Genomic DNA, 220,516 nt, shown 5'->3' with positions numbered 1-220,516 from the left:
CGAGCGGGAACGCGAACGACGCCGCGTCGCCGCCGCGACCTGCCCGAACGGCTGCGAGCAGGGCTACGTCGGCACGTGGGTCTGCGACCACCGCCGGATCCTCGCGGTCCAGGACTGCGCCGGGTACCGCCAGGCCCTCCAGGTCGCCGCCGCGGCCGCCGCCAGCGCCGACCGCAAGGCCGCGCTCGACCGCACCCGCCACCCGGCCCGACAGCTCCGGCGTCGCCCCGGTCCCTGGCGGCCGCTGCCCGCCCCAGCGGCCGCGATCGCGTCCTGACCAGGAGGTTCGGAGATGTCTCGACGGCGCCCGACCCGGGCCGAGCTCGCTGCGCACTACGCCCGCGAGTGGCTCGCCGAGCGCGACGCCGCCCAGACCGTGCCGTGCCCGACCTGCGGGGTCGACGTCGACGAGACCTGCCAGCACCTCGACGGCAGCGGCCCCCTGGACCGCCAGCCCGCGCACTACCGGCGCATCCGCGCCGCCGCTGACCTCGCAGCCACCCGCCGCACCGCGACGGGACCCCGCCCGCCCGAACCGAGGAGCTCCCCGACATGAAGATCACTCGTTGCGACGCCACCCCAGCACCGCGCCAGCTCGACGAGCACGACGAGGTCCTCGCCGTCCTCGAACTACCCATCACCGTCCACGTCCTCGGCGCCCAGGCCAAGGCCTACGAGATCCTCGCCGAGAGCCGCGGCCTGCAACCCCCGGTCCTGCTCTTCGACGGCACCAACCGCGTCGTGGCCCGCCGCCTCGGCGCTCCCGAGCGGGGGACCATCTGATGGCCTGGCTGTACCTGGTGTTCGTCGGCGCGGCCGCGCTGGGCCTGCTGCTCGCCGGGATCGGCATCTGCGTCGAGGCCCACACCAACCGCCGACGCCAGCGGATCGACGCGGGTCGGCCCCACGGCCTGCGCGACGAGCTCGCCGCCGATCTCGCCCGCGTCCAGCTAGGCCGCCGTCGGTGACCCGGGGCCACACCTGCGAGGCCGAGGGCGGCTGCGACCAGACCACGCCCGCGCACCTGTGCGGCGCGCATTTCACCGAGCTGCTGCGCGCCCTACGCGGCGTCGGGCGCCTGACCCCCGAGCTGCGCGTCACCCTGACCCGCCAGGCCGTCTCCTCCGCAGTCGGGGACTCCACCAGCGACGCCGGACTGCCCTACGCCGAGGCCGCGGCCGACCTGTACTGGATCGCCGGGGAGACCCTGCGCGTCTGGGCCTTCGACGTCGCCCGCATCGTCGGCTACCAACCCGCCTACCCCGACCGCACCGCCCACCTCGCGGGCTGGCACATCGCCCACCGCCAGGTCCTGCGCCACCTGCCCGACATCGCCCAGATGCACGACGAGACCCGCTGGCTCGCCCGCACCATGCGCACCGCCATCTACGGGCCCGGGCCGCTGCAGTCCCTCGGCCCGTGCGACACCTGCGGCCGCGCGCTCGGCGCCGCGGCCGGACAGGCCGCGGTCACCTGCCCCGGGTGCGGTGCCGTCTACGACGTCCCGACCCGCCGCCGGGCCCTGCTGAGCGAGGCCAAGGAGCAACTGCTCACCGCCACCGAGCTCTCCCGCGTGATGCCCGAGCTGCTCGGCGACCAGCTCGCCGAGCTCAAGACCGAGCGGATCCGCAAGTGGGCCAGCCGCGGCCGCCTGGTCCAACGGCCCGGCCGGCGCTACCGCGTCGGCGACGTCCTCACACTGCTCAACGTCGAGCTGAGCACATGACCCGCTACGAGTACTTCGAGTTCCCACCCGACGACATCCACCGTTCCGTGCTGGCCTGGCTGCGGCTGCACGGGATCGACGCCATGCGAGTGCTGATCCCGGGCTGGATCGAGCCGCGGCCCGGTCCGCGCCAGGTCGCCTACCTGTCCTACGTCGAGGACGACGACGGTCAGCCCGCGCTCGCCGCGGCGGGCCACATCGCCGAGCGCGTCGAGGTCCTGCAGCTTGAGTCGCCGCCCATGCCTCTGCCCGAGGAGTTCATCCGATGGGCGTGGCAGGACGTCGGCGCACACCGCTGGGCGGTGACCCCGCCGTGAGCGGACCCACGCGCTACCAGCACCGGCGCATGCACGCGCTCTGGAAGGTCGCTCAAGTCCAGGACCGAGACGACCGCCTCCGCCTCACCTCCGCCATCATCGGCCGCCCGCTCGCGACGTCCAACGAGCTGACCGAGCGGGACGCCGACAGGGTGATCGACTACATGGCCGCCGTCGACGACGAAGGGCCCGGAGCCCTCGCCGTCAAGGCGTCGCGCTGGCTTGACCAGCAACGCAGGGATGGTCGATAACAGATGGCCAGACCCGTCCCAGTCTCGACCTGTCACGGTCCCGCCGACACGCCACTCGATCGTGGCGAGACTTGCGCTCGCCCGCGATCGTCTGTCACGGTGCCGCCGTCATCATCGGAGCAGTGGGTCAAGAACCCCCCCCGGTCGTCGACACCCCCCCCGGTGCAAGACCCCCGGCGGCACCTCCCCCCCCGAGGCCACCCGGGGGACCCGACCCCCGGCGGGTGGAACCCCAGCGCGATCCTCCGCTCCCGTGCGGAGGCGAGCACCTGATGCCCGAACGTCCGCCTCGCCCCTGCGTGGCGCCGAGCTGCTCGACGCTGGTCTACGGACCACGCGGTGCTCGGTGCCCGGAGCATCCGCGGGCCTCGGGTGGCTGGGCCGGACGCCCGACGTTCGAACAGCACTACGGGATGACCCGCAGCGAGTGGCGCTCACTCGCTCGCCGGGTCGTCGCCCGCGATCGGCATCGCTGCTACCTGTGTGGCCGTTGGGGTTCGGGCGCCGACCACGTCCAGCCGATCAGCGAGGGCGGAGCGGCGCGGGACCCGGAGAACATCCGGTGCATCTGCGACAACCGCGACCGGGCCGACAACTGCCACGACCGCAAGACCGAGCTCGAAGCGCGCGCGGGCCGAGCTCGCGCCGACGCCGCCCGCCGCGGCGCCGCCCCGACGGACTGACCCCCGGGGTAGGGGAGTTCGGATTTCCACGTACGCCCCAGGGCCAGCGGCGGCCGATGACTTTCCGCACGCACCCGGCATTTTCAGGTTTTGGGCAGGTCAGAGCATCGACCACCCACCGAGACATGATCAGGAGAGGAGGCCCGCCATGCACGGACCCGCCACCCCCGCCGCCGCGGCCGTCGACGACGGGCCTGCGACCGAGCGCGACCCCGTGCTCGACTGGCTCGCCCACCAGGCTGGCATCGCACCGGACCCGTGGCAGGCCGCGGTCGTCGCTGCGCGCGCCGAGGGCCGCCGCGTCGGGTTGATCGGCCGGGTGCGGCGGTCGTGGCCGTTGCTGCGCTCGGCGATCGAGGGCTGACCGGTGGGCGCCCGCGGCAAGCTCAAGCTGCCCAGCCACATGTCCGTCGTCGACGGCGGCCAGCCCGACGACGGCGTGCGCACGGTCGCCGAGCAGACCCCGCTCGCCGAGCCCGAGCACCCGGCCGGCTGGGACGACAGCGCGGAGGGCGCGGCCGAGCTCGCCGCGCTCTGGGAGCAGTACAGCGGCGAGCTCCACCAGGCCGGGCTGATCGCTCGCGTCGACGGCATGACGTTGGAGATGATGCTGCGCCACTTCCTCGCCGCCCGGCAGGCGTCTGAGGCGCTGGCCACCGGTGAGGTCCTCGTCGACGACCGCGACGGCGGTCGCAAGAAGAACCCGGCCGGCGCGGAGTTCCGCCAGCAGTCCGCCCTGATGCTGGAGTACGCCAAGCAGATGGGCATGACCTTCGCCGCTCGCCAGCGCATCGAGGTCCGCAACGACGACGGCGAACAGGGCGACCTGTTCGCCGCGACGGGCGGCGGCTGATGCCGCGGTCGATGGCCGGGCAGGCGCGCATGAGGCTGCAGCGCTACCCGATGGAGATCGTCGAGCTGCACCCGGGAGACCGCGTCGAGTTCCGCGACGAACCCCGCCGGGTGTGGTGGACCGTGCGCGCGGTCTCCACCGGCGGGCGGTGGGTCGTGCTCACCGTCCCGTTCAACGTCCGCCGGACCGTGCTCTACACCGTCATCGACTTCGTGTCGGGCGTCCGTGGGCCCGACGACTACGGCGGCCTGGGCTACGAGGACGACGAGCAGATCGCGGCGGCGCTGGCGCGATTCGAGGAGGGTGACGCCGAGGTGTCCGTGCGCTACGACGTGCGGCTCGACATCGCGGCCGTTCGGTGCCCGCACCGGAGCGTCTCGGAGCCCGAGTCGTGAGCCGCGCGATCTGGCGGTTCACCGCTCCGCTGGAGACCGAGACGCGCCTGCGGATGCCGGTCGGCGCGGAGATCCTCGACGTCGTCGCGGCCCGGGGTGGGACCACCGCGCTCGAAGTGTGGGCAATCGTCGACGTCGACGCGGTCGAGGAGCTCCGCACGCTGCTGGTGTACGGGACCGGCTCGCACCTCCCGGAGCAGGTGACCGCGGCCGAGCACCTCGCGACGCTGTCGATGGCCGGCGGCCGCTACATCTTCCACGTCTTCGAGGTCCCGGCGTGACCTCGCAGCACACGGTTCTGTCGTCCAGCGGCCAAAGACGCCGCGTCGGTGGGGTTCGAGTCCCCACGGACCGCGCGAGCCTGGTACCGGGCTCAGCGTGGTTCCCGCCCTGCAGAGCGGTGGCCCCCGACGCGGAGACCCAGGTTCGAATCCTGGCAGATCCTCTCGCGCTGACCGAGGCTCCGCGGCTGGGCTGAGGTGCCGCCGCGCGCTCGTACTGCGCGCTCTGTACCGGCGGCCACCCCGCAGCCGGTAGCGGAGCTGAGTCCGGAGGTCAAGTGGTACCTGCGGACACGCGGGTATCGGCTGCCGCGCTGGTGCAGACCGGCGGTGCGCACCCCGGAGCCGCGGGACTTCCCGGGCGCGTACTTCGACCCGGAGCGGGTCGACCGGGTGATCGCCTCGCTCAAGCTGCTCCGCCACACCCAGGGCCGGTGGGCGGGGCGGCCGCTGGCCCCGGACGCGTGGCAGGTCGCGTACTTCCTGGCGCCGGTGTTCGGGTGGGTGGCCCCGGATCCGGACCTCGACGGGCTCGTGGTGCGGATCATCCGCAACGCCTTCCTCGACGTCCCGCGCAAGAACGGCAAGACCACCCTCTCGGCCGGGCTCGGGCTCTATCTGGCGTTCGGCGATCGCGAACCCGGCGCCCAGGTGATCGCCGCGGCGGCGTCGAGGGACCAGGCCCGCAAGTGCTACGACCCGGCGAAGGCGATCGCGGAGAAGTCGAAGGCGCTGCGCCGCAGCGGCTGTCACCCGCTGCACTCGCGGATCGAGCGGCCGCGCGACCAGTGCAAGTTCGAGGTCGTCGCGTCCGTCGGTGACCTGCTGCACGGCGCGAACCCGCACGGCGCGATCGTCGACGAGCTCCACGTCCACAAGAACCCGGACGTCCTGGACGCGATCGAGTCCGGCACTGCCGCCCGCACACAGCCGCTGATCGTCATCATCACCACGCCTGACGATGGCAAGCCGAACTCGGTGTACGGGGCGAAGCGCCGCTACATCGAGCAGTGCGCGACCGGGGTGATCTCTGACCCGCGCCAGTACGGGGTGATCTTCGCGGCGCGGGAGTCCGACCCGCCGTTCGCCGAGACCACCCAGCGCCGGGCCAACCCGGGCTACGGGGTGTCGGTGTCGAAGAGCTTTCTGGACACCGAGGCGACCAAGGCGAAGGCCTCGCCCGCGAACATGGCCCGCTACCAGCGCCTACACCTGGGGATCCGCACCAAGCAGGCCAGCCGCTACATCACCCTGCCGGAGTGGGACCGCAACGCCGGTCAGGTCCGAGAGGGCCGCCTCGCCGGGCGGATCGCCTACGGCGGATTGGACCTGTCGTCCAAGCTCGACATGACCTCGCTGTGCTGGCTGTTCCCGCCGTCGAAGATCGGCGAGGGCTGGGATGCGGTCTGGCGGTTCTGGGCCCCCGAGGATCAGATCGCCGACCTGGACAAGCGCACCGCCGGTGCCGCGTCGGGGTGGGTCAAGGAGGGCCTGCTCGACGTCACCTCGGGGGCCACGGTCGACTACGAGGCGGTCAAGATCGTCGCCCGCGCCGATGTCGAGACGTTCCAGGTCAAGGAGATCGGGTTCGACCCGTGGAACGCCACCCAGCTCACAAACGACCTGCTCGGCGAGGGCATGCCGCTGGTGGAGATCCGGCAGGGCTACGCGACCCTGTCGCCCGCGCTCAAGGAGATCAAGCGGCTCCTGGCGACTGGGACGGCTGCGGACCCGCTGCTACGTCACGGCGGGAACCCGGTCGCCCGCTGGCACATGGACAACCTCGCCGTCGTGACGGATCCCTCGGGCAACGTCAAGCCGGACAAGAAGAGCGCCGCAGACAAGATCGACGGCGTGTCGGCGATGACCACCGCGATGGTCCGCGCGATGCATCACAAACCCCCACGCCGCAGCGCCTACAGCGGCGACGGCGGCGGCCTGGCCGTCGTCTGATCCGCTCGCGAGAGGAGCCCTCCGTTGATCAGGTACAGGCAGTGAGCGAGACCTTGGCGGAGGCCGCGACCCTCAAGCTCCGCATCCCGAATCGTCGCCCGGCCGACGTCGCCGCAGTCCTCGACCGAGGCGAAGGACCCCCAGTCGAGGAGTGCGAGAAGTGCCGAACCGCGGTCCTCCTCGGGGACCTGAGCGAGGCCTTCGGCAAGGACTTCGTGGCGCTCGCGCGCGCCATCGGAGGTGAACGACTCCTCGAACGGCACCTGGCCGCGGTCGAGCTCGACACCGTCGTCGCGTTCCGGGCCCACACCGGCGAGCGGTGCGAGCTCGCCGCCGCTGGCACGCCCGAGCCACTCGACCTCGACGACGACGAGGACGACTTCGACGACGAGGATGACGAATGAAGGACCTGCGCCGCTATCTGGGCACGCGGGTGATCCTCCAGCTCGACTTCGAGGGCGCCGGTGTAGCGGGGATCGTCGAGGGCGTGAGCGCCGAGACCGTGGAGCTGGTCGACGTCGAGGTGCACTCGGGTCGCCCGGGCGACCAGCCCAAGAAGGCCGACGGGCGGTTCCACGTGGTGCGCGAGCGGATCGTGTGGGTGCAGATCCCGTGATCTTCCAGACCCTCGGCGAGCTGAGCTCGCACCTGGAGTCCCGCCCGGGCCTGACCGTCGTCGACCCCGGGGTGCCGCTCTACGACGTGGCCAACCACCGGGCGGCCCAGGTGTGGCGCACCCAGCCCAGCGTGCGCAAGGTCGTCGACTTCGCCGCCCGCGGGGTGGCGTCGATCCCGCTGCACCTGCACGAGCGTGTCGACGACAACGACCGAGCGCAGGTCAACGACCACGTCTTGGCCAGGACGATGCGCCAGCCGCGGCGACGTCTGGCTCCGTTCCGGTTCTGGCACTCGGTGCTGGTGGACTGGATGACCTTCGACAAGATGGCGATCTTCAAGGTGCCGGGCGAGGACGGCGAGCTCAGCCTCGTGCGGGTCCCGGCGCGGCGGGTGCGGTTCGAGGGCGACGGCGTCGACGACGTGACCGCGATCCGGGTCGCGATGTCGGATGGCCGCTGGTACGAGTTTGACCCCGACGAGATGATCTACGACGCCGGGTATTCGGTGCGTGGGGTCAACGGCACCTCGCCGATGGAGACCCTGGCCGACATCCTCGGTGAGTCCACCGAGGCCGTCGCCTACCGGCGCACGGTCTGGAAGAACGGCGCGCGGGTGCCGGTGATCGTCGAGCGCCCGGCCGATGCGCCGGACTGGTCGGGGGAGGGCGGTGGCAAGGACCGGTTCATCGCCGGGCTGCGCAACTACACGCGTGGTGGCGGCGCGGAGGGCGGCTGGCCGATCTTCGAGGACGGCATGACCGCCAAGCCGATCGAGGCGTTCAAGCCGCGCGACACCGGGGACCTGGAGGGCCGCAAGCTCTCCGACGCCGAGGTCGCCTCGGCCTTCCACATCCCGCCGGAGCTCGTGGGTGCGCGGGAGGGCACGTTCTCCAACATCGACGCGTTCCGCCAGATGCTCTACGGCGACGCGCTGGGGCCGTGGATCACGCTGCGCGACCAGCTCCTCAACGTGCAGCTCGTCCCCGACTACGACCAGGGCCGCCCGCTCTACGTGGAGGGCAACGTCGAGGCGAAGATGCGCGGCAGCTTCCGCGAGGAGGCCCAGGTCCTGCAGTCCAGCGTGGGCGCCCCGTACATGACCCGCAACGAGGCCCGTGCCCGGCGCAACCTGCCCGCGGTCGACGGCGGCGACGCGCTGGTGACCCCGCTCAACGTGATCGTCGGCGGTCTGGCCTCGCCGAACGACACCGGCTCGCAGAACGCGGGCCCCAAGAACGCCCCGTCCGGTTCGGGCTCTCCACCCACGGGGACCGGACGGGGCACCCACGGCAAGGCCGACGACGAGGAGACCGCGGGGCCGCCGGAGGACCTCGCGGATCCGGACGCCGAGCTCGCGGTGTTCACCGACGACCTGGGCGCGTTCTTCGACCGCCAGTCCCGCTCGGTCACCTCCGCCCTGGGCGCCGAGAAGGCCCGTCGCAGCCGCGAGGAGCTCGCGCACGGCGCGGAGTTCAGGAAGGCCGGCGAGGTCGACGCGGTCTGGGACGCGGAGCGGTGGGACCGCGAGCTCGCCGCGGTGATCTCCCCGCGGATCATGCGGCTCGCGGAGGCGGGGGCGTGGGCGGTGCTCGCCCTCTACAACCCCGAGGCCGAGGGCTGGGACGCCGAGGTGATGACCGCGTGGCTGCTCGCCGCGGCCGCCAGCCACGCCGAGTCCATCAACTCCGCCACGAAGGCCCGTCTCGAGGAGGCGGTCGCCGACGAGGACGACTGGAAGACCCGCGTGGCCGACGCATTCGGGCACCTCGCCACCAACGCCGGGCTGTTCGCCCTGTCGATGCGCACCGAGGCGCTCGGGTTCGGCGGGCACGACGCCGCCGGCGCGTCCGGGCTGACCCACAAGACGTGGGAGACCACCTCGACCAACCCCCGCTCCGAGCACAAGCGCCTCGACGGGGAGACCGTGCCGATGGCCGACACCTTCTCCAACGGGGCCCGCTGGCCCGGGGACTCGGTGAACCTCGACGTCGACGACCGAGCCAATTGCAAGTGCATCGTCAAGTTCCACGTGGAAGGCGAGTAGATGACCGTCGTCCGGGAGTTCCGCACCCAGGTCAAGGCTGTCGGTGACGCCGATGGGCTCAAGGAGGGCCAGTACCGCGCCATCGTCAGCGTGTTCGACGTCGAGGACTCGTGGGGCGACGTCGTCATGCCCGGCGCGTTCACCGAGACCCTCGCCGAGTGGGCGGCCTCGGGGGACCCGCTGCCGATCATCTGGTCGCACGACTGGCGCAACCCGTTCGCCCACCTCGGCGTGGTGAAGGAGGCGGAGGAGACTGAGAAGGGCCTGCTCATCCTCGGGGAGATCCTCGACCGCGACACCAACCCGACCGCGGCCCACGTCTACGGGCTGCTCAAGGGTCGGCGGGTCACGCAGTCCTCGTTCGCCTACGACATCCTCGACTCCGGCTGGGCGACCCGCGACGGCGACGAGGTGTTCGAGCTTCGCCGCCTCAAGCTCCACGAGGTCGGGCCGTGTCTGCTGGGGGTCAACCAGGAGACCGAGCTGCTCGACGTGAAGGCCCGCACGATCGCCGCCCAGGTCAAGGCCGGGCGCGTGCTCTCGCAGACCAACTACGACCGGCTGTCCGCTGCGCGCGACAGCATCTCCGAGGTCCTCGACGCGGCCACCCCGCTCGACGACGACAGCAAGTCCAGAGGAGCTCACGGCCGCGCCACGGGCCGGGCCGCCACCGACGACGACCCCCGCGGGGGCAAGTCGGCCGCGAGCCTGTCCCGCGACCCCGCCCAGCTGATCGCCTCGATCGATCTGACCGAGCTCACCCTGATGGGAGAATCCGCATGAACCTGCGCCAGCAGCGCAAGGCGCTCCTCGACGAGGCCCGCGCCATCGGCAGCAAGGCCCGCGAGGGCAACCGGGACCTGACCGACGACGAGGTCGCCCGGATCGAGACGATCAAGGGTGAGGTCGACGAGCTCACCAAGAAGATCGACGCCGCGGGCCGTGCGTCCAAGGCCCTCGACGACCTGTCCGACGTGGACAACGACGCCGACGACGACAGCGACGACGACAGCGATGACGGCGGCTCGGGCGGCTCGGGAAAGGCCAGTTCGGGCTCCGGTGGAGACGGCCGTAAGGGCCGCTACCGCACCCGCGACCGCAAGGCCGGCGCCACCTTCGGTGACCGGTTCATCGGGTCCGAGGCCTACAAGGCCTTCCAGAAGAACCACCCGGGCGGCGCCGGGAACGGCACCCCGATCAGCATCGGGCGGGTCAAGGCGGGCTCGCTGGAGGAGTGGCACGACCACCGCAAGGCCACCCTGACCCTCGACGTCGGCCGCGTGCAGCCCATCCGGCTGCCCACGATCGACCAGGTCGACCGCGACCGGCTCACGCTGCTCGACCTGATCGCCCGTGGCAACACCGACGGGAACTTCGAGTACGTGCAGGTCACCGGCGTCACCCGCAACGCCGCGATCGTCGCCGAGGGCCAGCTCAAGCCGCTCTCGGACCTGCAGACCAACCTCGCCGACGCGAAGGTCTACACCTACGCCGACGGCTACGACGTCACCAACCAGCTCCTGAGCAACGCCCCGGCGTTCGCCAGCTACATGAACAGCGAGCTGGAGTACTCCCTCGACAACGTCGTCGAGGAGGTCCTGCTCAACGGATCCGGCACGAACGGGATCCCGAAGGGGCTGCTCAACACCACCGGTGTGCAGCACCAGGCGTTCGACACCGACATGGTCACCACCGTGCGCAAGGCCATCACCAAGGTCACCCGCATCGGCGGCTCGGTCACCGCGGTCCTGCTCTCGCCCGAGGACGACGAGAAGTGGGACCTGCTCCAGGACGCCAACCAGCGCTACTACGGACAGGGCCCGTTCGGGTCCGGCCCGGGCACCGCCTGGGGTCGCCCTCGCGCGGTGTCGGAGCGGCTCGCCGAGGGGCAGGTCATCCTCGGCGACTTCAAGCAGATCCAGCTCCTGGACTACGAGGGCCTGTCCGTGCTGGCGTTCAACCAGCACAAGGACTACGCCCAGCGCAACATGGTCTACGTCCGCGCGGAGCTCTCCGCGGCCCAGGTGATCTGGAAGCCCAACCGGCTGGTCACCGTCGACGTCGAGGCCTGATCCACCCAGACAGCGTCACCCGGCCGGCCCGTTGGAAGCGGTCAGGCTGCGGCTGTTGGTCACCGTGCCAGAGAAGCGCGGCAGGTCCCGGCCGGGTGGCGCCCCAATCCTTGCGACAGCACGGGAAGGAAGATCATGGCCGAGCACAAGATGCAGGTCATCAACGGCATCCGGTACCGCCCCGAGGACGTCCCGAAGGGCCACGCCGAGACCGAGCCCAAGGGCAAGCGCCGTCGCGGCACTGGCCCCCGCTCGACCTCCGCCGCCGGATCCGCCGCGGCGGGGGGCACCGCCACCGGCGGCAGCGCTGACCCCGGCGGTAGCACCGACCCCGGCCAGGGCACGCTGAGCCCCTCCGACGACGACCCGGCCGGCGGCGACGGTGGTACAGCCCAGAGCTGAGCGGCTCGCCGACCCCTCGGACCTCGCCGCCCTGCTCGGCGTGCGGAGCAACCACCCTCGGGTGGGGCCCGCGCTCGACCAGGCCTCGGCGCGGTTCCGCGGGGCGGTGCGCCACCCGGTGACCCGCACCCGCACCCGCGTGGTGATGGACGGCTCCGGCGTGCGGGACCTGCTGCTGCCCGGCGTGCAGGTCGTCTCTGCGATCGTGCATCTGCGACCCGCCGACGGCTCCGCCGCACTCACGCCTCTCGTGCGCGGTCGGGACTTCCAGGTGTCCTCGCGGTTCGGGATCCTGCGCCGCACCGCCGGGCCGTGGCCCGACCAGCTCGACGCTGTCGATGTCGACTTCGAGCACGGCTGGGAGGTCGTGCCCGACGACATCGCCGAGGCCGTCCTCGAACAGGCCGCGGCGGTGTTCCGCGGCCGCCCCGGCATCCAGTCCCTCGCCGTCGGCTCCGAGGCGACCACCTGGACACCGGGGGTGTCCGAGGCGTGGAAGACCGCGGTGGACCGCTACCACATCGGCCGCCGCTCGTGATCGGCCGCACATGATCTTCGAGCAGACGGTCGTGCGGCTGCGGGCCCCGCTCACCGCGGACCGGCACAACAACCGGACCCGGGACTGGGCCGCGGCCGCGCGGGTGGCCCTGGAGTTCGTGAACGTGCAGCGGGCCACGACCAGCGAGCAGACACCCGGCGGGAACCGGGACCAGACGGTGGCCACGTACTGGCTGCGCACCGACGACGGCGAGGACCTGGACCTGCTCGCCACCGACCGGGTCGTGCTCGACGACGGCACGGTCTGCGACGTCGTCGGCGACCCGGACCGCCGCCGGGACCCGCACACCGGCGGGGTCCACCACGTCGAGGTCACCTTGCAAGCGATCAGGGGGTAGACGGATGGCCGTTCGTGTGCAGCTCAACTTCGACGGGATCCGGCAGGTCATGCAGCTCCCGGTGGTGCGGGAGGCGCTGACCGCTCGGGCCCGCCCGATCGCGGCCCGGGCCGCGGCGATCGCCTCGGGGCAGGGCCTGCCCGAGGTGAGCTCGTCGATCGACGTCGAGAACGGCACCCGCCCGAGGGGGCGGACCTACTCGCGGGTCGTGTCGGCCCCGCCGAACTCGCTGACCCGCGGCCAGAGCGTGTCCTCGACCGACCGGCGCCGGATCCTCGCCCGCGCCGCCGACATCAACCTCGACTGAAGGGGGCCAGCCCGTGGCCACGCAGGACAGCACGCAGGAGACCGAACAGGCGTCGACGCCGCGCAAGGTGAAGATCGTCTACACCTTCCACCCGGAGGTGGCCAAGCAGGGCACCGAGGACGAGGTGTCCCCGGAGTGGGCGCGCAGCCTGGTCCGCCACGGCCGGGCCCGCTACGCCGACGCTGCGGCCCGCGACGCAGCCACCGGCGAGACGGGCGGCCCGGGGGAGGAGCAGGCCCCGTCGGGGGAGGGGGACACCCCGCCGCCGCTGGTCGAGGAGACCTCGGGCAAGACCCGCCGCCGCGCGACCGGCGGGCCGTCCGGCGCCTCGTCGGGCGGCTCGGGTGGTGAGCCCACCACCGACCGGTGACCGCCCCGCCGCATGCCCAGTTCCCGGAGCTGGCCCTCGAACCGGACGCCGAGGAGATGATCGTCCGCTACCTCGACGCGCGGTTCCGTCAGCTCGCCGGGGTCACGATGGAGGACCCGGCGCCGGTGCAGGTGGTCACCGAGCTCTGGCTCGGCCCGCCCGGGCCCAGCTTCGACGAGGAGCTGCCGGTCGTGCTGGTCACCCGCGCCGGGGGCGGGGACATCGCCAAGCCGGTGCTCAAGGGCGCCCGGATCGACGTCGACGCCTACCACGTGACCAAGGAGGCGGCCTCGCAGCTCGCCCGCCAGATCCAGGCGCTGCTGGCGCCGCGGATGGTGAAGAACGTCGTGATCGCCGGTGGCCAGATCTGCGAGGTCACCGAGGAGACGGGGCCGTCGTATCGGCCCTCTCTCGGCAAGGCCCGGGCCTACGGGCTCACCCACGTGTACACGATCAAGAAGAAAGGCGAGGCCTGATGACCGCACCAGTGCTTGACTTCGACCTGGACGCCGAGCTCGCGATGGTCGGGGTGACCGGAGGCGCCTCGTGGGCGCCGCTCGGGTCGACCCTGCCCTCGCTGATGGAGCCCTGGCCCGACGCGTTCACCTCGTTCGGCTACCTCAACGAGGACGGCCTGGAGGAGGAGCCCGACGCCGACTCCCAGTCGTTCACCGCCTGGCAGGCGCTCTCGCCGATCCGGGTCGAGGTGACCCGGGAGGTGTGGACGATGAAGTTCGTCTCGATCGAGTCGAACTTCTCCTCGGTCTCGGCCTACTACCGGGCCGCGCGGGAGGACTTCACCGAGCAGGGCGGGGTGGTGATCCTCAACCAGAAGGGCAAGCCGAAGCGGGACCTGCGCTGCTACGGCTTCGACGTCATCGACGGCACCAAGCACCGCCGGTTCGAGATGCCCGAGGCCGAGGTGACCGACCGCGGCTCGGTGGTCTACAAGTCCGACGCCCTGACCGCCTACGAGCTGACCGTCACCGCCTACCCGGGCCCCGACGGGATCAGCGTGCGCCGCAAGTTCAAGGAGGGGTGGGCGCTGCCGGCGCTGACCCCGTGAGCGGGGTGAGGGCGAAGGTCTCGCCCGCCGGGTTCGTCGCCCAGTGGCTCGCGCCCGGCGGTGACCTCACCGCCCGGTGGGTCGAGACCTACGTCGACGACGTCGGCCAGCTCGGGGTGCGCCTGCTCGACCCCGAGGACGTCGCCGACTGGCCCGACCTGCACCTGCACGACACCTGACCCTGCTCGACCCCGCTGGAGCTCGGCCCCACCGATCCGGTCCGCTCCCCAGTTCGAGGGCCGGCGCGCTGCCCTGGGCGGGCACATCGCGCCGGCCCTCACCCATGCCCGCCCAGCCCGCCCACCTCAAGGAGCACCTGTGCCCGACATCGACATGGACGCGATCCTCGCCCAGCGCGCGGAGGCGACCAACAGCGACGACCCGACGATCGCCACGTTCGTCTTCGCCCGCCAGGAGTGGGTGTTCCCGCACCCGATGTTCGCCGCCGACGACTGGAAGGACGGCCTGGCCGACGTCCAGAAGAAGGGCTCCAAGGGGGAGGCCAATGACGTCGACCTGGCCCGCTACTACCTCGGCGAGGAGCAGTACGAACGGTTCATCGAGGCCGGGGGCAACTCGGGCATCGTGCTGTTCGCCGTGCAGGACGTGATGCGCCAGATCCAGCACGAGGCACAGGAGCGCCCTACACGATCCTCGACGTTCTCTGCGAGGCGCCAGAAGCGATAGAGGCCGAGCTCAACGCGCTCTACTCCCCGCGCAAACCGATCTTCGAGTTCTGGCGCCGGGAGATCACCCTGCGCGAGCTCCGCGTCCTCGTCGAGAACCTACCCCCGGGCGGTGCCACCTACCGCGCGGTCAACGGCCACTACTGGACCGACGAGGAGAACCTGCTCGCCGACCTCATCGACGTCACCGCCGAGTACGGGGCCGCCCAGGTCAAGGTCGCCGGCGGGCGGATCCGCCGCCCCAAGCGAGTCCGACGGCCCGGGCAGAAGCCCGCCAACCGCATCGGCGACACCAGCGGCCACGACCCCGAGTTGGTCATCGACTACCTGCACTCCCTGCGTCCCCGGAAGGAGCGTGAACAGTGACCACAGCCGCCGCGGTGTGGGTCGACGTCCTCCCGTCGATGAAGAACTTCGGTGGGGACCTCGTCCGGCAGGTCTCCGAGTCCGCAGGCAAGGCGGGCGACCAGGCCGGCGACGAGATGGGCGAGCGCACCAAGAGCGGCTTCTCCGCCCACGTCGGCAAGATCGCCGCCGTCGGCGCCGTCGTGGGCACCGCCCTCATCGGTGCCCTCTCGGCGTCGATGGACGCGAGCTCGGCCAACGCCAAGCTCGCCGCCCAGCTCGGCCTCAACGCACCCGAGGCCCAGCGCTACGGCAAGCTCGCCGGGGACCTCTACTCCCAGGCCTACGGCGAGAGCCTCACCCAGGTCAACGACGCCCTGGGCGCCGTCCGTCAGAACATCGGCGGCATGGCCACCGCCAGCGACGCGGACATCCGGAACGTCACCAAGTCCGTGCTCGACCTGAGCGAGGGCCTGGGCCTGGACGTGACCGAGTCGACCCGGGCGGTCGGCACGATGATGCGGACCGGCATGGCCCCGGACGCCAAGTCCGCCATGGACATCATCGTCTCGGGCATGCAGAACGGCGTCAACGTCGCCGACGACCTGCTCGACACCTTCAACGAGTACTCCACCCAGTTCCGGTCGCTCGGCCTCGACGGCGCGACCGCGACGGGACTGCTCTCCCAGGGCCTCAAGGGCGGAGCTCGCGACGCCGACGTCGTCGCGGACGCGCTCAAGGAGTTCAACCTCATCGCGACCTCGGGGACCAAGGAATCCGCCGCCGGGTTCCAGAAGCTGGGCCTCGACGCGAACAAGGTCAGCAAGCAGATCGCCGGCGGCGGCCCGGGTGCGGCGGCCGGGCTCGACATGGTCCTCGACCGCCTGCGCGCGATGCCGCCGGGCATCGACCGCACCCAGACAGCCGTGGCGCTGTTCGGCACCAAGGCCGAGGACCTCGGCGACGCGCTCTACTCCCTCGACCCGTCGAGCGCGGTGAGCGCCCTCGGCGAGGTGGCCGGCGCCTCCGACCGCTTCGGCACCACCCTCAACGACACCGCGTCCAACAAGATCGAGACGTTCAAGCGGTCGCTGGAGACCGGGGTCACGAACTTCGTCGGGAACGTCCTGATCCCGGGGCTGTCGACGGCGGCCAACTTCGTGTCGTCGGTGTTCGGGCCGGTGTGGTCGACAGTGGGCCCGGTGATCGCCCCGATCGCCCCGCATCTGGTCGCGGCGGGCGCCGGGCTCGGTGCACTCGTGCTGGCCGGGAAGGGCCTGGGCGCTGTCAAGACCGGGTTGACCGATGCCCGCGACATGGTCGTGGGGGTCAAGGACGCGGTCACCGGAGTCCCGGACAAGGTCCGCCAGCTCGGGTCGGCGTGGGACACGGTGAAGTCCGGCGCCTCCACGGCCGGATCCGCGATCCAGACCGCCGGGTCGTGGGTCGCCGACACCGGACGCAAGAGCGTCGACGCGGCGAAGAACCTCGGCAGCCTGGCCCTGAACTACGGCCGCGCCGGGGTCGCCGCGATGGTCTCCGGGGCCCGGCAGGTCGGCGCCGCGGTGGCCACCGGTGTGGTCACGGCGGCGACGTGGGCGTGGTCGGCGGCGCAGGCGGCCCTGAACTTCGTGATGTCGCTGTCCCCGATGACCTGGCTGATCATCGGGATCGTCGCCCTGGTCGCCGCGGTGATCTACGCGTGGCACAACTTCGCGTGGTTCCGCGAGGGCGTCGCCGCGGCCTGGTCCGGGATCCAGACCGCCGCGTCGTGGGCCTGGGGGGTGCTCCAGTCGATCTTCGCGCTGCTCGGTGCCGGGACGCGCGCGGTCGGCGGGTTCTTCGTGTGGCTGTGGCAGTCCGCCGTCGTCCCGGCCTGGTCCGGGATCCAGGCAGCCGCGTCGTGGGCCTGGGGGCTGGTCTCGTCGATCTTCGCCTGGTACGTCTCCGGGCTGCAGAACGTCGGCTCGTTCTTCGTCTGGCTCTGGCAGTCCGCCGTGGTCCCGGCCTGGTCGGCGATCCAGTCCGCGTCCTCGACCGCCTGGTCGATCGTCGATGGCGTCTTCCGGTTCTTCCGCGACGGCGTCGACGCCGTGGGTCGGGCGTTCGAGTCCGTCGCCGGGTGGATCGGCCGTAGCTGGGACTCGGTCAAAGAGGCGGCGCGCACACCGGTGCAGTGGGTCGTCGACGTCGTCTACAACAACGGCATCCGTGCACTGTGGAACGGGGTGGCCCGCACCTTCGGGCTCGGCGAACTCCCCGAGGTCCACATGAAGGACGGCGGCGTGATGCCCGGCTACACCCCCGGCCGCGACGTGCACCGGTTCTTCTCCCCGACCGCGGGCTGGCTCAACCTCTCCGGTGGTGAAGGGTTCCTGGTCCCCGAGGCCGTGCGCGGCCTCGGCGCGGGTTTCGTCGGCTGGGCCAACCGGTTCTTCTCCGGGGGCCGGTCCTCCGGTGGTGTCGGCACCGGCGGTGCGGAGTCGAGCTTCGCCGACGGCGGGATCTGGGGCTCGATCGTCAACGCGGCCAAGGGGCTGCCCGGGATCGGGGCGCTGATCACCGCCACCGACGCCGCGTCGCTGGGGGCGAACATCGCCACCGGCGGGGACCTGCGCAAGGTCCTGCAACCTGCGGTGGACAGCCTCGCGGGCAACGTCGGCTCCGGAGCGTGGGCGCAGATGCTGCGCTCGATGATCGACAAGACCGTCGACGCCATGGCCAAGAAGGTCGACGAGTCCGTGCCGCAGTCCTACGGCGGCCCCGGCGGCGGGGGCGGCGCCGCCGCACCGGCGCAGGTCGTCGGGTGGATCATGCAGGCGCTCGGGTTCACCGGCACCCCGGTGTCGTGGCTGGGCCCGTTGCAGACGCTGATCATGCGCGAGTCCGGAGGCAACCCCCGCGCGATCAACCTGTGGGACTCCAACGCCGCGAAGGGCACCCCGTCGATGGGGCTCATGCAGACCATCGGCCCCACCTTCGCCAGCAACCGCGACCCGCGCCTGCCCAACGACCCGTACAACCCACTGGCGAACATCGTGGCCGGGATCAACTACATCAAGCGCCGCTACGGGTCGGTGTTCAACGTCCAGCAGGCCGTGGGCGCCACCCCGAAGGGCTACGACTCCGGCGGGCTGCTCCCGACCGGCTGGTCCTCGGTCTACAACGGCACCGGCCGCCCCGAGGCCGTGCTGACCGGCGCCCAGTGGAACGCCCTGACCGCGAACGTGCGCGGCTCGGACGACGGCGGGGAGTTCGTGCTCACCTCCGGCGCGCTGGAGATCCTCGACGACGGCCTGGTCCGCATCGTCGACGGCCGCATCGTGCGCGTGCTGACCGACTCGAACAACGGCCGCCGCCCCTAGCGGCGTGCGCTCGGCCTGACCCCGCTCCCTCTCGATCTCTCCGGAAAGGCGTTCTCCGTGGCCTACGAACAGCGCACGCCGCTGGACTACCGGTTCGGCCAGCTCACCGCGACCGTCACGAGCCTGGACACCACCTTGACCAGCGCCGCGTTCGCGTCGCTGCCCTCGGACCTGTCCGCGGCCAAGTACCTGCCGATCACCCTGGCCGACGACAGCCTCGGGGTGTACGAGGTCGTGTGGGTCACCGGGCACACCGCCGGATCCACCGCGGTCACCGTCGTACGCGGCCGCGAGGGCTCGACCCCGCGGGCGTGGTCGCAGGGCGCGGTGTGGCGGGCCGCGCCGCTGGCCCGCGACACCCTGACCGTGCTCAGCCGGGCGTCGCTGCCCGCCGACGCCCACACCGGCATGCGCGTGATGCTCGCCGACGAGAACCAGGTCGTGGAGAAGGGCCCCGACGGATGGATGTCGCCGTTCGGGTCCGGGGCGCCACGGCGGCGGATCCTGAACCAGACCATCGGGCTGGCCGGGAACACCGAGACCAAGCTGACCGCGCTCAACCAGGTCGCCGCCCCGCACAACGTCGGCCCGGCCACCTACTCCGGCGGCAACGTCTACCTCAACCGCGCCGGGTTCTGGCGGCTCACCCTGGAGGGCTCGTCCTCGTTCTCCTCCTACGGCTGGTTCTACCTGCTGATGCGCTGGGCCTCCGACACCGGGCCGTGGCCCGGGGACCAGAGCAACCGCCAGACCCTGCCCAACGGGTTCGCGATCGTGAAGTCCGACTGGCTGGGCTACGTCACCGCCACGCAGGCGGCGATGGCGCTGGGGCTGTTCGCGAACCGGGCCCGCGACGGGCAGACCGCGAACGAGAACGCCTACGTCCAGTTCACCGCCGAGTACCTGGGCGGCTGAGCTCGTGTCCTACGGAGGCGCCCCGCGCGGGGCCGGAACCTACGGCGGGGCCCGCGACGTCGCCGGAGCTCGCGGCGGCGGGGTCATCACCGACCCCGCCCGCCCCGAGGGCTCCGGGTGGCGCTGGTCGACCTCGAAGACCGCGCTCGGCCCCTACGGCGGCCTGTCCTACGGCGGCGGCGGCGGCCTGGGCTACCCGTCCGCGGGCGGGCTCTCGGCCACCCCCGACCCGCTGCTGGGCACCGTCCGTGTCGCGGCCTGGTGGTCCTCGGCGCCGTACCTGCGCCTGGCCCGCGTCGTCGACGGCGTCCGCACCCCGGTCCGCGGCGCCTACCCCCTCGCCGTGACCGCGCCGACCCGGTTCAACCGCTGCACCAACCCCTCCGCCGAGGTCGACCTCACCGGCTGGCTCGCCGGATCCAACACGACCCTGTCGCGGATCACCGAGGCAGCGATGCCCGACGGGACCTCGGCGTTCCGGCTGCGCGCCACCGCCGCCGGCACGGTGGCCGCGACCGTCCCGGTCGCGCTCCCGCTGGCCGAGGGCGCCCCGCAGGTCTCGCTGAACCTGCGCGCCGGCGCCGCCCCGTCCGGGGCGCTGACGGTGTCGGTGACCTGGCTCGACCAGACCGGCGCCTCGATGGGCACCACCTCGGCCACCGTCCCCGCCGCGACCCTGGCCGGGTTCGTCGGCCGCTGGGACCGCACCGCCGTGCTCTCGATCCCGCAGCCCTTCGACTCCACCGGCGCGAAGGTCGTCACCTCCGGCACCATGACCTTCTCCGTCGCCGGGCTCGCCGCCTCCGGCGTGATCGACATCGACGCCGTCCTGATCGAGGGCGGCAGCTCCGACGGCTCCTACTTCGACGGGGCCCGCCAGTACGGGGCGTGGATGGGCACCCCGCACGCATCCTCCTCGGCGCTCGCACCGGTCGTCGACGTCGTCGACCGCGAGGCCCCGCTCGACCGGCCGGTGCAGTACGAGCTCACCGCCCCCAACCAGCCCGCCTACGTGCTGACCTCCGAACCCATCGTGCTCGACAGCCGCGACCGCACGTTCCTGGGCCACCCGGTGCTGCCCTACCTCATCGTGGCCACGGTCACCCGCGAACCCAAGGTCACCCGCACCATCGAACGCGGCGTGCACAAGGTCATCGGCCGGCGGCGCCCGATCGCGATCTCCGCGTCGACGCGCGACAGCGAGTCCGGGACCCTGGAGGTCCTGGTGACCACCTTCGCCGAGCGCGACCGGTTGTGGGAGATGCTCGACGACGGCCAGCCGCTGCTACTGCGCGCCCCCGCCCGCCTCGGGCACGGCCCGGGGGAGTGGCTCTCCATCGCCGACGTCGACCTCGACCCACCCGGGCACGGCGCCTGGGAGGGCGCCCGGCTGTTCAGCCTGCCCTACCAGGTCGTCGACGGCCCCGTGGCCAACCCCGACGACCCGACCGCGGCCGCGGCGGCCTGACGTGTGGCCGATCAGCGCCGCGGCGCGCCAGACCCTGCGCTCCAGCCACGCCATCACCGCCCGCTGCCGGGCCTACACCACCGACGGCCGCGCGATCGACCACATCCCGATCGAGTCCGCCACGGTCACCTGCGACGCGAAGAGCCAGGTGCGGCGCACCGCGTCGCTGCTGGTGTCGGACCCGCGGATGTGGCCCTACACCGGCACCGGGGCACTGTCCCCGCTCGGCGCAGAGCTCGCGCTCGAATTCGGCATCGTCATCCCCGGACGCGGCACCGAGTGGGTCCCCATGATCCGCGGCCCCATCCAGAAGGTCGGCCTGTCCCGTCCGCTCACCTCGGGGCTGGCCGTCGAGCTCGCCGACCGCTCCAAGTCCGTGGCCGACGACCGGTTCGACCAGCCCACCCAGACCCGCGCCGGGCAGACCTGCGTGCAGGAGATCACCCGCCTGATCACCGAGACCCTGCCCGGTGCGGTGGTCGTCGACGAGACCGGCGACACCACCGCAGCCCCGGTGCTCGACATCGACAAGGAACGCTGGGCCGACGGCGTGGAGCGCCTCGCCGACGCCATCGGCGCGGAATGCTTCGCCGACCCCGTCGGGGTGTTCCGGATCCGCTACCAGCCCCGCGTCACCGACACCCCGGTATGGGTGATCGACTCCGGGGAGACCGGGGTGCTGGTCAAGGCCGACACCACCCTGACCCGCGAGCAGGTCTACAACGCCGTCATCTGCACCGGCGAACGCACCGACGGCACCCCACCGGTGTTCGCGAAGGTCGTCGACGACGACGCCACCAGCCCCACGTTCTACGGCGGCCCGTTCGGCCGCAAGCCGCGGTTCTTCTCCTCCCCGCTGCTACTGACCAACGCCCAGGCCGCGGTCGCCGGCGCCGGGCTCCTCGCCCGCGTGCGCGGCCTCGGCGCGCACGTCGACGTCGACACCATCACCAACCCCGGCCTCGAAGCCGGGGACGTCGTCGAGGTCCGCCTCGACGACGGCACCCGCCAACGCCACATCCTCGACAAGGTCCCCATCGACACCGCGCCCAGCGCCGCGCAGAAGCTCACCACCCGCTCGATCGACCTGCCCTCCGAGAGCTGAGGAGCCCCGCGGCCATGAGCGTCGACCCCGCCGACCTGCTCAACACCACCCTCGACGACCGCACCGACACCGGCACCGGGGCCTGGGCCGTCGGCGCGGTCACCGAGATCGTCTCCGCCACCCGGGTCAAGGTCACCGTGCGCGGCGGCACCAAGACCCTGCCGCGGCTGGCCGGCTACACCCCGACCGTCGGCGACACGGCCCTGATCGCGTGCGTGCCCGGCGCGTGGTGCCTGATCGGGAAGTTCGCCACCTGATGATGACCCTGCGCCAGATCGCCGCCCTCGCCCTCGGCCTGCTCGTCGCCGCGGCGATCGCCGCCGGGATCCTGCTCGCCCTGCACCCCCGGCCCGCCCCCGCCGGGGTCCTCGGGCCCGCACCGAGCCTGCCCACCGCCCCCGCGGAACCGGGCCCACCCGCCCCACCGTCGAGCTCGCCCACCGGCCCGGTGCCGACGCCCCCGCCCCTGCGACCGGTGCAGCCCTGAACGATCGAAAGGCGGTCACCTGGTGGACCCTGCCGCGCTGACCGCGTTCGTCACCGCCCTGGGCGCCCTGGTGGCCGCGTTCGGTGGTCTCCAGCTCCGCCGCAACAAGCTCGACAAGGCCGAGCGCGAACAGCAGGCCGCCGCCCTCGTGGCCACCCGCGAGGACCTCGGCCGCACCAACCGCCTACTCGGCCTGGCCGTGCGCCACATCGCCCGCCAGGACATCGCCCTGGGCTACGCGGGCGTCGACGAGATCCCGCTGCACCCCGAGCTGCTGGCCTTCATCCGAGGTGAGGACGATGAACGCGACCCTGCACAACCTTCCCCGCGTCGACCCCGACAGCCCCTCCGCGGACCCGAACGGCGGCCCCAGGAACGGCGGCCGTACCAAGGCTGAGCGGCGCCACCGCGGCCGCGGCCGCTCCACCTGGCTGCTCCCGGGCGCGATCATGGCCCTCGCCGCGGCGATCGTCGTCGGCGGTCTGCTCGCCGGTGGCCGCACCGCCCAGCTCACCGACGAACGCGACGGCGCCGTCGGCACCGCCAAGGCCCTGGCCCCGCCCGTGCTCGACCAATGCGTCAACGGCACCCCCACCGGGCCGCAGCCCACCCCGGCCGACTGCGCGCTCGCCGCCCAGGTCGCCGCCGCCCCGGCCGTGCAGATCGGCGAGGGCCTCGACACCGCCCGCGTCCTGGAGCTCATCCGCGCCGAGCTCGCGAACCTGCCCCAGCCGCAACCGCTGCTCCCCAGCCCCGAGGCGGTCCGGGCCGCGGCCGCCGAGGTGCTGCTCGCCAACGCCGACCTGTTCCGCGGCCCGCCCCCGGACGAGGCCACCCTCCAGCGCCTCGCGGCCGCGGCCGCCACCGCCTACTTCGCCGCCAACCCCGTGCGCAACGGCGTCGACGGCCGCGACGGCGACAACGGCAAGGACGGCCGCGACGGCGCCCAGGGCATCGGCATGGCCGCCCTCGACTTCGGTGTCCGCGACGGGCGCTGCGTCGCGATCGCCACCCTGGTCGACCCCGCCGACGGCTCGACCAGCGAGACCACCGCACCCGTCCCGGACGTCCTGTGCGCCAGCACCTCCACCGACCCCGAGCCCGCCCCGAGCAGCGGCCCCATGCCCCTGCTCGGCGGCTGAGACGGAGCGCCCCGTGATGACCGTGACCCCCGGCTTCCGAGCCGCACTGATCTCCGCGTACCGCCACCGGCGTACGCGGGCCGCCCAGGCCAACAGGGCCTGGCGGCGACTGCTGGCCGTCCCCGACCAGCTCGACCTGCTGCTGCCCGTCCCGGGCCAGCTCGACCGAATGGAGCGTCGCCAGATGGCTGCTGCCGCTGCTGACCGTGAACTGCTCTCCGCACTCGCCGCCTCGATCCCCGCCATCGGAGACGGCATCGACAAGGTCGTCGCCGACCGCGACACCTGGCGCGACCGAGCCCTGGCCGCCGAGGGCCGCGAGGCCACCGACGAGGCCGGCGACGTCGACGCCGCCCAGCCGCTCAAGGACGCCATCGGCGCCCTCGCGGCCAAGGTGTCCGGCCTCGTCCCCGCCACCCCGCCGGTCCTCGAAGAGGTCCCCGCGGTCGTCGACGCCGCCCCGGACGCCCCCACCGCGCCGACCGCCCCGGACACCGAGCCCGCCGAGGCGCCGACCGAGCCCGCGCCGGAGTCGCCCACCGCGGAGCCCGAGACCTCGGACACCCCGGCCGGCATCGACCCCGGCCCGGCGACCACCACCGAGGAGCCGCAGGCCTGACCACTCGCTCCCTCGCGAGCTCCCGCCGGGTGCCGTCCCCCGTCCCCCCGACCGACGGCACCCGGCGGGACCCGACTTCCCCGTCCCGAGGAGGAAACCTCGCCGTGGCCGACACGCAGCCGACGCAGGCCGAGCTCGACGCCGCGATGATCGCCACCGGGTACCGCTACACCGACCCGGTCGACGACACCGCGCACCCGCGCATCACCTCGCCCGACGTCGACGACCCGCCCGACGCCTTCCCCGCCTCGTGGGGCACAGAACCGACCGAGCGGGACCAGGCCGCGATCGACGCCGGGAACGCCTGATGACGATCAATCTGAGGGACTACTCCCGCACAGCCGCTCAGCGGGGCTGGGGCCCGGGGTGGCCGTCGTGCCAGGGCGTGATCACCGGCGGTGGCACGGCGATCGTCACCGCCGATCTCAGCGGCGTGCGGCTCTCGGTGCACAAGCGCATCTCACGGCTGGTGGACCTGCTGCTCGACGACACCGAGCGCCGGGGGTACCTGTTCCGATCCGGCCAGTGCGGCGGCTACAACTGCCGCCCGATCGCCGGGACCAGCTCGCCGTCCAACCACTCGTGGGGCCTCGCGGTCGACCTGAACTGGAAGGCCAACCCCTACGTCAGCCCGCGCGAGACCGACATGCCCGCGTGGATGCCACGGCTATGGAACCGCTACGGCTTCGCCTGGGGCGGCGACTACAGCGGCAAGCAGGACTCCATGCACTACGAGTTCATGGGGACTCCGGCCGACGCCGACGCCATGACCGCCCTCGCTCTGCACGAGCTCAGCGGCACCCCGGCTACCGCGACCGACACCCAGGAGGAACCCGCCATCATGCGTCAGGTCCACCTTGACAACCCGGGCTCGACCCCGAACCGCACCGGCCTGCTCACCATCGACGGCGTCGGCACCTCGCTGGTCATGCCCAAGGGCGCCCGCGCCTGGCTGCAGTACGAGACCTTCTACCCCGACGCCCAGAAGGCCGTGGCCCGGCTGACCTGGCTGGTGTTCCGCGTCCAGGGCGGCAAGGACGTCCCGCGCGACCCCCGGGACCTGCCGCACCGCGCGTTCGACGCGATCGAGCTCCCGGCGGGCTGCACCGCGGTCGAGCTCGCCGTCACCGGTCTGCCGATCGGCGGAGTGTTCTCCGCCCACCTCGACGGCATCGGGCACGGCTGATGGCCCGAGACGACCAGCACGAGCGGCCGCGGCCGCTGCGCGACGCCGCCCGCGACGGCGCCACCCCACCCACCACCGTGGGCACGGTCCTCGCCGCCCTGGCCATCGGGGTGATCCTCTACCGCACCGACGCCGGGATCGACCCCATCAACCTGGCCGCCGCGGTCGTGGCCGTCGTGGCCACCGGTGGCACCTCGCTCTACACCGTGCTGCGGGTCCTGCGCGCCGCCGAGCCCCGCGTCACCCCCGTCGACGACCCCCGCAACAACGCCGGCGAGCAGCTCATCCCGCGCGGCACCGCGCTGCTCGGCGAGATACTGGAGCAGCTCCTCGAACTCCGCGCCACCCCGGCCGAGGCCGCACCACCACTGGAGGTGCGCGAGGACCGGGCGGCGGACTCGGTCGAGGCCTACGACTGGGCCGAGGCCGACCCCTCCCCGCCGCGCCACGCCCGCACCCAGAAGATGCCCGCGGTCGACCTCGACCGCCGCCGCGGCCGCGTCGACCCCGCCGGGCGCCCCCGCCGCCTGAGCACCGTGCCCCCCGAGACGATGCCGCCGGCGGACCCCGACTGGTACGCCGACGAGCTCACCGCCGCCGACGAGCGCAACGCCCGCGGCCGCGTCCGGCCACCCCCTCAGGACCAGCGCGCGACGGTCCATCGCGCGAGCTCGCCGGACGCCACCACCGCCCCGACCGGGCTCGCGACCCGCACCCCGACCGGGCAGATCCCCGCCTCCGCCCTGCTCGCCGGGTCCCGGGGCCGCCGTCGCGCCGAGCGACTCGACGAACCCGTCGACGACCGATACGGCGCCGGAGCCGTGCCGTGGGGAGGGACCCACCGTGCCTGACACCGTCCCGCTGCGCGACGACCTGACGATCTACTGGGGCCGCACCTTCGGCCCCTACGGCTGGATCCTGCGCGACGACCTCGGCCGCCCGCTGCGCTCGGCCGACGGGATCCACGCCGTGGCCAAGATCCGCGCCCACCCCGACGGGGAGGTCCTGACCACCTTCGTCGCCGAGGTCACCGCCCGCGTCATCGAGGGCGACCCCGAGCCGGTCGTGCTCGCGCTGCTCACCCTGTCCACCGAGCAGACCCGCCTTCCGATCCGCACCGGCGTCTACGACGTCCTCGTCGACGCCGTCGGCCAGCACAACCCACCCGGCGTGGAGGGCCGCATCACCGTCGAGCTCCCGGTGTCGCGATGAGCGGCCACCTCGGGAACCCGATCGACCTGAGCACCGGGCCGCGGCTGGGCGCCGGAATATCATTCGGGCCCACTTCACCCTCCGGCGGTGTCGCGGTCCCGCCGCGGGCGAACGTGCTCGACGAGCTCGGCGACGTCGAGGCGCCGTCCTCGGACCCGGGCTTGCTGGAGCGGCAGAGCGACGGCGTCGTCCGCCCGGTCCCGCGCGACGAGATCACCAGCGAATGGTTCTCCGGTCGCGGTGAGCCGCCACCGGTCATACCCGGAGCCAAGAAGGGCGACATGTACGTCGACCTCGACTCCGGCGCGTTCTACCAACTTGGCTGACGAAGGGAACCAGACCATGGCGTGGGGACAGATCGGGTCGGTCAAGGGCCCGAAGGGCGACACCGGCTCCCAAGGGCCACAGGGTGACACCGGCACTCAGGGCCCCAAGGGCGACACCGGCGCCCAGGGCCCGAAGGGCGACACCGGCGAGCGCGGCCCCGAGGGCTTGCAGGGTGTCCAGGGCGTGCAGGGTGTGCCCGGTCAGGGCTTCGACCCGGCCCCGGCCGTGGCCACCGTTGGGGACCTCCCGCCCGGAGACCCGCCCGGCACCACCCGGGTGGTGATGGCCAACCGGCACATCTACGGCAAGGAGGCCGCAGCGCAGGGCGGCGGCTGGACCGACATGGGCGACATCCGCGGCCCCGAGGGACCACAAGGCGTCCAGGGCCCGGCCGGAGCGGCAGGCGCAACCGGAGACGCCGGCGCGCAGGGCCCCAAGGGAGACAAGGGCGACACCGGGAACACCGGCGCCCAGGGCAACACCGGCGCCCAGGGCGCGAAGGGCGACACCGGCAACCAGGGGCCGCAGGGTGCCCGCGGAGCGACGTGGTTCTCCGGGAACGGGGCACCCAGCTCGATCCCCGGCTCGCAGGTCGGGGACCGCTACCTGGACCTGACCGACGGCGCCGTCTACCTGCTGAGCTGACCCGTGCCGTGGACAGCGACCGGCTCCTCACTCAAGGGGCCCAAAGGCGACCAAGGCATCCAAGGACCCCAGGGCACCCAGGGACCCGCCGGCGCCGACGGCGGCACCACCGCGCACGCGGCCCGCCACCTCCCCGGCGGTGCCGACCCGATCACCAACGGCGTCCCCGCCGGCGGTGCCGCCGGTCAGGTCCTGCGCAAGTCCTCGGCGACCAACTACGACGACGAGTGGGCCCCGCCCGCCGGGCAGATCGTGGCCCGCGGCAACAAGACCAGCGGCAACATCGGCGTCACCTCGGGTACCGAGGTCCGGATCATGATGATCGCCATCCCGGTCGTCGCGGGACGCCTCTACAAGATCACGACCCGGATGGAGGTCGACAGCACCACCGCCGACGGGATCTCCTCCACGACGCTGCGCCACACTTTCGCCACCGGAACCCCCGCCGACCCGACGACCAGCTCGACCCAGCTCGACCGCGCCCTGATGCACCACCGCGTCGTGTCCGTGCCGGTCACCGTCGAGACCGTGGGGTTCTTCGAGGCCACCCAGACCGGCACCCTGAAAGTGCTCGCGTCCGTCGCCCGGGCGAGCAGCAGCGGCCAGATCACCGTCCGCACCGACGGCATGGCCCATCGCATGTGGGCCGAGGACCAAGGCCCCGCCGTCGCTGCGGCCCAGACCCTCTACTAGAACCCCGGACACCAGACCGGCCTGCGGGGGTCGCGTCCGCTCCCCAGCGACACGACACACACCCCGCAGGCCGGTACCCGCACGCCGCCCCCGCGGGCACGCGGACGCAGCGAAGCCATCGAAAGGACCCGCGACTTTACACCGAAACGTTGCAGACGTACTGCTCCGTGACCTTCCGGATCGCCGGACCGTCCGCCTCGTCGACCTCGAACCTCAACGCGGCCTGACGGGTGATCACCTCGTTCGTCTCGCCCGACTTGATCGAGTCGCACAGCCGCAGGCCGTCGCGGGCGACATACTCAGCGGCCTTGTCCAGGTCGCCATCGTGGCGGTCGAGGCGCTCCTGCGTCGACGGGACCTCGGCGATCAGCGCGCCGAGGTAGTCGCGCTTCTGCTGCACCGTCAGCGCCGCATCCTCGCGATCGCCGACCGACGCCGTCGGGGCGGCCGCCGTGGGGGCGGCGTCGACCGCCGGCTCCTCGGACGTCGACCCGGCACACCCGGCCGTGAACGCCAGTAGGAACGCCAGAGCCAGCCCGGCGCCGAGCTGCCACGGGCGACGGTGCTGCACAGCCTCGGTGATCATGGTCTCCTCATGCGGTCGAGGTATCGGCTTGCACGCTTTGGTCGCGTGCTGTGTACGGGTTGTTACTCCCCGCGGTCCGATATGTCGTGACCTGGCCCGCGGATTCACCCGGCCGAGTGGCGTCCGCCCGGCTCGCTCGGATCGGTCACCGTCACCTCAGCCCCGGATCCCAGCAGCCGCATTCGGCCGCGGAGCCCTCGCGCCAGTCGGATGCCATCGGAGAGGCACGCGACTACCGCCAGGCCGTCGACATGTACGACGACCTCGGCATGGCGGCAGCAGCCCGGCTCGGCGCATCTCATGTCGCACCTCCTCGGGCCGTGAGCTCGGCGAGCAGGGCGTCGAGGGCAGCTTTCCGCGTGGTCAGCGACACTTCGCCGGTGTTCCAGTCGGCAGCCTTCGTCCGGTCCTCGGTGTCGCGAAGCGCGGCCCACCACCGCAGCGACCCGAACCGCCATCCTCGCCAGGGCCGCTCGTCGCCGACGATCCCGACCGGGCGTCCGTCGACCTCCACGATCCACACGCGTAGGCCTATTCGGGTCTCGCCGTCGCGGGGGAGCAGCCGGACCTTCGGCGCGGTCACGGCCGATCCTCGTCGAGCTGGTGGCGGAGGTACCCGGCCATGAGGATCGAGTGCCGCTGGCCCAGGCGGTCCGGGTTGTGCGGCAGCACGAGGACCTCGTCCGCGCGGCGGAGATAGTCCCGCAGCTCAGTGACCGCTCGCGCGGTGAGCGTGACCGGACGTGGCGCGCTCGTTACGTTGCTCATGGGTCCCCTCCCGGGGGGATCAAAGGGCCCGGCCGGGGATTGCGCCCCCGGCCGGTGCCCGCCTACTGCACTCAGTGCTCCTCAGCCCAGCCGTAGCTCTCCAGCGCGGACGCCTGAGCCGCGGCAAGGTGGTCGCGAAGTCGCATCACGTCGCGGTGGTCGAGTCGAGCCGTCTCGCGCGGCACGTGCAGATCGATCTCGCCAGTCAGCGGGTCCACCTGCACGGTGATCCACTGCTGCCGCGAGAGCAGGTCGCGACATCGCAGCCGCCACCGGCGTCTTTCCTTCATGATCGGGATGTCGCCGGCGGCGCTTCGCTCCGGTACGGGCGGACACGAGATCCACAAGATCGAGTGACGTCATGCCGCGTGGCTCCCCGGCCACTCTCCGTCGGTGGCTGGCCTGGCGCTTCGTCCAAGCAGCCGTTGTGTCGTCATCAACTCGATGTAGCGCGCGGCTTCCAGCGGCGAAACCTCGGTGTATCGCTGCGTGGTGTCGACGCTCGCGTGCCCCATGATCTTCGCCTGCCGGTACAGGTCCGGATCGAGCGCGTGGTAGTCGCCGCCGAACCGGTGACGCAGGCTGTGTGCGGTCTCGTGGACTCCGATGCCTCGGAGGAACCGGTTGGTCCGCATCGACACCATGGTCGGGCTGTGCGGCGCGCCGTCGGACACGCGGGTGAACACCGGTCCGCCTCGCAGGAACGGTCGCATCGTCGTCATCAGCATCCGCCCGACGGGTACCGTCCGACGCTTGCCGCCCTTGCCGGTGATGTGAGCGAGACCAGCGCCGTCGGGTAGCGACTCAATGTCGTGGGTCTGGAGCCACGCGATCTCGCAGCAGCGGAACCCAGAGCAACCCATCAGGCCGAGCCAGATGTACATCTCAGGGTCGGAGACCGCGCAGGCGAGCGCGAGGTCGTAGTGGTGGTTGGCCATCGGGCGTGGCAGCGCCGCGGGAATGCGCGGGCGCTCCAGGACCAGGGTCGGGTCTTCGTCGCGGAGACGCGGACGTGCTCGGACGATCATCCAGCGGTAGAGGCCCTTCGCGGCGCTGATGTAGCTGGCGACAGTCTCCGGGCGGCCGCGGAGTTGTGCGTGCCAGGCGACGATGTCGTTCTCGGTGGCGTCCGCGAGCTGGATGGGGTGGAGGAACTCGGCGAGGTTGCGGAGCTGGATCTTGCGGGTCTTCTCGGTGTTCGGGCGCCAGCGGCCTGTGGCGCGGTGGTAGTCGATGAATGCGGTGATCACTTGGGCGTTCGCTCGTTCGGTAGGTGGCACCACACGAAGGTTGCGGCCCGTGTTGCGACTGTCACGCGGCGTGGGCACAATTCGCCCTTTCCGCCGCACCCGAACGGTCGACGTCAGGCTCGGCGTGAGGGTGCGGCGGTTTGCATGATCCGTTGCTGCCCTCACGGATTGGTAGATCGTCCCGCGGCGCTCTGGCCTGGCGGTAGTCGTCGAGCCGGCTTACAGATGCGCCAAGTGACCGACGGGTATGCCAGGGTGGGACCTGCAGGCGACGGTGACGTCGCACCCGGTTCGAGCAGGAGCGACACCTGATGGACCTCACTTTCACCGCGGCCGAGGAGGAGTTCCGCAGCGAGCTCCGTGCCTGGCTGTCCGCACACATCCCCGCCGAGTGGCGGCGTCCCGGATTCTGGGAGTCCCTCAGCGACGAAGAGAGTTTCGGCCTGCGTCGGGACTGGGAGCGGGACAAGGCCCTGGCCGGGTTCGCCGGCATCCAGTGGCCGACCGAGTACGGCGGCCGCGGCGGCACCCCCGGCATGAAGGCGATCTACGACGTCGAGATGGTGCTGGCCGACGCGCCGCGCACGGTCAACCCGCTCGGCCTCACCTTCCTCGCGCCCACCGTGATGGCGATCGGCACGGACGCGCAGCGCAAGGAGATCATCGGCCCGATGCTGCGCAACGAGGTCATCTGGTGCCAGGGCTTCTCCGAGCCCGGCGCGGGGTCCGACCTCGCCGCGCTGACCACGCGCGGCGTCCGCGACGGGGACGACTTCGTGGTCAACGGCCAGAAGGTGTGGACCACCAACGCCGTGCACGGCGACAAGATCTTCACCCTCGTCCGCACCACCCCGGGCAGCCAGAAGCACCGCGGCATCTCGATGCTGCTGATCGACATGCACCAGCCCGGCGTCGACGCGCGCCCGCTCAAGCAGATGTCCGGCGCCAGCGAGTTCGGCGAGGTCTTCTTCGACGACGCCCGCGTCCCCGCCACGGACGTGCTCGGCGCGGTCGACGAGGGCTGGCGCACCGCGATGCTGCTGCTCTCCTTCGAGCGCGGCGCCTCCGGCATGTCCCAGTACACCGAGTTCCGCAGGCAGTACGACGAGATCGCGGCCGTCGCGAAGAAGCTGGGTCGGGACCGGGACCCGGTGATCCGCGGCAAGCTCGCTCGGGTGCTCACCGAGCTGGAGTGCCTGCGGCTGCACGCGATGCACATCCTCACCCAGACCGAGCAGGGCCGTGACCTGGGTTTCGAGGCCTCGATGACGAAGCTGCAGTGGTCGGAGGCCTCGCAGGACCTCTGGGAGGTCTTCGACGACGTCCTCGGCGAGGACGTGACCCTCGAGGAGCTGGACGACCTCGACCTGACCCCCTTCAACGCCCAGGCCATGTGGTCGCGGTCGGTCACCATCTGGGGTGGGTCCTCGCAGGTCCAGCGCAACGTCACCGCCGAGCGCGTGCTCGGCCTGCCGCGGTAGGAGCCGAGATGTTCTTCGCACTCACCGAGGACCAGCAGGAGTTCGGCTCCGCCGTGCGCACCTACCTGGCCGAGCGGTTCGACCTCGACGCCGTGCGGGCGTACTTCGAGGCGCCGGCCACGAACGACGCCGGGAACCTCGACGGCCTGTGGAAGGCCGCGGGGGAGCAGGGCTGGCTCGCCGTCACCGTGCCCGAGGAGCACGACGGGCTGGGCCTCGGCCTGGTCGAGGCCCAGGTCATCGCCCGCGCCCTGGGCGCCGGGGTGGCGCCGGGCCCGTGGCGCGGGACCGTCCTGGCGGCGGAGGCCATCCGCCTCGCGGGCAGCGCCGAGCAGCAGGCGCAGTGGCTGCCCCGGCTCGCGACCGGCGAGGCGGTCGGGGCGCTGGGGTACTCCCGGTCCGTCGAGTACGGGCAGACCGCGGACGTCGTCGTCACGCCCGAGGGGCTGCTCACCGGCTTCACCGCGACGCCGGTCGGGTCCTACGACCGCACCACCCGGCTGGCCCGGGTCGAGGGCGGCTCCACGGAGGCGCTGCCGGGGGACGCCTCGTCGCTCGAGGCCCGCGCGACCGTCCTGGTCGCCGCGGACCTGGTCGGGATCGCCCGCGAGGCGCTGACCCGCACCGTGGACTACGACAAGGAGCGCGAGCAGTTCGGCGTGCCCGTCGGCTCCTTCCAGGCGATCAAGCACGCGCTGGCGGACCTGCACGTCGGGATCACGATGGCCGAGCACGCGGCCCTCTACGCCGCGCACGCGGTGGACGCCGGGCTCGACGACGCGGATCTCGCCGTCTCCGTGGCGAAGGCGAAGGCGAGCGACGTCGCCCTGGCCTCGACCGCCGCGATGATCCAGTACCACGGCGGCATCGGCTACACCTGGGAACACGAGGCGCACTTCTTCTACAAGCGGGCCAAGCGACTCGCGGGCCAGTACGGCACCGCGGACGCCCACCGCGAACGGATCGCCGCCCTGACCCTGTGAGCGGCGATGGTCGCTGTGGCGACCATCGCCGCGCACGACCACGATGGGGCGATGGATCACTACCGGGCCGTCGCCTCCCGCTCCGCCGCGTTCGCCCAGGCACAGTCCTCGCCGTTCAGCATCGACGTCCGCTTCACCGGCGGGCTCTCGGACCGGCAGCAGGCGGCGTTCGCGACCGCGGCGGACCGGTGGGCCCGGATGATCGTCGGTGACCTGCCCGCCGTGGACGTCGACGGGGAGACCGTGGACGACGTCCTCGTCCTCGCGAGCGGCGCGGCGATCGACGGCGCCGGGCAGATCCTCGGCCAGGCGGGCCCCACGCGGGTGCGGCCCGCCTCGGCGGGCGGGCTCCCCGCGGTGGGGGAGATGCAGTTCGACACCGCCGACCTGGCGCGCATGGAGGCCGACGGCACGCTCGACGACGTCATCGCCCACGAGATGGGCCACGTCCTGGGCATCGGCACCCTGTGGACGTCGCTGCTGCGCGGGCGCGGGACGGACGACCCGCGCTTCACCGGCGCCGGTGCCGTGGCGCAGTGGGGGGCGCTCGGCGGGACGGGTGCCGTGCCGGTCGAGAACACCGGTGGGGCGGGCACCCGCGAGGGGCACTGGCGGGAGACGACGTTCGGCACCGAGCTGATGAGCGGCTTCATCGCCGAGGCGCAGAACCCGCTCTCCCGGGTCACGGTGGCGAGCCTGGCGGACCTCGGCTACGTGGTGGACCTCGACGCCGCCGAGCCGTACACCCTGCCCACCCCGTCCTCGGCGGCCGCGATCGTGGCCGGACCGGGGCGGCGCTGCCGGGTCGAGCGCCCTCGGGTGGCGGTGCTGCCGGAGTCCGCGGTGGACGGCTGACCGCGCCGACCGCGGCCCGGTCCTAGTTGGAATCGCGCAACCCCCGCGACCGTGGGAACGTGGGGGGATGCCCGCGCCTCCCGCAGTCAACGCCACCGCCGCCGCCCTGCTCGGCCTGCTCCACGACGGCCCGATGACCGGCGGTCAGCTCGTCGCCGCCGCCGGCGAGCGCTTCGGCTCCTTCTTCACCGTGACCCGCAGCCAGGTCTACCGCGAGCTGCCCGTCATGGCCGAGGCGGGGCTGCTGCGGCTGGGCAAGCAGGGGCCGCGGGCGTCCCAGCAGTACGTGATCACCGCGGCGGGCAAGCGGTCGTTCAAGGCCTGGCTGCAGCACGGGTCCGGCGGCGACGCGCTGCGCAGCCCGCTGGTGCTGCGGCTGCTGCACGCCGGGTCGCTCACGGTGAAGCAGCGCGCCGAGCTCGTCGACACCTCGAAGGAGGTCTACGCCGAGCGGCTGGTCGAGGCCAGGGCCGCGGCCCGCGGCGAGACGGACCCGTACCGCAAGGCCGTCGCGGACTTCACGGTCGCGCACACCCGGGCGATGGTCAAACTGCTGGACAGCATCCCCGCCGAGTAGCCTGTGTGGTTGTGAACCCCGACGTCTCCGCCGACCTGAAGGACCTCGCGACCACCCTCGAGGGCATCGAGGCCGTCACCGACGTGCCCGCCCTCAAGAACGAGATCGCGGACCTGGAGGAGCAGGCGGGCGCGCCGGACCTCTGGAACGACACCGAGGCGGCCCAGAAGGTCACCAGCAGGCTGTCCCACGCCCAGGCCGACCTGCGCCGGGTCGAGGACCTGCGCCGCAGGCTGGACGACCTCCCCGTGCTCTACGAGCTGGCCGAGGACGAGGGCGACGAGTCCGCGATCGCGGATGCGGACGCCGAGCGCGCCAAGCTGCGTGAGGACATCGCGTCCCTCGAGGTCCGCACCCTGCTCTCCGGCGAGTACGACGAGCGCGAGGCCCTGGTCACCATCCGCTCCGAGGCGGGCGGGGTGGACGCGGCGGACTTCGCCGAGATGCTCATGCGCATGTACCTGCGCTGGGCGGAGCGCCACGGCTACAAGACGGACGTCTACGACACCTCCTACGCGGAGGAGGCGGGGATCAAGTCGGCGACCTTCCAGGTCCACGCGCCCTACGCCTACGGCACGCTGTCGATCGAGCAGGGCACCCACCGGCTCGTCCGCATCTCGCCCTTCGACAACCAGGGCCGCCGCCAGACGTCGTTCGCCGGTGTCGAGGTGACCCCCGTCGTCGAGTCGACCGACCACATCGACATCGACGAGAAGGAGCTGCGCGTCGACGTCTACCGCTCGTCGGGGCCCGGCGGCCAGGGCGTCAACACCACGGACTCGGCCGTCCGGCTGACCCACCTGCCCACCGGCATCGTGGTGTCGTGTCAGAACGAGCGGTCGCAGATCCAGAACAAGGCCACCGCCATGGTCGTGCTGCAGGCGAAGCTCCTGGAGCGCAAGCGCCAGGAGGAGCGGGCGCTGATGGACTCGCTCAAGGACACCGGTTCGTCCTGGGGCAACCAGATGCGCTCCTACGTGCTGCACCCGTACCAGATGGTCAAGGACCTGCGCACCGAGTACGAGTCCGGCAACCCGGGCGCGGTGCTCGACGGGGACGTCGACGCCTTCATCGAGGCGGGGATCCGCTGGCGTCGGAACCAGGAGCTCGAGGCCGAGAAGGCCTGATCGGACGAGCGGTACCGCCGGTGCGCCGAGGGGGCCTGTCGGGTAGCGGTTCGCTCACGCCCTGTCGGTAGCGTCACGGACGTGATCCGGCTGGAGCGCGTCACCAAGATGTACAAGACCTCGACGCGTCCTGCCCTGGACCGCGTCTCGGTCGAGGTCGAGAAGGGCGAGTTCGTCTTCCTGATCGGCCCGTCGGGCTCCGGGAAGTCGACGTTCCTGCGGCTGCTGCTGCGGGAGGACGTCCCGACCCGCGGCTCGATCTTCGTCACCGACCTGAACGTGGCGAAGCTCCCGCGCCGCAAGGTGCCGCGGCTGCGCCAGAAGATCGGCTGCGTGTTCCAGGACTTCCGGCTGCTGAACAACAAGACCGTCGGCGGCAACGTCGCCTTCGCGCTCGAGGTGATCGGCAAGTCCCCGTCGACGGTGCGCAAGGTCGTGCCCGAGGTGCTGGAGCTCGTCGGGCTCTCCGGCAAGGCGGACCGGATGCCGCACGAGCTCTCCGGCGGTGAGCAGCAGCGCGTCGCGATCGCGCGGGCCTTCGTGAACCGGCCGCTGGTGCTGCTGGCGGACGAGCCGACGGGCAACCTCGACCCGGACACCAGCCAGGACATCATGCTGCTGCTGGAGCGCATCAACCGCACCGGCACCACCGTCGTCATGGCGACGCACGACCACTCCATCGTGGACTCGATGCGGCGCCGGGTGGTGGAGCTGGACATGGGCCGGGTGGTGCGGGACGAGGCGCGCGCGGTGTACGGGGTGGGCCGGTAGCGATGCGCACCGACTTCGTCCTCCGGGAGGTCTCCACCGGCCTGCGCCGCAACGTCACCATGACGGTGGCGATGGTCCTGACCACCGCGATCTCGCTGCTCATGGTCGGCACCGGGCTGCTCGCGGTGAAGACGATCGACGCCACGGAGGCGCTGTACTCGGACCGGCTCGAGGTGCGGGTGGCGCTCACCCAGGACGTCTCGACCGCCGATGCGGACTGCACCCAGCCGATCTGCGCCGGTCTGCGGTCCACCCTCGAGAACTCCCCGCTGGTCGACTCGGTGACCTACGAGAACCAGGACCAGGCCTACGCCCGCTTCCAGGAGCTGTTCGCGGGCCAGTCGGTTGCGGAGCTCGCCCGGCCGCAGTCGCTGCCCGCGACGCTGCGGGTGAAGCTCGTGGAGCAGAACGGGTCCACCGAGGCGGGCGCCGCCGCCGTCAAGCAGGCGATGACCGACCAGGTCGGGGTCCGGACGGTCATCGACCAGCGGGACGTCGTCGCCAAGCTGTTCGACTTCCTCGGCGGAGTCCGGAACATGACGTTCGCGCTGGCGCTGGTGCAGGCCGTCGCGGCGCTGATGCTGATCTCGAACACCGTGCAGGTGTCCGCCTACACCCGGCGCACGGAGGTCGGGGTCATGCGGCTGGTCGGCGCCACCCGCTGGTACACCCAGCTCCCGTTCCTGGTCGAGGCGGTGATCACCGGCGTGGTCGGCGCCGTGCTCGCCGGGGTGGGCCTGATCGTCGGGAAGTTCGCGTTCATCGACTCGCTGCTGGCCGGCATCGCGCAGAACGGCGTGATCCCGCCGGTCACGCTGATGGACGTGATCACCACGGGCGTCTACCTGGTGCCGATCGGCGCGCTCGTCGCGGGCGTCACGGGCTACATAACCCTCCGCCTGTACGTCAAGGTCTAGATCGCATTATGGAGCCATAACGCCAGATCAGCGGCCTCCAGACGGCGTTGTGGCTCCATAATGCGGGCGGGGCGCGGGTACGCTGGACGTGTGAAGGAGAAAGGCCGCAAGGTGATCGCGCAGAACAGGCGTGCGCGACACGACTACGCCGTCCTCGAGGAGTTCGAGGCGGGCGTGGCGCTCATGGGCACCGAGGTCAAGAGCCTGCGGCTGGGTCGTGCCTCGATCGTGGAGGCGTACGCGACGGTGGACGACGGCGAGGTCTGGCTCCACGGCCTCACCATCCCGGAGTACACCCACGGCAGCTGGACGAACCACGAGCCGCGCCGCACCCGCAAGCTGCTGCTGCACAAGTACGAGATCGAGCGGCTGATCGGCAAGATCCGCGAGGGCGGGCTCACGCTGGTCCCGATGTCGCTGTACTTCTCCGACGGCAAGGTCAAGTGCGAGCTCGCGCTGGCCCGCGGCAAGAAGACCCACGACAAGCGGCAGGACCTCGCGAAGAAGGACGCCGAGCGCGACATGGCCCGCGCGATCGGCCGGGCCGCGAAGGGGCGAGCCCGATCGCTGCGCTGACCGACGCGGACGTCCCGGGGTGGGTCGCCGAGCTCGGCCTCCCCGGGCTCGTCGACATCCACGTCCACTTCCTCCCGGAGCGGGTGCTCCGCAAGGTCTGGGCCTACTTCGACGAGGCGCGCACGCACTACGGCCGGGACTGGCCGATCCAGTACCGGCTGCCCGAGGCGGAGCGGGTCGCGATCCTGGAGAAGCTCGGCGTGCTCGCGTACGCGCCGCTGGTCTACCCGCACAAGCCCGGCATGGCGGCCTGGCTGACCGAGTGGGTGGGGGAGTTCGCCGAGGCCACGCCCGGCGCCGTCCGGACCGCGACGCTGTACGCCGAGCCCGGCGTCGAGGACTATCTCGGCGCGGCCGTCGAGGCGGGTGCCCGGGCCGTCAAGGTGCACGTCCAGGTCGGTGGCTTCGACCCGCGGGACCCGCAGCTGGAACCGGCCTGGGCCCTGCTGTCGGACGCCGCCGTCCCGGTGGTCGTCCACTGCGGGCACGGCCCGATCCCCGGCGCCCACACGGGGCTGGACGTCTTCGGCGAGGTGCTGGCCCGCCACCCCCGGCTGACGGCGGTGCTCGCCCACGCGGGCATGCCGGACTTCACCGCCGCCGTGGACCTGGTGCGGCGCCACCCGAACGTGCACCTCGACACCACGATGGTCGGCACCCCGTACGCCGAGGAGTTCGCCCCGCTCCCGGCGGACTGGCCCGAGCTCCTCGCGAGCATCCCCGGCCGTGTCGTGCTGGGCACGGACTTCCCCAACATCCCCTACCCCTACGCGACGCAGCTGCAGGCGATCGCGGGCTGGGCCGAGCACCCGTCGCTCGGGGACGCGTTCCTCCGCGACGTGCTCCACGACGCCGGGGCGAGACTGCTGCGCCTGTGAGCGGCGATCGTCGCCATGGCGACGATCGCCGCTCACGACCCCTGGTCGGGGGACGACGCGGAACCGGAATGAACCGCGGCCCGATGGGCGTTATGCTGTCCCGACGGTCCGAACGCCGGGCCGCGAGGGGGTGAACGGTTTCGACTCCTGAAGCCGACCGAGGAGAAGCGTGCCGAGGAAGGCGACGATGATCTCGTTAACCACACGTCGCAAAAAAATAAGTGCCGACGAGAGTCAGCACGCCCCGGTTCAGGGCGCCCGCGCGGACTTCGCGCTCGCGGCCTGATCCACTAGTGGGCTGTCGGCCCGCGGGTGTTCCCGCCGCGGTGTCCGGCATCAGCTAGGGAACTCACCGTCCAGCCCGGCCGTCGGGGGTGGACGGGACATCTCACAGCGGCTGGGATCGTCACACCGGCTTGTTCGCGAGACCGGTGGATCCGAGTAGAGACACAGCGGACTGCGCACGGAGAATGCCTCGCAACGCAAGGGAGGACCCGGGTTCGATTCCCGGCACCTCCACCCCTCAGGACGGGGCCCCGACCAGCCGGTCGGGGCCCTTCGTCGTGTCGGAGGGATCGGTGCACACCAGGCCCCAGGGGCGGTCGCGCACCCGGGTCATCACGAGCGTCACGCGGCGGGAGCCGCGCAGCTTCAGCCGCTTGTGCAGGGCGTCGACGTCTCCGGCGAGCCCGCGCCGCCGGATGTCCACCGCCCCCACGTCGAGCTCGGCGAGCCTGCGCGGCAGTCGTTTCTGGTCCCACGGCGCGGAGTCGACGACCTGCAGCGTCCGGGCGAAGGGCGTGTTCACCCGCGACGACGTGCACAGGAACGCGATGCGCTCGTCGATCTGCCACGCCCCGACCCGCCGGGCTAGCTCCGCCACCGCCCCCGCGCGCGTGACGGCGGGGTTGGGATCGAGCAGCCACGGGCCGGGATCGCGCACCGCCACCGGCTCCCCGTCGGCCGCGACCAGGGTGTCCCCGCTCGGCAGCACCGTGGCCCGCGCCCCCGCCGTCGCCAACGCCGGGGACCACAGCACGGCCTCCTTGAGGTCCCGGTCGACCGCCACGAACTCGTGCTCCCAGCCCGCCGGGACCAGCGCCCGGTCGACGCCGGGCGCCGCCTTCACCGCGACCGGCCGGTCCAGCGCGAAGCACCACTCCAGTGGCGGCTCGCTGTCCCCGAGCCGCATCCGCCCGCCCGCGGACCGGCGCGCCGGGTCGACGAACACGGCGTCGAACCCGCCGAGGTCGACGTCGCGGACATCGGACTCGCACGTCGAGACGACGCCGCCGTAGACGGCCGCGTTGTGGCGGGCCATCCACAGGTGCACGGGGTCCAGGTCGACGGCCAGCGCCTCGCGCCCGGGGGCCAGCGCCAGCAGGTCCCCGCCGATCCCACAGCACAGGTCCGCGACCCGGCCGCCGGGGAACCGCGCGGCCCGGTGCCGCGCGACGATCTCCGGCGAGGCCTGCTCCAGGCCGGCCCGGGTCAGGAACATCTCCGCGGCCCGGCTGAACTTCGCCGCCCCCCGCTCCCGCAGCCGGGCCTGGGTCAGCGCGTCCGCGACCAGGTCCGCGGGGTGGGTCCGGCGCAGCGCCGTACCGAGGGCGAGGGCGACCTCGTCCGTGATCGGCCGCCCGTCCGCCGCGATCGCGGCGAAGAGCTCCGAGGCGCCTGCCAGCCGTTCCACGTCCACCGGCCGGAAGGCTACGGCAGGTCCCGTAGCGTGAGGGGGTGACGGTCAGGCTGCCCCGCGAGATCTGGGTCCTCGTCGTCGCCGCGTTCGTGGTCGCGATCGGCTTCGGGATCGTCGCCCCGGCGCTGCCCGCCTTCGCCCGCTCGTTCGACGTCGGGTACGCGGCGGCCGCCGCCGTCATCAGCCTCTTCGCCGGGTTCCGGCTGGCGTTCGCGCCGATCGGGGGCCGGCTGGTCGGCCGGTTCGGGGAGCTGCGGGTCTACACCGTCGGGCTGGTGCTCGCGGCCGCCTCGGTCGGCGCCACGGCGTTCGCCCAGAGCTACTGGCAGCTGCTGGTGTTCCGCGGGGTCGGCGGCATCGGCTCCACGATGTTCACGGTCTCGGCGATCTCGCTGCTCATCCGGCTCGCCCCGCCGGAGGCGCGGGGCCGCGCGTCGGGCATGTGGGCCACCGGGTTCCTGCTCGGCAACATCGCGGGCCCGCTCGCGGGCGGCGGCCTGATCGCGGTCAGCCTGCGGGCGCCGTTCCTCGTGTACGCCGCCGCGCTCCTGCTCGCGACGGCCATCTCGCTGCCGCTGCTGCGCGGCCGGGTCGGCGGCCCCGCCCCCGCGGACGAGGAGGTCTCGCTGACCTTCGGCCGCGCCGCCCGGCACGCCACCTACCGCGCCTCGCTGGTGGCGAGTTTCGCCAACGGCTGGACGGTCTTCGGGGTGCGCGTCGCGCTGGTGCCCCTGTTCGTGGTGGAGGCGCTGCGGCAGAGCGAGACCTGGGCCGGGATGGCCCTCGCGGTGTTCGCCGCGGGCAACGCCGCCACCCTGCTGTGGTCCGGCCGGGTCGCGGACCGCCGCGGGCGCAAGCCGCCGGTCATCGCGGGGCTCGTGGTGTCCGCCCTGGCCACGGCCGGGTTGGGGCTCACCGAGGTGCCGTGGATCTTCCTGGGCCTCTCCGTCCTCGCCGGGGTGGGCAGCGGCCTGATCAACCCGGCGATGACCGCCGCGGTCGCGGACGTGATCGGCAGCCGCGCCCGCGGGGGGACCGTGCTGGCGGGCTTCCAGATGGCGGCGGACGTCGGTGCGATCGTCGGGCCGCTGGCCGCCGGTGCGGTGGCCGAGGTGGCGGGTTTCGGCTGGGCCTTCGGGGTGACGGGCCTGGTCTCGGTGCTGGCCCTGCTCTTCTGGGTCCGCGCCCCGGAGACCCTGCCCCCGGTGGAGCGCTGCGATCCCACGGCCGAGGCGGTCGCGGGGGAGCGCGCGGTCGGCGCGGAGTAGCGGCCTACTCGTCCAGCTTCGCCGGGTCGAGGGTCGCCTTGCGCACGCCGAGCCGCCGGTTCAGCAGCACCGTGATCCCGTACAGGACCAGGCCGAGCACCAGCAGCAGACCCGCCAGCTCGTACTGGATCGCGTCCCGGCCGGAGAAGGGCAGCACCAGGTAGGCGCTGGCGACGGCGCCGACGACCGGCAGCCAGGTCGGGGTGCGGAAGTGGTGGCCGTCGTCGACCCGGTCCTTCCGCAGCACCAGGACGGCCACGTTGACCAGCGAGAACACGGCGAGCAGCAGGAGCGAGGTGGTGCCCCCGAGCGCCGACACGACATCCGACGACGAGTCCAGGGACACGTAGGTGATCAGGCCGAAGGCCACCAGCGTGGTGAAGATGATGGCCACCCACGGGGTCCGGCGGAAGGGGTGGACGCGCGCGAGCGGCTTGGGCAGCACGGCCTGGTTGGCCATCCCGTAGAGCAGGCGCGAGGCCATCAGCATGTTGATCAGCGCCGAGTTGGCGACCGCGAACATCGAGATGAACGGCAGCACCGCGTCCGCGGGGATGCCCGGCGCGCCCGCCCGCACGACCTCGACCAGCGGGGTCTCGCTCGCCGCGAGCGGCCCGACCGGCACGAGCGCCACCGCGCAGATCGCGACGAGCACGTAGATGATCCCGGTGAGCGTGAGCCCGGTGATCATGATCTTCGGGAAGATGCGCCGCGGCTCCTTGCACTCCTCGGCCATGTTCACCGAGTCCTCGAAGCCGACCATCGCGAAGAAGGCCAACGACGTCGCCGACGTGACCGCGAGGAACGTGCCCTTGTCCTCCGGGGTGTCGAAGGCGACGACCCGGGACCAGTCCGCGTCCCCACCCGCGATCGCGTAGACGCCGATGAGGATCACCAGCAGCAGCCCGGAGAGCTCCACGAGGGTGAGCACCACGTTGAGCTTCACGCTCTCGCCGACGCCACGCAGGTTCACGATCGCGACGAGCACCATGAAGGCCAGCGCGACCAGCACGATCCCGCCGTTCCCGAGGTCCCACCCGAAGCCTTCGGCGAGGTTCGACGCGAACGCCCGCGAGGCCGTCGAGGCCGACGTGATGCCCGAGGACATCACCACGAACGTCACCATGAACGTGAGGAAGTGGATGCCGAAGGCCTTGTGCGCGTAGAGCGCCGCGCCCGCCGCCTGCGGATACTTCGTCACCAGCTCGAGGTAGGAGAAGGCGGTGACCATCGCGACCGCGAAGGCCACCAGGAAGGGCAGCCAGGCCGCCCCACCGACCTCCTCGGCCACCTGGCCGACCAGGGCGTAGATCCCCGTGCCGAGGATGTCGCCGACGATGAACAGCAGGAGCAGCTTCGGCCCCATCACGCGCTTGAGAGCGGGCTGCGCGGTCGCCTCGGTCGCCTCGGTCATCGGACAAGCGTGGCCATACCGGACGGATCTGTCGACTCCTGGGGCTCAGCGCGCGGCGAGGTAGGCGGGCCAGCTCCCGTGCGCGGTGACGTCCCGGCCCGTGGCCCAGGACTCGCAGACCAGGCCGACGACGGAGTCGCCGTCGGCCAGCGCCAGGCGTCCGACGGCCAGGGGAGACGGCAGCGAGACGGCCAGCTCGCCGACCGCTCCCACGGCCAGGGTGAACAGCTCCACCTCCACCGACTCGCCGCCTTCGGCGACCCGCACCAGCCCGCCGCGGGCGACGCCCGCCCCGTCGAGCGCGAGCAGGCGGTAGACGGGGGCGGTGCGGGCGACGCGGAGGAACCGGGCCCCGAGGGTGAGGAGCTCGCCGTGCAGCGGGTGGCCGCGCCGGTGTGCGGCGACCACCGCCACCGGCACGGTCCTCACGCCGGCACCTCGGACACGTGCGCCGCCACGATCCGCCAGCCCTCCGGCAGCTTCACCCAGGTCTGGGTCTGGCGGCCCTCGGCGGGGGAGTCCGGGTAGCCGAACAGGGTGCTGACGACCGCCGTGGTGGGCGAGGTGGCGAGGACGACCGTCTCGGACAGCGTGCGACCGGGTGGCACCCCGGGGTTCGCCGCCCGCCACGCCGCGATCTCCGTCGCGCCGTACTGGCGGTCCGCCACGCCGTAGCGCACGCAGCGGGGGTCGTCCCAGAACAGCTCGGTGAGCACGGCGACGTCCGCCTCGCGCAGGGCCCGCTCGTACCGCCCGAACACGGCGGCGACCTCGGCCGCCGTGTCGGGGAGGGCCCCGGCGTCGGGGAAGGACGAGGGACCCGCCGCGGGGGCGTGTGCCCCCGCCCCCGCGGCGGTCAGACGGACCACGTTCACGCCGTGGCCGGCTTCTCGGCGGTCTCCCCGCTCGGCACACCCTCCCGAGGGACCGGGACGCCCTCGCCGGGCTCCGCGCCGACGAGGTCCGCGGCCACGGGCTGGTCCTCGCGCACGCCCGTGTCGGTGCGGCCCCGCATGACCAGCCCGAACACCGCCAGCACGATCGCGGCGAACAGGTAGCCGAGGGCGATCTGGCCGCCCACGTTCCAGCCCACCTGCTCGGCGTGGATCAGCCCGATGAACCCGAGCGCGGCCCCGATCGCCGAGTACGCCGCGGCGGCGAAGAAGTTCTTGTCGATGACGAACACGGTGATCGAGCCGAGCACCATGCCGGCGAGGATCGCGCCACCGCCCAGCAGCGCGGTGCCGTGGTAGACGAGCCCGGCACCGCTCAGGGCCTGCTCGCCGACCTGCTCGGCGCTCGTCCCGGCGGCGGACAGCGCGTTGTCGATCAGCCCTGACGCCCAGGACGCGATGTTCGGGATGATCGCCATGACCACCGCGACGGCGTGCCGCTTCGGGGTCTCCTGGAAGGCCTGGGCGCCGATCAGCAGTCCGATGTAGAGCAGGATCGGGACGATCGCCGGCGTCGGCAGCAGGGCGCCGAGCAGCGAGAACAGGCCGAGGAAGCACATCAACGCGATCACCACGCCGGACGCCAGCGAGTACGTCGTGCGGCCGCCTGCGGCCTTCCAGCCGGGGTGGCCGATGTAGACGGCGGGCGGGAACGGGCAGCCCAGCACCGACCCCACCACGGCACCGATGCCGTCCGCCGCGAGGATCGCGCGCAGGTTGTACTCGTCGCCCGCGACGGCCGCGGACTCGACATTGGTCATGCCCTCGGTGAAGTTGTAGATGCCCAACGGGATGGCCGTGGCCAGCAGCGGGGCGACGTCTCGCAGCCCCTCGATCAGCCGGCCGATGCTCGCGGTGGGCAGCGACACCGCGACGTTGCCCGCGGCCTCCGCGACGGCCGGGCCCGACATGTACCCGCCGACCCAGCCGATCGCCGTGCCCACCAGCAGCGCGGCGAGCCCGACCGGGATGTTGCCGGGCAGCTTCAGGTCGGTGAAGAAGCCGATCAGGATGATCACCATCACCGGCAGGGCGATCCACAGCGCGGTGAACATCTGGGCGGCCGGTCGCATCGAGATGAACGCGATCGAGACACCGGCGAGGGTGCCGAGCATCGCCGCCTGCGGCGTGTACTTGCGGATCCACGGCCCCACGAAGGCGCCGACCAGCACGATCAACCCGATGATGAAGGACCAGGCCAGGCCCGCGGCCCAGGCGACGAGGGGGTCCTTCGTCGTCAGGTAGATCGGCAGCATGATCACGAAGACCACGATGAACATGTGCGGCACGGACGGGCCGTACGGCATCGCGCACACGTCCGTGCGGTTCTGTTTCCGGGCCAGCCGCCGGGCCAGGTAGGTGTAGTAGACGTTGCCGATCAGCAGCTGCACGCCGAGCGCGGGCAGGATCACCCCGAACACCTCGGCCCCGGGGATGTTGACCACGCCGAGGCAGAGCCCCGAGAGGGTCAGCACGTTGACCAGGGTGTTGAAGCCGAGACCGAAGAAGGCGTTGGTGTCACCCGACACCCACCAGGACAGCTTCATCGGGGTGGGCTTCTCTTCGATGACACTCATGCGACGACCTCCTGGGACTCGAGGGCTGCGAGCAGGGCGGACGAGGGGGCGACCCAGCCGAAGATCCCGCCCTGGGCGGCGATCATCTCCAGGGCGACGCGGTGGAACTCGGGGAAGTACGAGCCGGTGCAGTCCGAGAGCACGAGGCACTCGTAGCCCCGGTCGTTGGCCTCCCGGACGGTGGTGTGCACGCAGACCTCGGTCGTCACCCCGGCGACGATCAGGGAGCTGATCCCCTTCTCGCGCAGCAGGTCCCCGAACCCGGTCCCGTGGAAGCTGCCCTTGCCCGGCTTGTCGACGACAGGCTCCCCCGGCAGCGGGGCCAGCTCGTCGATGATGTCGTGGCCGTACTCGCCGCGGATCAGGATGCGCCCCTTGGGCCCGGGGTCCCCGATGCGCAGCGACGGGTTGCCGCGGTTGAGCTTGGCGGGTGGGCAGTCCGACAGGTCGGGCACGTGGCCCTCGCGGGTGTGGATCACCGTCATGCCCAGCGCGCGGGCGGTGGCGAGGACCTGCTGCAGGGGCGGGATCACGCTGCGCAGCAACGAGACGTCGTTGCCGAGGGTCTCGCCGAAGCCCTCGGGCTCGCAGAAGTCCCGCTGCATGTCGATGATCACCAGCGCGGTGGTCGCGGGGTCGAACGAGTACGGTCCGGGGTTCGCGTCCACGATCATGAGTCACTCCAGGTGGTCGCCTCGACGACGGCGTCGGCGGTCCCGACGGCGCCGAAGACCCCGCCCTGCATGGTCACCATGTGCAGGGCGGCGTCGTGGTTGGCGGGGTCGGTGGCGCCGGTGCAGTCCGAGAGGATCAGGCACTCGTAGCCGCGGTCGTTCGCCTCCCGCATGGTGGTGTGCACGCAGACGTCGGTGGTGATGCCGGTCAGCAGGATGTGGGTGATCCCGTTGCTGCGCAGCACCAGGTCGAGCTGGGTGGCGTAGAAGGCGCCCTTGCCCGGCTTGTCGATCAGCACCTCGCCGGGCACCGGCGCGACCTCCGGGACGATCTCCCAGCCGGGCTCGCCGCGCACGAGGATCCGCCCGGTCGGTCCGGGGGAGCCGATCTCCGCGCCGATCTGCTTCGAGCGCCAGCGCTTGTTGGCGGGCAGGTCGGACAGGTCGGGGGCGTGGCCCTCCCGGGTGTGGACCACCAGCATCCCGGTCTCCCGGGCGTGCGCGAGGAGCCGGGCGGTCGGCCCGAGCCCCTTTCTCGTCAGCCCGATGTCATAGCCCATGCGGTCGACGTAGCCGCCCGGCCCGCAGAAGTCGACCTGCCAGTCGATGCAGATCAGGGCCGTCTTGGACGCGGGGACCGCGCCGTCGTACGGCCAGGCGTAGGGGCGGGCCGCGACGGGGCCGATCGTCGCGGTGCGCGTGCTCGTGCTGAGATCTGTGGAGCCTGTCATGCCACCTCCATCGGTGTCGGGACGAGCGCGGCTGCTGCGGTCAGCAGTCGGGTCTCGGAGAACGCGGGGCCGAACAGGGTCACCCCGCAGGGCCGCCCGTCGGCCGTGAACCCCGCGGGGACGGCGACGGCGGCGAGGTCGAGCAGGTTCGTGAACTGCGTGTACCGGCCGAGCACGAGGTTGCGGCCGACCGGGTCCTCGGTCAGCTGCGCGCGGGTGAACGTGGTCGGGACCGTGGGGAGCAGCAGCACGTCGGCGGTCTCGAACAGCCGGGTCGCCCAGGCCTTGAGCTCCTGGAGCCGGTAGATCGCCCGGAACGTGTCGACGGCGCTGAAGTCCGCGCCGCGCTCGATCACCGCGCGGGTCACGGGCAGCACCGCGCCGTCCCCTGCCAGGAAGTCCTCCAGGTGGGCCAGCCGCTCGGCCACCCACGGCCCGCCGTAGAGCAGGTCGCCCGCCTCCCGCAACGGCGCGGCGTCACAGCGCACGAACCCGTCCGCCCTGGTCACCGCGGCCTCGACCACCTCGGCGAACCGCGCCTCGACGGCGGGGTCGAGCTCCAGGCCGTCCGGGACGGCGAGCCGCAGGCCGGGCGCCGCGGGGGCGTCGGGCCGCGACCACGGGTCGTCCGGGTCGGGGCCTGCCAGGACGTCGAGCACCGTGGCGGCGTCGGCGAGGTCGCGGGTGAACACGCTGACGCAGTCCAGCGAGCGGCACGCGGGCACCACACCCGAGGTGCCGACGAGCCCGCGGGTCGGCTTGAGTCCGACGATCCCGTTGAGCGCGGCGGGGACCCGGCCGGAGCCCGCGGTGTCCGTACCCAGGGCCACCGGCACGATCCCGGCGGCCACGGCGACCGCCGACCCGGAGCTGGACCCGCCGGAGATCAGGTCCCCGCCGTACACCGACTCCGGTGCGCCGTACGGGGAACGGGTGCCGTTGAGGCCGGTGGCGAACTGGTCCAGGTTCGTCTTCCCGACGACGATCGCGCCCGCCTCGCGCAGCCGCCGCACGGACCCGGCGTCGGCCGTGGGGGTGTAGGCGAAGTCCGGGCAGGCGGCGGTGGTGGGCAGCCCGGCCACGTCGATGTTGTCCTTGACCGCCACCGGGATCCCCCACAGGGGCAGGGCCCGGTCCAGTCCCTCGAGCTCCGCGGCCCGCTCGCGCAGCACCTCCGCGGGCGTGACGCTGATCCACACCGCGTCGTCCCCACGACTGGCGATGTGCGCGAGCACGTCTTCGACCACCGTGAGGGGCCGGAGCGTCCCGGCCCGGTAGGCCGCCCGGAGTGCGCGCACCCCGAGCGCTGTCACTGTCTGCACTCCGTCGATTGTCGACAGTTTGGTGTCAGGGCAAGCCTCCCGACGTAACGGCTGTGTGAACCCCGTCTCTGTCCCGGGCACCCGGGACACCCCGACACGGGTGGTCGGGACAGGCGCCGGGCGACCCTGGCCCGCATGACTACACACGCCCTCCCCGCCGTGCCACCGCGCGTCCGCCCCCGTGCCTGGGCCTGGTGCGGGATCGCCGCCGGCGTCCTCGGCCTCGGCGGTCTGCTCGCCACCGGCAACCTCTACGACCCCGCCGCGGGGCTGCTGTCGGACAACGCGCGACTGCTCGAGGCGGTCCGCGGGTCCGCGACGCTGATCCTCGCCCACCAGGTGCTGTGCGCCGCGCTCGTCGGGCTGCTGGTGGTGTTCGGGGCCGGGCTCGAAGGCCGGCTGCGCCAGACCCTGCCCGCGGGCTCGCTGCTCCCGGGGATCGCCGCGGCCGGCGTCGGGCTCACCGCCGTCGCGCTGCTCGTCGGCGCGGGGTACGACACCGACCTCTGGTGGGCGCTGCCGCCGGAGGTCGCGCTCGACCCGGACGCGGTGAGCGGCTACGTCGTCTTCTACAACACGATCCCGTGGCTGTGGGGCGGGCTGGCGCTCAGCGCGGGCGCGACCGCGGTCGCGGGCCTGCGGCACGGGGCGGTCGGGCGGCCCACGGCGTGGTGGGGCGCGGCCTGCGGGACGCTGCTGGTCGCCACCCAGCTCGCCCCCGCGCAGTACGCCGCGGTCCTGCCCGGGGCGCTCTGGCTGATGGGGGCGTTCACGTTCCTGCGTGCTCGCCCGTGATCGTCGTGTGTCCGTGATCCACGCCCTGGCGGTCCCCGCGGCGGCGGTGACGGTCGTCGCGGCCGGGCTGGGCGGGCTCCTGGCGCTCCACGCGGGCGCCGGGGTCACCGACGTCGCGTCCCTGCTGTTCGTCGTCGCCTGCGGGGTGGCGGGCGGGCTGGTCGCCCGGCAACGCCCGGCGGACCGGGTCGGGCCCCTGCTGCTGGGCGCCGGGCTGTCCTTCGCCGTCGCCGAGGCGTGCGGCCGGACCGCCCTCGCGCTGCCCGACGGTCCGCTCGCGGCGGCCCTCGGCTGGCCGCAGACCTGGCTCTGGGTGCCCGGCAACACCTGCCTCGCCCTCGTGCCGCTCGCCCTCGCCGAGCCCGCGTCGCGGCTGCGGCGGGCGGTGGGGGGAGCAGTGCTGGTCGCCGGCGTGGTCACCGCCCCGCTCGCCGCCCTGCGGCCCGGTGCCGACGGGCAGCTCGGGGTCCCGAGCAGGCCGAACGCCCTGGGCGTGCCCGCGCTGCAGGGGTGGGTCGACCCGATCGCGGCGGCGTTCACCCTGGTCGTGGGGGCGGCGTTCCTGGTCGGCGGCGCGCTGGTGGCCCGTCGCTGGTGGCGCACCCCGCGCGAGGACCCGCTGCGCCACCGGCTCCAGTGGCCGATGTGGGCGCTCGTCGTGGCCTGCGCCACGGTGCTCCTGCGCCTGGTCTCGGGTCTGCTCGACGACGATCCCGCGCTCTGGCCCGTCGGCGCCCCGATGTGGGAGGTGGCCGGGTCGGCGGCCGCGGCGCTGCCCCCGGTCGCGGTGGCGGTCGGGCTGGTGCGCCACCGGATCGTCGACATCGACCGGCTCGCGGGCCGCACCCTGCTCTACGGCGGGCTCACCGCCACCGTGCTCGCCGCCTACCTCGCGGTGGTGACGGCCGCGGTGCACGTCCTCGGTCCGGCGGCGGGCCTGCCGGCGTCCGCGCTGGTGGCGGCCGGTGCCGCGGTGGGCGCGGAGCCGCTGCGGCGGAGGTGGCAGCGCCGGGTCGACCGCCTGCTCTACGGCGAGCGCGGCGACCCGTACGCCGTCCTCGCCGGGCTCGGCGCCCGGCTGGAGTCCGTGGCCGACCGGGCCGCGCTGGCGGACGTCGCCGAGGCGGTCCGGACCTCGCTGCGGCTGTCCGCGGTGGCGGTCGTCGGGCCCGACGGGGTGCTCGCCACGGCCGGGTCCCCGCCCGGCGAGCCGGAGGTCGTCCCGCTGCGGGCGGGCGGGGACCGGGTCGGGGAGCTGCGCCTGGCCGGGCGCGAGACCCGCGCGCGGCGGGACCGGGCGCTGCTGGCGGAGATCGCCCGCCCGATCGCCGCGGTGGTCCGGGCGGTGGCGGAGGCCGAACGGGCGGACCGGCTCACCGCCGACCTGCGGCGCTCCCGGCAGCGGCTGGTCCTGGCCGCCGAGGAGGAGCGCAGGCGCCTGCGCCGCGACCTGCACGACGGGCTCGGCCCCACCCTCGCCGGGCTCGCCCTGCGCGCCGAGGCCGCCCGGGAGCTGGGAGACGACGCCGCGGGCCGGGTCCTGCTCGACGAGATCGTCGCGGACACCGCGACCGCCCTGGCGGACGTCCGGCGGCTGGTCGACGGCCTGCGCCCGCCCGTGCTCGACACCCTCGGCCTGGTCGGGGCGCTGCGGGCGCACCTGTCCGCACGGCCGCCGGGGACCGCGCCCGTCGACCTCGAGGACGCGCTCGGCGACGCGCCGCTGCCCGCGGCGGCCGAGGTCGCGGCCTTCCGGATCGCCGTCGAGGCGGTGGCCAACGCCGACCGGCACGCCCGCGCCCGCCGGATCCGGGTGGCGGTGCGTGGGCCTGCGCCCCTGTGGATCCGGGTCGCCGACGACGGGGTGGGCCTGCCCGCGCACCCGCGCGCCGGCGTCGGGTTGGGGTCGATGCGCGAGCGCGCGGCCGAGCTCGGTGGCCGCTGCACGGTGCGCGGCGTGACCGAGGGCGGGACGGAGGTGATCGTGTGTCTGCCGTGACGGACCCGGTCCGGGTGCTGGTGGTCGACGACCACCGGGCGTTCCGGTCCGGCGTGTGCGCCCTGCTGCGCACCGATCCCGGCGTGCTGGTGTGCGGCGAGGCCGCGAGCGGGGAGGAGGCGGTGGCGGCGGTCCGCGCGCACCACCCGGACGTCGTGCTGCTGGACCTGACCATGCCCGGCATGGGCGGGGTCGCGGCGGCCGAGCGGATCGTCGAGGCCAGCCCGCACGCCCGCGTCCTGGTCCTCAGCATGGCCGACGACGACCACTCCGTCCTCGCGGCGCTGCGCGCGGGGGCCCGCGGCTACCTGCTCAAGGGGTCCGGGCGGGCGCAGATCCTGCGCGCGGTGCGGGCCGTCGCCGCGGGCGAGGCCGCGTTGGGCCCGTCGGTGGCGGCGCGGCTGGGGGCCTTCCTGGCCCCGACCCCGCCGCCGGTCGACCCGTTCCCGGAGCTGACCGCCCGCGAGTCCGACGTGCTCGCGCTGCTCGCGCAGAACCTGACGAACCCACAGATCGCGGCCAGGATGGGGATCGGCGACAAGACCGTCCGCAACCACGTCTCCGCGATCTTCGGCAAGCTCGGGGTCGCCGACCGGGCGGGCGCGGCCGAGCTGGTGCGGCTGCGCGGCGGTCAGGCCCCGTCGAGCCCGGGGGAGAGCTCCGGGGCGAGGTAGGTCTGGGCGCCGTGGCCCGCGAGCGCGGCGAGGACGGTCGCGGCGTCGCCCGAGGCGACCGCCTCGAACAGGTGCCGGTGCCGGTGCGCACCCTCGGCGGGGGAGCGCTGCTCGGCCTCCCGGCGCATGTTGGCGGCCATGTAGAGCTGCAGTTGCATGATCACCGGCTCGTACACGCGCAGCAGGTGCCGGTGCCCCGCCAGCGCGACGAGCGCGACGTGGAACTCGCGGTGCGCGTCCGCCCGGTCGAGCGAGGCGTCCTGCGCCGCGGCACGCTCGATCCGCTCCGTCGCCCGCTCGAGGACCGCGAGCCGCTCGGGGTCCGGCGGCGCCGCCAGCGCGGTCTCCACGGCGTAGCGCTCCAGCGCGTCCCGCAGCCCGAACAGCTCCGCCATGTCCGTGGCCGACAGCTCCGCGACCCGCACGCCGCGCCGCGGCAGGTGCTCGACGAGACCCTGTTGCCCCAGCAGCCGCAGCGCCTCCCGGACCGGCGCCCGGCTGATGCCGAACCGCCTGGTCAGCTGCTCCTCGACCAGTCGCTCACCCGGGGCGATCGCGCCGCGCAGGATGTCCCCGCGGATCCGCTCCAGCGCGAGCTCGACGAGGCTCTGGGCCCCCAGGCCGAGCTCAGCGGTCACGGCTCCTCCTCGCGATGGTGTGGCTCCAGCCTGTCACACACTCGCGGTGGGTCAGCTCACACCGACACCGATCAGCGTGCCCACCAGGTAGGTCGCACCCGCGGCGATGGCGCCGAACAGGAGCTGGCGCAGCCCGCCGCTCCACCATGTGCGGATGGTGAACCTGCTGCTCAGGGCCCCCGCCACGAACAGGCCGACCGCGCCGATCCCGAGCCCGAGCAGCAGCGACGAGGAGCCGAACAGGAACGACAGCAGCGGGACGATCCCCCCGATCGCGAAGCACACGAACGAGGAGCCGGCCGCCACCCAGGGCGACGGCTTGTCGTCCAGGCTCACGCCCAGCTCCTGCGTCACGTGGACCCGCAGCGCGACCTCGGGGTCGGCGCCGATCTCGTCCGCGACCCGGTTCGCGGTCTCCTCGGTCAGCCCCATCTCGAGGTAGCGCGCGACGAGCTCGGCGCGTTCGGCGCGGGGGTGTCGGGCGAGCTCCCGCCGCTCGAGGGCGGCCTCGGCGTCCACCGCCTCGTTCTGCGTGCCGACGGAGGCGAACTCGCCCAACGCCATCGAGAACGCGCCCGCCACGAGCCCGGCCATCCCGGTGAGGATGATGACCTCGCGGTCGGCGCCCCCGCCGCCCACGCCCGCCAGCAGGGCGATGTTGGTGACCAGCCCGTCCATCGCACCGAAGGTCGCGGCCCGCAGCCAACCCCCGGAGATGTCCCGGTGGCGGTGGTCGTCCTGGTGCTCGGCGAGCTCGGCGGCGTCGTCCACGTGCGGAAGCGTAGCGCCGACCCCACACTGACCCGATGGAACCGCTCTGGTTGTTCGCGGACCAACTGGGCCCCCACGTGCACGCGACCGACGAGATGCGCGACCGCGAGGTCGTGCTCGTCGAGTCGACGAAGGCGCTGCGCCGCAAGCGGTTCCACCGGCAGAAGCTGCACCTGGTGCTGTCCGGCATGCGCCACCTCGCCGAGGAGCTCGGCGACCGGGTGCGCTACCTCGAGGCCGACACCTACCGGGAGGCCCTCGAACGGGTGGGGGAGCCGGTCGTCGTGCACGCGCCGACGTCCTTCGCCGCGGCCGACCTCGTCGAGCGCCTGCGGAAGGACGGCCTGGTCTCCGACGTGCTGCCCACACCCACCTTCGCCCTGTCCAAGGCGGAGTTCGACGACTGGGCGGGTGACCGCGACCGGTTCCGGATGGAGGACTTCTACCGCGCCCAGCGCGAACGCTTCTCCGTCCTCATGGACGGCGACCAGCCGGTCGGCGGGACCTGGAACCTCGACCACGACAACCGCGAACCGCCGCCCAAGGGCGAGGCGCACCTCCCGGTGCCGGGTCCGTGGCAGCCGACCGAGGACGACATCGACGAGCAGGTCCGCCGGGACCTGCAGGACGTGCCCGCGGTCGGCGTCGACGGCCCGCGCCGCTTCGCCGTCACCCACGACGAGGCTCAGCAGGCTTTGCGGCACTTCGTCCGCCACCGGCTGGAGCTGTTCGGCCCGTACGAGGACGCGGTCATGGAACAGGACTGGGCGATGGCCCACTCCCTGCTCTCGGTGCCGCTGAACCACGGCGTCCTGCACCCGCTCGACGCCGTGCACGCCGCCGAGCAGGCCTACCGCTCCCAGGAGGTTCCGCTCGCCTCCGCGGAGGGTTTCGTCCGGCAGGTCCTCGGCTGGCGCGAGTACGTGTGGCAGCTCTACTGGCGTTTCGGTCGCGGCTACACCCGCCGGAACGCCCTGCGCGCCCACACCCCGCTCCCGGACTGGTTCACCGAGCTCGACGCCGACGCGGTCACCGCCGCCTGCCTGCGCTCGGCGCTGGAGGGGGTGCGGGACCGGGGCTGGGTGCACCACATCCCGCGGCTGATGGTGCTGGGCAACCACGCCCTGCAGCGCGGCTACCGCCCCGCCGAGCTCAGCGAGTGGTTCCGCACCGCCTTCGTCGACGGCTTCGAATGGGTCATGCCGCCCAACGTGATCGGTATGAGCCAACATGCGGACGGCGGCCTGCTGGCGACCAAGCCGTACTCCTCGGGAGGCGCCTACCTCCACCGCATGACCGACCACTGCGGCGGCTGCGCCTTCGACCCGAGGAAGCGCCTCGGCGAGGACGCCTGCCCCTTCACCGCAGGCTACTGGCAGTGGGTCCACCGCCACCGCGACCTGCTGGCCGAGAACAACCGCACCGCCCGGGCGGTCGCAGGCCTCGACCGCCTCTCGGACCTGGACCAGGTCCTGGAACAGGAGTCCGCCCGCGAGCACTTCTGAGTCCCGGCCCGAGGGTCCTCACCCCGGTCTCAGGTGGCGGGTCTACCGTTCCTCGCGTGACGAGGAGCCGGGCGCTCGACGGGATCGGTACCCTCGCGCGCCTCGGCCTCGCGGCCGTCTGGATCACCTCCGGCCTGCTCAAGGCGGTGGACCCGGCGCAGACCTACGTGGCGGTCCGGGCGTACGACGTCCTGTCCCGCACGGCCGTCGGCGTCGTCGCGGGTGTCCTCCCGTGGTTCGAGCTCGCCCTGGGACTGCTGCTCCTCGCGGGCGTCGGCGTCCGCGCGGTGGCCGTGCTGTCCGCCGGGCTGCTCCTGGTGTTCCTCGCGGGCGTGACGCAGGCGTGGGTGCGCGGGCTGTCCATCGACTGCGGCTGCTTCGGCGGCGGCGGTGCGGTGGCGCCGGGACAGACGCAGTACGTCCAGGAGATCCTGCGAGACGTCGGGTTCCTGGCGCTGGCGGCCTGGCTGGTCGTGCGCCCGCGCACGCTGTTCGCCGCCGAGCGGCGGCTCGTCACGTCGGGACTCGGGTAAGGAAGGGACACGGAAGTGGGCGGAGCGGACCGCAACGAGCGGCGACGTCGTCAGGAGGCCGCACAGGCCAGGCTGAAGGCGGCGGGGATCAAGCCCGAACGCAAGGGGCTCTCCGGGAACACGCTGGTGCTCGCGATCGTGGCCGTCGTCGTGATCGCGGCGATCGTGGTCGGCGTCGTCGTGACCCTGAACAACCGCAGCACCGAGGCCGCCGGTCCCGCCCCGAACTACCCGGTGGCGCGCTCGGGTGCCGTCATCACCGCGGGCCGGCCGAGCGCCCCGGTGACGGTCGACATCTACGAGGACTACCTCTGCCCGTACTGCGAGCGGCTGGAGTCGACGTACAAGGACCAGATCACGGCGGCGCTGAACGCGGGACAGATCAAGGTCGACTACCACGCGATCTCGATCCTCGACCGTGCGAGCAGCCCCGCGGGCTACTCCACCCGGGCGGCCAACGCGGCCATCTGCGCCGCGGACGCCGGCATCTTCCCCGCCTACCACGCCGAGCTGTACGCCGACCAGCCCTCGGAGGGCAGCGCGGGCTTCTCCGTCCAGGAGCTCACGGACAAGGGCACGGCACTCGGCGCGGGCGGCACCTTCGGCCAATGCGTCGCGGCCCAGGCCAACAGCGGCCTGATCCAGGACGCGACCAACACGGCCGCCGCGAACCCGGCCTTGCAGACGAACGGCAACTTCGGCACCCCCACCGTCGCCATCGGCGGCCGGAAGATCGACGTCAACGACTCGGACTGGCTGCAGAAGGCCATCGCGGGCTGACCTCCCCGCTCTCGCGGGGACCCCCTCCCACGGGGTCCCCGCGAGGGTGTTGTAGGGTTCTGTTCATCGCAAGGGGCTGTGGCGCAGCTGGTAGCGCACTTGACTGGCAGTCAAGGGGTCAGGGGTTCGAATCCCCTCAGCTCCACCCTTCTGACCAGGCCGGATGAGTCTTCTGACTCTCCGGCCTGTCGTGTTGTGGAGCCAAACGTGGAGCATTTGGGCTTAGCGTCTCCACGTGGCCAAGACCAGCGCACGCCGTCGAGTGAGACAGCGCGGGGAGATCGAGATCCTTCCCAGCGGCTCGCTGCGCGTGCGCGTCACCGCCGGTCGGGACCCCGTCACGAAGCAGCGGCACTACCTGACTGAGGTCATCGCGGCGGGCCCACTCGCGGAGGACGAAGCAGACAAGGCCCTCCGCCGCCTCCTAGTACAGGTCGACGAGAAGCTGAACCCCCGCACAGCGGCCACGGTCGCCGTGCTCCTGGAGAAGCACTTCGCCCTGCTCGAGGTGGAGCGCACGACCAAGGCCACGTACGAGAATCTCGCGCGCACCCACATCGTTCCCGTGATCGGCAAGGTGAAGCTCTCCGCGCTGACGTCGGAGGTCTTCGACTCCTTCTACGCCGAGCTCCGCCGATGCCGGAAGCATTGCCGGGGCCGTCGCGGCATCGAGCACCGCGTGAAGTCAGCTCACGACTGCGATCACCGCTGTCGGCAGCATGTCTGCAAGCCGCTGGCGCAGTCGACGATCCGTCAGATCCACGTGATCCTGAGCGGAGCGCTGCGTCGGGCAGTGCGCTGGCGGTGGCTCTCCCGCAACCCGATCGAGAACGCCGAGCCACCGAAGCAGCCGCCCGCGAACCCGCAGCCGCCAACCTCCGCGGAGGCGGCTCGGATCCTCAACGCCTCTTGGGACGACCCGGACTGGGCAGTCCTGGTGTGGCTGACGATGGTGACCGGGGCGCGCCGCGGCGAGCTGTGCGCGCTGCGCTGGGACGACGTCGACCTGGTGACCGGCACGCTCCGCGTCCAGCGCTCGATCGCCGAGCTCAAGACCGAGACGTGGGAGAAGGACACCAAGACCCACCAGCACCGGCGAATCGCGTTGGACCCCGAGTCTGTCACGCTGCTGACCGCCCACCGCGCTCGAAGCATGGAGCTCGCGGCGCAGCTGGGCTTCGAGCTGGCTCACGACGCCTTCGTGTTCTCCCATTCGGGAGACGGCGCTACACACATGAACCCGCGGACGATCACCCGTCGCTACAGCCGCCTGGTTCATGGCCTGAAGATCAAGACGACGTTTCACAAGCTGCGCCACTACTCTGCGACAGAGCTCATCGCTGGCGGGGTCGACGTCCGCACTGTCGCCGGGCGTCTGGGCCACGGAGGCGGAGGAGCGACCACACTGCGGGTCTACGCGGCGTGGGTGTCGGAAGCCGATCAGCGCGCATCATCCAACCTGCTGGACCGTCTCCCGCAACGTCCAGTTGGAGACCCAGGTGTGGTCGGCCCGGACGAGCTGGTGGCGCGCAATCCGTTCGAACTGACCGCAATGGACCTCCGCGCTGAAATCCTCGACGGCACTATGGCTGCGGGCGAGGTCCTACCCACGACCGCCGAGATCGCCGAGCAGTACGGCGTTGCGATCGGCACCGCGAACCGCGCGCTGAACCTGCTTCGAGAGTGGGGACTGATCGAGCCGCGCCGCGGCGTACGCGCGGTGATACGTGCAATTCCGCAGGCCGCCGCGAACGCCGAGGACGCAGACAAGACGGATGCTGCCGAGATGGTCAAGGACGAATCGACGGTGGACGAGCCGGTGGTTGTGCTGGAGACCAGTGCGGACATGCTCCCCCGAGCCGAGCTCCGCCCGACTGACGCACCGATGATCGGGACCGGTCTCATCGAGCTGGTTCTCCGCCGCGGAGGCGCGGTTGTCAGCAAGGTCGTCACGGCTCCGGTGCCGATGGAGCCTGGAGCACTCCACCGACTCCTCATCGACGGGATCACCCGGAGCGGCGGGATGGCTGCGCAGATCAGCGAGTACGAACTCGAGGTCCGCCAGTTCGGCAGCACCGACGCGATCCTGACCTTCGTGGCATAGCCAGCGCGGCTTCGCCGGAGGACCGCCTCCGGCGGGCTGTCCCGCGTGGTGGGCCTGCCTACCCCGCCCGGTCTCACCCACAAGGGCGCTGACGCGTCTGCTGGCGCAGACCGCCCTTCGGGCGGCCCTTGTGCGCGAGCCTCGCCGGGCGGGGTCGGGCGCGGAACGGCAAGGGCGGGCGCTTCGCACCGCGCCCCGCAATCAGCCCACCACAACAGCAAGAACACCCCCCCGGGCTGGTTGCCGATCCCACGGGAGGCCGCCGCCATGACCATCACCCACGACCACGAGGAGACCACCCAGGACATTCTCCGCGGCGCTCTCGGGCTCACGCCGAGGCACCGCTACATCTGGGACGGGAAGGACCTGATCGAGCCCTGCGGGGAGTGCGGGCACAACCCGATCCTGTACGTGCCCGCGCCTCTCCCGGCAGGCGACCCGGTGACCGACGTCGTTCCCGACCCGGAGGCCCTCCGGGAGGCTTCGGTGACGGTCACGATGCTGGTGGAGGTTCTCGACCAGCGTCGCGCAGCCCGCCAGGTCCGAGACCGCGTCCACCCCCGGGTCCTGCCCTACCTGCAGGCCGTCCCGGCGGATGCGATCGGCTCCCACGGCGCCGCCCGCCTGCTGCACGTCCGCCCGGTCCAGCCCCACGAGGGAGCGGTGGAGGTCGCCGCAACGATCCGCCTTCGGGGCCGGCGCCGTGCACTGGCGGCATCGTTCGAGCTGCACAACTCGTGGATCTGCCAGCCGATCCGGATCCTCTGAGCGACAGGCCGGGCGGGCTCAGCCCGCCCGGCCTTCGGCGCTCCAGCGGACCTGCGGGCGGTGTTCATCAGGCGGGTGGCGGGGGCTCAAGGCCGCCCGGGCCGAGCGATCTAATGGATCCGCCTTCCGGCGGCGACTCACAGTCGGCCGGTCTGCGCCCGTTCCGGCTGGCCGGGCTGGAAAGGGCGCTCCTTCACCCGGTCGCGAAAGACGGAGAGCCAGGTCGCCTCATCGCGATCCTCGAGAGCCGCGATCGCGTCCCAGTGGCGCATCACCATCTGCGCGAAGTCCCAGCGGTTCGCGCCCTTCACCGGCTCCATCAGGCAGGCGATGCGTAGACCGTGTTCGACGGCGAGCGCCGCCTCCCTGGGCTGAGTACGGATCTTCGAGTTCTTCGTGATCGCGATCCAGCCCCGCTCGGCCACGAGCGGGATCCAGGTCGGGTCCGGCGTGCCGAGAGGCAGCAGATGCTCGACAGGCTCGCTGCCGACACACGTCATGTCCTTGCGGAGGCGGGACAACCAGATGCCGAATCCGCGCGAGTCCTCGTCGACGATGAAGCGGACGTCGGTGAGGCTCGGTGCAGGGGGCATTCAGCGCGTCACGCGGCCGCTGCATGGGCGCGAACGTAGCTGCGTGCCTGATCGACCTGAGCGGGAGTGATCGAGTACCACTCGGCGACGTCCGCGGCGGTCTCACCGGCCACGAGCAGGTCGGAGACTGTCCGTGCCAGCACGTTGCGGCCCACGACCGTCGGGCGCCCACCTCGCCGGCTCGCGACGCAGACGATGTCGGGAAAGTCTAGGTCGGGGCGGATGGCGGTGATGTCGTCGTCGGTCATCTCGTCCTGTACGACGGAGTCGACATACAGCTGAACCCACGGGAGCAGACGTAGCTGGCCATCTGACAGGCGCTCGGCGAACCGGAACGGCTCAGTGTCGCTGGGCGGGTCCTGAGAGGCGAAGAGCAGCTCGCGGCCATCGGCCTTGATGAACGTCGACAACTTGGTGAGTGGGTGTCTCTCGCCGGTCTGCTCGCGGAGCCGGTTGACGCAGCGTCTGATGTGCTGCACCGGGACCTCGTCGATGTCGCGGTAGTTGGCCATCAAGCGGGTCTCGAGGAACTCGCCCCACGTCACCCACGCAGTCGGAAGAGGCTCGGGGCGCACGATCGGGTCGTAGGGACGCCCGTTGCGCACGTACCCGTTGATCCAGCGCTTGGCGGTGCCGCCGCTCAGCCCGAGGAGTTTGTCGACCTGGGGATAGACATAGGTGGGCCACTCGCTGACGGGTGGCACCTCCTCCATGGTCCTACGATCCCACAGCCGGGGCGTCGTGCGTCCGGCAATCCACAGCTGCACTCCGGATTTCACTTCGGACGAGCATGATGCCTCCGGAGTTGATCGCGGGCCTCGTCGGCGTCATACCGTCCATGGCCGCCAGCGGTGCGGAGCTTCGGCTCGATGACACCGTCCGCGACCCAGCGCTGAACCGTGCGGAGACTGACGCCGAGTTCCCTGGCGAGCTCTCCGCTCGTCAGTAGTCGGCCCACGACACGCACGCTAGGTGTCTGACCTGGGCTGTGGCGGCGGCTGTCGTACTGTGTCGTAGATTGACGCAGTTTGGAGGCAGTGCGTGTCGGAGATCGTCTACTCAGTCCACGCCACGAAGCCCGATGACGTGGGCGGCATCGAGGTCGTCTTCGCGACCGAGCGCGAGGCTCGCGCGTACGCCTCGTCGAGGTCGACGGACGACCGGGTGCTGTCGACGTCGGTGACGAGCTTTCGTGTCGGGATGCTCGGGACGCGGAAGTCGGTGGCGTGGTTCATCGACGGCGCGGAGCAGCCCCGGTCGTTCACGCGTCGTCTCTACCCCGCCGACTGACCACACTCCGCCCGCCGCGCCTACGCTTGACTTGGAACGGCTGCGGCTCCGCGGAACGACGAGATTGAGGTGCGCGATCAGCGACGCCGAGGCGACTCAGCCTGAATCGGACGACCCCAGCACCGCGCTCCGTGCGGCCGCCGGCGAGGCGAACCTCCCGTACGAGCCCGCAACTCTGGTGCGCTACGGCTCCAACGCCGTCTACCGCCTCCCGAACAAGGTGATTGCTCGCGTGTCGCGGCCGGGGGCGGCCCTCGACGGTGCGCGGAGGCAGGTGGCAGTCTCGCGCTGGCTCGAGACGGTGGACTACCCCGCGACGCGGGTGCTCGACGTCGGGCAGCCCATCGAGGCCGACGGCCGCGTGGTGACGTTCTGGCACTCCGCCACCGACGTCGAGGAGTACGCCCCGCTCGACGAGGTCGGCTACCTCCTCCGCGACCTGCACGCGCTGGAGAGCCACCCCGACGTCGAGCTCCCCGAGGTGCGTCCCTTCGGCGAGGACTGGGAGCCGCTTCCCGAGTACCCCGGACTCGCGCCGGCGGACGAGGAGTTCCTGCGCGACAAGTACGAATGGGCCCGGCTCGCGTTCGACGCGCTGCCGTACGAGCTCGAGCCCGGCATCATCCACGGCGACGCGAACGTGGGCAACGTGCTGCTCGATCGCACCGGGCAGCCGGTGCTCATCGACCTCGACAGCATGGCGACCGGCCCGCGCGAGTGGGACTTGATCCAGACCGCGCTCTTCTACGACAGGCTCGGCTGGCACACAGCCGAGGAGTACGCGGCGTTCGTGGGGGCCTACGGTCACGACATCCTCGGCTGGCACGCCTACACCGACCTGGCCGAAATCCGGGAGATCGCCATGACGTCCTGGCTGAGCAAGCAGGCGGCGACGTCGGAGAAATCCGCCAGGGAGGCTGCTAAGCGGATCGAGGCGATTCGGACCGGCGGGAGCCGCCGCGACTGGTCTGCCTACTGATGGTGGCCTGCCAGAGTCGCCGCTCGCGGGCCTGCTCGGTGAAGTCGGCGAGCACCCGTGAGCCTCGATAGCGTTTGAGTCGCTGGCGCAGCTCGACGACGTAGGAGACGCTGCGGCTCGACCGCAGCGTCTCGCCCTGGGTCAGGGCCGTGAGCGCGGTCAGCGCGCCCTCCTCCGGGAGTCCGGCGTCGAACTGGGCCTGCGCCAGGACCATCGTCGCGAAGAAGTCGCTGCGGGCGTAGCTGCCGCTCGCATCCAGGAGAGCCTTCTGCGCCCAGTGGATCGCCTGGTCGCTCCGGTCGAGATCGCGCTGGCAGTGGGCGAACTCCGCAGCCACCTCGGCGTCGTCGACGTACTGGACCCACTCGGGTCCGTCGCCGGGGGAGTGTCGTTCGTACTCGGTGACGGCTCGGCTGAGCGCCCGGTCGCAGGCGACCGCGTCCCCGGTGCGCGCGAGCGCGCGAGCCTCCATCAGGTGGAAGTGGGCGTTGAGGATCGGGATGTCGAGTGAGGCGGAGCCGACCAGCGCCGCACGGGCGAGGGTGGCGGCCTCGTTGAAGCGTCCGAGGAAGGTCGCCTGATGGCTCATCGCGTCGAGGACCCCGGCCGCGACGCTGGTGTCGTCCGCCGCGCCGGCGAGGCCGAGCGCCTGGACGAAGTAGCGCTGCGCGAGGCCGTGGTGCCCGTCGTCGTACGACGCCCAGGCCGCGAGCTGGGTGATCTCCGCGGCGGCGGACAGTAGTTCGGCTCGGGTGTCGGACGTGCTGCTCGCGCGGAGCACCGGAGGGAGGTCGTCGCGGAGGTAGGTGACGAGCGACCGCCTGGTGTGGCCGCCACCGAACTGATTGTCCAGCAACGCGAAGCTCGCCCGTGTCTGGCGCACTCGCACAACGTCGCCAGCGCCGACGCGGGTTGGAGCAATCGCCTCTCGGTCCTGCGGTCGAGCGACCCAGGCCAGCGATGCCTCGCTCCATGCCGCCGGTGCGACTTGCGAGCCGACGACCGCGGCCACCTGGTCGATGTCGGCTTGGAGCAGCGTCGCGAGGGTCGTTGCCGACTCGTCCGGATCGGACGAGTAGCGCAGGCCGACGTCGGGTGACAGTCCAGCCGTACCGAACCCGACCTCGTCCGGGTGCACGGTTCGACCGACATGCGTTCCGAGGACCCGCAGGATGCTCTCCCGGACCACCTTGTCCCGCGGACTCGAACCGTTGAGCCAGCGACCGACGTGAACGTGGCTGTAGGTCTGCTCGACGCCGCGGGAGTTCGCGACCGTCGTGACGGCCCGTCCGAACTTCTTGCGGGCGACTGTGCCGTCGGGGTTCACAAAGCCCGCTTCGAGGATCAGGGCGCTGAGCTGCTCGTTCGCCTCCACGGACCGCCCCTTCTGTTCCCCCTGTCCGAGTGTGCCCCCTTGTGTTCCCTCCCGTGGCGCTTTGGAAGAAGTCATGGTGGTCAACGTGAATCAGGAGCGAAGGCAGGCAGCCGAAGAGGGCGGGCTGACCTGCGAAGAGGCAGCGGGATCAGTCCCTCAGCTTCTTCTCCAGCCGGGACATGCGTGCGTCCAGTTGCGACACCGCGGAGTCGAGAGCGGTGCGGAGTTCATCGATCTTGCGGGAGATCTCGTCGAGCTCGGTGGAGGGCCCCGGCTCTCCGGCGACGTAGACGGCCTTGCCCGGTTGCCCTTCGGCGAGGCCCTCGCTCTGGAGCTGCTTGATCGCGGCACGGACCACGGTCACCGAGACCCCGTAGGTCGCCATCAGGGCCGAGGTCGACGGCAGCGGGTCGCCGACGGGGTACGTCCCGTCCGCGATCTTGCTGCGCAGGTCCTCCGTGACCTGCTGGTACTTCGGGCTCCTCGCCACCGGCATGCCTTTCGTCGACGTCCGCATTGTGCCGGTGGTGTCGAACGGGGCGGGACGACACGCCAGTTGTCCACAGGCTCGGCCGAGCCCGTATCCCGAACTGCACTATGTGCATATAGTCGTGTGGTCGACCAGGGGAGGTCTGATGAGACAGGACGAGACCACGGAGGGGGCTCCGCGCTTCTACAGCGTCGCTGCGACGGCGCGCATGCTCGGCGCCTCGGAGATGACGCTGTACCGCGCGATCAAGGACGGCGAGTTCCCCGCCTTGAGGATTCGCGGTCGGATCGTGGTGCCTGCGCGGGCGTTGGAGGTCCTCGCCGAGGCCGCGGTCGCCGACAGCAAGGCGATCGACGTCGCCGAGTGGATGGGGGAGGTCGACCATGGCGGCGCGTGAGGTGCACGAGGCCCTCTTCGGCGCGCCGATCGATCCCGATTGGAGGTTGTTCGCCGGGTGCCAGGAGGTCGGGACCGACCTCTTCTTCCCTGAGGAGGGGGAGAAGGAGCACGCGGCGGGGGTGAAGGCGATCTGCCGTTCCTGCGCAGCTCAGCCGGAGTGTCTGACTACCGCCATCGCAACCGGCGAGGTTTACGGGATCTGGGGTGGCTTCACCCCGAGGGAGCGGCAACGCCTCGTGCGTGAGATGCGCGCCGAGGGACTGGTCGTCCCGCGGTGGGAGCGACGACCGCGGCGGACGGCATGAGGAGGAGGGAGGCAGGAGATGCCAGGTGTGGGCGTACTGATCTTGATGGCGGTGGTGGGTGCGGTGATCTGCGCGAAGGTCCGGGTTCCGGCTGGAGCGGTGGTGTTCTCGCTGATCGCGCTGGTCCTGTTCGTGGCAACACCGGCGGGGCGGGATGTGCCCGCCGCGATCGGGAGCTTCCTCTCGACCTTCGACGACGCAGCGACCCCGGTACTGAACGGAGAGGGTTCCAATGTCACGGGATGAGCGCGACCGCCCGACGTCGATGCGATCGACGGCCGAGTCGATGAGCCTCGCGGAGCAGCAGCCGCACCGGCGTCGGCTCGTCGACCTCATCCGTCGGATCGCGGTCGACGGGTTCGGCGCCGAGGAGGTCCAGCGCGTTGCCTATCCCGGCGCGACGTTCACGGTGGCTGCATTGGCGGACGGCCTGAGCGGGCTCCGCGCGGCGGCGATCGCGCAGTCCGTGGCCAGGTCGCAGCTCTACGAATATGCGGCGCAGGCCCGGGGCGCGGGCAGCACGTGGCGAGGCATTGCCGAGGCACTCGGCATCGGCGAGGACCACGGGGTGCCCGCGGAGCTCGCCTACGAGCTGATCGTCGAAGGTCGGGCGGTTCCGCGCACTCGAGGACTGTGGCGACCCGCTGCGCGCTGGACCTGCACCTCGTGCGAAAGGTCGATCAGTGACACGGGGCCGTACGACGGCGCCCCGGTCAACAACGAGGCCGGTCACGAGGAGGCCTGCCCCCGGCTTGCGGAGGAGCCATGGTGAGCGCGCGTGGCTGGCTCTTCGCGCTCCTCGCCGTGGTCGCGGCCGCCGCGGCGGTCCTGTCGTTCGCGGCTCTCCGCGATCTCGCCCGCCAATGCGGCTTCGACCCGCGGCTCGCCTGGTTGCTCCCGGTCGTCGTCGACGCGGGCGCCGCGGCAGGCTCGCTGGTCTGGCTCGGGTCCGAGGCCACGGACTCCGCACGACGGTTCGCGCGGTCGCTCGCGCTCGGCCTGCTCGTGCTGTCCGTCGTCGCGAACGCCCTCGGGCACGTCCTCGAGGCCTATGGCCTCGAGCCGGCCTGGTGGGTGGTCGTGGCGGTGTCGGGGGTGGCCCCGGCCGTGCTGGGCGCCGTCGTGCACCTCGCGGTGCTCGTCGGTCGAGAGCGGGCGCCCGTCCTTGAGCCACCGCAGGACCTGGACGACGCCGACCTTCGAGACCCCGGTCTGTCGTGGTGGGACACCGCGCCGCCCGCTTCCGGCCAGCCCGACAGGGCATCCGCGTTGATCGCGGGCGGCATCGGTCGCCGCCGCCTGGCGAAGGAGCTCGGCGTCACCGAGCACGAGGCTCGGCAGCTGCTCGAGGCGTCACGGCGCACCAACGGCAACGCTCCCATCGCACCCGAGGAGGGCTGATGACACTCCTTCTGCTCGTCGTCTTCGCGGCCGGAGCCGCTCTGGCGTGGCGGACGGGCGCCCGGTGGATCGCCGGGTTCCTGGCTCTCGTCGCTGCGCTTGCCGCGTGGCGGCTGATCGGTCACCTCGGCTGGTGGGCTCTCGCCGGAGGCGGGCTCCTGGCCTCCGCGGTCGGCTGGCACCTGTGGAGTCGGACGTCGTCGCGCGTGGTGCGGTGGAGCGCCCGATCGCGACGGAAGTCGGGAGTCGCCTCCACCGTCGACATCGCGCGATTCGCCTCGGCGGCGGCGATGCGCCGCAAAGCCTCCTCCGTCCGCCCCGAACTCGCCGCGTTGCCGAGGGCAGCGCGCGGGGCGATCCGTGCACGAGACGTCGCCGTCGCACTCTGCAGGGTCGGGGCCCAGTGGGTGTGGGCCTCGGTGGAGGACGTGATCGTCCTCTTCGGGGGACCGCGAACCGGCAAGACCGGGTGGCTGGCGGGCCGGGTGATCGACGCGCCCGGCGCCGCGCTCGTCACGTCGACGAGAACCGACCTGCTCGAGCTGACTGCGCCGCTCCGGTCGCGGCGGGGCCCGGTCTACGTGTTCAACGCCGTCGGGCTGGGCGGTCACGCCTCGACGATCACGTTCGACCCACTGACCGGCTGCAAGGACCCGGTGACGGCGGCCGAGCGGGCTGGGGACCTGCTCGTCTCCGGATCGCACGGAGGCGGCGATCGGGAGTTCTGGGAGACGCAGGCTCGCCGCGTGCTGGCGGCGTTCATGCACGCGGCCGCGTTGGGGAACCTGACCATGCGGGAGGTGCTCCGGTGGGTCACGGCACCGGACGAAGCCGAGCGCGAGGTCGCCTCTCTGCTCCGCACGTCGCCGGCCCCGGAGTACGCCCAGGACGCGACCCAGTTCGTCACCACCAATGACCGGACGCGGACGTCGATCACCTCGACGATCATGCCCGCGCTCGGCTGGCTGACGTCGCCGGCGGCGTCGGCTGCGGCCAGTGGCGAGTCGCCGTTCGTCGTGGAGGAGCTCCTCGCGTCGAACGCGACGGTCTATCTGCTCGGCGCGGAGGAGACTCAGGCGGCGCCGTTGGTCTGTGCGCTGACCGGCTACGTCGCCCGGGAGGCCCGTCGCCTCGCGGCGACACGGCCGAGCGGGCGGCTGGATCCACCGCTCACCCTTGCGCTCGACGAGGCGGCGCTGATCTCGCCCGTGCCGCTGCAGTCGTGGACCGCGGACATGGGTGGCCGAGGCGTCACGATCATCGCCGCCTTCCAGTCCCGTGCGCAGGTCATCGCGCGCTGGGGCGACACCGGTGCCGCGATCATCCTGAACAACGCCGCGGTGGCGATGGTGTTCGGCGGCACTCGCGACCGAGACGACCTCGCCTTCTGGTCGACGCTGGCGGGGGAGCGGGACGAGCCGATCACGACGACCGACCTCAACGGCCGGACGTTCTCGCGCACAGTGCGCAAGGTGCCGGTGCTCGCGCCCGCGCAGATCGCCAACCTCCCCACCGGCTACGCGGTCGTGTACCGGCGCGGCATCCCGCCGGTCGTCGGCAAGGTGTTGATGGCGTGGCGACGGCGCGACGTTCGTGCGCACGCCCGATCGCTGCGTGGCGACCAGCGCCGTCGCCGCTTCAGGGTGCGGCGCGACGTCGTCATCGAGACCGCCCTCGACACGCTCGCCGCTCGGTGGCCCGGCCGGTTCGCCGACCCGGCGAGCCGCTTCCACGAGGCTCGGAACCGCGACGAGACGGCGCCCGCCGTTGTCGAGGCGCCTCCGAACGTCATCCCGCTGCCCGGGAGACGCTCGTGAGCGACGCGGACCCGACCGTCGCGGCGCTCGCCCGCGCGCTCGAACGGAGCCAGCGGCGGGTGGGAGAGCTCGACACGCTCGTGCGCCGCCTCTCGGCCGATGTCGCCCGTCTAGCCCGATCTCACCCGGCGACGGGCGAGGCGGGGGTGTCCGGGAGCGGGCCGGGCGGCTGGCTCGCTTCCACCGACCCTGAGGAGGGCGAAGCCGGACTCCGCAATCTGATCGGGTGGGTCGAGGCGGTCTACCTGCGCTACCCGGATGCCGAGCTGCCCTCGTGCTGGCTCTGGCACCCGACCGTCGTCGAGGAGTTGTGGTGGCTCCAGGGAGCCCACTCCGTCGCGTTCGACGATGAGCAGGGGTCCTGGCAGCGCATCGGTGACTGGCACGACCGGTTCCGCCCGGGCGTCGCGAAACGCCTGCGCGCCGCCGTCGGCGGCTGCGAGCTCGCGTTGCACACCGCGGGCACCGGCCTGCACGACAACCCCGTCGTCCCGCTCGCCGACGCCGCCACCGACATCTCCCGAGCCTGGACGACGAACCGAACCCTCCCCGAACCGAACGGTCACCAGCTCGTCACCGCAGAACGCCACGACCGGAACCAGTACCGCAAAGGCAACCGATGACAGGTCACCGCGAAGATCAACTACTCAAGATCACGAACCCAGTCACACCAAGGCATCACGATCCGATGGTGCCGCTCGCCGCGGCGGAGGTGCGCTCGTGCTGAGCCTCGCGATCGGGTACGACACCCGCTACCTGACCGACGCCGTGGCGGGCGGCCGTGAGGGCTACTACACCGGCGGCGTCGCAGCCGGCGAGCCCGCCGGCCTCTGGTACGGCGCCGGGGCCGAGCGACTGGGCCTCCGCGGCGTCGTCGACGCCGAGATCATGGAGGCCGCCTACCTGCACCTCCTCGACCCGCGTGACCCCGCCTCGTGGGACCGCTCGACGTGGGGCGAGGCGACCCTGCTCGCCGCTCCACACAAGCAGTTCAGAACTCCGGAGTCGATCTACGACAGCCTGCTCGCGAGCGAGCCGAACGCCGGCCCCGAGCGTCGGGACGCGTTGAAGGCGAAGGCCGAGGCGTCGTCGAGGCAGGCTGTGGCGTTCATCGACGCCACGTTCTCGGCTCCGAAGAGCGTCACCGTGCTCGGAGTTGCGTTCGAGCGGGCCGCCAACGAAGCCCGTGCGGCGGGCGACGAGGGGGCTGCCCAGGCGTGGCAGGCCCATCAGCGGGCGGTCGAGGACGCCGTCATGGCCGGGGCCCGTGCCGGCCTGGACTACCTGCAGGACGCCGCCGGCTATGCCCGCGCTGGTCACCATGGTGGCGGGGGCGGGCGCTGGGTCGACGCCCACGCGTTCGTGATCGCCCAGTTCCTGCAGCACGACTCTCGCGACCGGGATCCCCAGCTGCACGTCCACAACGCGATCCTCAACCGCGTCCAGGGGGCGGACGGGAAGTGGCGGGCGCTGGACTCCCGCACCATCCACACCCACCGGGGTGCCGCGGGTGCCGTCGCCGAGCGGGTCATGGAGGCCCACCTCGCCCGGACCCTTGGCATCGAGTTCGCGACCCGACCCGACGGCCGCGCTCGTGAGGTCGTGGGCGTTGACCGGGAGGTGATCGACCTCTTCTCCTCCCGCCGCCACGCCATCACCGCCCGCACCCGGGAGCTGGAGGAGGCATTCGTCGCCCGCTTCGGGCGAGAGCCCGCCCCGCTGGAGCAGACCCGCCTTGCGCAGCAGGCGACCTTGGCGACGCGTGCCGCCAAGTCCTACGGCGGGGAGTCCCTCGACGAGCGACTCGACCGCTGGGAGTCGGAGGCCCGTCAGGCTGTGGCGGGCGGTCTCGGTCAGGTGGCTCGGGGAGTCGTCGACCACGCCCAAGGACCTGTCGCACCGGAGGAGTGGTCGGAGCGGGACGTCGTCGAGCGGGCTGTCGCCAACGTCGGCGAGAGGCGAGCGTCGTGGTCGCGGTCCGACCTGATGCGTGCGGTCTCCGACGAGCTGCCCGGTCGACTCGGCGCTACGCCGGACGAGGTGCGGCCGCTGCTCGAGAAGCTGACCGATCGCGCGCTCGCGGACGCGGTGCCGCTCACGCCGCCACCGATCCTGCACGACCTGCCGGATGAGCTGCGCCGCGCCGACGGCTCGTCGATGTTCGAGCGGCCGGGGAGCGCTCGCTACAGCAACCCGGGGCATCTCGTCGCCGAAGGAATGCTGAGGCGAGCGGCAGTGGCCCGCGGCGCGGCCGCCCTCGCCCCCGAGCTGGCTGACGCTGTCGTGAGTCGCTTCGCGGAGAACGGCCACGAGCTCGGTGCCGATCAGGCGGCGGCGGTGCGGGGCGTGCTGACCTCGGGCGCCCGGGTCGAGGTCCTGTCGGCGGCTGCCGGGACAGGCAAGACCTTCACCGTCGGCGCGCTATCCGAGGCGTGGCAGGAAGCCGGACATCGCGTCATCGGTCTCGCGCCCTCGCAGGTCGCCGCCGATCTACTGCAAGAGGAGGGGCTGACGGCGACCAACACGGCTCGGTGGCTCGGCAACGCACCCGGCGCGATGCAGCCTGTCGACGGCGACCTGGTCGTCGTCGACGAGGCGGGCATGGCGTCGACCAGCGATCTGGCCGAGATCGCTCAGCGGTGCGACGCCGCCGGGGCGAAGCTGCTCCTGGTCGGGGACACACGTCAGCTCGGAGCGGTGGGGCCGGGAGGTGCCCTCCACGACGTCGCACACCACGGCATCACCTACGAGCTCAGCGAGGTCCGTCGATTCGCGGCCGGGTGGGAGCGCGGGGCCTCCCTCGAGCTCCGCGACGCCAACGTCGAGGCGCTCGACGCCTACCAGCGGCGTGGCCGGCTCGTCGACGGTGGTACGGCCGAGCAGGCCGAGTCAGCGGCGTCGCGGGCTTGGCTCGCGGACACGCTTGCGGGACACGACGCGCTGTTGATCGTCGGCAGCAATGACGCCGCGGCTCGGGTCGGTGCGGCCCTGCGGGCCCAGCTCGTCGAGCTCGGGCGGGTCGAGTCGGGTGGTGCGGAGCTTGGGAACGGGACCGTCGCCGGGGCCGGGGATCAGGTGCAGGCGCGGCGCAACGGGTGGGCCCTGATCGGCTTCGAGGGGAACACCAAGGCGCCGATCAACCGCAGCACCTACACCGTCACCGCGCTGCGCGGCGACGGCGGACTCACCGTAATCCCCACACTCGGCGGTGATCCACTGCAGCTCCCGCCGGACTACGTCCGCGAGCACCTCTCGCTCGCCTACGCGAGCACCGTCCATGCGGCCCAGGGCCGGACCGTCGACCGCGCGCACACCGTCGTCGGGGCGGCCACGGACGCCTCTGCCCTCTACGTCGGCCTGACCCGAGGTCGGGCGAGCAACACGGCCTGGACGATCACCAGGCCGACGGCCACTGATGCCGAGACCGGTGAGACGTTCGACGTCGAGCCGCGCAAGGCCTACGCCGTCCTCGCCGATGCGCTCACGCGTGCAGAAGAGGACCGGACCGCCACCGCGGAGCGTGAACAGGCGGAGATCACGGCGCGCTCCGCCCGGACCCACGGTGGGCAGCTCGTCGAGGGCATCGGTCACGTCACTGCGGGAAGGACAGCGGCGACGCTCGACCGACTCGTCGCCGACGGTGTCCTGCCCGACCTGGTCCGGGAGCGCCTCGCCGCCGACGAGGCGATCGGCTCGCTCGACCGCCTCCTGCGATCGGCCGAGCTGGCTGGGCACGATCCGGCCGATGTCCTCATCACGGCAGCAGTCGGGCGCGGGCTAGAGGACGCGCGTTCGCCGGCCAAGGTCCTGCACCACCGAATCACGACATCACTGCACGGCAGGCTGACGCCGGAGATCCACAGCGCCACCGACCTGGTCCCGCGAGATGCTCCGGCCGCGTGGAGCGCGTGGCTGCACGCACGAGCCGAGGCGGTCGACGAGCGCCGTCACGAGCTCGGCTCCGAGCTAGCCCGCGAGACTCCACCCTGGGCGGCGACAGCTCTCGGCGCGGTTCCCGACGATCCGCTGGAGCGAGCGGAGTGGGAACGACGAGCCGGCTGGGCGGGCGCCTACCGCGAGCTGGCCGGGCACGCGGACGAGACCGACCCGCTCGGCGCCGCCCCACCGGCGGGTCTGGCGGAGTCCGCTGCGATGTTCCGCGCAGCACACCGCGAGCTCGACCTCCCCGACGCCGGCGCGGAGGAGGCCGATCTCAGCGACGGCGCGCTACGGATGCGGGTCCGGGCCTACGAGCGCGAGACCGCCTGGGCGCCGCGATGGGTGGGGGACGAGCTCGACCTCGCCCACCAGGCGGCGGCGAAGGCCGCGGCCGACGCGGAGATCTGGGCCGCTCGCGCGGCCGCCGAGCCCGACCCGACCGAGCGCGGTCAGCTCGACGCCGCGGCCGTGCGGGCCCGCGAGGAGGCCGACTCCCTCACCGAGCGGACCGCGCAGCTCGAGAGCGCCGACGAGGCGCGCGGGGAGTGGTATGCCCACACCGCCCAGACTCGGGACAAGGCCGAGCGGGCGCGCGTCGAGCTGGGAGCGCGGGGAGTCGATCTCGCGAATCCCGGCGACCGCGTCACCGCGGAGGAATGGCTCGCCGTCCACCTCGACGACCAGCGCGTCGACGAGGCCCACCGCGAGATCACCGACGCGGACATGGTCGACGACCGCGCCGACCAAGACGACCGCCGCGGCCCCGAGACGGCCGTGGCGGACATCCGCGACCGCAGCGAGGCCGATCCCACCGAGCGCCACGACGCCCCCGCCCGCATCCCGACGGTCGACGAGACCGCCGCCGCTGTCGCCCGGGCGCAGGCCGCCCTGGCCGAGATCGAGACCCGCGGCGCCGCCGAGCGCGCGGACGAGCAGGGATGGCACGACACCCGAGAGGAGGCCGACGAATGGCAGGACGATCTCGTGGCCGAGCGCTAGCCGGCCCGCTCCTGTGCAGCTGCAATGCGGTCGAGGAGTCGACGCGACCTCTCGACGCTCTCCCGAGCGTGGTTCCGAGCCGCACGCCGCTCCTCGGGGCCCCAGCTCTTGTGGGGCCGCGCCCTGATCACGGCGTCGACGATGGTCGCGACGTCGGCCGGTCGCCCGTCGGGGTGCGCGTTCCGGCAGGGGAAGGGGAGTGGTGTCAACGGATCTTGAAAATTGACCCTTCTGGGGACGGCGGGTTCTAAGGTGGATTCGCATGATCGTCGCAACACCCGAGGTCAGCGAGCAGGTTCTCAGAGCTCTCGGGAGAAGACCTCCGCGGGGGTGTCCCAGCCGTGGCGCTTGCGCGGGCGGCGGTTGAGACGGTCCTGGACGAGGACGAGATCGGCGGCGCTGAACTGGCGGAGGTCGTTCTTCTTCGGGAAGTACTGACGCAGCAGTCCGTTGGTGTTCTCGTTCGTCGGGCGCATCCAGGGGCTGCCTGGGTGGGCGAAGTAGACGCCCTCGGCGAACAGCGGCTCGAGGTGGGCGTGTTGAGCCATCTCCGAGCCCTGGTCCCAGGTCAGCGTCAGTAGTGTCAAGTCCCGGGTTTGGTAGAGGCTCCATCAAACCCGGGACGAGACAGTAGAGCTCGCCCGGGGAGGTCGTGGATCGAGCGGCTGATCGCCAGCCGACACTGCTCGGAGTTGTGCCCGCCGGGTAGGTGGACGAGGCGGACGTAGCCGCTTCGACGGTCGACGAGCGTGCCGATGGCCGAATGGCTGCGTGTCCCGAGGATCAGGTCGCCTTCCCAGTCGCCGACGCGTGCGCGTTCGAGCACGATCGCGGGGCGGGCGTCGATCAGCTTGCCCGGGCTGATGTAGCGCGTCTCCCTCACATCGGGGCGCCGGCGGCGTTTGCGCAGCGGTCGACCGGTGCGAAGTCTGCGGGTCAGCGTGCGGCTCAGTCCGCCCTTCCCGCCGTGGTAGAGCGCCTGGTAGATCGTCTCGTGACACAGGTGCCAGGACGGCCGATCGGGGTGGACTCGACGCAGGTGCGCGGCGATCTGCTCGGGGCTCCACTCGTCCTCGAGCAGGGCCTGAACAACCCGGCGCAGTGCCTCGTCGCGGCTGAGCCGGTTCCGGCGTGGACGGCGGGCTCGTTGGCGGGCCCGGGCGTGGGCGAGGTCGCCGTCGTAGCGACCACCGTCGTGGGCGGATGTGTTGCGGCGCAACTCCCGACTGATGGTCGACGGGTGGCGGCCGAGGATCTTGGCGATCTCCCGGATGCTGAAGCCCTCGCGGCGCAGAGTCGCGATCCGCTGGCGTTCGAGACGGGACAGGAAGCGCCCGGAACGCCCGACCTCACCGATACGGTCCGGCGGCAGACCACCTGACTCGGCGCGCCAGCGGTAGCCGGTCTTGCGCGTGATCCCGACCGCAGCGCAGGCGGCCACGGTGCCGACCCCGGAGGTCACCAGTCGCCAGTACTCGGCCTCTACTTCGAGCTGTCGCTTCCGCCCTCGCCGTGCCATGTCCACCCCGATGATCTTGCTGGAGGGGTGTTGCGACGAGCCTTAGAACCCGCCATACTCCAGGGGGTCAGATTTCAGGATCCGGCGACACGGCCGAGCGCAGCACCGCGGAGGTGAGGCGGCGGCACTCCGCGACCGTGGCGGGGGACAGACGACGACGACCCAGCTCTGAACGGACAGGTGGTCGATCTTCGCGAGCTGCCACGACTCCCACCGCGGCAACACGTGACTGCGCATGATCGACGCATCCCGTACGTGGGTGGTCGCCTCCGTGTTCCACGACGCCATCCAGGCCCGCGCGTGCTCACCGACAGCATCCGGCCCGCGTGCGGCGACACGTAGGTCCCGGTGCTGGACGACGTGCTCACCGACCCGAGGAACGCCGTCGCCTCGCGCTTGGTCGCGAACGTCTTGCTCACCTGCTTGCCCGACGGCTCGCGCCAGTAGGCCCGCCAGCTCCCGGCCGGGGTCTTGCGTATCCCGGCCATCAGGCGGCCTGCCCGTCGAGCCAGGCGTGGAAGCGACGGCGCGAGATGAGCCAGCGCCGTCCCACCCGCTGCGCCGGGATCACGCCGTCGCGGACGTGCTGGTAGGCGATCCCGCGCGAGAGGTCGAGCAGGGTCGCGACCTGCTCGACGGTGTAGGTCAGCCGGGCGGTGTCGATGATCGTGCTCTCGCGGCCGCTCATGGTGTCCTCCTGGTCCTGCGGTCGTCGCGGATGCGTGTTCGGCGCGGGCGATGGCGAGTTCTCGGCCTGCGGTGGTGTGGTGGCCGATACCGACCAGATGCCACTCGTTGACGACGATCACCGGCTCGTCCGGTGGGTGGCCGAGCTCGGCGATGCCCCGGCCCTCGACTTGGCAGGGGTGAACCCGCGCCGCGAGGAGACACCTCAGGGTGAGAAAGTTAGCGGGCGTCTGAATCCTCCGAGCAGGCTTCACGTGGTGACACCCAGCCGAGTAGACATGCCGCGCACATCGCTGCGCCGACCGCGATCCGGTAGAGAGCCCATGTGTCCCACACAGGAACGACAACGAGTGCGATGGCGAGGATCCCGCCCACAGCTGAGATCACCGTCGCCGGCCCGACGAGCGGACGACGCGGTCGACCCAGGAAGTGCGCGGCCAAGGGAACGACCAGAAGTACGCCCGGACCCGCCCACACGGCTGCACCTACAGTGGCCCCGCTGCCGCCGAGCAACTCGCGGATGAGCAACCCGATCGCGAGAAGGACAGCCGACGCGGCGACCTGGACGAGCAGATAGGTCGAGCCGTGGCGAGGTGGCCGCTCCTCGGGAGCCGTATCCGGGCCCCGCCCGTCACGAGATCGGCGAGGGTGAGGAGTTCCTTCAAGGCAAGCCGGACGGTGAGCATGATCGCTCCTGGTCATCCGGTCGGCGGCGCGACGCGAGCGAGGGCGCGGGCGAGGGTCGCGCGCGCACGGTCGATCGGCGCGCCGTAGAGGGCGACGTCGGTGCCGAGGCCGCGCGCCAGTGTCCAGATCGTGTACCCGTCCAGTTCGGGATCGACATCCGCGCCGACCCGACCGGCCTCTCGGGCCTGCGCGACGACGGCGACGGCGAGCGCCAGGATCTCCTCGTCACCGTCGGTCAGAACGGCGGCCGTACGCGCGTCGACGGCGCGAGCGGCGAAGGCCGCGTGGACCCGGATCGCGTCGCGGGTCCGGGGATGCTCTCCGAGCAGCTCGTCGAGGATGGTCGCCAGGATCTCGCGGGCGTCTCCGCCGGTCGCCGCGACTCGCTTCTCGATACGCGCCTCCATGCACAGGTGCGCCTGTTCGAGGCCGTGCAGGAGCAGGTCCTCCTTCGTCGCGAAGTAGTACTGCACACGCCCCATCGAGACCCCGGCCTCCGCCGCGACCGAACGGAGCGACACGGACTCCACCCCTCCGCAGGCCACCAGTGCCCAGACGGCGGCGGCGAGGTCGGCCCGTCGGGCCTCGTGATCGACGGAGCGTGACACCCCGCCAGCATAGCAATGCGTTCGCATTGACAACATGGCAGGCGGTCAGTTTCAATGCGTTCGCACTCAAATGGAGGGGGGCCTCGGGTGACCAGTAAGACGATCAACACGTGGCAAGGGCTCATGGGGTTCGTCGGGATCACGGCCGGCGTGATCCCGCTGATCCAGTTCTGGGTAGTGGGGTCAGCCGGATCCGTATGGCGCTGGCTGTTCGACGGAGTCGACGGCACCTTGGGCTGGGTCGGGCCGCTGACGACTGCCTTCGTGGCCGTTGTCCTGATCACGGTTCTGGAGCGACGGCGGAAGTACGCCAGTTGACCCGACGAGTTGCGATGGCCCGCGTTGAGCACGCGGCCCACACAGGCCGTCATCGCCGTGCTGCGGATGTCCGGGGTCCAGGACGTCCAAGATCGACTCCAGCCACCCGCACACCGACGACGCCGCCATCGTCGTCCGTTGGGCAAGTCGCTGCTGTACCTGCACGAGCTGCGCACCGCGGAGCACCTGGCCGAGCCCTGGACCGAGGCCGCGAAGCTCATCAAGTCGCTCCCGATGTTCTCGGCTCGAGACGCGGTCAATCCCATCGAGGGCATGCCCGACCCCGCCGTGATCACCCACGCGTCGGGGAAGCCGATCAGCCAGGTCAACGCGGTGAACGACCGCGGCGGCCAGCCCTTCCTGCGCGTACAGCCGGGTCGCCTCATCTACGAGGTCCGCGACCAGCACGCACTCGTCAGCTGCGTGGAGACCTTTCGCGACGCGCGGACCATGGCCAGGCTGGTGTGCAAGCCGAAGCGCACGACGGCGAGAACCACCGAGCCCGTCCGGGCCGCCACCGAGGCAGTCGGCCCGCCGACCGACCCCGCTCCGAAGCGCGCCACGTCACCACGAACGAGACCGAGGACCACCCAGCCCGACGCACGATAGCCGCACCGTGACCGAAGGCAGGCACCATGACCGGACCGGACTACCCGCTGCTCGCCATCCCGGGCCACGACCTGTTCCACCTGGCCCATGTCGCCGCCTTCATCGCCGACCGCCTCCACCGCCACGAGGGCGCGGTCGACGCGCACGACCGCGACGGTCGTCGCCGGGCCGCGCGAGACGTCCACGCGGGCCGTGCGGCGTTCGCGAAGCTCATCGGCAACCCGGACGCCAGGAGCGGGGCGGTTGTGCTCGATGCTCTGGCGATACCCGCCGCAGCTCAAGCCGCCGCACCCGCCAGGTCCATCGACATCATGACTCCCGAGCCAGCTTGATCGAACCCGTAGGAGCGTCCGCGCAGGCGGTGCAGTCCATCCTCGGGCGAGTTCGAGCCGGACCTTTGGAGATCGCAACCGAGGTCCGTGGCTGCAGCAGGTCCGGGTTAGGGTGACGTGGTCGCGGGCCGAGTCTCGCCCGCCGAGGGGGCACCGGGTGGCAGGGCACGGTGGAGGGAGGAGCCGATGACGGGCGGTAACGGTCACCGGTCGAGTCGGAAGCAGCAGCTGCTCCGGGTGGCCGCCGACCTCTTCGCTGCCCGCGGGTACCATTCGGTGAGTACAGACGCGATCGGGCAGGCGGCCGGAATCTCTGGCCCGGGGGTGTACCGCCATTTCGCGAGCAAGGCCGACCTCCTGATGACGCTCTGCGAGGAGGCGATGGACCACCTGATCGGCGGCGCCGAGCGGATCGTGGGCGCCACCCCGTTGCCACACCGTGCCCTCGCCGCCCTCGTCGCGCTGCACGTAGACTTCGCGGTCCGAGAACGCCGTGTCCTCGCCGTCTACCTACGTGAGCAGCGGGAGCTGCCCGCGCAGGAGTACTGCGGGCTGCGTGCGCGCCAGCGGCAGTACGAGGCGATCTGGTGCGGGGTGCTCGGGGCCTGCGCAGACCTGCCCGACGCCGAGGTCCTGGCCATGGTGAAGCTGCTGCTGTCGATGCTCAACGGCACCGCGCACGTCGGTGAGGGGGTTCCGCGGGCCCGCCTGGTCGAGTTGCTGGAGCTGTCCGCGGCCGGGGTTCTCGGTGCGGCGGGCGTCGGGTCCTTGGTGGAGGAGGGCTGGGTGGGTTGAGCGGCCGCGCGGGTCGGGCGCCCTGGCGGAGTATAATTCTCGCGGAGGGGGTGGTGGATGTCCACGCCGAACTCTGGTGGTGGTGATCCCAGTGTGCGGCGCCGACCCGGGCGGCCGCGCCTGACCGAGCCGTCTCCCGATCACGTCCGCCGGTTGGGGGAGATCGTGGAGACGGCGGCGGTGGTGTTCCATGAGAAGGGCTACGACGCCGGCTCGCTCGACGATGTGGCTGCTGCGATGGGCTTGCGCAAGGCGAGCCTCTACCATTATGTGCGGAGCAAGTCTCATCTGCTGTACCTCGTCTTCGACCGGGCGATCACTCTCGCGCTCGCGCGGTTGGACGAGTTGGGTGGGATCGTGGACCCGCGGGAACGCCTCGTGGCCCTGGTCGAGCACCAGGTGCGGCTGATCGCCGAGGATCCCAGCCTGTTCGCGGTCTTCTTCGACCAGCGTCCGCGCCTGGACGGGCCGTTCGACAGTGAGATCCGGGCGAAGGAGCGGACCTATGTCGGCCGGATCGGCGCTGTCGTCGGCGCGGCGGTCGACGCGGACGTACTTCCGGCGGTGGACACCCGTTACGCCGCGCATGCCGTGCTGGGCATGACGAGTTGGTTGTACAAGTGGTTCGTGCCCGGCCGGGACGACCCGGTCGAGACGGCCCGCACCATGGTGCGGCTGATCGTGGGCCCTGCTCGCGTCGTCACTCCGGCTCCGCTGATGCGAGCAGGGTGCGCAGATACGGGCTCAGCACCGCACTGATCGCGTCCGCGGCGGCGTCGATGTCGCGGTCGGGTGCCATGACGTGGCTCACGACGAGGCGGGCGAAGGCTTCCGCGGCGATCTGCAGGGGCGCTGCGTCGACCTCGGGGCGGCGTCCGACCACGTGCGCGACCAGCACCCGTGTGGCGACGTCGACCAGCGAGGCTGCGCCGGCCCGCAGCGAGTCGCCCAGGTCGGGCCCGTTGCCCGCCGAACTGCTGCCCGAGCCGGCAGTGGCCGAGGCGAGGGACGCGTGGGCCCTGCTCGCGCGTGCGTGGACCGACCTGGCGGACCACGCCAAGGCGAAGGGACCCGTGGCCGCGCGGCTCGGCGAGGTCCGCAGGCACGCGCAGGCGCTGCCGGACCTGGAGGCCCGGGCGGCCGCGTCCCTGGGCGCGGTCGCGGACGCGCTCGCTCCCTGACCCGGGGCTCCCGGGGGTCTACGGGTCAGCGCTGGACGCCGATGGCCTGCCAGACCTGTAGCAGCGCCTCCTCCGCCTCGAGGTCCATGTCCCACCCGTAGGGCTTGGCGAAGGTGAACACCTGGGGCTCGGGATGGGTCTCGTCACTCGTGTCGTACATCGTGACCGACACCGAGCGGTCGCCGACGGCGACGAAGAAGAACTCGCGGTAGTCCGACAGCGCCACCTCGAACAGGCTCACCCGCGCGTCCGGGCGGGTCATCGTGACCCGCCAGGAGGTGCGTCCGGGAGCGCCGGCGCTCACCGCGCCCATCAGAGGTACCGTCGGTTGGCGGTGTCGGCGGGGACGGTGATGCCGAGGGCCTCGAGCATGGGTCGGGTGTCGGCGATGTACTCGCGGCGCAGGTCCTCGTTGTTCTTGGTGCGCAGGCCCCAGCGGACGTAGGCGTCGGAGAAGTCGGAGTCCGAGCGGCCGAACATGTCCAGGGCGGCGGGCCACCAGATGTGGATCTTCTCGTTGGCCTCGGCGAGGCCTTCGGGGGTGGCGCAGATCCGTTTGAGGTTGCTCAGGCCGAAGGTGGCGTGGAAGACCTCGTCCTTGTGCAGGCGCTCGGCGACCGAGAGCAGCGGCTCGTAGGGCACGCCCTCCCAGGTCTCGCCGATGTAGCAGCCGACACGGTCCCCGAGGCCGTTGAAGTAGGCCAGGTCGCAGAAGGTGTCGATGGGCAGGTGGAACAGGTACTGCTTGATCGGGGCGTCGACGGGTCCGACCCCGAGCCCGTCGAGGATCCGGGCGGTGATCACCCCGTGCTCGACCTCCTGGGCCATCAGCTTGGCGAAGGTGGTCTTGAGCCGTTCGGTGGGACACAGCGTCATGCACCGGTCCCAGAGCTTGTTCAGCAGCGCCGTGTAGTGCGGGTTGGTGGAGTTCTCCAGGTGGTGGGTCAACATCCGCACCAGCAGCGTGTGGAACTCCTCGGGCATGTCCGGGTCACCCTCGCGGTACACCCGCCGCTGCGCCTCGACGACCGTCATCTGCGGCTCCTCTCCTCGGCTGGTGGTGACACTAGGAGCCGCGAGATATTGGGTCAACCGACTGGTCGGCCGAAATATTGGCGATGCCCTTGACGTGATCGCCCTCACTCGCGCATCCTTCGCTCCGACGGCAGGACGAGCGGCGTCGAGGCCGGGCGGAGGATCTCGTGGACGAGAGTGCCAAGGGGCGGACCCTGGTGGAAGTCGACCTCACGTTGACCCCGGAGGTCCTCGGCAGGCTCACCGCCGCGCTCGGCGGAGCCTCGGGCCGCGGCACCGAGACGCTCGTGCCGTCCTTCGCGGCGACCGTGGGTGGAGAGTCGACCGTCGTCGACGGCCTCGGCCTGGATCTCTCCCGCGCCCTGCTCGGCGGCCTCGGCTACGAGTGGGCGCGCCCGTTCACCCCTGGCGAGACGGTCCACGTCCGCGTCGTCGTGGAGGACGTGTACAGCAAGGGTGCCAACCAGTTCGGCGTCGTCGGCGCGGAGTACACCGCCGCCGACGGAGCGCTGGTGCAGCGCCAGTCCATCACCTTCGTGGAGCGGGGGGTGCGGTCGTGAGCCTCGTGCAGGCCAGCTGCCCACCGGTGAGCCGAGTGCAGATCGCCCGGTACGCGGGAGCGGTGAACGACTACAACCCGGTGCACGTGGACGAGGAGTTCGCGCAGGCGTCCGGACTACCCTCCGTGATCGCGCACGGGCCGCTGACCGTCGCGCTCGCGCTCGACGCCGTCGTGGCGCAGGTGGGGGCCGACCGGCTCCGCTCCGCGACCGCCCGGCTGTCCGCGCCGGTGTTCCCGGGCGACGAGCTCACGGTCGTGCCGACCGAGGCCGGGGTCGAGATCCGCAAGGCCGACGGCACGGTCGCCGCCAGCGTCGCGCTCGAGATCGCAGGGGCGGGATCCTGATGGGCTACGAGTTCGTCGCCATCGACGAGCGCGCGGGCGGGATCCGCGTCCTCACGCTCAACCGGCCCGACCGGCTCAACGCCTGGAACTCGCAGATGCGGGCGGAGATGCGGGAGGCCGTCGAGGACTCGGCGGCCGACCCGGCGGTCCGGGTCCTGGTGCTGACCGGTGCCGGCCGCGGTTTCTCGGCGGGCGAGGACGTCAGTGAGATGGGCGACCTGACCGCCATGGGCACCCGCGGGTTCCGCGCGCTGGCCCGCGGTATCCACGACGTGTTCGACACCGTCGAGGCCATGGAGGTGCCGGTCGTCGCGGCGATCGAGGGCGTGGCCGCGGGCGGCGGCTTCGAGCTCGCGCTGTCCTGCGACTTCCGGGTGGCGGGGGAGAGCGCGCGGCTGGTCATGCCCGAGGCCAGGGTCGGTCTCATCCCGGGCTCCGGCGGGTGCTCCCGACTGGTCCGCCACGTCGGCCTCGGCCGTGCCAAGGAGCTGGTGATGCTCGGAGGGACGCTTCGCGCTCCCCGGGCGGCCGAGCTGGGTCTGGTCACCGAGGTCGCTCCGGACGGAGGTGCGCTCGACGCCGCCGTCGCGATGGCCGAGAAGCTGGCCGGGATGGCACCGCTGGCGCTCGGCATGGCGAAGCTCGTGCTCAACACCTGCACGGACGTCGACGCCGAGACCGGCAGGCGGCTCGAACGGCTCGGCCAGAGCGTGCTCAAGACGACCGAGGACCACCGCGAAGGCGCGACAGCGTTCTTGGAGAAGCGGCCGCCCCAGTGGCGGGGCAGGTAGGGGGAACCGACGCGATGACCACCACGATCGACCGACACAGCCTCTGGAACGCTCCGACCCAGACCGCTTCGCGCGAGGTCCTCGACCGCCTGCACCTGGAGCGGATCCGACACCTCGTCGGCTGGGCCTACGACCACTCCCCCCTGCACCGCAGGATCTACGACGAGGCGGGGGTCAAGCCCGCCGACATCCGCACCTGGGACGACTACCACCACCGCCTCCCCTTCACCGACAAGCCGGACTACGTCGCGGACCAGGAGGCGCACGGTTTCGGCGGCGTCGCCCTCGGGCCCGAGAGGTGGCAGCAGTACTTCCACACCACCGGCACGACCGGCCGGTTCCTCAACGAGGCGTTCACGCACTACGAGCTGCACAAGGCGGGCTCGCAGTACTGCTACGGAATGTGGGACCACGGCATCCGCCCGTCCGACTCGATGTACTTCTGCTTCGACTTCGGCATGTGGATCGGGCTGTGGAGCTTCTACTGGGGCGCCCGCAACCTCGGCCTGACCATCGTCTCGGGCGGCGGCGTGTCGGGCGTCGAGCGGGTCCGCCAGATCATGGAACGCCGGCCGACCATCGTCTGCGGCACCCCGACCTACCTGCTGCACCTCGCCGAGATCGCCGAGCGCGAGGGCATCGACGTCCGGGACGCGGGCGTGCGGATGCTCGCCGGCGGCGGCGAAGCCGGGTTCTCCATCCCGGCGACGCGCAGGCAGCTCATGGAGGCGTGGGGCGCCGAGCAGATCTACGACGCGTACGGGGTCGGCGAGGCGCTGTTCATCGGTCAGTCCTGCAAGGAGTGGGCGGGTGGCGTGCACGTCATCGAGGACGTCTGCCACTCCTACGCCGTGGACCCGGCGTCCGGTGAGCCGGTGGGCTCGTCGGACGCCGTGGGGGAGCACGTTTTGACCAGCTACACCCACTTCGCGCAGCCCTTCATCAAGTACCGCACCCACGACCTGGTCCGCATCGACGACGCACCCGACCACGGCTGCGGCTGGACCTGGAAACACATGCCCGGCACCGTGCTCGGGCGGGCGGACTTCATGGTGACGATCCGCGGCGTCAACGTGTACCCGACCGCCGTCGAGAACCTGATCGGGGAGGTCGCCGGTCTGTCGAACCACTACCAGCTCCACATCCGACGGGTGGACGGTATGGACCGCATGCTGGCGAAGGTCGAGGCCGAGGCCCCCGGCGCGGACGGCCAGGCACTGGCCGACGACCTGGGTCGTCACCTGCGGACGCACCTGGGCGTGCGGCTCGAGACCGAGGTCGTCGAGTCCGGCTCGCTGCCCCGCTACGAGCTGAAGACCAAGCGCATCTTCGATCACCGCTCGGCCGACGAGCGGCCGAGCGCGACCCTCGGAGGAACCTCGTGACGACCGTCCAACTGCCCAGGCAGACCGGCCCGTCCATGCTGGGTGCCGAGGTCGACGCCCAGCGCACGCGGCTCGTCGCCCTGCGGGAGAGACTGGTGGCCGAGCAGGCCGGTGCGGTCAGCCCGGCGGTGGCGCGGGCGCTGGAGACCGCGGACGCCTACCTCTTCCTGGCGCTGGGCTACCTCGGCCACACCGACGAGCTGTTCCCGGGCGAGCTCGAACCGCCCCCCGCGCCGTGACCCCTCTCCCCACCCCGCCCGGCACGGTGGACGTGCACACCCACGCCATCGCGCCGGGCCTGCCCGACCTGTCCCGGTACGCGGGGCGGTGGCCCAGCGTCGAACGGACCTCGGCGACGGAGGCCCGGATACTGCTGGACGGCGCGCCCTACCGGGTCGTCGACGACCGGTGCTGGTCGGCCGAGCGCCGGCTCGCGGACATGGACGCCGAGCAGGTCGCGGTCCAGCTCGTGTCGCCGATCCCCGTGACGCTGTGCCACGGGGAGTCCGCGGACGGCGCGGCCGTGCTCGCCACCGCCCAGAACGAGTTCCTGGCCGGGCTCGCGGCCGCGGGCCGGGGCAGGCTCCGGCCGCTGGGCGCGGTCCCGCTCCAGGACCCGGCGCGCGCGGCGGAGGAGCTGGTCCGCTGTGTCCGGGAGCTGGGGTTCGCCGGCGTCGAGATCGGGACGCGGGTCGGAGAGCGCGAGCTCGCCGACCCGGCCTTCGACGACTTCTTCGCCGTCGCGGCCGAGATCGGGGCCGTCGTCCTGGTGCACCCGGTCGACCAGACCATCGACCCCCGTGTGGCGGGGCTGGCCCTGGGGTTCGGGCTGGGGATGCCCGCCGAGACCGGGATCGCCGCCGCGGCACTGGTGACCGGGCGCGAACGCACACCGGGCGTGCGGCTGTGCCTGGCCCACGCGGGCGGGACGCTCCCGGCGATCCTGCCCCGCCTCGACCGCGGCGCTGTCCTGGCGGGCGACCCCTCCCGGCCGGCGACGGTCCGCGCGCGGGAGCTGTGGTCGGACTCGCTGGCCTACGACGAGCACAGCCTGCGCCTGGCGGTCACCCGCTTCGGCGCCGGGCACGTGGTGCTCGGGACCGACTACCCGTTCGCGGCCAGGGAGGCACCCGCCGGTGCGGTCCTGGCCGGGCTGGACGACGACCTGCGCCGGGCGATCGGGCGCGACAACGGACTTGACCTGATCGCCGGCGCGCCGGCGACCGACGAGACGGGAGGTGGCCGGTGGGAGAGATCCTCGGCCTCGGCGTGACCCACTATCCGCCACTGGCGGTCACCGACGAGCACATGCCGGACATCCTCCGCCTGACGTTGTCCGACCCGGACATCCCGGCGACGGCGAAGGACCCGGCCAACTGGCCGGAGCGGATGCGCGCCGACTGGTCCGACGACGGGGGGACCGCCGCCGCGGCCCGCCACCGGGCAGAGCTCGTCGACGGTCTCGCCCGCTGCAGGCGCGCACTCGACGAGTTCCAGCCCGACGTGGTCCTGATCTGGGGCGACGACCAGTACGAGACCTTCCGCGAGGAGGTCGTCCCGTCCTTCTGCGTGATGGCCTACGAGGACATGGAGGTCACCCCCCTCGAGCCGGCCGGCTCGCGCGGCGTGCCGAACCCGTGGGGCCTGCCTCCGGACATGCCCATGCTGGTGCGGGGGGCTCCCGAGATCGGCCGCGAGGTCGCGGGCCACCTGCTCGACGCGGGATTCGACGTGGCGTACTCCTACCGCAAGCCGGACGGGGTGCCGTTCCCGCACGCGATGGTCAACACGCAGCTCTACCTCGACTACGAGCACGCGGGCACCGAGTTCCCGTACCCGGTCCTGCCGATGGCGGTCAACTGCTACGGCCGGCACGTGATCGCGCGCAAGGGCGGCATCGCCCGGTTCGCCGACATCGCCACCGAGCGGCTCGACCCGCCCGGCCCGACGCCCGCCCGCTGCTGGGCGCTCGGAGCGGCCCTCGCCCGCGCGCTGCGCGACGGACCGCACCGGGTCGCGCTCGTCGCCTCGTCGAGCTGGTCGCACGCCTTCCTGGTGGACGACAACTGGCACCTGACCCCGGACACCGCCTCCGACCGCGCGCTCTACGAGGCGCTGTCGACCGGGGACTACGAGGCGTGGCTCAAGACCAGCGCGGACGACATCGTCCGGTCCGGGCAGCAGGAGATGCTGCTGTGGTACTGCCTCGTCGGGGCGATGGCGGAGCTGGGCCACCGCCCGACCTGGTCGACCCTGGTCGAGACCGAGGTGCTCAACTCCAACAAGTGCTTCGCGATCTTTGAGGGGACGGGCGGATGACGGCGGCCACCGACACCGAGCTCGTCGAGCGCACCGTCGACGTCGGCGGCATCCACACCCGCTATCTCGAGGCCGGGCGCGGCGACCGCACGGTCGTGCTGCTGCACGGCTCGGGCCCCGGGGTGAGCGCCCGGGCCAACTGGCGCCTCACGATGCCCGCCCTCGCCGAGCGGTACCGGGTGCTCGCACCGGAGATGGTCGGGTACGGGGCCAGCCGGGGCCCGGCCGACATCGTCTACGGGGTCCGCACCTGGGTGGACCACGTGACCGCGTTCCTCGACGCCGTGGACGTGCCGCGGGCCGCGTTCGTCGGGAACTCGATGGGTGGGCTGGTCTCGTTGCACATCGCGATCGGGCGCCCGGACCGGGTCGAGCGGATGGTGCTGATGGGCTCGCCCGGAATCGGCATGCGTCCGACCGAGGGCCTGTCCGCCGTCCGCGACTACGACCCCTCGCCGGAGAACATGCGGACCCTGCTCACCACGTACTTCGCCCACGACCCGTCCATCGTGGACGACGACCTGGTGCGTGCCCGCTACGAGGCGAGCGTCGCCGGGGACGCGCACGAGGTCTACCGGTCGATGTTCTTCGACCCCCGGCACTCGGGCAACGACCTGCAACTCGACGCCGACGAGGTGCGCACCGTGCGGGTGCCCACCCTGCTGGTGCACGGCCTGCACGACAAGGTGGTCCCGGTCGACGTCAGCTGGACGATGGCGGGCCTGCTGCCCGACGCCGACCTGCACGTCTTCGGCCACTGCGGGCACTGGACACAGATCGAGCGGGCCGACGAGTTCGCCCGCCTCGTCGGCGGTTTCCTCAGCCGCGGCGACCACGAGAGCGAAGGAGCAGCGCGATGACGGTCACCGACTCCGCACCACCGGGGCTCGGCACCGGAGGCGGTCTGGTCGAGGAGGAGGCCCACCGCTTCCGGGTCCACCGCTCGACGATGACCTCTCCGGAGATCCACGCTCTCGAGCTCAAGCGCGTCTTCGCCCACAGCTGGCTCTACGTCGGACACGAGTCCGAGGTCCGCAACCCCGGCGACTACGTGCGGCGGCCGGTCGGCGGGCGCCCCGTGTTCATGGTGCGGTCGGTGAAGTCCGGCGTGGTCCGGGTCTTCCACAACACCTGCACGCACCGCGGCGCGGTGGTGTGCCGCAAGGACGCGGGAAACGCCAAGGTCTTCCAGTGCTTCTACCACGCGTGGTCCTTCGACACTGAGGGCAGGCTGGTCGGGGTCCCCGGCCGGGAGGCCTACGGGGAGGAGCTGGACCTCGACGCCCTCGGGCTGCGGCCGGTCGTGCGGACCGCCTCGTACCGCGGCTTCGTCTTCGCCAGCTTCGACCCCGACATCGTCGAGCTCGACGACTACCTGGCCGGGGCGAAGGAGTACCTGGACCTGGCGGCGGACGGGCTCGGCGACGCCGAGATCATCTCGGGCACGAACCAGTACGCCATCGACGCCAACTGGAAGCTGCTGGTCGAGAACAGCATCGACGGCTACCACGCGGCGCCGACCCACGACACGTACTTCAAGTACCTGGTCGCGCTGGGCACCGACCTGCGCTCGGGCGTCGACGGCATCGGCCGGTCGCTGGGCAACGGGCACGCCGTGATCGACTACCACGCCCCGTGGGGCAGGCCGGTGGCCAAGTGGGAGCCGATGTTCGGCGACGCGGCGCGCGAGGAGATCGACCGGATCCGCGCGGAGCTCGTCGAGACCTACGGCGAGGAGCGGGCGATGCGGATGGCCGAGACCAACCGCAACCTGTTCATCTACCCCAACCTGATCATCAACGACATCATGGCGGTCACGGTCCGCACGTTCATGCCGCGCTCGGCCTCCAGCATGGAGGTCACCGCCTGGGAGCTCGCGCCGCGCGACGAGATGCCCCAGCTGCGCCAGCGCAGGCTGGACAGCTTCCTGACCTTCCTGGGCCCGGGCGGGTTCGCCACGCCGGACGACATCGAGGCGCTGGAGTCCTGCCAGCAGGGCTTCCGCAGCGGCGGGGTCGAGTGGAGCGACATCTCGCGGGGCATGGCCCGCGAGCCGCGCGCCGACGACGAGGAGCAGATGCGCTCGTTCTGGCGGCGCTGGAACACCCAGATGACCTCGTCGGACGGAGCGGGCCGATGACCGTCGACACCGTGCGCCCGGCGTGGAGCTCGGTCGCCGAGCTCACCCGCGCGGAGGTGGAGGACTTCCTGTACCGGGAGGCCGAGCTCCTCGACGACTGGGACCTCGACGGCTGGCTGACGCTGTTCACGGAGGACGCCCGCTACTACGTCCCCTGCAACGACACGCCGGACGGGGACCCCGCCCGGCACCTGATGCTCATCGACGACACCATGTTCCGGCTCCGCTCGCGGGTGGAGCGGCTCAACAGCCGCAAGGCACACCGGGAGTACCCGCACTCCAACACCAGCCACCAGGTCCACAACGTCCGGCTCGGTGCGGTCGAGGACGGGCCCGACGGCCTGGAGCTCACCGTTCGGGCGGAGTTCACGGTGTGGCGCTTCCGCGGTGACCGGTCGCTGGCCTACGTGGGCCGCTACACCTACCGGCTCCGGACGGTGGACGGCGAGCCGCGGATCGTGATGAAGCACTGCCGCATGGCGAACACCACCCTGCGTCAGGTGGCCGACGTGGCGATCATCCTGTGACCGGCCCGCTGGCGGGCACCACCGCCGTCGTCACCGGGGGGGCCACCGGCATCGGCCTCGGGATCGCGCGCCGGCTCACGGCGGACGGCGCGCGGGTGCTCGTGGCGGGCCGCACCGACGCGGAGGTCAAGGACGGGGCCGCGGCCTTGCGCGGGACCGGCTCCGAGGTCGCGGTGTTCGCAGGCGACCTCGCGGCGGAGGGCGAGGCCACCCGCCTGGTCGCGGCCGCCGAGGCCGCGCTCGGTGGGATCGACCTGCTCGTCAACAATGCCGGAGGCGGGGTCATCCTGCCGACCCTCGAGCACACCGAGGAGACGCTGCGGGCGACGGTCGACAACAACCTCTGGACGACGCTGCGGACGACGATCGCGGTGCTGCCCCACCTGGTGGCGCGCGGCGGGGGCCGGATCGTGAACATCGGCGCCGAGTCGGTCCGCAACGGGCTGACCGACCATGCCGTGTACAACGCCGCCAAGGGCGGGGTCCACGCCATGGCCACCGGGCTGGCGCGCGAGTTCGCGAGCGCCGGGATCACGGTCAACGTGGTGGCGCCGTCCTACACCGTCACCCCGGAGATCACGGCACGCATCGGCGCGGGGACGCTGCCGGAGCGGTTCGGGACCGTCCTCGCCGACGCCGTGCGGCTGATTCCGCTCAACCGGCCCGCGGAGGTCGACGAGGTCGCCGCTGCCGTGGCCTACCTCGCCTCGCCCGACGCGCGCTTCGTCACCGGCCAGGTGATCAGCGTCAACGGCGGCAGCAGCATGGGTTGACCGGAAGACCGATGCGGCCGACGGAGAGGACGACCGACATGGGGCAGGACACGGTCCGCGACGAGATCGCGCTCTCGTGGCGGCGGACGATGTCCAGCGGGTTGGACCCCGGGGCCGAGGTGGGGGGCGGCGACCCGGGGGAGCTCGACCCGGGCAGCGCGCTGCGGCGCGCCGCGGGCCCGGTGCTCGACGAGGTCGCCGCCGAGCTCGAGGGGTCGCGGTTCGCCGTGGTCCTCGCCGACGGCGAGGCGCAGCTGATCGACATCCGCTACGGCGTGCCTGCGCTGCGGCCCGCGCTGGCTGCGGTGGGAGCGGTGCCCGGCGCGGTGTTCACCGAGGCGACGACCGGGACCAACGCCATCGCGACGGCGTTCGAGGTGCGGCGGGGGATCGCCGTCCACGGCGCCGAGCACTTCCTCGAGTCGTTCAAGCGGTTCGCCTGCTACGGCACCCCGATCCGGCACCCGCTGACCCGCCGCGTCGTCGGCGTCCTCGACATCACCGGGCTGGCCGAGGACGCGAACCCGCTGCTGCGCCCCTTCCTGCTGCGCTCCGCAGCCGAGATCGAGGCCAGGCTGCTGGACCAGGCCGGGCGCGCGCACCGGATGCTGCTCGCCGCCTTCCAGGCCGCCTCGGTGCGCAGCACGGAGGCGCTGGTGGCCTTCGGCCCGGACCTCGTCGTCGGCAACGACGCGGCCACGACGCTGCTCGGCCCGCAGGACCACGCGGCCCTGCAGGCGCTGGGCTGGCACACCCGTCCCGGCGCCGTCGAGCACCGCCGGACCGTGGACCTCGCCTGCGGGATCTCGGCCGCCGTGACGATCAGGGCGGTCGACGGTGGCGGATTCCTCGCGGAGATCCGCAGGCCCGACCGGCCGGTGCCGGTGCCGCGCGCGGGGCGGGCGAGCCCCGGTCGGCGAGCCTGGAACGCCGAGCTCGCGGCGGAGCTCGACCAGGTGCGGGACACCCGGGCCTCGGTGCTGGTCTGCGGCGAGGCCGGATCCGGTCGCAGCACCGTGGCGCGCGCGCTGGTCGCGGGAGAGCCGACGGCCTGGTGGCCGCTCGCTCGGGAGGTCGGCTCGCGCGCGGGTTCCGCGGCGGACCCGGACGACGCCGGCCGGGTCACCGCGGTGATCGTCGAGGACGCCGAGCGGCTCGCCGCGGCCGACGTCGCGAGGCTGACGGGCCTCGCCGACGCGGGCACCCGGCTCGTGCTCGTCGTCGGTGTGGGCGGGCAGATCGCGGCCTCCCTCGCCGCCCGATGCCCGGCGCGGATCACGCTGCCGAGCCTGCGGGCGCGCCGGGAGCGCATCCCCGCCCTGGCCACCGAGATGCTGGGCACCCGGGGGTCCCGCTTCACCCCCGTCGCCCAGCGCACCCTCGCGGCCCTGGACTGGCCGGGCAACCTTCGTGAGCTGGCCGGCGTGGTCGAGTTCGCCGCCACCGCGCGGCCCACCGGCGACATCACGGTGGCCGACCTGCCCCCCCGGCTACCGCACGGCCCGCCGCGAACCGGTGGCCGGGGCGCTGTGGGAGGCGGAGCGGGCCGCCATCGTCGACGCGCTGCGGTCCTGCTCGGGGAACAAGGTCCATGCCGCGAAGCTGCTCGGGATCAGCCGGACCATGCTCTACCGGCGGCTCCGCGTCCTGCACATCGACTCGGACGGCCTGCGCGAGCGAGCTGTCCGCGACGCGGACAGTTAGCACCCCCTGTGATCGCGCACACTTCCCGCACCAGACAGACAAGGAGTCCCCGTGTCCGACGACCTCGAGTTCCCCAGACACCACGACAGCCTCTACATCGGCGGCGAGTGGGTCGCCCCGTCGTCCTCGGCCACCATCACGGTGGTGTCGCCGAACACCGGCGAGGTCATCGGCTCCGTGCCCGACGGCCAGGAGGCCGACGTCGACCGCGCCGTGGAAGCCGCTCGACGGGCGTTCGACGACCCGGCCGGCTGGTCGACGCGACCGGCGGCCGAGCGGGCCGCGGTGCTGCGCCGCTTCGCCCAGGCGGTCGAGGACCGCAAGGACCGCATCGCCGCGCTGGTGTCGGCGCAGAACGGGATGCCGGTCTCCCAGGCGGCCCAGCTCGAGGCGGTGTACCCGGCCGTCCTGCTGCGCTACTACGCCGACCTCGTGGAGAACCAGGGCGAGGACGTGCGTCCCGGCCTCTTCGGGGGCAGTGTCCGCGTCGAGCGTGACCCGGTCGGCGTGGTGGCGGCCATCGTCCCGTGGAACTTCCCGCAGACGCTCGCGTCGTTCAAGTTCGCGCCCGCACTGGCGGCCGGCTGCACGGTGGTGATGAAGCCCTCCCCGGAGACCGTCCTGGACTCCGTGCTCCTGGCCGAGGCGGCCGCCGAGGCGGGCCTGCCCGCGGGCGTGCTCAACATCGTGCCCGGCGGCCGGGAGGCGGGCGCGCACCTCGTCGCTCACCGCTCGGTCGACAAGGTCGGGTTCACCGGGTCGACCGCGGCCGGGCGGCAGATCGCGGAGACGTGCGGTCGGCTGCTCCGCCCGGTGACGCTCGAGCTCGGCGGCAAGTCCGCGACCATCGTGCTCGACGACGCCGACCTCGACCTCGCGAAGATCGGCGCGGACCTGTTCGTCCCCACGCTGGCGAACAACGGCCAGACCTGCTTCCTCGGCACCCGGGTGCTGGCGCCGCGCTCGCGCTACGGCGAGGTCGTGGAGATGTTCACCGCGTACGCGGGCTCGATGGCCGTCGGCGAGTCGCTGGACCCGGCCACGCAGGTGGGGCCGATGGCGAGCAGCAGGCACCGCGAGCGGGTCGAGGGGTACATCGCCAAGGGCCGCGCCGAGGGCGGCCGGGTGACCACCGGCGGCGGGCGTCCGTCCGGCCGCGACACCGGCTGGTTCGTGGAGCCGACCATCTTCGCCGACGTCGACAACAACGCCACCATCTCCCAGGAGGAGATCTTCGGCCCGGTGCTGTCGGTCATCCCGTTCGACGGCGACGACGACGCCGTCCGCATCGCCAACGAGTCCGACTTCGGCCTGGGCGGCACGGTGTGGACCACCGACGCCGGGCGCGGCCTCGACGTGGCGCGCCGCGTCCGCACCGGGACGATCGGCGTCAACCGCTACCTCCCCGACCCGGCCGCACCGTTCGGCGGTGTCAAGGACAGTGGGATGGGACGCGAGCTGGGTCCTGAGGGGCTCGCGGCGTACCAGCAGCTCAAGTCCGTCTACCTGTAGACATCCGTTCACGCGAAGGAGCGCAACGATGCAGACCCGTGGAGCGATCATCCGGCAGGCGCCGGGCAAGATCGAGGTCGTGGACCTCGAGGTGGACGACCCGCGTGACAACGAGGTCCAGGTCAAGCTCGTCGGATCCGGCCTGTGCCACTCCGACGACCACATCGTCACCGGGGACATCCCGGTCGGGATCTACCCCTTCGCCCTCGGGCACGAGGGGGCGGGCGTCGTCACGAAGGCCGGGGCGAACACGAAGGGGCTCAAGGAGGGCGATCACGTCGTCTTCTCCTTCCTGCCCTCGTGCGGCCACTGTCGGTGGTGTGCCTCCGGCCAGCAGAACCTGTGCGACCTCGGTGCCGGGCTGCTGTCCGGGGCCCGGTGGAACGACCTGACGAGCTACCGCCTGCGGCTCGCGGGCAGTGACACGCCGGTGGGCCAGATGCTCGGGATCTCCACCTTCTGCGAGACCACCACCGTCGCCGTCGACTCGGTCGTCAAGGTGCCCGAGGACGTGCCGCTCGACGTGGTGTGCCTGCTGGGCTGCGGCGTCGGCACCGGGTGGGGCGCGGCGGTGAACTCCGGCGGGGTGCAGCCGGGGCACACCACCATCGTCATGGGGGTGGGCGGCATCGGCATCAACGCGGTGCAGGGTGCGGCCAACGCGGGCGCGACCGCCATCATCGCCGTGGACCCGGTGGCGCTCAAGCGGGAGAAGGCGCAGGAGCTGGGGGCGACCCACGGCGCGGCCACCATGGAGGAGGCCACCGAGCTGGCGAAGGAGCTGACCAACGGCCAGGGCGCCGACCAGGCGATCGTGACCACCGGTGTGATCCAGGCGGATCACGTCGGCCAGGCCATGGCCTCCATCCGGAAGGCGGGCACGGTCGTGGTGACCGCCCTCGGCAACATCGCCGACACCACCCCGCTGCCCGTCTCGCTGTCTGACATCACGCTGTTCCAGAAGCGCATCCAGGGCTCGCTGTTCGGCGCGTCGAACCCGAACTGGGACATCCTGCGGCAGATCGAGCTCTACCGGTCGGGTGCCCTGAAGCTGGACGAGCTCATCACCACGACCTACTCGCTCGACGAGGTCGCGGCCGGCTACCAGGACATGCACGACGGCAAGAACATCCGCGGCGTCGTCCGGTACTGAGGTCGGGGGAGGGGGTCGCCGCGCCGCGGCGGCCCCGCCCACGACTTAATTCTTTCGACCGGGCGGTTGACTGAACGGCAGATCGACGTATGGTGTGAGTCACACGAGAGGAGACGTCCAGTGACGGTCGTCGAGGCGCAGCGGCGGGTGTACCGCGAGGGTGACCCGGACATGCCCGAGGAGTTCCACACGCTGCTGGTGCGGATGTTGACCCACCACCTGGAGAACTCCACCAACCCGCACTACACGGCGCTGCTGAACAAGCTCTGGGACCGGTGCATGACGCTGTGTCCCACCGAACGGCTCAAGACCACCTTCGCCAAGCTGATGGCCCAGGAGGTCGAGCACGGGGTGATCACCGCCCGGATCCTCGACGGGCTCGGGGTCGGACCCGTCGACGCCCCGATCAAGCAGTACCTGTTCCACCTGCCCATCGACACCTTCTGCGACCTGGCCTACTTCAACGGCCTCGGGGACCGTGTCGGCTGCTACATCGGCGAGACCTGGGAGGGCGTGCCCTACGAGCCGCTGCTCTCGGTCGCCGAGCGCCTGCACAAGGACGAGGTCTTCCACGCCACCTTCGGCCTGAGCAACCTCAAACGGATCTGCGCCACCCCCGAAGGCCTCGCCGAGGCCAACGAGAAGATCCACATCTGGTGGCCCGCCGCCCTGGACATGTTCGGCCGCTCGGACTCCGACTTCTCCGACGCCTACGTCCGCTGGGGCCTGCGCACCAAGAACAACGAGGACCTGCGCCGCGAGTACATCGCCGACACCCGACCCATGCTCGAGGCCCTCGGCATCACCGTCCCCGCCGACACCGCCAACCGACGGTACCTCTGATGACGACCTTCACGGTGCGGGGCTCGCGCAACGGCAGCCTCGTCCACGTCACGTGGACCGACGGTGTGCTCACCGGCGACTTCCCCACCGTCGACCTCCTGGCAGCGGAGGCGGAGCTGGTGCCGGTGGTGCACCGCGACTCCTACGCCGGACGCGCACTGCCCGACCTCGACGGCCTCGGCCCCTCACCGCTCTCCGAACCCGGGACCGCCTACCGGCTGATCCTGCGGGTGTTCGACAGCGTCCGGGAGTCCGAGGGGGAGGTTCCCGACATGCCGACGCCGCAGGCCGCCGACCCTTCCCCGGCCGGCCCCGAACCGACAATGAGGATGAGCTGACATGGGCGTTCTTCGGTACTACATCGTCACGGCGGTGGTGGCCACCGCCGTCGCGGGTCTCTGGCTGGGAGGCGGGTGGGTCTGGCTGGGGATCGCCACGTTCCCCGTCCTGATGGCGCTCGACGTCCTGCTCCCCGCCGACCACAAGCTGCACCGGGTGTCCGTGCCCGCACTCGCCGACCTGCCGCTGTACCTGCACCTCCCGCTGCTGGCGGGTCTGTGGACGCTGTTCGTGGTGCGTCTCTCCGAGTGGACCGGAGGGGCTCCCGGTGCCGTCGGCGGCTGGCAGGTCGTCGGCATGGTGCTCTCCGTGGGATGGATCGGTGCGGTGCCCAACCTGCCGATCGCGCACGAGCTGATGCACCGCAGGCACTGGTTCCCGGTGGCGGTCGCCAAGGTGTACAGCACGGTGTACCTCGACCCGAACCGCGACGTCGGGCACAAGCTGACCCACCACCTCGACCTGTGCACCCCGGTCGACAGCGACACCCCGCGCCGCGGACAGACCATCTACTCGTTCGTGTGGCAGGCGTCCTACGGGGCGTGGAAGGACGGCGTGGTCACCAGCGTCCGCTCGCTCCGCAAGCGCAACATGACGATCTTCCACCCGCGCAACGCGGTGTACGTCGAGCTCGCGCTCCTGGCCGCGCTGTGCGCGGTGGTCACGGTGTTCGCGGGCTGGCAGGGCCTGCTCGTCGCACTGGCGACCATGGTGTTCTCGAAGCTGCTGGTCGAGGGCTTCAACTACCTCCAGCACTACGGGCTCGTCCGCGTCCCGGGTTCGCCGATCGCCCTGCACCACGCCTGGAACCACCTCGGCGCGGTGATCCGACCGCTGGGGGTCGAGATCACCAACCACATCGAGCACCACTTCGACAGCAAGCACCGCTTCTACGAGCTCGCGCCCCGCGGCGACGGCGCACAGATGCCCAGCGCGTTCCTGTGCTTCGTCTGCGCGCTCGTGCCGCCGCTGTGGAAGAGCCGCATCGCCAAGCCGCGCCTGCGGGACTGGGACTCGCGGTTCGCGAGTCCCGCCGAGAAGGAGGTGGCGATGGCGGAGAACCGACGCGCCGGCTGGCCGCAGTGGCTGGAGCTCGGCGTCCCGGTGAAGGCCGACCCCGAGCCGTCCGGCATGGCCTGACCATCTCGACCCGTCCCGGGTGGGCCCGCGACACGCGCGGGCCCACCCGGGACCGGACGCCGGCACTTCGAAGAAGAGGACCACACAGAGCATGGGACTGTTCGGCCGCAACCGGGAGCCCGCCACCGTCACGATCCGACCCTCGGGCCGGAGCTTCCCCGCCACCGGCAAGGACTCGCTGCTGAACGAGGCCCTCGCCGCGGGCATCCCGTTCCCGCACAGCTGCACCGTCGGCACCTGCGGGACGTGCAAGTCGAAGCTGGTCAGCGGGAAGGTCCGCGAGATCACCGACGCCGCGATCACGCTGTCCAGCGAGGAGCTCGCCGACCGGTACATCCTCCCGTGCCAGTCCCTGGCGCGCGGCGCCGTGGAGCTGCACGTCGCCGACCTCGTCGACATGCCCGACCACCCGCTCGTCCACACCTCCGCGGTGCTGTCCGGCACGCGCGCGCTGACCCACGACATCCTCGAGGTCGTCGTGCGCGTGGACGAGCCGTTCGCCTACACCGCGGGCCAGTACGCCGAGCTCCGGGTCCCCGGGATCTCCGGTCCGCGCAGCTACTCCTTCGCCCGGGGTGCCGCCGACCGGGCGAAGGACGAGCTGGTGTTCTACATCCGCCGCACCCCGGGCGGGGAGTTCACCGAGTGGCTGTTCGCCGAGGACCGGTCCGGCACCGCGCTCGAGGTCGCGGGTCCCTTCGGCAACCTGTGGCTGCGCCCGTCGGGCGCGCCCGCACTGTGCGTGGCGGGCGGCAGCGGGCTGGCGCCGATCAAGGCGATCCTCGAGGCAGCGGCCGACGAGGGCGCCCAGCGCGAGACGATCGTGGTGTTCGGCGCGCGGACCGCGCGCGACCTGTACTGCGTCGAGGAGATCGAGGCGGCGGCCGCCGCCATGGCCGGTTCGTGCCGCTTCGTGCCGGTCCTGTCCGAGGAGGACCCGGGGTCGGACTGGTCCGGAGCCCGGGGCCTGGTCACGGACGTCGTCGCCGCGCTGCCCGCAGACGTGCTCTCGGCCTGCGAGGTGTACGCGTGCGGGCCGCCGCCCATGGTGGACGCGCTGGAGGCGCAGCTCGGCGCCCTCCGCGCGGACGGTGTGTTCCACGCCGACCGGTTCCTGGACAAGAAGACCCAGCGCCGCAGCTGAGCCGCGGCGGCGGTCAGGTCACCGGCCGCCGCCGAACAGGGGCACTCGATGCCCCGGAGGCCGGACCCCGGCCGGTCACGCGGGCGCCGCCCGAGCGGACGACCCGCGGTCGTCGGCGCCCCCGTGGTCCAGACAGGCCCGCGCCGCGCGGGCGAGCTCCGCGGCGACCTCGGCCTCGGGCAGGTCGGGGCGGTGGAACAGGATCGACTGGATCGCGCCGATCGCGCTGTGCACCTGCAGGCGCGCCGAGGCGGCGGCGCGGTCGGGATGCAGCCTGCACAGCAGGGCCACCCAGCTCTCGGCGTAGCGGCGCTGGTCGTCCCGCAGACGCCTGCGGTCCGCCGTGGGCAGGGAGTGCGACTCCCGGTGGTGCACGGTGAGCACGTCGCGCTCGCGCAGCGCCATCGCGACGTGGCTGTCGACGAGGGCGCACAGCGCCGCGTCGTCGTCCGGGGCCTCGGCGAGGATCCGCACCTGCTCCGAACGCAGCCTGTCCATCGCCTGGTCCAGGAGGGCGACCAGCAGCGCCTCCTTGCTCGCGAAGTGCCGGTAGACACCGGACCCGACGATCCCCGCGGCCGTGCCGATCTCCTCCATGGGCACCGCGTGGAACCCGCGGCGCGCGGCGAGCGCGGCCGCGGCGTCGAGGATCCGCGCGCGCCGCTCGGGATCTCGCCTACGCGGCCCGCCTACGCGCGGGCTTCCTGCCATGTGGCCATCATGGCAGCGTGTGGGTAGGGTCGCGGTAGTGAATCCGGCCTCACAACGCGGCCGCCCGTCGACGAGGATGAACCGAATGGCTACGGCACCCGTGCTCACCTACGAGGTCGACGACGGTGTCGCCTGGGTCACCATCGACCGGCCCGAGGCGAGGAACGCGCTGAACGCCGCGGTGCGCTCCGGACTGTTCGACCTGGTCCACCGGTTCAACGCCGACGACGACGCGAAGGTCCTGGTGCTGACCGGTGCCGGGGACAAGGCCTTCTGCGCCGGTGGCGACCTCAAGGAGATGTCGGAGACCTCGCTGCGCGTCCCGCCCCCGGACTTCGCGCCGCAGTTCGGCCGCAACATCGAGGTCGCGAAGCCCACCATCGCCGCGGTCAACGGGGTCGCGTTCGCCGGCGGTTTCCTGCTGGCGCAGCAGTGCGACCTCGTCGTCGCCGCCGAGCACGCGACGTTCGCGGTGACCGAGGCCAAGGTGGGCAGGGGAGCCCCGTGGGCGGCGCCGCTGTCGTGGCTGCTGCCGCCCCGGGTCGCGCTCCAGATCCTGATGACCGGCGACCCGCTCACCGCCGAGCGGGCGCGCGAGGTCGGCCTCGTCAACGAGGTCGTCCCGGCGTCGGAGCTGCGGTCGCGCACGCAGCAGATCGCCCGGCGGATAGCGACGAACGCGCCGCTGTCGGTCATGGCGGCCAAGCGCACGGTCTACCTCTCGGCCCGGCACACCCTCGACGAGGCCTACGACCTGGCCGACGAGATCTGGGAGCCGGTGTACCTCAGTGACGACGCCCAGGAAGGGCCCGCGGCCTTCGCGGCCAAACGGGCCCCCGAGTGGAAGGGACGGTAAGCGGTGCCAGTGTCGATGGAGTCGGTCGTGGCCGACATCAGCGAGGAGACGGCCGAGGTGAGGCGGCTGGTCGCCGACCTCGCCGACGGGCGGTCGGGGTGGGACGCGCCCACCCCCGCCGCAGGGTGGGCGGTCCGCGACCAGATCAGCCACCTCGCCTTCTTCGACGACGCCGCGGTGCGCTCGGCGACGGACCCCGACGGGTTCACCGGCGAGATGGTCCCGATGCTGCTCGACGGGCGGATGTCGCCGGACACCATCGCCGAGCGGTACCGGTCGATGCCGCCCGCCGAGCTGCTCGCCTGGTTCGACCGGGCGCGGGCCGGGCTCGTCGACACGTTCGCGGCGCTGGACCCGTCGACCCGGCTGCCGTGGTTCGGCCCGCCCATGAGCGCGGCCTCCTCGCTGACCGCGCGGATCATGGAGACCTGGGCGCACGGGCAGGACGTGGCCGACGCGCTGGGCGCGAGCCGCGTCCCGTCGCCCAGGCTTCGCCACGTCGCCCACATCGGTGTCGGTGCCCGGCCCTTCAGCTACCTGGCCAACGGCCTGGAGGTGCCGGCGGACCCGGTGCGGGTCGAGCTCGCGGCCCCGGACGGGAGCACCTGGACGTGGGGCCCGCCGGACGCGCCCGACCGCGTGACCGGGCCCGCGCTGGACTTCTGCCTGCTGGTCACCCAGCGCAGGCACCGCGCGGACACCGTGCTGGTGGCCGAGGGCCCGCACGCGGACCGCTGGCTGTCGATCGCGCAGGCGTTCGCCGGGCCGCCCGGCGGCGGGCGCGCCGCTGGACAGTTCGACGGTGATCGGCGACCCGAAGGGACGACGGTGTGAGGGACCCCATCAGGATCGGCAACTGCTCGGGCTTCTACGGCGACCGGCTCGCGGCCGCCCGCGAGATGGTCGAGGGCGGACCGATCGACGTGCTCTGCGGCGACTACCTCGCCGAGCTCACCATGCTGATCCTCGCCAAGGCGCAGGCGAAGAACCCCGACGCCGGGTACGCCCGCACGTTCCTGACCCAGATGGAGCAGGTGCTGGGCACCTGCGCCGACCGCGGGATCAAGGTCGTCGCGAACGCGGGCGGGCTGAACCCCGCGGGGCTCGCCGCGGCGCTGCGCGACCTGGCCGAGCGCCTCGGGGTCGCGGTCCGGGTCGCCCACGTGGAGGGCGACGACCTCCGCGGCGACCTCTCCGCGGTGGTCCCGCCGGTCGGCGAGGTCAAGCCGGTGTCCGCCAACGCCTATCTCGGCGGCTGGGGCATCGCGGAGGCGCTGGGCGGCGGCGCGGACGTCGTCGTCACCGGCCGGGTCACCGACGCCTCGCTGGTGGTCGGGCCCGCCGCCTGGTGGCACGGCTGGCAGCGCACCGACTGGGACCGGCTCGCGGGCGCCGTCGTCGCGGGGCACGTGATCGAGTGCGGTCCACAGGCCACCGGGGGCAACTACTCCTTCCTCGACGAGATCACCGACCGCCGCTACCCCGGCTTCCCCATCGCCGAGGTCGCCGCCGACGGCACGTCGGTGATCACCAAGCACGCGGACACGGGCGGCCTGGTCTCGGTCGGGACGGTGACCGCCCAGCTGCTGTACGAGATCGCGGAGCCCGCCTACCTCGGGCCGGACGTGGTCACCCACTTCGACACCGTCACCCTGCACCAGGAGGGCGAACACCGGGTCCGCATCGCGGGCGCCACCGGCAGCCCGCCCCCCGACACGCTCAAGGTGGCGCTGAACGACGTCGGAGGGTTCCGCAACACGATGACGATGGTGATCACCGGGCTCGACGTCGAGGCGAAGGCGGCGTTCGCCGAGCGGCAGCTGTTCGACGTGCTCGGCGGCCGAGACGGCTTCGACGAGGTCGACGTCCGGCTGCTGCGGTTCGACCGGCCGGACGCGCCCCACAACGAGGAGGCATCGGCCCACCTGCGGGTGACGGTGAAGGGACACGACCCCCGCCGGGTGGGCAGGTCCTTCTCGAACGGCATCATGGAGATCGCGCTGGCAGGCTACGCGGGCTTCCACACCACCACCCCGCCCTCGTCGGAGTCGGCCTTCGGCGTGTACCGCCCGGCCGCCGTCCCGCGGTCGGCGGTGACCCAGGTGCTGGTCGACGCGGACGGCGAGCGGCATCCGGTGGCCGACCCGCCGACCGGGCCCACTCCGAGCCCACAGGTCTTCGAGGCCGACACCGCCGGCGGTCCCGCGCCGTCGGGCCCGACCGAGCGTGCGCCGCTCGGCCGGGTCCTCGGAGCCCGCTCGGGAGACAAGGGCGGCAACGCCAACATCGGTGTCTGGGCCCGCGACGACGCCGGGTTCGCCTGGGCGAGGTCGTTCCTGACCGTGGACCGGCTCCGCGAGCTGCTCGGGCCGGAGGCGGCCGATCTCCGCATCGACCGCTTCGAGCTGCCTCGGCTCCGTGCGCTCAACGTCGTCGTGCACGGGCTGCTGGGCGCCGGGGTCGCCTCCTCGACCAGGCTCGACCCCCAGGCGAAGGGGCTGGGCGAGTACCTGCGGTCCCGGATCGTCCCCATACCGGTCGAGGTCCTCGGCGTGCCACCGGCGTAGCGCGAACCCGGCGGGGTGTGATCGATCTATCATCGAGGCGATCGCCACGATAGGGTGAGGGGCCCGAGACGCGCTCACCGCTGAGGCGCTTTAGCGGAAGGCCCCACCACCATGGTCGACACCGCATACGTCCTGTCCGACCGCCGCGCGGCGGACATCCCGAGCCAGGGAACCGGCCTGCAGTCGGTGTCCGCGGCGCTCGATGTGCTGGACATGTTCCTCGCCGGTTCCGAGGATCTCGGGGTCTCCGAGGTGAGCAGGCGGCTGGGTGTGGCGAAGAGCAGCGCCCACCGCCTGCTGACCACCCTGCGCGACCACGGCTACGTCGTGCAGACGGAGGACTCGCGGTACCGCCTCGGGCTGCACCTGTTCGAGCTGGGGACGGCGGCCCGCGAGCGATCGCAGCTGGTCCGCGCCGCGTCGGGTGTGCTGGAGGACCTCCGGGACCGGACCGGGCGCACGGTCCACCTCGCCGTGCCGGACGGCGCGTGCGTGGTCTACCTCGAGCGGCAGCAGGCGGTGGCCGTGGTGCCGATCCTCAAGGGCATCCCGCGTCGCCTGCCGGTCCACTGTTCGGCCTCGGGCAAGGTCGTCGCGGCGTTCGACGAGCGGGTCGCGGCGGCCCGACGGCAGGGTGGCTTCGCCGCCATGACCGGGGCCTCCATCCGCTCCGCGGAGCAGTTCGACCGCGAGCTGGCCGCGGTCCGGGCCCGCGGGTTCGCGGTCAACCGCGGCGAGGCCCGCGTGGGGGCGGCCTCGGTGGCCGTGCCGCTGCGCGACGGGTCGGGGCGAGGGGTCGGGGCGCTGTCGCTGGTCACCACCACCGAGGACCTGAACCGGGCGCTCGAGCGCTACCTCCGTCTGCTGGCCTCGGCCAGCCGGACCATCGAGTGCGGGGCGGGGCTGCGGTGATGACGGCGGCGGGCACGGACGGCACGGCGACCGAGTCGACCTCCGTGCTGGACCGGTCCCTCGCCATGCTCGACGCCGTCGCCCAGAGCCAGGAGACGCTGTCGCTGTCCGAGCTGGCCCGTCGCCTCGGGATGCCGAAGTCGACGGCTCACCGCCACGTGGCCCAGCTCGTCGCGCGGGGCCTGCTGGAGCGCGACGACGAGGGACTGCGGCTGGGGATGGCGCTGTTCGAGCTGGGCCACCGGGTACCCGCCCAGCGGGCGCTGCGGGAGGCCGCGAGCGGCGCGCTGACCCGGCTGCAGGCCGCGGCCGGCGGCACCGCGCACCTGGTCGTCCCGGCCCGCGCCGACGTGCTCTACCTCGAGAAGATCTCCGGTGTCGATGCCGTCGGTCTGCCGAGCCGGGTGGGTGGGCGGATGCCCGCCCACGCGACCGCCGTCGGCAAGATGCTGCTGGCGCACCTTCCACCGGAGTCCGTCGATGCGGTGCTGCGGGGCCGGCTGAGGCGCGTCACCCTCCGCACCACGGTCGCGCCCGGTGTGCTCCGGCGCCAGCTCGTCGCCGCGCGGGAGCGGGGGATCGCCGTCGAGCGCGAGGAGGCGGTCGCGGGGGTCTCGTGCGTGGCGGCGGCCGTCCGCGGCGAGACGGGTGCGGTGGTCGCCGCCATCAGTCTCGCCCGGGTGTCCGGCTCGCCGGACTGGGAGGCGCGTGCGGCCCTGCTCCTGCGGACCGCCGCCGCGGAGATCTCGGAGCGGCTCGGTGCGCCGCCGGGTTCCACTCCCGACATGTCGGGAAGACCCCTGCTCCGTCCGGTCGGTCCGGCGTAAGCCCCCCGCAGGGCGGGGTCGCCGGGGTCGGCGAGCCGCCGTCCCCTCGGTGGCCGGGCGAGGGTGGACCCTGTCCGGTGGTCGACGTGGCGTCCCCCGCGGCGGTGCACGACGGTGACCACCCGCGAACGACCGACGTCAACGAAGTGGTCCACGAGTTCCACAAGGAGGCACGGCGTGGCAACGCGATCGACAGGCACCCGCTCCCGCCGCAAGGCGGCTCCACCACCGCTGACGGAGCGCGACCCCGAGCTGCTCAGGCGCATCCACCGGTTCATGGTCCTCACCCGCGCGGTCGAGGACCGCATGGTCGCCATGTACAAGGGCGGGGACCTGCTGGGGTCGCTCTACACCGGACACTGGCACGAGGCGATCAGCGTCGGCGCCGCGTCGGCGGTGCGGGCCGACGACTACATGGCGCCGCTGCACCGCAACCTCGGAGCGCACCTCTGGCGTGGGATGGAGCCGTGGCAGGTGATGGCCAGCTTCATGGGGAAGGCGACGTCCCCGACCGGCGGCCGGGACGGGACGCTGCACTACGGGCGCCTCGACCTCGGGCACTACAACCCGCCGAGCCACATCCCGGCCAACTTCCCGGTCGCGACCGGGATGGCCTTCGCTGCCCGCTACCGCGGCGAGGACAAGGTCGCCCTGGCGTTCTGCGGGGACGGCTCGACGTCGCGGGCGGACTTCCACGAGTCGCTCACCCTGGCGTCGGTGCAGAAGCTGCCCAACGTCTTCGTGATCGAGAACAACCAGTACGCGTACTCGACTCCGCTGAAGCTCACCTCGGCCTCGGAGACGTTCGCCGCGAAGGCGGTCGCGTACGGGATGCCCGGGGTCAAGGTCGACGGCACCGACGTGCTCGCCGTGCACGACGCCGTCGCGGAGGCGGTGGCCCGCGCACGGGAGGGCGCCGGACCCACGCTCGTCGAGGCGGTGACCATGCGGATGCACGGCCACGCCGAGCACGACCCGGCCGACTACGTGGTGCAGGACCTCTTCGAGGAGTACGCGAAGAAGGATCCCGTGGAGCTGTTCGAGAACGTGCTGATCGCCGGTGGGGTGCTCGACGACACCGGGGCCAAGCAGGTGCGCGAGGACGCGCGGCAGCACGCGATCGCCGCGCGGCGCAAGGCGCTCGCCGACCCGATGCCCGACCCGTCCGACATCGAGGACGGCGTCTATGCCGACTGACAACGGGAACGCCACGTACCTGGACGCGGTGGGGCTGGCCCTGGACGCGGAGATGGACCGCGACCCGGACGTCTTCATCATCGGCGAGGACGTCGGGCAGTTCGGCGGCGCCTTCAAGGTCACGAAGGGCTTCCTGGAGAAGTTCGGCGCGCGGCGCGTGGTGGACACGCCGATCGCCGAGACCGGTTTCACCGGTCTCGCCGCCGGTGCCGCGCTCGTCGGGCTGCGGCCCGTGGTCGAGTTCCAGTTCGCCGACTTCATCTCGTGCGCCTTCGACCCGATCGTCAACGTGCTGGCGCGCCACCACTGGCGAACCGGGGACCCGATGCCCGTCACCATGCGTGCCCCGTTCGGCGGCCGCCTGCGGGCGGGCCCCACGCACTCGCAGAGCGTGGAGAGCTACTTCGCCCACGTGCCCGGGATCAAGATCGTCATGCCGGGTACGCCGGAGGACGCCGCGGGCCTGCTGGTCAGCTCGATCCGGGACAACAACCCGACGCTGTACCTGGAGAACAAGTACCTGTACCGGCGGCTGCGGGCGTCCGGGCCGATCTCGCTGGACCCGATCCCGCTGGGGGTGGCCAAGGTGGTCCGCCCGGGCACCGACGTCACCCTCGTGACCTACTCGGCGGGGGTGCACCAGGGCGTGGAGATCGCCGACGAGCTGGACAAGGACGGCATCTCGGTCGAGGTGGTCGACGTGCGGACCCTCGTCCCGCTCGACGTCGAGACCATCGCGAACTCCGTGCGGAAGACCTCGCGTGCCGTGGTCCTGCACGAGGCCGCGAAGCGGCTCGGCTACGGCGCGGAGATCGCCGCGACCATCCAGGAGGAGTGCTTCTGGCACCTCGACCAGCCGGTGGTCCGGATCGCCGCCCGCAACACACCGACACCGACGAGCCCTCCCCTGGAGGACGCGGTGATCCCGCAGCCCACCGAGATCGCGGAGACGCTGCGGAAGGTGGCCAGGGCGTGAGCGCGGACTACGACCTGGTGGTGCTGGGCGGGGGTCCCGGCGGCTACGCCGCGGCCCTCTACGCGGCGTCCGCCGGACTGACCGTGGCTCTGGTCGAGAGCGCGAGCGTCGGCGGCACGTGCCTGCACCGGGGGTGCATCCCGGCCAAGGCCCTGCTGCACGCGGCGGAGGTGTACCGGACCGTGTCCGCCGCCGCCGAGCACGGCGTGCGCATCGTCGGCGATGCCCAGCCGGACTGGCCCGCGGCGAACGCCCGCAGGTCGAGGATCGTCGACCAGCTCCACAAGGGACTCTCGGGGCTGCTCAAGCGGCGCAAGGTGACCGTCGTCGCCGGCTTCGGCACGCTGACCTCGGACGGCGCGGTGTCGGTCGGCGGTGACACCCTGCGCGGGCGCGCGGTGATCCTCTGCACGGGCTCCGCGCCGCGGTCCATCCCGGGCATCGACGTCGACGGCACCACCGTGGTCACCTCCGACCACAGCACCAACAGCGACGCCGACCGGCTCCCCGAACGCGTCGCGGTCATCGGCGGTGGCGTGATCGGTGCCGAGTTCACCTCGGTCTACACCGACCTCGGGGTGGCCACCACGCTGCTGGAGGCCCTTCCGCACGGTGTGCTCCCGGTCGGGCCCGACCGCGACTGCGCCGACGTGCTGGCGCGGTCGCTGAGGAGGCGGGGCGCGGCGATCCACCCCGAGGCTCGCGTCGGGACGCCCGAGCGCACCTCGAACGGGATCGTGGTGCCCTTCGAGACCCCCGACGGCTCGGACAAGCTCGAGGTAGACCAGGTGCTCGTCGCCATCGGTCGCCGTCCGGTGACCGAGGGCATGGGGCTGGCCGAGGCGGGCGTCCGGGTCGACCGAGCCGGGTTCGTCGAGGTCGACACGACCACGATGGCGACGTCGCGGCCGGGGGTGTACGCGGTCGGCGACTGCGTCGCGACGCCCGGGCTCGCGCACGTCGCCTACGCCGAGGCGGTCGTCGCCGTGGAGAGCGTCCTGGGCGAGAGCCCGCCGCCGGTCGACTACGGCAAGGTCCCGTGGGTCGTCTACACCCATCCCGAGGTGGCCTGGTCCGGCCTGAGCGAGGCCGAGGCGCGCGCGGGCGGCTACGACGTCGAGGTGCACAAGCACACCATGGCGGGCAACGGTCGAGCCATGATCCTCGGCGAGACCGACGGCCTGGTGAAGGTGGTCGCCCAGAAGGACGGTCCGGTCCTGGGCGTCCACGTCGTCGGCCCGTGGGCGAGCGAGCTGGTGCACGAGGGGTACCTGGCGGTGAACTGGGAGGCGCTGCCCGGCGACGTCGGCCGACTCGTCCACGCGCACCCCAGCCTCTCCGAGGCCATCGGCGAAACCATGATCACCTTCTCCGGCCGTTCCCTGCACGGCTGATCCGGGAGCTGCGACGATGTCAGACGAGTGGGTCGTGACCATGCCCAAGCTGGGGGAGTCGGTCACCGAGGGCGAGATCACCAGCTGGTTCAAGGCGGCGGGGGACGAGGTCGCGCTCGACGACCCGCTGTTCGAGGTGTCCACCGACAAGGTGGACTCGGAGATCCCGAGTCCCTACGACGGCGTGCTGCTGGAGATCCTCGTGGCGTCGGGGGAGACCGTGCCGGTGGGGACGCCGCTGGTGCGCATCGGCGCTCCCGGTTCGGCCGCGGCGAGGGCGCCCGAGCCGAGCGCCGGGAGCGATGCGGCGGCGGCCGGCGGCCCTTCGCACGGCGGACCGGCCGCGTCGAGCGGGAACGGGTCGGCGGGACCCGGCGACGCGGGGCGTCCTCCGGCCTCCGGTCGGGTGCGCGACATCACCATGCCGAAGCTCGGCGAGACGGTCACCGAGGGGACGGTCGGGAACTGGCTCAAGCGGGCCGGCGACGCCGTCGCGATGGACGATCCCCTGTTCGAGGTCTCGACCGACAAGGTGGACTCGGAGATCCCGAGTCCCTACGACGGCGTGCTGCTGGAGATCCTCGTGCCCGCGGGCGAGACGGTCGTGGTCGGGACGCTGCTCGCGCGGATCGGCGAGCCGGGCGAGGACCTCCCGCAGGCGCCCGCCGAGCCCCTGGCCCGGCCCGCCGGGGCGCAGCCCGCCTCGGCGAACGCGCCCATCGCGCCGAACGGCGCCGCGGAGCGAGCCGGCGGGGGCCGGATGTTGTCGCCGCTCGTCCGGCGGCTCGTCGGCGAGTTCGGGCTGGACGTCGCCGGGATCCCCGGCACCGGTGTGGGTGGGCGGATCCGCCGCGAGGACGTGGAGAAGGCGCTGGCCGCCGCCCCTCCCGCCACGCCTGTCGCTCCTGCCACGCCTGTCGCGGTGCCGCGCGGCGCCGTGCCCGCCCCCAAGGTGGGGGAGCGCGACGAGGTGCAGCCGCTGTCGCGGATGCGGTTGGCCATCGGCGAGCGGATGCTCCATTCGGTGCGGGTCGCGCCGACCGTGTGGACGTCGGTCGAGGTCGACCTCGACGCGGTCGAACGGGTTCGCGCGAAGCACAAGCAGCGCTTCCGCAAGGAGGAGGGCATGTCGCTGACGCAGCTCGCCTTCGTCGCCAGGGCGGTGTGCGACGCGCTGCGCGCGTTCCCGAACGTGAACTCCTCGCTGGACATGGAGTCGAAGAGCCGGATCCTGCACCACTACGTCAACCTCGGCATCGCGGTCGACCTGGAGGAGCAGGGCCTCGTCGCGCCCGTCATCAGGGACGCGGACGCGCTGAACCTGCGCGGTCTGGCCCGTGCCATCCGGGCGACGGCACAGAAGGCGACCAGCGGCAGGCTCGCCGCGGACGACCTGAGCGGGTCGACCTTCACCCTCACGAGCCCGGGTCCGATCGCCGACTACGCCTCGGCACCGATCATCAACCAGCCGAACTCGGCGATCCTGTCCCTCAACATGATCACCAGACGGCCGGTCGCCGTGGGGGACGCGATAGCCGTCCATCCCATGACGGTGCTCGGCTTCACCTACGACCACCGCGCCTTCGACGGCGTCACGGCGTCGCGGTTCATGGCTCACGTCCGCGACAGCCTCCAGGACCGGGACTGGGAGGCGGAGGTCGGCTGACCGTGTGCTCGGCAGTGGGAGGAACAGCCGCATGACCCGGGCCACCGTCGACGTGACCGAGGTGGCGCCCGGTGTGCACCGGATGGCGCTCCCGCTCGGGGTCCACGGCCTTCCGAGCGTGAGCGCCTACCTCCTGCACGACGCCGACGGCGACGTGCTCGTCGACTGCGGGATCGCCGCGGGGGGCGACGACGTGGCCGGCGGGGTGGACGACGACTCGTGCGGAGCTCTCGACGCCGCGCTGCGCGCTGCCGGGGGAGCGCTGGGTCGCGTGCGGCGGCTGGTGGTCACCCACGCCCACGTCGACCACTTCGGCCTGGCGGGGGAGGTGGTGCGCCGCAGCGGCGGCGAGCTGTGGATGCACGAGGACTCGCGTCTGGAGATCGACGGCTACCGCGACCCGGACGAGGCTGTCGACCGTCGTGAGCTGCTGCTGGCCGACCACGGCCTGGACGGGCCGGACCTCGCGCGGAGCGCAGCCGGCCTGCGGGACTGGATGACGGTGATGCCGTCGATCGGGGTGCCGGACCGCCTGCTCTCCGGCGGGGAGCGCCTCCCCGCGGGCGGCCGGACCTGGGAGGTGCTGCACACGCCTGGCCACTCGCCTGGACACGTGTGCCTGTGGTCGGCCGCCGACCGCGTGCTGTGCTCGGGTGATCACCTCCTGCAGATCGCCTCTCCGCCGGTCACCTTCGAGCGGGGTTTCGAGCCCGACCCGATGGGGCGCTACCTCGACTCGCTGGACCTCGTCGCGGGCCTCGGACCCGAGCTCGTGCTGCCCGGCCACGGACCGCCGTTCCCCGACGGCGCCCGTCGGGCCCGCGCGATCGCCGGCGGCAAGCGGCGTCGGCTCGACCGGGTGTACGAGCTGGTCCAGGACAGGCAGCGGGTCGGTCCGGGGACGACCGTGACCGAGCTCGCCGCCGAGCTCGTCCGCGGGCCGCTGACCGCCCCGCAGCGGCACCTCGTCGTCGCCGAGATCCTCGCCCATCTCGCCTGGTTCGAGACTCGCGGTGTCCTCGGGAGGGCACGACGGGCGGACGGGGTGTTCCTGTGGCGGACGACCGACAGATGACCGCACACCTCCTTCGGCGCGGTCGGCGCGTCGGCCCACGCTGCGGCCGCAGGCACTGTCCCCCTCCCTCCGCCGCCAGTAGGATCGGGCCACCCGGTGGCACAGCCGGCCGTGGTGCCGCCCGGGATGGTCCGTCGAGGCAGACCGAGGCACCGGTGGCCGGGTTCGTGTGGTGTCGGCCGTTCGCCGGGGGCCGACCGGAAGTGCCCGTGACCGCGCGGAGCGGACGAGCCAGCAGCGGAAGGATGCCCGCCAGTGCACAAGGACATCGTGGTTCGGCAGCTGCCGAACTTCATCAACGGCGACTTCGTCGAGACCGGTGACACGTTCGACGTCCTCTACCCGGTCACCGGTGAGGTCACGGCCCAGGCGCACCGGGCAGGCCAGGCGGAGGTGGACGCGGCGGTGGCCGCCGCCCGGGCCGCGCTCACCGGCCCGTGGGGAGGGCTCGCCCAGGCCGAACGCTCGTCGATGATGCGCGCGATCGCCGACGGAATCGTGAAGCGGTTCGACGACTTCCTCGAGGCCGAGGTTCTCGACACGGGCAAGCCCAAGGCGGTCGCCTCCCATGTCGACATCCCTCGTGGCGGCGCCAACTTCGCCACGTTCGCGGACATCGTCAAGGACCATCCCACCGAGGCGTTCCGGCTGGACACCCCGGACGGCGCCGGGGCGCTGAACTACGGGGTCCGCCGCCCACGGGGGGTCATCGGGGTCATCTCGCCGTGGAACCTCCCGCTCCTGCTGATGACCTGGAAGGTCGGCCCCGCCCTGGCGTGCGGCAACACGGTCGTCGTCAAGCCCTCGGAGGTCACCCCGTCCACGGCCACCCTGCTGGGCGAGGTCATGAACGAGGTCGGCGTGCCGGCCGGCGTCTTCAACGTGGTGCACGGCTTCGGCGAGACCGGCGCGATGATCACCTCGCACCCGGACGTCGACGGCATCACCTTCACCGGCGAGACCGGCACCGGCTCGATCATCCTCAAGGCGGTCGCGCCGACCCTGAAGGCCTCGTCGATGGAGATGGGGGGCAAGAACGCGGGCATCGTGTTCGAGGACGCGGACCTGGACCTCGCCGTCGCCGAGCTCGGCCGCTCCTGCTTCCTGAACACGGGCCAGGTGTGCCTCGGCACCGAGCGTGTCTACGTGCACGAGTCGATCTTCGACACGGTCGCCTCGCGACTGGTCGACTACGCGAAGAACGAGCTGCGCTACGGCTACCCGGACGACCCCTCGACCAACTTCGGCCCGGTGGTCTCCGACGAGCACCGCGACAAGGTGCTCTCCTACTACAAGCTCGCCGAGCAGGAGGGCGCCACGGTCCTGCACGGTGGCGGTGCACCGGTGTTCGGGGACGAGCGCGACGGCGGCTCCTGGGTGGAGCCGACGATCTGGACGGGCCTGGCCCACGACAGCCGGGTCGCCACCGAGGAGATCTTCGGGCCCGCGGTCGCGCTCATCCCCTTCCGCGACGAGGACGAGGTCGTCAGGCTGGCCAACGACACCAGGTACGGCCTGGCGGCGACCTTCTTCAGCACCGACGTGTCCCGCGTCCACCGTGTCGCCCCGCGGCTCGAGGCCGGGATCGTGTGGGTCAACAGCTGGTTCCTGCGCGACCTGCGGACGGCCTTCGGCGGCATGAAGCAGTCCGGCATCGGTCGCGAGGGCGGGGTCCACGGGCTGGAGTTCTACACCGAGATGACCAACGTCTGCGTCAAGATCGGGACCTGACCCGGGTCCCGGGGCGGACCGGCCCGCCGAGCGGGCCTCGGGGTGGCTACCCCTCGTCGCGGGCCGGTCCGCCGCTCAGCGCCGAGGCTCCTTCCTCGGCGATGTCCACGTCCTGTTCGATGGTTCCCCCGAGACTCCCACGGCACCGATCATGCGCCCGTCGACCACGAGCGGGACGCCGCCACCGAAGACCGTGAGCCGGTCGGTCTTCACGATTCCGTGCAGCAGGGGTCGGCCCGCCGTTGGTCCTCGCGGACACCGCCGATGCGGTCGCGGCCCGCGACGCGCTGCTCCTGGAGAGGTGAGGGCCCGGACCCGTTCCGCCGACCGGGTCCGGCCACGCCGCCGTCGCCCCGCGGAACGTCGCCCCGGAGGTGGCGGGTGGAGCCGGCCGGGCGTGCCGCGGAGCCGGCGGCGATCGCGCTGGTGGGCGGCCCAGGGACGCCGCCGCCCGGCGACCTTCGCCCGACCCTCGTCACCCCTCCCGCAGGAACGACCGGACGAGGTCGGTGAAGCGCCGTGCGTGCTCGATCTGCGTCCAGTGCCCGCACCGCCCGAACATGTGCAGCTGGGACCGGTCGATCAGTTCGTGCAGGCGGCGCGACGTGTCGGGCGGGATCACCTTGTCGTCGCGACCGTGCACGATCAGCGTCTCGTGGGGCAGCGCGGCGATCTCGTCCTCGGGGGTGCACAGCGCCTCGACCCAGCGCTGCCGCGGCGCGGGGAACATCGAGGCGAACGCCTCCTGCAGGCCGTCCTCGAGGCTCGCGCGGTAGCGCACGGCGGCCAGCTCGTCGTCGACCAGGCCGCGGTCGAAGGCGAAGAAGTCCAGGCAGCGCCGCATCGCCTCGATCGAGGGCTGGTAGCCCCAGACGGTGTCCAGGCCTTCGGTGAGCCGGAAGTCCACGCCGACGCTGCCCATCAGGACGAGGCGGTCGACGCGGTCCGGGTGCCGGGCCGCGAGGCGGAGGGCGATCGCACCGCCGAAGCTGTTGCCGACGACCGACGCCCGATCGAGCCCCAGGGTGTCCAGGAGCGCGACCACCTGCGCCACCCAGCCGTCGAGGTCGTAGCGCGCCCCGGCGGGCCTTTCGGTGAACCCGAACCCAACCATGTCCGGCGCCACCACGCGGAACTCCTCCGCGAGCGCGGGGATGGTCAGCCGCCAGTTCGCGTAGGCGCTCACCCCAGGCCCGGAGCCGTGCACGAGCACAACCGGCGAGCCCAGGCCGGCTTCCAGGACGTTGCTGACGAAGCCGCCGGTGCGCACGGCGGTGCCGATCTCGGGCCGCGGGTTCGCCGGGGTCGCCGGGGCGGCCATCATCTGCAGGACGAGGTCTTCCATGAAGTCCAGGTCGACCGGCTTGCGGGCGCCCCCGGTGCCGGCTCCCACTGCGTCGCCTGCCTCCCCGTCACCCTCGGCGACGAGCAGGTCCGCCCCACCGGCCGCGCGGTCGGCGCCCGCGGTGTCGAGGACCGACAGGCGGAAGCTGCGGTCCCGCCAGGCGAGCACGAACGACAGCCTCCCGGTCCCGACGTCGTCGCGCAGCGTCACGCGGTCGGCGCCCGGGTCGAGCATCGCGTTCGCCTCGGCGAGCACGTGCTCGGCCCGTGCGCGCAGCGCGAACCACTCGTCGACGGCCACCGCGATGGTCGCCCGCTCGCTGGCCACGTAGCGCGGCGCGGTCACGACCGACGCGTCCCCGGCCGCCGCCTGGCGCACCTTCAGCATGAAGGGGGTGAAGACGACGTCGCGCTGGCTGGTCTCCCGGATCATCGCGACCTCAGCAGGGGGCTGCGCAGGCCGCCGGGGCCGTTCTTGTCGCTCATGTCGAAGAAGTCCTCCCGATAGATGTCGCGGGGGAAGAGCCGCTTGCGCATCAGGCTCTTCAGCGCGGCCTCCACCATGGGCGGGGGGCCGCAGAGGTAGGCGACGTGTCCGCGCAGGGTCTCGAAGTCCCGCTCGACCGCGTCGGTCACCAGCCCGTGCCGCACCCCGGGGACCTCCTCGTCGGAGACGCACGGTCGGTAGCTCAGCGACTCGGGGTGCGCCTGTTCGAGCTCCTCGAACACGGTGCGGTCGTAGAGGTGGCCCTCGGTGCGCGCACCATGGTAGAGGTACATCCGCCGGGGCTGGTCCGAGGCCAGGACGTGCCGGACGATCGACTTCAGAGGGGCCAGGCCGGTGCCGCCCCCGATGAGCACCATGGGCTCCTCGCGGGTGGGCCGCAGGAAGAAGCGACCGTACGGGCCCGCCAGCTCGAGCCGGTCGCCGACCGCCAGGTTGCGGAACACCCACCCCTCGGTGGCGAGACCGCCCGGGGTCAGCCTGATGTTGAGCTCCACCCGCCCGGACTCGCCCGGGGGGTTCGCCATCGACCAGCTCCGCGTGACGCCCTGGCCGGGCACGGTGACCTGCACGTACTGGCCCGGGTTGAAGGTGATCTGGCCGTCGAGGTCCAGGACGACCCGCCGGATGTCCGTGCCGCAGTCGTCGATGCGGGCCACCGTGCCCACGTGGTCGACGACGGGGTGCGTCTCGATGCCGTCCTCGGCATCGACGTCCGCCTCGATGGTGACCGCGGACCGCGGCGTCGCCACGCAGATCAGGCCCTTGCCCTCCGAGCGCTCGAAGTCCATCAACGCGTAGCTCGAAGCGTCGTTGTGCTCGACCTCGCCCTCGACGATCTCGACCTTGCACGTCCCGCACGTGCCGTGGGTGCAAGCGTGCGGGAGCCAGACCCCGGCCCGCAGGCAGGCGTCCAGGATGCTCTGGTCGGCCCGGCACTCCACCTGGCGGCCGAGGGGCTCGACACTGATCGGGAAGGACTCGGTCATGGTCTCTCCTGGGTTGTCGGCAGACGGACGGGGGCGCGGAGCGCGGGCGCGCTCCGCGCCCCCGGGGCGAGGCGGTCGGCCTCAGGTGACGACCGTCGTGAACCGCTCGTTGACCTCGCGGCCGATGTAGAAGATCCCCTGGTCCAGGTGGTCCGCGGTCCAGGTGATCGTCGGGAAGTCCGGTCCCGTGATGTACCCGCCCGAGAAGACCTCGTTGCGGTTCCCCGACGGGTCGAAGAAGTAGATCGTCTTCCCGCGGGTGATGCCGTGCCGGGTCGGGCCCACGTCCACCGAGACGTCGTCCATCGCCATGATGTCCCCGGCCCGCAGGATCTCGGCCCAGTCCTCGAGCCAGTAGGCGAAGTGGTGCAGCTTGTTGTCCTCGCCCTTGATCACGGCGATGTCGTGGGCCTTCTGGTTGCAGTACATCCAGGTCCCGATCAGGTCGGGGTCGGCCGGGTCCGTGACCAGCCGCTCCGACGGCCGGAAGTCCAGGACCTCGCCGAAGAACCGCTCGGCGAGCGCGGGGTCCTCGGCGGTGATGAGGGCGTGGTCGAGCCGGTGGACCGCGGCGCCGCGGGCGTCGCGGGGCCAGGGGTCCGGGTTCAGCACCCCGGTCGCGGTGCCCGAGTACTCGATGTCGTTGTAGAACTCCACCGTGTGCCCCGACGGGATGGTCACCTGCAGCACGTCGCCGACAGCGAGGTTCTCGCCCTTGCTCAGCCTGCGGGTCGTGGTGCCGAAGCGCTGGGCCCGGTGCTCGATGGTGGTGAGGTCGTCCTCGCTCTCGACCTTGTAGCCCAGCTTGACCAGACCGACGCCACCCTCCTCGAGGACCACGGAGTGATGGTCGAACTCGTCCCACGCCTTCAGGTAGGCGACGCCGCCCTCCTCACGGACGAGGGTCTGCCCGAGGGTGTTGGAGTAGTGCTCCACCGCCTCGCCGAGGTCGGTGACGCGGACGTGGGCATAGCCCAGCTTGATGACTCCCATTCTGGATCCTCATTCTTCGATGACGGGCCCGGGTGAGCCCCCGGGAGCTTGTTTCCTCAGCGTGTCGCGCGCGATGCCGAACGCGAGCGGGACGGCCAGACGGAACCGGTTGGACTCGCGCATGCGCAGCACGACCTCTGGGGAGACCGGCACGGCGCGGCAGGTGAGCACCACCCCCGACTCCCGCTCCTCGTCGGTCAGCACGGTCGGGGCGACCGCCCTCTCGTAGGCGATCTCCCCCGACTCGAGGTCCAGCTTGCAGATCCCGCAGCCCCCCCGGCGACAGCCGTAGCGGTAGGTGAACCCGTCCCGGCAGATGGCCGAGAGAATGGTCTCGCCCTCCCGCACGGGCAGCTCGACGTCGCCGGGGAGCAGCCGCAGGCGCCGCACCTAGGCCGGCCCCGTGCGGAAGGACACGACACCCTTGTGCGGGATGCCGAGCTCCTCCAGGGTCTGGTCCGGCTTCGGCTCGATCGGCTCGTCGTCCCGCCTCCACGAGTGGGGCGCCGCCGGGTCGTAGTCCGGGTCGGCGGCGGCCCACTCGTCGACCATGGCCGCCTTGAACTGCGCCCACGGCATCGCCCGCGGTGCCCGGAGGCAGGCGGCCGCGCACATGAACATGTTGTCCGCCCAGTAGACGTGGATCAGCTGGTCGTCGCCGTAGAGCTCGATCCGGTCGCGCGAGGGGAAGTCGTACTCGGTGTAGAGCGCGGGGGCAGGCATCACACACCGCCCTCGGTGTGCCACTTCGCCCAGTTCTGCTGGTCGACCGAGCCCGCGTACTCGCCGTTGTCGCGCCCGAGCTCGTAGCCGTACCACGACAGCACGTCCGGGATGGTCGCCCCGCCGCAGTTGCCCTGGTAGATCTGGTGGACCGGCAGCCACGCCTGGACGTACTTCGCCGGCTCGCGCTCGAAGATCCACTGGCAGCCGTCGGAGCAGGTGTTGAACCGCTCGCCGCGGTACTCGCTCACCCGGAAGGCCACCCGCGTGGGGTCGCCCGGCTCGCTGAAGAGCATCGGGATCTGGCAGACCTGGCACAGCTGCGGCAGCCCGCGCGAGAAGAACCGGTTGCCGGAGTCCTGCATGCGGGCCGCCTTCTCGTACAGCGGCCGGTAGTGCTGGTCGAAGGTGGTCGGGTACTGCGCCGACATCCAGTCCAGCTCCTCCTTCGGCGGCACCGTCGTGGTGAACGCCGCCGCGTGGGAGAACTGGTAGAGCGTCCAGTGCACCTGGTGGCTGAGGTACTCCTTCTCCGCGATCGCCTGGTCGAGGTGGCGCGGCGGCTTGATGCCGAAGTACTCCAGGTCCGGGAAGAGGCCGTCGAGCATCTGCTGCTCGAAGTACAGCTCGAAGGCCTCCTTCCAGCTCATGACCTTCTTGGGCAGGAAGTAGTCCTGCATGCAGGCGACCAGGGCCAGCAGCCGGTAGGCCCGCCAGAACCACTTGTCGATCCAGTCCTGGATGATCGGTACGTTGCCCTCGTCCTGCTCGAGCAGGAACTTGATGGCCTCGAGGCCCAGCGTCATGTGCCGGCTCTCGTCGCTTTGCGCGGAGAACCCGAAGCTCATCGTGGCGAGGTCGCCGTTGAAGCTCGCGCCGCTCATGAACGGGACGAACAGCAGGTTGGTCAGGAGGTACTCGAAGCTGAACGAGATCGCCGTGAGGAACTCGAAGGGCCCCGCGGTCAGCCCGTCGTCGAAGAACGACTTCGGCACCGACAGGTACCAGACCCGGTCGTGCATCTTCCCCGGCGAGTGGAAGCCGTCGTAGTACTTGTTGTAGACCGAGATGGCGTGCGTCTCGGTCTGGAAGTGGCGCAGCTCGTCGATCGACTGGCACAGTGCCGCGAACCGCGGCCCGGGACCGTCGAGGTGGCGGGCCAGGTAGGAGAAGTGCCGGTGGGCCTGGTACTCCAGCGGCGCGACACCCTGCAGGAACAGCCGCAGCGCGTTGAGGTAGCGGGCGTCGGCGAGACCGAGGTGGCCCTGCCCCTGGGTGAAGCTGTCGAACACCGCGTACAGGCGCTTGTCCTTCTCGGCCTGGTACTTGCTGTAGGCGTCCACCGTGAGCCGGAAGGGGTCCTCCCACGCGTCCCAGTCGTGGACCTTGATCCCCTCGAAACGGGTGTAGGGGTACAGCTTCTCCGAGCTCACATAGCTCGGAGACCAGTCGAGGTCTCGGGTGAGGAGCCGGTAGCGCTCCCGCATGGATGCCTTCGCCATGGTCACTCCTAACTGTTCCACTTGATGCGGATCTGGTCCTCGTCCCACTCGTCGATGTGGCCCGAGTAGGTCACGATCGCCAGCTGGAACTCCTGGGTGTCCCACGGACGCCCGAGGTGTGACTCCACGGTGCTGCGCCGGATCACCAGCTCGCCCGGCGTCGAGATCTTGACCAGGCCGGGCATGCGCCGCACCGACGCCTCCGGGTGGTCGGCCTCGATGGCGTCGACCAGCGCGCGGGTCTGTTCGTTGTCCTGGAGGTCGACCCCGCAGGTCCGGACCCTGGCCCGGGTCGTGTCGCTCATGGTGTCCCTTCAGTCCAGCTCGGGCGCGGTGACGCCGAGCTTGTCGAGCCGGGCGGTGAGGTCCGCGGCGGCCTGTGAGGTCGCCGCTCGCAGGTCGGGCAGGGCGGGGTCGACGCCGTCGACGAGCCCGCGGAACGCGGTGAGCGCGGCGGGCGCCCAGCGCGCCGCCACCGCGGCCAGGAACTCCCGGTTCGCGGCCCCGTGCTCCGGGTCGTCCGCCCAGGCGGTCAGCAGCGGGTCCAGCCAGCGGCGCTGGTCGGCGTACCAGGTGCCGAAGTGCTGGGCGAGCAGGCTGTAGGCCGGGGCACCCGCGCCGAGCGACTCCCGCTCCAGGTGGCCGAACAGGACCGGGTAGACCAGCGAGTCGAGGAGCTCGACGGCGAGCACGCCCTCCGCCCAGTCCTCGGCGACCATGGCCTCCTCGGTGTAGCGGCGCAGCGCCTGCGCACCCTCCCGCTCGACCCAGGCGGTCTTCGCGGCGGCGAGCGAGTCCGTGCCGCCGCCGCTGAGGGCGAGCCCCACGGTGCTGAGGAGCTGGGCGTTGCCGATCCGGTCCATCGCGGCCAGACCCACCGGCTGCGAGATCGAGGTCCCCCACGCGAAGCGGCAGCCGTTGGACGAGATCAGCTGTGCGGCGGACTCGTAGTGCCGCAGCGGCAGCACGACCTCCACCAGCAGCGCCTGCCACCCCTCGCCGAGCGCCCCCAGCAGGCCGCGCTGCTCGACGTAGGCGAGGGTCTTGGCGAAGGCGTCGTAGTGCTCGGCGCGCGCGGTCACCCAGGTCGCGTAGTAGAACTGCCGAGGGTCCGAGTAGTCGTACGGGTCGGTGAGCTTCAGCGCGGTGTAGTCGGGGTCGTAGGGCTCGCGGTCGGGGGCCCAGTACGGGCGGTAGTGGAAGTTCTCGGTCGCCTGGACGTCGAACGTCGCCTCCTGGTAGCGCGACGGCGGCCTGTCGCCGAATCGCTCGACGAGGTGCGTGAAGGCGTTGCGACGCGGCTCGATCGTCTGCGTCCGTAGCTCGTAGCTCATGTGACCTTCGGAGTCCTTCCTCGGGAGACGGCGTCGACGCCCGGCACCGGCCTGCGGTGCGTCGCGTCCGGTGCGCTCCCGCAGATCTCGCCGGTCGGCGGTCGTGCCGGACTCGACCACTTTCGGGCGGCGGGCGCCCGCCGCACAGCAACGTTCCTCATCGCGGAACGAGACGCCCCGGCCCCCCGCCGGAGGGCCTAACAATGCTCTCGGCCACACCACGACGGTGCGCCGCCGCCCAGGAAGGAGCCGTGCGATGCCGAAGCCCCTCGACCGGGGGAGGTCGTCGTTCGCCCCCGCGCCGTCACCGCTGCGCCGGTACCCACGGACCCGACCGAGCATGCCGCTGGGCGCCGCGGAGGCCCGAGGCCGGCACGACGCCGTCCTGGCCCAGGCGAGGCTCATCGCCGCGGCCGAGGAGGGCCTGCGGGTGGCGGAGGAGTGGGGCGACGGCGAGACCGTCGTCGTGCTGCGGGCGGGCACCGCCCAGACCCGCCTCGTGACCCGCTTCGTCGGCGGTCACGCGTTCTGCCTGATGTACGGCGACGGACGGGACTCCGACGGCGCCCGGGAGCTGGTCGACGGCGAGCTGCGCACGCTGGTGGACCTGCTGCTCGACCCTTCGTACGGCTCGGTGCGGGCGACCGCCTGAGCGGCCCCGGCCCGACCGGCCCGACCGGGCCTGCCTGCCGACGCGCGACGAGACCCGAGAACCCCGCGGACTGGGAGAGGAAACGGAGACACGATGCCCCGCCTTGCTCGATCTGACTGGTACGACATCACCCGCGACATGAACTGGAAGACCACGTACGTGAAGGAGGAGGAGGCCTGGCCCGCCGAGCTCTCCAACCCCTACGGCGTCCCGACCGAGCAGTGGTGGACCTGGGACGAGCCCTACAAGGTCACCTATCCCGAGTACGTCCACAACCAGTACGGCAAGGACGCGAGCGTCTACTCGTTCAACGAGGTCGTCGGTCGGTCGACGATGTTCGACCGTCTCGACCCGGGCTGGAAGTCGGCGATCATCGCGCACTACGGGGCCATCGCGGTGCCGGAGTACCTCGCCAGCATCGGCGAGTCGCGGATGGGTCGCTTCGGCCGTGCCGCCGCATGGCGCAACATGGCGATGTTCGGGACCCTGGACGAGACCCGCCACGGCCAGATCCAGACGTACTTCCCCTACGGCCTGCTGGCCAAGGAGCCCCGCGCCGACTGGGCCCACAAGGCGATGCACACCAACGAGTGGGGCGCGATCGCCGCCCGGCACCTCTTCGACGACATGTTCACCGGCAACGACGCGGTGTCCACCGCGATCCAGCTGACCTTCACCTTCGAGACCGGGTTCACGAACCTGCAGTTCCTCGGCATGGCGGCGGACGCGATGAAGGTGGGCGACCTCGACTTCGGGGCCCTGATCTCGTCGATCCAGACCGACGAGGCCCGCCACTCCCAGCAGGGTGAGCCGACGATGAAGATCCTGGTGGCCAACGGTCGCGAGGACGTGGCGCAGAAGCTCGTCGACCACATGTTCTGGCGCTCCTGGCGGGTGTTCGCGCTGCTCACCGGGCTGTCGATGGACTACTACACGCCCCTGGAGCACCGCACCCACTCGTTCAAGGAGTTCATGACCGAGTGGATCTGCAAGCAGTTCCTCGACCAGTTCCGGGACTTCGGGCTGGAGAAGCCGTGGTACTGGGACAGCCACTTCATCCCCGAGCTCGACTGGTACCACCACGCCCTCCACATGGGCATCTGGACCTGGCGGCCCACCGTCTGGTGGAACCCGGACGCGGGCATGTCCGGCGAGGAGCGGGAGTGGCTCGAGGCGAAGTACCCGGGCTGGAACGACACGTTCGGCAAGCAGTGGGACGTGGTGACCGACAACGTCCGTGCCGGACGCATCGAGGCGACCCTGCCCGAGACGCTGCCGATGATCTGCAACATGTGCCAGATCCCCGTGGTCAGCCCGATGGGGCACCTGCTGGGCAAGATGGACAGCCCGCTGCCGCGCCAGCACGTGCGCAACGGCCGCAAGTACACCTTCTGCGGCGAGATCTGCGAGTGGATCTTCGTCCAGCAGCCGGAGCGGTTCCAGGGGCACCTGACGCTGGTCGACCGCTTCCTGGCCGGGCAGATCCAGCCTCCCACCCTGGAGGGGGTGCTCGCCTACATGGGCCTCTCTCCCGAGGAGATGGGGCAGGACGCCACCGGGTACGCCTGGGCCCGGACCGAGAACGCGTCGCTCCCGATCGCAGGCTCCTGAACCGGCATCCCGCAGAGAGGCAGCCGAAATGGCACTGTTCCCCCTACAGGCGTTCTTCGAGGGCGACTTCGTGGTCCTCGTCGTCCCGGTCGACGACGAGGACTCGATGACCGCCATCGCGGAGAAGGTCGCCTACCACGTCGTCGACCGCCGGGTGGCCGCGCAGGACCGGCCCATGCAGGTGCGCCACGAGGGGCGCGTGCTCGCGGGTCAGGACACCGTGGTCACCGCGGGTGTCGGCCCGATGGACGTGCTCCAGGTCGGGTACGCCTGATGGCGGACGTGGAGGTGAAGTGGTTCGACGTGGAGGGCGCGGCGGACCTGTGGCAGGGCGACCTGCTCGACGCCGAGGTCGGTGGCGACCAGGTGCTGCTCGTCCACCACCTCGACGGCACCTACAAGGCCTACCAGGGCGTCTGTCCGCACCAGGAGATCCTGCTCGCCGACGGCGGGTGGGACGAGGACACCGGCGTGCTGACCTGCTCGGGCCACAACTGGGAGTTCGACATGAAGGCCGGCGTCGGCATCAACCCCTCCGGCTGCAGGCTCTTCGAGTACCCGGTCCGCGTCCGCGACGAGGGCGTCGAGGTCGGGATCCCCCAGGACGGCCAGTCCCACTACAACCGCTGTCCCGGAACGTGAGGAAGCGATGACCACACAACCCAGCACGGCCAAGCTCGTCGGGCCCATCATGCGCGGGGTCGAGGGCGCGGTCGTCGACGCGGTGATCGGCGCGATCGAGATCGACAACCCCGACTCCGAGGTGCTGATCGACGACCAGGGCGGGTACGTCCGCATCTCGGTCCCGGACCGGTGCGTGCTCACCCGGGCGAGCCTCGAGGAGGAGCTCGGGCGCTCGATGACCCTCAGCGAGCTCGAACCCGCGCTGGCCTCCTTCGCGGGCCGGGTGAAGCAGACCGACACCGAGTTCGTCTGGTACCTTGAGAGGCAGGATTGACGTGACCACCCCAGCCCAGCGCCGCCGCGCGCAGAAGACCTGGAGCATGTTCGGCCAGGTCAAGCGCAAGCCGACGCCCTACGAGGCCGTCACCGGGATGTTCCACAGCCACTTCCGGCACGAGCCCGCGCCGTTCGAGATGGACCCGGCCACCCCCATCAACCTGTGGTACCTCAAGCACCGGGAGGGCTCGCCCTTCCAGGTCGACGACTGGGAGGGCTTCCGGGACCCGTACAAGCTCACCTACAAGGACTACGTCGCGCTCCAGCACGAGCGGGAGATCTACGTCGACGGGCTGATCGACCGCTACGAGGTCGACGCGTTCGTCTCGGAGATGGACCCGGCGTGGCTCGAGACGCTGCGCGGCTTCCTCGTGCCGCTGCGCTTTCCGCTGCACGTCCTGCAGATCACGAGCCTCTACGTCGGCCAGATGGCGCCGTCGTCGTACATCACCAACTGCGCGAACTTCCAGGCGGCCGACGAGATGCGCCGCATCCAGCGGATCGCCTACTGGACCCGGGTGCTCGCCAACGCGCACGGGGCGGAGATCGCGGAGACCGACCCGGCCCGGCGGGTCTGGTGTGAGGACCCGAACTGGCAGCCACTGCGCGAGGCCCTCGAGACCGCGCTGATCGCCTACGACTGGGGCGAGGCGTTCGTCGCGCTCAACCTGGCGCTCAAGCCCGCCGTCGACGCGGTCGTCAACGGCGGCCTCGGGGCACTGGCGCTGGCCAACGGCGACCAGTTCGTCGGTGCGCTCTGCTCCGAGTTCGCCCTCGACTCGCGGCGGAGCAGGGATTGGAGCCGGGCACTCGCGCTCTACGCGATCGACCGCAAGCCCGAGCACGCCGACCTGCTCGGCGGCTGGGTCCAGGAGTGGCGCCCGCGGGCCGACGCCGCCGTGGCCGGTCTCGCGCAGTCGCTGGTCGGTCCCACCGGTGCGGACGCGGCGGGGGTGGTTGCCGCGGTCCGCGACGAGCAGGACGCGTTCCTCGCCGAGACCTCGCTCTGAGACCGTGGGCGCGGACGACTCCCGCGGCCCCGGCGGCTTTCGGGTCCAGGTCGCCGGGACGGACCACGAGGTCGTGGTCCGTCCCGGCGACCGGATCCTGCCCGCCGCGCGGCGGGCCGGGGTGTGGTTGCCCTTCGAGTGCGGGTGGGGCACCTGCGGCACGTGCAAGGTCACGCTGGTCGAGGGGGAGGTCGAGGGCCTGTTCCCGGCCGCCCCCGCCATCGACCGGCGCGACGAGCGACGGCGGCGGATCCTCACCTGCCAGAGCACACCGCGGTCGGACGTGGTGATCAAGGCCCTTCGCGTCGGGGAGGTGGAGGAGCGGCCGACCCGGGACCACGCCGCCGTGCTGGTCGAGTCGGAGGAGCTCGCCCCGCAGGTGCGACGCTTCCGGTTCCGCACGGACGAGCCGGTGTCGTACCGCCCGGGCCAGTACGCGATCCTCGACCTGGGACCCGACCTCCGGCGCTGCTACTCGATGGCGGGACCTCCGGGTGGCTGCACGGTGGACTTCATCGCGAAGCGGTACGACGGCAAGCCCGGCAGCGGGCGGCTGTTCGAGCTCGAGATCGGCGACGAGGTCCCGATGGAGCTGCCCTACGGGGACATGTGGCTCCGCGCGGGAGAGCGCCCCGTGGTGCTGACCGCGGGCGGCACCGGGGTGTCGGCGGTCCTGGCCATCATGCACCAGCTCGCCGCGTCCGGTTCCGAGCGCGAGGTGCACGTCCTCTACGGAGTCAACACGGAGGCGGACCTCGCGGCCCACGACGAGCTGTGCGAGCTGGCCGCCAAGCTGCCCGCTGCGCAGGCGCACGCGGTGCTGCTGCGTCCGTCGGAGGCCTGGACCGGGCGCGCGGGCCTGGTGACGGACGCGCTGGCCGACCTGCTGGAGGGCGTCGACGACGCCGAGCACTACTTCGCCGGTCCCCCGGTCATGGTGGACGCCGTGACCGCCCTGCTCCGCGAGCGGGGCACGAGCCTGGACCGGGTCCACTACGACCGGTTCGGCTGACCACGAGAGACGGGGCAGACCATGAGGGCAGCTGTGTACCACGGCCGCGGGCCGTGGCGATCGAGGACGTGCCGGACGCGACCGTCCAGGAGGACGGCGACCTGGTGGTCCGCACCGTCGCCGCCTCGATGTGCGGTTCGGACCTCTACCTGTTCAACGGCGAGGTGGAGGCGCTCGTCGCCCCCGGCCACACCACGCTCGGCCACGAGATCTGCGGGGAGGTGGTCGAGGTGGGCCGCGGGGTCGGCCGGTTCAGGGTGGGTGACCGGGTGACCTTCCCGTACTCGGTCAGCTGCGGACGCTGCGTGTCCTGCCGGGCCGGTCAGACGGCGCACTGCCTCACGACCGGTAAGGCCATCTACGGGTTCGGGACGGCGTTCGGCGACCTCGGCGGGAGCCACGCGGAGTACGTCCGCGTGCCGCGCGCGGACGACCACCTCGAGGCGGTGCCGGAGGAGTTCGCCGACGACGTCGTGCCGTTCCTGTCGTGCAACCTGCCCGCGGCCGTGATCGCGGTGGGCGCGGCCGACATCGGCCCCGCCGACTCGGTGGCGATGGTCGGCTGCGGTCCCACCGGGCTGCTCGCCCTCGACCTGGTCCGCAGGCGCACGGCCGGGACGGTGTTCGCCTTCGACCCCGTCGCCTCACGCCGCGAGGCGGCCGAGAAGCTGGGCGCCGTGGCGGTGGATCCCGGCGACCAGAGTGCGGTGGCGGCGGTCGTCGAGCAGACCGACGGGGTGGGCGTGCACAGGGTCGTGGAGTTCGCGGGCCGCGGCGCCGGCTTCGACCTCGCGATCGCGCTGGCCAGGCCCGGTGGGAAGGTGTCCGGCGGCGGGGTCTACCTCGAGCCCGACCACCCGACGTCGCTGTACGATCTGTACTTCAAGAACCTGACGCTCGAGCTCAACGGTTTCGCGAACGCGAAGGTGGCGCAGTGGGAGGCCATGCGGCTGGTCCGGGCGGGGGTCATCGACCCGACGGCGGTGCTCACCCACCGGGTGCGGCTCGACGACCTGCCCGAGGCGGCTGTGCGCTTCGCCGAGCGCGAGCCGGGATTCCTCAAGATGCTGATCACGCCGTGACGGCCGCGGCCCCGTACGACGAAGGACGACAGGAATGACGACTCTCGCGAAGGAGCGGGCGCAGGCCCTCTACGACGCCCGACGGACACGTGTGCCCATCGCGCCGTTCACCGACGAGGACCCCACGCTCGGGATGGCCGACGGGTACGCCATCCAGGAGGAGCTCGTGTCCCTCCTGCTGGCCGACGGCGACCGGATCGACGGCTACAAGGTCGGTCTGACCTCCGAGCCGATGCAGAAGATGATCGGCGTCGACTCGCCGGACTACGGGCCGGTGCTCGGCTCGACCGTGTACCGGGACGGCGCCGAGATCCCGCTGCACCGCTTCATCGCGCCGAAGGTCGAGGCAGAGATCGTCTTCGTCCTCGGCGAGGCGCTCCGCGGACCCGGGGTGACGACGTCGGTGGCGCGGGCCGCGCTGGCGGGCGCCGCCGCGGGAATGGAGATCGTGGACTCGCGGATCGCGGGCTGGCGGATCAAGCTGGCGGACACCGTGGGGGACCTCGCCTCCAACGGCGCGGTGGCGATCTCGAGCCGGATCGTCCCGCTCGAGGACATCGACTCGCGGCTGCTGGGGATGACCCTGACCCGCAACGGCGAGCTGATCGACACGGGAGCGGGCGCCGCGGCGCTCGGTGACCCGGTCGCCGTCGTCGCGTGGCTGGCGAACGTGCTGGGCGAGAACGGGGTCACGCTCGAAGCGGGTCACGTCGTCATGACCGGTGCGCTGCACGCCGCGGTCGCGATGCAGCCGGGGGACGTGTTCCGCGCCGACTTCGACCGGCTCGGCCCCGTGACCGTGCGGGTGGGCGAGTGAACACGGCGGACGCGGTCGCGCGGCTGACCAAGGCCGTCGCGGACCGGACGGCGATCGGCAGACTGACCGACGAGTACACCGGACTCGACCTCCCGGCCGCCTACGACGTGCAGCGCGAGCTCCGCTCGGCCGCCGGCGAGCTCGCCGGGTGGAAGCTGGGGCTGACCTCGCGGGCCAAGCAGGCGCAGGTGGGGGTGGCGGAGCCGGTCTACGGGTTCCTGCCCGCGGCGGGCGCGCTCGACCTCGGCGAGGTGCTGGAAACAGGCCGCCAGATCCAGCCCCGGTGCGAACCGGAGATCGTCTTCACCCTCGGCCGCGACCTCGGTGGTGCCCACGTGACCGCGGCCGAGGTGCTCGGTGCCTGTTCCGGCGTCGCGGTGGGCATCGAGGTCCTCGACTCAAGGTACCGCGACTATAGCTTCACGACCGCCGACGTGGTCGCCGACAACACCTCGGCGTCGAGGTTCGTCGTCGGTGCCCCGGTCTCGCCGCAGGGCATCGACCTGCGCCTGGTCGGTGTCGTCCTGGAGAAGAACGGCGTCGTCGCGGGGACGGCGTCGGGAGCGGCCTCGCTCGGGCACCCCGCCGCGGCGGTCGCCTGGCTCGTCCGCTGTCTCTCCGCGGAGGGCCTGTCGCTGCGGGCCGGTCAGGTCGTGCTGTCCGGAGGGCTGACCGCCGCCGTCCCGGTCGGTCCCGGGGATGTCGTCGTCGCCTCGATCGACCGGCTCGGCTCGGTCGAGCTCGCCTGCCGGTAGGAGGGATCCGTCATGCCGTTGGTCCAGGTCACGTTGGCGCGTGGGCGCACGCCCGAGCAGCTGCGTGCGCTCGGTGAGCTGCTCACCGCCGCCGTCGAGGAGGCGGTCGGGGCTCCCCGGGCGTCGGTGCGCGTCGTGCTCAGCGAGTGCGAGCCCGAGCACTGGTTCGTCGGGGGTGAGACCCTGGCCGCACGTCGGGCACAGAACACCGTCCCGTAGCCCCGCGGGTCCCGTAGCCCGCGGGTCCCGCCGACCCGCGGGCTCCCGTGGGTCAGCGGTTCCCGCTCGCCCAGCCGGCCGGGTCGTGGCGTGGCGGTGGTCCGGTCGCCGTCATGGGTCGGGCTTGCACGACGTGCACCGGTCCGCCGGGTCCACGACCCTGCTCGACCACCCACTCGACGTCGGCCGGGGCGTCGAGGTGGTGAGCGACGGCGGCGGCCAGGGCGCCGACGGCGCCGATCTCCTCGGTGTCGAGGACTCGCCCGCGGGCGAGTTCGGGCGGCATCGGTGACGCGTGCATCCGCCCGGTCGCGAGGTCCGGGGTGGAGCGGGTCGCCTTCTCGGCCACCGAGTAGCGCAGCAGTCGCCCGTCGGAGGTGTCGAGCTCGGCGTGGTCGGGGTCGACGAGCCCACCGACCAGCGCCTCGCCCCACCCCCAGGTCGCCTCGACGACGGCCCGGTCGAGGGCCCCGGTCACCGGGTGTGCGGAGAACGCCACCCCCGACGACCGCGCGTCGAGCAGGCGCTGGACGCCGACGGCGGTCGCCCACCCTGCCGGGTCGAGCGGCCCGCCGGCGATCGAGCGGCGGTACGCGACCGCGCGTTCGGTGAACAGCGACGCCCAGCTCGCCCGGACCGCGTCGAGGACATCCTGGGCTCCGGTGACACCGAGGAGTGTCTCGTGCATCCCGGCGAAGCTCGCGTCGGAGCCGTCCTCGGCGGGTGCCGAGGAGCGCACCGCGACGGGCAGCTCGCGGCGTTCGCCGCGCTGGGAGAGCGCGGCGTAGGCGGCTCGCACCGCCGCGGCCTGCGACTCCGCGACCGGGGTCCGCAGCACGAGGTCGCGGGCCGCGGCAGCCGCGGCCGCCGGCTCGGTACCGACCCTGGCGAACACGTCGCGGAGCGCGGCGCCGAGCCCGGACCGGGCCAGGTGCGTGGCGAACGCCGCGGTGGTCACGGTGAAGCCGTCGGGCACCGGCGCCACCCCGGCCCGCAGCAGGTCGGACAGCCGCGCCATCTTCGTGCCGACGAGCGGGGCCGGGGTCTCCGCGTCGTCGAGCCACACGATGTCGCGTCCCGCCACGGCGATCGCGCCGCCCGTCTCGCGCGGTCGGGCGCGGGCCGGAGCCCGCCGGGCGGTGCGGGGCCCGGTGCGGTGCCCGTGCACGGGGTCACCGGTCCGTCCGAGCACGGTCACCGTGCCCGTGGTGCCGTCGACCTCGACGAGGTCGCCGTCGGCGATGGCCGTGGTGGCGGTCCCGACCGCGGTGACGGTCGGGATCCCGTACTCCCGGCCCACGATCGCGGCATGGCTCAGCGTCCCGCCACTGTCGCAGACGGCCGCGGAGATGACCGCGAACGTCGGCGTCCAGCTGGGGGTGACGGACTCACACACCAGCACGGAACCGGGTTCGAGCCGGTGCACCTCGTCGGTCGAGCGCAGCACCCGGGCGATGCCGACGGCGGTACCCGCGGACGCGCCCAGCCCTCGGAGCGTGAGCGGGTTCCACTCCTCGCCTTCCGCGCCCCGCTCCCGCGGAGCCAGCGACTCCAGCATGGTCGGCCCCAGCCCGAAGACCTCCAGCAGGATCGGGTCGTCGATCACGTCGGGCAGCGTGCCCAGCACCTTGGGCATCGTGGCGCGCAGCCCGGCCCAGTGCTCGAAGTAGGCACGCCGTTCGACGACCAGCGAGCGCAGCTCGCGCGTGAGCCCGCGGCCACCGGCCACGGACAGCAGCTCGGGCCAGAACAGGAAGACCATGTCGTCGTGCCGGTCCGCGCCGACCCGGGCGGCGAGCTCGAGGCAGACCCGGCGCAGCGGGATCATGACCCGGAGGTCGATGTAGTGGTTGTGGTCGTCCTGCCACCAGGGGAAGTTCGCGGCGCGGTTGGCGGCCAGACCGGCGTCGAAGGCGGAGAGCTCCTGTCGGGTGAGCCCGGACCGGGCCTCGTCGACCGCGGCGTCCCGGTCGGCGAGGGCGCGTTGGGCCGCCGCGGCGTAGTCGTGGGGTGTGTCGGCCAGGACGGCGCCGCGGACCAGGTCGAGCGGGATCCGGTCGTCCTCCGCCCAGCTCGGGACGCCCACGTCGCAGGTCGCCTCCTGGCGGTGGCCGTGGACGCGCAGGAAGTCGTCGAACGAGGTCAGCCACGCGGATGCCGCCCCCCCGCGGGTCGAGAGCGCGCCGCGGACGGTCGTGCCGCCGTGCTCGGCGAACACCTCGCGCAGCCCGACCCGCCGGGCCGAGCCGGCCAGCTCGGCGAGGGCGCGGTCGGTCTCCATGATCTTGGTGTCCGTGCCCTGCAGGAACCTGCCGACTCCGGCGGGGTCGATGCCGAGCCGCGCGCACAGGTCGCGGAAGGACAGGTAGTTCAGCAGCAGCGGGTACATCGTCTCGAAGTGGATCTCCATGGCGCGCCGGTGGTAGGCCCGGGCCCAGGTGAGGAGCTCGGCGATCCGCCCGTCGCCGACCCGTCGCAGGTCGAGCGCCTGGAACCCGTCCCACCCGCGCTGCAGCTCGTCCCGCGCGGCCCGCCAGGCACGGTCGTGGTCGCGCAGCCGCCCGGGCAGCGTCGCGGCCAGCTGAGCGGCGCGGAGCCGGGCGGCGCCCGGGTCGGGCTCCGGCAGCGGCGAGCCGTACACGTGGGTACCGGCGAACCGGCAGGTGATGCCGCGCCCGCCCGGCAGGGGGATCCGGTCCGCGGCGACCTGCGTGCCGGAGCAGTACCCGTCCTGGCCCCACGTCGCCGCGGCCAGCGGGGTCAGGCCGCGCGACCAGTGGAAGTCGAGGAACCAGAACGAGCCCGCGTCCTCGTCCCGGAACGGAGCGGCCCCGTCGACGGGCGACGGCGCGTCCAGGAACTCGGGACGGAATCCCGGGTACCACTCACCGACGTACTCGCCCACCGACACCGAAGGCACCTCGACCGGCTCCGAATCCTGCGGGCTCGCGAGGCGAGCCGACTCTGGTGATGCGGACCGAGGCGTCAGGGGACGGTTCTCGGTGACCGCCCTCGCGCTGAGCCCATCGCCTCCGAGGCCCGCGGCCGCCGCGTCCAGGGGGTGACGGGGTCGGAGCGCTCCCCGCCGCGCTCCGCCACGCCGTCGGGGACGTGGCCGACGTCGGTCACCGGGCGTCCGCCAGCTGGATCGCGACGTCGATGATCATGTCCTCCTGGCCGCCGACGAGTCCCAGCTCCCCGCAGCGGCGCAGGATCTCGTGGGCGGGCACCTTGTACCGCTCGGCCGCGGTCTCGGCGTGCAGCAGGAACGAGGAGTAGACCCCCGCCCAGCCCTGCACGATGGCGTTGCGGTCCATCTTGGGCCACCGGGTCAGGTAGGGGCGCACGACGTCCTCGGCGGCGTGCAGCAGGCCCATCACGTCGAGCCCGGTGTCCACGCCGAGCCGGTCGAACACTGCGGCGAGGACCTCCGTCGGCGAGTTTCCGGAGCCCGCACCGAGAGCGCACAGGGAGCCGTCGATGTAACGGACCCCGACCTGCTGGGCGATCACCGAGTTCGCCACGCCGAAGCTCATGTTCTGGTGCCCGTGGTAGCCGACCCACGCCTCGTCGCCCACCTCGGCCACCAGGGCCTCGAACCGCGCCTTCGCCTCGTGCATGAGCAGCGCGCCGGCCGAGTCGGTGACGTACGGTGCCTGGCAGCCCGCGTCGACCATGATCCGCGCCTGCTTCGCCAGGTCCTCGGGCGAGGTGCGGTGGGCCATCATCAGGAACCCGGCGGTCTCCATGCCGAGGTCGCGGGCGGCGGCGAAGTGCTGCGGGGAGACGTCCGCCTCGGTGCAGTGCGTGGCGACGCGGACCATGTCGGCGCCCGCGTCGCGGGCCCGCTCGAGGTCTCGCACGGTCCCGATCCCCGGCACCAGGAGCACCGCGATCTTCGCCTGCCGGGCCTCCTCGCGCGCCGCGGCGATCAAGGTCATCTCGTCGGTGTGACTGAACCCGTAGTTGAACGACGAGCCGCCCAGCCCGTCGCCGTGGGTCACCTCGATGACCTCCACGCCGGCCTGGTCGAGCGCGCGGACGGTGTCCCGTACCTGGGTCTCGGTGAACTGGTGCGCCATGGCGTGCGACCCGTCGCGCAGGGTCGTGTCGATGATCCGGACATCGTGGTCCAGCTCGGGCCTCATGCGGTCGCTCCGATCTTGGCCTGCGCCATCAGCTCACCCACGCGGGCCGCGGCGGCCGTCATGATGTCGAGGTTGCCCGCGTAGGGCGGCAGATAGTCGCCGTTTCCCTTCACCTCCAGGAACACCGCCACCCGGGCGTGTCCGCCCCACGAGTCGCGGGGCTCGTCGAACTGGGGCTCGGCGCGCAACATGTAGCCCGGCACGTACTGCTGGACCTCCAGGGCCATCTCGTGGACCGACGCGGTGATCGCGGCCCGGTCGGCGTCGGCGTCGATCATGCAGAACACGGTGTCCCGCATGATCATCGGCGGCTCGACCGGGTTCAGGATGATGATGGCCTTGCCCCGCGCGGCCCCGCCGACCTCGGCGACGGCGCCCGAGGTCGTGTGCGTGAACTCGTCGATGTTCGCCCTCGTCCCGGGCCCCGCTCCGCGCGAGGCCACCGATGCGACGATCTCCGCGTACGGCACCGCGGTGACCCGGGAGACGGCGTACACCATCGGGATGGTGGCCTGGCCGCCGCAGGTGATCATCGAGACGTTCGGTGCGTCGATGTGGTCGCGCAGGTTCACCGGGGGGCAGACCATCGGCCCGAGGTGGGCGGGGGTCAGGTCGACGGCCTGGATGCCCGCCTCGGCGTAGCGCGGCGCGTTGGCCTGGTGGGCCTTCGCCGAGGTCGCCTCGAACACGATCTCCGGCAGCGGGTCCTGACGCAGCAGCCAGTCGACACCCTCGGCGCTCGCGGCGATCCCCTGCGCCCGCGCCCGCGCCAGGCCGTCGGACTCCACCACCCCGACCATGTACCGGACGTCGATCAGGCTGCTCCGGCGCAGCTTGGCCAGCAGATCGGTGCCGATGTTGCCGGGGCCCACGATCGCCGCCGTCACCGTGTGAGGGCTCATGAACCGCAGTCTCGGGCCCCTCGGTCGAGAGGACCAAGTTCCGTGTTCAGCTCAGCGGAACACCGCCCGCCCGCTCCCGGAACGTTGCCCCGGCCGGGTGGTCGAGCAGCCGGTACCTCCCCCTCGACCTCGACGCGTTCCGTGCGCCGGTGGCCCCCGGCCGCACCGGCTTCGAGTGGTGAGGTTCCCCCGCTCGCTCGGAGATCGACGATCATGGCCGAAGGGCCGTGTAAGGAGTCTCCAGGGCAGCACCGACGAAGTACCCTGACGAGCTGCGTGAGTGCGCGGTGCGTCTCTACCAGGTCCGACCCCAAGCCGGTGACCCGGCCGTCGAGCCTGCTTCGGGCCGGCCAGGCCGATGACGTCGGTGGCTCTTGGCGCGACGGCGGGCCAGATCGTGTCGATCCACGCGCGTTCAGCGCCCCCTGGCTGTGATGGATGCGCCCGCGATCGGCCGGCCGGACTGGCGGTAGGGGTAGCGCGCCGCATGGACGGTGTACTCGGCGGACACGACGAACTCGCCGACCGCCCGGCGGTGTGACCGCGCACCCGCCGTAGTCCTGGAGCGCGGTGCGCGTTCGTGGTTCCGGCCCCACGCTTCGTCGGGGGTCATGCCGGTGCCGTGGACGAGCAGCACGGCCTGCTTGCCGGAGCCGGGCTGGACCGAGGGGTCGCACCAGGTCGCGTCGGCCATCAGCGCGGTGGGCTGGGTGAGCGGGGGGCCGGGGTCGGCCGCCGCCGCGACGCCCGGCGTGGCCGCCGGCCCGGCGAGCACCGGAGCAGCGGAAGCGAGCGTCGCGGCGATGCGGCGGGTCGTCATCATGATCGGCCCTGGGCTCAGCGACCCGACGCCGGGACGACGCGGTCGAGCCACGTCAGGATGTCGGCCTCGACCTCGTCGCGGTTGGTCTCGTTGAGGACCTCGTGGCGCGCGCCGAGGTAGGTGTGCAGCTCGACGTCGGCGACACCCGCGGCCCGGTAGCGGTCGACCAGGGCGTTGACGAGCGCGAGTTCCGCGTTGACCGGGTCGGCGTCCCCGACCGTGATGTAGATCGGCAGGTCGGGACGGATACCGCTGAGCCGGGCCGGGTCGGCCAGCGGCCGGGCGCCCTCGAACACCGCCTTGACCGCCTCGATGTCGTAGGTGTGCCCGCACAGCGGGTCGGCGACGTAGCGGTCCACCTCGGCCTCGTCGCGGCTGAGCCACTCGAACCCGGTCCGGCCCGGGGCGAACGGGCCGTTGAAGGCGTCGAAATCGAGGCCGACGCTCAGGTCGACCGCGGGCTCCAGCAGGTCCAGCGCACCGGTTCCGCTCATGATGACCGCGTCGACCGCGCGGCTGTTGTCCGCGATGAACTGCTGGGTGGACATCGAGCCCATGCTGTGGCCGAACAGGACCAGCGGCAGGCCCGGGAACTCCTCGCGCATCCGCGCCCCGAGCACGCCCAGGTCCTCCACCGTGCGCCGCCAGCCGTCCGCGCCGATCACGCCCGGCTCCGCGCCGTCGGCGATCGTCGCGCCGTGGCCGCGGCTGTCGTGGCCGACCACGACGAACCCCGCACCGGCCAGCGAGCGGGCGAAGTGGTCGTAGCGGCGGATGTGCTCGCCCAGCCCGTGGGTGAGCTGCACGACGCCGCGTCCGGGCGTGCCGTCGGGCTCCCACCGGTATCCCGCGATCGGGAAGCCGTCCTTGCCGTCGAAGCGGAACTGGCTCGTCGCGCTCATCGGCGCCGTCCTCTGCAGTTGGGCCGCCTCACCTCCGTGCGGGCGCGGAGGACGGTCGCGGCAGTGCGTGGGGTCATGTCGGTTGACGGCATTCCGGGCACGGCATGCCCGGGATGTCCGCGAAGCCGGCTATTAGTAGCACTACCCTGAAGGGTGAACAAGCTCCGTGGCGGCCGTCGCAGGTGCCCGGAGGCTGATCTCGTCGGGCAGGTCGGGCACCGCCGGGCGACGGCGGAAGGGCAGGCCGGCCGCGGGCCCGTCGCGCGGTCAGGCCCCGGTCGGCGACGCCGGCTGCCCGTGGTCCAGTAGGTGATGCCCGACGGTCCCCGCACCGCGAGCGGCCCGGTCTCGCCGCTGCCGGTCACCGGCTCGCCGTCGGGGTCGACCAGGCGGGCCTCGTAACCCGGCAGCGGTGAGCCCACCGACAGGCCCGGTGCGACAACGACGCCGTCGCGGCCGGACTCCAGGAAGAGGTGGGGCGCATCGGGGACATGCCGACGCCGCTGCGCAGGGGCACGCCCACCGCGCGGTGCCAGGCCACGGCGGTGTGCGGGTCGAGCACCTCGCCCGAGCCCAGGGCCGAACGCAGCGCCCCTGCGGCCCCGACGGCGCGGCGCGCAGCATCGTTCGGTACCTCGTCGCGGCGCCCGCGAGCAGGGAGACCCCGTGCTCCTCGACGGCCTGCCACATCGCTTCCGGTGTCGGCGCTTCGAGGTAGACCGCCCGCGCGCCGGCACGCAGGGGAAGCTGATCGTGTCGCCGTTGCCGAACGCGTGCCCGATCGGCGCGTGGCAAAGGAAGACGTCGGCGGGGCCGGCGGCGCGCGCCGAAGGTGAGGTCGGCAGGGGCGATCTCGGCGACGTGAGTTGCGCAGGCATCCTCGGGCACGCCGGTGGTGCCGCCGGTGTAGTGGATGCCGGAGCTGTCCAGGGGTGTGGTGGGGTGTACCGGCGAGTGGGTCGGTTGACCTGCGTCGACCGAGGCGACCGTGTGCGTCCCGCCCGACACGGGCTCGGGGTGCCCGATCGTGGTGACCGGGAGCGGATGCTCGCGGAGGGCCTCCACCAGCGCCGAGCAGTCCTCGCTCCCGCCGATGACCGCGGCCTGCTCGGTGTCCTCGAGGATGAACCGCAGCTCGCGGGCGGTCTCGACGGGGGCGCAGGGCACGACCCGGCCGCCGAGGCGCCAGACTGCCAGGTGCACCACCGCGGCGACCGGGCTCTCGCCGAACCGGGTGACGACCAGGTCGCCCGGGCCGACGCCGAGCGCGCGCAGGCCGGCTGTCAGCGAGCCGACCGCCTCGACAAGGCTGCCGAAGCTGCAGGTGTCGGTCCCGCCGTCCCGGCGGAGGCGGGTCACCACGGGGCCGAGAGCAGCCATTCCTGAGGCGCGGACGCGGTGGCGCGCTCCCAGTCCGGCCCGGGCAGGTCGAGGAACGCGCCGTGGGCGTAGAGCAGCGGCTCACCCCCGCCGGTCGCCAGCGCCTCGACCTCGGCGACCACGACGACGTGGTCGCCGCCGCGGCGGATCTCGGGGCGGGCGCACTCGAGATGGGCGATCGCCCCGTCCAGCACCGGCCCGTGCCGTCCGGGCGAGTGCGCCACGCCCGCGAACCGGTCGCCGGGCCGGGCGAACGCGCGGGCCAGCGGACCCTGGTCCGCGGCGAGGATGCTGACGGTGAACCCGCGGGCCGCGCGCAGCGCCCGGTGCATCGACCGGCCCCGCCCGACGCAGGCCAGCACCAGGGGCGGGTCCAGCGAGAGCGAGCAGAACGCGCTGACGGTGGCGCCGACCGGGCCGTCGGCCGTCGTCGTGGTGAGGACGGTGACGCCGCTGGCGAAGTGGCCCAACGCCTGCCGAAAGCGGTCGGGGTCGATCGGTGCGGTGCCCGTCACCGGGCCGGGGTGTCCGGATCGCCGGCCAGCGCGAGCGCCCGGTCCACGAGGTCGAAGCACGCGGACTTGTCGTAGGACAGGTAGTTCATGGCCAGGATGCGCACCGGGTCGCCCGCGTAGTAGCGCTCGTACTGCACGGCGCGCTGGCCGAACGCGTCGCCGCAGAGGTCCCAGGCGAGCTTGTAGAGCCGGATCCGGTCCACGGCCGACATCTCCGCTCCCCGGTAGTAGCGCTCGATGTCGGCCCCGATCGGCGAGGTGAAGTCCTCGGCCGAGGGCATCATCAGCAGGCCACCCGCGCCGAGCGTCTGCAGGACCTCGACCAGCTTCGGGTACTGCGTGGCCAGCAGGACCCGCAGGGTCTGCAGGGAGTTGAACCGCGGCCGGACGGTACCGGCGGGGGTGGTCTCGTGCTCCGCCTCGGCCGCCACGATCAGCGCGTGGGCCTGCTCGACGGCGGCGATGCACTCCCCGAGCTTCTGCTGCACGTGCAGGAAGCCGTCGATCTTGACCGACTCGCTCAGCTTCATCGCCAGCCCGGTGACGAACTGGAGCTTGACCAGCCCACGCACCCCGGTCTGGTGCGCGGTGTGCTGGCGCAGGTTCGTGTCGGCGTAGAGCGCGTTGGCGAGCCCGATGTCCCCGTGCAGGAACACCCGGTCCCACGGCACGAGCACGTCGTCGAACACGACCAGGCAGTCGGCCTCCTCGAAGTGCGAGGACAGGGGGTGGTCGAACGGGCGGCGCGTGCCGTCGTCGAAGGGGGTGCGCGAGATCAGCCGCAGGCCCGGGGTCTCGATCGGGACGGCGAAGCAGACGGCGTGGCGCTCGTCTCCCGGCCGCAGGCCGGGCAGGCTGTAGATGATCAGTTCGTCGGCCATCGGGGCGAGCGTCGCGAGCATCCGCGCCCCCCGCACCACCAGGCCCTCGGCCGACTCGGAGACCACCCCCATGTGCAGGAACTGCTCCTGCTGCTCCGACGAGCCCTTGGAGCGGTCTGTCTGCGGGGTGATCAGGGCGTGGGTGAGGAACAGGTCGTTGTCGCGGACGTGGGCGTGGTAGCGCACGATGTTGTCGGCGTACCGCTCGCCGAGCCTGCCGAACACGCCCGACGACTCGGCGAAGGCCATCAGCGTGGTGTTGAGGAAGTCGGGGGAGCGGCCCATCAGGCCCAGCGTCGGCTCGGCCCACGCCCGGAAGGCCGCCCGCCGCAGCGCCAGGTCCTGCTGGGTGTGGCAGGGCAGGAACGCGCGGCCGACCGGCGTGCCGTCCGGGCCCGCGCCGGTGAGCACGGGGGCGAGCCGCGGATCGTGCTGCAGGTCGTACAGTCCGGCGATCTGCGCGACCGGTCGCCGCAGCGCCGGGTGGGTGGTGACGTCCTCGACCCGTTCCCCGCGCAGCCACACCTCGCGCGGCGTCTTCTGCAGGTTCTCGACGTACTGCGCACCGGAGCGGACAGGCATCGACGGTCCCTTTCACGTCGGCAACTGGAATGCTAGCGTGCCTCACGGTAGCGCCGAGGTGTGACCGCGGACAAGCGGCGGCCTTGACAGGCTGCCGCCGGTGTCGATTGCATGCAAGCATTCCACGGCGAAAGGTGTCCGACGATGCGGTTGGGATCCTTCCTCCTGCCCAGCGCGGCGGCGACGCCCGCGCAGTACCGGCAGGGCTATGCGGGCGCGAACCCGAACTTCTACCAGCGCGCGCTCTTCGAGAACGCCGCCGTCGTCCGGCAGCTCGACGACCTCGGGTTCGACTTCGTGGCGTTCTCCGAGCACCACTTCCATCTCGAGGGACTCGAGATGTCCAACAACCCGATCCTGCTCGGCGCGTGGGCGGCGGGGCTGACCGAGCGGCTGCGCATCGCCCAGATGGCGACCGTGCTGCCCGCCCGCAACCCGGTCCTCGTCGCCGAGGACCTGGCCATGCTCGACCACTTCAGCGGCGGCCGGATGATCGCGGGGTTCGCGCGCGGCTACCAGAGCCGGCACGTCACGACGGTCGGTCAGAAGAACGGCGCCGTCGCGACGTACGCGACGGATCCGCAGTACGCGGAGCACGACGCCCAGAACCGCGAACTCTACGAGGAGGCCTACCAGGTCGTGCGCGGCCTGTGGGAGAACCGCGAGTTCGCCTTCGCGGGCAAGCACTGGCAGGTGCCACCGGCCGGGATCACCTGGGACCATCCCGGCACGCGGGCGATGGCGCCGACCACGGTGAGCGACGGCGGCACCGTGGAGAAGATCGGCATCGCCCCGAACACGCTGCAGGACCCGGGCTCGATCGAGCTGGTGGTGCCGTTCACGCTCAGCCCCAACACCATCCGCTGGGCCGCCCGCGAGGGCGGCTGGCCGATCATCTTCAGCCCCATCGAGGCGACGGTGAAGGCCTGTCTCGACGCCTACCACGAGGAGGCCAAGCTCCGGGACCCCTCGATCGGCTGGGGTCGCAACGTCGGCCACTTCCGCGACGTGGTCGTCGCCGACACCGACGAGGAGGCCATGGCGATCGGCCGCGACGCCCTGGGCTTCATCTGGCCGACCTGGCACGACCACTTCGGGTTCAACGAGGCCCTGCGCCGTCCCGGGGAGGACGGGCCGGTACCGAACGACTACGAGGCGATGGTCGACCGCGGGTTCTCCATCACCGGCTCGGTCGACACCGTCGCCCGCGGGCTGGAAAAGGCGATCGGGGCCTTCGGTGTCGAGTTGCTCGTGCTGTGGATGGGCGTCGGCCCGGCCCCGGTCGACAAGATGCTGCGCAGCAACGAGCTCCTGGTCGAGCAGGTGCTGCCCAAGATCGGGATCGAGCTCGAGCGGTTCGAGCCGGAGCTGCGCCCGGAGTTCGACAGCCCGAAGTGGACCGACGCGCCGCTGCTCGCGCGATGACCGGTTCCCGGCGCGTCCCGGTCGGGGTGGGCCTGCCCGCCGCGGTGCCCGGCACCTCGCCGGGAACGATCCTCGAGTGTGCCCGTCTGGCGGAGGCGGCGGGCCTGTCCAGCCTGGCCGCGCTGGACCGGGTCGCGTACGCCTCCCACGAGCCGCTGCTCACGCTCGCCGCCGCGGCGGCGGTCACCGAGCGCATCGGGCTCGCGGCGCACGTGGTGCTCGGGGCCACCCGGGAACCCGCGCTTCTCGCCAAGCAGGCCGCGACGCTGCACTCGCTCGCGGGCGGGCGGTTCGTGCTCGGGCTCGGGGTCGGGACCCGGCCGGGGGACTACACGGCCACCGGCACGTCGTTCGCCGACCGCGGTCGGCGCCTCGACGCCGTCATCGGCGGGTTGCGCAGCTCATGGGCCGGGACGGGGTCGGCGGGCGAGGTCGGTCCGGGGTCGGCCGGTGCGCCCCTGATCGTGGTGGGCGGCGGCTCGGCGCGGGCGGTCGAGCGGGCCGCCCGGCGCGGCGACGGTTGGATCGCCGGCAGCGTCCGCGGCTTCGCCGAGGGGGCGTCGGAAGTGCGGGAGGCGTGGCGACGGCACGGGCGCGACGGCGCGCCCCGGCTGCTGGCCTCGGGCTACGTGGCGCTCGGCGCGGACGGCCCGGAGTGTGCCCGACGCTACCTGGCCTCGTACTACGCAGTGACGGGCCAAGCCGCGCTCGATCTCGCCGCGACGGCGCTGACCAGTGCTTCCGGTGTTCGCGATGCGGTGGCCGAGTTGGCGGAGGCGGGCTGTGACGAGCTGGTGCTCTACCCGTGCGGCCCGGACCCCGGCCAGGTCGAGCTGCTCGCCGACGCGCTGCGGTGACCGCGCTTCAGGTGCCGTGGCCCTCGGCGCCCGCTGCCGTGCCGTCCCAGATGATCTCCAGGGTGCCCACGATGTGCGCTTGCGTCGCCTCCCGCGCGGCCGGCCCGTCCCGCTCGCGCAGGGCGTCGATGATGCGCTCGTGGTCGGCGTGGCGCTGGTCCAGCGCCGTCGACAGCGGGGTGATCGCGCCGTTCGTGTTGATCAGGAAGTCGCTCAGGTCCCACATCCGCTGGCTCGTCGCGGCCAGGATCGGTGACCCGGCCATCTCGTGGATCACGGCGTGGAACGTGCGGTTGTGGGCGCGGTAGCCCTGACTGCGCCGCGTGGAGTCGGCGGCCTCGCGCAGGGCGTCGATCCGGCCTTCGACCTCGGCGAGCCGGGCGAGCTGCGCATCGGTCCGGCGCGCGGCCGCGATCTCGGTGATCGTGCCCTCCATCCCGGCGAAGAGCTGGAAGAAGTCCTCGACTTCGCGCTGCGGATAGCTGCACACCTGGCAGCCGACCTGCGGGATGATCTCGACGAGGCCCTCGGTGGACAGCCGCCGCAGTGCCTCCATCACCGGTTGCTTGCTCACGCCGAACGCGGCCTTGAGCTCGTCGACCCGCAGCCGGGTCCCCGCCGGGACGGCGCCCTCGAGCAGGCGCTGCTTGATCCCGTCGTAGACCAGCGAGCCGAGGCTGCGCACGACGGGCCGGTGGCCCGATGCCGGCGCCGCCCAGGGGTGGCCGTCGCTGCTCGCCGTCACGACGCCAGCCTATCCGCGGCGCCGGCCACGCGACGGCAGCCTTGTCCCGGCCGCCCGGCGAACCGTAGGATGTGCTGGCACGCTAGAATTTTAGCAAAGGGGGTCGCGGCGGATGCCGGTAGCACTGTGCACGACGTCGCACACCCCGCTGATGGGCCGGACGGAACCGGGCCCCGGAGTGCGCGACTCGGTCGAGGCGGCGATGCGGGAGGCGCGCGCGTTCATCGACGACTTCGCGCCCGACCTCGTCGTCCTGTTCGGACCAGACCACTTCAACGGCTTCTTCCACGACGTCATGCCCGCGTTCTGCATCGCCGCCGCCGCCGCGTCGGTCGGCGACTACGGGCTGCCCGCCGGCCCGCTGCGGGTCGACGCCGACGCCGCCCGCGGGATCGCCGCCGAGGTGCTGCGCCAGGGCGTCGACGTCGCCCACTCCGAGCGCATGCAGGTCGACCACGCGTTCTCCCAGCCCCTGCAGCTGCTGTTCGGTGGCCTCGACGCCGTGCCGGTGGTGCCGGTGTTCGTGAACTGCACGGCGGAGCCGCTCGGACCGGTGGCCCGGGCCCGCCTGCTCGGCGCCGCCGTCGGCCGGGCCGTGGTGGCGCTCGGTCGGCGCGTGCTCGTCGTCGGCTCCGGCGGGCTGTCGCACGATCCGCCGGTCCCGCAGCTGCGCGGAGCCGGGCCCGCTGTCGCCGAGCGGCTCATCGCGGGCCGCAACCCCTCGCCACAGGAGCGCTCGGACCGCGAGGCCCGGGTCGTCGCCGCCGCCCGGGAGTCGGACCGCATGCCGCTCAACCCGCAGTGGGACGCGGACCTGATGGCCCTTCTTGCCTCCGGCGACCTGGACCGGATCGACGGCCGTCCCAACGAGTGGTTCGTGACGAACGCGGGCCGAGCGGCGCACGAGGTGCGCACCTGGATCGCCGCGTACGCGGCGCTCGGGGCGGGCGGCGACTACCGGGTGGCGACGTCGTTCTACGCGCCGATCCCGGAGTGGATCGCCGGGTTCGGCCTCACCACGGCGCGCTCGCTCGCCACCGCGGAGGCCACGCCGTGAGCCTGCCGTCGATCTGGTCCGCCATGGCGGGCACCCCGTTCTCGATCCGTTTCGTCCAGGTCGGTGAGTGGCGCACCCGGGTACTGGAGGCCGGGGCCGGCGAGGCGCTGGTGCTCATGCACGGCACCGGCGGCCACCTCGAGGCGTACGCCCACAACATCGCGCCGCTCGCCCGCAGCTTCCGGGTGATCGCCTTTGAGTACCCGGGCCACGGGTGGACCACGCTGACCACCCGCGACCTGGAGATGCCCGACTACCTCGCCCATCTGGACGGGCTGCTCGACGAGCTCGACGTGCGGCGGGCACACCTGTCGGGGGAGTCGCTCGGCGGCTGGATCGCCCTGAAGTACGCCGCCGCGCGTCCCGGGCGCGTCGGCCGGGTGTTGCTCAACACGCCCGGCGGCACGATGGCCACGCCCGAGGTGATGGAGCGGATCCGCACCCTGTCGCAGGCGGCCGCCGACGACCCGAGCCACGAGCGGATCAAGGCGCGCCTGGAGTGGCTGATGGCCGACCCGTCGTCGGTCACCGAGGAGCTCATCGACGTCCGGCGCGCGATCTACGCCCGCGAGGGTTTCGCCGAGTCGATGCGACATCTGCTGTGCCTGCAGGATCCGCAGATCCGCCGGCGCAACCTGGTGACCGAGGCCGAACTGGCCGCCGTGGTGGGCCCCGCGGTGGTCGTGTGGACCAGCGACGACCCGTCCGGGCCGGCCGCGGCCGGGATGGCCATGGCCAACGGGATGCCGGACGCACGCTTCGAGCTGATCGAGGGCGCGGGGCACTGGCCGCAGTGGGAGCAGCATGAGGTGTTCAATGCCCTCGCGCTGGAGTTCCTGACGGGGTCCTGACCCGACGGGGTCGCGCGGCGGGCACGGACCCGGCGCAGGACGGCCCGCTCCCGCCACGACGGCGACGAACACGACGGCCGGCGTCGCCCGGCCCGGGCATGACGCCGGGACGGGCGGGTGCCGCCGTGCCGTCAGCGGCCGGGGAAGCGCGGGGCGCGCTTCTCCAGGAAGGCGGTGATCCCCTCCAGGTGGTCGGCGGAACCCATGGCGAGCGTCTGGTGCGCGAGCTCCAGCTCGAGGTAGGTCTCCAGGTCGCCACTCACCGACCGGTGGGCCAGCGCCTTGCCCAGCCCGAACGCCCTGGTCGGCCCGGCGGCAAGGCCGTGCGCCATGGCCATCGCCGCAGGCAGCAGCTCGGCCGGCGGGTGGATATCCCGGACCAGGCCCAGCTGCTCGGCCCGGGTCGCCTCCAGCGTCTCGGCGAACAGGAACATCTCCTTGGCGCGGTGCAGGCCGACCATCCTCGACAGCAGCCACAGGCCGCCGCCGTCGGGCACCAACCCGACGTTGGCGAAGCTGGCGATCATGCGGGAGCCCTCGGCGGCGAGCCGGACGTCGCCGGTGAGGGTGATGGAGAACCCGACGCCCGCGGCCACGCCGTTGATCGCGACGATCAGGGGCTTCTCGACGGCGAGCAGGGCCAGCGTGCAGTCGGTCGCGCTGCGCATCCAGGTCCGCGCCTGCGCCGGGTCCGGGCGTTCGTTCATCGCGGTGATGTCCCCGCCCGCGCAGAACGCGCGGCCCGCGCCGGTGAGCACCACCGCCCGGACCGCGGGATCGGCCTGGGCCTGTGCGGCGCGCTCCGCGAGCTCGGCGCGCATCGTGTGGTCGAGCGCGTTGAGCTTGTCGGGCTTGTTCAGGGTGATGACGGCGACGGCGCCGTCGCGCTCGAACGTGACGCTCATGCCGCACCGGTCGTGGGCGGGCGATCGTGGCTCATCGGTTCTTCGATCCTCCTGCGGGCGGGGCAGTGTCGTCGGGGAGGGAGTCGTCGGTGGTGTCCAGGCCGTCGAGCCCCAGTGTGCACGGCGGGCCGCCGGTGTAGGGGCGGGCGAGGGCGGTCAGGTGTCGGGAGGCGGTGCCGGCCGCGAGCGCGACGGCGGTCGCGCGGCGCGAGAACAGGTCGAGGTCCGGCTCGGTGACGTAGCCGATGGCGCCGTGCAGCTGGGGGGCGAGCCTGCTGATCGCCGTGGCCTGCCCGGCTCGCCCGCGCCTTCGCCGCCGCCGTCCGCCGGGGCGCCGGCCGGGTGTCGAGCTCGGCCGGCGCGGCCGCGACGAGCAGCCGGGCGCACTCCAGCTCGGCACCCATGTCGGCCACGTGGTGGGCGACCGCCTGCAAGCTGCCGGTCGGGCGGCCGAACTGCACGCGGGTGCCGACGTGCGCGACCGTGTGCGCGAGCAGCTCGTCGGCGAGGCCGACCAGCTCGACGGCGGCCGGCGCGGCACCTACGTCGCGGACCTCGTCCGCCGCGGTGGGCGGCAGCGGTGCCGAGACGTCGGCCGGGTCGAGCGCGACGTCGCACAGCCGGACGCTGCCGAGCGGGTCGCCGGAGATCGACCCCTGGGGGGTTACCGTCACCCGGCCCGCCCCGGCGTCGAGACCGACCAGGCGGCGCCTGCCGTCGTCGTCGGTGTCCAGCAGCACGACGACCCCGGCCGGGTGGGCGTCCTCGAGCCGCGGGAGCTCGCCGTCCAGGCGCGGCCCGGCGCCGGTGGGGCGCAGGCGGGCGGCCGGGTGCGCGTCGCAGGCGACGGTCGCCGCGGCCCCCTCGGCCAGCCGCGGCAGCCGGCGGCGCTGCTGGCAGCGGAACTCGCCGCCGGTAGGCGATCTCGAGCAGCTCGGCGCGCAGCTTCGGATCCACCGCGTGCGAGCCCCCTCGCCGGGCGCGGCGGCCCGGTCGCCGAGGTCCGGGAACAGGAAAGTCCACGCCGAACGGCGCGGAGGTGGCGTCCTGCACGAGCGCGATCTCCTCGTCCAGCTCGGCGGGGGTCATCCGGGAGGCGCCGATGCAGCCGACCCCGTCGGCCGCCGACACCGCGGCGGCCAGCCGGCCGCCCGCCACGACCCCATCCCGGCCTGCAGGATCGGGTAGGGCACGTCGAGCAGCTCGGTGAGGCCGGTCCGCCACGCCATCATTGCCGCCCGTTCCCGTGGTCGAGGGCGACCAGGGCGTCGACGACGGACAGTCCCTGCCCGGCGGGGTGCACGAGCACCGGGTTGAGGTCGATCTCGGCGACGCCCGGCAGGCCGTCGGCCACCAGCCGCGAGAGCCGGGCGACCAGCGCGGACAGCGCGGCGACGTCGGCGCCCGCGAGCAGCCGCCCCAGTCGCGTGCCCGCCAGCAGCGCGCGCACGTCCGCGGCGTCGGCCGGGGGCAGCACGATCGAGACGTCGTCCACCAGCTCGGCGAACACCCCGCCGGGGCCGACCGCGAGCACGCGGCCGTACACCGGGTCGGTGGTCATCCCGACGATCACCTCGACGCCGGCCGGAGCCATCTCCTCGACCAGCACGCCCTGCACCCGCTCCGCGCCGACGGCGGCCACGCCGGCGGCGTGCACCCGCTCGGCCGCCACCGCGAGCCCTGCCGTGTCGGCGACGCCGACCACGACCCCGCCGACCGCGCTCTTGTGCGGGATGTCGCGGGCGAGCACCTTCACCGCCAGCGGGAACGTCAGCCCGGGGTCGCGGTGGGCCGCCGCATCGTCGGGGGTGAGGGTCCGGCGGGCCGGCAGGCCGGGGATGCCCGCGAGCTCCAGGAGCGTCATGGAGGCGTCCTCGTCGAGCACCGGGTGCGGGCGGGTGGCGAGGAAGCGGGCGATCGCATCGTGGTCGGGCGCAGGCGACGCGGCCGCGGCGTCGGCACCCGACCCGGGCGGCGCGGGTTCCTGCCCGGTCGCCGGCGCCGCGGCGGCCAGCGCGGCCATCGGCCGGATGCACTCCTCGATGCCACCGAAGACGGCCACGCCGCCGTCGTGCAGGATGTCGGCGACCTCCGTGGACGCGCCCAGCCAGATCACCGAGCACCGCTTGGGCAGGGTGGTGGCCTCGGCCGCGATCCGGCGGGCCACCCCGGGCCCGAACGAGCCGCCACCGCCCATGAACACCACCACCTCGTCGACCGCGTCGTCCGCGGCCAGCACCTGCAGGCACCGGTCGACGGGGGAGTGCGGGTCGATCAGCACGGTCGCGGTGACGTCGACCGGGTTGGCCACGCCGGCCCACGCGGGCAGCAGAGCGCGCAACTGCTTGGTCGTCTGGGCGCCCAGGGAGGGTACGGCCAGGCCCCAGCGGGCGCAGGCGTCGCTGACCAGCACGCCGCCGCCGCCGGACCCGGTCAGCACCCCGAGCCGGCGCCCACCCCACCGGGGGCGGCCGACGACGGCTCCACAGGCCACGATCAGGTCCTCCGGCGTGCTCACCCGCACGACGCCGTGGCGTGCCAGCACCGCGTCGCTGACCCGGGTCGACCCGGCGAGCGCGCCGGTGTGCGACTTCGCGGCGGCCCGTCCCCGCTCGGAGTCGCCCGCGCGCAGCAGCACGACCGGGACCCCGCGCTCGCGGGCCTGCGCCAGGAAGCCGACCAGGTTGCGGCCGCTGCTGACCCCCTTGAGGTAGAGCGCGACGGCGCGCACCAGCGGATCGTCCAGCACGGCGGCGGCCAGCTGCGCCGCGTCCAGGACGGCCTCGTTGCCGGTGCTGACCATGTGCGAGAAGCCCAGCCCGCGCCGATGGCCCATCGCGGCCACGTAACTGGCGATGGCGCCGCTCTGGCTCAGCAGCGCGATCGGGCCTGCGGGCAGGTCGTCGTCGCCGTCGGCCACCGAGGCGAACGAGCAGCGGAAACCCTCGCCGAAGTCGACGATCCCCAGCGAGTTCGGGCCGACGACGGCGAGCCCCCGCTCGCGGGCGAGCTGCGCGAGCTCCCGCTCGCGCCTCGCTCCGGCGTCGTCCAGCTCGGCGAAGCCGGAACTGAACACCAGGAACGTCCGCGCGCCACGGTCGGCAGCGGCCGCCACCGTCTCCAGCACCGACTCCGCCCGCACCGCCACCACGGCGAGGTCGGGGGCCTCCGGCAGCGCCGCGGCGTCGGGCACGCAGGCGATGCCCGCCACCTCGGCGTGGCGCGGGTTGACCGGGTACAGCCGCGGCGGCCGCGGCGCGCGCAGCAGTGCGTGCAGCGTGCGGGTCGCGGGACGGGCGGGGTCGGGCGACGCGCCGAACAGGGCGACCGAGGCCGGCCGGAAGAGGTTGCGCAGCAGGTCCGGCCGGGCCTGCCCGCCGGTGGTCCGCGAGCCGTTCACGCCCGCACCGCCGGGTCCACGGATCGGGCGGTCTGCTCCGGGGTGGAGCGCCGCCCGATCGGCACCGTGCCCCCGGCCAGGAACGCGCCGAAGCCGAGCAGCTGGTCGCCGACGTGGTAGACGACCGGCAGGAACGGTGCCGGCCGCAAGGCGCCGGGCCGGCCGACGAGGGCCTCCTCGTCGGGCCTGCTCCAGGTCAACCGTTCCAGGACGTCACCGACGGAGGTGCGTTCCCAGCGGTGCACAGCGTGGCGCCCGCGCAGCGTCGTCACGTCCAGCTCCATTGCCGGCTCCTCGTCTCTCGATGTCGCGAGCATTCACCGATGCCCGTGCCGGCGACCAGGGGTGAGGTGATCGTTCACGGCGATGTCGTGCGCGTCAACGGCCGGCCGGTGCCTGCGTCTCGGGCCCGCTCCGGCAGCCGGCCCCTGACTCACCCCGGCCGGGCCCGTTCCGTCACCCGGTACGCCGGTCCTGATCAGGTCAGCAGCTCGACGACCGTGGCGTTGGCCATCCCGCCGCCCTCGCACATGGTCTGCAGGCCGTAGCGGATGTCGTGGTCGCGCATGTGGTGCACGAGCCGGGTCATCAGGATGGCGCCCGACGCGCCCAGCGGGTGCCCGACGGCGATCGCGCCGCCCAGCGGGTTGGTCCGTTCCGGATCGGCTCCGGTCTCGGCGAGCCAGGCCAGCGGGATCGGCGCGAACGCCTCGTTGACCTCGAACGCGCCGATGTCGTCGATCGAGAGGCCGGCGCGGCGCAGCACCTTCGCGGTGGCCGGGATCGGGCCGGTCAGCATCATCACCGGGTCGGCGCCCGCGACCGCGCCGCTGTGGTAGCGCACGATCGGGGTCAGGCCCAGCTGTCCGGCGCGGCTCGGCGTGGTCACCAGCAGCGCGGCCGCTCCGTCGGAGATCTGCGACGCGTTGCCGGCGTGGATCACCCCGGACGGGTCGAACGACGGCTTGAGAGACGCCAGCTTGGCGGCGGTGGTGCCGCGTCGCAGGCCTTCGTCGGACGTGTGGTCCGGCGCCTCCGGCGACGCCACCAACTGCCCGTCGAACGCGCCCGCGTCGATCGCCGCGGCGGCCCGGGCGTGGCTCTGCGCGGCGAACTCGTCGAGCTCGGTGCGCGTCATGCCCCACTTCGCCGCGATCAGCTCGGCGCCGCGCCCCTGGTTGAACGTCCCGCCGCCCAGGTCCGACTCGTAGCGCCCGAGCAGCCGCGGCCCGTAGGGCAGCCCGACGTCGCGGCCCGCGCCGAGGGGCACCCTGCTCATCGACTCGACACCGCCCGCGACGACGAGGTCGCACTGCCCCGACATCACCATGGCGGCCGCGAACTCGAGTGCCTGCTGGCTCGATCCGCAGGCGCGGTTGACCGTCGTCCCCGGCACGGACTCCGGCCATCCCGCAGCCAGCACCGCCGACCGCGCCGGGTTGGCGGACTGGTCGCCGACCTGGTTCACACAGCCCCACACCACGTCGTCGACGAGGGCGGGGTCGATGCCGGTCCGCTCGGCGAGCGCGGTCAGCACAGTGGCCGCCAGCTCGACCGGGTGCACACCCGCGAGTGACCCACCGCGTCGGCCGATCGGGGTGCGGAGGGCTTCCACGATCACTGCTTCGGGCATGCCGACCTCCAGGTCGCCTTGAGAAGTCCTGGTCCACAATCCTGATGAGGATAGACCTGTTATCGATCGCGGTCTGCCGCTCGGTGCGCACGGTTCTGGTCCCGTGCCGCGCGAGCGCGGACCGGCCGGTCACCGTCCGCCGTCCCTCCTGCGCATGGACCACATCTGGGGTGCCCGCTCGGTCAGCACCGCGGTGTCCCAGCCGACGGCGGGCGGCCCGGTCTCCAGACGGAAGCTGCGCACCGCGGCCAGGGCCGGGTCCGCGGCGACCGTCGCGGCGAGCTCCAGTCCCCGGGTCCTCGACGGCGTCGTCGTCGGCGGCCTCCCAGGCCAGCCCCAGCGCCACCGCCCGGTCGCCGTCGGTCTCCGCACCCGCCAGGGCCATCGCGGCGGCGGCCTCCCGACCGGCCGGCCGGCCGGGACAGCAGCACGAAGTGGCCCCCGCCCGGGTGCAAGCCGATCCGCAGGAAGCCCGACAGGAGACGCGCGTTGCGGGCGAGCACGCGCAGGTCGGTGGCCGGCGCGAGGCTCATCCCGGCGCCGACCGCTGCCCCGCGGACCGCGGCGATCGTCACCGCCTTGACCGCACCGACCCGTGTGAACGACTGGTAGATCGCCGACGGTCCCTGGTAGCCGGCGTCCTCGGCCGGGTGGTTGCCGGCGCCGCCGAGGGTGGCGGTGTGCGCCCCGGCGCAGAACCGGCCCTCGGCCCCCCGGATCACCAGCGCCCCGATGCCGTCGTCGGCGTCGACGCGGTCCGGCGCGGTCACCATCTCCGCCGCCATCTGCGGGGTCATCCGTGGCACCGGGCCGACCTGCCCCGGCGCGGGCAGCACCCCGCGGCCCGTGCTCGCCCGCCCGGCCAGCGCCGCGACGATGCCGAACGCGGCCAGCAGGCCGCCCGCGGCATAGTCGGCTGCCATGTCGACCGGGATCCCCGGCCGCCGGCCGTCCCGGGTGCCGGCCGCGAGCAGTCCCGACTCGGCGATGTCGTCGAGGTCGTGCCCGGCGTGCTGCGCGAGCTCACCGGTCTGGCCGTAGCCGGTGAGCGAGCAGTAGACCGGCCCCGGCGTCGTGGCCGACAGCGCCGGGTAGCCCGGACCGAGCCGCTCGCACACGCCCGGGCGGAAGCCCTCGACGAACACGTCGCTGCGGGCGGCGAGCCGCAGCGCGATGTCCAGGCCTGCCTGGACCTCGAGGTTGACCACGATCGACCGGCGCGGCCGGTACAGCGGGTTGAGCCCCAGCCGGCGCGCCTCCCGGCCGCCGTGCGCACCCAGCTGGCTCATCCCGCTCCCCGGCCGGGTGGACGGCGGGGCCTCCAGGGTGATCACGTCCGCGCCCAGGTCGCCGAGCAGCGTCGTGGCGAACGGGCCGGGGGCGAGCGTGGACAGGTCGAGCACGCGGATGCCGCTCAGCGGTCCGCTGCCTGCGCTCATGATCCGGTCCTCTCGGGGGGCGGTCGGTCGGCGGGGTGGTCGAACAGGGTCGCGGCGAGCCGGGCCCGGTGCGTGGCGGGTGCCCCGCAGGCGAACTCCAGCGCCTTGCCGCGCTTGAGCCACAGGTGCAGGTCGTGCTCCCAGGTGAAGCCGATGCCACCGTGGCACTGCAGCGCGTGCTCGTTCGCCGCGCGCCCGGCGTCGCCTGCGGCCACCGCGGCGACCGCGGACGCGACCGGCGCCTGCGGGTCGTCGAGCGACAGCAGGTGGGCGGCCACCCGCACCGCGGGCCGGGCCATCTCGACCGCGACGTGCGCGTCGGCGATGCGGTGCTTCACGGCCTGGAACGACCCGACGGGCCGGCCGAACTGGTGGCGCTGCCCGACGTAGCCGACCGTGGTGTCGACCAGGTGGGCGGAGATGCCGAGCAGAGTGGCCGCCGTGGCGACGGCGATCCGGTCGGCCAGCCGCCGGGTGGCCGGACCGCCGGGCAGCAGGGTGTCCGCCGCGGTGCCGCTCGCGTCCGCGCCGGGCACGATCTCGACCGCGCCCAGCCGCCGGGCGGCGTCGAAGGCCGGCTGCGCGACGACCCGGCACCGGCCGCGCTCGAGCGCGTGCACGCCGTCACCCGCCGGGACGAGCAGCAGGTCGGCGTCGGCGGCGTGCGCGGCGACGGCGTGGTCCGGTGCGGCGATGGTCGCGACGACCTGACCGGCGGCGATGCCGGGCAGCCAGCGCTCGCGCTGAGCGGGCGAGCCGCGCTCGGTCAGGGTGAGCGCGGCGACCATCGTCTCGGCCAGCGGAGCGGGCAGCGCGACCCGGCCCGCCTCCTCCAGGAGCACCGCGACCTCGAGGTCGCCGCAGCCCATGCCGCCGAACGCCTCGGGCACCGCGACCCCGAGGAACCCGACCCCGGCCAACGCCGTCCACAGTCTCCGGTCGAGCACGGCGCCCTCGGCCCAGGCCGCCCGGACCCGCGCCGGCGGGCACTCCGCGGCCAAGAACGAACGGGCCCCGTCGGCGATGGCGCGCTGATCGGGGGTCAGGTCGGTGTCCACCGTGGCTCCCGCGGCAGGCCGAGCACCCGCTCGGCGATGATGTTGCGTTGGACCTCGCTGGTACCGGCGAAGATCCGCGACGCGCGCGCGTGCCAGTAGCGGCGGTGCAGGCCGGGCGCCGCGAGGTTCATCGGCGCCTCGACGGTCAGCTCGGCCAGCGGCCCCAGGATCCGCAGCGCCGTCTCGAAGATCCGCGCCTCCATCTCCGACCAGTACAGCTTGGTGATGCTGGCCTGCGCGTCGACCGGTGTGCCCGCCGCCAGCCTGCTGGTGACGAGCTCGACGTGCCGGCGGAACTGCTGGACCTCGACGAAGCGTGCGGCGACCTCGTCGCGCACCACGGGGTCGTCGGCCACCCCGGCGCGGCGGGCCAGCTCGACCAGGTCCCCCACGTCGCGCGCGAACCGGGCGTGGTCACCCAGGCCGCCGCGCTCGAACCCGAGCGTGGTCATCGCGACCGTCCAGCCCGCCCCGATGTCTCCGACGACGTTGCCCACCGGCACCCGGACCCCGGTCAGGAAGACCTCGGAGAACCCCGGCTCGCCGTGCAGCTGGCGGATCGGCCGCAGCTCGACGCCCGCGGCGTCCATCGGGATCATCACGAACGTCAGCCCGCGGTGGCGCCGCTGCGCCGAGTCCGTGCGGACCAGGGCGAACATCCACTGCGCGAACGCCGAGAGCGACGTCCACACCTTCTGGCCCGTGACCACGAGCTTGTCGCCGTCGATCTCGCCGCGCGTGCGCACGCCTGCCAGGTCGCTGCCCGCCTCGGGCTCGGAGAATCCCTGGCACCACAGCTCGTCGCAGGTGAGCATGCCCGGCAGCCACCGCTCCCGCTGCTCGGCGGACCCCAGCGCCATGACGGTGGGGCCGGCCAACGTGAGGGCGAGCCGGTTCAGCCGGACCGGGGCTCCGGCCTTGACGTACTCCTCGGCGAACAGCGCCTGCTCGACGAGACCGGCGCCGCCGCCGCCGTGCTCGCGCGGCCAGTGCAGCGCCGCGAATCCCGCCTCGTGCAGCAGCCGCTCCCACTCGCGGTGCGCGGCCACGCCGTCGGCGGTCGCGGGCGAGGGGAGGGGCGCGGTCGGCACGTTCGCCGCCAGCCAGCTGCGTGCCCGGTCCCGGAAGTCCTCCTGGTCGGGGGAGTAGGTCAGGTCCATCTCAGATCCTCGTGATCGTCGGCCACAGTGCGTCGGCGCCGGCGTGGACGATCGCGCGGCCCAGCTGCTCGGCCCAGTACGCCTCCGAGCCGAACTCCTCCCGCCACGACCACAGCCGCCGCGTGAGGTGGTGGAGGCGGTGCTCCTGGGTGAAGCCGATGGCCCCGTGCACCTGATGGGCGATGCGGGCCGCCGAGCCCGCCGCGGCGCCGGCACGAACCTTCGCGCCGGCGACGGCCAGTGCGAGGTCGTCGGGCTCGGCGGTGCGGACGTAGGCGGCGACGGCGGCGTCCGCGGCGGCGGAGCCTGCCGCGGCGTGCCCGGCGAGCACGGCGATCTGGTGGGCGACCGCCTGCAGCCTGCCGATCGGGCGCCCGAACTGCTCCCGCTCCCCGGCGTAGCGCACGGTCAGCGCCAGCACCTCGTCCACGGCGCCGGCGATCTGGGTCGCCCGGGCCAGCGCGCCGAGCCGGCGCAGCGCCGTCGCGGTGCCGCGGGGCACCTCGGCGACCAGATCGGTGGCGACCTCGGAGCCTGCCGCCACCACGTCGTCGCGCGGCTCGCCGGCCAGGTTGTCGCCCGCGGCCAGCGTGAGAACGGCCGGGTCGACGAGGGCGAGCAGCCCCGGCCGGTCACCGGCCCCGTCGTCGGCCACCAGGATCCGGGCCGCGACCCGCCCGTAGGGCACCCGCGGGACCGCGCCGTCGAGCACCACGCCCGCCCCGGTGCGCCGCAGCAGCAGGCCGGTGCCCGCCGCGACCGTGCAGGGGCCATCCGGGAACGGGAGCCCGGCGGCGACGCAGCCCGCCGCGACCGGGAACAGCCCCTCGGCGAGCGGCACCGGCCCGGCGTGGGCGGCCACCACCCGCACCACCGCCGCGGCGTCGAGCGGGTCGCCACCGGACCCGCCGAGGCGCTCGGGCACCCCCACCGCGGTGAGGCCGGCGGCGCGCAGCGCGTCCCACAAGCCCTCGTTCCACGAGCCCTCGGCCGTGGCCACGGCCTCCGGCGGGCAGTGGTCGGTGACGATCTCGGTGACCGTCGCCTCGAGCAGGGCGCGCTCGGGCGCCGACGGCCCGCTCACCGCAGCCCCAGCCCACGCGCGACGATCCCGCGCAACACCTCGTTCGTGCCCCCGCGCAGGGTGAAGCCGGGCGCGTGCAGGACCGCGCGGGCCAGCTCGCGGGCGAACGGATCCGCCGCGGTGGTGCTCGGCTCCGCCGGCGCCACCGAGCGGGCCACGTCGATGATCTCGTTCTCCAGCGTGGTGCCCAGGTCCTTCACCAGCGCGGCCGCCACGTCGGGTGCCTCGCCGCGATCGAGCGCGGCGGCGATCTGGACCGACAGCCTGCGCACGGCCCACAGCTGCGCCACCAGGCTCCCCACGGCCTCGGTCTGGCGGCGGTCGTCCGGGTCGGCCACCCGCAGCAACGCCGTCAGCAGCGGCAGCGTCGACAGGAACCGCTCGGGTCCGCTGCGCTCGTAGGCCAGCTCGGAGGTCACCTGACGCCAGCCGGATCCGATCTCGCCGAGCACCATGTCGTCGCCGACGAACACGTCGTCGAGCAGGACCTGGTTGAAGTGGTGCTCGCCGTCGAGCAGCCGGATCGGCGAGACGGTGAGCCCGGGTGCACGCAGGTCGACGACGAACTGGCTCAGGCCCTCGTGGCGCGCGTCCGCCCGGCGCGGGGCCGTGCGGCACAACGCGATCATGAAATGAGACCGGTGCGCCTGGCTCGTCCACACCTTCGTCCCGCTCAGCCGCCAGCCGTCCCCGTCGCGCCGCGCGGCGGTGCGAACCGACGCCAGGTCCGAACCGCTGTCGGGCTCGCTCATCCCGATCGCGAAGAAGCACCGCCCGCGGGCCATCTCCGGGAGCAGCCTGTGCCGCTGCTCCTCGGTGCCGTAGCGCAGCAGGGCGGGCCCGCTCTGTCGGTCGGCCACCCAGTGCGCGGCCACCGGCGCACCGGCCGCGAGCAGTTCCTCGACGACCACGAAGCGGTGCAGCGCGGGCTGCTCGTGACCGCCGTAGCGGCGCGGCCACGTCATGCCGAGCCAGCCGCGCTCGCCGAGCCGGGAGGAGAACCCGGCGTCGAACCCGGCCAGCCAGGCGTCACTGGCGCCCTGCAGCGTGCCGCCCGCCCGCTCCGCGGCGAGGAACTTGCGCACCTCGCCGCGCAGCGTCTCGGCCGCGGGGGGCAGCCCGGCGTCGGGCAGGCGCAGCGTCATCCCCGCCACGTCGACCCACCGAGGGGGCTCATCGCCAGGGCGAGAAGTCGGGCTTGCGCTTCTCCATGAACGCCCCGGCCCCCTCGGTCTGCTCGCCGGAGGCGAAGAAGCCGGGGTTCACCTGGTTGAGGATGGTGAAGCGGTCCTGCTCCTCGCGGATGTGCGCGATGGAGTCGTCGAAGGACTTCTTGAGCAGCTTGAGCACGGTGGGGCTGAGCGCGAGCATCTCCTTGCACCAGCGGTCCACCTCCGCGTCCAGTTCCGCGGCCGGAACCACCGCGTTGACCAGGCCCCACTCCAGCGCTTGCGCGGCGCTGTAGCGGCGGCAGAGCAGCCAGATCTCCTTGGCCCGCTTCATGCCCACCACCGTCCAGAGGTGGCTGACGATCCAGCCCTCGGCGGGGCTGGCCACCCGGGGACCGTTCTGGCCGAAGACCGACCGGTCCGACGCGATCGTGAGGTCGGTGACGTAGGCCATGTGGTGGCCACCGCCGATCGCGTAGCCGTCGACCCGGGCGATGACCGGCTTGAGGCACTCGCGGAAGGCCCGGTAGAGCTCCTTCACCAGGTTGTCGAAGGAGTCCTCACCGGCACGGAAGGTGTCCTCGTTCTCGACGCTCACGTCGCCGCCTGCGGAGAACGCGCGCTCGCCCGCGCCGGTCAGTACGACCACGCCGACCTGCGGGTCCGCGCCCGCTCGCCACATCGCCTGGGTCAGCTCCTTGATCGTGTGCGGGGTGAACGCGTTGAGCTTCTCCGGCCGGTTGATGGTCAGCCGCGCGACGGACTCCTTGACTTCGTAGAGGATGTCGGAGTAGCCGGCGTCCGTTGCGGTCATGATCCATCGCCTTCCTTCGTTTCAGGTATCATGATTACAAGGATCCTAGGGACACGGCCGGGGCAAAGTCCACCGTCCGCTCCAGGGTCGAGTACGAACGAATCACCTCCGTGCGCTCGGACCTGCTGATCCCCGACCTCCCGGAGGGCGGGTACGAGACCGTCAGCGGGCCGGCGAGCGGCCGCCGCAACCGATGTTCGCGGCGCTGGTCACCCTGGCCGGGCCGGACGGCCCACCCGCGGTGGTGGCGAGCTTCGCCGGCAGGCCGGGCTGCGCGCGGTCGTCGCTGCTGCGACTGCTCGCTGCGCGGGCGCAGGGCAGCGCCGGCACCCTGCCGGCCCGCTGGGGTTCGTCGCCTGCGCAGCCACAGACGGCCTGTACTGGACGGGCCGAGCGTGACGTACTCGTCGGAGCAGGCGGCCAGGTCGCCGATGAGGAGGGTGCGCTCGCCCGGCAGATGTACGGTTCCCACGGCCGGCTGGCCGCTCCACCCCGCCGGGAGCGGGTCGGCGGGATGCGCCGGACCGGCCCGCGACCGCTCAGCCGATCGTCGCGCGATCGTTCCCCGTCGGGGCCAGATCCAGGCCTATGTTGTCGATGAGATGGGTGGCGCCCAGCCGTGCGGCCACGAGGAGCCGGGCCGGGCCCGGCTCGGGATCAGTGCCCAGCTCAGCGTCGCGCAGCTCGAGGTAGTCCATCTCGAGCGCATCCTGTTCCGCGAGGACCCGGCCGGCCGCCGCGAGCACCGCGGCCGGGCCGCCCGCCGCGGCGTCCGCGCCCGCGCGCAGCGCCCGGTGCAGGGTGGCCGCCCGGGCGCGGTCGTCCGGGGAGAGGTAGACGTTGCGGCTCGACAGCGCCAGCCCGTCGGCCTCGCGCACGGTGGGGACGGGCACCACCCGCAACGGGAAGTTCAGGTCGCGCACCATGCGGGTGATGAGCACGAGCTGCTGGTAGTCCTTCTCCCCGAAGTACGCGACGTCGGGGGCGACGATGTGGAACAGCTTGGCGACCACCGTCAGCACGCCCGCGAAGTGGCCGGGCCGCACGGCGCCCTCCAGCTGGCCGCCCAGCGCGCCCGGCCCGACGGTCGTGTCCGCGCCCTCGGGGTACATGTCCGCGACGCCGGGCAGGAAGACGAGCGCGACGCCCTCGTCCCGACAGGCCGCGAGGTCGGCCTCCAGCGGGCGGGGGTAGCGGGCCAGGTCCTCGTTCGGCCCGAACTGGAGCGGGTTCACGAAGATCGACACGACGATCGCCACGTCGTCACCGGCGGACCGCGCCTGCCGCATCAGCTCGCTGTGCCCCGCGTGCAGCGCGCCCATGGTGGGCACGAATGCGATGCGGCGCCCGTCCGCGCGCAGGGCCCGGACCGCGTCCCCGATCTCGGCGGGGGTGCGGTGCACGCGTGGCTCGGGGGCTGCCTGGGCGCCGGTCACGGGCCCTCCTCGGTGAGGTCGTCGGTGCGGCCGGGACGCACTCGACCCGGCGCCCCGCGCGGCATCCTCGCACCGCGCGTGTCGCCGGCGTGCACGGGGGACCTCACGCCCCCGAGCCCGAGGCGCCCGGCCGCCGAGCCCGGCTGCGAGCTCGCCGTCCTCGACGCGGTCGGCCGGGTCGCCCGCGTCCCATACCGGGACACGCATGGCCCCCCGCCGTGGCCGCACAATCGGCCCGCGGACCCGACGTCGACCGAGGAGGCGTGATGACGACGGCTGATGTGGTGGATCCCGGGACGGGTGGCCCGGACGAGGTCGTGGACCCACTCACCGACAACATCATCAGGCTGGTCAACGTGGGCGACATGCCGACCCGCACCGCCCGACGCTCGCCGGAGACGGTCGCGGTCGTCGACGCGCGCGTGCGGATGACCTACGGCGTGTTCAACGAAGAGGTCAACAGGGTCGCCCACGGCCTGCTCGAGGCGGGCTACGGCCGCGGCGACGCGCCGGACGCCGCGATGGTCAACCGGGCCGAGTTCCTGGTCGTCCACCACGCCTGCGCGAAGACCGGCATCATCGTGGTGCCGATCTGGGTCGTCGAAGGGACGTGCCGTCCGGGCCCGGCGGGCCGCTGCCGTTCGCCGCGCTCCGCTCGGACACGGTGGCCGAGCCGCTGTGCCTCGTGGAGGACCGCGACGCGCTCCAGCACCTCTACGCCGGCGGGACGACGTCGGCACCCAAGGGCGTCGTGACCAGCCACCTCGCCGTCTACATCGAGTCGCTCAGCGGCGCGGTCGACAAGCAGCTGCGCCTCGGCGAGGTGATGGCGTGCCTCCTGCCCGCGCCGGGCACGGCGACCTCGTGGCGCGGGGAAGGCCGCGGCCGGGCGGCTGGTCCGGATGCGCCGCGATGTCCCGATTCGCGTCACCCGTAGCCGAGCGCGCCGCGTTAGCGTCGGCGAGCGGGTTCCGCTGCCGGGCGGCCCGGTTCGACGCACGGCGTCGCGCGACCGGCCCCCGGCGTCCCACCGTCGCGACCGGGATCGACACGCCCGGCGCGACGCGCAACGCCCGGTTCCCGACGCCGCCCAAGGAGGCTCTCGCATGACCCAGGTTCCATCCCCGGCTCCGGCCCTGCTCATCGACAGGATGGTGGTGGGCGGCGACTTGGTCGACGCCCGCAGCGGCGAGACGTTCGCCGTGCACAACCCGGCCGACGGGTCGGTCATCACCCGGCTGCCGGCCGCCGAGGCCGCCGACGTGGACCACGCCGTGAAGGTCGCGAGGGAGGCCCAGCGGGGATGGGCGAAGCGGTCGATCGCCACCCGCTCCGGGCTGCTGCGCCGCTGGGCCGACCTGTGCCAGGAGCGGGTCGGCGACCTGGCGAAGATCGAGAGCCTGGACGTCGGCAAGCCGATCGCCACGGCGCGTGCCGTGGACGGGTCGATGCTCATGGAGAACATGCGCTACTACGCCGGGATGCCCGACAAGCTCGAGGGCCGCACGATTCCGGTGTCGGGCCGCTTCGTGACGATGGTCGTGCGGGAACCGATCGGTGTGGTCGCGGGGATCACCCCGTGGAACTTCGCGCTGGTGGGGGCGGCAGGGAAGGCGATCTCGGCGCTCGCCGCCGGGAACTCCATCGTGATCAAGCCGTCGCCGCTGGCGTCGCTCTCGGCGCTCGCGCTGGCCGCCCTGGCACTGGAGGCGGGCATCCCTCCCGGCATGGTCAACGTCGTCACCGACGCGGCGTCCGCGGCCGGCGAGGCGCTGGTCTCCCATCCCGGCGTGGGTCACATCTCCTTCACCGGCTCGGACGCGGTCGGACGCAAGGTGGCCGCGGCCGCGGGCGCCGAGCTCAAGACGTGCACGATGGAGCTTGGCGGCAAGTCCCCGCTGGTGGTGTTCGACGACGCGGACATCAAGAGCGCCGCCACGTCCGCGTTCCTGGGGATCTTCCTCAACGCGGGCGAGATGTGCACCGCCAGCTCACGGCTGCTGGTGCACCGCTCGGTGCACGACGAGCTGCTGGACGCGGTGACCGCGACGGCGGGCGGGCTCGTCGTCGGCGACCCCGCCGACGAGTCCACCGTGCTGGGCCCGGTGATCTCGGCCGGTCACCGGGACCGGGTGGAGGGCTACGTCAGCGCGGGCCGCGACGAGGGGGCGAGGTTGGTGACCGGCGGGACGCGGCCGGACCTGCCCGGCTACTACGTCACCCCGACGGTGTTCGACGACGTCGAGCCGACCGCGCGGATCGCCCGCGAGGAGATCTTCGGGCCGGTGCTGTCGGTGATGCGGTTCACCGACGAGGACGAGGCCCTGCACATCGCCAACGACGTCACCTACGGTCTCGGCTCCGGGGTGTTCACGAGCAGGCTCGACCGGGCCCTGCGCTTCGCCGACCGCATCGAGGCCGGCAACGTCTGGGTCAACGCCTACAACCTGCTGCACCCCGCGGTGCCGTTCGGGGGCTACAAGGACTCCGGCTTCGGTCGCGAGGGCGGGTTCTCCGGAATGAGCCACTTCACCCGCGAGAAGTCCGTCTGGTTCGCCACCGGCTGACGCGCGGCGCCGCGATCCGGCCCCCGGCCACCGGTGTCGCGATCTCGTCCACGCCGACCCGGCGCGATGCTTCTGCCGTCGTCGCATGGACCAGGACCAGCAGGTCGACCTCGCCTTGGCAGAGCTCCGCCGCGGTCGGCTGGTCCTCGTCGTCGACGACGAGGACCGGGAGCACGAGGGCGACCTCATCGGCGCCGCGGAGCTGGCGACACCGGAGATGCTGGCGTTCGTCGCAGGGCACACCGAGAGCGCGGCCGACCTCTGCCGGCTCGCGGGCCGGGTGCCCGCCGGGCTGCTCGCCGAGGTGACCAACGCCGACGGCACGATGGCCCGCCGTGGCGAGCTGGGGGCCTTCGCGCGCGAGCACGACCTGGTCACCATCACCGTCGCGGACCTCGTCCGGTACCGGGTGCGCCGCGACACACTGGTGACCCGTCAGGCGTCCGGCCGGATACCGGGCAGGCACGGCGAGTTCATGGTCACCACCCACCGGTCGATCCTCGACGACATCGAGCACGTCGCGCTGGTCATGGGCGACGTGGCGCAGCTCGACGAGGGCGACGACACCGTGCTGGTGCGGGTGCACTCGGAGTGCCTCACCGGACACCTTCGCGTCGCGACGGTGCGACTGCGGGGAGCAGCTCGACGCCGCGATGGCGCACATCGGGCGGGCCGGTCGCGGTGCGGTGATCCATCTGCGCGGGCACGAGGGCCGGGGGATCGGGCTGAGCCACAAGCTGCGCGCCTACGACCTGCAGGACGCAGGCATGGACACGGTCGAGGCCAACCTCGCACAGGGGCTGCCGGTGGACAGCCGGGAGTACGGCATCGGCGCGCAGATCCTGCGCGACCTGGGTGTCCGGCGCGTGCGCGTGATGACGAACAACCCCGCGAAGTACCGGGGTCTCGCGGGCTACGGGGTGACGGTCGCCTCCCGCGAGCCGTTGATCGTCGCTCCCAACCCGGACAACCTGGCCTACCTGACCACGAAGCGCGTGCGCCTGGCGCACGAACTGGAGTCCGGCGTGGGCCCGGACGTCACGGTGGCGCCATGAGCGCAGCGCCGACGCCGCCTCCGTGGCCGACGATGTGACCCGATGTGACACACGCCACGACTCCGGGCGCTCGCTAGCGTCGAGCGAGGAACGGATCGAAGTACGGAGGTGTGCCGTGGATGGCCTGATCATGGACCGGCCCCTGCTGATGAAGCAGCTGCTGTGGCGCGCCGAGCGCGTGTTCGGCGAGAAGCGCATCGTGTCCCGCGCCGGGGCCGAGGATGGTGGTGACTTCACCTACACATACGCCGAGTACGCGGTGCGGGCGCGCAAGCTCGCCCAGGCTCTCACGGCCCTCGGCGTGCGGGCAGGCGACCGGGTCGGGACGCTGGCCTGGAACACCCATCGTCACTACGAGGCCTACTTCGGGGTGCCGTGCATGGGCGCCGTGCTGCACACGGTCAACCTGCGGCTCTTCGACGAGCAGATCAGCTACATCATCAACCACGGTGGCGACCGGGTGCTGCTGGTCGATCCCGACCAGATCCCGCTGGTCGAGCGGCTCGCCCCCGAGCTGACGGGCGTCGACCACTATGTCGTGCTCGCCGACGAGGTGCCGGAGACGACGCTGAGCCCGGTGCACTCCTACGAGCAGCTGCTCGCCGCCCAGGACGGACGGCTGGAGTTCCCGGAGTTCCCGGAGACCACGGCGTCGGCGATGTGCTACACCTCGGGCACCACGGGCGAGCCGAAGGGCGTGCTCTACAGCCACCGCAGCGTGGTGCTGCACACGCTGGGACTGTGCCTGCACGGTTCGATCGGCGTGCGGGAGGAGGCGGTCTTCCTCGCCATCAGCCCCATGTTCCACGCCAACAGCTGGGGCATCCCGTTCGCGGCGGCGCTGCAGGGCGCCACGCTCGTGCTGCCCGGCCCGCACCCCGAGCCCAAGCACTACCTGGAGCTGATCGACCGCTACCGGGTCACCGACGCGGTCGGCGCGGTGACCATCGGCGTCATGATGCGGGAGCTGCTCGAGCGCGACGACCCGCACTACGACATCTCCTCGCTCGGCGTGCTGTGGCTCGGGGGCCAGGCGCCGCCGCGCGGGCTCATGAAGTGGTTCGCCGACAACCACGGCGTGGTCGTACCGCAGGGCTGGGGTATGACGGAGGCGTCGCCTCTGGTCACTTTCACGGCGCTGAAGAGCAAGCACGACCAGGTGTCGGAGGACGAGGTCTACGACGTCCGCGGCAAACAGGGCCTGCCGCTGCCGCTGTGCGAGGTCAAGCTGGTCGACGAGGCCGGCGGGCAGCTGCCGTGGGACGGCAAGTCGATCGGTGAGTACCACCTGCGCTCGCCCTGGATGGCGAGTGCCTACTACGACGACGCGCGCAGCCCGGCGAGCTACGACGCCGAGGGCTGGTTCAAGACCGGGGACGTCGGTGTGATCGACCCGGACGGCTACGTCCAGCTGACCGACCGATCGAAGGACCTCATCAAGAGCGGCGGTGAGTGGATCTCCTCGGTCGAGCTGGAGAACGCACTGATGGCCCACCCCGCGGTTGCCGAGGCGTCGGTCGTGGCGGTGCCCCACGACAAGTGGCTCGAGCGGCCGCTGGCCTGCGTGGTCGTGCGCACGCCGGTGACGTCCGAGGAGCTCACCGCCTACCTGCTCGACCAGTTCGCCCGCTGGTGGGTGCCGGAGGAGTTCCTCTTCGTCGACGCCATCCCGAAGACCGGTGTCGGCAAGTTCGACAAGAAGGTGCTGCGCGGGCGATTCGGCGAGGCCGACGCGCGCGAGCGCTACCGCGCCGAGCAGGGAGCCGCGCAGTGATCCTCGTCGACTACCGCTGCGGCACCTGTGAGGGCGTCAGTGAGCACTTCGTGGCGAACCCGGTGCCCTCTGCGGTGGAGTGCCCGGCGTGCCGGGCTCCCGCGCTGCGCCGTTTCGCCGCGATCGGGCTGTCCGGCCGCGCCGCGCCGCCGGCCGACCGGGCGCCGGTCGAACCCGGGCGTTCCCTCTGCCTGGACAACCGGGACGTGCCGGGACTGTGCCACATGACACCCGACGCCGGCCGCGCCTGGGTGGCCAGGGCCCGGCGCGACAACCGCAGCCTGGAGCGCGAACTGGAGCGCCAGGAGCGCTCGCTCAAGGAGAACCCGACCCACGCGCCGAGCCCGGTCTCGCACGACCACGGCTCGGCGTCGGGGACGGGCCACGGACACGGCCACGGGCACGCCCCGGCCGCGCAGGAAACGACACAGACCCGGCAGACCGCCCGGGTTGAGCAGCGACAGAAGGAGCGCAACCATGGGTGACCGGGTGGCGGGGAAGGTCGCGCTGATCAGCGGCGCGGCCAGGGGACAGGGCGCCGCGCACGCAGCGCTGCTGGCCGCGGAGGGCGCGCGGCTGGTGATCAGCGACATCCTCGGCGACGAGCTGAACGCGGTGGCCGAGACCCTCACGGCCAAGGGCCACGAGGTCGTCTCGCACGCGTTCGACGTCCGCGACGAGGACGGGTGGAACGCCGCCGTCGCTCTCGCGGAGGAGCGCTACGGTCGGCTCGACATCCTCGTCAACAACGCCGGCGTGCTCGACATGGCGGGAGTCGAGGGCACCACCCGCGAGTCGTGGGACCGGGTGGTCGGGACCAACCAGACCGGTGTCTGGCTGGGCATGAAGGCGGCGATTCCGGCCATGCGACGCGCCGGGGGCGGATCCATCATCAACACCTCGTCGATCTACGGGCTGATCGGCAGCGGCGGCGCCACCGCCTACCAGGGCACCAAGGGCGCCGTGCGGATCCTCACGAAGACCGCGGCGATCGAGCTCGCGGGCGCGGGGATCAGGGTCAACTCGGTGCACCCGGGGGTCGTCGACACGCCCATGGTGGCGGACGACGTCCCGGAGGAGGTCATCCCGATCATCGTGGGCGCCACTCCGATGCAGCGGATGGCCAGGCCGGAGGAGATCTCCTACGGGGTGCTGTTCCTGGCCTCCGACGAGGCCTCGTACGTGACCGGGTCCGAGCTCGTCATCGACGGCGGCTACTCGACTCAATGACCTCGGCCACAGGCCGGAGAACAGGAGTACGGCAATGGCAATCGAGATCGGCGTGTTCCACAACGGGGCGTCGGACCTGCCTGTCAAGAGCGTCGACCTTCGCGGGGAGCAGGTGGCGATCAACGACGGCGACCTCGCCGCCACCCACACCTCGGCCCAGCGCACCATCATCAACCAGGTTCGGCAGGGCATCCTCGCCGACAAGCTCGGCTTCGACTACTGGTTCCAGACCGAGCACCACTTCCAGCCCGAGGGCGCCGAGCTCAGCCCGAGCCCGCTGCTTGCCGAGACGGCGATCGCCTCGCGCACGAAGCAGATCCGGCTCGGCCAGGCCGCCAACATCGTGACCTGGCACCATCCGATCCGGATCGCGGAGCAGGCCGCGATGCTCGACGTGATCAGTGGCGGCCGCCTCGAGTTCGGCATCGGACGCGGGTACCAGCCGCGCGAGAACGAGGTCTTCGGCTGGGCCTACGGCTCCACGATCCAGGACCAGGAGCGCAACCGGGCCTACTTCGAGGAGGCCTACGACATCATCGTCAAGGCGTGGACCGAGGACTCCATGTCCCACCGCGGCGAGTTCATGTCGATCCCGCCCAGCTACACGCGGTGGGGCCACAAGCAGACCGAAGCGTACTTCTCCCAGCCGAACCAGGGCCGCTCCTTGGAGCAGGTGCTCAAGATGGGCGGCCCGGACATGTACTCGTCGGGCAACGCCGTGCTGGCGACGACCACCAAGCTGCTGGAGATCCCGGTCTACCCGCAGCCGCTGCAGAAGCCCTACCCCCAGATGTGGGAGCCCCTGACGAGCCCGCGCTCGATCCGGTTCGCCGCCGAACGTGGCATCAACGGCTACTTCATCGTCGAGCCCAACTCCCGGCTGAAGGCGAACATCGACCTTTACCACGCCGAGGCGGAGAAGGCCGGCTGGCCCGACCGGCAGGGCCGGGGCGAGTTCAAGCGCGGCTGGGACGCCGAGCGCCGCCGCGGCGTCGTGACCTGCCGCTACATCCACTGCGTCGACAAGGGAATCGGCGACATGGCCCGGGCCGGCCGCGGTCTGGAGGTGCAGTGGGACTACTACGGCCCGTTCGGGTTCGCGGCCGTGCTGGCCGAGGCGGACGAGCCCTTCTACGACCCCAACATGAAGGTCACCGCCGACCTCCTGCGCGACAAGAAGGTCGCGATCCACGGCTCGAAGCAGTACGTGATCGACTCGATCATGGAAGTCAAGGAGCAGTGCGGCTACGACGACTTCATGTTCCACACCTGGTTCGAGACCGGCGGTTTCGAGGGTGAGGAGATCGAAGCCCAGATGCAGTACTTCGCCGAGGAGATCATGCCCGTCCTGCACCGCGAATGCGGCCGGCTCCCGAAGCAGGAGAGCACCACCGACCTCGACGTGGACGTCCGCGTCCCGTCGACGGCCTGAGAACGAGAAAGGGCTACGACAATGGCAACCCCTGGTACCGCGAAGCGGATGTGGGCGCTCGACTCGCCCAGCTTCACGGTGGACGAGTCGCTACTGCTCCTGGGCGCGAGCGGCGAGTGCACAATCCCGATGCCCGCCTACCTGATCGAGCACCCGAAGGGTCTCGTCCTGTTCGACACCGGACTGGTGCCCGCCGCGGCGACCGACCCGGAGGGCGTCTACGGGCCGCTCGCGGAGCATCTCGGCCTGCAGTTCACCCCCGAGCAGACGGTCGACGCCCAGCTCAAGGCGCTCGGCTACAAGCTGTCCGACATCAAGTACGTGATCGCCTCGCACACGCACTTCGACCACACCGGTGGGCTGTACCTGTTCCCCGACGCGCAGTTCTACGTCGGTGAGGGCGACATGCGGTTCGGCTTCTGGCCGGACCCGGCGGGCGCGGGCTTCTTCCGGCAGGCCGACCTGGAGCCGTTGCGCGGGCGCAACGTCCTCGAGGTTCCCGGCGTGGACCATGACGTGTTCGGGGACGGCAGCATCGTCATCCTCTTCACGCCCGGCCACACCCCGGGCGAGCTGAGCCTGCTGGTCCGGCTGCCCGGGCGGAACTTCATCCTGACCGGCGACACGGTGCACCTGCGCGCCGCGCTCACCACGATCGCGCCGATGCCCCACGACGCCGACACGGTGCAGGCCCTGCGCTCCATCCGCCGGCTCAACCTACTGCGGGACTCGGCCGACGCGACGATCTGGATCAGCCACGACCCGCAGGACTGGGCGGAGTTCAAGCACGCGCCCAACTGCTTCGAGTAGGCAGAACCGACCACGACAGTCGCTGCACCCGGAGGCCGTGTTCCGCATTGGGACACGGCCTCCCCGGCGACCCGTTGTACGTTTGGCGAGGGCTGCACCGCCGGGTGGCAGTCAGATGTCGCGGAGAGTGGTCGATGACGATCCTTCAGCACGCGGTCGCCCGTGACCGGGAAGCGTTCCTAGCCGGGCAGCTGCCCAGCACCGTGCGACCCGAGATCGCAGTGTCGTGGCGGCGCTGCGCGTACCTCGACGTCCGGATCGACGCGATGGCCCCTCGCTTCGCACCCTCGTTCGACGTCGACGCCCCACTGATCCGGGCCGCCCGCCCCGTCCTCGACCACGTGACCGAGCGGCTCGGCGACCTGGGCATCTCGTTCCTGCTCACCGACGCGAACGCGCGCATCCTCGACCGGCGTAGTCACTCCTCGGGCCTGCTCGGCCGGCTCGACACCGTCTCGGCCGCGGAGGGCTTCGTCTTCGCCGAGGCCGAGGTCGGCACGAACGGCGTCGGCACCGCGCTGGAGCTGGGCCGAACCGTCCGGGTGGACGGCCACGAGCACTACGCCGACAGCCTCCACCAGTTCACCTGTGTCGGGGTGCCGGTCCGCGGTGCCGACCGGCGTCTGCAGGGCCTGCTCGACGTCACCTGCGTGGCCGATCACGACAACGCACTGGTGGAGTACATCGCAGAGCAGACGGCCGAACGGATCGAGCAGCGCCTGCTGGCCCAGCAGAACGGTCAGGAGCGGGCCCTGCTCGATCACTTCGTGGCCGCGACCCGGCGCGGGCGCACGGACTTCTTCCTCGTCAGCGAGCGAGTGCTGATCGCCTCGCCCCGCACCGCGCAGCTGCTCGACGGCTCCGATCAGGCCCTCGTGTGGGAGCACGTGTCCCGGCTGCTGCGTGGGCCCGGCTCGGAGGCCACGGAGATCGAGCTGGCGAACGGGCGGGCGGCAGTCGTCCGCGTCGAGGCGCTGCGCGACGGTGGCGAGCAGGTCGGTGCGATCGTCGAGGTCCGCGAGCCGTCGCCACCGGTCGCCTCCGACGCCGACATGGGGGTTCCCCTGAAGCCGCTGCCGGGCGTCGTCGGCACGGATCGGGGGTGGGTGCGAGCCTGCCACGAGGTGGCGCGCGCCGCGGCACGGCACGTCGTGATGGTGTGCGGCGAGCCTGGCGTCGGCAAGGCCGCGGTGGCCGAGGCCGTCCACCGGGACGCCGGTGACTCCGGCCCGATGGTGGTCCACGAAGCCACGATGATGTCGGTCGACGGCCCGGCGGCGTGGCTCGACAGGCTCTCCGCCGACCTCGATGGCGAGCCCGGGACCGTACTGGTGCGTGGCGTCGACGCGCTCGCGCCCGCGGGGATGCGTGCGCTCGCGCTCGCTTTGCACGGTGCTCGCGCGCGCGGCTGGCGCGCCGTCATGACCTCCGCCGACCCCCCGCCCGCCGTTCCGGAGGGGAGCGACGGGAGCCGCAGTCTCGTCGTCCCGCTCCCGCCGCTGCGCAACCGCATCGACGACGTTCCCGCGCTGGCCGGCTTCTTCGCCGCGCCGCGCAGGCTGTCGCCCGACCTCGTCGGCCTCCTCATGCGGTCCCCATGGCCGGGGAACGTGCGGGCCATGCGCACCGCCGTCGAGCGTGCGTGTGCGGTGGCGCGGGGAGCGGAGGTCCACGTCGACGCCCTTCCCGCCGAGGTCCGCTCCGGGGTGTTCCGCCGCCGGATGAGCCGGTTCGAGCACGCCGAGATCGCGGCCATCATGGACGCGATGAGCGAGGTGGGCGGGAACAAGAAGGCCGCCGCGGCCCTGCTGGGGATCTCGCGGTCGACCCTCTACCGCAAGCTGGAGGCGGCGGGCCTGGACCTCGGCTGAGACGTACCGTCCGAGGTCCAGGCCCACCGCAGCCACGAGCTCAGGTGACGGTGAACCCCGCGTAGCCGTTCGCCCGCGACTCACCGAACTTCTCCTGGTAGAGCGGCAGGCCGCCGGGGTAGTTCAGGCTCTGAATCTTCTTGCCCGGGATGTTGTAGCCCATATACCAGGACCGGGCCTTCCCGAACAGGGTCGGCGTCACGAGTTCGGCGACGTGCTCCGACCACTGCCGATCCGCCTCGGGCGTCGACTCGAATCGGCGCTTGCCGCCGCGGAGGAGATCGTCGACGGTCTGCACGATCAGCTCGCCCTGCACCTCGGCGCAGGTCGGCCCGTTGCAGAATCCCGATGGGCTCTGCGGGCCGTACAGGAACAGCATGTTGGGGAAGTTGGCCGTGGCGACACCCAGGTGCGCGTCGACCCCCTCCGCCCACTGGTCGCGCAGCAGCGTGCCGTTCGTGCCCCGGATGTCGATGCGGGTCAGGCCGCCGGAGACGGAGTCGAAGCCGGTCGCCAGCACGATCACGTCGAACTCGCGTTCGGTCCCGTCACCGGTCCTGATGCCCTTCTCGGTGAACGCCTCGATGGGGGTCTCGTTCACGTCGACGAGGTGGACGTTGTCCTGGTTGTAGACGTCGTAGTAGTTCTGTTCGAGTGATGGCCGCTTCACGCCGAAGGGGTGGATCGGCTCGCTCGGGGCCAGCTTCTCGGCCAGCGCAGGGTCCTTGATGCGGGCCCGGACCTTGTCGCGCCAGAACGCGTAGGCGTAGTCGTTGGACTGCTGGTCGAACAGCGTGTCCTGGTAGACGCCCAGCCAGAATCGGAACCCGCCCTCGGCCCACAGCTCCTCGTAGCCCGCCGTGCGCTCCTCCGGAGACAGGTCGACCGCGTTGACGCCCATGAAGTCGTAGTCGAACCCGGCGAAGGTCGTGGTCCGCGACGCGAACCTGGACGGCAGGCCCTCCTTGATGGTGGCCTGATCCTCCGGACCGAGCGTGCGCTGGCCCATCGGCAGCGCCAGGTTCGGGGTGCGCTGGAAGACGGTCAGCTCGGCGGCGTCGCGTGCCGCTTCCTGGATGACCTGGACGCCGCTTGCGCCGGTGCCGATCACCGCGACGCGCTTGCCCTTCAGGTCCTCGCCTCCCTGCGGCCACAGGCCGGTGTGGTGGCAGGCGCCCCGGAACGTGTCGGCTCCCGGGATGGTCGGGATGTAGGGCTTGGACGCGAACCCGAGGCAGGGGACGACGAAGGTGGCTCGGGTGATCGAGCCGTCGGAGGAGCGCACGACCCACTGGTTGCGCTCCTCGTCGAACTCGGCCGACTCGACGCGCGTGTCGAACCGGACGTCCTTGCTGATGTCCAGCTTCGCGTCGACGTAGGCGAAGTACTCGCGAACCTGGTCCCAGCCCGGGAATCGGACCGGGTACTCCCAGTCCTTCCACAGGTCCTTGTACGCGAGCTGGTACAGCGGGCCGTCCGTGTCGACGCGGGCACCCGGGTAGCAGTTCCAGTACCAGATCCCGCCGAGCTCGGCGCCCGCCTCGTACACCTTCACGTTGTGGCCGAGATCGCGCAGGCGGTCCAACTGGTAGACACCTGCGAACCCGGCGCCGATCACCAGCACGTCGAGTTCGGTCTCGGTCGCGGTCTCGGTCGCGGTCGCGGTCATCGATCACACCTCTGGTTGGTCGTCGTGCTCAGTTCGGCGCTCATGCCCTGGCCGGAGGTGCCGGGGCTCAACGCCTCGGACAGTCTCACCGGACTGCGCAGCGGTGGCGTGTCCGAGTTCGAGACACGGCGCGGCACGTGGTAGACCCAGGTCATGGCGGCGAGCCCGGAGCCGGGCCGAGGAGTGCGGGCCTGGGGAAGGCGAGGCGTCCGGCCGGCGCGACCCCGGCATCGACGACGTGGCGCTCGGCCACGCTCCGCGAACGGGCGCCGTCACCGGCGGAATCGCGGGGATGACGGCGAACACGTTGGACGGCACGACCTGCACGGCCTGGCGGATCTGGCGACGCGCCGGCAAGATCGTCGTCGACCGAACCACGGCGGGTGCAGGTCCGCCCCGGCGGCGACCGCTCGGGCCCCGCGGTCGGTGCCGTGCGCTCCGCCGTCGCCGGCACGCGGAGGCCGCCGCCCCGGCGTCTGAGGTACGGCGTGGCGAGCATGTGAACGACCGCTGACGAAGGCGGCTCGGTCGATGCGAGAGCTGTCGATCGGGGAAGGCTGGGGCACGGTGGCGAGCGACTCGACACCGTACGAGATCGGCGACGGCGTCTGTCGGGTGACGATCAACCGCCCGGAGGCCGCAACGCGCTCAACGCGGAGGTCCGCGAGGGGCTCTCTCGGCCGACGCCTACCTGGGCGGCTGGGGGATCGCGCGGGCGCTGGGCGCGGCGGGGCTGTTCAGCAGCACGGCGGCGGCGTCGGCGAGCAGCGACTCCACGGCCGTGTCGTCGAGGTCGGCGGGCATGTGCGCCGCGGAGTAGAGCAGCGACAGGACGGCCGTCACCGTCCCGCGTGCCCGGGCCGGGTCGACATCGCTGCGCACCTGCCGCAGCGCGTCGACCCAGAAGCCCTCGTACTCGCGCTGCCGGCGCCGGAGCGCGCGCAGCGACGCGGTCGACAGCGCGCGGTGCTCGCGCACGTAGACGCCGATCAGCCGCCGGTTGTGTGCCGCGAACCCGGCATGCATCACGATCAGCCCGTCCAGCACCGACCGCGGGCTCCCCGCGTCGGCGGCCCGGCGCGCGCCGTTCAGCAACTCGGTCATGGCCGTGTTGCACAGCTCGCGCAGGATCGCCTCCTTGCTCGGGAAATGCCGGTACACGGCCGGTCCGGTGACCCCGGCCGCGGCCCCGATGTCGTCGATGCCCACGGCGTGGAAGCCGCGGCGCGCGAAGAGCTCCATCGCCGCCTCGGTCAGGACCCTTCGGCGAAAACCGGCCACGGCCGGGACCCCTTTGGCCGGTGGCGGTCGCGATCGATCCTCCGGCGGTCTTCGGCGACCGGTGCGTCGCGGGGGAGCTCGTTGACGGTCGGCCCGGTCACGTCGGAGCCGGTCCGTCCACGGCCCGGGTCACCTCGAGGACGAGCCGGGTGACCAGGCCGGGGTCGTCGGTCATCGGCACGTGTCCCAGGCCGTGCGGCCGGATCACCTCGGCGCCGGGTAGCCGCTCCAGCATCGCCGTCCCGAACTCGCCGAACGGGATGACGCGGTCCGCGCGTCCCCACACCAGCCTGATCGGGTAGTCGTGATCGGCCGGGAGCTGATCGACCTGGCGCTTGGTCACCGTCTCGAGCAGCGGCGGCACCCCCGGCATGTCGTTGCCGACCCGCACGTGCAGCTCGAGCACATCGGCCGGCATGCGTGAGGGATGAGCCACCTGCCCGGCCAGCAGCAGCGCCCGCAGGACCGGAGATCGCGCGATCGTGACGGACCGGCCGGTGACCCGGCTCAGCACGCGGTTGAAGGCGCCGATCGAGCTCGCCACCGCGTCCATCCGGTACTGGTGGCGCCAGGCTCCTCCCGGGCTGAGCAGCACCAGCGACCTGGCGCGCCCCCGGCGGGCCAGCTCGATGGCGACCCAGCCGCCGAGGGAGTTGCCGACGATGTGCACCGGGCCCAGGCCGGCGGCGTCGAGCTCCTCCTCGACCGCGTCGGCGAGCGCCTCCGGGGTCGCCGCGTCGCCGAGCGGCGGCGCGCCGGCGTGTCCGCGGAACGTCACCGCCAGGACGTCGTGGCGGGCCTGCAGGTCCTCCAGCACGGGGCGCCAGAGCTGCCAGGTGCCGCCGATGCCGTGCAGCAGCAGCAGCGGCGTGCCGGACCCGCCGCGCGACCGGGGCGTGACCGGTAGCGGCTCGAACGGCGGGAGCCGGCGGATGCGGTCGAGCGCGACCGCGGCCGCGGCGAGGCCGGCGACGGAGAGTGCCCTGCCGCACGCGGTCATCGCGAGCCGCCGTTCGCGCACGCCTTCGAGGAACGGGCGGTCATGGCGGCCCGGAGTCACCTCGGCGAGTCCGGCGACGGTGGCCGGCGGTCGGGGCATGCCCCGACGTTAGCAGTGACTAACATCGCAGGCCACCGTCCAGTACCGGACGGTGGAGACCTCGCTACCGTGAACGCGTCCGACGCGCAGGCCACCGACTCCGCCGCCCCACACGCCGACGACACGCTGTTCAGCATCGAGTTCGGCAAGATGCTGTGCATGGGGTGCCGGCCGGCGAACCGCTGCCGGTTCGGGCTGGTGCTCCGGCGTGGACCGGACGGGTCGGTCGAGGGCACGGCGAACTTCGGTCAGGACCACGAGGGCGCGGGTGGGTCGTGCACTGTGGTCCCGTCATGGGCGCGCTCGACGACGCATGCGCTCGCGCGACGAGCGCGGCAACTGGGTCATCCGCGCCGAGATCATGCCGCCGGGCGACGACCGCCCGCTGTGCCGTGCGCGCGCCCGCTTCGAGCGTGACCCCGCCGCGCACGACGGCCGCTTCCGCCGGTGGCTGGACGCTACGCAGGCCGCGGCGGGCCAGGCCCCCGGCGCCGTCAGTTGACGCCGCGGTCCTTGTCCGACCAGTAGGGCTCGCGGAGCTCGCGCTTGAGGATCTTGCCGGCGCCGGACTTGGGAAGTGCCTCGAACCGGAAGTCGACCGAGCGGGGAATCTTGAACCCGCCGAGCGACGACCGGCAGTGCGCGACGAGGTCGGCCACGGCGGGTTCGGAGCCCGGCCGGGGGACGACGATCGCGTGCACCCGCTCCCCCCAGCTGTCGTCCGGCACTCCGATGACGGCGGCCTCCAGGACGTCAGGGTGGGTGTAGAGGACGTTCTCGACCTCGGCGGAGTAGACGTTCTCCCCGCCGGAGATGATCATGTCCTTGACCCGGTCGACGATGTAGATGTAGCCGTGCTCGTCGGCCCAGGCCGCGTCGCCGCTGTGATACCAGCCGTCGGCGTCCAGCGCCGCCGCCGTCTCCTCGGGCCGGTTGAGGTAGCCCATCATGATGTTCGGCCCGCGGGCCCAGATCTCGCCGACCTCACCCGGCGCCGCGCGGGTGCCGTCCTCGCGGCGCACCTCCACCTGCACGCCGATGACCGGCGCGCCTGCCGAGCGCAGGCGCCGGGCGAACGGCTCCTCGCCGGCTGCGCCCCGGCGATGGTCCTCGGGAGTGGACTGGGTGAGCAGAGGAGCCGCCTCGGTCATGCCGTAGAGCTGGCTGAACTCGCAGGAGAGCAGCTTCATCGCGGCCTGCTGGAGCTGGTCGGGCATCGGCGAGGCGCCGTAGAGCAGCAGCCGCAGGCTCGACAGATCCCGCTCCGCCGTGCCCGGGTGGTTCACCAGCATGTTGATCATCGACGGGACGATGAGCAGCAGGGTCACGCGCTCGCGTTCGATGACGCGGCCGACCAGGTCGGCGTCGAACCCCGGCACGAACACGTGCACGCCGCCGATCCAGGTGACGGCGTAGGTCTGCGAGCCGTCGGCGAGGTGGAACATCGGCCCGGCGTGCAGGTACCGCTCCTCGGCGGTGTGCCGGATGCTCAGCAGGGCCTGCTTGGCGTTCGCGACGAGGTTGCGGTGGCTGAGCAGCACGCCCTTCGGCCTGCCGGTCGTGCCGCCGGTGTAGAAGATGCCGGCCACGTCCTCGGGGCTGATCGAGACCTCGGTCGCGGGGGAGTGCTCGAGCAGCTCGTCGTGCGAGACGAAGCCGTCGGGCGCCGGTCCGTCGCCCATGTGGACCAGGGTGGTGAGTGTGGGGCACCGCTCGCGCAGCCGGGCACCGATCTCGAGGTGCGTGTCGTCGACGGCGAGCGCGACCGTGCGGCAGTCGTCGAGGATGAAGGCCAGCTCCTCCTCGCTGAGCCGGAAGTTCAGGTCGTTGAGCACCGCGCCGATCGCCGGGACGGCGAGCCAGTGGTCGAGGTGGCGACGGCCGTTGAGCGCCAGCACGCCCACCACGTCGCCCTTGGCGATGCCGAGGCCCTGCAGCCCGCCGCCGAGCCCCGTGACGCGCCGGGCCAGCTCCGCATAGTCGTAGCGGACGTCTCCGTCGACCACGGCGGTGCGGTCCGACGCGATCAACGCCGAGCGATCCAGCGCCCACTTCAGTGACTCGGTCATGCAGATTCTCCCTGTTCACCGCATTTGACGGAGATCACAGTGGTGGAGAACGCCGTCCGGGGTCCAGGTCCGAACGGGTGGCAGTCCGATGCGATCGCCCGCGGGTCCCGCCGCCCGGCATGACGTGTAATGATCAGTAGGATAATCGTGGTGCGCCGCTTCACTCCGTTGCGCCGCCCACGTTCTTCCGTCGACGCCGACCTCGAGGAGAAGCCATGACTGGTCCCAGTGAGTCCACCCCGACCGACGGCGGCCGGCGGGTCGCGTTCGTGACCGGCGGCGCGGGCGGGATCGGCAGCGAGGTCTGCCGCCAGCTCGCGGCGGCGGGCCACACCGTCGCGGTCGCCGACCTGTCCCGGGAGGCCGCCGAGAAGGTCGCGGCCGAGTTCGACGGCATCGGGGTCGCCCTCGACGTCACCGACCCGGACTCGGTCGCGGCGGCCGTGGCTGAGGTCACCGCGAAGCTCGGGGCGCCCGCCGCGGTCGTCAACGTGGCCGGGTGGGACGAGCTCAAGCCGTTCCTGGAGACCGACGAGGACTTCACGCGCAAGGTGCTGGAGATCAACCTGAACGGCCCGATCCGGGTGCTGCGGGCGACCCTGCCGGCCATGGTGGAGGCGCGGTACGGGCGCGTCGTCAACGTCGCCTCCGACGCGGGCCGGGTCGGGTCGTCCCTGGAGTCGGTCTACTCCGGCGCGAAGGCGGGCGTGATCGGGTTCACCAAGACCGTCGCCCGCGAGTTCGCCAAGCACGGCATCAGCGCCAACACCGTGTGCCCCGGCCCGACCGACACCCCGTTGCTGCGCAGCATCACCGCCGGTGAGCGCTCTGCCGGCATCATCGAGGCGATGACGAAGGCGGTGCCGATGCGCCGGATGGGCACGCCCGCCGACGTGGCGCCCGCCATCGTGTTCCTCGCCTCCGAGCAGGCGGGCTACATCACCGGTCAGACCCTGTCGGCCAGCGGCGGCCTGACGATGAGCTGACCTGCGAGCGAGAGCGGGAGCCCGGTCGCGACGCGCCGTCCCCGGGGTCGGAGGATGCCGGCCGCGCGGTCCGGGGGGATCAGCACCTGCCGTTCGTCGAGTTTCGGGTCGGCCAGTCCCCAGGTGATCGGGAGCTCGGCCGGGGGCGACCAGCTGCGGACGCAGCCCCCGGAAGAACCGCGAGTGGGACCGGCAGTAGCTGTTGCCGGCCAGGTTCGAGCGCTTGACCGTGGGGTGGGAACGGGCGCAGTCGACCGGGGGTAGGTCGCGGGGCACGAACTGCAGCCGGCGGGCCTCGGACCGGCCCCCGGGCAGGTCTGCCGTCACAAACGGATCTTCAACACCCTCCTGCCGCGTCTCGGGCAGGCTCGCCGTCGGGGCCTACTCGTCTAGGCCGCGACGGTGCGGGCGCCCTCACGACCGTCCCTCCGGCAGCTGCAGCGTCGCCTCGCTCGGCACGCACGGGCCCTCCTCGCTCGCGACCATCAGCTCGAGGTCGACCAGACGGGCGCCGCCCTCCTCGCGCTTGCCGACGACTCGGCCGGTCAGCGTGGCCGTCTGCCCGGGGTAGATCGACTTGATCATCGAGATCTTGCGGCGCCGGACCAGCGCGTCCGGCCCGGCCCAGTCGCCGAGGCCACGGTCGATGAAGCCGTGGAAGAACAGTGTCGAGAGGTAGATGGTGTCCTGGCCCTGGCTGCGGGCGTACTCGGGATCGTGGTGGCCGGGGAACCAGTCCCAGGTCGACGCGGCGTTCATGCAGATCCGCTTGTAGGTCACCGCGATCGACACCGGGGTGATGGTGTCCCCGACCTGCACGTCGTCGAAGCCCAGCGTCACCTGCGTGCCGGTCGTCACGACTCCTCCTCCTCGTTCCGGTCGTAGCGGAAAAGCACGTTGGTGTTGCGACCGATCACGTCGCCGTGCTGGTCGCGGTACGTCGTCAGGGTCGTGATGAACACCCCGGTACCCACCCGCGTCGTCTTCTCCGGCGAGATCGACACCACCTCCTCGGAGATCGAGACGTGGTCGCCGACCCGCGGGCGGCGCTCCAGCTCCGTCGTCGTGGAGGCGTTGATGATGTGGTGGCCCGGCAGCGGCACCCGCAACGCGAACAGCGAGTCGTCGCGGTGCAGGTGCTGCGGGGTCCACTGCGGGTTGAACCCGAGCGTCATCAGCAGCCCGGGCGGGCAGTCGTCGCCGTCCCAGTAGCGCGGGTTCGCGTCCTCCACGAGCGAGCAGTAGTAGAGGACCAGCGAGCGGTCGATCGGGAACCACGCCTGCTTCGGCTCGGAGGTGCGCCCGACCCACGCCCGGCCCTCCTCCACGGTCCCGAACGCCATCCCGAGGCCGGTGACGTCGCCCTCGTGCGTGCGTGCCTCGCTCACGGCAGCCTCGCCACGGCGGTGGCCTTGATCGCCGGGTCCCCGGTCTGGCGGGTGACGGCCAGTGCGAGATCGGCCAGCCGCTCCCCGTCCTGCTCGCGGACCGCGGTGACGGTGCCGGAGAAGCTCAGCACGTCGTCCGGCCAGATCTGCCCGGTGAACCGGATCCGGTACTCCCGGACGTCGGCCAGGCCCACCCATGCCGCGAGCCGCTGCGCGAGCAGCCCGCCGTGCAGCAGCCCCATTCCGAAGACCCCCGGCATCCCGGCCGAGCGGGCGAAGCCCTCGTCGTGGTGGATGGGGTTGAAGTCACCGCCCGCACCCGCGTAGCGCACGATGTGCGAGCGGGTGAGCGGGCCGAACTCCGACGGCGGCATCTGGTCGCCGACGGACAGCGCAACGGCCGTGCTGGTGTCGGTCACGTTCTCAACCTCCGGTCTCGATCAGCACGTCGGTCTGGCGGACGACCAGCCGGCCGCGCTGGTTGGTGAAGTCGGTGGCGATCGAGACCATCGTCATGGTCCCGCCGCGCTTGCCCTCGCGGGTGGAGACCCCCGAGACCCGGCGGGTGGCGGTCAGCTCGTCGCCGACGACGACGGGGGCCAGGTACTCCCAGCCGCACTCGCCGTGCAGCACGCGGCGCAGGTCCAGCCCGAGCGTCGCCACCACGTTGTCCTCGTCGCGCCAGTGCGCCGAGGAGACCACGAAGGTCGGTGGGACCGGGATGTCGCAGAAGCCGGCGGCCCGGGCCGCGTCGGCGTCGGTGTAGATCGGGTCGGTGTCACCGAGGGAGCAGGCGAACTCGCGCACCTTCGAGCGGTCGACCGGGAACCGGATCGTGCCCAGGTCCCGGCCGATGAGGGAGTCGGCTGTCATCGCTCAGCTCTCCCGTCCGGCGCCGGGCGGGGCACACTCGCGGATGAGGCTGTCGAGGTTCTCGGTGACCCGTTCGGGCGGCAGGCCGATGGACGGGGAGTACAGCATGATGTGGTCGAGCACCCCTTCGTAGCGCTTGAGCCCGGCGCGGACCTGGTCGGCGGTGCCGGCCACGGCCATCGCGTCGACCATGTCGTCGGTGACGGCGGCGAACATCGCGGGCAGGTCGCGGCGTCCGAAGGCCTCCCGGATCGCCTGCCCCTGCGCGCCGAAGCCGCTGACCTCCAGCACCGGCTCGTAGGACTTGACCGAGGAGTAGAACGCGATCTGCTGGGCGGCCTCGCGCCGGGCGACCTCAGGGTCGTCGTGGATCGCGCAGATCACCATCGAGATCAGCTCGACGTCGCGCGGGTCGCGGCCGGTGTGGGCGGCGCCCTTGGCGATCGCTGGTCGCACCACCTGCTCGACGTAGGCCGTGGTGAACAGCGGGTGGCCTGCCAGGCCGTCGGCGACGCGCCCCGCCACCTCGCACATCCGGGGCCGCACGCCCGCGGTGACGATCGGGACCGCGCGCTTCGGCGGCTCGACCTCGCCCGTGGGCACCAGGTTGAGTCGGTAGAAGCGGCCCTCGTGGCGCACCGGCCCCTCGTGCAGGTTCCAGATCCGGCGGACGAGCCCGACCAGCTCCTCCATCCGCAGCGCGGGGGCCGCGGTGTCGGCGACGCCGTGCCAGTCGCTCATCATCCGGCGCGTGCCGTTGCCCAGCCCGAGCACGACCCGGCCCCCGGACAGCTCGTCGAGGTCGAGCGCCTCGGTGGCCAGCACCAGGGGGCTGCGCCCGACCCCGTACATGATCGACGAACCGAGCCGGCACCGCTGGGTCCGGCCCGCCATCGCCGCCATCGAGATGGAGCCGGATCGGGTGTAGAACTCCGAGGTCCAGGCCGCGTCGAAGCCGGCCCGGTCGGCGGCCTCGGCCGTGGCGACCACGCTCTTCAGGTCGGCGCCCAGCACCGACACGCCGTAGGTACTCATGCCTTGTAGTACATTCCGCCGGAGATGGTGTGCACCTCGCCGGTGATGTACCGCGACTCGTCGGAGGCCAGGAACAGCGACAGCGCGGCGACCTCCTCGGGCTGCCCGGCCCGGCCCAGCGCCGCCGGCTCCACGAGCTTCTGCAGCTCGCCGGGCGGGTAGATGCGCTCCAGGAACGGGTTCCAGATCAGCCCGGGCGCGATCGCGTTGACCCGCACGCCCTTCGGGCCGAGTTCGGCCGCGGCCGCCCGGGTCAGGCCCATCACGCCCGCCTTGGCGGCGCAGTAGGCGGCCTCGCCCTGCGTGGAGCCGATGTACCCGGCCACCGAGGCCATGTTCACGATCGAGCCCGAACCCTGCTCCATCATCGCCGGCAGCACCGCCCGCATGGTACGGAACGCCGCCTTGAGGCAGATGTCGTTCACGAAGTCCCAGGTCTCGTCGTCCATCTCCCAGATCGGCGCGAGCTTGTTGATGCCGACGTTGTTGTGCAGCACGTCGACCCGCCCCCACCGGTCCAGCGCCGCGGACACCATTTCCGCGATCTGCCCGGCGTCGCGCACGTCGACGGTCATGCCGAGGGTCTCGGCGCCGGACGTCGCCTCTATGTCCTTCGCGACCTCGGCCGGACGGGAGGCGTGCGCGTCGGTCACGACGACCTTCGCGCCCTCCGCGGCGTACCGCCGGGCTACGGCCTGGCCGATCCCGGCGCCGGCCGCACCCGTCACGATCGCGACCTTGCTCTGGAGCCGGCCCGAACCGGCGGTGTCGAGCGGGGCGGGCATTGCTGCTGTCATGAGGACCCTTCTGTGGTGTCCAGGGCCGGCGGCCAGGGCCGGCAGGAGGCGGGCGCGGGCCGTGCCCGCCTCCTGCCGGTGGGGCCGGGCGGACGACGTGTTAACCACCGTTACCATACTGCTGCGCCACGCTGCGGTCACGGGTCGATCTGCCTGCCGCGGGAACCGCGTCCGGGCGGCGCGCGAGTGCCGCCGATGGCGACGGTGACGCGAGCGGGGCCCGCCGGGTCCGCGGCGTGTCACGGCGCGCCGTCGCGGAGGGCGGAGAAGTCGGGGTCGCGCTTCTCGACGAACGAGGCGCGGCCCTCCGCCGCGTCGGGCCCGGTGATGTCCAGGGTGGCCGAGAGCCACTCGAGCTCCAGGAACCGCTCCAGCGGCAGGTCGTTCGCCCCGCGGATCATGCCCTTCGTCAGGCGCAACGCCTCCGCCGGGCCGCGCGCCATCTCCGCCGCCAAGGCGAGCGCCTCGTCCAGCGCCGCCCCGGTCTCGGTCAGCAGCCCGACCAGGCCGGCTTCCTGCGCCTCGGACGCCGCCATCCGGCCGCCGCGCAGCAGCAGCGCGGACGCGCGCTGGCGGCCCAGCGCCCGGGTCAGGAACCAGGCCGCGCCGCCGTCGGGCACCAGGCCGCGCAGCACGAACGGGGCGCCGAACACGGCGTCTCGGGCGGCGACGACGACGTCGCAGGCCAGTGCCAGGCTCCAGCCGATCCCCATGGCCGGTCCCTCGACCGCCGCGACGACAGGCTGCGGCAGACGCAGCAGGTCCCCGAGCACGCGCTGCCCGACGAGCAGCCGAGCCGCCGGGGCGCCCAGGCCGCGCCCGCGCGACGGCGAGGACTTGATGTCCCCGCCCGCGCAGAACGACCCACCGGACCCGGTGAGCACGACCGCTCGGCACGTGTCGTCGGCCGCGAGCGCTGCGAGCGCGGGCCCCAGCTCCTCCCAGGTCTGCCAGCCGACCGCGTTGCGCTGGTCGGGGCGGTTGAGCCGGATGAGCGTGACCCCGGGCTGCGGACGCTCGACGAGCACCACCGGCGCCGCCATCACGCGGCCCCGTCCCGGGCCACCGGCGCCGCCCCGCCCGCGAGGTCGCGAAGGTGGGCGGCGATGACGGCGCGGGCGGGCCGGACCGCGGCGTCCCCGCGACCGGCGAGCGCGGCCCGGTAGAACACGTGCACCCCCTGCTCCCAGGTGAACCCCATGCCCCCGTGGCACTGCACCGCGGCCTCGCCCGCGGTCACCGCGGCGGCCGAGGACCACAGCCTGCTGGCCACCACGTCGACGGGCGCGGACGCGACGTCGGTCGCGAGGTCCCAGGCGGCGCGGTAGGCCAGCGAGCGGGCACCCTCGACCCGGGCGGCCGCGTCGGCGATCCGGTGCCGGACGGCCTGGAACGAGCCGATGGGCCGGCCGAACTGGCGGCGCTCCGTGCAGTACGCGACGGTCCGCGCGACCAACTCGCCCCCCGCGCCGACCGCCTCCGCGTCCCGGAAGAGGCTGTGCCGTCGGGCCCCGGCGTCCTCGTGGGCGAGCAGGTCCGTCGGCGCGTGCACGGACACCGCCGGTGCGGCGTCGAGCACGACGTCGCCGACCGGCCGGCGCAGGTCGACGCCCCGGGGCGGCCCGACGCGAACGCCGTCACCGTGCAGGTCGACCAGCGCCAGGGCTGCCGTGCCGTCGAGGTCGACGGCGACCACCAGCGCGTCGGCGTCCGCGGCGCACGGCACGCCCGCAACCGTCCCGGACACCGATGTCATCCCGGCGCCGGTGAGGGCCGTGCACCGCTCGGCCCGGTAGCGCGCCCGCCGGTCCGGACCGGGCTCAGTGAGACCGGGCACCACCGCGGTGACCAGCGAACCGTCCCGGAGCCGGTCTGCCGCGGCGGACCAGCCGGTCGCGGCGACGAGCGGGATCAGGTAGCCCGCGACGGTGTCGGCCGGCCCCGGCACCGGTGCCACGCCGAACGCCTCGGCCACGTGCAGCGCCGCGACTGCCCCGGCCCCGTCGCCGTCGGCGAAGGAGGTGGAGAAGTGCTCAAGCCACTCGGCGGCGACCAGCTCCGACCAGGCCGCACGCCGCCGCGCCCGGTCGGGCTCGGCCCCGGGATCGGGCAGGCGCTCGCGCAGGAACCTCAGCAGCGCCGCGCGCAGCTGGGTGTCGTCGTCGTCGATCCGGTGGTCCATGGCGCTCCCGTGCTGGCCTCTCCGTGCCCGGCCCCCGCGCTCGGCGGCGGGTGTCGTCGTCTCCGTCGTGTCAACTGCGGTCGCTGGGCATGCCCAGCGACTTGGCGATCAGATTGCGCTGGATCTCCGACGTGCCGCCGTAGATCGTCTCCGCGCGGCTGAACAGCAGTGCGCGCAGCCAGTCCGACCAGCCGTGCGCCGAGGTGGTCAGCAGCGGGCCCGCCGCGTCGGCGAGGGTGCCGAGCTGCGCCTGGTGGCCCTCGCTCCACAACACCTTGGCGATCGGCGCGAGCATGCCCGGCTCCCCGCCGTCGGCGGTGGTCGCGAGCACGCGGCGAACGGTGGCGTCCACCGCCCGGCTGCGGACGAACGCGTCGACGAGGACGTCGTCGCGTTGCCCGTCGTCCTGCAGCTTCTCGTTCATCAGGTGCAGCTCGCGGGATAGTTGCAGCGCCCGCTGGGCCAACCCGGTCGAGCGCTCGCGGGCCAGGGCGTAGGTGGCCACCCGCCACCCCTGCCCGACCCCCCCGACGACGTCGTCGGCGTCGACCGCGACGTCGTCGAGGAACACCTCGCAGAACTCGCTGCTGCCGGTGATGTTGCGCAGCGGGCGCACGGTGACCCCGGGACGGTCCATGTGCAGCACGACCATTGTCACGCCCCGCTCGACGCCCGCGACCCGCACCATCAGGTAGCAGCGCTGCGCGAACAGCGCGTAGGAAGTCCACACCTTCTGGCCGGACACGACGAACCGGTCGCCGTCCGGCACCGCCCGGGTCGTCAGCGAACCCAGGTCCGATCCCGCATCGGGCTCGGAGAAGCCCTGGCACCAGATGTCGTCATGGGCCAGCATCGGGCCCAGGTAGCGCGCCTGCTGGGCAGAGGTGCCGAAGGCCATCAGCGCCGGGGCGAAGATGCCCATCCCGTTGGTGTTCATCTGCTCCGGGGCGCCCGCCGCGACCAGGACGTCGAGGAAGGCCAGCTGCGCGTCGACGCCGAGCCCCCGGCCGCCGAACTCGACGGGCCAGTGCGGGGCGAGCCAGCCGTCCCGGTGCAGCTTCCGTCCCCACTCGCTGCGCATCTTCACGTACTCGGCGTCGTCGCCGGTGCCGGTGGGCACGTCCCGCCACTGGTCCGGCAGGTGTCGGTCGACCCAGGCACGCAGCCTGTCGCGGTACTCGCGGGCGGCGGGGGAGAGCGCGAGGTCCATCAGGTTCTCCGCTGGTTCACCCGGACGCCGGTGACCTCACCGGCGATCAGGTTGCGGAGCACCCCGGTCGTTCCGCCGCCGATGCCGAGGCCGAAGGCGTCGCGCACGTAACGCTCCATCGGGTATCGGGTGAGGTAGCCCTTGTGGCCCAGTAGCTGCAGCGCCTCCGAGGTGACCATCAGGGCCGCCTCGTTGGCGGCGAGCTTCGCCATGGCGGTCTCCCGGATGCCGGGGAAACCCTGCACGTCGGTGCGCGCCGCCCGCCACAGCAGCAGCCGCGCGCCGTCCACGGCCGTGGCCATGTCGGCGAGCTTCCACTGCAGGCCCTGGAACTCCACGATGGGGCGCCCGAACTGCTCGCGCTGCTTGACGTAGGCGATGGCGTCGTCCAGCGCGCTGCGAGCCAGCCCGATGGACATGGCCGCGTTGCCGCAACGCTCGGGGTTGAACTGGCGGATGAGGAACCGCGCGCCGTCGCGTGATCCCTTCTCCGGCGCCAGCACCACCTGGTCGGCGCGCACGGGGCAGTCGCGGAACGCCATGATGCCCTCGGCGATGGCCCGCCCGCCCATCTTCGGCTCGGTCTCGATGGGCTGCAGGCCCTCCACGTCGCGGTCGACGAGCACGCACCCGATGCCGTCGGGGCCGGTGGTGTCCGGTGCCCGGCAGAAGACCAGGAAGGCGTCGGACCGCAGGGCGCCGGTGATGTGGCACTTGTCGCCGGTGAGCCGGAACCCGTCACCGTCCGGGGTCAGCGTGGTCGTCAGCGCGGTGCCGTCGGAGCCGGCCTGCGGCTCGGTCATGGCGATCGAGAAGCACACCGAGCCGTCCGCGACGCGGGGCAGGTACTCGTTGCGCTGCTGCTCGGTGCCGATCCGGGCGATCACCCGCGGCGGCCCGTTCACCTGCATCTGGATCGTCATCGCGCTCGCCAGGCAGCCTGCGGCAAGCTCCTCGAGCACGAGACACGCCTCGAAGGTGCCCAGCCCCTGGCCGCCGTACTCGACGGGCACGGTCAGGGCGGTGAGGCCGGCTGCGCGCAGTAGCTGGAACTGCTCCTCGGGGAACTCGGCGCGCTGGTCCCACTCGGCGGCGCGTGGCCGCAGTTCCTCCTGCGCGACGGTGCGGGCCCGGGCGACCAGGTCGGCCTGGGCGCTGGTGAGCTCATCGAGAGGGGTGGTCATGTGCGGCGTTCCTCACTCCGTGGAATCGATCCCGGTCGCCGACCGGGACTGCAGCGTCGCCAGGGCGGTCTCGCGCACCCGAGCCTTGTCGATCTTGCCGCCTGCGTTGACGGCCAGGGCCTCGACCAGCACCAGCTCCTCGGGGAGCTTCACGACGGCGACCTCCTGCTCGCGCAGGAAGGCGCACAGCCCGGCCAGGTCGAGCTGTGCCCCGGGGACCGCGACGACGACCGCGCACGCCCGCTCACCCAGCCGGTCGTCGGGCACGCCGACGATCGCGACGTCGGCCACACCGGGGTGGCGGGCCGCGAGGTGCTCGATCTCGGCCGGGAAGATGTTGGTGCCGCCCCGCAGGATCATGTCCTTGATCCGGCCGACGATGCGCAGGTTGCCCGCCCCGTCGAACCGCCCGACGTCACCCGAGTGGAACCAGTGGTCGCCGTCGAACGCCGCGGCGTCGTAGTCCGGCTGGTTGAGGTAGCCGTAGGACTTCCCGCCCCGCCAGCACACCTCGCCGGCCTCGCCCCCGGCCGGCGTGGCGCCGTCGGCGCCGACGAGCTTGACCTCCACGCCCGTGCAGACCGACCCGACCGACGTGCGGCGCGCCTCGTCGTCGTCGTCCACCGACGTCATCACCGGCACCCCGCCGTCGGTGGCGCCGTAGATGGTCTGCACCCGACACCCCATCCGCGCCTCCAGTTCGCAGGCGGTGCTGGGTGGCAGCGGTGCCCCGGCGTTGTTGAAGCGGGAGAAGCGCGACAGGTCCGCCGGCTCCAGGCCGAGCGGCAGCAGCATCACCATCTGGGTGGGGATCGCGGTGGCGTAGGTCGCCCCCTCGGCGACGATGAGGTCCAGCGCGGCCTGCGCCGACCACCGCTCGAGGATCACCGAGGTGGCCCCGACCAGCAACGGAAGCAGCACCGGGAAGATGTAGCCGGTCGACCCGGTTCCGGCCGGGGCCAGCCCGGCGGCGACGTCGTCGGGCCGCACCTGCAGCCGCGGGGCGACGTTGTGCACCAGCAGGGCCTTGAGGTCGTTCGAGCCCCAGACCGCGGCCTTCGGGGTACCCGTCGTCCCGGACGAGGACATCACCAGGCTCGGCCCGTCCGCCGGGACCGGTCCGGTGGTGGCGTACGGGACGGCCGCGGCGGCCATCGCCTCCAGGGCGTCGGAGCCGCCGCTGCGCGCCGGGATCACCGCGCGCAGTGCGGGCGCACCCGACCGCACGGACTCGGCCAGGGCGAGGAAGTCGGTGTCGTCGCCCAGCAGGCCGCCCGGCCCGGGGACGACGAACACTCCGGCGCCGACGGTGCCCAGCAGCGGCCGCAGCTCCGCCGCCCGCCACGCCGTGCTCAACGGCACGAACAGCGCCCCGAGCCGGGAGCACGCCATGTGCAGCGCCGGCAGCAGTGTGCATCCGGGAAGCTGGGCGGCGACCGGCGACCCCGACCCCACCCCGGCGTCGGCCAGCACGGTGGCCAGCCGGCGCGACAGGTCCGCGAGCTCGCCGTAGGTCAGCCGACCGCGGGCGTCGGCCACGGCCGTCTTGTCCGGGACGCGCCGGGCGTGCTCGTCGACGATGTCGGCCAGGGTGCGCTCGTCCCACAGGCCCAGGTCGTACATCCGCGCGACATCCGACGCGCCGCGCAGCGAGGAGGGAAGGCTCACCGTCGTCATCGCCGTGCCGCCTTTCATGATGAGGATTATGATTGGTCAACGGCCACCGGGCAACGCGACGCCGCGGTCGCGCACCACCCCGGACAGCCGGTCGCGGTGCACCGGGTCGGCGACCGACAGCAGGGCGCGGGCCCGTTCGCGCCGGGTGGTTCCGCGCAGGTCCACCGCGCCGTGCTCGGTGACCACCCAGCCGACGTCCGCGGCCGCCGTGGTCACCGGGCCGTCCAGGTGCTCGACGATCCGGGAGGCACCGTCGCGCGTGGTCGAGGGCAGCGCGATGATCCCCACCCCGCCCGGCGAAGCCGCCGCGCCGCGCAGGAAGTCGACCTGGCCACCGATGGCGCCGAGGTAGCGCCCGCCGACGGCCTCGGCGCCGACCTGGCCGTCGAGGTCGACCTGCAGCGCCTGGTTGACCGCGACGAAGGCGTTCAACGCCGACGTGACCGCGGGCGGATGGACCAGCTCGACCGGCCGCAGCTCGACCCGGGGGTTGCCCTCGAGCCAGCCGTAGAGCCGCTCGCTGCCCAGCGCCGTCCCCGTCACCACCGGCGCATCGACGTCCGTCGCGAGGGCACCGCTGTCGTCGAGGTCGACGACCCAGTCACCGATCAGGCCGCTGTGCACCCGCAGGTCGCGATGCTCCCGCAGCGCCCCGGCGACCGCGGCGGCGAGCCCGCCGACACCCAGCTGCAGCGTGGCCGCCCGGGGCACCAGAGCCGCGACGTGGCCGGCGATGCGCCGCTCGCACTCTCCGCCCGGCCGGTCCGGCACCAACGTGGGGCCGTGCTCGGCGGGCACGGTGGCGGCGAACGCCGACCGGTGCACGCGGACCGGGCCGCCGGTCGCCGGGACCCGCGGATCCACCTCGGCCACCACGACACGGGCCGACTCGAGCGCGGCGTGCAGGTAGTCCACGCTGACCCCGAGCCGGTGGCAGCCCTCCGCGTCCGCCGGCGACACCTGGCACAGGACGACGTCCACCGGCTGCCGCCCGGACCGGATGAGTCCGGGCAGCGCGGACATGTGGCAGCGCAGCACCTCGACCGGAGCACCCGCAAGCGCCCCGAGCGCGCCGTAGGAGCGCAGGGCGAGGCCCGTCGTCGCCGCGACCCGCGCGTCGAAGGACAGGCCCACGAACGCCGTCACCCCGCCGAGGTCGGGCGCGCGGTGCAGCAGGGCGTCGACGAGCGACCGCGGCTGGGCTCCCCCCTGGCCCCACAGGACCGTGTCGCCCGGCTCGACGAGCTGCCGCAGGTCGATCATCGTGCCGCGCCGGCGGTCAGCGCTGGGGCCGTAGCTGCTGGGCGCGGTCGCGCAGCGAGTAGCGCATGAACTTGCCGGTGCTCGTCATCGGGAAGGACTCGACCAGCTCGACGGACTCGGGCCACTTCGTCCGGCTGAGCCCCTTCTCGTCGAGGAACGCGGTGAGGTCGGACAGCGTGACCGCCTCGCCCGGGGTGGCGGGTACGACGAACACCGCCGCGCGTTGGCCGAGCCGCTCGTCGGGCATGGCGACCACGGCGGCCTGCCCGACCCGCGGGTGCTCGTAGAGCAGCTCCTCGATCTCCCGCGGATCGATCTTGTAGCCGCCCCGGTTGATCAGGTCGTCGCGGCGGGAGACGAAGTAGCCGTAGCCGTGCTCGTCGAAGCGGACGATGTCGGCCGAGCGGAACCAGCCGTCGGCGGTGAACATCTTCTCGGTCGTCTCGGGCTGGCCGTAGTAGCCGACGACGAAGTTGGGGCCGCGCGACCACAGCTCTCCCTGACCGGGCAGCTCGACATCCGCGCCGCTGTCGTCGACGAGACGCATCTCGACGCCGTCGACCACCGAGCCGATGCTGCGGCTGGTGATCGCGATCGGGTCGCCGGGCCTGGTCATGTGGGTGACGCCGGCCTCGGTGTAGCCGTAGAAGGCCGCGATCTCGGCACCCAGCTGGGCGTTGAGGGCGTTCAGCGTCTCGGCCGGGCAGGGTGCCCCCGCGTAGCAGATGCCGCGCAGGCTGGACACCCGGCGGCTGCGCAGGTCGGGAAAACGGGCCAGATCGATCAACATCGGGGCCGCGCCGAGCAGGTAGGTGGGCTCGTCGCGTTCTAGCAGCTCCACGCAGCGGGCCACGTCCCAGCCGGTCAGCAGCGTGTAGGCGGCGCCGCGGTGCAGCGCGGAGAGCACGCCTAGGCCCAGCCCCGTCAGGTGCGCGATGGGGGTGACGATGATCCACTGGGCGTCCTGCGGGAACTGTTGCCCGCGCTCGAAGCTCTGGATCCAGAACAGGTTGTTCGCGTGCGTGTGCAGTTCGGCCTTCGGCCGGCCGGTCGTGCCGGAGGTGAACATGATGAAGAACGGATCGGCACCGGTGGGCCGCAGCTCGTCGAGGTCGGTGGCCGACGCCCCCTCCCGCTCGGCGGTCAGGGCGTCGAACGCGAGCAGGTCGCCGTCGCCGTCGCCGCCACCACCGTCGCCGCCGACGACGATGAGGTGCTCGAGGCCGGCGATGCGCTCCCGCATGGTGCGGGCCAGCGGCACGAACTCGCGGCCCTTGAACGACGCGGGCACCACCAGCGCCCTGGCCTCGGTCAGGCCCAGCACGTAGTCCAGGTCGTGCTCGTCGTAGACGACGTGCAGGAATACCGGGATGATGCGCGCCCGGGCGCAGGCCATCAGCGTGAGGCAGAACTCGCTGGAGTTGGGCAGCTGCATCGCCAGCCGGTCCCCGGGCTGGAGACCGAGGTCGAGCAGCGCGCCCGCGAGCAGGCGGGTGCGCCGCTCGTACTGCCCGTAGGTGGTCCGCCTGCCGTCCTCGTCGATGATGGCCAGCGCGTCCGGCCGCTCGCGCGCGTGCCGTTCGAGGTCGTGGACGAAGCTCTCCTCGGTCCAGGCGCCCTCGTCGGCGTAGCGGTGCAGCACCTCGGCCGAGACCCAGGTGTCGGAACGGGCGGCGAGCCGGTCGAGCTGGTCGCGGAGCTTGTCGGTCATGGTTCTCCCGGTCGCGTGCGGTCGGTCTGGTGGTGCGCGGTCAGTCGTTGAGGCCGAGCTGGCCGGCGATGATGTTCTTCTGGATCTGCGAGGTGCCGCCGAAGATCGTCATGACGAGGCTGTCGCGGACGTAGGACTGCATCTGGCTCTCCATGGAGTAGCCCATGCCGCCCATGAACTGCATCCCCTGCAGCGCGGCCTCCTTGGCCGTCTCGGTCGCGAACAGCTTCGCCATCGAGGCCTGCGCCGGTGCGGGATCGCCCTCGTCGAGCAGCTCGGCGACGTGGCGTACCAGCAGGCGCGCCGCAGTGAGCTTCGTGGCGGTCTCGGCCAGCCCGTGCTGCAACGCCTGGAAGCGGCCGATCGGCCGGCCGAACTGGTGGCGCTCCTTCGCGTAGCGCAGCACGTCGTCGAAGGCGCGCTGACCGAGCCCGACCGCCTCTGCGCCGATGATCATCCGTTCGCTGTTGAGTCCCTGGACCAGCGCCCGCCAGCCCGCGTCGACGCCGCCGACGACGTCGGCGTCGGTCCTCCGCACGTCGGAGTAGCGGGTGATCGTCGTGTCGATGTGGCCGAGCATGTCGAGCTTGGTCACGTCGACGTCGTCGATCGGCACCAGGAACAGCGAGATGCCGCGGTGCTTCGGAGCCTCGGGGTCGGTCCGGGTCACCACGAGCACCCAGCGGGCGTGGTTGGCGTTGCTGGTGTAGATCTTCTCGCCGTCGATGAGCCATCCCGAGCCGTCCCGGCGTGCACGCGTGCGTACCGCCGCGGCGTCGGACCCGGTGTCCGGCTCGGTGATCGCGATCGAGAGCACGTCGCCGTCGGCGACGCCCGGCAGCACCCGCTGCTTCTGCTCCTCGGTGCCGAACTTGACGATCGCCTGTGCGGTGATCACGGTGGTGAGGTAGCCGGTGACGGGCAGGCGGTGGTAGGCGAGACGCTCGGTCAGCAGTGCGACGTCGGCCAGCCCGCCGCCGGACCCGCCGTACTCCTCCGGGATGGTCAGACCGAGCCAGCCGGTGGCGGCCAGCTTCTGGTAGAGGACGTCGTCGTGAGCGATCGTGCCGTTCGCCGTGATCTCGCGGAGTTTGTGAGGTGGGCACTCGCGTTCGCAGAATGCGTCGACGGCTTTCACGAAGTCGCTCTGCTCTGGCGTGAGCCGGTCACCGAGGGCGGCCATCAGGTGTCTCCTCTTATCCTTATAAAGATCACTCGGTACAGTAGCTGCTGTCGAGATGCGCGTCACTAGGCGCGCTCCGCTTGTCGGGGACGCGGGGCCGGACGCTTCTCCGGCCGTTGCACATCACCATGCAGGAGGAATCGCCCGATGTCCGAAGGCTCGTCACCGCAGCGGCACGTCCGGATGGAGGTCGACCGGGGGGTCGGCCTGCTCACGGTGGACCGCCCCCCGGCGAACGCGCTCGACCTGGAGCTCGTCCTGGAGATCGCCCGGGCCGCAGCCGAGGCGGCCGCGTGCGCCGAGGTCGGCGCGCTGGTCCTCACCGGCGCCGGCCCGCGCTTCGTGGCCGGGGCCGACATCAAGATGATGAACGCCCTCCCGGCCGCCGAGATGCCGCGGTTCATCAGCTCCATCCAGCGCGCCATGGACGACATCGAGGCGATCCCGATCCCGACCGTCGCCGCCGTCAACGGCCACGCCATGGGCGGGGGACTGGAGCTGGCGCTCGCGTGTGACGTGCGCATGCTCGCCGAAGGAGCCCGGATCGGCCTGCCCGAGGTCAAGCTCGGGCTGCTGCCGGGCGCCGGCGGCACCCAGCGGCTGGCTGAGGTCGTCGGGAAGGGGCGTGCCCTCGACATCCTCTACACCGGTCGGCAGCTCGACGCCGCCGAGTCACTGGCCCTGGGCCTGGTCAACAGCGTCCACCCGCGCGAGGGGCTGCTGGCCGCGGCCGTGGACTACGCGGCGGCGCTGGCGCTGGGCGCCCGGCCCGCCCTGCGGGAGCTCAAGGCCTGTGTGCTGGCGCACCTCGACGGAGGGCGGCACGTCGGGCTGCGCGCCGAGGCGTCCGGGATCGCCCGCCTCTTCGCGACCCCCGACGCCCGGGAGGGCATCGCGGCGTTCGTGGAGAAGCGACCGGCGCGCTTCGGCACCGCCGGACCCGCCTGACGCCGAGCGCCGGACGGTCCGGCCGGTCCGGACGGCCGAGATCGACACGCACCCGCAGCGTGTCGAGCCGCCGGAGTCCGGGTCATCTGCGACCGGATCGGCGGCTCGACCCGGCCTCCGGTGACGGGTCGGGCCTGACCTCGTATCCTTGGGCCCGTCCGATCGCATCGGTTGGGCGGGAACTTCGACGCGATGGGAGTCCCGCGTGACCAGCCGGGAAGTCAGTCAGGTCAACGGTTCGGTCGTGGGTAGGCGACGCGCCCACCCGCGGTTGACCAAAGCCTCCGACGTGCTCGCCGATCGCCTGCGGCGCCAGATCCTCGGACACGGCATGCAACCGGGTGATCCGCTGCCAGCCGAGGCAGCGCTGATCGAGGAACACGGCTTCAGTCGCGGGACCGTGCGTGAGGCGCTTCGCCTGCTCGAGGCGGACGGCCTCATCGAGATCCGCAGGGGACCCAACGGCGGCATCCGCGTCGCTCGACCCGACCTCAGCCAGGTCACGCGCTCGCTGGCTTTGCTGCTGACCCTGTCGGGCACGTCGATGCGCACCTTCTCGGAGTTCAGGCTGCTCATCGAGCCTGCCGCCGCCGCGGCGGCGGCGCGCAGCGCCACCGAAGAGCAACGCGGCTGGCTGCTGTCCCTCGCGGAGTCCGGCGCCGTCCGGACCCCGCCGTGGGAACCGTCCGTCGAGTTCCACGAAGGACTGGGTGTTTGCAGCAACAACGACCTCCTCCGGATGATCATCGCGCTGTTCAGTCACGAGCTGACCTGGCACGTGCCGGGGGAGAACCTCTCCGAGCAGGACCTCGCCGACACCCGCCGTGCGCACCGCGGCATCGCGCTGGCCGTGGCGGCCGGGGACCCCGAGCGCGCGGCCGCCGCGATGACCCGCCACCTCCGTCAGTTCGAGCGCGTCCTGGGCGCCAACGGGCGGCTCGACCAGCCTGTCGTGCCGAAGGAGCGCTGGCTCGACGTCTGACGCGGGTCGTTCGCCTGTGGTACGCGAGATCAACCGGTGGCCGGGATCCGGTACTCCTTCATCTTGCGGTACAGCGTCGTCCGCCCGATGCCGAGCGCGGCGGCCGCCCGCGTCCGGTTGCCGTCCGTCCGGTGCAAGCGGGGACCACGACTTGGCCGTTGACACGTGCGGACCCCGGACGGGGTGATCTCCTGGATCGGGGTCTCCTTGAGCGCGACCAGCGTCACGTTGTCGCGGTGGAAGGTCTCGAAGTAGTGGCGATGTCGGCGAACGTGCCGAACATGGACCGGAACCCGTTCCCCTTGTCCCAGTTCTCCTGGAACACCCGCCGGCGCTCCTCGTCGGAGACGGTGCCCGCCTCGACGCCGCTCTCCTGGAAGCCGAAGGCGACCACCGAGTTGCGGACCTGGTCCCAGATCGCGTCGAAGTCCTGCCTGGTCTCGGCGACCTCGGCCGCGTCGACCGGGCCGTTGCCGGACGGGACGACGTACTGGGGCGAGCGCTGGAACACCGTCAGGTGAGCGGCGGTCTGGGCGGCGGCGACGATGAACTGGGTGCCGGTCGAGCCGGTGCCGATGACGCCGACGCGCTTGCCGGCGAGGTCCAGGTCGGGCTGGCCGGGTGTGGGTGAGGGTGCCTGCGAAGCTGTCGATCCCGGGGATCGCCGGGATGTCGGTCTTGGCGAGCAGGCCCGACGCGGTCACCAGATACCGGCTGGTGAACTCCTCCCCGGAGCCGGTGGTCACCCCCGAGGCAGTGCCGTGGTCAGCCAGGACCGAACGTCGTCTCCGGCGTCAATGCGGGGGGCGTCGCCGACATCGTCAGTACGACCTCGGCAGACCGAGCACGTGCTCGCTGATGAAGTTGAGCACCATCTCCTGGGAGATCGGGGCGATCCGCATCAGCCGCGCCTCCCGGAAGTACCGCTCGACGTGGTACTCGACGGCGTAGCCGAAGCCGCCGTGGGTCTGCACGGCCCGGTCGGCGGCGAAGAACGCGGCATCGGCGGCGAGGTACTTGGCCGAGTTGGCCTCGCGGGCGCAGGGCCGGCCGAGGTCGTAGAGCCAGGCCGCCTTGCGAGCCACCAGCTCGGCGGCGTCCAGGCGCATCGTCGCCTCCGCGAGCGGGAACGCGATGCCCTGGTTCTGGCCGATCGGGCGGTCGAAGACGACCCGCTGGTTCGCGTAGGCGACAGCCTTGTCCACGGCAGAGCGGCCGATCCCCACCGACTCGTGGGCGAGCAGGATGCGTTCCGGGTTGAGCCCGTCGAGCAGGTAGCGGAAGCCGCGGCCCTCCTCGCCGATGCGACACTCCGCAGACACACGCAGGCCGTCGATGAACAGCTCGTTGGAGTTGACGGCGTTGCGACCCATCTTGGGGATCTCGCGCACCTCGACGGCGGAACGGTCCATGGGCGCCATGAACAGCGTCATCCCGTCGGTCGGCTTGGCGCACTCCTCCCGCGGGGTGGTGCGGGTCAACAGCAGCAGGTACTCGGCCTGCTGCGCCTTGGTGATCCACACCTTGCGCCCGTCGACGACGTAGGTGTCACCCTCGCGGCGGGCCCGGGTGGTGATCCGGCTGGTGTCGGTGCCCGCATCGGGCTCGGTGACGCCGAAGGACACGTGCAGATCGCCGGACACGACCCGGGGCAGTAGCTGCTGGCGCAGCTCCGCCGAGCCGTGCTTGACCACCGGGTTCATCCCGAACAGCGTCAGGTGGATGGCGCTGCAGCCGTTCATGGCCGCTCCCGAGGAGGCGACCTCCTGCAGCAACAGCGCGGCCTCGGTGACGCCGAGGCCGGCGCCGCCGTACTCCTCCGGGATCGCCACGCCGAGCCAGCCGCCGTCGGCGAGGGCCTGGTAGAACTCGTTCGGGAACCGGTGTTCGGCGTCGCATGTGGACCAGTACTCGTCGTCGAAACGGGCGATGAGCTCACGCACGCCCTTGCGCAGCGCCTGGTGGTCCTCATCCTGGTCGAAGTCCACGACACCCCTTCTCGGTCCGCCGGCTGCGTCTTGGGCTGCGTCGAGGCGGCAGCTAGACCCGTGCCAGATATGCTGATAAGGATCTGCAGGAACGTTAGCCGCTCGAGGCGGTGGTGTCACCTGCCGTCGTATGCCGGACCCGCGGTCGAGGAGCGCCCGCGAACGACCGGCGCGAAGGTCGGAGCGGACGTCGCGAGCGGGCCCGGCCGCCGCGGCCCGGCTCGCCCTCTGGCCCGCGCCCGACCGCCCGGCCGGGGGTGCGGGTGCGGTGCCGGGCCATCGCCGTGACAGGCGGCCCGGGACACCGTCGCAGCGGTGCCGGAGAACCGGGTCGAGATGCCGGAGCTGTTCTTCGCCTGCGCGAAGGCGGGCACCGTGCCGGCGCCCAAGGTCACCCGCCGCCTCGACGACGAGGCCGCCGCCCTGCTCGCCAAGTGCGGAGCCCGGGTGAACGGGATGTGGGCCGCCGGGGCTGCTACCGACCGTCAGTACCACTACGCCTTCGAAGCGAACATCGGCTTCCCACCGGACGACCTCTGCCCGCACCCGATGGCGGGCGTCACGCTCCTGGCCGGGCCGGCGCGCTCCGTCGTCTCGCGGGTCGTCCGCAATCCGCCGTACGGCGCGCTCGCCCGCCGTCGACTGCCGGTGCCGGCCGGTCAGTCGAAGACGACGACGCCCCGGATGTTCTTGCCGGCGTGCATGTCCTCGTAGCCCTTGGTCACCTCGTCGAGGGTGTAGGTGGCGGTGATCAGCTCGTCGAGCATGAGCTTGCCCGAACGGTAGAGCTCGAGTTGGAGCGGGATGTCGACGCTGGGGGAGCAGGCACCGTAGAGCGAGCCCTGGATCCGCTTCTGATACATGATCAGCTCGGCGATCGGCACCGGGACACCGACCTCGCGGCTGTCGCCGATGCCGGTCGCGACCAGCGTGCCCCCCTTGCGGATCGCGGCGAACGCCTCGGCGAGGTGCGCGCCGGTGGTGCGCCCGACGGTCACGATGGCCGAGTCCGCACCCTGGCCGTTGGTCATGGCGCGGGCCAGCTCGGTGGCCTCCGCCATGCTCTCCGCCACGTGCGTGGCGCCCGCCGACCGCGCCACCTCCCGCTTGAACGCCACCGGGTCGACCGCGATGAGGTTCTGCGCGCCCGCGTGCGCGGCACCCTGGACGGCGTTGATCCCGATCCCGCCGACCCCCATCACGATCACCGTGTGGCCCGGCCGGACCTCGGCGGAGTTGACCGCCGAGCCCCAACCGGTACCCACCCCGCAGCCGGTCAGGCACGCGGTGGTCAGCGGGATGTCGTCCGGGATCTTCACGCAGCTGCGCACGTCGACGGTGCTGTACTCGGAGAAGGTCGAGATGCCGGCCATCTGCGACACCGGCTCGCCGTCCAGCGACATCCGGAAGCTCCTGCGGTCGTCCAGTCGCGAGCCCCACAGCATGTTGTAGCCCAGGTCGCACAGGTTCGCCATGCCCCGCGCGCAGAACCGGCACCGCCCGCAGCCGGGGATGAAGGCGAACACCACGTGGTCGCCCTCCTTGAGATGATGCACCTCGGGGCCGACCTCGACGACCACGCCGGCGCCCTCGTGCCCGCCGCAGATCGGCATCACCGGCACCTTCATGTCGGCGGTCTGCAGGTGGTCGTCCGAGTGGCACAGGCCAGAGGCCGCCAGCTTGACCGTGACCTCTCCGGCTCGGGGTCCGTCCAGGTCCACCTCGGCCGTCTCGAACTTGCCGGGCGAGGTCCTGATGATGGAGGCGCGCGTCTTCATCGTGTCCGATCTCCGCTCTGGGTCGACGGTGTCTCGGGCCGGAGGTGCTCATCCCAGCAGGGCGCGCACGTCGGCCAGGTGTTCGTACTGCCGCATCGGGTCCTCCGCGGTGGTGACGATGGCGAAGCCCTCGGCGCCGGCGTCACGGAACTCCGCCAGCTGTTGCGCCACTCGTCCGGCGGACCCGATCACGATCCACCGCTCCAGGGCCTCGAAGGGCAGCCCGTACTGGCCGCGGACGAACCGGGTCACCTCGTCGCGGGCCGCGTGCTCGTCGTCGGTCACATGCACGAACAGCATGAACAGCACCGTCGGGCGGGGCCGGCCGAAACCCGCGGCGCACTCGGCGAGGGTGTCCAGGGCGCGGCGGAACCGTGGCAGGTCGAGCCAGACCCCGAGCCAGCCGTCACCCACCCTGGCGGCCCGACGCAGGGCCGCGTCGGAGCGGCCGCCCACGATCACCGGCGGGTGCGCCGGGGGCACCGGGGCCAGCGCGGGGGAGCGGACCGCGACCTGTCGGCCATGGTAGTCAACCGGCTGTCCGCGCAGCAGCGCCTCGACGACCTCCAGCGACTCGTCCAGCCGCCGGCCGCGCCCGGCCGTGGAGAAGCCGGCGGCCTCGAACTCCGCCTCGCCCTCGCCTCCGACCCCGATCCCCAGGAAGAACCGGTCGGGAGCCAGCGAGGCGACCGTGGCCAGCTGCTTGGCCGTCCAGACCGGCTGCCGCATCGGCAGCAGGAGTACCCCGGTCCCCAGCCGCAGGCGGGTCGTGACCGCGGCGACCGCGGACGCGGCGCAGAGCGCGTCGAACGTGGGCGGGTGGTAGGCGAGGTGGTCACCGATCCAGCCGGTGTCGAAGCCCAGCTCCTCGGCGAGCCGTGCCCCGGGCAGCAGCAGGTAGGGGGGCCCCAGCCGCAGCGGGTCGAAACTGGGCAGCATCACCCCGAAACCGGCGTCAACGGCCTGGAGCGCCACTGGCGTGCCTCTCCTCGGGGCGCCGCGCGCCGTCCGGCCCCCGGCGGGCTCCGGCGCTCACTCGAACCCGCCGCCGCAGCTCAGCAGCTGCCCGCTGACGTAGTCGGACTCCGGGATGCAGAGCAGCAACACCGAGCCGGGGGCCTCCTCGGTGCTGCCGCCGCGACCCAGCAGGATGGTGGCCTCCGTCTGCCGGAGCAGGTCCGGGTTGACGCCCACCGCGATCTGCCGGCCCTGACTGTCGATCTTCCCGCCGGTACCGGCGATGGAGGAGATCTTGACGACCTTGCGGCAGGGCACCGCCTCCCCGGCCTTCTTCACCGCCGCGCTGATCACCGGTCGGGTCGCGCGCAGGATCCGGAAGGGGGCTTTGAGGTGCACGTCCGAGATCGCGTCCCACTGGTCGTCGGACATCCTCTGGACCACCGAGTCCCAGGTGTAGCCGGCGTTGTCGACGATGATGTCCGGCCCGCCGAGCTCGTCGACCCCGATCTGCACGAAGCGCTCGGCCAAGCCGTCCTCGGTCACGCTGTCGGCGCAGGCCACGGCGGTGCCACCGGCCGCCTCGATCGCGGCCACGGCCTCCTTGGCCAGGTCGCCGTCCAGGTCGTTGGCCACGACCCCGGCCCCCTCGGCGGCGAACCTCTGGGCGACCGCGCGGCCGATGCCGCGGCCCGAGCCGGTGACCAGCGCGACCTTGCCGTCCAGCTCGCCCATGCTCATGCCACCTCTCGTGGGGCGTGGCCGCGCGGGCCTGCCGCTCCGTTACCGCAGACGTTAGCGGTCGTTTACGACGGTGGCCAGGGTGTCGGTCCGGACGCCGTCGTGCTGCAAGCCTGCGTGTGCCAGGTCGGCGGCGAGCGTGTGGCCGTTCGACATCGGGTAGGAAGTCGACTGCCAGTCGAGCGCACGGGAGTCGGCGCGCGCGTGCTGGTCGTCACCCTGCCTGCGAAGCACTCGGCGACAGTGATGGGCGGCAACGGGAAGGTGGAGGCTCCGAGGCGCCGACGCGGTCGTCATGCCCGGTGGTGGGCGCGGTGCTGTCTCCACTGGGCCATGAGTTCGGGGAACGACTCGCGCAGGAACTCGAAGAAGTCCCGCGCGTCGTCGATCCGCCGCTGAGCGGGCGAGCCGACCTCGACCACGGCGGAGGCGCTGGCGAGGGTGTCGGCCCACCGGGCGAATCGTTCGTCGGCCCGGATGAACGATTCGTACCAGATCTCGTCGAGGAGCTGATAAGCGTCGCGCCGAGAGCCCGGCTCCCGTACGCGTTCGAGGAAGCCCACGTCGGTCAGGTGCCGCACGGCACCGGAGACCGCGCCCGGGCTGATCGCGAGTTGCTGGGCGAGCTCCGCGGCGGTCAACCGACCGTCTGCCGAGACCAACACCGTTGCGAACACGCGCGCGGACATGCGGGGCCAGCCCGTGCTGGCCAGATCGAGGGCGAATCGCTCCGCGAACCGCACACGGTCCTGCTGTTCGGTCATCCCACCTCCAGGTAGCGATCAGACTCACCTCTCGACAGAATCCTACACAGTGTTCAATAGTTCGTGAATACTGTGAACGGCATCAGGAGCTCGATCTCGACCATGAACAGGAGAAGCAGTGACCACCATCAGCCAGGACTCTTCCGCCGGTGAGGCGGTGATCGAGGTCGAGAACCTCGTGAAGACCTTCGGCCGGTTCCGCGCCCTGGACGGGCTGGACCTGCGCGTCGACCACGGCGAGGTACACGGGTTCCTTGGTCCCAACGGCGCAGGCAAGTCGACCACGATCCGCGTGCTACTGGGGTTGCTGCGGGCCACGTCGGGCCGAGCTCGGCTGTTCGGCCGGGACCCCTGGGCCGACGCCACCGCGCTGCACCGGCGGCTGGCCTACGTCCCGGGCGACGTCACCCTGTGGCCCACCCTGACCGGCGGCGAGGTGATTGATCTTCTCAGTCGGACCCGTGGCGGCCACGACCCGGCACGGCGAGCGGAGCTGCTCGAACGGTTCGCCCTGGACCCGACCAAGCGCTGCCGCACCTACTCCAAGGGCAACAGGCAGAAGGTCGCCCTGATCGCCGCTTTCGCGTCCCCCGTCGAGCTACTGGTGCTCGACGAGCCGACCTCCGGGTTGGACCCCCTGATGGAGGCTGTGTTCGCCGAGGAGGTCGTCCATGAACGCGACGCCGGCCGCTCGGTGCTGTTGTCGAGCCACATCCTGTCCGAGGTCGAGTCGCTGTGTCACCGGGTCAGCATCGTGCGCGCCGGGAAGGTCGTGGAGTCCACGCCGCTGGCCCAGCTACGGGCGAACCGCCCGACCCTCGTCACCGCCGAGCTGGCCGGCCCCGCGCCCAGGCTTGCCGACCTGTCCGGGGTGCACGACCCCTCCTGGACGGGCACCACGTTCACCTGCCGGGTTGAGGCCGAGCACCTCGACGGGCTCCTGCGAGCCCTCGCCGACACCGGCCTACGCGGCTTGACCTGCCGGCCGCCGTCGCTCGAGGAGCTGTTCCTGGCCCACTACCAGGACGAGCCCACCCGGATCGAGGTGTCACGATGACCACCGTCACGACACCGTCGAACACCCGCCCGTCGGCATCGACCGCCCAGGCCGGGCTACCGATCGGCACCGGGGCACTGGCCCGCCTAGCGATGCGCCGTGATCGGCTCGCCCTCACCTGTTACGTCGTGCTGATACCTGTCCTCGCTGCCGCTCTGGCCTCCGCAGCGAGGACCGCCGCCGCCACACCGGCGGACGGGGCCGCGCTGGTCACGCAGGCCGCCGCCAACCCGACCCTGCTGGTGCTGCGCGGCCCGCTGTTCGGTCCGACCCCCGGCGCGCTCACCGCCCAGACGTTCGGGACCAGCGGCCTGCTGATCGTCGCTGTGATCAGTCTCCTGCTGGTAGTCAGGCACACCCGCGCCGACGAGCAGGCCGGGCGGGTCGAGTTGCTCGGCTCCACCGTCGTCCACCGCGCCGCCCCGGTCACCGCGGCCCTGGTCATCGTCGTCGCGGTCAACCTGGTCATGGCGGTTCTGACCGCGTTCGCCCTGCTCGGGGTCGGACTGCCGGCACCGGGGTCGGTGGCCTTCGGGCTGGGGCTGGGCACCGGCGGCGCCGTGTTCGCCACACTCGGCGCCGTCCTGGCGCAGTGGTGCGAACGAGCAGGGTCCGCCCGCGCGCTGGGGCTGCTGGCGACAGGCGTGCTGCTGCTCATCGCCGGAGCCGGCGACCTGAGTGGAACCGGCCTGGTCTGGGTGTCACCCTTCGGTTGGCTGCGCCACCTGCAGGCCTTCGCCGGTGAACAGTGGTGGGTACTTGCCGTGTTCGCGATCGTCGTGATCGCACTGGCGAGCCTGGCCGTGATGCTGTCCGCGCGCCGTGACCTCGGGGCCGGCCTGTTCGCACCGCGCCCCGGGCCGGCGACCGCCGGGGCGGGCCTTCGGGGCCCGATTGGGCTGGCGTGGCGGATCCAGCGCGGGTCGGTCACCGGCGGCGTCGTGGCCGCCCTCGTGCTCGGGCTCATCCTCGGCGCAGCGGTGACCACCAGCCGCGGACTGTTCGACACCCCCGCCTACCGCGAGCTCGCCGAAGCGCGTGGAATCGCCGACCCGGTCACGGCATTCCTGTCGCTCATGACCTACGTGCTGGCCCAGGCCACGGCGGCCGGTGCGGTCGCCGCTGCACTACGGGTGCGCTCCCAGGAGACCGGCGGCCTCGGTGAGCTGCTGCTCAGCGGACCGGTCGACCGCCGCCGTTGGGCCGGCGGGCACCTGGTCACCGCCGCCACGGTTGCCACGTCCACGCTGCTCGTCCTCGGCATCGGAACCAGCCTCGGTGCCGGCGCGGGTCAGATCGCCCTCTGTCTCGCCTACCTGCCGGCTTGCCTGGTGTTCGTCGGGCTGGCCGTCGCACTCACCGGTTGGGCGCCGCGACTCGCCGCCCCCGTGACCTGGGCCGTGCTCGGAGCTGTCGTGGTGGCCGACTTCCTCGGCGAGTTCGGGATCGTCGACCCCCACACCCTGCGCTACCTGTCCCCGTTCGTCGCCATCTCCGTCCCCCTGGCCGACGGCGCCGGCCTCACCTGGTCGATCGTCGTCCTGGTCGTACTCGCCGCCGTCCTCACCACCGCTGGACTGGAGCGCCTCCCCCACCGCGACCTCGACAGCGGCTGAGAGGCCCCGCGCCGACGGACTGTCTCGTGGTCGTCGTGCCGAAGCCTGCTCAGACGACCGTCAGGGATCTCGACGCTCGCGCTGAGGATGTTCGGGCCAGGGTGCGGGCCAGTGTCCGTGTCGGGTTCGGGGACTGTTGCAGGGGTAGCGCCGGGCGATCTCATCGGCGGCCGGGCCGAGGCTGCGCGCCAGGGCGGTCGGGTAGGTCCGTTGGGTAGCGCCGTGATAGGACGACGTTCCCGAGGTGTTCGTCGACGGGGTTGCCGTAGAGGACCGGCACCGCTGTGGCCCAGTCGGCTCGGGGTACCGCCCCGGGTCGTCTGGCAAGGATCCCGGAGCCGACCGCGCCGCCACCCGGCTGGCGCAGCTGCCAGATGTTCTGCTGGGCCGGCTCGACCGCAACGGCCACCCTGTCGTCCCCGCGCGGATCGGCACGACCACGACCGAAGGGATCGAACTCGACGTCCGCGGCGTCCGACCACCGGACGGTGGACGCCGCGCCGGCCTCACCGGCCACTCCTCCACCCGCTACGTCACCGGCCGGCACCACCGTGTCCACACCCTCGCGCTGCGGGTCGGCCGGCTCGACGTCACCGACACCGTCACCTACGCCCCGCACACCGCGAAAGGCCACCACCTGCCGCCGTCGCCCACGCCCTACCGTCTCGCCGTCGGCGCCATGGACCCGCAGTCGGGCACGACGGGCTCGACGTACCGGCTTGTCGGACAGCCTCAACGCCGAATCCGAGCCCACGTGATGTCCCCGCGGCATCGTGACACGGGGCTGCCCTTCGACCGCCGTTCCACACAGGGAGGGAGCAGGGGTGCGTGCCGTTGGGGCTCGGCTGCGGGAAATCGGGACGGAGGGGGCGGCCGAGGCAGGTCGCCCCGCCGGCGCGCTGGGGCCGGCCCAGCGTCGCGCCCGCTTGATCCTCTCCGGGTGAGGTCGTGCTCCGGCAGCGTCGCCTCGTCGCGGTCCTGGTCGGGCTCGACGCGGTCGGCGAAGTAGCGTCCGGCTGCGTTCCCGCGTCCACAGAGACCGGCTCGGGGACGGGGGAGTGTGGGGCGAGCTGGTCGCCTCGGGGTGCGCACGCCTCGACCAGGGCACGACCTTCGTCTCGGGTGACGCGTCGATGTCCGCGCTCAGCCGCCGGCCCGTCGACCTCGCGGTTCGGCACCGCCCGGTGGATCGCGGTGGCCGTCGCCCCGCCGCCGTCGACGTAGTCTTCGTGCTCGACCAGCAGCGCCACCACCGAGCCGCCGCCGGGTGCCCGGAGGATGCGCTCGAACGCCGGCAGGTCGGACGTGACCGGGGCCTCGCTCGAGCCGCTCACGAGCGCGCGTCGATTTCGCGCAGTTCGACCCGCCGGATCTTGCCCGTGACGGTCTTGGGCAGCTCGTCGAGGAAGCCGACCTCCCGCGGATGGTTCCACCCGCCCGCGGTGCGCCTGCAGTGCTCGACGAGCTCGGCCGCCAGCTCGTCGGAGCCTTGGTATCCGGCCCGCAGGGCGATCCACGCCTTGACGATCTGCCCGCGCTGGGGGTCCGGCTTGCCGACCACCCCGGCCTCGGCCACCGCCGGGTGGGCCAGCAAGGCCGCCTCGATCTCCGTCGGGCCGATTCGGTAGCCGCCGCTGGAGATGAGGTCGTCCTGGCGGCTCTGATACCAGAAGTAGCCGTCCTCGTCCATCCTGGCCAGGTCTCCGGTCCACTGCCAGCCGTCGTGCAGCATGGACGCCGTGGCCTCGGGGTTCTGCCAGTAGCCCTGGGTCAATGCCGGGTAGTCCGGCCGGGACACGATCTCGCCCACCGTGCCGACCGGCACCTCCTGGCCGTGCTCGTCGACCACCGCGACGGTGAGGAAGGGCAGCGCGGGGCCGAGGCTGCCCGGCTTGATCGGCATGTCGGCGCGGTTGGTGCACAGCCCGGCGCCGTTCTCGGTCTGGCCGTAGCACTCCACGATCGGCGTGCCGAACCGCGCGCGCGACCAGGCCAGCGTCTCCGGGTCGAGCGGCTCGCCGACGGTGCCCAGCCTGCGGATCGGCACCGGGCCGCCCTCGTCCGGGCGGCCCGCCTCCCCGGCGCGCAGCATGCGCCAGGCCGTCGGCACGGTGAACATGGCGGTCACGCCCTCGGCCCGGATGATGTCCCACCAGCGGCCGGCGTCGAACTCGCCCTCGAAGGTGACGAAGCCCTGGCCGTAGCCGAGCGTGCCCAGGCTCAGCAGGACTCCGGTGACCCAGGCGAGGTCGGAGGTGGGCCACATGGTGTCCTCCGGCCGCAGGTCCAGCACCAGGCCGATGAGGGCCAGCGCGCCGACCACGAGCTGGTGGCCGTGCACCGAGCCCTTGGGGCGCCCGGTGGTGCCGCTGGTGTAGAAGAGGAACGCCGGCTCGTCGGCGGCGGTGTCGACCACGTCGAAGGACGCCGGCGCCGCGGACATCCGCGCCGGGAGGCCGTCCGGTCCGTCGTCGTCGACGAGGATGACGGTGGCCCCGGCCGCGTCGGCGGCCGTGCGCACCGCGGGCTCGTAGCGGCGGGCGGTGACGATGACCGACGGCTGCCCGTCCGCGACCCGGACCGCCACCCCGTCGGGGCCGAAGGTGGTCGACAGGCAGCTCCATATCCCGCCGAGCTTGAGCACCCCGAGCAGCGTCGCCCAGTGCTCCGGGACGCGCGGCAGCATGGTGAACACCCGGTCGCCGCGCGCCACACCCGCCGCCACGAGCGCCCCGGCCGCGCGGTCGGACATCTCGGCCAGTTCGGCGAAGGAGACGTCGCGGGTCGAGCCGTCGACGCCCAGCCAGCGGATGGCCCGCCGGTCGGGGTCACGGTGGCGGTCACACACCTGTACCGCGACGTTCATCCGCTCCGGAACGCGCCAGGTGAACGTCGTGGCGATCTCGGCGTTGCTCTGGTCCCGCAGCCGGGAGTAGAAGGCCAGGTCCACGTCGCCCATGTGCCGCTCCTGTGTGCTCAGCGTGCCGTCGAGTCGGGGTTCGGCTGTATCGCACCGCTTTTGGTGTGATTATCATCCCTATTGTCGAGCCGGAGCAAGCGTGCGAACGGCCCTGAGGGAGCTGCACATGGACTTCACGCTCAGCCCACGGGAACAGGAGTGGGTCGCGCGGGGCAAGGAGCTGGCCGAGGAGTTCGCCCCGCTGGCGGCCCGGTGGGACGAGGAGTCCCGCTTCCCCGAGGAGAACCATCAGCGGCTCAAGGAGCTCGGGCTGCTCGGCGCCGCCCTGCCCGCAGAGCTCGGCGGGGGAGGGGCGTCGCTGGTCGAGTGCTACCTGTTGGTCGAGGAGATCGCCAAGACCTGTGCGAACACGGCGCTGTTGGTGCACGACCAGAACGTCTCGGGCCGCATCCTCGCCACCCACGGCGGCCCGGCGCACCGTGAGCTGCTCGAGCGCCTGGTGCGCGGCGAGATCGAGATCACGATCGCGATGACCGAGCCGCATGCGGGCTCGGCGCTGCACGAGATGACCACCAGCGTCCGGCGCGACGGCGACGAGTGGGTGGTCAACGGTGGCAAGACCTACAACTCCTTCGGCGACCGCGCCGCGGCGCACCTGGTGTACGCCCGCTTCGCCGAGACCGTCGGCGCCGAAGCGATCGGCATGGTCGTCGTCGAGTCCGACCGGCCGGGCGTGTCGCACACCCTCATGCCGCGCAAGCTGGGCATGCACGGCATCGAGGAGGTCGATCTGCGCTTCGACGACGTGCGGGTGCCGGCGGAGAACGTGGTCATCGAGGGCGTCGCCGGCTCGAACGCCGGGTTCGTCAGGCCGCTGGAGATCTACAACGCCACCCGCGTCGGCATGGGGGTGATGGCGCTGGGCATCGCCCAGGGCGCGATGGACTACGCCATCGCGCACCTGCGCTCCCGGCGGCAGTTCGGCCGCTACCTCGGCGAGTTCCAGGGTCTGCAGTGGATGCTGGCCGACTGCGCGATCCGGGTCGAGGGCGCGCGGCTCCTCTGCTACCGGGCGCTGGCCGAGGTCGACGCCGGGCGGACCTCGGCCTACCACTCGGCGTGCGCCAAGGTGGCCGCGACCGAGGGTGCCTTCCAGGTGGTTGACGACTGCCTGCAGATGCTCGGCGGCGCCGGCTACTTCTCCGGCGCGCCGCTGGAGCGGATGCTGCGCGACGTCCGGATGTTCAAGATCACCGGAGGGACGACCCAGGTGCTGAAGAACACCATCGGCAAGGCCCTGATCGGCGCGCTGCGATGAGCGGGTCCACACCCGCCGCGCCGGCGGTGGTGGTCGAGCGGGAGGGCCGGCTGGGGGTGGTGCGGCTCAACCGGCCGACCAAGCTCAACTCGCTCGACGCCGAGGCGATCCAGGGGGTCCGGGACGGCTTCGCCGCGCACGGCGCCGACGACGCGGTGACCGCGGTGCTGCTCGAAGGCGAGGGCCGGTCGTTCTGCGCCGGGGGCGACCAGAGCAGCGGCAGCCAGGGCGCAGGGCGGCCGGACGGCGCCTACGGCTGGTACTGCTACCTCGCCAGGGAGGCCAACAGCCTGGTCCGGCAGCTCGTCGGGTTCGACAAGCCGGTCGTGGCCGCGGTGCAGGGGCACGTCTACGGCGCCGGGATGTCGCTGGCCATGATGGCCGACGTCGTCGTGGCCGCCGCCGACGTCCGGTTCAGTACCGCGTACCTGCGCATCGCCAACAAGCCCGACTTCGGTGCCACCTACCTGCTGCCGCGCCGGGTCCCGAGCCTCTCGGTCGCCAAGGATCTGCTGTTCACCTGCCGGGTCGTCGAGGCCGACGAGGCGCTGCGGCTCGGCCTGGCCAACCGGGTCGTGGACCCCGGTCGGCTGCGCGCCGAGGCGCGCGCGCTGGCGGGCGAGCTGGCCGATGGGCCGCCGCAGTCTCTGCGCATCACCAAGCAGATCCTTGACCGGTCCCTCGACTGCGACTTGGAGACGGTGCTCGCGATGGAGGCGTTGGGGCACGGGATCGTCAAGGTCTCCAAGGACCACGCCGAGGGGGTCGCGGCGTTCTTCGCCAAGCGCGCCCCCACGTTCACCGGAGAGTAAGGAGGCACGGAGATGGACTTCGAGCTCACCGCCGAGCAGGACGAGCTGCGCGCCACCGTGCGGGAGATGATGGACCGTGAGGCTCCCGAGGAGTACCTGAGCAAGCTCGACCGGGACCACCTGTTCCCCCACGAGCTCTACCAGCGGTGGGTGGACATGGACCTGCTGGCCATGCCGTTCCCGAGCCGGTACGGCGGACTCGACGGCGGGGTGCTGGAGTTCATCGTCACCGCCGAGGAGATCGGCCGGAAGGGATACGACCTGGCCGGCGCCTACGGGATGAGCATCCTGCTCGGTCTGCTGCTGGTCCGCCACGGCACCGAGGAGCAGATCCAGGCCGTCGTCCCCGACATCGTCCGCGGCCGCCGCCGGCTCTCGATCTCCATCACCGAGCCGGAAGCGGGCTCGGACGCCGCGGCCATGCGCACCTACGCCGAGCGCGACGGTGACGAGTACGTGGTCAACGGGCAGAAGGTGTTCTCCACCGGCGCGGGGCTCCCCGACAACACCATCCTGCTGTTCGCGCGCACCAAGCGGGAGGACCGCAAGTCGATATCGTGCTTCATGGTGCCCAACGACAGCGCGGGACTGCGGATCGTCCGGCTCGACACCCTGGGCCGCCACTCCATGGGCACCAACGAGCTCTACTTCGACGACCTGCGCGTCCCGGCGGAGAACCTGATCGGCGAGTTGCACGGCGGCTGGCACGTGCTGATGTCCGGTCTGGAGCTGGAGCGCACCATGACGTGCGCGGCCTATGTGGGCAACGCCCAGACGGTGGTCGACCAGGCGCTGGCTTACGCGAAGGAGCGTAGGCAGTTCGGCCGGCCCATCGGCGACTTCCAGGCAATCGCCCACATGCTCGCCGACATGCAGACTGCCGTCGACGCCGCGCGTCTGCTGACCTATCGGGCGGCCGACCTGGTGGCGCGGGGCAAGCCGGCCCGCCAGGCCGTGGCCATGGCCAAGCTCTTCGGCTCCGAGACCTTCGTGGACGTGGCGAACAAGGGCATGCAGGTCCTCGGTGGCTACTCCTACATGATGGAGTTCCCGATGCAGCGCCACTTCCGCGACGCCCGGATCACGACCGTGACGGCGGGCACCTCGCAGATGCAACGCCAGCACATCGCCCAGACGATGGGCCTGCACCCGAAGTGAGGCGAGACCGCCGCCGGTGACACCGCCGTGTCGCGGCGGCCGCTACGCCGGACGAAGGGAGACCCGAGGATCGTCACCACGCACGCCCGCGTCGCCCCCTCGCCGATCGAGAAGGACGTCAAGGGTACCGACCCTCGTGATGCCGGTGCCCATGATCTCGACGTTGCGCGTGACCTCGCTCCCGTCTGGGCGGGTCGCCCCGCCTCAGTGGCTGCGCGGCACTGCAGGCTGTGCTGGGCCACGAAGCTGAGGACCATCTCGCGGCTGATCGGCGCGGTGCGCATCAGCAGGGCCGGTCCCCACGCGGTGGCCAGGCCGTACTCGGTGGCCATGCCGTTGCCGCCGTGGGTCTGGACGGCCTGGTCGAGTGCCAGGATGCCGGCCTCGGCGGCCGCATACCTGGCCATGTTAGCGACCGATGCCGTTGCCCAGCGCGGCTCCCAGGATCCGCTCGGGGTTGAGCCCGTGGAAGACCTGGCGCAGACCGTCGTTCTCCACACCGATCAGCTTCTTCGCCGGGACCCGCACGCCATCGAAGAACAGCGTGAACTGCTTCTCCGGCGTGGTGGCCTCGACGGGGACGACGGTGCGCTCCAGCCCCGGTGCATCGGTCGGCACGACGATCAGGCTGGGCCGGCCGCGTCCCCGGTCGTCGGTGGAGGTGCGGGTGACCACGAGGATGGCCTCCGCCTCGTCGACCCCGGAGACGTACCACTTGGTGCCGTTGGGCACCCACTAGCCGCCGACCTTCTTGGCGTTGACCGAGATGTTGTGCGAGTCCGAGCCCGCGTTGGGCTCGGTGATGGCGAAGGCCATGACCGTCTCGCCGCTGGCGATGCCCGGCAGCCGGCGCTGCTCGAGTTCGTCGCTGCCGAAGCGCTCGACAACGCTGCCGCCTGCCACAGCTCCGTCGACTTCCGGTCGGACCGCGGCTTCTGCAGGAAGTACCCGTGCCCGAAGTCGCGAGCGATCGCTCCGACCGCCTTGCGTAGGTCCTGCCGCTCCACGGTCTCGAACGGATCCGCCATCACTGCTCCCGTCGTGCCGGTGGGCTGGACCAGGACCAGGCCTGCCGGGTCACGGTGGTCACGGGAGCCGGCAAGGCGTTCGCCGCCGGGGCGACCTCGACATGGTGCTGGGCCAGGCCGACGACTTCACACGGTTGTCGGCCCCGCTACCCCCCCGGACCCCGCGACGAGGTCGTCCCGGCGGCCCTGGAGGTCGCCTGCGAGCTCGCCGCCCGCCCGCGGAACGTGCTGCGGTGGACGAATCCTTCGCTCAACCACCGGGTGCGCCGCGGCTGGTCGAGAAGGCCGACATGCTGCTCGAGGGACCGCGCCCGGGGGTCACAGAGCGGCTGTGGGTGGGCCCGGACGACTGCCGGGCGCGGAACCCGCGGCTGGTCTGCGGCCGGATGACCGGATCGGGCCAGGACGGCTCGATGGTGGCGCGGGCGGGTCACGACGTCACCCACATCTCGCTGACCGGTGCGCTTGGGCAGCCGGAGAAGCCGATGGCGCCGCTGACCCTGGTCGGCGATGTCGGCGGCGGGTCGATGCTGCTGGTCGCTGTGCGTCCAGGGTAGGTGGACCTACCGGCACGCGTCGACACCACTGTCGGGGGTGGCGCCCGGATCTGCGACACCTCCCGGTGCGCCGTTGGCGCCTTCGTGGCCGTGGTCGAGTTGGACGGCGTCACTGTGGCGGCGCCCGCCCCGCTTCTCCCGCACGCCGGCTGTGACACCGACTCGGTGCCGGCCGACTGCGCCGGCGCCGTGTAGAAGGGTTCAGCGCGCCGCGTGCGACGCGGTATGCGGCTGCGCTCGGCTGGACGACGACGGACGACAGGCGGCTCACCGCCGGAGGAGGGGTAGGGCACATGCCGGGAGTGGACGGACGGGCGGCGATCGTCACGGGAGCGGGGCGCGGGGTCGGTCGGGAGCACGCGCTGAGGCTGGCCAGGGCCGGTGCCCTGGTGGTGGTCAACGACCCGGGTGTGGCCGCGGACGGGACCGGTGAGGTCGACGCCACCCCGGCCGAGTCCGTGGTCGGGGAGATTCAGGCGGCGGGCGGGGCGGCGGTGGCCGACCATCACGACATCTCCACCGAGGAGGGCGCCCGCGCGGTCGTCCAGACCGCACTGGACGCTTTCGGGCGGATCGAGATCGTGGTCAACAACGCGGGCATCCTGCGTGACGCCACGTTCCACAAGATGACCACCGAGCAGTGGAACGCGGTCCGCCGGGTGCACCTGGACGGTACCGCCTACGTCACCCACGCGGCGTGGCCGCGTTTTCGCGAGCAGCACTACGGGCGGCTCGTGGTGACCACCTCCGGTGCCGGGCTGTACGGCAACTTCGGTCAGACGAACTACGCCGCGGCGAAGCTGGGGGTGGTCGGAATGATCAACACTCTGGCCCTGGAGGGGGCTCGCTACGGGATCCGGTGCAACGCGATCGCGCCGGTGGCGATGACCCGGATGACCAACGGCCTGCTGGAGTCCGGCACGGACCTCGACCCGCGCTGGGTCGCCAGTGCGGTGGGGTGGCTGTGCACCGAGGAGTGCGAGCTCAACGGTGAGACCGTGCGGGTGAACGGCCCGCACTTCAGCCGGGTGCGCATGCTCGAGACGGCCGGCGTCGACTTCGAGACCTTCCCCTCCGACGAGGAGCTGCACGCCCGCTGGGCCGAGATCAGCGATCTGACCGGAGCCGAGGAGGGCAGGCCGGCCGTGGCGGTCGCCCGGGAGAAGCGCATCTCCCCCGGCGGCTGACCGGCGGGGACGACGGCCCGGGCAGGCCGCCGGGACGTGGTGGCTCCGGCCTGGTCCGCGTGAAGCGCATCCGCCCGGGCGCCGTCGATCCGCGCGGTGCTCGCGAGCCGCTTCGCATGTTAGGTTGGCCGGGGCCGACCGGCCCCGACCCGCGACGGGCGGGCCGAACGGGCGGACGGCGGACAGCTGGACTCCGGCCGCCCCGACTGAGGGGTCACGTCAATGGCGATCGAGATCCGGCGAGTGGTCACCGGGCGGGACGCGAAGAACAAGTCGGTGTTCACCTCGTCCGGCCCAGCCGAGGTCGTCGACCTCGGCGGTCTCGGCGTGATGAACCTGTGGGGCACGGGCGACGGTGGCGCGCAGGTCGACTCCGACCCGGCGGAGCGTCCCGAGTTCTTCCCGTTCTTCCCGCCCAGCAGCGGCCACGGCACCCGCCTGGTCGCTGTGCACTTCGCGCCGGAGGCGGCAGGCGGCGGTGACGAGCCCAGCCCGGGGGAGGCGGCCGCGGCCGCCGAGGAGATGGAGCGGCTGCAGCCGGGACTGGCGTCGGCCTTCGAGCCCGATGCCCCCGGGATGCACACCACCGACACCGTCGACTACGGGATCTGCGTCCGCGGCGAGGTGTGGCTCGAGCTCGACGACGGCGCCGAGGAGCGGATCACCCCGGGCACGGTGGTCGTGCAACGCGGAACCAGGCACGCGTGGCGCAACCGCAGCAGCGAGCCGGCGACGGTGGTCTACGTGCTGGTCGGCGCGCGGCGGGACTGAGGAGCCCGCCGACCGGCCGGGCGGCGCGCCCGCCGGGCTGGTCGGCGCAGCCGGCCCGACAACCCCGACACGACCGGCCCGCCCGGCAGCTCCAGCATGTCGCTGCGCCGGGCGTCGTCGGCCGTGGCGGGGCCGACGACGACCGCGTCGGCACCCGCGTCGAAGAAGTTCTTCAGCCGTGCGAGCGCCGCGTCGGGCGGACCGTGCGGGCCGAACTCCGCTCGGGCCGTCGACCCGCTGAGTCGGAGTGTCATCATTGCGCGAGTTGCGGAGGGTGTGACGGGCGTCCCGTGCAGGGACGTGCGGCGGCCGGTCCGGTGGGCGATGCGGCCGCAGACCGTGGCCGGCCGGGCCACGGAGCGGCGGGTCACCCGGCGACGCGACCACAGCGGATGGGAGAACAGCGGCGATGACGAGTACGTCTGCGGACCACCTGACGGTCGAGATCAGCGGGCATGTGGCGGTGGTGGAGCTGAACCGCCCTCCGTCCAACTTCCTGAGCCTGGAGTTGATCTCGTCGCTGGCCGACACCTACGACCGGCTCGACGCCGACCCCGACGTGCGGGCGATCGTGCTGGCCGCTGCCGGGAAGCACTTCTGCGCGGGCGCCGACTTCGGAGGCGACGGGTTGAGCCAGCTGGCCTCCGCGGCGGACCTGTACGGGGAGGCGGTCCGGATCTTCGAGGCGGCCACCCCGGTGGTGGCCGCGGTGCAGGGCGGAGCGATCGGTGGTGGACTCGGGCTGGCCCTGTCCGCCGATTTCCGGGTGGCCGGTCCCGGCACGCGCTTCGCGGCGAACTTCACCCAGCTCGGGTTCCACCCCGGCTTCGGCATCACCGCCACCCTGCCGCCGCTGGTGGGCCAGCAGCGTGCCGCCGAGCTCATGTACACCGGTGAGCGGCTGCCCGGGCCCCGGGCGCACGAGATCGGGCTGGCCGACGAACTGGTGGCCGACGCGGAGATCCGGTCGGCGGCAACCGCGTTCGCGGCCCGGATCGCCGCCGCCGCACCGCTTGCGGTAGTAGCGGTGCGCGCCACCCTGCGCCGGGGGCTGGCCGACCGGGTGCGGGCCGCCACCGCCGTCGAGGCTCGTGAGCAGGCCCGGCTGCGACAGACCGAGGACTTCCGCGAGGGCGTCGCCGCGTACGGCGAGCGGCGGCCCGCACAGTTCCAGGGGCGATGAGCCCCGCCCTTCTCGACGTGAGCCGCCGTGCTTCCGCGGCCGGCAGACGGCGCGCAGGTTGTGCTCGGCCGGTCTGGTTGACCGTGTCGACGGGCCGGGACTAGCGTGCAGGCCAAGAACGGGAAGGGGCTCGTGTGAAGACGCGCGCGGCGATCCTGCGGGGCAGCCCGGGGAGGTTTGAGACCGCGGAGCTGGATCTGGACGAGCCCGGTCCGGGTGAGGTGCTGGTCCGGATGGCCGCTACCGGCCTGTGCCACTCCGACGACCACTTGCAGACCGGACACATGAAGATGCGGCTGTACCCAGCCGTCGGCGGTCATGAGGGCGCCGGGGTGGTCGAGCAGATCGGCACGGAGGTGCACGGCCTGACCGTCGGCGACCATGTCGTGTTCAGCTGCATGATCTCCTGCGGGCACTGCTCTTTCTGCGCCCGCGGGATGCAGAGCCTGTGCGACATGGGGAAGTTCATGCTGGTCGGATCCCGGGGTGACGAGCCGCCGACCTATCGGATGCACCTCGACGGTGAGCCGGTCGCCCAGTTCGGCGGCCTGGCAACGTTCTCCGAGTACACGACTGTGGATGCTCGGGCGTGTATCCGGATCGACCAGGACATCCCGCTGGACGTCGCATGCCTGGTCGGCTGCGGGGTCAGCACCGGATGGGGCTCCGCGGTCAATTCCGCCGGGATCGAGGTCGGCGACACCGTCATCGTCATGGGCGTCGGCGGTGTCGGCATCAACGCGGTCCAGGGCGCGGCACACGCCGGTGCGGAGAACGTCATCGCGGTCGACCCGGTGGCGCTCAAGCGCGAGACGGCCGAGCGGCTGGGCGCGACACACGCCCTGACGTCCATCGAAGAGGCCAACGATCTGGCTCGCAGCTTCACCAACGGGCAGGGCGCCGACTCGGCCATCGTCACCGTCGGGGTGACCACGGGCGAGCACATCGCGCAGGCCTTCAGCTCCATCCGCAAAGCCGGCACCGTAGTGGTCACCGGCGCCGGGGACGGCCGGGAGGTGGGGCTCCCGGTGCCGATCACCGAGCTGGTCATGTACCAGAAGCGGATCCAGGGGGCGGTGTTCGGGTCGACCTCGCCGACAGCGGACATTCCGCGCCAGCTCTCGCTCTACCGCTCAGGCAGGCTCAAGCTCGACGAGTTGATCACCGCCCGCTACCGCATCGACCAGGTGGCGGAGGGATACGAGGATATGCACGCCGGCAAGAACATCCGCGGCGTGGTCGTGTTCGATTGACGTCCGGGAGGTCCACAGGACATCGACCCTGCTACTCGACTCGGCGGGCGCCTGGTCGAGTTGCTGGAGTTGTCCGCGGCCGGGGTTCTCGGTGCGGCGGGCGTCGGGTCCTTGGTGGAGGAGGGCTGGGTGGGTTGAGCGGCCGCGCGGGTCGGGCGCCCTGGCGGAGTATAATTCTCGCGGAGGGGGTGGTGGATGTCCACGCCGAACTCTGGTGGTGGTGATCCCAGTGTGCGGCGCCGACCCGGGCGGCCGCGCCTGACCGAGCCGTCTCCCGATCACGTCCGCCGGTTGGGGGAGATCGTGGAGACGGCGGCGGTGGTGTTCCATGAGAAGGGCTACGACGCCGGCTCGCTCGACGATGTGGCTGCTGCGATGGGCTTGCGCAAGGCGAGCCTCTACCATTATGTGCGGAGCAAGTCTCATCTGCTGTACCTCGTCTTCGACCGGGCGATCACTCTCGCGCTCGCGCGGTTGGACGAGTTGGGTGGGATCGTGGACCCGCGGGAACGTCTCGTGGCCCTGGTCGAGCACCAGGTGCGGCTGATCGCCGAGGATCCCAGCCTGTTCGCGGTCTTCTTCGACCAGCGTCCGCGCCTGGACGGGCCGTTCGACAGTGAGATCCGGGCGAAGGAGCGGACCTATGTCGGCCGGATCGGCGCTGTCGTCGGCGCGGCGGTCGACGCGGACGTACTTCCGGCGGTGGACACCCGTTACGCCGCGCATGCCGTGCTGGGCATGACGAGTTGGTTGTACAAGTGGTTCGTGCCCGGCCGGGACGACCCGGTCGAGACGGCCCGCACCATGGTGCGGCTGATCGTGGGCCCTGCTCGCGTCGTCACTCCGGCTCCGCTGATGCGAGCAGGGTGCGCAGATACGGGCTCAGCACCGCACTGATCGCGTCCGCGGCGGCGTCGATGTCGCGGTCGGGTGCCATGACGTGGCTCACGACGAGGCGGGCGAAGGCTTCCGCGGCGATCTGCAGGGGCGCTGCGTCGACCTCGGGGCGGCGTCCGACCACGTGCGCGACCAGCACCCGTGTGGCGACGTCGACCAGTGAGGCTGCGCCGGCCCGCAGCGAGTCGCCCAGGTCGGGCCCGTCGCCCGCGACGAGGTGTCGGACCAGGGGGTCCGCCCGTCCCGAAGAGATCAGGAATGCGGCCGCTCCGCGCACCGGGTCGATGGCGTCGGGCCGCGCGAGCAGCCGGGAGAGCGCGTCGAGCAGATGCCCGGACCGCGCCGCCACGACCTGGCGTAGGAGTTCGGGTCGCGATCCGAACTCCGCGTACAGGGTTTGCCTGCTGATGCCGACCTCGGCCGCGACGTCGGCCATCCGCAGGCTCGACCAGCCGTCGCGGCCGCCGAGGCGTTCCGCGGCGTCGAGGGCGGCGTGACGCAGACGACCCCGAGCCGCGCCCGAGAACCTTCTCCCGCGGTCGGCCACCGCGTAATCTTGACACCGCAGTTCATCGTGTCAAGAAGGTCTTCCGTCCCCGACAGGAGCATCCGTGACGACAGCACCCACGCCGCTGCCCGCCGAAGCGGTCCGGCTGGACCCGCACGGGCCGGCATGCTTCGGCTGCGGGCCCGCCAACCCCGGGGGCATCGGGCTCGAGGTGTTCCGGGTCGGCGACGAGGTGGTCGCCGACGTGGTGTTCCCGGAGCGGCTCGCCGGGGCGCACGGAGTGGTCCACGGCGGGGTGGTGGCGTCGGCGTGTGACGACCTGATGGCCTTCCTGCTCTACGTCCTCGGCAAGCCGGCCGTCACCCGCAGCCTGACCGTCGACTACCTGGCGCCGGTGCCGGTCGGTGAGCCGCACCGGCTGCGCGGGCGCATCGTCGAGCGGGCAGGGCGCCGGGTCGTGATGTCGGCCGTCGGCGAGGCCGCCGACGGCACGGCCCGCTTCACCGCCGACGCGGTCTTCGTCGAGGTCGACCTCGCGCACTTCGCGAGGTTCCGGCCCGATGCCGCGGAGGACCCGTTCTCCCGGTTCGACGCGCGGCGTGCGGATCCGTTGGACCCGGTGGCCGAGGTGGCCGAGGTGGCCGCGGTGGCCGAGGCTCAGCGGTGAGCGCGGCACTGGTGTCCGGGTACCCGCACCGGATGGCGGGACACTGCGGGTCCGGTGCGTTGCGCGACCTGCTCGAGTGGGCGGGTCTGACCTACGGACAGGCTCCGCTCGGCGAGGGCTTCGCCTTCGGGGTCGGCGGGGTCATCGGGTTCAGCTACCTGCGCGCCCCCGGCCTCGGGACCCCGTTCTACCTGGTCGGTAGGGGGTCGGCCCTGACCGAGCAGTTCAGCGCGCGACTGGGGGTCGGCTGTGAGCGGCACGCCACCGACGACCCGGTCGAGGGATGGGAGGGGGTGCGGGCGGAGCTCGACGAGGGCAGGCCCGTCCTGTGCTGGGCCGAGATGGCGGAGCTGCCCTACCTGCGGGTCTCGATGCGGATGACCCGGCATGACATCGTGCTCACCGGGCACGACGACCGGGCCGACACCGTGACCGTCGTCGACAACGACCGGGCGGACCCGCAGACGGTGTCGCGGGCCGACCTGGCGAGGGCACGGTCGGCCCAGGGGTTCCCGGCGCCGACGCGGCACACCTGGTACCGGCTTCGGTTCCCCGAGCGCCTCCCCGACGTGCGTGTGGTCGCTGCGTCCGCCTGTGCCGACGCCGCCCGTGAGCTGGCGTCGCCTTCCGCACTGCCCGGGATGCCCGGCGGCGCGGCCACCGGAATCGCCGGCGTCGAGCGGTTCGTCGGCGACCTGGACCGGTGGTCGGGCGACTTCGACGAGGCCGGTCTGGACAGGGCGCTGTTCACACTGTGGGTGTTCGTGGAGAAGGCGGGCACAGGAGGCGGGCTGTTTCGCAGGCTGCAGGCCGAGTTCCTCGCCGACCTCGCCGAACTGCTGCCCGAGCCGGCAGTGGCCGAGGCGAGGGACGCGTGGGCCCTGCTCGCGCGTGCGTGGACCGACCTGGCGGACCACGCCAAGGCGAAGGGACCCGTGGCCGCGCGGCTCGGCGAGGTCCGCAGGCACGCGCAGGCGCTGCCGGACCTGGAGGCCCGGGCGGCCGCGTCCCTGGGCGCGGTCGCGGACGCGCTCGCTCCCTGACCCGGGGCTCCCGGGGGTCTACGGGTCAGCGCTGGACGCCGATGGCCTGCCAGACCTGTAGCAGCGCCTCCTCCGCCTCGAGGTCCATGTCCCACCCGTAGGGCTTGGCGAAGGTGAACACCTGGGGCTCGGGATGGGTCTCGTCACTCGTGTCGTACATCGTGACCGACACCGAGCGGTCGCCGACGGCGACGAAGAAGAACTCGCGGTAGTCCGACAGCGCCACCTCGAACAGGCTCACCCGCGCGTCCGGGCGGGTCATCGTGACCCGCCAGGAGGTGCGTCCGGGAGCGCCGGCGCTCACCGCGCCCATCAGAGGTACCGTCGGTTGGCGGTGTCGGCGGGGACGGTGATGCCGAGGGCCTCGAGCATGGGTCGGGTGTCGGCGATGTACTCGCGGCGCAGGTCCTCGTTGTTCTTGGTGCGCAGGCCCCAGCGGACGTAGGCGTCGGAGAAGTCGGAGTCCGAGCGGCCGAACATGTCCAGGGCGGCGGGCCACCAGATGTGGATCTTCTCGTTGGCCTCGGCGAGGCCTTCGGGGGTGGCGCTTCGTTCGGCCGCCGGTGAGCTCGCCGGGTGGAAGCTGGGGCTGACCTCGCGGGCGAAGCAGGCGCAGGCGGGGAGGTACCGCGACTATAGCTTCACGACCGCCGACGTGGTCGCCGACAACACCTCGGCGTCGAGGTTCGTCGTCGGTGCCCCGGTCTCGCCGCAGGGCATCGACCTGCGCCTGGTCGGTGTCGTCCTGGAGAAGAACGGCGTCGTCGCGGGGACGGCGTCGGGAGCGGCCTCGCTCGGGCACCCCGCCGCGGCGGTCGCCTGGCTCGTCCGCTGTCTCTCCGCGGAGGGCCTGTCGCTGCGGGCCGGTCAGGTCGTGCTGTCCGGAGGGCTGACCGCCGCCGTCCCGGTCGGTCCCGGGGATGTCGTCGTCGCCTCGATCGACCGGCTCGGCTCGGTCGAGCTCGCCTGCCGGTAGGAGGGATCCGTCATGCCGTTGGTCCAGGTCACGTTGGCGCGTGGGCGCACGCCCGAGCAGCTGCGTGCGCTCGGTGAGCTGCTCACCGCCGCCGTCGAGGAGGCGGTCGGGGCTCCCCGGGCGTCGGTGCGCGTCGTGCTCAGCGAGTGCGAGCCCGAGCACTGGTTCGTCGGGGGTGAGACCCTGGCCGCACGTCGGGCACAGAACACCGTCCCGTAGCCCCGCGGGTCCCGTAGCCCGCGGGTCCCGCCGACCCGCGGGCTCCCGTGGGTCAGCGGTTCCCGCTCGCCCAGCCGGCCGGGTCGTGGCGTGGCGGTGGTCCGGTCGCCGTCATGGGTCGGGCTTGCACGACGTGCACCGGTCCGCCGGGTCCACGACCCTGCTCGACCACCCACTCGACGTCGGCCGGGGCGTCGAGGTGGTGAGCGACGGCGGCGGCCAGGGCGCCGACGGCGCCGAGTTCCTCGGTGTCGAGGACTCGCCCGCGGGCGAGTTCGGGGTGTGCGGAGAACGCCACCCCCGACGACCGCGCGTCGAGCAGGCGCTGGACGCCGACGGCGGTCGCCCACCCTGCCGGGTCGAGCGGCCCGCCGGCGATCGAGCGGCGGTACGCGACCGCGCGTTCGGTGAACAGCGACGCCCAGCTCGCCCGGACCGCGTCGAGGACATCCTGGGCTCCGGTGACACCGAGGAGTGTCTCGTGCATCCCGGCGAAGCTCGCGTCGGAGCCGTCCTCGGCGGGTGCCGAGGAGCGCACCGCGACGGGCAGCTCGCGGCGTTCGCCGCGCTGGGAGAGCGCGGCGTAGGCGGCTCGCACCGCCGCGGCCTGCGACTCCGCGACCGGGGTCCGCAGCACGAGGTCGCGGGCCGCGGCAGCCGCGGCCGCCGGCTCGGTACCGACCCTGGCGAACACGTCGCGGAGCGCGGCGCCGAGCCCGGACCGGGCCAGGTGCGTGGCGAACGCCGCGGTGGTCACGGTGAAGCCGTCGGGCACCGGCGCCACCCCGGCCCGCAGCAGGTCGGACAGCCGCGCCATCTTCGTGCCGACGAGCGGGGCCGGGGTCTCCGCGTCGTCGAGCCACACGATGTCGCGTCCCGCCACGGCGATCGCGCCGCCCGTCTCGCGCGGTCGGGCGCGGGCCGGAGCCCGCCGGGCGGTGCGGGGCCCGGTGCGGTGCCCGTGCACGGGGTCACCGGTCCGTCCGAGCACGGTCACCGTGCCCGTGGTGCCGTCGACCTCGACGAGGTCGCCGTCGGCGATGGCCGTGGTGGCGGTCCCGACCGCGGTGACGGTCGGGATCCCGTACTCCCGGCCCACGATCGCGGCATGGCTCAGCGTCCCGCCACTGTCGCAGACGGCCGCGGAGATGACCGCGAACGTCGGCGTCCAGCTGGGGGTGACGGACTCACACACCAGCACGGAACCGGGTTCGAGTCGGTGCACCTCGTCGCCGGTGGAAGGCGTCGCTCCGCCCTCGGACCATCCGGTTCAGGGCGCGAAGCCACGGCCGAGGAGATGGCGGGCGACGACCAGCTTGGCGACCTGGGCGGTCCCGTCGGCGATCTCGAACGCCATCACGTCCCGCAGCCGCTGACCGAGCGGGCTGTCCGTGCCCCACCCCGCGTGGCCGAACGTGAGCAGCGCCTGGTGGACCACCTCGCCCGCGGTCTTGGGCGCGAACCACTTCGCCATGTTCGCCGCGACGGAGTGCTCGAGGCCCTGGTCCTTGCGCCACAGGGCCTCGTAGCAGAGGTGCCGTGCGGCGGCGAGCCTGGTCGCCTGCTCCACCAGCGGGAACGCCACGCCCTGGTGGGTCCCGATGGGCCGGCCGAACGCCTCGCGGGTCCGCGCGTACTCCAGCGCGTCCTCCAGCGCCGCTTCGGCCACCCCGACGCACATCAGGCCGATCACCGCGCGGGAGTAGTCGAACCCCTGCATCACCGAGACGAAACCCGCGCCCTCGGCGCCCACCAGCTCGTCCCGGCTGACCGGCACCCCGTCGAAGTGCAGGGAGGCCCGCCCGATGGCCCGTCCGCCGTGGTCGTCCAGCGGGGTGCGGGCGACCCGCCCGTCGTGCAGGTCGACGTAGAAGGCGCTGACCCCCCGCGCCCCCGGCCCGCCGGTCCGGGCGAAGACGACCCCGGTGTCGGCGACCATGCCCGTCGAGATCGACGTCTTCTCGCCGACGAGGCGCCAGCCGGCCCCGTCGGGAACCGCCCGCAGCGCGAGGTTCGCCGCGTCCGACCCGTGTCCCGGCTCGGTGAGCACCAGCGCGCTCACCGTGGAGCCGTCTGCGATCGACGGCAGCCAGCGGGCCAGCTGCTCCTCCGAGGCGTTGCCGACCAGGATGTCGGAGTTGAGCGCGGCGACCAGGAGCAGGTAGCACGCGTTGACGTCGGCCTTCGAGACCTCCTCGGCGGCGAGTCCGGTGGTGACCGCGTCGGCCGCCTGGCCGCCGAAACGCTCGGGGATGCGGAGCCCGGTCAGGCCGACACCGGCCAGCTGGCGGGGCAGCTCGGGTCGCATCCTGGCCGCCCGGTCGTCGCTTTGGTAGTGCGGCGCGAGCTCCTTCGCCGCGAAGGCCGCCACCTCCCGGCGGAACAGCTCCTGGTCCTCATCGAGTCCGTAGTGCACCTGGGACTCCCGTCCTATGCGTCAGTGCCGGTACCGAACAATCAGTATGAGGATCACCCTAGAAGGCCGGTGGGGTCGGCGCCAAGGCGCCGACCCCACCGGCCTTCAGCCACGTGCGGGGTTCACCGTTGGACGACGCCGCCCTCGACGCCGGTGAAGCGCTTGCGCAGCTCGGTCTTGAGCAGCTTGCCGGTGGCGTTGCGGGGCAGTTCCGCCACAATGTGCACCTCGCGCGGGCACTTGAAGTGGGCCAGGCGCTCCCGGCACCAGGCGATCAGCTCGTCGGCCGAGGGCGGCTCGCCCGCGCCGGGGTCGGGCACCACGACGGCGACCACCCGCTCGCCCCACTTCTCGTCGGGCCCGCCGACGACGGCCGCGTCGAGGACCCCCGCGTGCCGGAACAGGACCTGCTCGACCTCGATCGGGTAGACGTTCTCACCGCCCGAGATGATCATGTCCTTCTTGCGGTCGACGAGCGTGATGTAGCCCTGCTCGTCCATCCTGCCGAGGTCCCCGGTGTGGAACCAGCCCCCGCGAAACGCCTCGGCGGTGGCCTCCGGCTTCATCCAGTAGCCGCCGAAGACGTTCGGCCCGCGCACGATCAGCTCACCCACGGTGCCGGCGGGCAGGTCGCGGTCGTCGGCGTCGACGATGCGGCCTTCGACGTGCATCGCGACCCGCCCGATGGAGCCGGCGCGGGTGGAGATGTTCTCGGCGTCGAGCACGGAGACCAGCGGTGCGGTCTCGGTCATGCCGAAGCCCTCGGTGAACGGGACCCCGCGGGCGGCCATGAAGTCGATGACCGTGAGCGGGACCGGCGACCCGCCACCCATGCCGAACTGCAGGTGCGAAAGGTCGTAGGAGTCGAAGTCCGGGACCTGGGTCAGCGCCGACCACATTGCCGGCACCATGAACTGCACCGTGACCTTGTTGTCGGCCATCACTTTGAGGGTGCCGACCGGGTCGAACGACGGCAGGATCACGCTCGTGCCGCCGACGTAGAGCAGCGGCAGGGTGTGCACCCCGAGGCCGCCGATGTGGAACATCGGCGCCACCGCGACCGTGACGTCGCTGCCCCGCAGGCCCTGGTCGGTGCCCAGCATGTTGATGGCGTTCCACAGCAGGTTGTCGTGGGTGAGCACGGCGCCCTTCGGGCGGCCGGTGGTGCCCGAGGTGTACATGATGAAGGCCGGGTCGCGGCCGTCGACGTCTCCGCCGGGGGCCTCGGCGGGCGCGGCGGCCACGACCTCCTCGTAGGCGAGCTCGCCGTCGGCGGGAGGTCCCCAGGCCCGCACGGCGTGCCGCGCCCGCACGCCCGGCTCGCCCAGCGCCGCCGTGGCGGAGGCGGCGAGCGGCTCGTGGAAGACGAACACGTCCGCACCGGAGTCGGCGAGGATGTAGCCGATCTCCGGCCCGGCCAGCCGGACGTTCAGCGGCACGGTGATGGCACCGATCTTCGCGCAGCCGAGCAGCACCTCGATGAACTCGATCGAGTTCACCAGCAGGATCGCCACCCGGTCGCCCTTGCGCACGCCGAGCCCGGACAGGGCCGACGCCACCTGGTCGGTTCTGCGGTGCAGCTCGGCGTAGGAGATCTCCCGGTCACCCACGACGAAGGCGGTGCGGGTGCCATTGAGGAACGCCCGCTTGCTCACCCACTGTCCGATACCACGGTCCATGTGTGCTCCTTGGTGCCCGCAAGGTGCCCCGCGGGGCGACTCGTCATTGAGGGGGCGCCCGGTCCCCATCCACGGACCGGGCGGAGCACGCGGCGCCGCTCGTGCCCGTCGGATAACGGACACGGGCGGACAAACGTGCTCAGTACGATCGTGGCAGCTTCAGGCTGTGCTGCGCCACGAAGTTGAGGATCATTTCTCGGCTGATCGGCGCGGTCCGCATGAGCCGCGCCGGCCCCCACAGCGTGGCCAGCCCGTACTCGGTGGCCATGCCGTTGCCGCCGTGGGTCTGGATCGCCTGGTCCAGAGCGAGGATGCCGGCCTCGGCCGCGGCGTACTTGGCCATGTTCGAGGCCTCGCCCGAGGCGGGGTCGCCCGCGTCGTGCAGCAGCGCCGCCCGCTGGGTCATCAGCCGCGCGAGCTCGACCTGGATCTTGGCGTGCGCGAGCGGGTGCGACACGCCCTGGTGCGAGCCGATCGGCACGTCCCAGACCTTGCGCTCGCGGGCGTAGGCCGAGGCCTTGTCCAGCGCGTAGCGGCCGATCCCGTTGCCGAGCGCGGCACCCATGATCCGCTCGGGGTTGAGACCCATGAACACCTGCCGCAGCCCGTCGTTCTCGGCGCCGATGAGGTTGCCGGCGGGCACCTTCACGTCGTCGAAGAACAGGGTGAACTGCTTCTCCGGGGTGACCGCCTGCACCGGGATGACGGTCTTGGTCAGCCCGGG

Annotated in this window: 244 protein-coding genes, 1 tRNA gene, 1 other RNA gene and 4 pseudogenes (2 of these 250 running past the window's edge); 152 read left to right on the top strand and 98 right to left on the bottom strand. The window is 72.4% G+C overall.

Going from position 1 to position 220,516, the window contains the following annotated elements:
- From L3X23_RS19685 to L3X23_RS19475, 43 genes are all read left to right on the top strand, one after another.
- Positions 1–277, top strand: partial view of a hypothetical protein gene (locus L3X23_RS19685; protein WP_237193589.1) — the end only. The gene continues 737 nt to the left of window position 1, outside the view; the window shows 277 of its 1,014 coding nt (coding positions 738–1,014); its start codon lies off the left edge, out of view; its stop codon occupies positions 275–277.
- A 15-nt stretch (positions 278–292) separates the two neighbouring features.
- The gene (locus L3X23_RS19680) at positions 293–556 is read left to right on the top strand and encodes a hypothetical protein (protein WP_237193588.1); all 264 of its coding nucleotides are present in this window, start codon (positions 293–295) and stop codon (positions 554–556) included.
- Complete coding sequence (locus tag L3X23_RS19675; protein ID WP_237193587.1) at positions 553–783, top strand: hypothetical protein; 231 nt, start codon at positions 553–555, stop codon at positions 781–783. The genes L3X23_RS19680 and L3X23_RS19675 overlap by 4 nt, the downstream gene beginning before the upstream one ends.
- Positions 783–968, top strand: coding sequence for a hypothetical protein (locus tag L3X23_RS19670; RefSeq protein ID WP_237193586.1), 186 nt, complete (start codon positions 783–785; stop codon positions 966–968). Before L3X23_RS19675 ends, L3X23_RS19670 begins: the two co-directional genes overlap by 1 nt.
- Positions 965–1,726: a hypothetical protein gene (locus tag L3X23_RS19665; RefSeq protein ID WP_237193585.1), complete on the top strand. Its 762-nt coding sequence runs from the start codon at positions 965–967 to the stop codon at positions 1,724–1,726. The genes L3X23_RS19670 and L3X23_RS19665 overlap by 4 nt, the downstream gene beginning before the upstream one ends.
- A complete protein-coding gene (locus tag L3X23_RS19660) occupies positions 1,723–2,043 on the top strand; it encodes a hypothetical protein (protein WP_237193584.1) in 321 nt (106 codons plus the stop codon). The genes L3X23_RS19665 and L3X23_RS19660 overlap by 4 nt, the downstream gene beginning before the upstream one ends.
- A complete protein-coding gene (locus L3X23_RS19655) occupies positions 2,040–2,294 on the top strand; it encodes a hypothetical protein (RefSeq protein ID WP_237193583.1) in 255 nt (84 codons plus the stop codon). Before L3X23_RS19660 ends, L3X23_RS19655 begins: the two co-directional genes overlap by 4 nt.
- Before the next feature lie 413 nt (positions 2,295–2,707).
- Positions 2,708–2,977: an HNH endonuclease gene (locus L3X23_RS19650; RefSeq protein WP_237193582.1), complete on the top strand. Its 270-nt coding sequence runs from the start codon at positions 2,708–2,710 to the stop codon at positions 2,975–2,977.
- Positions 2,978–3,125: 148 nt separating this feature from the next.
- Positions 3,126–3,341 (top strand): hypothetical protein, encoded by a 216-nt coding sequence (locus tag L3X23_RS19645; RefSeq protein ID WP_237193581.1) that lies wholly within the window; start codon positions 3,126–3,128, stop codon positions 3,339–3,341.
- Between the two features lie 3 nt (positions 3,342–3,344).
- Positions 3,345–3,830, top strand: coding sequence for a P27 family phage terminase small subunit (locus L3X23_RS19640; protein ID WP_237193580.1), 486 nt, complete (start codon positions 3,345–3,347; stop codon positions 3,828–3,830).
- Positions 3,831–3,859: 29 nt separating this feature from the next.
- A complete protein-coding gene (locus tag L3X23_RS19635; protein WP_237193579.1) occupies positions 3,860–4,225 on the top strand; it encodes a hypothetical protein in 366 nt (121 codons plus the stop codon).
- A complete protein-coding gene (locus tag L3X23_RS19630; RefSeq protein ID WP_237193578.1) occupies positions 4,222–4,506 on the top strand; it encodes a hypothetical protein in 285 nt (94 codons plus the stop codon). Before L3X23_RS19635 ends, L3X23_RS19630 begins: the two co-directional genes overlap by 4 nt.
- Before the next feature lie 330 nt (positions 4,507–4,836).
- The gene (locus tag L3X23_RS19625) at positions 4,837–6,459 is read left to right on the top strand and encodes a terminase TerL endonuclease subunit (protein ID WP_237193577.1); all 1,623 of its coding nucleotides are present in this window, start codon (positions 4,837–4,839) and stop codon (positions 6,457–6,459) included.
- 53 nt (positions 6,460–6,512) lie between these two features.
- Positions 6,513–6,863, top strand: a complete 351-nt coding sequence (locus L3X23_RS19620; protein WP_237193576.1) for a hypothetical protein — start codon at positions 6,513–6,515, stop codon at positions 6,861–6,863.
- The gene (locus tag L3X23_RS19615; protein ID WP_237193575.1) at positions 6,860–7,075 is read left to right on the top strand and encodes a hypothetical protein; all 216 of its coding nucleotides are present in this window, start codon (positions 6,860–6,862) and stop codon (positions 7,073–7,075) included. The genes L3X23_RS19620 and L3X23_RS19615 overlap by 4 nt, the downstream gene beginning before the upstream one ends.
- Positions 7,072–9,120, top strand: a complete 2,049-nt coding sequence (locus tag L3X23_RS19610) for a phage portal protein (RefSeq protein ID WP_237193574.1) — start codon at positions 7,072–7,074, stop codon at positions 9,118–9,120. Before L3X23_RS19615 ends, L3X23_RS19610 begins: the two co-directional genes overlap by 4 nt.
- On the top strand, positions 9,121–9,903 hold the full coding sequence (locus L3X23_RS19605; protein WP_237193573.1) for an HK97 family phage prohead protease: 783 nt from the start codon (positions 9,121–9,123) through the stop codon (positions 9,901–9,903).
- Entirely contained in the window at positions 9,900–11,192 is a 1,293-nt protein-coding gene (locus L3X23_RS19600) for a phage major capsid protein (RefSeq protein ID WP_237193572.1), read from the top strand. The genes L3X23_RS19605 and L3X23_RS19600 overlap by 4 nt, the downstream gene beginning before the upstream one ends.
- A gap of 135 nt (positions 11,193–11,327) precedes the next feature.
- A complete protein-coding gene (locus tag L3X23_RS19595) occupies positions 11,328–11,594 on the top strand; it encodes a hypothetical protein (protein WP_237193571.1) in 267 nt (88 codons plus the stop codon).
- Positions 11,575–12,132, top strand: coding sequence for a hypothetical protein (locus L3X23_RS19590; protein ID WP_237193570.1), 558 nt, complete (start codon positions 11,575–11,577; stop codon positions 12,130–12,132). The genes L3X23_RS19595 and L3X23_RS19590 overlap by 20 nt, the downstream gene beginning before the upstream one ends.
- A 10-nt stretch (positions 12,133–12,142) precedes the next feature.
- A complete protein-coding gene (locus L3X23_RS19585; protein ID WP_237193569.1) occupies positions 12,143–12,490 on the top strand; it encodes a hypothetical protein in 348 nt (115 codons plus the stop codon).
- A 4-nt stretch (positions 12,491–12,494) separates the two neighbouring features.
- The gene (locus tag L3X23_RS19580) at positions 12,495–12,797 is read left to right on the top strand and encodes a hypothetical protein (RefSeq protein WP_237193568.1); all 303 of its coding nucleotides are present in this window, start codon (positions 12,495–12,497) and stop codon (positions 12,795–12,797) included.
- A gap of 13 nt (positions 12,798–12,810) precedes the next feature.
- Positions 12,811–13,167 carry a hypothetical protein gene (locus L3X23_RS19575; RefSeq protein ID WP_237193567.1) on the top strand — a complete coding sequence of 119 codons (357 nt, stop codon included), beginning with the start codon at positions 12,811–12,813 and terminating at the stop codon, positions 13,165–13,167.
- Positions 13,164–13,643 carry a hypothetical protein gene (locus L3X23_RS19570; RefSeq protein ID WP_237193566.1) on the top strand — a complete coding sequence of 160 codons (480 nt, stop codon included), beginning with the start codon at positions 13,164–13,166 and terminating at the stop codon, positions 13,641–13,643. Before L3X23_RS19575 ends, L3X23_RS19570 begins: the two co-directional genes overlap by 4 nt.
- Positions 13,643–14,233, top strand: a complete 591-nt coding sequence (locus L3X23_RS19565) for a hypothetical protein (protein ID WP_237193565.1) — start codon at positions 13,643–13,645, stop codon at positions 14,231–14,233. Before L3X23_RS19570 ends, L3X23_RS19565 begins: the two co-directional genes overlap by 1 nt.
- Positions 14,230–14,412, top strand: coding sequence for a hypothetical protein (locus tag L3X23_RS19560; protein ID WP_237193564.1), 183 nt, complete (start codon positions 14,230–14,232; stop codon positions 14,410–14,412). The genes L3X23_RS19565 and L3X23_RS19560 overlap by 4 nt, the downstream gene beginning before the upstream one ends.
- A 139-nt stretch (positions 14,413–14,551) precedes the next feature.
- Positions 14,552–14,920: a hypothetical protein gene (locus L3X23_RS19555; RefSeq protein ID WP_237193563.1), complete on the top strand. Its 369-nt coding sequence runs from the start codon at positions 14,552–14,554 to the stop codon at positions 14,918–14,920.
- 361 nt (positions 14,921–15,281) lie between these two features.
- The gene (locus tag L3X23_RS19550; protein WP_237193562.1) at positions 15,282–18,629 is read left to right on the top strand and encodes a phage tail tape measure protein; all 3,348 of its coding nucleotides are present in this window, start codon (positions 15,282–15,284) and stop codon (positions 18,627–18,629) included.
- A gap of 57 nt (positions 18,630–18,686) precedes the next feature.
- A complete protein-coding gene (locus tag L3X23_RS19545; RefSeq protein WP_237193561.1) occupies positions 18,687–19,544 on the top strand; it encodes a hypothetical protein in 858 nt (285 codons plus the stop codon).
- A gap of 4 nt (positions 19,545–19,548) precedes the next feature.
- Positions 19,549–21,012, top strand: coding sequence for a hypothetical protein (locus L3X23_RS19540; protein ID WP_237193560.1), 1,464 nt, complete (start codon positions 19,549–19,551; stop codon positions 21,010–21,012).
- Position 21,013: 1 nt separating this feature from the next.
- On the top strand, positions 21,014–22,117 hold the full coding sequence (locus L3X23_RS19535) for a DUF5047 domain-containing protein (RefSeq protein ID WP_237193559.1): 1,104 nt from the start codon (positions 21,014–21,016) through the stop codon (positions 22,115–22,117).
- 14 nt (positions 22,118–22,131) lie between these two features.
- Positions 22,132–22,374, top strand: a complete 243-nt coding sequence (locus tag L3X23_RS19530; RefSeq protein ID WP_237193558.1) for a hypothetical protein — start codon at positions 22,132–22,134, stop codon at positions 22,372–22,374.
- Positions 22,374–22,604: a hypothetical protein gene (locus tag L3X23_RS19525; protein ID WP_237193557.1), complete on the top strand. Its 231-nt coding sequence runs from the start codon at positions 22,374–22,376 to the stop codon at positions 22,602–22,604. Before L3X23_RS19530 ends, L3X23_RS19525 begins: the two co-directional genes overlap by 1 nt.
- 22 nt (positions 22,605–22,626) lie before the next feature.
- Entirely contained in the window at positions 22,627–23,001 is a 375-nt protein-coding gene (locus L3X23_RS19520) for a hypothetical protein (protein WP_237193556.1), read from the top strand.
- On the top strand, positions 22,904–23,746 hold the full coding sequence (locus L3X23_RS19515; RefSeq protein ID WP_237193555.1) for a hypothetical protein: 843 nt from the start codon (positions 22,904–22,906) through the stop codon (positions 23,744–23,746). Before L3X23_RS19520 ends, L3X23_RS19515 begins: the two co-directional genes overlap by 98 nt.
- 16 nt (positions 23,747–23,762) lie before the next feature.
- A complete protein-coding gene (locus tag L3X23_RS19510) occupies positions 23,763–24,365 on the top strand; it encodes a hypothetical protein (RefSeq protein WP_237193554.1) in 603 nt (200 codons plus the stop codon).
- 104 nt (positions 24,366–24,469) lie between these two features.
- Entirely contained in the window at positions 24,470–24,673 is a 204-nt protein-coding gene (locus L3X23_RS19505) for a hypothetical protein (RefSeq protein ID WP_237193553.1), read from the top strand.
- On the top strand, positions 24,673–25,551 hold the full coding sequence (locus L3X23_RS19500) for a M15 family metallopeptidase (RefSeq protein ID WP_237193552.1): 879 nt from the start codon (positions 24,673–24,675) through the stop codon (positions 25,549–25,551). The genes L3X23_RS19505 and L3X23_RS19500 overlap by 1 nt, the downstream gene beginning before the upstream one ends.
- Positions 25,551–26,402 (top strand): hypothetical protein, encoded by an 852-nt coding sequence (locus tag L3X23_RS19495; RefSeq protein WP_237193551.1) that lies wholly within the window; start codon positions 25,551–25,553, stop codon positions 26,400–26,402. The genes L3X23_RS19500 and L3X23_RS19495 overlap by 1 nt, the downstream gene beginning before the upstream one ends.
- Positions 26,395–26,763, top strand: a complete 369-nt coding sequence (locus tag L3X23_RS19490) for a hypothetical protein (RefSeq protein WP_237193550.1) — start codon at positions 26,395–26,397, stop codon at positions 26,761–26,763. The genes L3X23_RS19495 and L3X23_RS19490 overlap by 8 nt, the downstream gene beginning before the upstream one ends.
- Positions 26,760–27,089 carry a hypothetical protein gene (locus tag L3X23_RS19485; protein ID WP_237193549.1) on the top strand — a complete coding sequence of 110 codons (330 nt, stop codon included), beginning with the start codon at positions 26,760–26,762 and terminating at the stop codon, positions 27,087–27,089. The genes L3X23_RS19490 and L3X23_RS19485 overlap by 4 nt, the downstream gene beginning before the upstream one ends.
- 16 nt (positions 27,090–27,105) lie before the next feature.
- Positions 27,106–27,735 (top strand): collagen-like protein, encoded by a 630-nt coding sequence (locus tag L3X23_RS19480; protein ID WP_237198203.1) that lies wholly within the window; start codon positions 27,106–27,108, stop codon positions 27,733–27,735.
- A gap of 3 nt (positions 27,736–27,738) precedes the next feature.
- Positions 27,739–28,428 carry a hypothetical protein gene (locus L3X23_RS19475; protein ID WP_237193548.1) on the top strand — a complete coding sequence of 230 codons (690 nt, stop codon included), beginning with the start codon at positions 27,739–27,741 and terminating at the stop codon, positions 28,426–28,428.
- Positions 28,429–28,564: 136 nt separating this feature from the next.
- On the opposite strand, the gene L3X23_RS19470 is transcribed toward L3X23_RS19475, so the two are convergent.
- The 5 genes from L3X23_RS19470 to L3X23_RS19450 form a co-directional block, all read right to left on the bottom strand.
- On the bottom strand, positions 28,565–29,014 hold the full coding sequence (locus L3X23_RS19470) for a hypothetical protein (RefSeq protein WP_237193547.1): 450 nt from the start codon (positions 29,012–29,014) through the stop codon (positions 28,565–28,567).
- A 298-nt stretch (positions 29,015–29,312) separates the two neighbouring features.
- Complete coding sequence (locus L3X23_RS19465) at positions 29,313–29,597, bottom strand: hypothetical protein (RefSeq protein ID WP_237193546.1); 285 nt, start codon at positions 29,595–29,597, stop codon at positions 29,313–29,315.
- Positions 29,594–29,782, bottom strand: a complete 189-nt coding sequence (locus L3X23_RS19460) for a hypothetical protein (protein ID WP_237193545.1) — start codon at positions 29,780–29,782, stop codon at positions 29,594–29,596. Before L3X23_RS19460 ends, L3X23_RS19465 begins: the two co-directional genes overlap by 4 nt.
- 71 nt (positions 29,783–29,853) lie before the next feature.
- Positions 29,854–30,006 carry a hypothetical protein gene (locus L3X23_RS19455; RefSeq protein ID WP_237193544.1) on the bottom strand — a complete coding sequence of 51 codons (153 nt, stop codon included), beginning with the start codon at positions 30,004–30,006 and terminating at the stop codon, positions 29,854–29,856.
- 135 nt (positions 30,007–30,141) lie between these two features.
- Positions 30,142–31,032, bottom strand: coding sequence for a tyrosine-type recombinase/integrase (locus L3X23_RS19450; protein ID WP_237193543.1), 891 nt, complete (start codon positions 31,030–31,032; stop codon positions 30,142–30,144).
- Between the two features lie 311 nt (positions 31,033–31,343).
- Here L3X23_RS19450 and L3X23_RS19445 point away from each other — a divergent pair, with 311 nt between their 5' ends.
- From L3X23_RS19445 to ssrA, 10 genes are all read left to right on the top strand, one after another.
- A complete protein-coding gene (locus L3X23_RS19445; protein ID WP_093084128.1) occupies positions 31,344–32,513 on the top strand; it encodes an acyl-CoA dehydrogenase family protein in 1,170 nt (389 codons plus the stop codon).
- 8 nt (positions 32,514–32,521) lie between these two features.
- Positions 32,522–33,496 (top strand): acyl-CoA dehydrogenase family protein, encoded by a 975-nt coding sequence (locus L3X23_RS19440; RefSeq protein WP_237193542.1) that lies wholly within the window; start codon positions 32,522–32,524, stop codon positions 33,494–33,496.
- A 51-nt stretch (positions 33,497–33,547) separates the two neighbouring features.
- Complete coding sequence (locus tag L3X23_RS19435; protein ID WP_237193541.1) at positions 33,548–34,351, top strand: leishmanolysin-related zinc metalloendopeptidase; 804 nt, start codon at positions 33,548–33,550, stop codon at positions 34,349–34,351.
- A gap of 67 nt (positions 34,352–34,418) precedes the next feature.
- Complete coding sequence (locus L3X23_RS19430) at positions 34,419–34,928, top strand: PadR family transcriptional regulator (RefSeq protein ID WP_093084137.1); 510 nt, start codon at positions 34,419–34,421, stop codon at positions 34,926–34,928.
- A gap of 11 nt (positions 34,929–34,939) precedes the next feature.
- Positions 34,940–36,055: a peptide chain release factor 2 gene (gene prfB, locus L3X23_RS19425; protein ID WP_093084140.1), complete on the top strand. Its 1,116-nt coding sequence runs from the start codon at positions 34,940–34,942 to the stop codon at positions 36,053–36,055.
- 81 nt (positions 36,056–36,136) lie between these two features.
- Positions 36,137–36,826 (top strand): cell division ATP-binding protein FtsE, encoded by a 690-nt coding sequence (gene ftsE / locus L3X23_RS19420; protein ID WP_093084142.1) that lies wholly within the window; start codon positions 36,137–36,139, stop codon positions 36,824–36,826.
- A 2-nt stretch (positions 36,827–36,828) separates the two neighbouring features.
- On the top strand, positions 36,829–37,743 hold the full coding sequence (ftsX, locus tag L3X23_RS19415; protein WP_237193540.1) for a permease-like cell division protein FtsX: 915 nt from the start codon (positions 36,829–36,831) through the stop codon (positions 37,741–37,743).
- A gap of 90 nt (positions 37,744–37,833) precedes the next feature.
- Positions 37,834–38,319, top strand: a complete 486-nt coding sequence (gene smpB / locus L3X23_RS19410; RefSeq protein WP_237193539.1) for an SsrA-binding protein SmpB — start codon at positions 37,834–37,836, stop codon at positions 38,317–38,319.
- Positions 38,307–39,197, top strand: a complete 891-nt coding sequence (locus L3X23_RS19405; RefSeq protein WP_237198067.1) for an amidohydrolase family protein — start codon at positions 38,307–38,309, stop codon at positions 39,195–39,197. The genes smpB and L3X23_RS19405 overlap by 13 nt, the downstream gene beginning before the upstream one ends.
- Positions 39,198–39,323: 126 nt before the next feature.
- Positions 39,324–39,719: a transfer-messenger RNA gene (ssrA, locus tag L3X23_RS19400) on the top strand.
- A gap of 1 nt (position 39,720) precedes the next feature.
- On the opposite strand, the gene L3X23_RS19395 is transcribed toward ssrA, so the two are convergent.
- Positions 39,721–40,896, bottom strand: a complete 1,176-nt coding sequence (locus L3X23_RS19395) for a class I SAM-dependent methyltransferase (protein WP_237193538.1) — start codon at positions 40,894–40,896, stop codon at positions 39,721–39,723.
- 38 nt (positions 40,897–40,934) lie between these two features.
- Between L3X23_RS19395 and L3X23_RS19390 the strand changes: the two genes are divergently transcribed.
- On the top strand, positions 40,935–42,164 hold the full coding sequence (locus L3X23_RS19390) for an MFS transporter (protein ID WP_237193537.1): 1,230 nt from the start codon (positions 40,935–40,937) through the stop codon (positions 42,162–42,164).
- A gap of 4 nt (positions 42,165–42,168) precedes the next feature.
- Here the strand turns inward: L3X23_RS19390 and L3X23_RS19385 are convergent, their stop codons facing one another.
- The 7 genes from L3X23_RS19385 to atzF are packed head-to-tail and all read right to left on the bottom strand — an operon-like array spanning position 42,169 to position 48,835.
- Positions 42,169–43,578 carry an APC family permease gene (locus L3X23_RS19385; protein ID WP_237193536.1) on the bottom strand — a complete coding sequence of 470 codons (1,410 nt, stop codon included), beginning with the start codon at positions 43,576–43,578 and terminating at the stop codon, positions 42,169–42,171.
- Between the two features lie 45 nt (positions 43,579–43,623).
- A complete protein-coding gene (locus L3X23_RS19380) occupies positions 43,624–44,007 on the bottom strand; it encodes a hypothetical protein (protein WP_237193535.1) in 384 nt (127 codons plus the stop codon).
- Complete coding sequence (locus L3X23_RS19375; RefSeq protein ID WP_237193534.1) at positions 44,004–44,453, bottom strand: AtzH-like domain-containing protein; 450 nt, start codon at positions 44,451–44,453, stop codon at positions 44,004–44,006. Before L3X23_RS19375 ends, L3X23_RS19380 begins: the two co-directional genes overlap by 4 nt.
- Entirely contained in the window at positions 44,450–46,108 is a 1,659-nt protein-coding gene (locus tag L3X23_RS19370; protein ID WP_237193533.1) for a regulator, read from the bottom strand. Before L3X23_RS19370 ends, L3X23_RS19375 begins: the two co-directional genes overlap by 4 nt.
- Positions 46,105–46,782 (bottom strand): cysteine hydrolase family protein, encoded by a 678-nt coding sequence (locus L3X23_RS19365; protein WP_237193532.1) that lies wholly within the window; start codon positions 46,780–46,782, stop codon positions 46,105–46,107. The genes L3X23_RS19370 and L3X23_RS19365 overlap by 4 nt, the downstream gene beginning before the upstream one ends.
- A complete protein-coding gene (locus L3X23_RS19360; protein WP_093084166.1) occupies positions 46,779–47,513 on the bottom strand; it encodes a cysteine hydrolase family protein in 735 nt (244 codons plus the stop codon). Before L3X23_RS19360 ends, L3X23_RS19365 begins: the two co-directional genes overlap by 4 nt.
- Positions 47,510–48,835, bottom strand: coding sequence for an allophanate hydrolase (gene atzF, locus L3X23_RS19355; RefSeq protein ID WP_237193531.1), 1,326 nt, complete (start codon positions 48,833–48,835; stop codon positions 47,510–47,512). The genes L3X23_RS19360 and atzF overlap by 4 nt, the downstream gene beginning before the upstream one ends.
- Positions 48,836–48,970: 135 nt before the next feature.
- Between atzF and L3X23_RS19350 the strand changes: the two genes are divergently transcribed.
- Genes L3X23_RS19350 through L3X23_RS19340 form a run of 3 tightly spaced genes read left to right on the top strand, consistent with a single transcriptional unit; the run spans position 48,971 to position 52,303 of the window.
- A complete protein-coding gene (locus L3X23_RS19350) occupies positions 48,971–49,630 on the top strand; it encodes a hypothetical protein (RefSeq protein WP_237193530.1) in 660 nt (219 codons plus the stop codon).
- 13 nt (positions 49,631–49,643) lie between these two features.
- The gene (locus tag L3X23_RS36235; protein WP_237193529.1) at positions 49,644–51,629 is read left to right on the top strand and encodes a histidine kinase; all 1,986 of its coding nucleotides are present in this window, start codon (positions 49,644–49,646) and stop codon (positions 51,627–51,629) included.
- On the top strand, positions 51,626–52,303 hold the full coding sequence (locus L3X23_RS19340) for a response regulator transcription factor (RefSeq protein ID WP_093084172.1): 678 nt from the start codon (positions 51,626–51,628) through the stop codon (positions 52,301–52,303). The genes L3X23_RS36235 and L3X23_RS19340 overlap by 4 nt, the downstream gene beginning before the upstream one ends.
- Here the strand turns inward: L3X23_RS19340 and L3X23_RS19335 are convergent.
- Positions 52,261–52,941: a GntR family transcriptional regulator gene (locus L3X23_RS19335; RefSeq protein WP_237193528.1), complete on the bottom strand. Its 681-nt coding sequence runs from the start codon at positions 52,939–52,941 to the stop codon at positions 52,261–52,263. The genes L3X23_RS19340 and L3X23_RS19335 overlap by 43 nt on opposite strands.
- Positions 52,942–52,992: 51 nt before the next feature.
- Positions 52,993–53,712, bottom strand: a complete 720-nt coding sequence (locus tag L3X23_RS19330; protein ID WP_237193527.1) for a VIT1/CCC1 transporter family protein — start codon at positions 53,710–53,712, stop codon at positions 52,993–52,995.
- Between the two features lie 35 nt (positions 53,713–53,747).
- Here L3X23_RS19330 and L3X23_RS19325 point away from each other — a divergent pair, with 35 nt between their 5' ends.
- From L3X23_RS19325 to L3X23_RS19300, 6 genes are all read left to right on the top strand, one after another.
- Positions 53,748–55,217 (top strand): cryptochrome/photolyase family protein, encoded by a 1,470-nt coding sequence (locus L3X23_RS19325; RefSeq protein WP_237193526.1) that lies wholly within the window; start codon positions 53,748–53,750, stop codon positions 55,215–55,217.
- A 56-nt stretch (positions 55,218–55,273) separates the two neighbouring features.
- Positions 55,274–55,750: a MauE/DoxX family redox-associated membrane protein gene (locus tag L3X23_RS19320; protein ID WP_237193525.1), complete on the top strand. Its 477-nt coding sequence runs from the start codon at positions 55,274–55,276 to the stop codon at positions 55,748–55,750.
- A 15-nt stretch (positions 55,751–55,765) separates the two neighbouring features.
- The gene (locus L3X23_RS19315; RefSeq protein ID WP_237193524.1) at positions 55,766–56,530 is read left to right on the top strand and encodes a thioredoxin domain-containing protein; all 765 of its coding nucleotides are present in this window, start codon (positions 55,766–55,768) and stop codon (positions 56,528–56,530) included.
- 72 nt (positions 56,531–56,602) lie between these two features.
- A tRNA-Ala gene (locus L3X23_RS19310) sits at positions 56,603–56,675 on the top strand.
- A gap of 90 nt (positions 56,676–56,765) precedes the next feature.
- Positions 56,766–58,634 (top strand): tyrosine-type recombinase/integrase, encoded by a 1,869-nt coding sequence (locus L3X23_RS19305; protein ID WP_237193523.1) that lies wholly within the window; start codon positions 56,766–56,768, stop codon positions 58,632–58,634.
- Positions 58,635–58,901: 267 nt separating this feature from the next.
- Positions 58,902–59,402, top strand: coding sequence for an Rv3235 family protein (locus L3X23_RS19300; protein WP_237193522.1), 501 nt, complete (start codon positions 58,902–58,904; stop codon positions 59,400–59,402).
- Positions 59,403–59,539: 137 nt separating this feature from the next.
- Here L3X23_RS19300 and L3X23_RS19295 read toward each other — a convergent pair whose 3' ends face one another.
- From L3X23_RS19295 to L3X23_RS19285, 3 genes are all read right to left on the bottom strand, one after another.
- A complete protein-coding gene (locus tag L3X23_RS19295) occupies positions 59,540–59,995 on the bottom strand; it encodes a hypothetical protein (RefSeq protein WP_237193521.1) in 456 nt (151 codons plus the stop codon).
- An 8-nt stretch (positions 59,996–60,003) separates the two neighbouring features.
- Complete coding sequence (locus tag L3X23_RS19290) at positions 60,004–60,708, bottom strand: DUF433 domain-containing protein (RefSeq protein WP_237193520.1); 705 nt, start codon at positions 60,706–60,708, stop codon at positions 60,004–60,006.
- Between the two features lie 62 nt (positions 60,709–60,770).
- Positions 60,771–60,953 carry a MerR family DNA-binding transcriptional regulator gene (locus L3X23_RS19285; RefSeq protein WP_237193519.1) on the bottom strand — a complete coding sequence of 61 codons (183 nt, stop codon included), beginning with the start codon at positions 60,951–60,953 and terminating at the stop codon, positions 60,771–60,773.
- 83 nt (positions 60,954–61,036) lie between these two features.
- On the opposite strand from L3X23_RS19285, the gene L3X23_RS19280 reads away from it, so the two are divergent.
- Positions 61,037–61,285, top strand: a complete 249-nt coding sequence (locus tag L3X23_RS19280; protein WP_237193518.1) for a hypothetical protein — start codon at positions 61,037–61,039, stop codon at positions 61,283–61,285.
- A complete protein-coding gene (locus L3X23_RS19275; RefSeq protein ID WP_308116922.1) occupies positions 61,188–62,264 on the top strand; it encodes an aminoglycoside phosphotransferase family protein in 1,077 nt (358 codons plus the stop codon). Before L3X23_RS19280 ends, L3X23_RS19275 begins: the two co-directional genes overlap by 98 nt.
- Here L3X23_RS19275 and L3X23_RS19270 read toward each other — a convergent pair.
- A complete protein-coding gene (locus L3X23_RS19270) occupies positions 62,206–63,639 on the bottom strand; it encodes an XRE family transcriptional regulator (protein WP_237193516.1) in 1,434 nt (477 codons plus the stop codon). The two genes, L3X23_RS19275 and L3X23_RS19270, sit on opposite strands and share 59 nt — an antisense overlap.
- A gap of 148 nt (positions 63,640–63,787) precedes the next feature.
- Entirely contained in the window at positions 63,788–64,129 is a 342-nt protein-coding gene (locus tag L3X23_RS19265) for a winged helix-turn-helix domain-containing protein (RefSeq protein ID WP_237193515.1), read from the bottom strand.
- Positions 64,130–64,274: 145 nt separating this feature from the next.
- Here L3X23_RS19265 and L3X23_RS19260 point away from each other — a divergent pair, with 145 nt between their 5' ends.
- The 8 genes from L3X23_RS19260 (at position 64,275) to mobF (ending at position 72,989) form a co-directional block, all read left to right on the top strand.
- Positions 64,275–64,526 carry a helix-turn-helix domain-containing protein gene (locus tag L3X23_RS19260; protein ID WP_237193514.1) on the top strand — a complete coding sequence of 84 codons (252 nt, stop codon included), beginning with the start codon at positions 64,275–64,277 and terminating at the stop codon, positions 64,524–64,526.
- Positions 64,513–64,833: a WhiB family transcriptional regulator gene (locus L3X23_RS19255; RefSeq protein ID WP_237193513.1), complete on the top strand. Its 321-nt coding sequence runs from the start codon at positions 64,513–64,515 to the stop codon at positions 64,831–64,833. Before L3X23_RS19260 ends, L3X23_RS19255 begins: the two co-directional genes overlap by 14 nt.
- An 18-nt stretch (positions 64,834–64,851) precedes the next feature.
- Complete coding sequence (locus tag L3X23_RS19250; protein ID WP_237193512.1) at positions 64,852–65,079, top strand: hypothetical protein; 228 nt, start codon at positions 64,852–64,854, stop codon at positions 65,077–65,079.
- Positions 65,080–65,119: 40 nt separating this feature from the next.
- On the top strand, positions 65,120–65,605 hold the full coding sequence (locus tag L3X23_RS19245) for a hypothetical protein (RefSeq protein WP_237193511.1): 486 nt from the start codon (positions 65,120–65,122) through the stop codon (positions 65,603–65,605).
- Positions 65,599–66,234 (top strand): DUF2637 domain-containing protein, encoded by a 636-nt coding sequence (locus tag L3X23_RS19240; protein WP_237193510.1) that lies wholly within the window; start codon positions 65,599–65,601, stop codon positions 66,232–66,234. The genes L3X23_RS19245 and L3X23_RS19240 overlap by 7 nt, the downstream gene beginning before the upstream one ends.
- Positions 66,234–68,051, top strand: coding sequence for a type IV secretory system conjugative DNA transfer family protein (locus L3X23_RS19235; RefSeq protein WP_237193509.1), 1,818 nt, complete (start codon positions 66,234–66,236; stop codon positions 68,049–68,051). The genes L3X23_RS19240 and L3X23_RS19235 overlap by 1 nt, the downstream gene beginning before the upstream one ends.
- Positions 68,048–68,674: a hypothetical protein gene (locus L3X23_RS19230; protein ID WP_237193508.1), complete on the top strand. Its 627-nt coding sequence runs from the start codon at positions 68,048–68,050 to the stop codon at positions 68,672–68,674. Before L3X23_RS19235 ends, L3X23_RS19230 begins: the two co-directional genes overlap by 4 nt.
- A gap of 97 nt (positions 68,675–68,771) precedes the next feature.
- Positions 68,772–72,989 (top strand): MobF family relaxase, encoded by a 4,218-nt coding sequence (mobF, locus tag L3X23_RS19225; RefSeq protein ID WP_237193507.1) that lies wholly within the window; start codon positions 68,772–68,774, stop codon positions 72,987–72,989.
- A 299-nt stretch (positions 72,990–73,288) separates the two neighbouring features.
- Here mobF and L3X23_RS35480 read toward each other — a convergent pair.
- The 3 genes and pseudogenes from L3X23_RS35480 to L3X23_RS19205 all read right to left on the bottom strand — a co-directional run bounded on the left by L3X23_RS35480 (position 73,289) and on the right by L3X23_RS19205 (position 76,490).
- Positions 73,289–74,361 (bottom strand): annotated as a pseudogene (locus L3X23_RS35480) (IS30 family transposase).
- 634 nt (positions 74,362–74,995) lie between these two features.
- Positions 74,996–75,196 (bottom strand): helix-turn-helix domain-containing protein, encoded by a 201-nt coding sequence (locus L3X23_RS19210; RefSeq protein WP_237193506.1) that lies wholly within the window; start codon positions 75,194–75,196, stop codon positions 74,996–74,998.
- Positions 75,197–75,893: 697 nt separating this feature from the next.
- Positions 75,894–76,490 carry a TetR family transcriptional regulator gene (locus tag L3X23_RS19205; protein ID WP_237193505.1) on the bottom strand — a complete coding sequence of 199 codons (597 nt, stop codon included), beginning with the start codon at positions 76,488–76,490 and terminating at the stop codon, positions 75,894–75,896.
- An 87-nt stretch (positions 76,491–76,577) separates the two neighbouring features.
- On the opposite strand from L3X23_RS19205, the gene L3X23_RS19200 reads away from it, so the two are divergent.
- The 5 genes from L3X23_RS19200 (at position 76,578) to L3X23_RS19180 (ending at position 79,303) form a co-directional block, all read left to right on the top strand.
- Entirely contained in the window at positions 76,578–76,808 is a 231-nt protein-coding gene (locus tag L3X23_RS19200; RefSeq protein ID WP_237193504.1) for a hypothetical protein, read from the top strand.
- Positions 76,809–76,946: 138 nt separating this feature from the next.
- Entirely contained in the window at positions 76,947–77,417 is a 471-nt protein-coding gene (locus L3X23_RS19195) for a hypothetical protein (RefSeq protein WP_237193503.1), read from the top strand.
- A gap of 26 nt (positions 77,418–77,443) precedes the next feature.
- Positions 77,444–77,749 carry a hypothetical protein gene (locus L3X23_RS19190; protein ID WP_237193502.1) on the top strand — a complete coding sequence of 102 codons (306 nt, stop codon included), beginning with the start codon at positions 77,444–77,446 and terminating at the stop codon, positions 77,747–77,749.
- A 276-nt stretch (positions 77,750–78,025) separates the two neighbouring features.
- Positions 78,026–78,544, top strand: a complete 519-nt coding sequence (locus tag L3X23_RS19185; protein ID WP_237193501.1) for a TetR/AcrR family transcriptional regulator — start codon at positions 78,026–78,028, stop codon at positions 78,542–78,544.
- A gap of 165 nt (positions 78,545–78,709) precedes the next feature.
- On the top strand, positions 78,710–79,303 hold the full coding sequence (locus L3X23_RS19180; protein WP_237193379.1) for a TetR/AcrR family transcriptional regulator: 594 nt from the start codon (positions 78,710–78,712) through the stop codon (positions 79,301–79,303).
- Here the strand turns inward: L3X23_RS19180 and L3X23_RS36660 are convergent.
- Positions 79,245–79,604: a hypothetical protein gene (locus L3X23_RS36660; RefSeq protein ID WP_374204872.1), complete on the bottom strand. Its 360-nt coding sequence runs from the start codon at positions 79,602–79,604 to the stop codon at positions 79,245–79,247. The genes L3X23_RS19180 and L3X23_RS36660 overlap by 59 nt on opposite strands.
- On the opposite strand from L3X23_RS36660, the gene L3X23_RS19175 reads away from it, so the two are divergent.
- A complete protein-coding gene (locus L3X23_RS19175; protein ID WP_237193500.1) occupies positions 79,507–79,725 on the top strand; it encodes a DUF4872 domain-containing protein in 219 nt (72 codons plus the stop codon). The two genes, L3X23_RS36660 and L3X23_RS19175, sit on opposite strands and share 98 nt — an antisense overlap.
- A gap of 25 nt (positions 79,726–79,750) precedes the next feature.
- On the opposite strand, the gene L3X23_RS19170 is transcribed toward L3X23_RS19175, so the two are convergent.
- Entirely contained in the window at positions 79,751–80,038 is a 288-nt protein-coding gene (locus L3X23_RS19170; RefSeq protein ID WP_237193375.1) for a hypothetical protein, read from the bottom strand.
- The gene (locus L3X23_RS19165) at positions 80,038–80,760 is read right to left on the bottom strand and encodes a Phenylacetic acid catabolic protein (protein WP_237193483.1); all 723 of its coding nucleotides are present in this window, start codon (positions 80,758–80,760) and stop codon (positions 80,038–80,040) included. Before L3X23_RS19165 ends, L3X23_RS19170 begins: the two co-directional genes overlap by 1 nt.
- Positions 80,761–80,927: 167 nt before the next feature.
- On the opposite strand from L3X23_RS19165, the gene L3X23_RS19160 reads away from it, so the two are divergent.
- Genes L3X23_RS19160 through L3X23_RS19110 form a run of 11 tightly spaced genes read left to right on the top strand, consistent with a single transcriptional unit; the run spans position 80,928 to position 89,602 of the window.
- The gene (locus L3X23_RS19160; RefSeq protein WP_237193499.1) at positions 80,928–81,320 is read left to right on the top strand and encodes a MaoC family dehydratase N-terminal domain-containing protein; all 393 of its coding nucleotides are present in this window, start codon (positions 80,928–80,930) and stop codon (positions 81,318–81,320) included.
- Positions 81,317–81,667, top strand: a complete 351-nt coding sequence (locus L3X23_RS19155; RefSeq protein WP_237193498.1) for a MaoC/PaaZ C-terminal domain-containing protein — start codon at positions 81,317–81,319, stop codon at positions 81,665–81,667. Before L3X23_RS19160 ends, L3X23_RS19155 begins: the two co-directional genes overlap by 4 nt.
- Positions 81,667–82,458 carry an enoyl-CoA hydratase/isomerase family protein gene (locus tag L3X23_RS19150; protein ID WP_237193497.1) on the top strand — a complete coding sequence of 264 codons (792 nt, stop codon included), beginning with the start codon at positions 81,667–81,669 and terminating at the stop codon, positions 82,456–82,458. The genes L3X23_RS19155 and L3X23_RS19150 overlap by 1 nt, the downstream gene beginning before the upstream one ends.
- Positions 82,459–82,472: 14 nt before the next feature.
- A complete protein-coding gene (locus L3X23_RS19145; RefSeq protein WP_237193496.1) occupies positions 82,473–83,843 on the top strand; it encodes a phenylacetate--CoA ligase family protein in 1,371 nt (456 codons plus the stop codon).
- A complete protein-coding gene (locus tag L3X23_RS19140) occupies positions 83,840–84,082 on the top strand; it encodes a hypothetical protein (RefSeq protein WP_237193495.1) in 243 nt (80 codons plus the stop codon). The genes L3X23_RS19145 and L3X23_RS19140 overlap by 4 nt, the downstream gene beginning before the upstream one ends.
- The gene (locus L3X23_RS19135; RefSeq protein WP_237193494.1) at positions 84,079–85,116 is read left to right on the top strand and encodes an amidohydrolase family protein; all 1,038 of its coding nucleotides are present in this window, start codon (positions 84,079–84,081) and stop codon (positions 85,114–85,116) included. The genes L3X23_RS19140 and L3X23_RS19135 overlap by 4 nt, the downstream gene beginning before the upstream one ends.
- A complete protein-coding gene (locus L3X23_RS19130) occupies positions 85,089–86,162 on the top strand; it encodes an extradiol ring-cleavage dioxygenase (protein ID WP_237193493.1) in 1,074 nt (357 codons plus the stop codon). The genes L3X23_RS19135 and L3X23_RS19130 overlap by 28 nt, the downstream gene beginning before the upstream one ends.
- Complete coding sequence (locus tag L3X23_RS19125; protein WP_237193492.1) at positions 86,159–87,022, top strand: alpha/beta fold hydrolase; 864 nt, start codon at positions 86,159–86,161, stop codon at positions 87,020–87,022. Before L3X23_RS19130 ends, L3X23_RS19125 begins: the two co-directional genes overlap by 4 nt.
- Positions 87,019–88,302 carry an SRPBCC family protein gene (locus L3X23_RS19120; RefSeq protein ID WP_237193491.1) on the top strand — a complete coding sequence of 428 codons (1,284 nt, stop codon included), beginning with the start codon at positions 87,019–87,021 and terminating at the stop codon, positions 88,300–88,302. The genes L3X23_RS19125 and L3X23_RS19120 overlap by 4 nt, the downstream gene beginning before the upstream one ends.
- Entirely contained in the window at positions 88,299–88,829 is a 531-nt protein-coding gene (locus tag L3X23_RS19115) for an aromatic-ring-hydroxylating dioxygenase subunit beta (protein WP_237193490.1), read from the top strand. Before L3X23_RS19120 ends, L3X23_RS19115 begins: the two co-directional genes overlap by 4 nt.
- Positions 88,826–89,602 (top strand): SDR family NAD(P)-dependent oxidoreductase, encoded by a 777-nt coding sequence (locus L3X23_RS19110; RefSeq protein ID WP_237193489.1) that lies wholly within the window; start codon positions 88,826–88,828, stop codon positions 89,600–89,602. The genes L3X23_RS19115 and L3X23_RS19110 overlap by 4 nt, the downstream gene beginning before the upstream one ends.
- A gap of 268 nt (positions 89,603–89,870) precedes the next feature.
- On the opposite strand, the gene L3X23_RS19105 is transcribed toward L3X23_RS19110, so the two are convergent.
- Both L3X23_RS19105 and L3X23_RS19100 read right to left on the bottom strand, forming a co-directional pair.
- Positions 89,871–90,032: a hypothetical protein gene (locus L3X23_RS19105; protein ID WP_237193488.1), complete on the bottom strand. Its 162-nt coding sequence runs from the start codon at positions 90,030–90,032 to the stop codon at positions 89,871–89,873.
- Positions 90,033–90,044: 12 nt separating this feature from the next.
- Entirely contained in the window at positions 90,045–90,944 is a 900-nt protein-coding gene (locus L3X23_RS19100) for a hypothetical protein (protein ID WP_237193487.1), read from the bottom strand.
- Between the two features lie 173 nt (positions 90,945–91,117).
- Here L3X23_RS19100 and L3X23_RS19095 point away from each other — a divergent pair, with 173 nt between their 5' ends.
- From L3X23_RS19095 to L3X23_RS19065, 7 genes are all read left to right on the top strand, one after another.
- The gene (locus tag L3X23_RS19095; protein ID WP_237193486.1) at positions 91,118–91,306 is read left to right on the top strand and encodes a helix-turn-helix domain-containing protein; all 189 of its coding nucleotides are present in this window, start codon (positions 91,118–91,120) and stop codon (positions 91,304–91,306) included.
- Positions 91,307–91,357: 51 nt separating this feature from the next.
- A complete protein-coding gene (locus L3X23_RS19090; protein ID WP_237193485.1) occupies positions 91,358–92,818 on the top strand; it encodes an aldehyde dehydrogenase in 1,461 nt (486 codons plus the stop codon).
- A 28-nt stretch (positions 92,819–92,846) separates the two neighbouring features.
- Entirely contained in the window at positions 92,847–93,971 is a 1,125-nt protein-coding gene (locus L3X23_RS19085) for an NDMA-dependent alcohol dehydrogenase (protein ID WP_237193484.1), read from the top strand.
- A gap of 120 nt (positions 93,972–94,091) precedes the next feature.
- A complete protein-coding gene (locus tag L3X23_RS19080; RefSeq protein WP_237193483.1) occupies positions 94,092–94,814 on the top strand; it encodes a Phenylacetic acid catabolic protein in 723 nt (240 codons plus the stop codon).
- On the top strand, positions 94,814–95,152 hold the full coding sequence (locus L3X23_RS19075; protein ID WP_237193482.1) for a hypothetical protein: 339 nt from the start codon (positions 94,814–94,816) through the stop codon (positions 95,150–95,152). The genes L3X23_RS19080 and L3X23_RS19075 overlap by 1 nt, the downstream gene beginning before the upstream one ends.
- Before the next feature lies 1 nt (position 95,153).
- Positions 95,154–96,293 (top strand): fatty acid desaturase, encoded by a 1,140-nt coding sequence (locus L3X23_RS19070; protein WP_237193481.1) that lies wholly within the window; start codon positions 95,154–95,156, stop codon positions 96,291–96,293.
- Between the two features lie 91 nt (positions 96,294–96,384).
- Positions 96,385–97,437, top strand: coding sequence for a 2Fe-2S iron-sulfur cluster binding domain-containing protein (locus L3X23_RS19065; protein WP_237193480.1), 1,053 nt, complete (start codon positions 96,385–96,387; stop codon positions 97,435–97,437).
- A 75-nt stretch (positions 97,438–97,512) separates the two neighbouring features.
- On the opposite strand, the gene L3X23_RS19060 is transcribed toward L3X23_RS19065, so the two are convergent.
- Positions 97,513–98,148, bottom strand: coding sequence for a TetR/AcrR family transcriptional regulator (locus L3X23_RS19060; protein WP_237193479.1), 636 nt, complete (start codon positions 98,146–98,148; stop codon positions 97,513–97,515).
- An 85-nt stretch (positions 98,149–98,233) separates the two neighbouring features.
- Here L3X23_RS19060 and L3X23_RS19055 point away from each other — a divergent pair, with 85 nt between their 5' ends.
- From L3X23_RS19055 to L3X23_RS19005, 11 genes are all read left to right on the top strand, one after another.
- Positions 98,234–99,004 (top strand): enoyl-CoA hydratase/isomerase family protein, encoded by a 771-nt coding sequence (locus L3X23_RS19055; protein WP_237193478.1) that lies wholly within the window; start codon positions 98,234–98,236, stop codon positions 99,002–99,004.
- 27 nt (positions 99,005–99,031) lie between these two features.
- Positions 99,032–99,838, top strand: coding sequence for a TIGR03084 family metal-binding protein (locus tag L3X23_RS19050; protein ID WP_308116921.1), 807 nt, complete (start codon positions 99,032–99,034; stop codon positions 99,836–99,838).
- A 65-nt stretch (positions 99,839–99,903) separates the two neighbouring features.
- Positions 99,904–101,571, top strand: a complete 1,668-nt coding sequence (locus L3X23_RS19045; RefSeq protein WP_237198066.1) for an acyclic terpene utilization AtuA family protein — start codon at positions 99,904–99,906, stop codon at positions 101,569–101,571.
- Between the two features lie 111 nt (positions 101,572–101,682).
- A complete protein-coding gene (locus tag L3X23_RS19040) occupies positions 101,683–102,483 on the top strand; it encodes an IclR family transcriptional regulator (protein ID WP_237193476.1) in 801 nt (266 codons plus the stop codon).
- On the top strand, positions 102,462–103,310 hold the full coding sequence (locus L3X23_RS19035; protein ID WP_237193475.1) for an IclR family transcriptional regulator: 849 nt from the start codon (positions 102,462–102,464) through the stop codon (positions 103,308–103,310). The genes L3X23_RS19040 and L3X23_RS19035 overlap by 22 nt, the downstream gene beginning before the upstream one ends.
- Positions 103,311–103,487: 177 nt before the next feature.
- The gene (locus tag L3X23_RS19030) at positions 103,488–104,507 is read left to right on the top strand and encodes a thiamine pyrophosphate-dependent dehydrogenase E1 component subunit alpha (protein WP_237193474.1); all 1,020 of its coding nucleotides are present in this window, start codon (positions 103,488–103,490) and stop codon (positions 104,505–104,507) included.
- Entirely contained in the window at positions 104,497–105,483 is a 987-nt protein-coding gene (locus L3X23_RS19025) for an alpha-ketoacid dehydrogenase subunit beta (RefSeq protein WP_237193473.1), read from the top strand. The genes L3X23_RS19030 and L3X23_RS19025 overlap by 11 nt, the downstream gene beginning before the upstream one ends.
- On the top strand, positions 105,480–106,877 hold the full coding sequence (lpdA, locus tag L3X23_RS19020; protein ID WP_237193472.1) for a dihydrolipoyl dehydrogenase: 1,398 nt from the start codon (positions 105,480–105,482) through the stop codon (positions 106,875–106,877). Before L3X23_RS19025 ends, lpdA begins: the two co-directional genes overlap by 4 nt.
- Positions 106,878–106,917: 40 nt before the next feature.
- Positions 106,918–108,543, top strand: coding sequence for a 2-oxoglutarate dehydrogenase, E2 component, dihydrolipoamide succinyltransferase (gene sucB / locus L3X23_RS19015; RefSeq protein WP_237198065.1), 1,626 nt, complete (start codon positions 106,918–106,920; stop codon positions 108,541–108,543).
- Between the two features lie 31 nt (positions 108,544–108,574).
- Entirely contained in the window at positions 108,575–109,618 is a 1,044-nt protein-coding gene (locus L3X23_RS19010; RefSeq protein WP_237193471.1) for an MBL fold metallo-hydrolase, read from the top strand.
- A 255-nt stretch (positions 109,619–109,873) separates the two neighbouring features.
- Complete coding sequence (locus L3X23_RS19005; protein WP_237193470.1) at positions 109,874–111,349, top strand: 2-hydroxymuconic semialdehyde dehydrogenase; 1,476 nt, start codon at positions 109,874–109,876, stop codon at positions 111,347–111,349.
- Positions 111,350–111,424: 75 nt separating this feature from the next.
- On the opposite strand, the gene L3X23_RS19000 is transcribed toward L3X23_RS19005, so the two are convergent.
- From L3X23_RS19000 to L3X23_RS18960, 9 genes are all read right to left on the bottom strand, one after another.
- Entirely contained in the window at positions 111,425–111,562 is a 138-nt protein-coding gene (locus L3X23_RS19000; RefSeq protein WP_237193469.1) for a heme-binding protein, read from the bottom strand.
- Positions 111,563–111,824: 262 nt separating this feature from the next.
- Entirely contained in the window at positions 111,825–113,126 is a 1,302-nt protein-coding gene (locus L3X23_RS35880) for an alpha/beta fold hydrolase (RefSeq protein ID WP_305080934.1), read from the bottom strand.
- Positions 113,123–114,187, bottom strand: coding sequence for an NADH:ubiquinone reductase (Na(+)-transporting) subunit F (locus tag L3X23_RS18990; protein WP_237193468.1), 1,065 nt, complete (start codon positions 114,185–114,187; stop codon positions 113,123–113,125). The genes L3X23_RS35880 and L3X23_RS18990 overlap by 4 nt, the downstream gene beginning before the upstream one ends.
- An 81-nt stretch (positions 114,188–114,268) precedes the next feature.
- The gene (locus L3X23_RS18985; protein ID WP_237193467.1) at positions 114,269–115,180 is read right to left on the bottom strand and encodes a catechol 2,3-dioxygenase; all 912 of its coding nucleotides are present in this window, start codon (positions 115,178–115,180) and stop codon (positions 114,269–114,271) included.
- Positions 115,181–115,189: 9 nt separating this feature from the next.
- Positions 115,190–115,570 carry a 2Fe-2S iron-sulfur cluster-binding protein gene (locus tag L3X23_RS18980; RefSeq protein ID WP_237193466.1) on the bottom strand — a complete coding sequence of 127 codons (381 nt, stop codon included), beginning with the start codon at positions 115,568–115,570 and terminating at the stop codon, positions 115,190–115,192.
- Positions 115,571–115,903, bottom strand: coding sequence for a phenol hydroxylase subunit P4 (locus L3X23_RS18975; RefSeq protein WP_237193465.1), 333 nt, complete (start codon positions 115,901–115,903; stop codon positions 115,571–115,573). It lies immediately after the preceding gene.
- Positions 115,903–117,405 carry a YHS domain-containing protein gene (locus L3X23_RS18970; protein WP_237193464.1) on the bottom strand — a complete coding sequence of 501 codons (1,503 nt, stop codon included), beginning with the start codon at positions 117,403–117,405 and terminating at the stop codon, positions 115,903–115,905. Before L3X23_RS18970 ends, L3X23_RS18975 begins: the two co-directional genes overlap by 1 nt.
- Before the next feature lie 8 nt (positions 117,406–117,413).
- Positions 117,414–117,710: an MmoB/DmpM family protein gene (locus tag L3X23_RS18965; RefSeq protein ID WP_237193463.1), complete on the bottom strand. Its 297-nt coding sequence runs from the start codon at positions 117,708–117,710 to the stop codon at positions 117,414–117,416.
- Between the two features lie 9 nt (positions 117,711–117,719).
- Positions 117,720–118,739, bottom strand: a complete 1,020-nt coding sequence (locus L3X23_RS18960) for a phenol 2-monooxygenase (RefSeq protein WP_237193462.1) — start codon at positions 118,737–118,739, stop codon at positions 117,720–117,722.
- A gap of 256 nt (positions 118,740–118,995) precedes the next feature.
- Here L3X23_RS18960 and L3X23_RS18955 point away from each other — a divergent pair, with 256 nt between their 5' ends.
- From L3X23_RS18955 to L3X23_RS18905, 11 genes are all read left to right on the top strand, one after another.
- Positions 118,996–119,391, top strand: a complete 396-nt coding sequence (locus L3X23_RS18955; protein WP_237193461.1) for a hypothetical protein — start codon at positions 118,996–118,998, stop codon at positions 119,389–119,391.
- A 138-nt stretch (positions 119,392–119,529) separates the two neighbouring features.
- On the top strand, positions 119,530–121,002 hold the full coding sequence (locus L3X23_RS18950; protein ID WP_237193460.1) for a toluene monooxygenase: 1,473 nt from the start codon (positions 119,530–119,532) through the stop codon (positions 121,000–121,002).
- A gap of 28 nt (positions 121,003–121,030) precedes the next feature.
- Complete coding sequence (locus L3X23_RS18945; protein WP_237193459.1) at positions 121,031–121,276, top strand: toluene-4-monooxygenase system B family protein; 246 nt, start codon at positions 121,031–121,033, stop codon at positions 121,274–121,276.
- Positions 121,276–121,644 (top strand): Rieske 2Fe-2S domain-containing protein, encoded by a 369-nt coding sequence (locus L3X23_RS18940; protein ID WP_237193458.1) that lies wholly within the window; start codon positions 121,276–121,278, stop codon positions 121,642–121,644. Before L3X23_RS18945 ends, L3X23_RS18940 begins: the two co-directional genes overlap by 1 nt.
- Positions 121,645–121,651: 7 nt before the next feature.
- On the top strand, positions 121,652–121,960 hold the full coding sequence (locus L3X23_RS18935; RefSeq protein ID WP_237193457.1) for an MmoB/DmpM family protein: 309 nt from the start codon (positions 121,652–121,654) through the stop codon (positions 121,958–121,960).
- Position 121,961: 1 nt separating this feature from the next.
- Entirely contained in the window at positions 121,962–122,972 is a 1,011-nt protein-coding gene (locus L3X23_RS18930) for a toluene hydroxylase (protein ID WP_237193456.1), read from the top strand.
- A gap of 4 nt (positions 122,973–122,976) precedes the next feature.
- Entirely contained in the window at positions 122,977–123,984 is a 1,008-nt protein-coding gene (locus L3X23_RS18925; protein WP_237193455.1) for a 2Fe-2S iron-sulfur cluster binding domain-containing protein, read from the top strand.
- Between the two features lie 53 nt (positions 123,985–124,037).
- Positions 124,038–125,066 carry an alcohol dehydrogenase catalytic domain-containing protein gene (locus tag L3X23_RS18920; RefSeq protein ID WP_237193454.1) on the top strand — a complete coding sequence of 343 codons (1,029 nt, stop codon included), beginning with the start codon at positions 124,038–124,040 and terminating at the stop codon, positions 125,064–125,066.
- 34 nt (positions 125,067–125,100) lie between these two features.
- Positions 125,101–125,883 carry a 2-keto-4-pentenoate hydratase gene (locus L3X23_RS18915; protein ID WP_237193453.1) on the top strand — a complete coding sequence of 261 codons (783 nt, stop codon included), beginning with the start codon at positions 125,101–125,103 and terminating at the stop codon, positions 125,881–125,883.
- On the top strand, positions 125,880–126,638 hold the full coding sequence (locus tag L3X23_RS18910; protein WP_237193452.1) for a 2-keto-4-pentenoate hydratase: 759 nt from the start codon (positions 125,880–125,882) through the stop codon (positions 126,636–126,638). The genes L3X23_RS18915 and L3X23_RS18910 overlap by 4 nt, the downstream gene beginning before the upstream one ends.
- A 12-nt stretch (positions 126,639–126,650) precedes the next feature.
- Positions 126,651–126,857: a 2-hydroxymuconate tautomerase gene (locus L3X23_RS18905; RefSeq protein WP_237193373.1), complete on the top strand. Its 207-nt coding sequence runs from the start codon at positions 126,651–126,653 to the stop codon at positions 126,855–126,857.
- A 52-nt stretch (positions 126,858–126,909) separates the two neighbouring features.
- Here the strand turns inward: L3X23_RS18905 and L3X23_RS36230 are convergent, their stop codons facing one another.
- From L3X23_RS36230 to hpaB, 8 genes are all read right to left on the bottom strand, one after another.
- Positions 126,910–129,768, bottom strand: a complete 2,859-nt coding sequence (locus L3X23_RS36230; protein ID WP_237193451.1) for a PEP/pyruvate-binding domain-containing protein — start codon at positions 129,766–129,768, stop codon at positions 126,910–126,912.
- A 214-nt stretch (positions 129,769–129,982) separates the two neighbouring features.
- Positions 129,983–131,005: a 4-hydroxy-2-oxovalerate aldolase gene (gene dmpG / locus L3X23_RS18895; RefSeq protein ID WP_237193450.1), complete on the bottom strand. Its 1,023-nt coding sequence runs from the start codon at positions 131,003–131,005 to the stop codon at positions 129,983–129,985.
- Entirely contained in the window at positions 131,002–131,907 is a 906-nt protein-coding gene (locus tag L3X23_RS18890) for an acetaldehyde dehydrogenase (acetylating) (protein ID WP_237193449.1), read from the bottom strand. The genes dmpG and L3X23_RS18890 overlap by 4 nt, the downstream gene beginning before the upstream one ends.
- A 415-nt stretch (positions 131,908–132,322) precedes the next feature.
- Entirely contained in the window at positions 132,323–132,730 is a 408-nt protein-coding gene (locus L3X23_RS18885; RefSeq protein WP_237193448.1) for a hypothetical protein, read from the bottom strand.
- Between the two features lie 14 nt (positions 132,731–132,744).
- Complete coding sequence (locus tag L3X23_RS18880; RefSeq protein WP_237193447.1) at positions 132,745–133,632, bottom strand: alpha/beta fold hydrolase; 888 nt, start codon at positions 133,630–133,632, stop codon at positions 132,745–132,747.
- Between the two features lie 267 nt (positions 133,633–133,899).
- Positions 133,900–135,012, bottom strand: coding sequence for an AMP-binding protein (locus tag L3X23_RS36655; RefSeq protein ID WP_374204871.1), 1,113 nt, complete (start codon positions 135,010–135,012; stop codon positions 133,900–133,902).
- Positions 134,988–135,527 (bottom strand): flavin reductase family protein, encoded by a 540-nt coding sequence (locus L3X23_RS18870; protein ID WP_237193445.1) that lies wholly within the window; start codon positions 135,525–135,527, stop codon positions 134,988–134,990. The genes L3X23_RS36655 and L3X23_RS18870 overlap by 25 nt, the downstream gene beginning before the upstream one ends.
- Entirely contained in the window at positions 135,524–136,990 is a 1,467-nt protein-coding gene (hpaB, locus tag L3X23_RS18865) for a 4-hydroxyphenylacetate 3-monooxygenase, oxygenase component (RefSeq protein WP_237193444.1), read from the bottom strand. The genes L3X23_RS18870 and hpaB overlap by 4 nt, the downstream gene beginning before the upstream one ends.
- Before the next feature lie 144 nt (positions 136,991–137,134).
- Between hpaB and L3X23_RS18860 the strand changes: the two genes are divergently transcribed.
- Together L3X23_RS18860 and L3X23_RS18855 are read left to right on the top strand one after the other, a co-directional pair.
- On the top strand, positions 137,135–138,415 hold the full coding sequence (locus L3X23_RS18860; RefSeq protein WP_237193443.1) for an LLM class flavin-dependent oxidoreductase: 1,281 nt from the start codon (positions 137,135–137,137) through the stop codon (positions 138,413–138,415).
- Positions 138,412–139,272, top strand: a complete 861-nt coding sequence (locus L3X23_RS18855) for an LLM class flavin-dependent oxidoreductase (protein ID WP_237193442.1) — start codon at positions 138,412–138,414, stop codon at positions 139,270–139,272. Before L3X23_RS18860 ends, L3X23_RS18855 begins: the two co-directional genes overlap by 4 nt.
- Positions 139,273–139,279: 7 nt before the next feature.
- On the opposite strand, the gene L3X23_RS18850 is transcribed toward L3X23_RS18855, so the two are convergent.
- Positions 139,280–140,017: a GntR family transcriptional regulator gene (locus L3X23_RS18850; protein WP_237193441.1), complete on the bottom strand. Its 738-nt coding sequence runs from the start codon at positions 140,015–140,017 to the stop codon at positions 139,280–139,282.
- Between the two features lie 112 nt (positions 140,018–140,129).
- Between L3X23_RS18850 and L3X23_RS18845 the strand changes: the two genes are divergently transcribed.
- Both L3X23_RS18845 and L3X23_RS18840 read left to right on the top strand, forming a co-directional pair.
- On the top strand, positions 140,130–141,074 hold the full coding sequence (locus tag L3X23_RS18845; RefSeq protein ID WP_255733972.1) for a 3-carboxyethylcatechol 2,3-dioxygenase: 945 nt from the start codon (positions 140,130–140,132) through the stop codon (positions 141,072–141,074).
- Positions 141,071–141,925, top strand: coding sequence for an alpha/beta fold hydrolase (locus tag L3X23_RS18840; protein ID WP_237193439.1), 855 nt, complete (start codon positions 141,071–141,073; stop codon positions 141,923–141,925). Before L3X23_RS18845 ends, L3X23_RS18840 begins: the two co-directional genes overlap by 4 nt.
- Before the next feature lie 131 nt (positions 141,926–142,056).
- Here the strand turns inward: L3X23_RS18840 and L3X23_RS18835 are convergent, their stop codons facing one another.
- The 13 genes and pseudogenes from L3X23_RS18835 to panC all read right to left on the bottom strand — a co-directional run bounded on the left by L3X23_RS18835 (position 142,057) and on the right by panC (position 156,023).
- Positions 142,057–142,830, bottom strand: a complete 774-nt coding sequence (locus tag L3X23_RS18835) for an enoyl-CoA hydratase/isomerase family protein (RefSeq protein WP_237193438.1) — start codon at positions 142,828–142,830, stop codon at positions 142,057–142,059.
- Entirely contained in the window at positions 142,827–143,504 is a 678-nt protein-coding gene (locus tag L3X23_RS36650) for an acyl-CoA dehydrogenase family protein (RefSeq protein ID WP_374204997.1), read from the bottom strand. Before L3X23_RS36650 ends, L3X23_RS18835 begins: the two co-directional genes overlap by 4 nt.
- A gap of 343 nt (positions 143,505–143,847) precedes the next feature.
- Positions 143,848–143,988, bottom strand: a pseudogene (locus L3X23_RS36645) (nitronate monooxygenase); the annotation flags it as partial.
- A 70-nt stretch (positions 143,989–144,058) separates the two neighbouring features.
- On the bottom strand, positions 144,059–146,230 hold the full coding sequence (locus L3X23_RS18825) for an acetate--CoA ligase family protein (RefSeq protein WP_237193436.1): 2,172 nt from the start codon (positions 146,228–146,230) through the stop codon (positions 144,059–144,061).
- The gene (locus tag L3X23_RS18820; protein WP_237193435.1) at positions 146,227–146,514 is read right to left on the bottom strand and encodes a hypothetical protein; all 288 of its coding nucleotides are present in this window, start codon (positions 146,512–146,514) and stop codon (positions 146,227–146,229) included. The genes L3X23_RS18825 and L3X23_RS18820 overlap by 4 nt, the downstream gene beginning before the upstream one ends.
- A gap of 194 nt (positions 146,515–146,708) precedes the next feature.
- On the bottom strand, positions 146,709–147,863 hold the full coding sequence (locus L3X23_RS18815) for a thiolase family protein (RefSeq protein ID WP_237193434.1): 1,155 nt from the start codon (positions 147,861–147,863) through the stop codon (positions 146,709–146,711).
- Positions 147,864–148,045: 182 nt separating this feature from the next.
- A complete protein-coding gene (locus tag L3X23_RS18810; protein ID WP_237193433.1) occupies positions 148,046–149,302 on the bottom strand; it encodes a CoA transferase in 1,257 nt (418 codons plus the stop codon).
- The gene (locus L3X23_RS18805; RefSeq protein ID WP_237193432.1) at positions 149,299–150,360 is read right to left on the bottom strand and encodes an acyl-CoA dehydrogenase family protein; all 1,062 of its coding nucleotides are present in this window, start codon (positions 150,358–150,360) and stop codon (positions 149,299–149,301) included. The genes L3X23_RS18810 and L3X23_RS18805 overlap by 4 nt, the downstream gene beginning before the upstream one ends.
- Positions 150,345–151,520, bottom strand: coding sequence for an acyl-CoA dehydrogenase family protein (locus tag L3X23_RS18800; protein WP_237193431.1), 1,176 nt, complete (start codon positions 151,518–151,520; stop codon positions 150,345–150,347). The genes L3X23_RS18805 and L3X23_RS18800 overlap by 16 nt, the downstream gene beginning before the upstream one ends.
- Before the next feature lies 1 nt (position 151,521).
- A complete protein-coding gene (locus tag L3X23_RS18795; RefSeq protein ID WP_237193430.1) occupies positions 151,522–152,604 on the bottom strand; it encodes an acyl-CoA dehydrogenase family protein in 1,083 nt (360 codons plus the stop codon).
- Complete coding sequence (locus L3X23_RS18790) at positions 152,601–153,749, bottom strand: acyl-CoA dehydrogenase family protein (protein ID WP_237193429.1); 1,149 nt, start codon at positions 153,747–153,749, stop codon at positions 152,601–152,603. The genes L3X23_RS18795 and L3X23_RS18790 overlap by 4 nt, the downstream gene beginning before the upstream one ends.
- A 28-nt stretch (positions 153,750–153,777) precedes the next feature.
- Positions 153,778–154,587: an enoyl-CoA hydratase-related protein gene (locus tag L3X23_RS18785; RefSeq protein WP_237193428.1), complete on the bottom strand. Its 810-nt coding sequence runs from the start codon at positions 154,585–154,587 to the stop codon at positions 153,778–153,780.
- Positions 154,588–155,126: 539 nt separating this feature from the next.
- Complete coding sequence (panC, locus tag L3X23_RS18780; RefSeq protein ID WP_374204870.1) at positions 155,127–156,023, bottom strand: pantoate--beta-alanine ligase; 897 nt, start codon at positions 156,021–156,023, stop codon at positions 155,127–155,129.
- 266 nt (positions 156,024–156,289) lie between these two features.
- Between panC and L3X23_RS18775 the strand changes: the two genes are divergently transcribed.
- The 9 genes and pseudogenes from L3X23_RS18775 to L3X23_RS18735 all read left to right on the top strand — a co-directional run bounded on the left by L3X23_RS18775 (position 156,290) and on the right by L3X23_RS18735 (position 166,762).
- Positions 156,290–156,778, top strand: a complete 489-nt coding sequence (locus tag L3X23_RS18775) for an AMP-binding protein (RefSeq protein WP_237193427.1) — start codon at positions 156,290–156,292, stop codon at positions 156,776–156,778.
- Positions 156,779–157,129: 351 nt separating this feature from the next.
- A complete protein-coding gene (locus tag L3X23_RS18770) occupies positions 157,130–158,590 on the top strand; it encodes an aldehyde dehydrogenase (protein ID WP_237193426.1) in 1,461 nt (486 codons plus the stop codon).
- 85 nt (positions 158,591–158,675) lie between these two features.
- Positions 158,676–159,645, top strand: a pseudogene (gene ribA / locus L3X23_RS18765) (GTP cyclohydrolase II).
- A gap of 115 nt (positions 159,646–159,760) precedes the next feature.
- Entirely contained in the window at positions 159,761–161,419 is a 1,659-nt protein-coding gene (locus tag L3X23_RS18760) for a long-chain fatty acid--CoA ligase (RefSeq protein ID WP_237193425.1), read from the top strand.
- A complete protein-coding gene (locus tag L3X23_RS18755) occupies positions 161,416–161,904 on the top strand; it encodes a zinc ribbon domain-containing protein (RefSeq protein ID WP_237193424.1) in 489 nt (162 codons plus the stop codon). Before L3X23_RS18760 ends, L3X23_RS18755 begins: the two co-directional genes overlap by 4 nt.
- Positions 161,897–162,649 (top strand): glucose 1-dehydrogenase, encoded by a 753-nt coding sequence (locus L3X23_RS18750; RefSeq protein ID WP_237193423.1) that lies wholly within the window; start codon positions 161,897–161,899, stop codon positions 162,647–162,649. Before L3X23_RS18755 ends, L3X23_RS18750 begins: the two co-directional genes overlap by 8 nt.
- Before the next feature lie 34 nt (positions 162,650–162,683).
- Positions 162,684–164,081 (top strand): LLM class flavin-dependent oxidoreductase, encoded by a 1,398-nt coding sequence (locus L3X23_RS18745; protein WP_237193422.1) that lies wholly within the window; start codon positions 162,684–162,686, stop codon positions 164,079–164,081.
- 21 nt (positions 164,082–164,102) lie between these two features.
- Positions 164,103–164,891, top strand: coding sequence for an N-acyl homoserine lactonase family protein (locus tag L3X23_RS18740; protein ID WP_237193421.1), 789 nt, complete (start codon positions 164,103–164,105; stop codon positions 164,889–164,891).
- A gap of 134 nt (positions 164,892–165,025) precedes the next feature.
- Positions 165,026–166,762, top strand: coding sequence for a sigma-54-dependent Fis family transcriptional regulator (locus tag L3X23_RS18735; protein ID WP_237193420.1), 1,737 nt, complete (start codon positions 165,026–165,028; stop codon positions 166,760–166,762).
- A 40-nt stretch (positions 166,763–166,802) separates the two neighbouring features.
- On the opposite strand, the gene L3X23_RS18730 is transcribed toward L3X23_RS18735, so the two are convergent.
- From L3X23_RS18730 to L3X23_RS18720, 3 genes are all read right to left on the bottom strand, one after another.
- A complete protein-coding gene (locus L3X23_RS18730; RefSeq protein ID WP_237193419.1) occupies positions 166,803–168,431 on the bottom strand; it encodes an NAD(P)/FAD-dependent oxidoreductase in 1,629 nt (542 codons plus the stop codon).
- Positions 168,432–169,118: 687 nt separating this feature from the next.
- Entirely contained in the window at positions 169,119–169,673 is a 555-nt protein-coding gene (locus L3X23_RS18725) for a TetR/AcrR family transcriptional regulator (RefSeq protein ID WP_237193418.1), read from the bottom strand.
- Between the two features lie 136 nt (positions 169,674–169,809).
- Positions 169,810–170,811 carry an alpha/beta fold hydrolase gene (locus L3X23_RS18720; protein ID WP_237193417.1) on the bottom strand — a complete coding sequence of 334 codons (1,002 nt, stop codon included), beginning with the start codon at positions 170,809–170,811 and terminating at the stop codon, positions 169,810–169,812.
- Positions 170,812–171,124: 313 nt separating this feature from the next.
- Here L3X23_RS18720 and L3X23_RS18715 point away from each other — a divergent pair, with 313 nt between their 5' ends.
- Positions 171,125–171,313, top strand: a complete 189-nt coding sequence (locus L3X23_RS18715) for a hypothetical protein (protein WP_237193416.1) — start codon at positions 171,125–171,127, stop codon at positions 171,311–171,313.
- On the opposite strand, the gene L3X23_RS18710 is transcribed toward L3X23_RS18715, so the two are convergent.
- Complete coding sequence (locus tag L3X23_RS18710) at positions 171,306–172,880, bottom strand: long-chain-fatty-acid--CoA ligase (RefSeq protein ID WP_237193415.1); 1,575 nt, start codon at positions 172,878–172,880, stop codon at positions 171,306–171,308. The two genes, L3X23_RS18715 and L3X23_RS18710, sit on opposite strands and share 8 nt — an antisense overlap.
- A gap of 215 nt (positions 172,881–173,095) precedes the next feature.
- On the opposite strand from L3X23_RS18710, the gene L3X23_RS18705 reads away from it, so the two are divergent.
- Positions 173,096–173,866, top strand: a complete 771-nt coding sequence (locus L3X23_RS18705; protein WP_237193414.1) for an SDR family NAD(P)-dependent oxidoreductase — start codon at positions 173,096–173,098, stop codon at positions 173,864–173,866.
- Positions 173,867–174,280: 414 nt separating this feature from the next.
- Here L3X23_RS18705 and L3X23_RS18695 read toward each other — a convergent pair whose 3' ends face one another.
- The 14 genes from L3X23_RS18695 to L3X23_RS18630 form a co-directional block, all read right to left on the bottom strand.
- On the bottom strand, positions 174,281–174,724 hold the full coding sequence (locus tag L3X23_RS18695; protein ID WP_237193413.1) for a MaoC/PaaZ C-terminal domain-containing protein: 444 nt from the start codon (positions 174,722–174,724) through the stop codon (positions 174,281–174,283).
- Positions 174,721–175,254, bottom strand: coding sequence for a MaoC family dehydratase N-terminal domain-containing protein (locus L3X23_RS18690; RefSeq protein WP_237193412.1), 534 nt, complete (start codon positions 175,252–175,254; stop codon positions 174,721–174,723). The genes L3X23_RS18695 and L3X23_RS18690 overlap by 4 nt, the downstream gene beginning before the upstream one ends.
- Positions 175,251–175,673 (bottom strand): MaoC/PaaZ C-terminal domain-containing protein, encoded by a 423-nt coding sequence (locus L3X23_RS18685; protein WP_237193411.1) that lies wholly within the window; start codon positions 175,671–175,673, stop codon positions 175,251–175,253. The genes L3X23_RS18690 and L3X23_RS18685 overlap by 4 nt, the downstream gene beginning before the upstream one ends.
- Positions 175,674–175,677: 4 nt before the next feature.
- Positions 175,678–176,127, bottom strand: a complete 450-nt coding sequence (locus L3X23_RS18680; RefSeq protein ID WP_237193410.1) for a MaoC family dehydratase N-terminal domain-containing protein — start codon at positions 176,125–176,127, stop codon at positions 175,678–175,680.
- 3 nt (positions 176,128–176,130) lie between these two features.
- On the bottom strand, positions 176,131–177,162 hold the full coding sequence (locus L3X23_RS18675) for an LLM class flavin-dependent oxidoreductase (RefSeq protein ID WP_237193409.1): 1,032 nt from the start codon (positions 177,160–177,162) through the stop codon (positions 176,131–176,133).
- Positions 177,159–177,959 carry an SDR family NAD(P)-dependent oxidoreductase gene (locus L3X23_RS18670; protein WP_237193408.1) on the bottom strand — a complete coding sequence of 267 codons (801 nt, stop codon included), beginning with the start codon at positions 177,957–177,959 and terminating at the stop codon, positions 177,159–177,161. Before L3X23_RS18670 ends, L3X23_RS18675 begins: the two co-directional genes overlap by 4 nt.
- 239 nt (positions 177,960–178,198) lie before the next feature.
- Positions 178,199–179,002, bottom strand: coding sequence for an enoyl-CoA hydratase/isomerase family protein (locus L3X23_RS18665; RefSeq protein WP_237193407.1), 804 nt, complete (start codon positions 179,000–179,002; stop codon positions 178,199–178,201).
- Positions 179,002–180,141: an acyl-CoA dehydrogenase family protein gene (locus L3X23_RS18660; protein WP_237193406.1), complete on the bottom strand. Its 1,140-nt coding sequence runs from the start codon at positions 180,139–180,141 to the stop codon at positions 179,002–179,004. Before L3X23_RS18660 ends, L3X23_RS18665 begins: the two co-directional genes overlap by 1 nt.
- Positions 180,142–180,211: 70 nt before the next feature.
- Positions 180,212–181,351 carry an acyl-CoA dehydrogenase family protein gene (locus L3X23_RS18655; protein ID WP_237193405.1) on the bottom strand — a complete coding sequence of 380 codons (1,140 nt, stop codon included), beginning with the start codon at positions 181,349–181,351 and terminating at the stop codon, positions 180,212–180,214.
- Positions 181,351–182,535, bottom strand: a complete 1,185-nt coding sequence (locus tag L3X23_RS18650; protein WP_237193404.1) for an acyl-CoA dehydrogenase family protein — start codon at positions 182,533–182,535, stop codon at positions 181,351–181,353. The genes L3X23_RS18655 and L3X23_RS18650 overlap by 1 nt, the downstream gene beginning before the upstream one ends.
- A 12-nt stretch (positions 182,536–182,547) precedes the next feature.
- Positions 182,548–184,230 carry a class I adenylate-forming enzyme family protein gene (locus L3X23_RS18645; protein ID WP_237193403.1) on the bottom strand — a complete coding sequence of 561 codons (1,683 nt, stop codon included), beginning with the start codon at positions 184,228–184,230 and terminating at the stop codon, positions 182,548–182,550.
- Between the two features lie 18 nt (positions 184,231–184,248).
- Positions 184,249–185,475, bottom strand: coding sequence for an acetyl-CoA hydrolase/transferase family protein (locus L3X23_RS18640; protein WP_237193402.1), 1,227 nt, complete (start codon positions 185,473–185,475; stop codon positions 184,249–184,251).
- 16 nt (positions 185,476–185,491) lie between these two features.
- On the bottom strand, positions 185,492–187,186 hold the full coding sequence (locus L3X23_RS18635) for a class I adenylate-forming enzyme family protein (RefSeq protein WP_237193401.1): 1,695 nt from the start codon (positions 187,184–187,186) through the stop codon (positions 185,492–185,494).
- 40 nt (positions 187,187–187,226) lie between these two features.
- Entirely contained in the window at positions 187,227–188,435 is a 1,209-nt protein-coding gene (locus L3X23_RS18630; RefSeq protein ID WP_237193400.1) for an acyl-CoA dehydrogenase family protein, read from the bottom strand.
- 81 nt (positions 188,436–188,516) lie between these two features.
- Here L3X23_RS18630 and L3X23_RS18625 point away from each other — a divergent pair, with 81 nt between their 5' ends.
- A complete protein-coding gene (locus L3X23_RS18625) occupies positions 188,517–189,317 on the top strand; it encodes an enoyl-CoA hydratase/isomerase family protein (protein ID WP_237193399.1) in 801 nt (266 codons plus the stop codon).
- A gap of 244 nt (positions 189,318–189,561) precedes the next feature.
- Positions 189,562–190,299, top strand: a complete 738-nt coding sequence (locus L3X23_RS18620) for a FadR/GntR family transcriptional regulator (protein WP_237193398.1) — start codon at positions 189,562–189,564, stop codon at positions 190,297–190,299.
- 29 nt (positions 190,300–190,328) lie between these two features.
- Here L3X23_RS18620 and L3X23_RS18615 read toward each other — a convergent pair whose 3' ends face one another.
- The 3 genes from L3X23_RS18615 to L3X23_RS18605 all read right to left on the bottom strand — a co-directional run bounded on the left by L3X23_RS18615 (position 190,329) and on the right by L3X23_RS18605 (position 192,287).
- On the bottom strand, positions 190,329–190,526 hold the full coding sequence (locus L3X23_RS18615; RefSeq protein WP_237193397.1) for a helix-turn-helix domain-containing protein: 198 nt from the start codon (positions 190,524–190,526) through the stop codon (positions 190,329–190,331).
- Positions 190,523–190,810 carry a hypothetical protein gene (locus L3X23_RS18610; protein WP_237193396.1) on the bottom strand — a complete coding sequence of 96 codons (288 nt, stop codon included), beginning with the start codon at positions 190,808–190,810 and terminating at the stop codon, positions 190,523–190,525. Before L3X23_RS18610 ends, L3X23_RS18615 begins: the two co-directional genes overlap by 4 nt.
- Before the next feature lie 310 nt (positions 190,811–191,120).
- A complete protein-coding gene (locus tag L3X23_RS18605; protein WP_237193395.1) occupies positions 191,121–192,287 on the bottom strand; it encodes an acyl-CoA dehydrogenase family protein in 1,167 nt (388 codons plus the stop codon).
- Positions 192,288–192,602: 315 nt separating this feature from the next.
- On the opposite strand from L3X23_RS18605, the gene L3X23_RS18600 reads away from it, so the two are divergent.
- Entirely contained in the window at positions 192,603–193,001 is a 399-nt protein-coding gene (locus tag L3X23_RS18600) for a long-chain fatty acid--CoA ligase (RefSeq protein ID WP_237193394.1), read from the top strand.
- Here the strand turns inward: L3X23_RS18600 and L3X23_RS18595 are convergent.
- The 5 genes from L3X23_RS18595 to L3X23_RS18575 all read right to left on the bottom strand — a co-directional run bounded on the left by L3X23_RS18595 (position 192,947) and on the right by L3X23_RS18575 (position 196,527).
- Positions 192,947–194,065, bottom strand: a complete 1,119-nt coding sequence (locus tag L3X23_RS18595) for an NDMA-dependent alcohol dehydrogenase (protein ID WP_237193393.1) — start codon at positions 194,063–194,065, stop codon at positions 192,947–192,949. The two genes, L3X23_RS18600 and L3X23_RS18595, sit on opposite strands and share 55 nt — an antisense overlap.
- Positions 194,066–194,113: 48 nt before the next feature.
- Positions 194,114–195,004: an LLM class flavin-dependent oxidoreductase gene (locus L3X23_RS18590; protein ID WP_237198062.1), complete on the bottom strand. Its 891-nt coding sequence runs from the start codon at positions 195,002–195,004 to the stop codon at positions 194,114–194,116.
- Positions 195,005–195,097: 93 nt separating this feature from the next.
- Positions 195,098–195,757, bottom strand: coding sequence for an SDR family NAD(P)-dependent oxidoreductase (locus L3X23_RS18585; protein ID WP_237193392.1), 660 nt, complete (start codon positions 195,755–195,757; stop codon positions 195,098–195,100).
- 60 nt (positions 195,758–195,817) lie between these two features.
- Positions 195,818–195,997 carry a hypothetical protein gene (locus L3X23_RS18580; RefSeq protein WP_237193391.1) on the bottom strand — a complete coding sequence of 60 codons (180 nt, stop codon included), beginning with the start codon at positions 195,995–195,997 and terminating at the stop codon, positions 195,818–195,820.
- Between the two features lie 59 nt (positions 195,998–196,056).
- Complete coding sequence (locus tag L3X23_RS18575; RefSeq protein WP_237193390.1) at positions 196,057–196,527, bottom strand: GbsR/MarR family transcriptional regulator; 471 nt, start codon at positions 196,525–196,527, stop codon at positions 196,057–196,059.
- Positions 196,528–196,645: 118 nt separating this feature from the next.
- Here L3X23_RS18575 and L3X23_RS18570 point away from each other — a divergent pair, with 118 nt between their 5' ends.
- Both L3X23_RS18570 and L3X23_RS18565 read left to right on the top strand, forming a co-directional pair.
- Entirely contained in the window at positions 196,646–197,584 is a 939-nt protein-coding gene (locus L3X23_RS18570) for an ABC transporter ATP-binding protein (RefSeq protein WP_308116918.1), read from the top strand.
- Positions 197,581–199,200, top strand: a complete 1,620-nt coding sequence (locus L3X23_RS18565; protein WP_237193389.1) for an ABC transporter permease — start codon at positions 197,581–197,583, stop codon at positions 199,198–199,200. The genes L3X23_RS18570 and L3X23_RS18565 overlap by 4 nt, the downstream gene beginning before the upstream one ends.
- A 1,330-nt stretch (positions 199,201–200,530) precedes the next feature.
- Here the strand turns inward: L3X23_RS18565 and L3X23_RS18560 are convergent.
- On the bottom strand, positions 200,531–202,159 hold the full coding sequence (locus L3X23_RS18560) for an acyl-CoA synthetase (RefSeq protein WP_237193388.1): 1,629 nt from the start codon (positions 202,157–202,159) through the stop codon (positions 200,531–200,533).
- Positions 202,160–202,286: 127 nt separating this feature from the next.
- Between L3X23_RS18560 and L3X23_RS18555 the strand changes: the two genes are divergently transcribed.
- Genes L3X23_RS18555 through L3X23_RS18545 form a run of 3 tightly spaced genes read left to right on the top strand, consistent with a single transcriptional unit; the run spans position 202,287 to position 205,408 of the window.
- Entirely contained in the window at positions 202,287–203,438 is a 1,152-nt protein-coding gene (locus tag L3X23_RS18555) for an acyl-CoA dehydrogenase family protein (RefSeq protein WP_237193387.1), read from the top strand.
- Positions 203,435–204,250 carry an enoyl-CoA hydratase/isomerase family protein gene (locus L3X23_RS18550; protein ID WP_237193386.1) on the top strand — a complete coding sequence of 272 codons (816 nt, stop codon included), beginning with the start codon at positions 203,435–203,437 and terminating at the stop codon, positions 204,248–204,250. Before L3X23_RS18555 ends, L3X23_RS18550 begins: the two co-directional genes overlap by 4 nt.
- 12 nt (positions 204,251–204,262) lie before the next feature.
- Positions 204,263–205,408 (top strand): acyl-CoA dehydrogenase family protein, encoded by a 1,146-nt coding sequence (locus L3X23_RS18545; RefSeq protein WP_237193385.1) that lies wholly within the window; start codon positions 204,263–204,265, stop codon positions 205,406–205,408.
- Positions 205,409–205,701: 293 nt separating this feature from the next.
- Here the strand turns inward: L3X23_RS18545 and L3X23_RS36640 are convergent.
- The 3 genes and pseudogenes from L3X23_RS36640 to L3X23_RS36630 all read right to left on the bottom strand — a co-directional run.
- A pseudogene (locus L3X23_RS36640) lies at positions 205,702–205,815 on the bottom strand (acyl-CoA dehydrogenase family protein); the annotation flags it as partial.
- Between the two features lies 1 nt (position 205,816).
- Complete coding sequence (locus tag L3X23_RS36635) at positions 205,817–206,140, bottom strand: hypothetical protein (RefSeq protein ID WP_374204869.1); 324 nt, start codon at positions 206,138–206,140, stop codon at positions 205,817–205,819.
- 3 nt (positions 206,141–206,143) lie between these two features.
- Positions 206,144–206,311, bottom strand: coding sequence for a hypothetical protein (locus L3X23_RS36630; protein ID WP_374204868.1), 168 nt, complete (start codon positions 206,309–206,311; stop codon positions 206,144–206,146).
- Between the two features lie 358 nt (positions 206,312–206,669).
- Between L3X23_RS36630 and L3X23_RS18535 the strand changes: the two genes are divergently transcribed.
- The 3 genes from L3X23_RS18535 to L3X23_RS18525 all read left to right on the top strand — a co-directional run bounded on the left by L3X23_RS18535 (position 206,670) and on the right by L3X23_RS18525 (position 208,951).
- A complete protein-coding gene (locus L3X23_RS18535; protein WP_374204867.1) occupies positions 206,670–206,993 on the top strand; it encodes a CoA transferase in 324 nt (107 codons plus the stop codon).
- Positions 206,994–207,286: 293 nt separating this feature from the next.
- Positions 207,287–208,180 (top strand): SDR family NAD(P)-dependent oxidoreductase, encoded by an 894-nt coding sequence (locus tag L3X23_RS18530; protein ID WP_237193384.1) that lies wholly within the window; start codon positions 207,287–207,289, stop codon positions 208,178–208,180.
- 222 nt (positions 208,181–208,402) lie between these two features.
- Complete coding sequence (locus tag L3X23_RS18525) at positions 208,403–208,951, top strand: cupin domain-containing protein (RefSeq protein WP_237193383.1); 549 nt, start codon at positions 208,403–208,405, stop codon at positions 208,949–208,951.
- Here the strand turns inward: L3X23_RS18525 and L3X23_RS18520 are convergent.
- A complete protein-coding gene (locus L3X23_RS18520; protein WP_237193382.1) occupies positions 208,921–209,208 on the bottom strand; it encodes a hypothetical protein in 288 nt (95 codons plus the stop codon). The two genes, L3X23_RS18525 and L3X23_RS18520, sit on opposite strands and share 31 nt — an antisense overlap.
- A gap of 152 nt (positions 209,209–209,360) precedes the next feature.
- Between L3X23_RS18520 and L3X23_RS18515 the strand changes: the two genes are divergently transcribed.
- The 3 genes from L3X23_RS18515 (at position 209,361) to L3X23_RS18505 (ending at position 212,284) form a co-directional block, all read left to right on the top strand.
- A complete protein-coding gene (locus tag L3X23_RS18515; RefSeq protein WP_237193381.1) occupies positions 209,361–210,134 on the top strand; it encodes an enoyl-CoA hydratase/isomerase family protein in 774 nt (257 codons plus the stop codon).
- A 134-nt stretch (positions 210,135–210,268) separates the two neighbouring features.
- Positions 210,269–211,387: an NDMA-dependent alcohol dehydrogenase gene (locus L3X23_RS18510; protein WP_237193380.1), complete on the top strand. Its 1,119-nt coding sequence runs from the start codon at positions 210,269–210,271 to the stop codon at positions 211,385–211,387.
- 303 nt (positions 211,388–211,690) lie between these two features.
- Positions 211,691–212,284 carry a TetR/AcrR family transcriptional regulator gene (locus L3X23_RS18505; protein WP_237193379.1) on the top strand — a complete coding sequence of 198 codons (594 nt, stop codon included), beginning with the start codon at positions 211,691–211,693 and terminating at the stop codon, positions 212,282–212,284.
- Here L3X23_RS18505 and L3X23_RS18500 read toward each other — a convergent pair.
- Positions 212,226–212,831, bottom strand: coding sequence for a TetR/AcrR family transcriptional regulator (locus tag L3X23_RS18500; protein WP_237193378.1), 606 nt, complete (start codon positions 212,829–212,831; stop codon positions 212,226–212,228). The genes L3X23_RS18505 and L3X23_RS18500 overlap by 59 nt on opposite strands.
- A 64-nt stretch (positions 212,832–212,895) precedes the next feature.
- Here L3X23_RS18500 and L3X23_RS18495 point away from each other — a divergent pair, with 64 nt between their 5' ends.
- Together L3X23_RS18495 and L3X23_RS18490 are read left to right on the top strand one after the other, a co-directional pair.
- The gene (locus L3X23_RS18495; RefSeq protein WP_237193377.1) at positions 212,896–213,459 is read left to right on the top strand and encodes a PaaI family thioesterase; all 564 of its coding nucleotides are present in this window, start codon (positions 212,896–212,898) and stop codon (positions 213,457–213,459) included.
- Entirely contained in the window at positions 213,456–214,502 is a 1,047-nt protein-coding gene (locus L3X23_RS18490) for a BtrH N-terminal domain-containing protein (RefSeq protein ID WP_237193376.1), read from the top strand. The genes L3X23_RS18495 and L3X23_RS18490 overlap by 4 nt, the downstream gene beginning before the upstream one ends.
- A 25-nt stretch (positions 214,503–214,527) precedes the next feature.
- On the opposite strand, the gene L3X23_RS18485 is transcribed toward L3X23_RS18490, so the two are convergent.
- Positions 214,528–214,815, bottom strand: coding sequence for a hypothetical protein (locus L3X23_RS18485; protein ID WP_237193375.1), 288 nt, complete (start codon positions 214,813–214,815; stop codon positions 214,528–214,530).
- Complete coding sequence (locus L3X23_RS18480) at positions 214,815–214,988, bottom strand: hypothetical protein (RefSeq protein ID WP_237198060.1); 174 nt, start codon at positions 214,986–214,988, stop codon at positions 214,815–214,817. The genes L3X23_RS18485 and L3X23_RS18480 overlap by 1 nt, the downstream gene beginning before the upstream one ends.
- 55 nt (positions 214,989–215,043) lie before the next feature.
- Between L3X23_RS18480 and L3X23_RS18475 the strand changes: the two genes are divergently transcribed.
- Complete coding sequence (locus L3X23_RS18475) at positions 215,044–215,478, top strand: 2-keto-4-pentenoate hydratase (RefSeq protein ID WP_237193374.1); 435 nt, start codon at positions 215,044–215,046, stop codon at positions 215,476–215,478.
- Between the two features lie 12 nt (positions 215,479–215,490).
- A complete protein-coding gene (locus L3X23_RS18470; protein WP_237193373.1) occupies positions 215,491–215,697 on the top strand; it encodes a 2-hydroxymuconate tautomerase in 207 nt (68 codons plus the stop codon).
- 52 nt (positions 215,698–215,749) lie between these two features.
- Here L3X23_RS18470 and L3X23_RS18465 read toward each other — a convergent pair whose 3' ends face one another.
- From L3X23_RS18465 to L3X23_RS18450, 4 genes are all read right to left on the bottom strand, one after another.
- Positions 215,750–216,898 carry a PEP/pyruvate-binding domain-containing protein gene (locus tag L3X23_RS18465; protein ID WP_374204996.1) on the bottom strand — a complete coding sequence of 383 codons (1,149 nt, stop codon included), beginning with the start codon at positions 216,896–216,898 and terminating at the stop codon, positions 215,750–215,752.
- A 69-nt stretch (positions 216,899–216,967) separates the two neighbouring features.
- Positions 216,968–218,113: an acyl-CoA dehydrogenase family protein gene (locus L3X23_RS18460; protein WP_237193371.1), complete on the bottom strand. Its 1,146-nt coding sequence runs from the start codon at positions 218,111–218,113 to the stop codon at positions 216,968–216,970.
- 122 nt (positions 218,114–218,235) lie between these two features.
- Complete coding sequence (locus L3X23_RS18455; RefSeq protein ID WP_237193370.1) at positions 218,236–219,792, bottom strand: long-chain fatty acid--CoA ligase; 1,557 nt, start codon at positions 219,790–219,792, stop codon at positions 218,236–218,238.
- 139 nt (positions 219,793–219,931) lie between these two features.
- Positions 219,932–220,516: the 3' portion of an acyl-CoA dehydrogenase family protein gene (locus tag L3X23_RS18450; protein ID WP_237193369.1), read on the bottom strand. The gene runs 570 nt beyond the window's last position; 585 of the gene's 1,155 nt are visible here — the last part of the coding sequence; its start codon lies off the right edge, out of view; its stop codon occupies positions 219,932–219,934.

Source organism: Pseudonocardia sp. WMMC193 (assembly GCF_021728735.1).
In the GTDB taxonomy this organism is placed as follows: domain Bacteria; phylum Actinomycetota; class Actinomycetes; order Mycobacteriales; family Pseudonocardiaceae; genus Pseudonocardia; species Pseudonocardia oroxyli.
The sequence above is the reverse complement of the archived record's forward strand: the minus strand, read 5'-3'. Positions and strand labels throughout refer to the sequence as shown.

Excerpts from the sequence above, each read along its gene's own strand:
- L3X23_RS19680 (WP_237193588.1), top strand. The coding sequence starts at position 293 with ATGTCTCGACGGCGCCCGACCCGGGCCGAGCTCGCTGCGCACTACGCC.
- L3X23_RS19675 (WP_237193587.1), top strand. The coding sequence starts at position 553 with ATGAAGATCACTCGTTGCGACGCCACCCCAGCACCGCGCCAGCTCGAC.
- L3X23_RS19670 (WP_237193586.1), top strand. The coding sequence starts at position 783 with ATGGCCTGGCTGTACCTGGTGTTCGTCGGCGCGGCCGCGCTGGGCCTG.
- L3X23_RS19660 (WP_237193584.1), top strand. The coding sequence starts at position 1,723 with ATGACCCGCTACGAGTACTTCGAGTTCCCACCCGACGACATCCACCGT.
- L3X23_RS19650 (WP_237193582.1), top strand. The coding sequence starts at position 2,708 with ATGACCCGCAGCGAGTGGCGCTCACTCGCTCGCCGGGTCGTCGCCCGC.
- L3X23_RS19645 (WP_237193581.1), top strand. The coding sequence starts at position 3,126 with ATGCACGGACCCGCCACCCCCGCCGCCGCGGCCGTCGACGACGGGCCT.
- L3X23_RS19635 (WP_237193579.1), top strand. The coding sequence starts at position 3,860 with ATGAGGCTGCAGCGCTACCCGATGGAGATCGTCGAGCTGCACCCGGGA.
- L3X23_RS19615 (WP_237193575.1), top strand. The coding sequence starts at position 6,860 with ATGAAGGACCTGCGCCGCTATCTGGGCACGCGGGTGATCCTCCAGCTC.
- L3X23_RS19605 (WP_237193573.1), top strand. The coding sequence starts at position 9,121 with ATGACCGTCGTCCGGGAGTTCCGCACCCAGGTCAAGGCTGTCGGTGAC.
- L3X23_RS19600 (WP_237193572.1), top strand. The coding sequence starts at position 9,900 with ATGAACCTGCGCCAGCAGCGCAAGGCGCTCCTCGACGAGGCCCGCGCC.
- L3X23_RS19595 (WP_237193571.1), top strand. The coding sequence starts at position 11,328 with ATGGCCGAGCACAAGATGCAGGTCATCAACGGCATCCGGTACCGCCCC.
- L3X23_RS19585 (WP_237193569.1), top strand. The coding sequence starts at position 12,143 with ATGATCTTCGAGCAGACGGTCGTGCGGCTGCGGGCCCCGCTCACCGCG.
- L3X23_RS19580 (WP_237193568.1), top strand. The coding sequence starts at position 12,495 with ATGGCCGTTCGTGTGCAGCTCAACTTCGACGGGATCCGGCAGGTCATG.
- L3X23_RS19565 (WP_237193565.1), top strand. The coding sequence starts at position 13,643 with ATGACCGCACCAGTGCTTGACTTCGACCTGGACGCCGAGCTCGCGATG.
- L3X23_RS19530 (WP_237193558.1), top strand. The coding sequence starts at position 22,132 with ATGAGCGTCGACCCCGCCGACCTGCTCAACACCACCCTCGACGACCGC.
- L3X23_RS19525 (WP_237193557.1), top strand. The coding sequence starts at position 22,374 with ATGATGACCCTGCGCCAGATCGCCGCCCTCGCCCTCGGCCTGCTCGTC.
- L3X23_RS19515 (WP_237193555.1), top strand. The coding sequence starts at position 22,904 with ATGAACGCGACCCTGCACAACCTTCCCCGCGTCGACCCCGACAGCCCC.
- L3X23_RS19510 (WP_237193554.1), top strand. The coding sequence starts at position 23,763 with ATGACCGTGACCCCCGGCTTCCGAGCCGCACTGATCTCCGCGTACCGC.
- L3X23_RS19500 (WP_237193552.1), top strand. The coding sequence starts at position 24,673 with ATGACGATCAATCTGAGGGACTACTCCCGCACAGCCGCTCAGCGGGGC.
- L3X23_RS19495 (WP_237193551.1), top strand. The coding sequence starts at position 25,551 with ATGGCCCGAGACGACCAGCACGAGCGGCCGCGGCCGCTGCGCGACGCC.
- L3X23_RS19485 (WP_237193549.1), top strand. The coding sequence starts at position 26,760 with ATGAGCGGCCACCTCGGGAACCCGATCGACCTGAGCACCGGGCCGCGG.
- L3X23_RS19480 (WP_237198203.1), top strand. The coding sequence starts at position 27,106 with ATGGCGTGGGGACAGATCGGGTCGGTCAAGGGCCCGAAGGGCGACACC.
- L3X23_RS19470 (WP_237193547.1), bottom strand. The coding sequence starts at position 29,014 with ATGATCACCGAGGCTGTGCAGCACCGTCGCCCGTGGCAGCTCGGCGCC.
- L3X23_RS19460 (WP_237193545.1), bottom strand. The coding sequence starts at position 29,782 with ATGAGCAACGTAACGAGCGCGCCACGTCCGGTCACGCTCACCGCGCGA.
- L3X23_RS19445 (WP_093084128.1), top strand. The coding sequence starts at position 31,344 with ATGGACCTCACTTTCACCGCGGCCGAGGAGGAGTTCCGCAGCGAGCTC.
- L3X23_RS19440 (WP_237193542.1), top strand. The coding sequence starts at position 32,522 with ATGTTCTTCGCACTCACCGAGGACCAGCAGGAGTTCGGCTCCGCCGTG.
- L3X23_RS19435 (WP_237193541.1), top strand. The coding sequence starts at position 33,548 with ATGGATCACTACCGGGCCGTCGCCTCCCGCTCCGCCGCGTTCGCCCAG.
- L3X23_RS19430 (WP_093084137.1), top strand. The coding sequence starts at position 34,419 with ATGCCCGCGCCTCCCGCAGTCAACGCCACCGCCGCCGCCCTGCTCGGC.
- ftsX (WP_237193540.1), top strand. The coding sequence starts at position 36,829 with ATGCGCACCGACTTCGTCCTCCGGGAGGTCTCCACCGGCCTGCGCCGC.
- L3X23_RS19385 (WP_237193536.1), bottom strand. The coding sequence starts at position 43,578 with ATGACCGAGGCGACCGAGGCGACCGCGCAGCCCGCTCTCAAGCGCGTG.
- L3X23_RS19370 (WP_237193533.1), bottom strand. The coding sequence starts at position 46,108 with ATGAGTGTCATCGAAGAGAAGCCCACCCCGATGAAGCTGTCCTGGTGG.
- L3X23_RS19365 (WP_237193532.1), bottom strand. The coding sequence starts at position 46,782 with ATGATCGTGGACGCGAACCCCGGACCGTACTCGTTCGACCCCGCGACC.
- L3X23_RS19360 (WP_093084166.1), bottom strand. The coding sequence starts at position 47,513 with ATGACAGGCTCCACAGATCTCAGCACGAGCACGCGCACCGCGACGATC.
- L3X23_RS19350 (WP_237193530.1), top strand. The coding sequence starts at position 48,971 with ATGACTACACACGCCCTCCCCGCCGTGCCACCGCGCGTCCGCCCCCGT.
- L3X23_RS19325 (WP_237193526.1), top strand. The coding sequence starts at position 53,748 with ATGGAACCGCTCTGGTTGTTCGCGGACCAACTGGGCCCCCACGTGCAC.
- L3X23_RS19300 (WP_237193522.1), top strand. The coding sequence starts at position 58,902 with ATGACCATCACCCACGACCACGAGGAGACCACCCAGGACATTCTCCGC.
- L3X23_RS19295 (WP_237193521.1), bottom strand. The coding sequence starts at position 59,995 with ATGCCCCCTGCACCGAGCCTCACCGACGTCCGCTTCATCGTCGACGAG.
- L3X23_RS19290 (WP_237193520.1), bottom strand. The coding sequence starts at position 60,708 with ATGGAGGAGGTGCCACCCGTCAGCGAGTGGCCCACCTATGTCTATCCC.
- L3X23_RS19260 (WP_237193514.1), top strand. The coding sequence starts at position 64,275 with ATGAGACAGGACGAGACCACGGAGGGGGCTCCGCGCTTCTACAGCGTC.
- L3X23_RS19255 (WP_237193513.1), top strand. The coding sequence starts at position 64,513 with ATGGCGGCGCGTGAGGTGCACGAGGCCCTCTTCGGCGCGCCGATCGAT.
- L3X23_RS19250 (WP_237193512.1), top strand. The coding sequence starts at position 64,852 with ATGCCAGGTGTGGGCGTACTGATCTTGATGGCGGTGGTGGGTGCGGTG.
- L3X23_RS19245 (WP_237193511.1), top strand. The coding sequence starts at position 65,120 with ATGAGCCTCGCGGAGCAGCAGCCGCACCGGCGTCGGCTCGTCGACCTC.
- L3X23_RS19240 (WP_237193510.1), top strand. The coding sequence starts at position 65,599 with ATGGTGAGCGCGCGTGGCTGGCTCTTCGCGCTCCTCGCCGTGGTCGCG.
- L3X23_RS19235 (WP_237193509.1), top strand. The coding sequence starts at position 66,234 with ATGACACTCCTTCTGCTCGTCGTCTTCGCGGCCGGAGCCGCTCTGGCG.
- L3X23_RS19210 (WP_237193506.1), bottom strand. The coding sequence starts at position 75,196 with ATGAGCGGCCGCGAGAGCACGATCATCGACACCGCCCGGCTGACCTAC.
- L3X23_RS19190 (WP_237193502.1), top strand. The coding sequence starts at position 77,444 with ATGACCGGACCGGACTACCCGCTGCTCGCCATCCCGGGCCACGACCTG.
- L3X23_RS19170 (WP_237193375.1), bottom strand. The coding sequence starts at position 80,038 with ATGGGCGCGGTGAGCGCCGGCGCTCCCGGACGCACCTCCTGGCGGGTC.
- L3X23_RS19165 (WP_237193483.1), bottom strand. The coding sequence starts at position 80,760 with ATGACGGTCGTCGAGGCGCAGCGGCGGGTGTACCGCGAGGGTGACCCG.
- L3X23_RS19150 (WP_237193497.1), top strand. The coding sequence starts at position 81,667 with ATGGGCTACGAGTTCGTCGCCATCGACGAGCGCGCGGGCGGGATCCGC.
- L3X23_RS19145 (WP_237193496.1), top strand. The coding sequence starts at position 82,473 with ATGACCACCACGATCGACCGACACAGCCTCTGGAACGCTCCGACCCAG.
- L3X23_RS19125 (WP_237193492.1), top strand. The coding sequence starts at position 86,159 with ATGACGGCGGCCACCGACACCGAGCTCGTCGAGCGCACCGTCGACGTC.
- L3X23_RS19120 (WP_237193491.1), top strand. The coding sequence starts at position 87,019 with ATGACGGTCACCGACTCCGCACCACCGGGGCTCGGCACCGGAGGCGGT.
- L3X23_RS19115 (WP_237193490.1), top strand. The coding sequence starts at position 88,299 with ATGACCGTCGACACCGTGCGCCCGGCGTGGAGCTCGGTCGCCGAGCTC.
- L3X23_RS19085 (WP_237193484.1), top strand. The coding sequence starts at position 92,847 with ATGCAGACCCGTGGAGCGATCATCCGGCAGGCGCCGGGCAAGATCGAG.
- L3X23_RS19075 (WP_237193482.1), top strand. The coding sequence starts at position 94,814 with ATGACGACCTTCACGGTGCGGGGCTCGCGCAACGGCAGCCTCGTCCAC.
- L3X23_RS19070 (WP_237193481.1), top strand. The coding sequence starts at position 95,154 with ATGGGCGTTCTTCGGTACTACATCGTCACGGCGGTGGTGGCCACCGCC.
- L3X23_RS19065 (WP_237193480.1), top strand. The coding sequence starts at position 96,385 with ATGGGACTGTTCGGCCGCAACCGGGAGCCCGCCACCGTCACGATCCGA.
- L3X23_RS19060 (WP_237193479.1), bottom strand. The coding sequence starts at position 98,148 with ATGGCAGGAAGCCCGCGCGTAGGCGGGCCGCGTAGGCGAGATCCCGAG.
- L3X23_RS19055 (WP_237193478.1), top strand. The coding sequence starts at position 98,234 with ATGGCTACGGCACCCGTGCTCACCTACGAGGTCGACGACGGTGTCGCC.
- L3X23_RS19045 (WP_237198066.1), top strand. The coding sequence starts at position 99,904 with ATGGTCGAGGGCGGACCGATCGACGTGCTCTGCGGCGACTACCTCGCC.
- L3X23_RS19040 (WP_237193476.1), top strand. The coding sequence starts at position 101,683 with ATGGTCGACACCGCATACGTCCTGTCCGACCGCCGCGCGGCGGACATC.
- L3X23_RS19025 (WP_237193473.1), top strand. The coding sequence starts at position 104,497 with ATGCCGACTGACAACGGGAACGCCACGTACCTGGACGCGGTGGGGCTG.
- sucB (WP_237198065.1), top strand. The coding sequence starts at position 106,918 with ATGCCCAAGCTGGGGGAGTCGGTCACCGAGGGCGAGATCACCAGCTGG.
- L3X23_RS19010 (WP_237193471.1), top strand. The coding sequence starts at position 108,575 with ATGACCCGGGCCACCGTCGACGTGACCGAGGTGGCGCCCGGTGTGCAC.
- L3X23_RS35880 (WP_305080934.1), bottom strand. The coding sequence starts at position 113,126 with ATGATCCGGGAGACCAGCCAGCGCGACGTCGTCTTCACCCCCTTCATG.
- L3X23_RS18990 (WP_237193468.1), bottom strand. The coding sequence starts at position 114,187 with ATGACCGAGTCCTTCCCGATCAGTGTCGAGCCCCTCGGCCGCCAGGTG.
- L3X23_RS18985 (WP_237193467.1), bottom strand. The coding sequence starts at position 115,180 with ATGGGAGTCATCAAGCTGGGCTATGCCCACGTCCGCGTCACCGACCTC.
- L3X23_RS18975 (WP_237193465.1), bottom strand. The coding sequence starts at position 115,903 with ATGCCTGCCCCCGCGCTCTACACCGAGTACGACTTCCCCTCGCGCGAC.
- L3X23_RS18970 (WP_237193464.1), bottom strand. The coding sequence starts at position 117,405 with ATGGCGAAGGCATCCATGCGGGAGCGCTACCGGCTCCTCACCCGAGAC.
- L3X23_RS18965 (WP_237193463.1), bottom strand. The coding sequence starts at position 117,710 with ATGAGCGACACGACCCGGGCCAGGGTCCGGACCTGCGGGGTCGACCTC.
- L3X23_RS18960 (WP_237193462.1), bottom strand. The coding sequence starts at position 118,739 with ATGAGCTACGAGCTACGGACGCAGACGATCGAGCCGCGTCGCAACGCC.
- L3X23_RS18955 (WP_237193461.1), top strand. The coding sequence starts at position 118,996 with ATGCCGAAGCCCCTCGACCGGGGGAGGTCGTCGTTCGCCCCCGCGCCG.
- L3X23_RS18950 (WP_237193460.1), top strand. The coding sequence starts at position 119,530 with ATGAACTGGAAGACCACGTACGTGAAGGAGGAGGAGGCCTGGCCCGCC.
- L3X23_RS18945 (WP_237193459.1), top strand. The coding sequence starts at position 121,031 with ATGGCACTGTTCCCCCTACAGGCGTTCTTCGAGGGCGACTTCGTGGTC.
- L3X23_RS18940 (WP_237193458.1), top strand. The coding sequence starts at position 121,276 with ATGGCGGACGTGGAGGTGAAGTGGTTCGACGTGGAGGGCGCGGCGGAC.
- L3X23_RS18935 (WP_237193457.1), top strand. The coding sequence starts at position 121,652 with ATGACCACACAACCCAGCACGGCCAAGCTCGTCGGGCCCATCATGCGC.
- L3X23_RS18915 (WP_237193453.1), top strand. The coding sequence starts at position 125,101 with ATGACGACTCTCGCGAAGGAGCGGGCGCAGGCCCTCTACGACGCCCGA.
- L3X23_RS18905 (WP_237193373.1), top strand. The coding sequence starts at position 126,651 with ATGCCGTTGGTCCAGGTCACGTTGGCGCGTGGGCGCACGCCCGAGCAG.
- dmpG (WP_237193450.1), bottom strand. The coding sequence starts at position 131,005 with ATGAGGCCCGAGCTGGACCACGATGTCCGGATCATCGACACGACCCTG.
- L3X23_RS18890 (WP_237193449.1), bottom strand. The coding sequence starts at position 131,907 with ATGAGCCCTCACACGGTGACGGCGGCGATCGTGGGCCCCGGCAACATC.
- L3X23_RS18885 (WP_237193448.1), bottom strand. The coding sequence starts at position 132,730 with ATGATGACGACCCGCCGCATCGCCGCGACGCTCGCTTCCGCTGCTCCG.
- L3X23_RS18880 (WP_237193447.1), bottom strand. The coding sequence starts at position 133,632 with ATGAGCGCGACGAGCCAGTTCCGCTTCGACGGCAAGGACGGCTTCCCG.
- L3X23_RS36655 (WP_374204871.1), bottom strand. The coding sequence starts at position 135,012 with ATGGCTGCTCTCGGCCCCGTGGTGACCCGCCTCCGCCGGGACGGCGGG.
- hpaB (WP_237193444.1), bottom strand. The coding sequence starts at position 136,990 with ATGCCTGTCCGCTCCGGTGCGCAGTACGTCGAGAACCTGCAGAAGACG.
- L3X23_RS18860 (WP_237193443.1), top strand. The coding sequence starts at position 137,135 with ATGCGGTTGGGATCCTTCCTCCTGCCCAGCGCGGCGGCGACGCCCGCG.
- L3X23_RS18855 (WP_237193442.1), top strand. The coding sequence starts at position 138,412 with ATGACCGGTTCCCGGCGCGTCCCGGTCGGGGTGGGCCTGCCCGCCGCG.
- L3X23_RS18845 (WP_255733972.1), top strand. The coding sequence starts at position 140,130 with ATGCCGGTAGCACTGTGCACGACGTCGCACACCCCGCTGATGGGCCGG.
- L3X23_RS18835 (WP_237193438.1), bottom strand. The coding sequence starts at position 142,830 with ATGAGCGTCACGTTCGAGCGCGACGGCGCCGTCGCCGTCATCACCCTG.
- L3X23_RS18820 (WP_237193435.1), bottom strand. The coding sequence starts at position 146,514 with ATGGAGCTGGACGTGACGACGCTGCGCGGGCGCCACGCTGTGCACCGC.
- L3X23_RS18815 (WP_237193434.1), bottom strand. The coding sequence starts at position 147,863 with ATGCCCGAAGCAGTGATCGTGGAAGCCCTCCGCACCCCGATCGGCCGA.
- L3X23_RS18810 (WP_237193433.1), bottom strand. The coding sequence starts at position 149,302 with ATGAGCGCAGGCAGCGGACCGCTGAGCGGCATCCGCGTGCTCGACCTG.
- L3X23_RS18800 (WP_237193431.1), bottom strand. The coding sequence starts at position 151,520 with ATGGACCTGACCTACTCCCCCGACCAGGAGGACTTCCGGGACCGGGCA.
- L3X23_RS18790 (WP_237193429.1), bottom strand. The coding sequence starts at position 153,749 with ATGACGCTGCGCCTGCCCGACGCCGGGCTGCCCCCCGCGGCCGAGACG.
- L3X23_RS18785 (WP_237193428.1), bottom strand. The coding sequence starts at position 154,587 with ATGACCGCAACGGACGCCGGCTACTCCGACATCCTCTACGAAGTCAAG.
- L3X23_RS18775 (WP_237193427.1), top strand. The coding sequence starts at position 156,290 with ATGACGACGGCTGATGTGGTGGATCCCGGGACGGGTGGCCCGGACGAG.
- L3X23_RS18770 (WP_237193426.1), top strand. The coding sequence starts at position 157,130 with ATGACCCAGGTTCCATCCCCGGCTCCGGCCCTGCTCATCGACAGGATG.
- L3X23_RS18750 (WP_237193423.1), top strand. The coding sequence starts at position 161,897 with ATGGGTGACCGGGTGGCGGGGAAGGTCGCGCTGATCAGCGGCGCGGCC.
- L3X23_RS18745 (WP_237193422.1), top strand. The coding sequence starts at position 162,684 with ATGGCAATCGAGATCGGCGTGTTCCACAACGGGGCGTCGGACCTGCCT.
- L3X23_RS18740 (WP_237193421.1), top strand. The coding sequence starts at position 164,103 with ATGGCAACCCCTGGTACCGCGAAGCGGATGTGGGCGCTCGACTCGCCC.
- L3X23_RS18735 (WP_237193420.1), top strand. The coding sequence starts at position 165,026 with ATGACGATCCTTCAGCACGCGGTCGCCCGTGACCGGGAAGCGTTCCTA.
- L3X23_RS18730 (WP_237193419.1), bottom strand. The coding sequence starts at position 168,431 with ATGACCGCGACCGCGACCGAGACCGCGACCGAGACCGAACTCGACGTG.
- L3X23_RS18725 (WP_237193418.1), bottom strand. The coding sequence starts at position 169,673 with ATGGAGCTCTTCGCGCGCCGCGGCTTCCACGCCGTGGGCATCGACGAC.
- L3X23_RS18720 (WP_237193417.1), bottom strand. The coding sequence starts at position 170,811 with ATGCCCCGACCGCCGGCCACCGTCGCCGGACTCGCCGAGGTGACTCCG.
- L3X23_RS18715 (WP_237193416.1), top strand. The coding sequence starts at position 171,125 with ATGCGCTCGCGCGACGAGCGCGGCAACTGGGTCATCCGCGCCGAGATC.
- L3X23_RS18710 (WP_237193415.1), bottom strand. The coding sequence starts at position 172,880 with ATGACCGAGTCACTGAAGTGGGCGCTGGATCGCTCGGCGTTGATCGCG.
- L3X23_RS18705 (WP_237193414.1), top strand. The coding sequence starts at position 173,096 with ATGACTGGTCCCAGTGAGTCCACCCCGACCGACGGCGGCCGGCGGGTC.
- L3X23_RS18680 (WP_237193410.1), bottom strand. The coding sequence starts at position 176,127 with ATGACAGCCGACTCCCTCATCGGCCGGGACCTGGGCACGATCCGGTTC.
- L3X23_RS18675 (WP_237193409.1), bottom strand. The coding sequence starts at position 177,162 with ATGAGTACCTACGGCGTGTCGGTGCTGGGCGCCGACCTGAAGAGCGTG.
- L3X23_RS18670 (WP_237193408.1), bottom strand. The coding sequence starts at position 177,959 with ATGACAGCAGCAATGCCCGCCCCGCTCGACACCGCCGGTTCGGGCCGG.
- L3X23_RS18665 (WP_237193407.1), bottom strand. The coding sequence starts at position 179,002 with ATGGCGGCGCCGGTGGTGCTCGTCGAGCGTCCGCAGCCCGGGGTCACG.
- L3X23_RS18660 (WP_237193406.1), bottom strand. The coding sequence starts at position 180,141 with ATGGACCACCGGATCGACGACGACGACACCCAGCTGCGCGCGGCGCTG.
- L3X23_RS18655 (WP_237193405.1), bottom strand. The coding sequence starts at position 181,351 with ATGGACCTCGCGCTCTCCCCCGCCGCCCGCGAGTACCGCGACAGGCTG.
- L3X23_RS18650 (WP_237193404.1), bottom strand. The coding sequence starts at position 182,535 with ATGACCACCCCTCTCGATGAGCTCACCAGCGCCCAGGCCGACCTGGTC.
- L3X23_RS18645 (WP_237193403.1), bottom strand. The coding sequence starts at position 184,230 with ATGAAAGGCGGCACGGCGATGACGACGGTGAGCCTTCCCTCCTCGCTG.
- L3X23_RS18640 (WP_237193402.1), bottom strand. The coding sequence starts at position 185,475 with ATGATCGACCTGCGGCAGCTCGTCGAGCCGGGCGACACGGTCCTGTGG.
- L3X23_RS18635 (WP_237193401.1), bottom strand. The coding sequence starts at position 187,186 with ATGACCGACAAGCTCCGCGACCAGCTCGACCGGCTCGCCGCCCGTTCC.
- L3X23_RS18625 (WP_237193399.1), top strand. The coding sequence starts at position 188,517 with ATGTCCGAAGGCTCGTCACCGCAGCGGCACGTCCGGATGGAGGTCGAC.
- L3X23_RS18595 (WP_237193393.1), bottom strand. The coding sequence starts at position 194,065 with ATGAAGACGCGCGCCTCCATCATCAGGACCTCGCCCGGCAAGTTCGAG.
- L3X23_RS18590 (WP_237198062.1), bottom strand. The coding sequence starts at position 195,004 with ATGCTGCCCAGTTTCGACCCGCTGCGGCTGGGGCCCCCCTACCTGCTG.
- L3X23_RS18585 (WP_237193392.1), bottom strand. The coding sequence starts at position 195,757 with ATGGGCGAGCTGGACGGCAAGGTCGCGCTGGTCACCGGCTCGGGCCGC.
- L3X23_RS18575 (WP_237193390.1), bottom strand. The coding sequence starts at position 196,527 with ATGACCGAACAGCAGGACCGTGTGCGGTTCGCGGAGCGATTCGCCCTC.
- L3X23_RS18565 (WP_237193389.1), top strand. The coding sequence starts at position 197,581 with ATGACCACCGTCACGACACCGTCGAACACCCGCCCGTCGGCATCGACC.
- L3X23_RS18560 (WP_237193388.1), bottom strand. The coding sequence starts at position 202,159 with ATGGGCGACGTGGACCTGGCCTTCTACTCCCGGCTGCGGGACCAGAGC.
- L3X23_RS18555 (WP_237193387.1), top strand. The coding sequence starts at position 202,287 with ATGGACTTCACGCTCAGCCCACGGGAACAGGAGTGGGTCGCGCGGGGC.
- L3X23_RS18550 (WP_237193386.1), top strand. The coding sequence starts at position 203,435 with ATGAGCGGGTCCACACCCGCCGCGCCGGCGGTGGTGGTCGAGCGGGAG.
- L3X23_RS18545 (WP_237193385.1), top strand. The coding sequence starts at position 204,263 with ATGGACTTCGAGCTCACCGCCGAGCAGGACGAGCTGCGCGCCACCGTG.
- L3X23_RS18530 (WP_237193384.1), top strand. The coding sequence starts at position 207,287 with ATGCCGGGAGTGGACGGACGGGCGGCGATCGTCACGGGAGCGGGGCGC.
- L3X23_RS18525 (WP_237193383.1), top strand. The coding sequence starts at position 208,403 with ATGGCGATCGAGATCCGGCGAGTGGTCACCGGGCGGGACGCGAAGAAC.
- L3X23_RS18520 (WP_237193382.1), bottom strand. The coding sequence starts at position 209,208 with ATGATGACACTCCGACTCAGCGGGTCGACGGCCCGAGCGGAGTTCGGC.
- L3X23_RS18515 (WP_237193381.1), top strand. The coding sequence starts at position 209,361 with ATGACGAGTACGTCTGCGGACCACCTGACGGTCGAGATCAGCGGGCAT.
- L3X23_RS18485 (WP_237193375.1), bottom strand. The coding sequence starts at position 214,815 with ATGGGCGCGGTGAGCGCCGGCGCTCCCGGACGCACCTCCTGGCGGGTC.
- L3X23_RS18470 (WP_237193373.1), top strand. The coding sequence starts at position 215,491 with ATGCCGTTGGTCCAGGTCACGTTGGCGCGTGGGCGCACGCCCGAGCAG.
- L3X23_RS18455 (WP_237193370.1), bottom strand. The coding sequence starts at position 219,792 with ATGGACCGTGGTATCGGACAGTGGGTGAGCAAGCGGGCGTTCCTCAAT.